We start from the raw sequence: 230,686 nt of genomic DNA on the forward strand, positions 1-230,686 counted from the left end.
CAGACATACAGGGCACAATCGAACAGGGCCTCATGCCAGATCCAGCGACCGACCGGGGTCAGGCGCAGCAATAATCGCAGGCCGGCGGTCAGCACCAGGGCCAGCAATACATAAATCAGAAAAGGACTGAGCAACACCCCGCCCAGCGCCCACTCACGCAACCCCATGACTGCCCTCCTGTTGCTGGCACCAGGCGCGCCAGCTGCGTTGCAACTGCAGCACGGCCCCCTGGGAAAGTTTCAGCGCATCACTCTGTGGAAATGCCTGCAGGCTTTGCAGAAAACCGGCTGTAGGCGCCTCCAGAATATCCCCACGATCAGCCGCCGGGCCCTGGCGCAAGGCCGAATCCAGATGTTCGAGATAGTCGCGTTGCTGGGTGCTGACCGGCACTTGGGCCACCGCCAGGCTCAAACGCAAATGCAGCAACTCATCACCGATATCCAGGCCCAGTACACCGTCATCCCAACGACTGCGAGCCTGTTGCGGCAGCTCCGGATAATGCCGCGCCAGCTGTAGCAAGCGATCCGCCATGCGCCCACCGAACCAGCTTTCCGCGCCGCGCAAATTACGTCGAGTCAGACGCGCCAGGTCGTCGAGGGTGGCCGCCAGCAAGCGTCGGCCATGCCAGGCCGGATTGCGCAGGATCAGCAAGTGGAACGCCAATACGGCGGCGCCGACACCGATCATCATCGCCTGGGCACTGTTGAGAAACACGGCGACATCGAACGCCATCTGGTTCAGCGGCGCCACCAGCACGATGAAGTGCAGGCAAAACGAAGTGGCGGTCGCACCGATCTGCGGTTTGGCCATACCCAGCGCACCGAAGAACAGCGGCACGCCCAGGGCCATGCCCAGCAGGGCGAAGCTGCTCCATTGCGGCAACAGGATTTCGCCGACCACAAAGGCCACCGGGATCGCCAGGAAGATCCCGCGCATAAAACTCATGCCGATCTGCGCGCCGTTCTCTCGGCTGGCAAACAGGCTGCAGACCACGCAAGTCAGCAACATGGCGCCTGCTGCCGCGGGCCAGGCGGTGGCCATCCAGAAACTGGCGACGGTCAGAAATGCCAGGGCACTGCGCGCGCCAAATACCAGGGCCAGGGAGAGGTCGCGGTGCGGTGTCAGGGTGGCGGGCGCTTCGATGGGCTCACGACCTTGCTGGACCGCATCCAGCGCCGCCGCAGCCGCCAACGCGGAGTCGAGTAACAGGGTGAAGCGCGCCAGGCAGTAACTCTGCGCGGCACTGATAGAGGTTTCGTGCGAGGCGGCGAGCACGCGCGGACGCAAGCGCTGCATGGCGCCGGTATCGGCGCTCTCCAGCACTTGCTGCACCTGTTCCATCCACGGCTGCAACTGATCGGCTTCGCGCTCGTCGAGCTGACGCCACTGACGGCGGACCGAGCGCGAGATGCGCAACAGCATCAACAGTTTCTGGCTCAAGCCGCTGATCGCCCGCGCCCGCTGCCGCCCCAAGGCTCCCTCGAACCAGGCGTGCTCGCGCTGGGCGTCGACGGCGACAATCCGCCCAAGGATTTCCAGCAGGCCCTTGCGCGCCTGACGGTCGCCGACCAAGGTGGCCCGCGCCGTCTGCAGGCCGCTGAGCCAGGCCGCCTGCGCCTGACTCGCCAATTGTTGCTCGACCCGCAGCGGCCAGATCAAGGCGCTACTGGCGGTGGCGCAGAGAATGCCCAGGGAGATTTCCGTGCAACGCGCCACCGCCTGATCGAACACGGTCAGCGGGTGACTCAAGGCCGGCAGCGCGATAATCGCCACGGTGTAGCCGGCCAGCACAAAGGAATAGGACCAGGCGCTGCGCAGCAGGGTCGAGCTGGCGGTACACAACCCCAGCCACAAGGCCAGGGCGAACAAAAACAGCCAGGGCGTCTGCGCGAACAGGCCGACGAAGACCACCGCCATCACGGTTCCCACTACCGTGCCCAGCAACCGCGCCATGCCCTTGTGCACCACCATCCCCGACAACGGCTGGGCGACGATAAAGGCGGTCATCAAGGCCCACGCCGGCTGTTCCAGGCCCCAACGCAACGCCAACCATAACGCCAACCCACCGCCCAGCACGGTCTTGAGCGCGAACTGCAGGGCGCGACGATCGGGAGCCAACAAGGCTTGAAGAGTAATGGGCACAAAAACAACTCTGGGAGGGAATAAAACAACCATAGTCGTGATCGCTGACGAACGACGACGAGCAAATTATTAGCTAGCTATCTATATTCGTCCAGCGCTAATTCCAATGCACAAAAAAACGCCAGGCAAGCTGGCGTTTTTGACAGGCTTTTGACCCTTACGAGCGGGCACGCGCCTGATTGCGCAAGGCTTTGACCTGGTCGTGATTGCGTTGCACACCGTGGTACTGGCGCTCAACCAGATCACGAATGCCCATCAGATTATGTTTGTTGATTTTCTCGATGGCTTCACGATAGGCCTTCAGCGCATGGTCTTCACCACGCTCGGCTTCGTTGAGCACCGCCTCTTCGTCTTTGCCAGTGATCATCGACTTGAGGTCGACCCAGCGGCGGTGCAGATCACCGCTGACGCTGGTGGAGGTTTCCGGATCACCGCCCAGTTGGCGCACGGCGCTTTGCAGTTCAGCAGCGGCGGTGGCACAGTCGGCCGAGCGCTTGACGAACAGCGCCTTGAGTTCTGGATGCTTGATATCTTCAGCACAGGTCTTGAACCCTTCCTGGCCGTCCTTGCTGGTTTCGATCAGGTCGTTGAGGACGGAGATGGCTTCTTTATTCATGTCGGTCATTTTTTAATTCCTTCCAGGTTGTGGGAACGTGGAGAGAACATTGCAGCTCGTGTGCCAGCTTTCTAATCGTCTATTTTTCCTTTAATTTCAAACAGTTATATTTGATTGCGAAAACTGTATCCTCGTTATTTGCATGATCTGTCAATTGGCCTGCATGCAGAATGCCTGTATTTTCCATAGGGTCAGATTGAAGAAGACCCCTCGATGAATCCCGAGAAGCTCGAACTGCTGGTCACCCGCGAAATGCCCTTTGGCAAATACAAGGGCCGGATCATCGCCGACCTGCCCGGCCCCTACCTGAACTGGTTCGCCCGCGAGGGTTTTCCTCACGGTGAGCTGGGCGGTTTACTGGCACTGATGCAGGAAATCGACCACAACGGCTTGTCCGACTTGCTGGACCCGCTACGGGCCAAACACGGCAAGCCCAAGCCCCGCCACTGAACGATGCCCAAGAGCGAATCACCCATGCCCGACAACACCCTACGTGCCCGTGATGAAGCTTTCTGGCAAACCTTTGCTGACCGCTACGATGTCCAGCCCGGCCCGATCAATCTGGAAAACGGTTACTTCGGGCGCATGTCGCGCACGGTCATCGACGAATACCAACGCAACATCGAGTTGATCAACCGCAGCAACTCGGTGTACGTGCGCCAGCGCTTCGAGCAGATCGACAGCGTCAGGATCCGCGAGCAATTGGCCGATCTGCTGAAGGTGCCGGCCGAGGCTGTCGCCTTCACTCGCTGTGCGTCGGACGGCCTGCAATCGCTGATTCGCAACTACAACGGCCTGCAGCCGGGCGATCAGGTGCTGCTGTGTGATCTGGACTACGACACGGTCAAGGGCGCCATGCGCTGGTTGGGCCAGCACCGTGGCGTCGAAGTGATCGAAATCCAGCACGACCATCCCGCCAGCTTCGACAGCCTGCTGGCGAGTTATCGCGCCGCCTTCGAACAGCATCCGCGTCTCAAACTGATGGCGCTGACTCACGTCACCCACCGCACCGGTTTGGTGATGCCGGTCCAGGCAATTGCCGCGCTGGCTCGCGAGTACGGGGTCGAGGTGATCCTGGATGGCGCCCACGCCTTGGGGCAGATCGAATTCAACCTGCAAGACCTGGGCATTGTGTTTGCCGGCTGTAACCTGCACAAATGGATCGGCGCGCCGCTGACCCTGGGCTTTATCTACATTGCCCCCGAACGCCTGGCCGAGATTGATCCGGACATGGGCGAGCTCCACTTCCCGGTCACCGACATCCGCTCGCGCACGCCCTACAGCACCCAGAACATCCCGGCCCTGCTGACCTTGCCGCTGGTGCTGGAAGAACATTGGGCAATGGGCGGAGCGGCAGCCAAGGGCGCGCGTCTCAACTACTTGCGCAACCTTTGGGTCAGCGCCGTGCGCAATGTGCCAGGTATTGAGGTCACGACCCCGGACGATCCGCGCCTGTACTGCGCAATCACCTCCATGCGCTTCACCCGGCATGCCAATCAGCAGACCATGGTCGATCGCCTGCTCAGCGACTACAACCTGTTCACCGTGACCCGCAGTGGCGCGGCCTGTGGTCCGTGCATTCGGATTACTCCGGGGCTGACCAGCACTGCACAGGACATGCAGCGCGTGGCACAGGCGTTGATCGAACTGAGCTGAGCGGACTTTTCTTCAGGCAAAAAAAAGGCGCACCGACCAAGTGCGCCGAAAAGCCGTAGAACACACAACGAAGTGTCTGGTGAAGCAATCAGTCGAGCAGTGCCAGCGCCTCGGCGGTGCACTCCTGGATACGCGCCCAGTCGCCGTTCTTGATCCACTCCGGATCGAGCATCCAGCTACCACCGACGCACATCACGTTTTTCAACGCCATATAGCTCTTGATGTTGGCCGGGCCGACGCCGCCAGTCGGGCAGAATTTCACTTCGCCGAACGGGCCGCCCAGCGCCTTGATCGCCGCCACGCCGCCACTGACTTCGGCCGGGAACAACTTGAAGCGGCGATAGCCCAAGGCATAACCCTCCATGATCCCGGAAGCGTTGCTGATACCTGGCAACAGTGGGATCGGGCTGGCAACGCTGGCCTCCAGCAGCTCACGGGTGATACCCGGCGTCACGATAAATTGCGAACCGGCAGCTTCGGCGGCTGCCAGGGTGGTGCGATCAAGCACCGTACCGGCACCGGTCATCAACTCCGGGCGCTGCTCGCGCAGGATCTGGATCGCCTTGAGGCCGTGCTCCGAACGCAGGGTCACTTCCAGCGCCGTCAGGCCACCGGCAGCCAGGGCATCCGCCAGCGGCAGAACGTCCTGCTCGCGGGCAATGGTAATCACCGGCAGAATCCGCGCCTTGGCGCAAAGGCTGTCAATCAGGGCAACTTTGTCCGCCATGGAAACGGTCGGGGATGGGTTTTTCATAGCGGCTGATCCTTGGCTCATGGGCACCAGTAAATCTCTAACGTGGGTTGCAGAAATGCACGAATCGGCATGGCGGCGACATCGTCACCGGACAGTGCAGCCTTCAGGGTGGTCAGCTTGGACTGACCGGAAATCGACAATGCGGTGTACCGTGCCGAAGCCAGCAACGCGCGACTCATGGTCAGGCGCTGATGCGGTACGGTTGGCGCCAGCATCGGCCAGCAACGGCGGCTGCCATCGGCCTGCAAGGCTTGCGCGAGGTTCGGGCTGTTGGGGAATAGCGACGCGGTATGGCCGTCGTCGCCCATGCCGAGAATCAGCACATCAATCCTCGGCAGTTCCGCCAGCAGGCGGTCAGCCTGTTCAGCGGCCTGTTCGAGGTTGGCGCTGGCGCTGTACAGGCTGAGGAACTGCGCACTGGCCGCAGGCCCCTGCAACAGGTAGCGCTTGAGCAGGCCGGCGTTGCTGTCGGCGTGCTCGACCGGGACCCAGCGTTCGTCAGCCAGGCTGACCACCACCTTCGACCACTCCAGCTTCTGCTTGGCCAGATGCTGGAAAAACGCCACCGGGCTGCGTCCGCCGGACACCACCAGGGTCGCACTGCCCTGGGTATCGATCGCGTCGCTCAGTTGTTTGGCAACGGCCAGGGCCAGTCCTTCAGCCAACAGCACCGGGCTTTTGTACGCATGTGCGCTGACGCCTTGCGGCAGCTGCAATTCAGATATCGCCATACCACGACCTCCCATCCCGCGTGATCAGTGCAATGGAGCTCATCGGCCCCCAGGACCCGGCTGCGTACGGCTTGGGCGCATCACCGGATTTTTTCCAGCCGGCGATCAACTGGTCGCACCACTTCCACGCGGCTTCGATTTCATCTTTACGGACAAACAGGTTCTGATTGCCGTGCATCACTTCCAGCAACAGCCGCTCATAGGCATCGGGAATCCGTGCGCTGCGATAGGTGTCGGAGAAATTCAGTTGCAGCGGTCCGCTGCGCAGTTGCATGCCCTTGTCCAGGCCCTGCTCCTTGGTCATCACGCGCAAGGAAATACCTTCGTCCGGCTGCAGGCGGATGATCAGTTTGTTGCTGATCTGCAAGCGCTGCTCGGGGGCAAAGATGTAGTGCGACGGTTCCTTGAAATGGATGACGATCTGCGACAGCTTGTCCGGCATGCGTTTGCCGGTACGCAGGTAAAACGGCACGCCAGCCCAGCGCCAGTTGCGGATGTCGGCGCGCAGGGCGACGAAAGTTTCGGTGTCACTCTGGGTGTTGGAGTTTTCTTCTTCCAGATAACCCGGGACCGGCTTGCCAGCGCTGTAGCCGGCGATGTACTGGCCGCGTACCACTTGGGTGGTCAGGCCTTCCGGACTGATCGGCGCCAGGGCCTTGAGCACCTTGACCTTTTCGTCGCGGATGCTGTCAGCCGAGAGGTCCGCAGGCGGGTCCATGGCGATCAGGCAGAGCAGCTGCAACAGGTGGTTCTGGATCATGTCGCGAAGCTGCCCGGCCTTGTCGAAATAGCCCCAGCGCCCTTCGATCCCGACTTTTTCGGCGACAGTAATTTCCACATGGGAAATGTAATTCTGGTTCCACTGGGTCTCGAACAGGCTGTTGGCGAAACGCAGGGCGATCAGGTTCTGCACCGTCTCCTTGCCCAGGTAGTGGTCGATGCGATAGGTGCGGTTCTCCGGGAAGAAACGCGCCACGGCGTCGTTGACCTTGCGCGAGGATTCCAGGTCCGAACCAATGGGCTTTTCCAGCACCACCCGAGTGTTCTCGGCCAGGCCAACCTGCGCGAGGTTCTCGCAGATCGCGCCGTACACCGCTGCCGGTGTGGCGAAGTAGGCAATCATGCGCTGCGTGGTCCCGGCCAGTTCAGCCAGGGCCAGGTAATCGTCAGCCTTGAGGAAGTCGACGTGCAGGTACGTCAGGCGCGCCAGAAACCGCTCGACCACCCCCTCATCGATATCCTTGGGTTCGACAAAGCGCCGCAGTTCACGGGCGATGAACGCCAGATGATCCTCGGCGCTGCCCGGCTCACGGGCCAGTGCGATAATACGCGTGTCTTCATGCAGCAGATCGGCGCCATCCAGTTGGTACAAGGCAGGAAACAGCTTGCGCAACGCCAGATCGCCAAGGGCGCCGAACAGGGAAAAAGTGCACGGTTCAACCGTAATCGAGGGCATGATGTTTGTTCTTTTATCAAGTTAAGCTACAAATACCTTTTTTCAAGGCATCGCTCAAGGAAAAATGTAGTAATAACCACAACATTTTTCCAAAATACAGATTCCGAGTGGTGGTCAGTCGGGGCCATCAGTAGGATAGGCCACCGTTATGGGACCACTCAAAGTCTCAATTGGCCTAGCCAAGCCCCTATTTGCAACGCTGAACCAAGGAAATTTATATGGACCGCGTGCGAAATTTACTGGAACAGATCCAGAATCGCCTTGAGGACCTGAACAAGGCCGAACGCAAGGTCGCCGAAGTGATCCTGCTCAACCCACAGCAGGCCACCCGCTTCAGTATCGCCGCCCTCGCCCAGGCCGCATCGGTCAGCGAACCGACGGTCAACCGTTTCTGCCGCTCGTTCGGTGTCAGCGGCTACCCGGAACTCAAACTGCAACTGGCCCAGAGTCTGGCCAGCGGTGCCGCCTACGTCAGTCGCGCGGTGGAGGCCGATGACAATCCGCAGGCCTACACCCAGAAAATCTTTGGCAGCGCCATTGCATCCCTGGACAGCGCCTGCCAGGCCCTGGACCCGAACCTGATCAGCCGTGCCGTGGACTTGTTGATCCAGGCCCGGCAGATCCACTTCTTCGGCCTCGGCGCCTCAGCCCCGGTGGCTTTGGATGCCCAGCACAAGTTCTTCCGTTTCAACTTGGCCGTCACGGCCCATGCCGACGTGCTGATGCAACGAATGATTGCCTCGGTGGCCCATACCGGGGAGTTGTTCGTGATCATTTCCTACACCGGCCGTACTCGCGAACTGGTGGAAGTGGCGCGGATCGCCCGGGAGAACGGCGCCTCGGTGCTCGGCCTGACCGCCGAGAACTCGCCACTGGCCAAGGCCAGTACCCTGAGCCTGAACATCCCGCTGCCGGAAGACACCGACATCTACATGCCGATGACCTCGCGGATCATTCAGTTGACCGTGCTCGACGTGCTCGCCACCGGCATGACCTTGCGTCGCGGTGTCGACTTCCAGCCGCACCTGCGCAAGATCAAGGAAAGCCTGAATGCCAGCCGGTATCCGGTGGGGGATGAGTTCAATTAATCCAGGCTTTGGGCTGACTGGTCCGGCCCCTTCGCGACGGTGCGACGACTCGACAGGCTCGCTCCCACATTATTTTGTGTTCAACGCAAATCCCCTGTGGGAGCGGGCTTGCCCGCGATGAAGCCGGCAGCCACCCAACAAATCCCTGAACTACCCCCCCACCCGCGCCTGCAAACTCAAATGCGCCCGCTCTCCAGGCTTCAGGCACAGACTGTCGGTGCCGCCACTCGCCGCTTCGACACAGACGAATTCCGACACCTCATTCCAGCTCACCCCCAGCAGCGGCCGTGAGCCGGGATGCCAGACCACTGTGTCAGCCGTATCGCCGGTATCGATGTACAACGCCCGATCCCAGGCATGGTCCTTGAGCTGTAATTCGCCGTCATGCTGGAACACCCGCTGGCAACCGCCATCAACGCGCAACTCGCCCTCTTGCTGGCAATTTTCGCGCTTGAGCTGGTCGTAACCCTGAGCGCCTTCGAGCCCAGACAGCGCTACCTCACCGACATCACCAATACGCCAGTAAGCGTGCAAAGCATGGCTCAACTGGCACGGCAGGCTGTCCTGGTGCTCGGTGCTCAGGCGCAGGTCCATGCGCTCGCCCAGATGGGCATGCAGGTCCACCTGCCAGTCGCACAGCTGCAACTGCCAGTGCAGGCGCACACCCTCATCGTCGCTATGGCTGTTGATCAGTTTCCAGTCGAGCAGCCGCGCCCAGCCATGGGACGGCCAGGCATTTTCGCTGGGGTGACGGCCGTACCACGGCCAGCACACCGGCACGCCACCGCGAATGGCGCCAACCTGCGGCCACTTGGCCGCGCACCACAGCCAAGGCTTGTGCCCCGCCGGCTGAAAATGCAGCAGCTGCGCGCCCTGGCGGCTGAACACCGCTTGGCACAGCGGATGGTCGATCACCAGCACGTCGCGCTTCTGATAGCGCTCCCAGGCGAACACCGGGCGCTCGCGCATGGATTTGAAGAAACGTTGCAGCGGATGCTCTGGCATGTGCCAAGGTCCCGAATTCATTGTTGTCGTTGCGAGCTCATGTCCGGCACAAAAAAAAGCGGACAGCCACGGCCGTCCGCAAAAAATGCGCACATTGAGAGGAGCTTATCGCAACCGCGTCAGAACACCGACTGAATTTTCAGACCAGCGACCAGCGCGTTGTCGACTTCATCCACACCACCTGGATGAGTGATGTATTGCAGGTTGGGGCGCACGGTCAGCCAGTTGGTGACGTGGATGCCGTAGTTCAGCTCGTAGTTGTACTCGGTGCTGCGCAGCGGCGCGAACAACGGGTCGTTGTAGTTGCTGACACCGTTGGCGTCATTGGTCAGTTCGGCGTTTTTCTTCACATCATCGTTGACGTGGATCCGCGCGAAACCGATGCCAATGTCATCCTTTGGACGCGCATCGAACGGGCCTTTGTAGACGAACATCAACGACTGGTAGTTGTCCACGACGTTGGTGTCCTTGTCGTGGAAGGTCGCGTTGGCCGCGACGTTCAAGCCGCGCGAGGCATCGCCGTTGTGGCTGGTGAGTTGCTGCTGGGCAACGAACCAGTAGCCGTGCTTGCTGTTGTGTACGCGGTAGCCGTCGCCGGTGGTCGCGGCATCCTGGCCGTTGTCGTCTTCGCGCACGTCGTTGGCATCAGCGGTGCTCTTGTAGTAACCGACGCGGTATTCGCCTGGCAGGTTGTTGACCTTCGGCGACCAGACCAACTCCACCGGCAACACCGTGCCTGCAGTGCCACTGCCGCTCAGTTTGAAGCCGTTGCCGTGCTCGAGCTGGGACGGGTTCTGGTTGTACGCGCCGATCTGCGCATAGAACTCCGGCGTGATGTTGTACTTCACGCGAATGGCCGCCTGGCTGACCGGCCAGTTGTACCAGATGTTGGTCGCCCAGTTACCCACCTGGGAGCCGCAGAACGCCAGGTTCTGGAACTCGCAGGGGAAGGTGTTGAAGTCTTCGCCTTCGCCGAAGTAACCGGCCTTGACGTCCAGGGTGTTGTCGAGGAACTGATGCTGGATCCACAACTGGGTCAGGCGGACCATATGGCCGCGACCGTAGACTTCCTGAGACGAACTGAGGGTCCCGGCGCGCGGGTCGCCGATACGGTCGTTGGAGATGTTTTCGCCGTTACGGTTGGTCAGCTGGATTTTGGCCTGGGTGTTGTCCCACCCAAACAGCTTCTCCAGGTCCAGCGCCGCGCCCAGGCCGAACTGGTCGGCATAACGCGCGGTCTTGTCGTCGTTGTAGCCGCCATGCAGGTTGCCACCGACTTCACCGACATAGTCCATCTTGATGTCGATGCCTTGCTCGATCAGCTTGGTGCGCTCGCCGCCCCAGTCGCCGGTCATCCACTTCGAGTCGGCGCTGAAGGCGTCATCGGCCATCGCATTGCCGGCGAGCACCAGGGCTGCGGCGGCGGTGACCTGGCAGATCAAACGGGCGTTGTTCTTCGATTTCATCCCTACTTCCTCGTTTATTGTTATTGGATTGCGTAGCCCCTTGTAGGAACGAGCGCCCGCTTGCGGCTTGCTCGCGAAGGTGTGTCAGCTGCATTGATGTCGACTGACACACCATCGCGAGCAGGCTCGCTCCTACAGTTGTTGAAGATTTTCAGCGGCCTTTGAATTGGGTGACGTTGGCGGCTCGGGTTTCGGTTTGTGACACGCCGGCAACTCCCAATCGCTCCCCCGTCTTGGCATCGAACAGCAGCACCTTGGCCGGATCGAACTGCAGGGTCAGGGTCTCGCCCACCTGCGGAGCAACGTCTGGCGCAAGGCGGCAGCAGACTTTGGTGTCGTTCAAGTTGACGAACACCAGGGTGTCCGGACCGGTCGGTTCAGTGACCTGGACTTCGGCACGGATGCTCGGCAGGCCATTGGCTTCGGCGCTGGCCAGGACGATCTGCTCCGGACGCATGCCGAGGATCACTTCGCGGTCTTCCAGGCCGGCGTCCTGCATGCCCAGCGGCAGCTCGCAACGCGCCTGACCACTGTCCAGTAGCGCCAGCAGACGACCGTCCTTGCGCTGCAGACGAAGGGGGATGAAGTTCATCGGCGGCGAACCGATGAAGCTCGCCACGAACAGGTTGGCCGGGTCGTTGTAGATCTGTTTCGGCGTACCGAACTGCTGGATGATGCCGTCCTTCATCACCGCAACTTTGTCACCAAGGGTCATGGCCTCGATCTGGTCGTGGGTTACGTAGACAGTGGTGGTCTTCAGGCGCTGGTGCATCAGCTTCATTTCGGTGCGCATCTCGACCCGCAGCTTGGCGTCGAGGTTGGACAGCGGCTCGTCGAACAGATAAATCTTCGGCCGCCGCGCCAGTGCCCGGCCCATCGCCACGCGTTGCTGTTGGCCACCGGACAACTGGCCCGGCTTGCGGCTGAGCAGGTGTTCGATCTGCAGCAGCTTGGACACCCGCGCCACTTCCGCATCGATCTCGGCGGCGGGCATCTTGCGGATCTTCAAGCCGAAGGCAATGTTCTCGCGCACGCTCATGGTCGGGTACAGCGCATAGGACTGGAACACCATGGCGATGTCACGATCCTTGGGGCTCATGCCGCTGATGTCGGCGTCGTCCACCAGGATCGCCCCGCCACTGATGTTCTCGAGACCGGCGATGCAGTTCATCAGGGTCGATTTGCCGCACCCGGACGGGCCGACCAGGATCAGGAACTCACCGTCGTCGATCTTCAGCTCGATGTTTTTCAGGGTGTCCGGCAAGCCGGCGCCGTAGGTTTTGTTGACGTTACGTAATTCGAGAGTTGCCATGTTTCACCCCTTGACCGCGCCGGCCGTGAGCCCACGCAGGAAATACTTGCCAGCGAATATGTAGACCAGCAGTGTCGGCAGCCCGGCGATCATCGCGGCGGCCATATCAACGTTGTATTCCTTGGCCCCGGTGCTGGTGTTGACCAGGTTGTTCAGGGCCACGGTGATCGGTTGCGCATCGCCACTGGCGAACACCACGCCAAACAGGAAGTCGTTCCAGATCTGGGTGAATTGCCAGATCAGGCAGACCATCACGATCGGAATCGACATCGGCAGCAGGATCTTGCCGAAGATGGTGAAGAAGCCCGCGCCGTCCAGGCGTGCCGCCTTGACCAGGGCATCGGGGATGCTCACGTAGTAGTTGCGGAAGAACAGCGTGGTGAACGCCAGACCGTAGACGATGTGCACCAGCACCAGCCCGGTGGTGGTGTTGGCCAGGCCGAGTTTGCCGATGGTGAACGAGGCTGGCAGCAGCACGGTCTGGAACGGCAGGAAACAGCCGAACAACAGCAGGCCGAAAAACAGCTGCGAACCACGGAAGCGCCACATCGACAGTACGTAACCGTTCATGGCGCCGATCAGGGTCGAGATCAGCACCGCTGGCACGGTGATTTTCACCGAGTTCCAGAAGTAGCCGCCGACCACGTCCCATGCCTTGATCCAGCCGATGCCGTCGATCACGGTGGGCCAACTCAGGAGGTTGCCGGTACGGATATCTTCCGGCGACTTGAAGCTGGTCAGAAGCATCACCACCAGCGGCACCAGATACACCGCCGCCGCCAGCAGCAACGTGGCATAGATGGCAATGCGACTGAAGTTCAGGGTTGGTTTTGCCAGCGAGTTACTCATGACGCTTGCCCCGCAATTCGGAGTACAGGTACGGCACCAGAATCGCCAGGATCGCGCCGAGCATCATCATTGCGCTGGCCGAACCGATGCCCATCTGGCCACGGCTGAAGGTGAACGAATACATGAACATCGCCGGCAGGTCGGAGGAGTAGCCTGGGCCACCGGCGGTCATCGCCGCCACCAGGTCGAAGCTCTTGATCGCGATGTGCGCGAGGATCATGAAGGCGCTGAAGAACACCGGGCGCAGGCTCGGCAGGACGATCTTCAGGTAGATGGTCGGCAGGCTCGCACCGTCGACCTGGGCAGCACGGATGATCGATTGATCGACGCCACGCAGGCCGGCCAGGAACATCGCCATGACAAACCCCGAGGCTTGCCACACGGCGGCGATCACCAGGCAATAGACCACGCGATCCTGATCCACCAGCCAATCCAGGCGAAAGCCTTCCCAGCCCCAGTCGCGCAGCATCTTGTCCAGGCCCAGGCCGGGATTGAGCAGCCATTTCCAGGCGGTACCGGTGACGATCATCGACAGCGCCATCGGGTACAGATAGATGGTGCGGATGAAGCCTTCCTTGCGAATGCGCTGGTCCAGCAGCACCGCGAGGAATACGCCGAGCAGCAGGCTGATGCCGATGAACATGCCGCCAAAGAGCGCGAGGTTCTTGCTCGCGACCCACCAGCGATCGTTGTCCATCAGGCGCATGTATTGCTGCAGGCCGACCCACTTGTAGCTCGGCATGAAGCTGGAGTTGGTGAAGGACAGGACGAATGTCCAGATGATGTAACCGTAGAAGCCAACCAGAACGATCAGCATGCTCGGCGCCAAAACCAGTTTCGGCAGCCAGCGTTGCAGTGCGTCGAACGGTGAGGCTTTGCTGAGAACCGCCACAGAGCTCATCGGGATAATCCAGGGTAAAAATTGAAGAGTCACCTGTAGGAGCGAGCCTGCTCGCGATAGCGGTGTATCAGTCGACATTTACATTGAATGTCAGTCGGCTATCGCGAGCAGGCTCGCTCCTACAGGGGGGGGGGCTCGGTGTCAGGGATTACTGGGCCGCTTTGACCGCCGACGCCAGTTGCGCGCTGGCCTTGGCCGGGTCGGCATCCTTGTCGTTCATGAAGTTGGTCACGACGTCAAAGATCGCGCCCTGCACGGCCAGCGAAGTGGCCATGTTGTGCGCCATGCTTGGCTGCAGGCCGCCGGACTTGTCATCGGCCAGGAAGTCCTTGGCCGAGGCCTGGGCGCAAGCGTCGAAGCCCAGTGCATCCATCTCGTTGAGCATGTCGGTGCGCACCGGGATCGAACCCTTGTTCATGCTGAAGACTTTCTGGAAGTCCTTGCCCAGGGCGACCTTGGCCAGGTCCTGCTGGGCGGCGATATCGCCTTTGCGATCCGCTTTCAACTTGAACACCGCCAGCGAATCGATGTTGTAGGTGAAGGCTTTTTCAGTGCCGGGGAATGGCACGCACTGGTAGTCCTTGCCAGCGACTTTGTGCGCGGCGGTCCACTCACTCTTCGCCCAGTCACCCATCATCTGCATGCCGGCCTTGCCGTTGATCACGTCAGCGGCGGCGATGTTCCAGTCACGCCCGGCACGATTGGGGTCCATGTAGCCGGTGAGTTTTTTCAGCTCGGTGAACGACTTGACCATCTCCGGGCCGGAGAGGGTTTTCTGATCGAGGTCGACCAGGGCTTTCTTGTAGCCGTCGGCGCCCATCACCGACAGCACCACGTCTTCAAACACGGTGCTGTCCTGCCATGGCTGGCCACCGTGGGCCAGGGGGATAAAGCCGGCGGCCTTGAGCTTGTCGGCGGCGGCGTAAAATTCTTCGAGGGTAGTCGGGGCCTTGTCGATCCCGGCCTTCTTGAATACTTCGGGGTTGATCCACAGCCAGTTGACCCGGTGAATGTTCACCGGCACGGCGACATAGTCACCTTCGAACTTGACGGTGTCGGAGACCTTTTTCGACAGCAGGCCATCCCAGTTTTCCGCCTTGGCCACGTCTTTCAGGGCGTCGGTGCTGAGCAGGCCAGTGCTACCCCATTCCTGAATGTCCGGGCCTTTGATCTGCGCCACGCCAGGTGGGTTACCGGCTACCGCACGGCTCTTGAGCACGGTCATGGCCGTTGCACCGCCACCACCGGCAACAGCGCCGTCCTTCCAGGTAAAGCCGTCTTTTTCGACCTGTGCCTTGAGCACATCCACCGCTGCTTTTTCACCGCCGGAGGTCCACCAATGCACGACTTCCACGGAACCTTTCGGGTCAGCGGCCAGGGCGTTGAGGGGGAACAGTGAGGCGAGAGAAATGACAGTGGCGAGGCGAGAAATCGCATTCATCTGAAGTACCTTTCTTGTTGTTATGCATGCAAGTCTGGTGCTTGCGCTGCAAACGAGTTTAAACAGGCTGATCCGTGGCGCAGGTAACGAAGCGACGGGGAAATGTCACAACATGGTTACACAACCCTTGAGTCAGAGCCTTGGGCCAATGCCGTGGCGAGGCTCGGTGCCAACGGCAAACGTGGGATCAGCACGGCCTGCCAGGCGTGATACAGGTCTGGCTTGCCGCCCCAGATCTGGCTGCTCGGGCGGTTCTGCACATCGAGTTCGTGGTGCCAGCTGCCGTCGACGCGGTCGATCAGGTGACGCTCGCTGTAGTCCCATAAACGCCGATACCAGGTGGCGTATTCGCCTTCCCCGGTGCGCTGCAGCAAGGCGCTGGCCGCGGCACTGGCCTCGCAGTGCACCCAATGCAGGCGCTGGCGCACCAGTGGACGCTGCTGCCAGTCGAGGGTGTAGACCAGGCCCGGCGCGCCATCGACTTGCCAGGCGTACCGGCAGTTATTGGCAAATAGCTGTCGGGCATCGCTGAGTAGCCAGTCGGGGGTGACCAGCCCGGCCCGAACCCGCGCGGCTTCCAGGTGCAACAACAGCCGCGCCCACTCGAAACCATGACCCGGCGTCGTGCCGAACGGGCGAAAACCGTCGGCCGGGTTGGCCTGGTTGTAGTCACGCAGCGGTCGCCAGTGCCGATCGAAATGTTCGATAACCAGGTGCTCATTGGCCGCGCCATGCTGGTGAATCACTCGCTCGACAATCCGCAGCGCACGCTCAAGCCAACGACTGTCGCCAGTGACGTCGGCCAAGGCGAGGAAGGCTTCGGTGGCGTGCATGTTGCTGTTGGCACCGCGATAGGCTTCTTCGACGCTCCAGTCGCGGTTGAAGGACTCGCGCAACGCGCCCTCCTCCTCGCTCCAGAAATACCTGTCGATGATGTCAATTGCCTCGCTGAGCAAGGCCTGAGCGCCTGGCCGCCGGGCGACGACCGCAGAACTCGCCGCCAGCGCGACAAAGGCGTGCAAGTAGGCGGCCTTGTCGCTGTCACCCGCGTCGGGCGAGGCGAACCAGCCACCGAAATCGGCGTCGCGCAGCGGCCCCATGAGCGCGTCGATACCGTGATCCACCAGATGGGCAAATCCCGGCAAACCCTGGATGTGGGCCAGGGCGAAGCTGTGGGTCATGCGTGCGGTGTTCATGGTCTGGGCCGTGGCATCGGCAGGGAGCCGGCCCTTCTGATCGAGGCTGCCAAAGCCTGCGGGCAGGCGTGAGGCCTTGGCAAACGTCAGCAGGCGCAGGCCCTCATCGGCCAGCCATTGGTGATGGGCGGGAACGGGATTCATGGCGTACCTTTCTTGTTGTTATGACTGCAACGGAGTCTAAACAAGGGGTCAGGACGCGCAGGTAACGAAGGCGGTGGGTTATGTCACCGGCTGGTGACAATCAGCATCAATCCACTGAGCGCGGCAACTGCAACGTCACCCGCAACCCGCCTTCGCGCAGGTTCTGCAGGCTGACCTCGCCGCCATGGCTGTGGGCGATGTTGCGCGCGATACCGAGCCCCAGGCCATAACCCTGCTGCTGTCCAGCCAAACGGAAATGCGGCTCGAACACTTGCTCCAGGCGTTGCTCGGGAACACCGGGACCTTCGTCATCGACGTGCAGGATGAAGGCCCCATCGTCGTCTTCGATATGCAGATGGGCGTTCTGCCCATATTTGAGGGCGTTGTCGATCAGGTTGCCGATGCAGCGCTTGAGCGCCAGCGGTTTCCCCGGATAAGGCGCCAGCGCACGCCCCAGTTGAGTCACCCGGCCATTGCCGTTGGGCGCCAGGTAGGGCTCGACCAGGCAATCGAGCACCAGATTGAGATCCACCGGTTCGATGTTCTCGTGGATATCGGTGTCCTTGACGCATTGCAGGGCGCCCTTGACCAACAGTTCCAACTCATCCAGGTCGCGGCCGAACTTGTATTGCAGTTGCTCATCTTCCAGCAGTTCGACCCGCAGGCGCAGGCGGGTGATGGGGGTGCGCAGGTCATGGGAAATGGCGCTGAACAGCTGGCTGCGCTCGGTCAGGTAGCGGCTGATCCGTTCGCGCATGGCGTTAAACGCACGCCCTACTTCAACCACTTCGCTACCACCCCCCTCGGCCACCGGCCGCACATCGGCTCCCAGCGACATGTCACGCGCAGCCCGCGCCAGGCGCTTGAGCGGCCGGCTTTGCCAATGCACCAACACGCCAATGAACAACAGCAGGAAGCCGCTGGTGAGCAGGATGAACCAAACCTGTTGCGCCGGCAGGCCCTGCTCTTCGAGGCTGGTGTAGGGCTCCGGCAGCAGCGAGGCGATGTATAGCCACTCGCCCTGGGCCAGCTTGATCTGGGTCACCAGCACCGGCGGGTTGACCGGTTCCAGGGTCAGGGCGTAGTGCGCCCAGGAGCGCGGCAATTCATCGAGCTTCAGCCCACCATTGAAAATCCGCAGGTCATCCGGACTGACGAATTGCACGGAGATATCAGTGTCCGCTCCCAGGGATTTGCGCAGCACTTCATCCACCGCCGCCAGTACTGCCTGCTTGCGCGGGGTCGGCGGCAGCAGTTGCATGTCCAGCGGTTTGTCGTTGAGGGTCACCACGAAGCGAGTACCGCCCATGCTGCGCAACTGGTCGAGAACCAGCGGACGATAGGCCACCGGCAATGAGCGAAAGTAACTGACGCTGGCGGTCATCGAGTGAGCCAGGCTGCGCGCAGCGGTGACCAGGCCCTCCAGTTGCGTGGCACGCAGTTGCGAGACCCAGATCACGCTCGACAACGCTTGGGCAAACAGCACCGCCAGCAGAGTGAGCAGCAGCATCCGCCCAAGCAGCGAACGCGGCACGGGCACTCGACGCAACAGGCGGCGCAGCACCTCAGTGGCCATTGCCGGCAACCACATTGGCCGCCAGTTGATAGCCGCTGCCGCGTACGGTACGGATCAGTCGCGCCGGTTTTTCGGTGTCACGCAAACGCTGGCGCAAGCGGCTGACGGCCATGTCGACGATCCGATCAAGGGGCATCAATTCGCGACCGCGGGTGGCGTTGCCGATGGTGTCGCGGTCGAGGATTTGCTGCGGGTGATCGAGGAACAGTTTCAGCAGGGCAAAATCGGCGCCGGAAAGAATCACTTCTTCGCCGTCGGTGTGAAACAGCCGATGGCTGACCATGTCCAGCCGCCACTCATCGAAGGCCAGCACTTCTCCGCCGGAGCGCTCCTGGCCGAACTGCGCACGACGCAACAGAGCCTTGATTCGCGCCTGCAGTTCACGAGGGCTGAAGGGTTTGCCGAGGTAATCGTCGGCGCCCAGTTCCAGGCCAATCACCCGGTCGGCTTCGTCGGAGCTGGCGGTGAGCATGATGATCGGCACATGCGCCTGGCGTGGATGCTGGCGCACCCAACGGCACAAACTGAAGCCGTCTTCGTCAGGCAGCATCACATCGAGGATCACCAGATCGCTCGGCGCCTCGTTCAGTGCCTGGCGAAAGCCGGCGCCATCGGGCGTGGTACGCACCTGGAAGCCGGCGCGGCTCAGGTAGGTTTCCAGCAACTCGCGGATTTCCTGGTCGTCATCGACCAACAAAATCGATTTGTTGACTGAGCTCACGGGCGGCGTCCTTGTTGTTGGAATTGGAGGCGAATTATGGCCGATTGGGTGTGGACCCTGGCAGTGCGAAATCTCCTGTTCGCTGGCAAGCCAGCTCCTACAGACGGTGCAATTTTGTGGGATCTGGCGCCCGCTTGCGGCTTGCCAGCGATGCAGACGCCGCAGCCTCAGGATTGCTCCAACGCCACCCCAGCCCCCATCAGGCCGGAATACGGCGCTGTCACCAGCCACACCGGAATGCCCTTGAAATACTCGCTCATGCAGCCCTTGTCGGCAAAGCAACGAGCAAAACCGCTTTCCAGGAAGAAATCGGCAAACCGCGGGATCACTCCACCGACGATGTACACACCGCCGCGCGCGCCGGTGGTCAGCACGTTGTTGCCGGCGACACGGCCCAGCCAGCAGCAGAACTGTTCCAGCACTTCGAGGGCAATCGGATCACCCGCCAGGCCGGCAGCGGTGATTTCCTGCGGGGTATTGAGCACGGGTTCATGCCCGTCCACCGCGCAGATCGCCCGATAGACCCGAGGCAAGCCACCGCCACTGAGGGCAGTTTCGGCGCTGACGTGACCGATCTCGCTATGGATTTGCTGCCACAACTGGGTTTCTCGCGGGCTGCTCAACGGCAAGTCGACATGCCCACCTTCACCCGGTAACGCCGCCCAACGACCCTCGCCGCAATCGAGCAGGGTGCCAACGCCCAGCCCTGTGCCGGGACCGATCACTACCGCCGGACGCAACGGCTGTGGCGTGCCCTCGCAGACCACGCGAAACTCGCCCGGCTGCAGGCGAGTCATGCCGAGGGCCATCGCCGAAAAGTCGTTGACCAGCAACAATTGCTCGACCTGCAGGGTCTGGCAGAACGCTTGGCGACTCAGGCGCCAGTGATTATTGGTGAACTTGAATTCATCACCACTCACCGGGCCCGCGACCGACAGGCACACCGAGCCGATCGCCCCCGGCGCCAGGCCGAGGCCCTTCAAGTAGACGCCAATGGCGTCTTCCGGGCAGGCGAAGTCGGCGGTTGCCAGCACCTCGACCGAGGCCAATTGCTGGTCTTTCCACAACGCAAAACGTGCATTGGTCCCACCAATGTCACCGACCAGCGCTAGCTTCACTTAAGTGTCTCCAGGGCAGAGGTAAAGGCGCTGGCGCCCTGCTCTGCCGAGCTGAAAGCCATGCGCATGAAGCCGAACAGTTCACGTCCGCAGCCAATGCCGTTGTCCAGCAGGCCGGTGGCGGGGGTACGCGCGGCAAATTCATCGGCATCCACCAGCACCTGCAAGGTGCCTTCGACGCCATCGACGCGGATCATATCGCCCTCTTGCACGCGGGCCAAAGCACCGCCGACAAAAGCTTCCGGGCTGACGTGGATCGCCGCCGGGATTTTCCCCGAGGCACCGGACATGCGCCCGTCGGTGACCAACGCCACTTTGAAGCCGCGGTCCTGCAACACACCGAGGAACGGCGTCATCTTGTGCAGTTCCGGCATGCCGTTGGAGCGCGGGCCCTGGAAGCGCATCACCGCGACAAAATCTTTTTCCAGCAAGCCAGCCTGGAATGCATCGGCCAGGTCTTGTTGATCCTGGAACACCATGGCCGGTGCTTCGACCACCTGGTGCTCCGGCGCCACCGCCGAGACCTTCATCACGCCGCGCCCGAGGTTACCTTCCATCACCCGCAGGCCACCTTCCGGCGAGAATGCCCGAGCTACCGGACGCAGGATATTTTCGTCGAGGCTGTCGGTCGGGCCATCGCGCCAGACCAGCTTGCCGTCTTCCAGGAAAGGCTCCTGGGTGTAGCGACTGAGGCCGTGACCGGCCACGGTGTTGACGTTTTCATGCAGCAGCCCGGCGCCGAGCAACTCGCGAATCAGGAACGACATGCCGCCCGCCGCCTGGAAGTGGTTGATGTCGGCTTTACCGTTCGGGTAGACGTGGCTGAGTGTCGGCACCACTTCGGAGAGGTCGGCCATGTCCTGCCAGGTCAGTTGGATCCCGGCGGCCATGGCAATCGCCGGCATGTGCAGGGTGTGGTTGGTCGAACCGCCGGTGGCGTGCAGGGCAACGATCGAGTTGACCAGCGCACGCTCGTCGACGATTTCGCCGATCGGCATGAAGTTGCCGCTTTGCTTGGTCATGCGGGTGATCTGGTACGCCGCTTCGCGGGTCAGGGCATCGCGCAAGGGTGTGTTCGGGTTGACAAACGAAGCGCCCGGCAAGTGCAGGCCCATGACTTCCATCAACAACTGGTTGGTGTTGGCAGTGCCGTAGAAGGTGCAAGTGCCAGGGCTGTGGTACGACTTCATCTCCGACTCCAGCAGCTCCTCGCGGCTGGCCTTGCCTTCGGCGTAACGCTGGCGCACGTCAGCTTTTTCCTTGTTGGAAATCCCCGAGACCATCGGCCCGCCCGGGACGAAGATGGTCGGCAGATGACCGAAGCGCAGCGAGCCCATCATCAGGCCCGGCACGATCTTGTCGCAGATGCCGAGCATCATCGCCGCGTCGAACATGTTGTGGGACAGCGCCACGGCGGTCGACATCGCGATCACTTCGCGGCTGGCAATGCCCAGCTCCATGCCCGGCTCGCCCTGGGTCACGCCATCACACATCGCCGGGACGCCACCGGCGAACTGGCCGACCGAACCGATCTCGCGCAGGGCCTGTTTAATTTGTTCCGGGTAGGTCTCGTAAGGCTGGTGCGCCGAGAGCATGTCGTTATATGACGAAACAATTGCCACGTTGGCAGCATTCATCATCCGCAGGTTCTGCTTGTCGTCCGCGCCGCATCCGGCCACGCCATGGGCGAAGTTGGCGCATTGCAGCTTGCCGCGCATCGGGCCATCACTGGCGGCGCCGCGAATCAATGCAAGGTAGGCCTCACGGGTAGCGCGGCTACGGGTGATAAGCCGTTCGGTGACCTCAAGTACGCGGGGATGCATGTGTAGAACTCCAGGCTAACGGATGTGGCGACCTGTTCGTGTCTATGCTGGTCAAGAGGCGGCTCAGCTGGCTTTTGCCGATTATTCCTGACCATTTGGACCAGTTGATTCAGGTCGCTCGTTGTAGATTGAACAAAATATTGCCACCAAAAAGGCTTGTTTTCTATTTTTTTGCGAATAATCTTGTAATTCCAACAACAAAACGAAGGCGGCGCTGCTCAAATGACTCTTCGAATCGCAATCAATGGTTTTGGCCGCATCGGCCGCAACGTCCTTCGCGCACTGTATACCCAAGGCTATCGTCAGGATCTGCAGATCGTCGCCATCAATGATCTTGGCGACAGCTCGATGAACGCCCACCTGCTCAAGTACGACACCGTGCATGGCACTTTCGATGCCGACGTCCAGCACGATCAGGAAAGCTTGACGGTCAACGGTGACCGGATCGCGGTCAGCGCCATTCGCAACCCGGCTGACTTGCCATGGGCTGCAGAGAAAATCGACGTGGTGTTCGAATGCACCGGTCTGTTCACCGACCGCGCTAAAGCCGCCGCGCATATTAGCGCCGGCGCGCGCAAAGTCATCATCTCGGCACCGGCCAAGGGCGCCGATGCCACGGTGGTGTACGGGCTCAACCACGACATCCTGCGCCAGTCGCACCAGATCATTTCCAACGCGTCGTGCACCACCAATTGCCTGGCGCCGGTTGCCCAGGTGCTGCATCGCGAACTGGGTATCGAAAGCGGCCTGATGACCACCATCCACGCCTACACCAACGACCAGAACCTGACCGACGTCTACCACACCGACCCGTACCGCGCGCGCTCGGCCACGCAGAACATGATCCCGAGCAAGACCGGCGCCGCCGAAGCGGTGGGCCTGGTGCTGCCGGAACTCGCCGGCAAGTTGACCGGGATGGCCGTGCGCGTGCCGGTGATCAATGTGTCGCTGGTGGATCTGACCGTGCAACTGAAGCATGAAGCCAGCGCTGAGCAGGTCAATGCTCTGCTCAAGGAAGCCAGCCAGCACTCGAAGATCCTCGGCTACAACACCCTGCCGCTGGTTTCCAGTGACTTCAACCACAACCCGCTGTCGTCGATTTTCGACGCTAATCACACCAAGGTCAGCGGCAAGTTGCTTAAAGTACTCGCCTGGTACGACAACGAGTGGGGGTTCTCCAACCGCATGCTGGATAACTGCCTGGCGCTGTGTAACGCGGAGTAATTTGGCGTCTGCACTAGCGCCTTCGCTGCGATGCGGCGGCCCGACAAGCCAGCTCCTACAGGTTTCATATGCACCGCGACCCTGTAGGAGCCAGCTTGCTGGCGATTAGGCCGGTACAGTCATCACTGCAACCCCAGCGGAATCCCCCCATGATCGGCATCACCTTCACCGAAAAAACCATCCCCGCACGCAAGCGCATTGCCCTGGTCGCCCACGACCACTGCAAGGCCTTCCTGCTCGATTGGACCGAACGACAGAAACACCGCCTCAGCCAGCACGATCTGGTCGCCACCGGCACCACCGGCATGCTGCTGAGCAAACGCTTGGACCTGCCCGTTGAAAGCATGATCAGCGGCCCGCTGGGCGGCGACCAGCAGTTGGGCGCGCAAATCGCCGAGCAGCGCGTCGACCTGCTGATATTTTTCTGGGATCCCTTCGAACCCCAGCCACACGACCCGGACATCAAGGCGCTGCTGCGGGTCGCGGCGGTGTGGAACATTCCCGTGGCTTGCAATGAATGCAGCGCCGACTACCTGATCAGCAGCCCGTTGATCGACCAGCCACACAGCCACCGGATCCCCGACTATCCGGCCTATTTGCAAGGCCGCCGATAATTCCGACAGAAACTTGCGCTTGACCTTTCATACAGATGATAAGCATTATCATTCACTTGAAATGGAGCAGGTCCCACCGTGAGTCAAGCGCAGTTCAATCACGTCTTCCTCGCTCAGCGCGTGTCGCTGCTGCGCACTTTGGAGCGGATGGTCAATAACCACAGCACCGCCGAGGACCTGTTGCAGGAGACCTACCTGCGCGTGACTCGGGCCTTGAGCGAACGGCCGATCGACCATCTCGAACCCTTTGTTTTCCAGACCGCGCGCAACCTCGCGCTGGACCACCTGCGCGCCCGACGAATCCAGTCGCGCACCCTGCTCGAGGACGTGCCGCTGGACGTCGTGCAAAGCGTCGCAGCGCCGCTGAGCAGCGCCGAGGATGCCGCCCATGCCGAACAGATGCTCGAACGCTTGAACATCAGCCTGAATCAACTGACCCCGCGCCAGCAGCAGATTTTCATCCTCAATCGCCTGCACGGCCATAGCTATCTGGAGATCGCCGACAAACTCGATGTGTCCCTGAGCACTGTGCAAAAAGACTTGAAGTTGATCATGGCGATTTGTGTTGGGGTGGCTGATCGCCTCAACGCCGATTGATCCCGTCCGACAACTATTTGCGCGACTGCATCAGAGCCCGGGCTTTGTTACCCTAGGCGCAACCTGCATCACTTTTATCAGAAGCCAGCCGCGCGCAGACGTGGTCGAGGAACACCCGTGACGGACATCCCCAACTCCGACCCGCCTCCTTCGGCGCGGGATTCAGCCAGCAGCAGCGCGATGGACCAGGCGCTGGACTGGCTGATCGTGCTGGAATGTCCGAGCGCCGAACAAAGCCGCGACTTTCAGGCCTGGCTGACCGCCGATCCGCGCAACGGCGAAGCTTTCGCCAAGGCCCAAGCCATCTGGGATGGACCACAAGTCGCGCAGTGCGCACAGACCCTGGGCAGCCGCAAACCCAAGGTCAGCGTGCTGGGTCGCCTGCGCCCGCATTGGAAGCCCCTGGCCACCGCCGCCGTGCTGATTCTCGGCCTGTTCAGTTTCAGCAATCTGCCGATGCGCCTGCAGGCCGATCACCTGACCGTGGTTGGCGAACGCCAGCGCCTGCAACTCGAAGATGGTTCAAAAGTCCTGCTCAACACCAACTCGGCCTTCTCCAGCACCATCAACGAGCAAAAGCGCGTGGCCCGGCTGTATCAGGGCGAAGCCTTTTTCGAAGTCGCCGCCGAGCGCGGCCTGCCGCTGGAGATCGATGCCGGGCCGGTCACCGCCAGCGTGCGTGATACCTCGTTTGCCGTACGCTATCTCGACGGCATCGCCCAGGTCCGAGTGCAACGCGGCGACGTCGATTTGCGCAGCGCCCACAGCGATGCGCGTATCCGCTTGAGCGCCGGTGAAAGCATCCGCATCGGCCCTAACGGATTCGATCAACCGGCCCGCCTTGATCCGGCCACCGACCTGGCCTGGGTCCAGGGTCGCCTGGTGTTCGAGAACTGCCCGCTGAGCCAGGTCCTGGCCGAATTGCGCCGCTACTATCCGGGCTGGATCATCAACAACAACGAACAGTTGGCCAACGTGTCGGTGACCGGCAATTACCGTCTCGACCAGCCACTGGACGTGGTGCGCTCACTGGCACACATCACCTCGGCCAAGCTCCAGGAGTACCCGGCGCTGGTGATTTTGAACTGAATGAGAATTATTTTTACTCGATAGCCATTCCCCGTACGTCTCGTTATAGCCAATGCAATTGATTCGCATCATTGATGCCAATCTGCACCTATAAGATTCGTGCGACACGGAGCGCTATCGATGTCCCCTCGCCTTACCCGCCGGTCCTCTTCACCTTCTCGCGTGCACCATTGCACGCTGTCCCTGCTGACTGCTGCCATCCTGATGGCCGGCGTGCAGGCCGCACCTGTGCTGGCCGCGACCCAGGCCCAGCCGCCAAGCCGCAACATGGGCGACTACCGCTTCGCGATTGCCCAGCAGCCGCTGGTGTCGGCCCTCAATGCCTTCACCGCCGTCACCGGCTGGCAGGTCGGCTTGCCGGCGGAACTCGGCGAAGGCGTGGCCTCGCCGGGTGTACATGGCGCACTGAGCCCGGAAAAAGCCCTGGATCGCCTGTTGGTGGGGACCAACCTGAGCTATCGCAAATTGGGCGCGAACAACATCGTCCTGGAAAAACGAGCGGCCGGCGGTACCCTGGCCCTGCAGCAAATGACCATCAGCGCCACGCGTCAGGAACAGAGCATCGACAGCGTGCCGGCCACGGTCAGCGCACAGACCCGCGAAGAGCTCGATCGCAACAACGTCAACAGCATCAAGGACCTGGTGCGCTATGAACCGGGCGTTTCGGTCGGTGGCACCGGTACACGCGGAGGCATCAGCGGCTACAACATCCGCGGGATTGACGGCGACCGGATTCTGACCCAGGTCGACGGCGTGGAAATCCCCAACGGCTTCTTCAACGGTCCGTATGCCAAGACCCAACGCAACTACGTCGACCCGGAAATCATCAAGCGCGTAGAAATTCTCCGCGGCCCGGCTTCGGCCCTTTATGGCAGCAGCGCCATCGGCGGTGCGGTGAGCTACTTCACTCTCGACCCGGATGACATCATCAAGCCCGGCCAGGACGTCGGTGCCCGCCTGAAAACCGGCTACAGCTCGGCCGATGACAGCTGGCTGAAATCCGCCACCGTCGCCGGCCGCGTCGAGCAGTTCGACGGTTTGCTGCACTTCAGCCAGCGCGACGGTCACGAGACCGAATCCTACGATCACTACAACGGCACTGGCCTGGATCGCACCGCCGCCAACCCGGAAGACGTGCGCACCACCAACGTACTGGCCAAGGCTGGCTGGGACTACGCCGACGACGCGCGCCTGGGCCTGACCTACGAGAAGTACAAGGACGACAACGACAGCAATCAGAAAAGCGCGGTCGGCGGCCCGTTCAACGGTGGCCAACCGCTGGGCATGTACCGCTCGCGCACCGGTAACGACACCATCAGCCGTGAGCGTTTCGGCCTGCAGCACACCTTCGCCCTCGACTCGCTGCTGGCCGACAACGTCAAGTGGAGCCTGAACCACCAGATCGCCAAGACCGACCAGAGCACCCTGGAAAACTACTTCCCGTTCACCCGCAACGTGATGCGCTCGCGGGAAACCCTGTACGAAGAAAAGCAGTGGGTGTTCGACGCGCAACTGGACAAGTCGTTTGTCATCGGTGAAACCGAGCACCTGCTGACCTACGGCACCAGCATCAAGCAGGAAAAGGTCACCGGTTCGCGCAGCGGCAGCGGTACTTGCCTGGCTGTGGGTCGCGGCTGCACCGCCATCGGTGCAATCAGCCCGTCCGACGTGCTGAAAAAATCCAGCGACTTCCCGGACCCGACCATCAACACCTATGCCTTGTTCGTGCAGGATTCGATCGCCTGGAACCAGTGGACCTTCATGCCGGGCCTGCGCTACGACTACACCGAACTCAAGCCGCACATCACCCAGGAATTCCTCAACACCGTCTCCCCTGACGGCCTGGGGACTGTCAGTGACGAGAACAAGAACTGGCACCGCGTCTCGCCCAACTTCGGCCTGACCTACGCCTTCAACGACAACTACAAATGGTACGGCAAGTACGCCGAAGGCTTCCGCACCCCGACGGCCAAGGCGTTGTACGGACGCTTCGAAAACACTAACCCTGGTTACAGCGTCGAGCCGAATCCGGACCTCGAGCCGGAAAAGAGCAAGAGCTACGAGACCGGCCTGCGCGGCAACTTCGAGTCGGGCAACTTCGATGTGGCGGTGTTCTATAACAAGTACCGCGATTTCATCAACGAAGACGCCGTCACCCCTGGCTACAACGAGCTGACGTTCCAGAGCAACAACATCAAGCACGCCACCATCAAGGGCTTTGAGGTCAAGGGTCGCTTGAACCTCGATACCTTCGGCGCGCCACAGGGCCTGTACACCCAGGGCGCGATTGCCTACGCCCACGGTGAAAACAACGACACTGGTGAGCCAATCAACGCAGTCAACCCGATGACCGGCGTGTTCGGTCTGGGCTATGACCAGGACCGCTACGGTGGCTTGCTCAGCTGGACCCTGGTGCAGAAGAAAAACCTGGTGGACGACAGCAACTTCTATTCGCCGGACGGCACCAGCGGCCAGTTCAAGACCCCAGGCTACGGCGTACTCGACCTCTCCGGTTTCTACAAAGTCACCGACGACGTCACCCTCAACGCCGGGATCTACAACCTGGGCGACAAGAAATACTGGCAGTGGGACAACGTGCGCGGCTACGACAGCGTGGGTGAAGCCGCGGTACTCAGCCCGGCCAACCTCGACCGCCTGACGGAGCCAGGCCGCAACTTTGCGATCAACCTGATCTGGGATATCTGATTGCACGGTGGGGGAGCCCAACTTTGCCCCCCCTCCCGTGTAGGAGCGAGCAGGCTCGCTCCTACACGGATTTGCAGCGCCGCATGCCCTGGGCAGGCACATCCCAATCAATTTTTACTCTACTGCCCCACTTGGTTCGTCTAGTTACCAAGCGCCTCTTTCTCTCAAGGACTTCTTCATGACCGCTGCCGACTCTACCCAACGCCCGAGCCTGCGTTCGCAACGCCTGAATCAGATCACCAACGAGCCGCATGCCAAGCTCGACGCGCTGGTCAAGGCCCATGCGCCCTTTGAAACCCAGGCCAACTTCGCCCGTTTCGTGGTGGCCCAGTACCTGTTCCAGTCGGAACTGGTCGCGCTGTACAACGATGCGGAACTGATCGCCATTGTCCCCGACCTCGCCGAGCGCTGCCGTGCCGAGGCCGCCAAGGCTGACCTGGCCGACCTCGACACCGAAGTGCCGGCGCCGGTCGCCGGTGCCGTGAGCAACCCGAGCAAAGCCGAAGCCCTGGGCTGGATCTTCGTTTCCGAAGGTTCGAAACTCGGTGCCGCGTTCTTGATCAAGCGCGCCGTGGGCCTGGGCCTGAGCGAAACTTTCGGTGCCCGTCACCTCGGCGAGCCGGCCGGTGGTCGCGCCGAAGGCTGGAAAAGCTTTATCAAGACCCTCGACGGCCTGACCTTCAGCGCTGAAGAAGAAGCAGCGGTGGAGAAAGGCGCCATCGATGCCTTCAACCGCTTCACCGTGCTGCTGGAACAGGCTTACGCCAGCGCGCCTGAGTTGGCTTGAGGCCCCTTCTGTTGGAGCGGGTTCGCCCGCTCCGGCAACAACCTGGCAAGCTCTCCCCTTCCGATCAAGCGCAGTCAGTCAACGCCCATGCCTCGCCTCGTCACCTCCAAACTTGCCCGTATTCTTTTTGCTCTCCTGGCTTACGTCAGCCTGGCAATCGGCCTCGTCGCGATCGTCATTCCCGGGTTGCCCACCACCGAGTTCATCCTGCTGGCCGCCTGGGCCGCAACCAAAAGCTCGCCGCGCCTGAGTGCCTGGCTGGAAAACCACCGGCTGTTTGGCCCGATCCTGAGCAACTGGCGCAATGGCCGAATCATTGCCCGCAGGGCCAAGGTCAGCGCTACCGCCAGCATGTTGCTGTGCGCGGGCTTGATGCTGGTAATGCTCGACCACGGCTGGCCCATTTACATGGCGATCGCCGGGATGAGCCTGGGTAATGCGTGGATCTGGTCGCGACCGGAATCGGTTCCCAGCCCATCCTGAACCGTTGCGATCCTGCCAAACTTGCAGGTATTAAGGACAACTCATCAACCGTTCATCGGTTGCCCCTCATGCCCTGCCTTTATAGGCCGATGTCTCGCACATGGCGCTGAATGGATTTGGCGAACCGGTCGCTCAAGACCCACCGCCAATCCGACACCCATTCGCGAGATCGCCCCATGTTCGACTCTCTTTCCATCCGCCTGAAAATCGTGCTGTTGTCTGGACTGTGCCTGTTGGGCGTGGTCGGGCTGATTGTCGGGATGAACATCTACCAGACCAACCAGAACGACGAGTTGGTCAGCAGTTCCAGCACGCGCATGCTCACCGCCAGCGTCGAGAACTTGCTGCAGGCCAAAGCCGCCGAGCAGGCGGTGCGGGTGCAGAAGACTTTTGGTGAAAGCCTGCTGGTGGTCACCGCCCTCGCCGACCAGGTTGCCGACCTGCGCACCATGGCCGCCAAACGCTCACTCGAGGCCGGGGTGTTGCGTGAAGAGTTGAACCAGAGCCTGAAAACCGCCTTCGAACGCAACCCCCGGGTACTGGGTATCTGGCTGGCCTACGAACCCAACGGCCTGGATGGCAAGGACAGCGAGTTCGTCAATGACGTCACCCGTCGCTCCAACGAAGTTGGACGTTTCGCCAGCTACTGGAGCCGCGCCGCCGGCAGCGCAGAAAACACCATCATGACTGAAGAGGACATGACCAAGACCACCCTTAACCTCAGCGGCACGCCGTACAACAGCTGGTACACCTGCCCACGCGACAGCAAGCGTACCTGCCTGCTGGATCCCTACGCCGATACCGTCGGCGGCAAAGATATGCTGATGACCAGCATCGCGGTGCCACTGCTGGTCAATGGCAAGGCCATTGGCGTGGTGGGTATCGATATCTCCCTGGATGCCCTGCAAGCCGCCGCACTGAGCTCCCAACGCGAGTTGTTCGACGGTGCCGGGCACATGCTGATCGTCTCCGGCAGCGGCGTACTGGCCGGTTACAGCACTGACGCCAGCCAGTTGGGCAAGAACATCGTCGACACCCTCGGCAGCGACGGCAAGGACGTGCTGCAACTGCTCACTGGCGGCACGCCGAAAGTGTTGAAACAAGGTGAACTGATCCGCGCCGTGTACCCGGTCAACCCGGTGCCCGAGACCAAGGCCTGGGCCGTGGTCATCGACCTTCCGCAACAGGTTCTGCTGGCCGACTCGGCGAAACTCCAGACAGTGCTGGACGACGCGCGGAACAGCGGCACCCTCAAGACTCTGCTGGTGGCTATTGGCGCCGGCGTCCTTGGTCTGCTGCTGATGTGGCTTACGGCCTCGGGCGTGACCCGGCCGATCAACAGCGTGGCAAACATGCTCAAGGCGATTGCCAGCGGTGACGGTGACCTGACCCAGCGCCTGAACTACACCAAGCAAGATGAGTTGGGCGAACTGGTGAGCTGGTTCAACCGCTTCCTCGACAAGTTGCAACCGACCATCTCCCAGATCAAACAGAGCATCAGCGATGCCCGCGGCACCGCTGACCAGTCTTCGGCCATTGCCCGCCAGACCAGCGAAGGCATGCAGGTGCAGTTCCGCGAGATCGACCAGGTCGCCACTGCGTCCAACGAGATGAGCGCCACCGCCCACGACGTCGCCAACAGTGCCTCGAATGCCGCCAGCGCCGCCAAGGGCGCCGATCAGTCGGCCCGTGATGGCATGGCGATCATCGAGCGCAGCACCCGCGACATCAGCCAACTTGCCGAAGAAGTCAGCAAGGCGGTCACCGAGGTCGAAGCCCTGGCCGTCAACAGCGAGCAGATCGGCTCGGTGCTGGAAGTAATCCGCAGCATTGCCGAGCAGACCAACCTGCTGGCCCTGAACGCCGCCATCGAAGCCGCACGCGCCGGAGAAAGCGGTCGTGGCTTTGCGGTGGTCGCCGATGAGGTGCGCAACTTGGCCAAGCGCACCCAGGATTCGGTGGAAGAGATTCGTCTGGTGATCGAGCGGATTCAAACCGGCACCCGTGGCGTGGTCGCCACCATGCACTCGAGCCAGACCCAGGCCCACAGCAACGCCGGGCAGATCCAGCAGGCGGTACAGGCCCTGGGCAAGATCAGCGAAGCGGTCACGGTGATCAGCGACATGAACCTGCAGATCGCCAGCGCCGCCGAACAGCAGAGCGCGGTGGCCGAAGAGGTCAATCGCAACGTCTCGGCGATCCGCACCGTCACCGAAACCCTCACCGAGCAGGCCACCGAGTCGGCGCAGATCAGCAGTCAGCTCAATTCACTGGCGACCCAGCAGATGAAATTGATGGATCAGTTCCGGGTTTAAGCCACGGTATCAATCGGCGCGACTCAAGAAAGTCCAGAGCAGTTGCGCCCCATAGCCCCGGTAGGGGCGCCAGGGCTCGGCGCGGGCGAGTAACTCGACTGCCGTCACAGGCCGCTCCTCGAGGGCGGTCAGTGCGTTGAGCAGCCCGACATCCGCCACCGGAAGCGCATCCGCGTGGCGCATCTGCCTCAGCGCTATGTACTGCGCCGTCCACTCGCCCACGCCCCACAGCGCCAGCAATGGTGTGACGCTGGTACGCAAGTTGGGGCCAGGCTCAAAAATCTGTGGATTATCCAGCAGCGCCTGCGCCACCCCTGACAAGGTTCGGCCGCGGCTACGGGGCATGCCGAGGGTTGCCAGGTCGGCGTGTGCCAATACCGCAGCCTCGGGAAACAGGTGGCTCAAACCGGGCGCAGGTGATGCCACCCGAGCGCCATAGCGTTCAACCAATTTGCCCGCCAGTTTGATTGCCGCAACCACTGTGATCTGTTGTCCCAGTACCGCGCGTATCGCCAACTCAAGACCGTCCCAGGCGCCGGGCACCTTCACTCCCGGGCGCGCAGCAATTAACGGCGCCAACAGCGGATCCGCCGCCAGGTGCCGATGGATCGGCAGCAGATCGACGTCCAGGTCAAACATCCGCCGCACCCGGGCGACGACTTCAGGCACGAGCGCGGGTGTTACCTCAAACAGGGTCAACTCCAGCCAGTCACCCGCGCCCGCACTGACCGAGAATCTGCCGTGCTCGCCGTGCAGGCTGAAGTTGCGCGAGTACACACCGTCGTTGACCGTCTCCAGCCCGCTGATTGCTCGCGTTGCGAAAAAGCCGAGCATCGCCGGCCAGTCATAGGGTGGCTGATAGTCGAGCCGTAGTTTCACAAGCTGAGGAAGCCGTCGTACAGCCCATAGGCCGCCACCAGTGCGCCCAGTACCACGCCGGCAAAAATGCCTTTTTCGATGTGGGTGAACAGCGGCTGCCCCTGCTCATGCTTGGCCTTGGCAAACAGGATCACCCCCGGCGCATACAGCAGCGCCGACAAAAGCAGGTATTTAACCCCGCCGGCATACAGCAACCACACCGCATAGACCAGGGCGATACCACCGATCAGCAGGTCCTTGCGGCGCTCGGCGGAGGCGTTCTCGTAGGTTTCACCGCGTCCGCTCAACAGCACTGCATAGGCCGCCGACCACAGGTACGGCACCAAGATCATCGAGGACGCGAGGTAGATCAGACTGGTGTAGGTACCGGCGGAAAACAGGGTGATTAGCAGGAAAATCTGGATCATTACGTTGGTCAGCCACAGGGCATTGACCGGTACATGATTGGCGTTCTCCTTTTTCAGGAACGCCGGCATGGTCTTGTCTCGCGCCGTGGCAAAGAGAATTTCGGCGCACAGCAGCGCCCACGACAGCAACGCACCCAGCAGCGAAATCGCCAGGCCGATACTGATCAGCAATGCGCCCCACGGTCCGACAATGTGCTCCAGCACCGCCGCCAGCGAAGGGTTCTGCAACTCGGCGAGCTCCGGCTGGCTCATGATCCCCAGGGACAACACGTTGACCAGCACCAGCAGCGCCAGTACCCCGATAAAACCGATGACCGTCGCCCGGCCCACATCCGAGCGCTTTTCGGCACGGGCGGAATAGACGCTGGCGCCTTCGATGCCGATGAACACGAACACCGTGACCAGCATCATGTTGCGCACCTGATCCATCACGCTGCCGAAATTCGGATTGCTGCGGCCCCAGATATCACGGGTGAAGATGTCGGCTTTGAACGCCACGGCGGCGATCACGATGAACATCACCAGCGGCACGATCTTCGCCACGGTGGTCAGCTGATTGATGAACGCGGCTTCCTTGATCCCGCGCATCACCAGGAAATGCACGCCCCACAGCAGAGCAGAGGCGCAGGCAATGGCAATTGGCGTGTTGCCTTGGCCGAAGACCGGGAAGAAGTAACCGAGGGTGCTGAACAGCAGGACGAAGTAGCCGACGTTTCCCAGCCAGGCGCTGATCCAGTAGCCCCAGGCCGAGGAAAAGCCCATGTAATCGCCGAAACCGGCCTTGGCATAGGCATAGACCCCGGAGTCCAGTTCGGGCTTGCGGTTGGCCAGGGTCTGGAACACAAAGGCCAGGGTCAGCATGCCTACCGCGGTGATGCCCCAGCCGATCAGTACGGCGCCGGCGTCGGCACGGGCGGCCATGTTCTGCGGCAAGGAGAAAATCCCCCCGCCGATCATCGAGCCGACGACCAGCGCGATCAATGCGTTAAGTCTCAGCTTTTGCGCCGGTTGCGACATCGTTACCTCTCACGTCAACTGATTGTCATAGAAAAAGAGCATAACAGTGTGCTCTTCAGTAAATATCAAGTTTGGCATTTCGTTTATCAGGTAACGCTAAAAATAAACCATTTTTTAGAATTTTCTCGTCTAAAACAACAGAAGACGGAGGTCATTTTCCGGCGACTTTGAAAAAGTTCAATCACCGCCTGAAATTGCCGTAAAAATTTGCACATTCCTGAAAACCAACTAATTTCTAATCCTTGAGCAATAGGATCCATTCCTGCTCAACATCCTACACGCCTCTAGAATAGGCACTCTTGGCCGTTACCGAAGCTTTAATTCGTCTATGACAAGCAATGGAATGTATCAATGGACTGATCTAGATCAGGTGTTCTAAGCGCAAGCAGACTTAATCTGAAGCCTCTCTTCTCCTGCAACGGAGTCATACAATGTCAGAAGCTCCCGGAAAACTACGACTAGGTGCCTTAGTCGCGCTGGTGGTCGGCTCGATGATTGGTGGCGGGATCTTCTCCCTGCCCCAAAACATGGCGGCAAGTGCCGATGTGGGTGCAGTTTTAATTGGTTGGGCAATCACCGCCGTGGGTATGTTGACCCTGGCTTTTGTGTTCCAGACCCTGGCCAACCGTAAACCGGATCTCGACGGCGGGGTGTACGCCTACGCCAAGGCCGGTTTCGGCGATTACATGGGTTTCTCTTCGGCCTGGGGCTATTGGATCAGTGCCTGGCTGGGCAACGTCGGCTACTTCGTCTTGCTGTTCAGCACCCTGGGTTACTTCTTCCCGATTTTCGGTGAGGGCAATACCGTCGCCGCCATCATCGGCGCCTCGGTGCTGCTGTGGGCCGTGCATTTCCTGGTCCTGCGCGGGATCAAGGAAGCCGCGTTCATTAACCTGGTGACCACGGTCGCCAAAGTCGTGCCGCTGCTGCTGTTTGTCCTGATCGCCTTGTTCGCCTTCAAACTGGACATCTTCACTGCTGACATCTGGGGCATCAAGAACCCTGATCTGGGCAGCGTGATGGATCAGGTGCGCAACATGATGCTGGTCACCGTGTGGGTGTTCATCGGTATCGAGGGGGCGAGCATCTTCTCGTCCCGTGCCGAAAAACGCTCGGACGTGGGTAAGGCCACCGTAATCGGCTTCATCACTGTGCTGCTGTTCCTGGTGCTGGTGAACGTGCTGTCGCTGGGCATCATGACTCAACCGGAACTGGCCAAACTGCAGAACCCTTCCATGGCAGCCGTGCTTGAGCACGTGGTGGGCCACTGGGGCGCGGTGCTGATCAGCGTCGGTCTGATCATCTCGCTGCTGGGTGCCTTGCTGTCGTGGGTGCTGCTGTGTGCGGAAATCATGTTCGCCGCCGCCAAGGACCACACCATGCCGGAGTTCCTGCGCAAGGAAAACGCCAACCACGTACCGGTCAATGCCCTGTGGCTGACCAACGCGATGGTGCAGATTTTCCTCGTCATCACTCTGTTCTCGGCCAGTACTTACCTGTCGCTGATCTACCTCGCCACCTCGATGATCCTGGTGCCTTACCTGTGGTCGGCGGCCTACGCCCTGCTCCTGGCAGTGCGCGGTGAGTCTTACGAGAACGCCATCGCCGAACGCAAGAAAGACCTGTTCATCGGCGCGATTGCCCTGATCTACGCGGTCTGGCTGATCTACGCCGGCGGCCTGAAATACCTGCTGCTGTCCGCCCTGCTGTATGCCCCTGGCGTGATTCTGTTCGCCAAGGCCAAGCGCGAGTTGGGCAAACCTGTCTTCACCAACGTCGAGAAGCTGATTTTTGCTGTAGTAGTCATAGGCGCCCTGTTTGCGGCCTATGGGCTCTATGACGGCTTCCTGACTCTGTAATACCCAAGTTTATTTTGTCATCTGGAGGATCACTGTAATGACCACGGAAAAAGTTAAGTACGGCGTCCATTCTGAAGCCGGAAAACTGCGTAAAGTCATGGTTTGCTCCCCGGGCCTGGCCCACCAGCGGCTGACCCCGAACAACTGCGACGAACTGCTGTTCGACGACGTGCTGTGGGTTGCCCAAGCCAAGCGCGACCACTTCGACTTCGTCACCAAGATGCGCGAGCGCGGCATCGACGTGCTGGAAATGCACAACCTGTTGACCGACATCGTTGCCATCCCTGAAGCACTGGACTGGATTCTCGACCACAAGGTCACCGCAGACTCGGTGGGCCTGGGCCTGATCAACGAAGTCAAATCCTGGCTGAAAAGCCTGGAGCCACGACACATCGCCGAATTCCTGATTGGCGGCGTGTCCGCCGATGATCTGCCGGACAGTTTCGGCGGCAAAACCATCCAGATGTTCCGCGACTTCCTCGGCCACTCCAGCTTCATCCTGCCGCCGCTGCCCAACACCCAGTTCACCCGCGACACCACCTGCTGGATCTATGGCGGCGTGACACTGAACCCGATGTACTGGCCGGCGCGACGTCAGGAAACCTTGCTGACCACCGCCATCTATAAATTCCACCCGCAGTTCACCAATGCCGAATTCGAGATCTGGTACGGCGACCCGGAAAAGGATCACGGCAGTTCGACCCTGGAAGGCGGCGACGTGATGCCAATCGGCAACGGTGTCGTGCTGATTGGCATGGGCGAACGCACCTCCCGCCAAGCCATTGGCCAACTGGCGCTGAACCTGTTCAAGAACAAAGCCGTCGAGAAAGTGATTGTCGCCGGCCTGCCAAAATCCCGCGCCGCCATGCACCTGGACACCGTGTTCAGCTTCTGCGATCGCGACCTGGTGACGATCTTCCCGGAAGTGGTAAACCAGATCGTTGCCTTCACCCTGCGTCCTGACGACAGCAAACACGGCGGCATTGATATCCGCCGCGAGGAAGGCACTTTCCTCGACGTGGTCGCCAAGGCCCTCAACCTCAAGGCCCTGCGCGTGGTGGAAACCGGTGGCAACAGCTTCGCCGCCGAACGCGAGCAGTGGGACGACGGCAACAACGTGGTGGCGGTAGAGCCAGGCGTGGTGATCGGTTACGACCGCAACACTTACACCAATACCCTGCTGCGCAAGGCCGGGATCGAGGTCATCACCATCAGCGCCGGCGAGCTTGGCCGTGGTCGTGGCGGCGGTCACTGCATGACCTGCCCAATCGTCCGCGACCCAATCGACTACTAACCAATTAACCCTGGCCGCCACTTATCCAGTGCGGCCAGGGGGATAACCGAAATCCAAGGAGATCCAAAATGGCTTTTAACATTCACAACCGCAATCTGCTGAGCCTGGAACACCACACCCCTCGCGAATTGCGTTATCTGCTCGATCTGTCCCGCGACCTGAAACGCGCCAAGTACACCGGTACCGAGCAGCAGCACCTCAAAGGCAACAACATCGCGCTGATCTTCGAAAAAACCTCGACCCGCACCCGCTGTGCGTTCGAAGTGGCAGCTTATGACCAGGGCGCGAACGTCACCTACATCGACCCGAACTCGTCGCAGATCGGCCATAAAGAAAGCATGAAGGACACCGCCCGCGTTCTGGGGCGCATGTACGACGCCATCGAGTACCGTGGCTTCAAGCAGGAAATCGTTGAAGAACTGGCCAAGTTCGCCGGTGTTCCCGTGTTCAACGGCCTGACCGACGAATACCACCCAACGCAAATGATCGCCGACGTGCTGACCATGCGTGAGCACGCCGACAAGCCGATCCACGAAATCAGCTACGTCTACCTGGGCGACGCCCGCAACAACATGGGTAACTCGCTGCTGCTGATCGGCGCCAAGCTGGGCATGGACGTGCGTATCTGCGCACCGAAAGCCCTGTGGCCGCATGACGATCTGGTGGAACGTTGCAACAAGTACGCCGAAGAAAGCGGCGCGCGCATCACCCTGACCGAAGACCCGAAAGCCGCGGTCAAGGGCGTGGACTTCATCCACACCGACGTCTGGGTATCGATGGGTGAGCCGGTTGAAGCCTGGGCCGAGCGTATCCAGCAACTGCTGCCGTACCAGGTCAACGCCGAGCTGATGAAAGCCACCGGCAACCCACGCACCAAGTTCATGCACTGCCTGCCGGCGTTCCACAACAGCGACACCAAGGTCGGCAAACAGATCGCCGAGCAGTATCCACATCTGTCCAACGGCATCGAAGTGACTGACGACGTGTTCGAGTCCCCTGCCTGCATCGCCTTCGAGCAAGCGGAAAACCGCATGCACACCATCAAGGCGATCCTGGTGTCGACCCTGGCCGACCTGTAAGCCTTCGCTCCCCCTGTAGGAGCGAGCCTGCTCGCGATAGCGCCGTACCGGTCGACAACAATATCGACTGCCAGGCCCCCATCGCGAGCAGGCTCGCTCCTACAAATGACCGGATCGACTGTACATTCCCTTTCAGAAGGACCAGCACCATGCGTATCGTCGTAGCTCTGGGCGGTAACGCCCTTCTTCGTCGTGGCGAGCCCATGACCGCGGACAATCAACGCGCCAACATCCGCATCGCCACCGAACAAATCGCCAAGATTCATCCGGGCAACCAACTGGTTATCGCCCACGGCAACGGCCCGCAAGTCGGCCTGCTGTCATTACAGGCGGCCGCCTACACCTCAGTCGCCGCTTACCCGCTGGACGTGCTCGGCGCAGAAACCGAAGGCATGATCGGCTACATCATCGAACAGGAATTGGGCAACCTGCTGGACTTCGAAGTGCCTTTCGCCACCCTCCTGACCCAGGTTGAAGTGGACGCCAAAGACCCGGCATTCCAGAACCCGACCAAACCGATCGGCCCGGTCTACTCCAAGGCCGAAGCCGAAGCCCTGGCCGCGGAAAAAGGCTGGGCAATTGCCCCCGATGGCGACAAGTTCCGCCGCGTGGTCGCCAGCCCGAAACCCAAGCGCATCTTTGAGATCCGTCCGATCAAATGGCTGCTGGACAAGGGCAGCATCGTGATCTGCGCCGGCGGTGGCGGCATCCCGACCATGTATGACGAAAACGGCAAGCTCAAAGGCATTGAAGCGGTGATTGACAAGGACCTGTGCTCGGCGTTGCTGGCGGAGCAACTGGAGGGGGATCTGCTGGTCATCGCCACCGACGTCAACGCGGCCTACATCGATTATGGCAAGCCGACCCAGAAAGCTATCGGCCAGGCTCACCCCGACGAAATGGAAAAACTCGGCTTTGCCGCCGGTTCCATGGGCCCGAAAGTCCAGGCTGCCTGCGACTTCGCGCGCAACACTGGCAAAGTCGCGGTGATCGGTTCACTCTCGGATATCGAAGCGATCGTCCAGGGCAAGGCCGGTACCCGCATCAGCACCGCCAAGCCTGGCATCACCTACCTATAATGTAAAAAGGGGCAGGCCAGGCGCCTGCCCCGACATCATGCCTTGAGAAGGAGACGCCTATGGCCCAGTTCGAACCTGGTCACCTGCACATCGAACGACATGCACTGAACGATAAGGATGTCAGCTACGACATCAAGCTTGAATACAAGGTTGAACAGGATCCGAGTAAAGGCAAAGGCATGCTGTTCAGAATGCATGGCTCGATTCAGGGCAAACCTGTTGATGAACCCTTCTTCCTACCCAAGGAAGAGGCGTATAACTTCGCCAGCAACGTGACAAAGATTGCCGAGAAATATGGCATTCCCAAGTCAATGAGTAGCATCGGCTCCGTTCATAAGCACTACGACCTGATGTTCGAGGACGTGCGCGTGCAACTGAACATGAAGTCCGGTGAACCGGTCGACCTGAAAAGTTTCGAGTAACCAGATCCCACTGTAGGAGCGAGCCTGCTCGCGAAAGCGATCCCACATTCAACTTCGATGTTGTCTGACACACCGCTTTCGCGAGCAGGCTCGTTCCCACATTGGAACCCTCAACACCACCAACCGATTTCACCTTACCCCCGCACCAAGGCATACTTGCCACCCTCCGCACCGTAGACCCTGAAACCGCCCCATGCGTATCCACGTCAGCTTCATCGACCGCGTCGGCATCACCCAGGAGGTCCTGGCCTTGCTCGGTGGGCGCAATCTCAATCTGGATGCGGTGGAAATGGTTCCACCGAACGTCTACATCGACGCCCCGACCTTGAGTCCACAGGTGCTCGAAGAACTGCGCGATGCGCTGTTCAATGTGCAGGGCGTGCAAGCGGTGACCGTGGTCGACATCCTTCCCGGGCAACGCCGGCACCTGCAACTCGACGCCCTGTTGGCGGCGATGACCGACCCGGTGCTGGCTCTGGACAGCGCGGGTACAATTCTGTTGGCCAACCCGGCCCTGATCGCCCTTTACGGTCGCGAGCCAGCCGGGGAAAACGTCGGCGCATTGTTTGCCGATCCGGCCCTGCTAGGCACCCTGCTCGAACATGGCTTTCGTCTGCCGCTGCGCGAGATCACCGTCAACGGCCAGACCCTGCTGCTGGACGCGACGCCGATCACCGATGCCGGCGCCCTGCTGACCCTCTATCAAGCCAACCGGATCGGCGAGCAACTGTCGGCCCTGCACCACGATCACGCCGAAGGCTTCGATGCGTTGCTCGGCGAATCCCCCGTCATTCGTACCCTCAAGGCCCGGGCCCAACGAGTCGCAGCGCTGGATGCACCCTTGCTGATCCAGGGCGAAACCGGCACTGGCAAGGAACTGGTGGCGCGCGCTTGCCATGCCAACAGTAGCCGCCACAGTGCGCCCTTTCTGGCGTTGAACTGCGCGGCATTGCCGGAAAACCTCGCCGAAAGCGAACTGTTCGGCTATGCCCCCGGCGCCTTCACCGGCGCCCAGCGCGGCGGTAAACCGGGGCTGATGGAACTGGCCAACCAGGGTACGGTGTTTCTCGATGAGATCGGCGAGATGTCGCCCTACCTGCAGGCCAAGCTCCTGCGCTTTCTCAATGACGGCAGCTTTCGCCGGGTGGGCGGCGATCGCGAAGTCAAGGTCAATGTGCGGATCCTCAGCGCGACCCACCGTGATCTGGAAAAAATGGTCAGCGAAGGGACCTTCCGCGAAGACCTGTTCTATCGCCTGAACGTGCTCAACGTCGAAGTGCCGCCACTGCGCGACCGTGGCCAGGACATCCTGCTGCTGGCGCGTTACTTCATGCAGCAGGCCTGCGCACAAATCCAGCGTCCGGTCTGCCGCCTGGCCCCCGGCACCTACCCGGCCCTGCTGGGCAATCGCTGGCCGGGCAACGTGCGGCAACTGCAGAACGTGATCTTCCGCGCCGCCGCCATCTGCGAGAGCAGCCTGGTGGACATCGGCGACCTGGACATCGCCGGTACCTCGGTCGCCCGCCAAAGCGACAGCGAAGTCGACAGCCTGGAACAGGCGATGGAAGACTTCGAACGCTCGCTGCTGGAAAAACTCTACGTCAGCTACCCCTCGACCCGCCAACTGGCCAGCCGCCTGCAAACCTCGCACACGGCGATCGCCCATCGTTTGCGCAAGTACGGTATTCCAAATAAGCCTTGATCCCTGTAGGAGCAGCCCGGCCGGCTCCTACAGGGTCTGCGATAGTCACAAAATCATCGCCAAAAACGACCTCCACCTGTACTGAAAGCGCTACAGCGGAACGATATCGCTACACCCTCCTTCCAGCGCCTCCACGCAAGGCTTTGATCCCCATAGGCTTTTTTGTCCGCACCGGACTGTAGCGATTTCGCTACACCTGCTTATCTCGCCGCAACCGAAATAACTCGCAACCACTTGTTTTGTAACGATTTTTCAAGATTGGCAACGTTTTTGCTTTGTAACCCCTCATTAATCAAGGGCATTACGCCCACGCTTTCCACCGCGTCCACCAGACGAGTCTGGCCCCTGAGGAGTTTCCATGAGCGAGTTGCGTTTTACTGAAGATCACGAATGGCTGCGCACCGAAGCCGACGGCAGTGTCACTGTCGGCATCACCGCCTTCGCGCAGAACGCCCTGGGCGACGTGGTGTTCGTGCAACTGCCTGAATTGCAGGCTTACGACAAGGGCGCGGAAGCCGCCACCGTGGAATCGGTCAAGGCCGCCAGCGGCGTGTACATGCCCCTGGACGGCGAAGTGCTGGCAACCAACCCGGCGCTGGAGGACAGCCCGGAACTGGTCAACGAAGACCCGCTGGGCGAAGGCTGGTTTTTCCGCTTTCAGCCTGCCGATGCATCAGCCGTCGCCAAGTTGCTGGATCAGGACGCCTATGACCGTCTGATCAAAGCCAACGCGCAAGCTTGAGGAGCACCGACATGACTGAAGTCAACCTGAGCACCGCCAACGAATTCATCGCCCGTCACATCGGCCCGCGTGCCGGCGACGAGCAAGCCATGCTCAACAGCCTCGGTTTCGACTCCCTGGAAGCCCTGAGCGCCAGCGTCATCCCCGACAGCATCAAGGGCACCAGCGTACTGGGTCTTGAAGACGGTCTGAGCGAAGCCCAGGCCCTGGCCGCGATCAAGGCCATCGCCGGCAAGAACCAGCTGTTCAAGACCTACATCGGCCAGGGCTACTACAACTGCCACACACCATCGCCGATCCTGCGCAACCTCCTGGAAAACCCGGCCTGGTACACCGCCTACACCCCGTACCAGCCAGAAATTTCCCAGGGCCGCCTGGAAGCGCTGCTGAATTTCCAGACCCTGATCAGCGACCTGTCCGGCCTGCCGATCGCCAACGCCTCGTTGCTCGACGAAGCCACCGCTGCTGCCGAAGCCATGACCTTCTGCAAACGCCTGAGCAAGAACAAGGGCAGCCACGCCTTCTTTGCCTCCGTGCATTGCCACCCGCAGACCCTCGACGTGCTGCGCACCCGGGCCGAACCACTGGGCATCGAGGTGGTAGTCGCCGATGAGCGTGAGCTGAGCGATCTCAGCCCGTTCTTCGGTGCCCTGCTGCAATACCCAGCCGCCAACGGCGACCTGTTCGACTACCGCGAGCTGACCGAACGCTTCCACGCCGCCAACGCCCTGGTGGCCGTGGCCGCCGACCTGCTGGCCCTGACGGTCCTCACCCCGCCAGGCGAGTTCGGCGCAGACGTGGCCATCGGCAGCGCGCAGCGTTTCGGCGTGCCGCTGGGCTTTGGCGGTCCGCACGCGGCGTACTTCGCCACCAAAGATGCGTTCAAACGCGATATGCCGGGGCGCCTGGTCGGTGTCTCCGTCGATCGTTTCGGCAAACCGGCGCTGCGCCTGGCCATGCAGACCCGCGAGCAACACATCCGTCGCGAGAAGGCGACCAGCAACATCTGCACCGCCCAAGTCCTGTTGGCCAACATCGCCAGCATGTATGCGGTGTATCACGGCCCCAAAGGCCTGACCCAGATCGCCCTGCGCATCCATCACCTGACCGCAATCCTCGCCAAGGGCCTGGATGCACTGGGAGTGAAGGTCGAACAAGCGCACTTCTTCGACACCCTGACCCTGGCCACCGGTGCCAACACCGCCACCCTGCATGATCAGGCACGCGCCCAGCGTATCAACCTGCGGGTGATCGATGCCGAGCGTCTGGGCCTGTCCCTCGACGAAACCACTGCCCAGGCGGACATCGAGACCTTGTGGAGCGTATTCGCCGGCGGTCAAGCGCTGCCGGAGTTCGCCGCGCTTGCCGCTGCCGTACAAGGCACCCTGCCAGCGGCCCTGGTTCGCCAGTCGGCCATCCTTAGCCACCCGGTGTTCAACCGCTATCACTCGGAAACCGAGCTGATGCGCTACCTGCGCAAGCTTGCCGACAAGGATCTGGCCCTGGATCGCACCATGATCCCGCTGGGTTCGTGCACCATGAAACTTAACGCCGCCAGCGAAATGATCCCGGTGACCTGGGCCGAATTCGGCGCCCTGCACCCGTTCGCTCCGGCCGAGCAGAGTGCCGGCTATCAGCAATTGACTGATGAGCTGGAAGCAATGCTCTGCGCCGCCACCGGTTACGACGCCGTGTCGCTGCAACCGAACGCCGGTTCCCAGGGCGAGTACGCTGGCCTGCTGGCCATTCGCGCCTACCACCAGAGCCGTGGCGATGACCGCCGCGACATCTGCCTGATCCCGTCATCCGCCCACGGCACCAACCCGGCCACCGCCCACATGGCCGGCATGCGCGTGGTGGTGACGGCGTGCGATGCCCGTGGCAACGTCGACATCGAAGACCTGCGCGCCAAGGCCATCGAGCACCGCGAACATCTCGCGGCCCTGATGATCACCTACCCGTCGACCCACGGCGTGTTCGAGGAAGGCATCCGCGAAATCTGCGGGATCATCCACGACAACGGCGGCCAGGTGTACATCGACGGCGCCAACATGAACGCCATGGTCGGCCTCTGCGCACCGGGCAAGTTCGGCGGCGACGTATCGCACCTGAACTTGCACAAGACGTTCTGCATCCCTCACGGCGGTGGCGGCCCGGGTGTCGGGCCGATCGGCGTGAAGTCGCACCTGATCCCGTTCCTGCCCGGTCACGCGGCCATGGAGCGCAAGGAAGGCGCGGTGTGCGCGGCACCGTTCGGCAGCGCCAGCATCCTGCCCATCACCTGGATGTACATCCGCATGATGGGCGGCGCCGGCCTCAAGCGCGCTTCGCAGTTGGCGATCCTCAACGCCAACTACATCTCTCGTCGCCTGGAAGAGCACTACCCGGTGCTGTACACCGGCAGCAACGGTCTGGTGGCCCACGAGTGCATCCTCGACCTGCGCCCGCTGAAGGACAGCAGCGGCATCAGCGTCGATGACGTGGCAAAGCGCCTGATCGACTTCGGCTTCCACGCCCCGACCATGTCGTTCCCGGTCGCCGGGACCCTGATGATCGAGCCGACCGAAAGCGAATCCAAGGAAGAGCTGGACCGCTTCTGCGACGCGATGATCCGCATCCGCGAGGAAATCCGTGCAGTCGAGAATGGCACCCTGGACAAGGACGACAATCCACTGAAAAACGCCCCGCACACTGCGGCGGAAATCGTTGGCGAGTGGTCGCACCCTTACAGCCGCGAACAGGCGGTGTACCCGGTGGCGTCGTTGATCGAAAGCAAGTACTGGCCGCCGGTCGGTCGCGTCGACAACGTGTTCGGCGACCGCAACCTGATCTGCGCCTGCCCGTCGATCGAAAGCTACGCTTAAGCGAATGAGGGGGCGGACTGATCCGCCCCCGATTTCAACAACACCACAGTCCCCTGTAGGAGCGAGCCGGCTCCGGGCGGCTCGCTCCTACAGGGGACTGTGTCAGCCTCGGCTTGCCAATCCCCATAACAAGAAACCGGAGAACAACCATGTCGTTAAGCGTGTTCGACCTGTTCAAGATTGGCATCGGCCCTTCCAGTTCCCACACTGTCGGCCCGATGCGGGCGGCTGCGCGCTTCGTCGAGGGCCTGCGCCGCGACGACCTGCTCAAGGCCACCACCAGCGTCAAGGTTGAGCTGTACGGTTCGCTCGGCGCCACCGGCAAAGGCCACGGCAGTGACAAGGCCGTGCTGCTGGGCCTGGAAGGCGAACACCCGGACACCGTGGATACCGAGACCATCGCCGCCCGCCTGCTGGAAATTCGCAGCAGCGGCCGGATCAACCTGCTCGGCGAACACCCCATCGATTTCAACGAAAAACTCCACCTGGCGATGATCCGCAAGCCGTTGGACTATCACCCCAATGGCATGATCTTTCGTGCCTTCGACGCCGCCAGCCTGCAGATTCGCAGTCGCGAGTACTACTCGGTGGGTGGCGGTTTTGTCGTCGACGAAGATGCCGCCGGTGCCGATCGCATCGTCGAGGACGCCACACCGCTGACCTTTGCGTTCAAAAGCGCCAAGGACCTGCTTGGGCATTGCAGCACTTACGGGATGCCTATCAGCCAGGTGATGCTGACCAACGAAAGCGCCTGGCGCCCAGAGGCGCAAACCCGTGCCGGCCTGCTGAATATCTGGCAGGTGATGCAGGACTGCGTCGACGCTGGCTGTCGCAATGAGGGAATTCTGCCTGGCGGACTCAAGGTCAAGCGGCGAGCCGCGGCCTTGCACCGGCAACTGTGCAAGAACCCGGAATCGTCCCTCCGCGACCCACTGTCGGTACTGGATTGGGTCAACCTGTACGCCCTGGCAGTCAACGAAGAAAACGCCAACGGCGGCCGTGTGGTGACCGCACCTACCAACGGCGCCGCCGGGATCATTCCCGCCGTTCTGCACTACTACATGCGCTTCATCCCCGGCGCGAACGAGGATGGCGTGGTGCGTTTTCTGCTCACTGCCGCGGCGATCGGCATCCTGTACAAGGAAAACGCCTCGATCTCGGGTGCCGAAGTGGGCTGCCAAGGCGAAGTGGGCGTGGCCTGCTCAATGGCGGCCGGGGCGCTGTGCGAAGTCCTCGGTGGCAGCGTCCAGCAGGTCGAGAACGCCGCCGAAATCGGCATGGAACACAACCTCGGACTGACCTGCGACCCGATTGGCGGCCTGGTGCAAGTCCCCTGCATCGAGCGCAACGCCATGGGTTCGGTCAAGGCCATCAACGCGGTGCGCATGGCCTTGCGCGGCGACGGTCAGCACTTCGTCTCCCTCGACAAGGTGATCCGCACCATGCGCCAGACCGGCGCCGACATGAAAAGCAAATACAAGGAAACCGCCCGAGGCGGTTTGGCCGTCAACATTATCGAGTGCTGATGCGAGCGCATCCCCACCCGTTTTTCCAGGAGCTGAATATGTCCACCGAGCACTTGCTGAAAACCCCGCTGCACAAATTGCACATCGAACTGGGCGCACGCATGGTGCCGTTCGCTGGCTACGACATGCCGGTGCAATACCCGCTGGGCGTGATGAAAGAGCACCAGCACAGCCGTGATCAGGCCGGGCTGTTCGATGTTTCGCACATGGGCCAGATCCGCCTGACCGGCGCCAATGCCGCCAGCGCACTGGAAACCCTGGTGCCAGTGGACATCATCGACTTGCCGGTAGGCATGCAGCGCTATGCCATGTTTACCAATGAACAAGGCGGTATCCTCGACGACCTGATGGTGGCCAACCTCGGAAACGACGAGCTGTTCCTGGTGGTCAACGCCGCGTGCAAGGACCAGGACCTGGCGCACTTGCGCGCGCATATCGGCGATCAATGCCAGATCGAGCCGCTGTTCGAGGAGCGCGCCCTGCTCGCACTGCAAGGCCCGGCTGCGGTTACAGCGCTGGCGCGCCTGGTGCCGGAGGTGGCAAAGATGACCTTCATGCAATTCATTCGGGTGAATCTGCAGGGCGTGGAGTGTTTTGTGAGCCGCTCGGGCTACACCGGTGAAGATGGCTTCGAAATCTCCGTACCGTCTCTCCACGCCGAAGCCCTGGCACGCACCCTGCTGGCTGAACCCGAGGTCGCCGCCATCGGCCTTGGTGCCCGCGACTCGTTGCGTCTGGAGGCGGGTCTGTGCCTCTACGGCCATGACATGAACACCCAGACCACGCCGATCGAAGCCAGCCTGCTGTGGGCCATTTCCAAGCCACGGCGTGCCGATGGTGCGCGTGCCGGCGGCTTCCCCGGTGCCGAACAGATTTTTGCCCAGCAGCAAAACGGTGTACTACGCAAACGGGTCGGCCTGTTGCCTCAGGAGCGGACGCCGGTGCGTGAAGGCGCAGAAATCGTCAATGAAGCGGGCGAGATCATCGGCAGCGTCTGCAGCGGTGGTTTCGGTCCAACCTTGGGCGCCCCGCTGGCGATGGGATATCTCGACAGCGCCTACACCGCACTCGACACTCAGGTCTGGGCCATTGTCCGTGGCAAAAAAGTGCCACTGCGTGTAAGCAAAATGCCATTTGTTCCGCAACGCTACTATCGCGGCTGAGTAGCTGTTCCGATAAGTAACGCGACTGCGTAACAGTGCACTAAACTGTAACGCAGTCGCCATAAAACAGTGCATTGTTTGGTTATAAGCTTCGTTTATGAACTCGGCTTATAACATTCGAAAACAATTGAACAACTCTATCGAATAAGCCACGCAAACAGCCCCAAGCCTAGCAATACAAGGCTTTCACGGGGGCTTGTTTTTCCTGTGGTAGTTGGCGTAGAGTTTGTTCACTGTGTTTGCATGGGTCGCTTGGAATCGTGACCTGGGCAGTAGCCAACAAGTTTGCTACACCCGTTCTACGTCTTTCTTCCTTCCTGCAACCAGCCCCAGTACTCTTTCATGAGAAAGAGGCTGTCATTAATTTTTTGCGTCAAAGGAAATAAGAAATGTCCCAACGTCAGAGCGGCACCGTCAAGTGGTTTAACGACGAAAAAGGTTTTGGTTTTATCACTCCAGAAAGCGGCCCGGATCTGTTCGTGCATTTCCGTGCCATCCAGGGCAACGGCTTCAAGAGCCTGAAAGAAGGCCAGAAAGTGACCTTCATCGCTGTGCAGGGCCAAAAAGGCATGCAGGCTGACGAAGTTCAAGCAGAAGCTTAATCTTCTGTAACGAAAAAGCCCCTGATGCTGACATCAGGGGCTTTTTTGTGCGCGTAAATCCGTAAAATGGCTTCCTTTTTCCGCCGAGAGCCTGCCATGTCGAAACACCTGCTTACTCCCCAGGGCGAATTTCCTGTCGCTGGCCTGGGTCGTCGTCTGGCAGCGATGTTCTATGACTTTCTGCTGTGCACCGCCTTGATGATCGTCACGGGGGGCATCTACAAGATGGTACAGATGGCAATCATCGGTGAAGAGCGGATGCGCGCCCTGACCGATGCTGGCGCCCTGGATGGCGATCCCCTGCTGTCTACCGTGCTGCTGTTCGTACTGTTCGCCTTCTTCGCCAAATTCTGGACCTATTCCGGGCAGACCCTGGGCATGCAAGTCTGGTGCATCCGCGTGCAGAACGCCGATGGCTCGGCCATCAGCCTGTGGCAGGCACTGTTGCGCTTCGTGGTCTCGATTGCCTCGCTGCTGTGCGTCGGCCTCGGCTTTTTCTGGAGCCTGTTCGACAAGCAGCACCGCAGCTGGCACGACATGTACTCCAATAGCCAGTTGGTGCGGATTCCGAAGAAGAAAAAGTGATCGGCCAGATACGAAAAAGCCCCGAATGATCGGGGCTTTTTTTTGCTCAGGCGTTACCCGCAAGCTTCATCCGCGCTGCGGCGGTGAAGTCGAGCATGCGCTTGAGGGGGCGAATCGCCTGGGGGATCAGCGATGGCTCGACGAAGATTTCTCCAGAGCCCTCACGCAGGCACTGCAGCGTGCGCTCGAGGGTATTCATCGCCATCCACGGGCAATGCGCGCAACTGCGGCACGCCGCGCCGTTACCGGCCGTTGGCGCCTCGATGAAGACCTTGTCCGGGCACAACTGCTGCATCTTGTAGAAGATGCCGCGATCGGTGGCAACGATCAGGGTCTTGTGGGGCAGGCTTTGCGCCGCAGCGATCAATTGACTGGTGGAGCCCACGGCATCCGCCAGCTCGATGACTGCCGTCGGCGACTCCGGGTGGACCAGGATCGCGGCATCCGGGTACAAGGCCTTCATGTCTTCCAGCTGTTTGGCCTTGAACTCCTCGTGGACGATGCACGCACCGTCCCACAGCAGCATGTCGGCACCGGTCTTGCGCTGGATGTAGGTGCCCAGGTGCTTGTCCGGCCCCCAGATGATCGTCTCGCCGTTATCCATCAGGCTTTCGACGATCTCCAGCGCACAACTGGAGGTCACTACCCAATCCGCCCGCGCCTTAACCGCTGCCGAGGTGTTGGCATAGACCACCACCGTGCGCTCCGGGTGCTGGTCACAGAACGCCGAAAACTCGTCGACCGGGCAACCCAGGTCCAGCGAGCAGGTCGCTTCCAGCGTCGGCATCAGCACGCGCTTTTCCGGGTTGAGGATCTTCGCCGTCTCGCCCATGAACTTCACGCCGGCGACGACCACGGTCTTGGCCGGATGCGCATTGCCGAAGCGGGCCATTTCCAGGGAGTCGGAAACACAGCCACCGGTTTCCTCGGCCAGGGCCTGGATGATCGGATCGCAATAGAAGTGTGCAACCAGCACCGCGTCCTGAGCCTTGAGCTCGGCGGCGATGGCGGCGCGGTAGTGAGCCTCCTCGGCGGGCGTCAGCGGCTTGGGCTGCTTGGCATCGAGGTGGGCTTGAACCAGAAGGCGTTCGGAAATTTGCGTCATGTTCGCAAGACCTGCGGGCGCATATGCGCGAAAGTCGAGTATACACCCGGCTCCGGACCCATCAGGGTACCGCCGGGAAAGTGAGTATTCATCAGGCACGGACGCCGTTGAAGCTGCGCAAGGCTACAGAATATCCCAGAGTTGCAAAAGACCATTCTGCGCCGATCACGCGGTGCAGCAGCCCTTGATTGCATAAGGCCTGAATCGCGGGCAAAAAAAAACCCGGAAATCCTCACTTTCGTGGGCCTTCCGGATTTTCTAAACCGCCAAATATGGTGGGTCGTGTGGGATTCGAACCTACGACCAATTGGTTAAAAGCCAACTGCTCTACCAACTGAGCTAACGACCCGCTGCGTTGTGGTGCGTATAATACTGATTTTTAAGGACTATTCAACACCTATGTGCAAATAAATCAAAAATAATTGGTAGGGTCGCTGAATCCCGCCGCTTTGAAGCCTTCAGCACGCAGGCGGCAGCTGTCGCATTTGCCACAGGCAGCACCGTTATCGTCCGCCTGATAGCAGGAAACAGTCAGTGCATAGTCGACGCCCAGTTTCACGCCAGCCTGGACAATCTGCGCCTTACTGAGGTTTTGCAGCGGCGCCTGGATACGGAAGCCATTGCCCTCGACCCCAGCCTTGGTCGCCAGGTTGGCCATGCGCTCAAAGGCTTCGACGAACTCGGGACGGCAATCCGGGTAACCGGAGTAGTCCACGGCGTTAACGCCGATGAAGATGTCCCGCGCTCCCAATACTTCTGCCCAGCCGAGGGCCAACGACAGGAACACCGTATTGCGGGCCGGCACGTAGGTGACCGGAATGCCTTCGCCCAGCTCTTCAGGCACATCGATGGAGCTGTCGGTCAACGCCGAACCGCCAATACCGTTCAGGTTCAGGCCGATGACCTTGTGCTCGACCACGCCCAGGTCGCGGGCAACGCGCTCGGCAGCCTGCAACTCGGAACGATGGCGCTGGCCGTAATCGAAGCTCATGGTGTAGCAACGGTAGCCTTCGGCCTTGGCCATGGCGACGACCGTCGCCGAATCCAGGCCACCGGACAGCAGGATCACCGCTCGTTTTTCTACTGCATTCAGTTGTTCAGTCATTTCAGCGCCCCGGCTCGTCATTCCAAAGATATTTGTGCAACTGCAATTGCAGGCGCACCGGCAGGTTGTCTGCCACGACCCAGTCAGCCAGGTCGCGCGCATTCAGGTCATGGTGGCTCGGCGAGAACAGCACTTCGCCCGCTCGCTCAGCCAGACCGTACTGGATCAGCTTGGAGACTGCCCAGTCATAGTCCTCGCGCGAACAGATCACGAATTTGACCTGATCATTGGCAGTGAGCAGTTCAATGTTTTCGTAGCGATTACGATGGGCTTCTTTCGAGCCCGGGGTCTTGAGGTCGACGACGCGACTGACCCGAGTATCGACTGCCGATATATCGATGGAGCCACTGGTTTCCAGGGACACCTCGTAACCGGCGTCGCACAGGCGCTCGAGCAACGGAATGGCGTTGGGCTGGGCCAGGGGCTCGCCACCGGTGACACAGACATAACGCGGACGAAAACCGGCAACCTGCTCGAGGATGTCGTCGAGCGATCGAACGGTGCCGCCGGTGAAGGCGTAGGCGCTGTCGCAGTACTGGCAACGCAATGGGCAACCGGTCAGACGCACAAAAACAGTGGGCAGCCCGGCAGTCCGCGTTTCACCCTGCAACGAGTAAAAAACTTCGGTAATTCTCAATGTGTCTTGCATAGTCGCCACGGGCGTAACAGCTAAACAGGCTGTCCGCCTCCGTCAGGCACTTGATGGAACCCCGCCAACGCGCAGATCCCAAAAAGCGGTGTTTCGAAAAAGGGCGTGAATTCTAACGAAAAAACCCGCGATAAGCGCGGGTTTCTTGATACACGGGTCAAACAGCCTTACATGCGCTGCAGATCGCGTTGTGCCAGCTGTGCGGCGGAGGTGCCAGGATACTGGCTGACCACCTGTTGCAGAATGCCCTTTACCTTGTCGGTATGACCCAGGCGACGCTCTACATCAGCGAGCTTGTACAGCGAATCCGGCACCTTGTTGTGCTTGGGATAGAGCTGCGAAACCTTGGCGAATGCCTGGCCGGCACCTTGCAGGTCGCCCTTGGCCAGGTTCACTTCGCCCAACCAGTACTGGGCGTTGCCCGCATACTGGCTGTTAGGGTATTTGCGCAGGAAGGCGGCGAACGCCAGGCTGGCCTTGTCGAAATCCTTGGCCTTGATCAGGTCGAAGGCTGCATCGTAATACAGCTTTTCCTTCGCCGGATCACCCGGTTCGCTGCTCGCAGCGGGAGCGGCGGCTGCCGCACCTGCTGCTGCACCGGCGGCAGCATTGCCACCGGCTGGAGAATTTTCAGGAGCCGCAGCGGGTGCACCGCCGGTTCCTATGCGCCGATCAAGATCCTGGTATCGCTCCAGGCTTTCCTGCTTCATGCGCGCAACATCATTTTGCAGAACCTCGATCACGCCTTGTTGGCGCGCGATCTGTTCCTGCATCTGTTGCAGTTGGTTGAACAGCTCGCCCTGTGCCGAGACAGGGGCCGAAACCCCTCCCCCGGCATAGGCGCCGTTCGTACCGTAACCCGCAGGCGGATAACTGCTCCCGCTATTGTTATAACCGGATTCGTTATCGACCACAGGAACCGCAGCCCACGCCGCAAGCGGCGCGAGACTGAGAGCCAAGACAGTTACAGCACGACGGCACGTTCGCATGACGAATTACTTACGCAGTTCGACGCGACGGTTTTGAGCCCAGGACTGCTCGTCGTTGCCGGTAGCAACTGGACGCTCTTCGCCGTAGGAAACCAGTTCCAGCTGAGCTGGGGAAACACCTTGCAGTACCAGGTAGCGTTGAACGGCTTTCGCACGACGCTCGCCCAGTGCCATGTTGTACTCACGAGTACCACGTTCGTCGGTGTTGCCTTCCAGAACAACGCGAGCGCCGTTTGCTTTCAGGTCTTTGGCGTGAACGTCCAGAGCGCGCATGGCTTCTGGCTTCAGGTCCGAGCTGTCGTATTCGAAGTAGAAGGTGGTGATTGCGCGCAGAGCAGCTTCTTCGCTCAGGGAACCGTCAACTGCACCAGTGTTTGCGCCGTAACCAGCGTTTGGATCAACAGCACCTTCACCGGCGTTGTCGCCGCCTTTGGACGAGCAACCTACAGCTACAGCCATGGCCAGAGCCAGCGCAGCAAACTTACCAAACTTCAGCATTTCCATCGTGAAACTCCTAATGAACCCCAATGTGTTAAGTACAACGTATAGCGCCGCGTCAGTTCAGGTAAGGGGACCAGGAAGGTTCTCTGACTTCGCCTTGAGCGGTAGGAAGCGGGAGCCTTACGCGTCCGTTGATGGACACGAGCATCAAGACTCCCCGGCCCTGCTGGCGGGTGGCGTAGATTACCATGGTGCCGTTGGGCGCAACAGTAGGCGACTCGTCCAGAGTGCTATCAGTGAGGATTTTTACGCTACCGCGCTGCAAATCCTGAGCCGCCACTTTGAAATTGGTGAAACCTTCCTGGCGATGGATCATTACCAGAGTCTTTTCATCAGCCGACAGCTTCGGGTTGGCGTTGTAGTTGCCGACGAAAGTCACACGCTCAGCACCGCCGCCACCCGCACTGGTCTTATAGATCTGCGGCTTGCCGCCACGGTCGGAGGTGAAGTAGATGGTCGAACCATCCTTACCCCAGAACGGCTCGGTGTTGATGCCAGGACCAGCAGTCACACGGGTGATCTGGCGCGAACCGAGGTTCATCACGTAGATGTCCGGGTTACCGTCCTTGGACAGCACGAATGCCAGGCGCTGACCGTCCGGCGACCAGGCTGGAGCACCGTTCAAGCCTTCAAAATTGGTGATTTGCTCACGGCGACCGGTGTCGATGTTCTGCATGAAAATACGCGGACGCTTCTGCTCGAACGAGACATAGGCGATGCGCTTGCCATCCGGTGCGAAACGCGGCGACAGGATAGGCTCGCGCGATTGCAGCAGGGTCACCGCACGGGCACCGTCATAGTCCGAACGCTGCAGGGTGTAGCGCGTGTTCTTCTCGGAGAAGCGCTCGGCCGTCACGTATAGCAGGCGAGTCGAGAAGGCACCCTTGATCCCGGTGAGCTTCTCGAACGACTGGTCGGAGATGTAGTGCGCCATGTCACGCAACTGGTCGACACCGCCGGAAACACTGCCGGTCAGCACTTGCTGCTCGGTGTTGACGTTGAACAGCGCGTATTGCACCTGCAGGCGACCGCCCGCCGGAACAATGCTGCCGACCATGATGTACTGGGCGCCCAACGCCTTCCAGTCGCGGTAGATGACTTCGCTGGCCTGGGTCGGCTGGCTGATCATGTTCTGCTTCGGAATCGGCGAGTAATAACCCGAGTTGCGCAAATCGTTACCAATAATTTCTGCCATGTCATCCGGCAGGACGCTTACGCCCTGCCAGCCGAATGGAACGACCGCAATCGGCGTCGCCCGATCACTGCCGCTGGTAACCAGAATGTTTTTTTCATCTGCCGCCGCTATCCCTGCCATACAGCAAATAACGACGAGCATTCCTCGCAGAAGGTTTCTCACAAGGCTAAATCCTCAGGTGTGAATGTCATCTTGAACGAACGATACGGAGCGAAATCGCTCGGCTTCATTCCCTGCATCTCTGTCAAACGACCAATGTTCTTGACCGCCGCCACCGCCGAGCTATCGAACGGACCGTCGCCGCTGGACTTGGCCACGGACACCGAAGTCACCGTGCCATCGGGCAACATGCCAATTTGCAGCACGACCGTCATGTTCTTGCGTGCCGAAGGAGGACGCGCCCAACCTTCCGCTGCTCGCGCACGAATCAGATCGTCGAAACTACCCGCGACTTCGTCACCACGCTCATCGGCCAGGGCCTGCTGACGCTGCGGCGTGTCGGAAAGCAAATCTGCCAGGGCCTGGGCCTTTTTCTCTTCGGCGGATTTACGTGCCGCTTCCTGCGATTTTTTCTTCGCAGCATCGGCAGCAGCTTTCTTCTTCGCATCCTCGGCGACTTTCTTCTTCGCCTCGTCCGCTTCAGCTTTCTTCTTGGCGTCTTCCGCGGCTTTCTTCTTCGCGTCTTCGACTATCTTTTTCTTCGCCTCTTCAGCGGCCGCTTTCTTAGCCTCTTCTTCAGCCTTTTTCTTGGCTTCTTCTTCGGCTTTCTTCTTGGCTATATCAGCCAATTGTTTCTCTTCTGCCTTCTTGGCTTCGGCGGTCTTCTTCGCTTCATCGGCTTTTTTGGCTTCATCAGCCTTTTTCGCCTCTTCCGCCTTCTTCGACTCGTCGGCCTTCTTGGCTTCCTCGGCCTTTTGAGCCGCCTCTTCTTTCTTTTGTTCCGCAGCCTTCACCGCTTCCTGCTCGACCTTCTTCTGTTCCATCTGTTCGACTTCGGTCTGGCGCGCAGCGGATTTCTTCGCTTCACCCGCAATCTTCTGATTGGTCTGGGTGGTCGCCTGACTTTTCGATTTCAACTGGTACAGGGTCGCCTGGACAATCGGCTTGGCCGGCGGCAACTCCGGGGTAAAGGCAAAGCTGACGAACAGCATGCCGAACACCAGCACGTGCAGGCCGATTGCCCAGACGCTAGGCCAGAAGTAGCTTTCCGAGGCTGTTGGCTCTCGCTGTTGCTGCATCAGGGTGCCTCGGTAATCAAGCCAACATTACCGACTCCGGCCTTCTGCAAACCACCCATCGCACCCATGACGGCGCCGTAGTCGACGGTCTTGTCACCGCGAATGAATACCTGGGTGTGTTTGCCGCCTTCATTGCCGGCGCGAATGATCTTGGTCACCGCATCCGTCATCTGCGGCAGGGTCATGGCGCGATCCTGCTGCTTTTCGGTATCGACTTCGCTGCCAAGGTTCCAGTAATAGGTCTTGTCAGCCTTGATCGAAATGGTCAGGACCTGAGTGTTGTTGTCTTGCGGCAAGGCTTCGCTGGAAACCTTGGGCAAATCAACCTTCACGCCCTGATTGAGCATCGGCGCGGTCACCATGAAGATGACCAGCAGCACCAGCATCACGTCGATGTAGGGCACTACGTTCATCTCGGCGACCGGCTTGCGCTTTTTGCGAGCTCGAGCGATTAAAGCCATTGGGAAATACCTGCTTATTCTTCGCTGGTGTGCACTTTACGGTGCAGGATCGCCTGGAATTCATCGGCGAAGGTGTAGTAGCGGCTGATCAGGGTTTCGCTGCGTGCAGAGAAACGGTTGTAAGCGATAACAGCCGGGATTGCAGCGAACAGACCAATAGCAGTGGCGATCAGTGCCTCGGCGATACCCGGGGCCACGGTGGCCAGGGTCGCTTGCTGGGCAGTGGCCAGGCCGCGGAAGGAGTTCATGATGCCCCACACGGTACCGAACAGACCGATGTACGGGCTGACCGAACCGACGGTGGCGAGGAATGGCAGGCTCTGCTCGAGTTTTTCTTCCTCACGGGAGATGGCGACGCGCATCGCACGCGCTACACCTTCCATGACCGCCTCAGGATCCACACCCGGTTGCTGGCGCAGACGGGAGAATTCCTTGAAGCCGGCGCGGAAAATCTGCTCGACGCCGGAATCCGGATCCGGGTTGCTGCCCGCCTGGCGGTACAACTTGGACAGGTCGATACCCGACCAGAAGCGCTCCTCGAAGCTCTCCAGGGCGCGTCGACCGGCACGCAGCAGATTGCTGCGCTGAAAGATCATGATCCATGAGGTCACCGATGCGGCCACCAGGGTCAGCATTACCAGTTGCACCACGATACTGGCATTGCTGACCAGGCTCCACATGGAGGAATGGTCGACGACGTTAGCTTCCACGCTTTATCTCCTGCTTTGAGTGTGTACCCGCGCCGCTCACGTCGGCAAAGGCCGCACGTAGAGCTTCGGGAATGGCCCGGGGTTTCAAACTATGGGTGCGCACACAGGCCACCAAAAACTGCCCTTCGCAGAGCAGTGCATTATCCGTGGCTCGCCTGACCTGCTGTTTGAAGCGCAGGCTGACACGGTTCAATTCGATTACTTCAGCACTCACCACAAGTTCGTCGTCCAGTCGCGCCGGCGCGTGGTAGCGCGCTTCGCTGGAATGCACGACGAACAACAGGTCCTCGCCTGCCAGCTGCGATTGGGCAAAGCCCAGCTCACGTAGCCGCTCGGTTCGAGCCCGTTCCATAAACTTGAGGTAATTAACGTAATACACGATGCCGCCCGCATCGGTGTCCTCGTAATAAACGCGACAGCGATGTGCGAACGACTCTAGCCCGTTTTGCGCGCGCATACTCTAGTGCTTACTCCTCACATTGCCAATCCGCTCAGGCAACTGTTTTTCGTTGTTCTGCGCCTTTGTTCGCAAACAAGGCATCGCCAGCCATCTGAGACCGCGAAAAACCGGTTTGGATCGGCGCAGATCCACCATTATTCGTCCACTGCGTCGAGAAACTCGTCTACCACAGGCATTTCGCCCATGCGCGATGGAATATTCAAGCCGAAATGCAGATACGCGTGTCGTGTTACCACCCGCCCCCGCGGGGTACGCATGATATAGCCCTGCTGGATCAGGTAGGGTTCCAGCACGTCCTCAATGGTGTGTCGCTCTTCACTGATGGCCGCCGCGAGACTGTCGACTCCGACGGGGCCACCATCGAACTTCTCGATCATGGTCAACAGTAAACGCCGATCCTGGTGATCGAAGCCACGCTCGTCGACGTCCAACAGGTTGAGTGCCAGGTCAGCGATGGGCTTGGTGATATGGCCCTTGCCGCGAACTTCGGCAAAGTCTCGCACCCGCCGCAACAAGCGGTTGGCGATGCGTGGCGTGCCGCGTGCGCGGCGGGCGATTTCAAACGAACCTTCCGGCTCCATGGGCAAGCCGAGAATGCCGGCCGATCGGCTGACGATGGTCGACAGGTCGGCGGTGCTATAGAACTCCAGACGCTGGACAATCCCGAAACGGTCGCGCAACGGGTTGGTCAGCATGCCGGCGCGAGTGGTCGCGCCGACCAGGGTAAAGGGTGGCAGGTCGAGCTTGATCGAGCGCGCTGCCGGACCTTCGCCGATCATGATGTCGAGCTGAAAATCTTCCATGGCCGGGTACAGTACTTCCTCGACGATCGGCGACAAGCGATGGATTTCGTCAATGAATAGCACATCATGGGGTTCAAGATTAGTCAGCAGTGCCGCCAGGTCACCCGGGCGCTCCAGAACCGGACCCGAGGTGCTCTTGATCGACACGCCCATTTCCTGGGCAATGATGTTGGCGAGGGTGGTCTTGCCCAGGCCCGGCGGGCCGAAGATCAGGGTGTGATCCAGGGATTCGTTGCGTCCACGCGCGGCCTGGATGAACAGTTCCATCTGCTCGCGCACGGTCGGTTGACCAATGTAGTCAGCCAGGCTGACCGGACGAATCGCCCGGTCCTGGACTTCTTCGCGCTCTCGCGGGCCACCGGTGGCGGCAATCAGACGGTCAGCTTCAATCACTTAGATCATTCCCTTCAGGGCACGTCGAATCAGGTCTTCACTGCTCAAGCCTTTCTCCTTGATCGCGGAAATCGCCTTGCTGGCCTCCTGCGGCTTGTAGCCCAGGGAAATCAGCGCACTCACCGCATCGTTCTCCGCCGAGGCCACCGGCTGGGCCGGGCCGTCCGGCTGGTTCGGCACCAGGGCAAACATGCTTGGCACGGTTTCCCAGGCCTTGAAGCGATCCTTGAGTTCCACCAGCAAACGCTCGGCGGTCTTCTTGCCCACGCCCGGCACCTTGGTCAGCGCCGAAGTGTCCTGCGCCTGCACGCAGCGCACCAGCTCATCGACCTCCAGACTCGACATCAATGCCAGCGCCAATTTGGGGCCGACGCCATTGAGGCGGATCAGCTCGCGAAAAAAATCACGCTCGCGCTTGCCAATGAAACCATAGAGCAACTGCGCGTCCTCGCGCACCACCAAATGGGTGTGCAAGGTGATCGGCTCACCGACCGATGGCAGTCGATACAGGGTAGTCATCGGCACTTCCAGCTCATAGCCCAGGCCGTTTACATCGAGAATCAGGTGCGGTGGCTGTTTCTCAGCCAGAGTGCCGCGCAAACGTCCAATCACGTTTCAAATCCTTAACTGGCTTTCTAGCAGCAAAGTGAGCGTGTTCGCCGACAGCACAGGCGCGAAACGCTCAACGGATAAAACAAGTGGGCTGATGCTATCAGATCACAAGCGAAGACGACCGCCGCGCGCGCGCGCCGCGCCCAGGCCATGGGGCAACAGGCTGGAGCGAGTGTGGGCATGGCAAATGGCAATTGCCAAGGCGTCCGAGGCGTCGATTTGCGGCTTGGCCACCAGCTTGAGCATGTGCATGACCATCATCTGCACCTGCTCCTTATTCGCCGCGCCGGTGCCGGTCACGGCCTGCTTGACCTGGGTCGCGGTGTACTCCGCGATCTCCAGCCCCTCCTCGGCCCCCGCGACAATCGCCGCGCCCCGCGCCTGGCCAAGCTTCAGCGCCGAGTCGGCATTACGTGCCATAAACACCTTTTCGATGCCCATGGTTACCGGACCGTAAGTCTGGATAACCTCACGGACGCCGCGATAAACAATTTGCAACCGTTCATGTAATTCGCCGCTGCCGGTGCGAATACACCCGGACGCCACGTACACACACCCTCGGCCGGTATCGCGTACGACGCCATAACCGGTGATGCGTGAACCGGGGTCGATACCTAGGATTAAAGTCATAGCGCCTGCAGGAAATGTGAACTGATGATTTTCAATACAACACAATACAAATGTGGGAGCGAGCCTGCTCGCGAAGCGATCTCATATCAAGCAGGCCTGTCGCTCAAATAGTCGCATTCGGCACCGCCCCCCCACACATCAGGTACCGCCTGCCCTCAACCGAGTTGCGCGGCCACGTCTTCCGGGATATCCGCGTTGGAATAAACGTTCTGCACGTCGTCCAGGTCTTCAAGCATGTCAATCAGCCTGAGGATTTTCTCTGCACCTTCCAGGTCCAACTCGGCGCTGGTGGTCGGCTGCATGACAATTTCCGCGTCATCCCCCTTGAACCCCGCCGCTTCCAGGGCGTTGCGCACCGCATAAAAGCTGGTGAACGAGGTGAAGACGTCGATCGAGCCGTCTTCGTGAGTGACGATGTCATCGGCGTCGGCTTCCAGCGCCGCTTCGGTCAGCGCGTCTTCGTCAACACCTGGCGCGAAGGAGATCTGCCCCTTGCGTTCGAACAGGTAGGCCACCGAGCCATCGGTGCCGAGGTTGCCGCCGCACTTGCTGAACGCATGGCGTACCGCCGCGGCCGTACGGTTGCGGTTATCGGTCATGCACTCGACCATCACCGCCACACCGCCCGGACCATAACCCTCATAGGTCAGCTCGACCATGTCGTCGGTGTCGGCAGCACCCGCGCCACGGGCAACCGCGCGATCAATGATGTCGCGGCTCATGTTGGCGCCCAGAGCCTTGTCCAACGCCAGGCGCAACCGTGGGTTGGAGCCTGGATCGCCACCGCCCTGCCGGGCAGCAACGGTCAGCTCACGAATCCACTTGGTGAAAATCTTGCCCTTTTTGGCATCCTGACGTTCTTTGCGGTGCTTGATGTTTGCCCACTTGGAATGACCCGCCATAACTTGCTCCGAATTCTCATTAAAACAATGCCCGCGCACCCTTGAAGGCGAGCGGGCAACGACATCGGGTTCTGACAACAAGGCGCGTCATCGGACACGCCTTGCAGGCCAGCCTTACTCAGCCTTTGGCTGTTCGCGCAGACGAATATGCAGCTCACGCAGCGCCTTGGCATCCACCACGCCCGGTGCTTGCGTCATGACGTCGGCAGCACTCTGGGTTTTCGGGAAGGCAATCACTTCGCGGATCGATTGGGCGCCAGTCATCAGCATCACCAGACGGTCCAGGCCGAAGGCCAGGCCACCGTGCGGCGGAGCACCGTACTTCAGTGCGTCGAGCAGGAAGCCGAACTTCTCTTCCTGTTCCGCTTCATTGATACCCAACAGGCGGAAGACCGACTGCTGCATTTCCTTGCGGTGGATACGGATCGAACCGCCACCCAGCTCGGTGCCGTTAAGCACCATGTCATACGCACGGGACAGCGCGCCGGCCGGATTGGCTTCCAGCTCTTGCGGCGTGCACTTCGGTGCGGTGAACGGGTGGTGCAGTGCAGAGAAGCTGCCGTCGTCGTTTTCTTCGAACATCGGGAAGTCGACGACCCACATCGGCGCCCACTTGCAGGTCAGCAGATCAAGGTCGTGACCGAGCTTGATACGCAGCGCGCCCAGGGCCTCGCTGACGATCTTGGCCTTGTCGGCGCCGAAGAACACGATGTCGCCGTCGACCGCACCCACGCGATCGAGGATCACGTTGAGCTTGTCTTCAGGGATGTTCTTTACGATAGGCGACTGCAGGCCTTCCACGCCCTTGGCGCGTTCGTTGACCTTGATGTATGCCAGGCCCTTGGCACCGTAGATGCCGACAAACTTGGTGTAGTCATCGATCTGCTTGCGCGGCATGCTCGCCCCGCCTGGAACGCGCAGCGCTGCGATACGGCATTTCGGGTCGTTGGCCGGGCCGCTGAATACTTTGAAGTCGACTTCCTTGAGCTGGTCGGCAACGTCCACCAGTTCCAGCGGGTTGCGCAGGTCCGGCTTGTCGGAACCGTAGCGGCGCATGGCCTCTTCGAAGGTCATGTGCGGGAACTCACCGAATTCCAGATCCAGCACTTCCTTGAACAGGTTGCGGATCATGCCTTCGGTCAGGCCCATGATGTCTTTTTCATCGAGGAAGCTGGTCTCGATGTCGATCTGGGTGAATTCCGGCTGGCGGTCGGCACGCAGGTCTTCGTCACGGAAGCACTTGGCGATCTGGTAGTAACGGTCGAAACCGGCCACCATCAGCAGTTGCTTGAACAGCTGTGGCGACTGCGGCAAGGCGAAGAACGAACCAGCGTGGGTACGGCTCGGCACCAGGTAGTCACGTGCGCCTTCCGGAGTGGCACGCGTCAGGATTGGCGTCTCGACGTCGAGGAAGCCGTTCTCGTCCAGGTAGCGACGGATGCTGGTGGTCATGCGCGAGCGCAGGCGCAGCTTCTCGGCCATTTCCGGACGACGCAGATCGAGGAAGCGATAGCGCAGGCGGGTTTCTTCGCCAACGTCGGAGAACTCGTTCAGCGGGAACGGCGGGGTTTCCGCTTCGTTCAGCACTTCCAGTTCGTAACCCAGCACTTCGATCATGCCCGACGCCATGTTGGCGTTGGTGGCACCGGCCGGACGCAGGCGCACCTTGCCGGTGATCTTCACGACGTATTCGCTGCGCACACGATCGGCGGCGGCAAAGCTTTCAGCGCGGTCCGGATCGAACACTACCTGGGCCAGACCATCACGATCACGGATATCGAGGAAAATCACCCCGCCGTGGTCACGACGACGATGGACCCATCCGCAAAGGGTAATTTCCTGACCTTCCAGGCTTTCGTTCAGTTGGCCGCAATAATGGCTGCGCATCATGGTAGTGGTTTCACTTCTCGTAATTCGAAATTCGATGGGAGGTCTTGCTGCACCGCCGCACTTGAATGAAGTGCCAGATAATGCAAGAGCCCGGTGTGTCGTTCAACTCAGTCAGCTTTGTCGCCACCGGCCAGATTTTTCTTCGAACCGGTCTTGAAGTCGGTTTCGTACCATCCGGTACCGCTCAGGCGAAAGCCCGGCATCGACAGCATTTTTTTCAGTTCGGGTGCCTGGCAGGCTGGGCAGTCGACCAACGGTGCGTCGCTGATCTTCTGGATGGCTTCCAACTGATGACCACAGGAAGCACATTGATAGTCGTACATCGGCATGGGATTGTCTCGGCGACCAGATTGATCCCGCGCAAACAGTGGGTTTGGCGGCAAAGAGCGGGATTATATCGATTAAATCGTGCCTGTGCAGCCGTAACGCTGCACGGGCAACACCGAGCACGCCTCCACACCCGGAACAAGCGCGTCACTCAATAGAGGCGGCGCTATCGCTCAGGCTGTGGACTACACACATGACCCGCACCAGGCCACTGAAATTCTTCACGCCGCCGTGACGCAGATGCACCTCTCTATCCACGTGAGACAGTAAAGCGCTGACCGAACAACAATTGCGTTTCGCCATGCGCGCCAGGATATCCCAGTAGACCTGCTCCAGCCGCAAGCAGGTCGCAAAGCCATTCAAGCGAACCGACCTTGAGAGAGGACGGGCGAGCTCCATGTCAAATTCATGACTGAAAGGATCAACCCTAATATCCTGACGACGTGAGGTTTTATAAACTTCCGACCCTGAAACCTTAACCATCTGACTGACACTCCTTTGTCGCTGAACTTATAAAACAACAACTCCTATCGACATATAAACGCAAGCAGATACATATTTCCAGACGGCTTTATAACCAGCCACGTAGGACAAGCCATCAGTCAAGGCAAGACCTTTAACTTTGTCCGACACACTTCGAACAATCAGAACTTCCACGTAGGAATAATCAAAAATACCAGGCGCCAATTTGAAATCAGCGTGGGAAAAGACACTCGAAGCAAGGCAAGCGAATAGCGGGCGGCACCTTCAGCGTGCCGCCCGTTGCCAGGGATGGGTTACTGTTCGTCCAGCAGTGAACGCAGCATCCACGCGGTCTTCTCGTGCACCTGCATGCGCTGAGTCAGCAAGTCTGCGGTAGGTTCATCGCTGACCTTATCCAGCAAGGGGAATATGCCCCGAGCCGTACGCGTAACCGCCTCCTGTCCCTGGACCAACTGCCTGATCATATCTTCGGCACTGGGCACTCCTTCTTCCTCCTTGATCGAAGAAAGTCGTGCGTAAATTGAATAAGCACCCGGCGCGGGAAAGCCCAGTGCGCGAATACGCTCGGCAATCAAATCCACCGCCAGTGCCAATTCATTATATTGCTCCTCGAACATCAAGTGCAGCGTACGAAACATTGGCCCCGTCACATTCCAGTGAAAGTTATGGGTTTTCAGGTAAAGCACGTAAGTGTCTGATAGCAAGCGTGAAAGTCCATCGACGATGGACTTTCGATCTGCTTCGCTGATACCGATATCAATAGCCATGCTTTTCCCCTTTCGGTGATGAAATCCACTTCACGCCTGGGCATTTACTGTAGCAACACTCCCCGCACCTCGCCGGACGGGGTTGATGTCCAGCAGGGTTGCAGTTGAACGCGCCTGACACTAACCCTCGCCAGACGTTTGTGGCGCGCCATCGGTCGACCGCCCATGGCGCGGGCCTGCGCCTCGTCTGCGCTCATTTGAGAAGGTACGGCCTTTGCTGTTAAATAGACGCCGTGTGACTGCCGCTATTATTCCGCGAGCCGAACACAGGCTTTTACCTGGTACGTGTCCAACGCCTCCTATTGTTCAGAAGCGAACCGTACTCATTCAGTTCTTCCTTGTGATCCGTCTAAATGTGAGTTCATCAAAATGTTGAAAATCGTCCACCTGCTAACGGGCGCAGCAGCTTTGCTGCTGTCCTTTATCCCCAGCCTGCAAAGTGAAGCTGTGCCTTACCTGCAAAATCCCGACGCGCTGTACCTGGCGTTCCTGGGCTTGCTCAATCTGATCCTTGCGCCAGTGATTCCCTACTGGAACAAAGGCCCTCGCCATCAACTGCAGAACCTGGTCAGCGCCTTGCTGGTACTGGCCGTTGTCCTGCAAACCCTGACACTGCTGGCACCCATGCCGGAAATCGGCAGTCATCCATCCGTCCTGTTCAGCCTCGCTGTCGTGCTGGTCGCGGTGTTGCTGCATCTGGCCGTAAGCTTTTACAAGTCCTCGCCTGCCGCAGCCGCCCCGCAAAACTACGATATGACTAACCGCGATACCGGTACGGTCAAGTGGTTCAACACCTCGAAAGGCTTCGGCTTTATTTCCCGCGATTCAGGGGATGATATTTTCGTGCACTTTCGCGCCATTCGCGGTGAAGGCCACCGCGTCCTGGTGGAAGGACAGCGAGTGGAGTTCTCGGTGATGAACCGGGATAAAGGCCTGCAAGCTGAAGATGTGATTGCGGCCTTGCCGCGGCGCTGATTTTCTCAGGCTGAAAAAAACCGCGATGCAGCCAGGCTGCTCGCGGTTTTTTTTGGCGTATCGCGTGCGGGCAATCAGTAGTGCGGAGGCGGCGCCTCCTCCTCGAATGATTCGAATTGCCCAACCATTTCCTCCTGGCGCTTGAGCAAGGCAGCCATTTGCAACTGCAGGCGCTCGACCACTCGTTGCTGTGCCACCAGCACATCATTCATTGCCTCGATAGCGTCATCCTGAAACGCCAGACGACTTTCCAGGTCCATGACGCGCTCTTCCAGGTTCATTTCTCAGCCCTCCAGAAAAGTGAAGTCATCGGTCAGCACCACCCGCAGACGCTCGCGAATCGCCGCCACCTGTTCAGCGCTGTAGGGTCGGGCCGGATGCTTGCCCCAAACGGGCGCGGGCCATGCGGCGTCGTCACGCTTGCGCACGATGACATGCATGTGCAATTGACTGACAACGTTACCCAGGGTCGCCACATTGATCTTGTCCGCGTCGAACGAGTCCTTGAGCATTTCAGCCAGTTGCGTTGTTTCGTGCCACAGCTGTTGCTGATCCACAGGATCCAGTTGAAATAGCTCGCTGATATCCGCCTTGCGCGGCACCAGGATAAACCAGGGGTAGTTCGAATCGTTGGATAACAGTAACCGACTGAGCGCGAAGTCTCCGATTGGCAAAGTGTCCTGTTGAAGTCGTGAATCCAAAGCAAACACCGCGCGCACTCCTGCAAAGTCCTTGATATGGGCGACGCGTCGAGCCTGAAGAGCTGCACGCCGGCCCTGTCTGCACAGCATACCCGCGAACGGCACCGGGTTCACGGCGAAAAGCCCCTGGCCCCGCAACGCGCCATCTACGAGCCGGACGCACCATTGCAAGGCATCCATTGCGCGAGCCATGGCGATCTACCGGACTTCAGTCCATAAAAGCGTGACATCCATAGAAAAAGTAAGAATTTTTCTGCAGAGATGAAAACCGGGTCTACGCTGATATCTCCGAACATCCGCCATTTACACACCCATAAGTGTGAACCGGTAACAATTTATGCTCCGCCCCGTGCACAGGCATGGTGCAACACCAGAAGCAAAAGGGAGTCAAGCGCAAACAATTCGGCGCCAAAAGGCCCGTGTTTATTCAGTTTCGCGATCTGAAACAGCGCATTGCAAAAAATCCAAGGCGAAAAATCCGGTTTGTGCACACTTGTTGCATTGATTCCCACATCGTCTATAGGGCAGCTGCTGGAAGCGCGCGCCCTTGGACCCATAAGAACCGCGGCAAGGTCGCCCACGGAGATTCAAGTGCAGCACATGGACTCTTTTTTCTGACGCGGACGCTGTGTATAAACAGCGCTGAAGTTGTCGGTCCGAATGCACATTTTTTGCAAAAATACGACCTCGAGCACGCATTTTGCGACAGGGCCGTAAAGAAGCTGAAAGGATGAAAGCGCAAGTATCGCCAACATTGTCGGCGTGATATAAGTTTGCGCCGACACAAAAAGAAAGAGCCGCCCAGATAATAAATCAGGTGGGACGGCAGAACTCTTCAAAAAAAACCAAAGGAGCAAATCACGATGCGCGTGATGAAGTGGAGCATGATCGCCCTGGCTGTTTCAGCAGGCACCTCGCAGTTCGCAATCGCGTCCTCCCAGGACGATTCCAAAGGCTTTATTGAAGACCAAAGCCTGACAGCCAAGACTCGTATCGAGTACATGAACCGCGACTTCCGCAACGGCGCAGGCAACATTGCCAAGCCAGGCGGCGGCTTCAAGAGCGGCTATCGTCAGGACACTGGTATCAGCGAGCTGATCACCTACGAATCCGGCTTCACCCAAGGGACCATCGGTGTTGGCGTTGACGCTCTGCTGGGCGCTACCGCCAAGCTGGACGGCGGTGCCGGTCGCGCCGGTAACGGCCTGTTTGCCCGCGACAGCGATGGCAACCCGGAAGACACCCAATCCAAAGGCGGCGCGGCTGTTAAATTCCGCCTGTCCGACACCACTCTGAAATACGGCCGTCAATTCGTTGCCAGCCCGGTTTTCGCCACTGACGACAGCCGCCTGCTGCCAGAAGTTGCTGAAGGTACCTACATCTCCAGCAAGGAAATCAAAGGCCTGGAAGTCAACCTGGGTCGCTTCACTGCCCTGAGTTCCCAAACCGGCATGGGCAAGGACAGCATCAACGGTGCGCACACTCCTGGCCTGACCAGCGCCAACATCGGTGGTGCTACCTACCAGTTCACCGATAACTTCGTAGCCGGTTTTGCTGCTTCCGACGTAGACGACTACTTCAAGAAGCAATACATCAACGCCAACTACACCCTGCCGATCAACGACGAACAGTCGCTGAACTTCGACCTGAACGCGTACAAGACCAAAGACCAGGGCGCTGCCCTGTACGGTCCTCTGGACAACAAACTGTGGAGCTTGGCAGCTGCCTACAGCCTGGGCGCACACAAGTTCACCCTGGGCTACCAGCAGTCCTCGGGCGACACCAACTACCTGTACGGTGTTGATGGTAACGGCACGATCTTCGTAGCCAACTCCATCCAGATCTCCGACTTCATCGGTCAGGAAGAGAAGTCGTACCAGGCTCGCTACGACCTGAACATGGCCACCTACGGTGTGCCTGGCTTGAGCTTCATGAGCCGTTATGTTTACGGTAACAACATCGAAACCACGTCCGGCTCCGAAGGTAAGGAACACGAGTTCAACTTCGAAACCAAATACGTGTTCCAGGAAGGTCCGGCCAAGGATCTGTCCCTGCGTCTGCGTAGCGCGATCTACCGCGCCAACAACGCTTACAACGCTGATTACACTGCAGACAACAACGACGTACGTATCATCGTTGAATACCCGCTGCACATCTTGTAATTCGCGGTACTTGCTAGTGACTTGAGCCTGGCTCAAAGCAAAAGCCCCTCACCCTTGAACAGGTGAGGGGCTTTTTTTTATGTCAGTGGGATGACAATCAAACTCTAACTATTGAATAGCCTGCTAATAATAAGCAGAGACTTAATTACTTCCCTACACATAAAAAACCCGGGCGATTTATTGGTCGCCCGGGTTTCATTTGCCTACTTGACCGAAAAGCCAGGTATCAAGCGGTTTCCTGAACTACGCGAATGACGCGCTGTGGAAACGGGATATCAATGCCGGCCTCTTTCAAGCGATCACGGGCGTGTTCGTTGAAATGAAACATCACATCCCAGTAGTCCGACGTTTTCGTCCAGACCCGCAACGACAGGGTAATCGAGCTGTCGCCCAGCACCGAAACCACCGCCACCGGCGCAGGATCGGTCAATACGCGTGCGTCGTTAGCCAGTTCGAGCAAGACGGCACGGGCCTTTTGCAGGTCAGCTTCGTAATCAACGCCGACATCAAACACCACTTTGCGCGTCGGTTGGCGGTTGGTGTTGGTGATGATGCCGTTGGAAAGCACGCCGTTAGGCACGATCACAGTCTTGTTGTCGCCGGTACGGATGATGGTGTGAAAGATCTGAATGCTGTCGACAGTACCCGCGGTACCCTGGGCTTCGATGAAGTCACCAATGCGGAACGGACGGAACAGCAGGATCAGTACCCCGCCAGCGAAGTTTGCCAGGCTGCCTTGCAACGCCAGGCCAATGGCCAGGCCGGCGGCACCGATGGCCGCGACAAAGGAGGTGGTTTCCACGCCGATCATCGACGCAACGCTGACCACCAGCAAAACCTTGAGAATGATGTTCGCCAGGCTGCTGATGAAGCCCTGCAACGCCAAGTCGGCATTGCGCAGTGCCAGCAGACGCCCGACCTTGTGAGTCAGCTTGTTGATCAACCACCAGCCGATGGCCAGGGTCACCACTGCCAACAGCACACGGCTGCCATACTCCATGATCATCGGGATCCAGGCCTGGGAAGCCTTCACCAGGTTGTCCACTTCAGCATTCAAATCCATCTCTCTCTCCTGATTCCCGGCTACCCGGCACATAAAACCAAGCAGCAGAAAGACCAAACCCTTGCAGGCTCAATCATTTCTGCTGTTGCTTGGGCCTCGGACGACAATAACGCCGAGAGGTTCCCTGCTGACTGATCAGTCGCGGAAGTTGTTGAACTGCAGCGGCATGCCAAATTCCTTGGCACGCAAGGCAGCGATTGCTTCCTGCAGGTCATCACGCTTCTTGCCGGTGACCCGCACCTGCTCACCCTGGATGGCGGCCTGGACCTTGAGCTTGGCGTCTTTGATATGTCCGACGATCTTCTTCGCCAGCTCCTTGTCGATGCCTTCCTTGAGCACGGCGTCCTGCTTCATCAGTTTGCCCGATGCATAGGCATCCTTGACTTCAAGGCACTGCACGTCGATCTTGCGCTTGACCAGTGCCAGCTTGAGGATCTCGATCATTGCTTCGAGCTGGAAATCGGCCTCGGCGGTCAGGTTGACGGTCAGGTCCTTTTCCTTGAACTCGAAGCTGCCCTTGCCTTTCAAGTCATAACGACGATCGAGTTCCTTGACGGCGTTCTCGACCGCGTTGGTGAGTTCGTGTTTGTCCAGTTCGGATACCACGTCGAACGACGGCATGTAATCTCTCCAATAAAAAACGGCGCGCACAATAAAGATGGGGCACGCCTGGCTTGCGGTTAAAATCCGCGCTGATTATAACGGGTCTTTCCCATCCGCAGCGGCGAGCCTCACATGCACCTGCCAATCCGAGCGAAAATCTGATGTCGACCACCTGGCACATTCTGGGCGCGGGCAGCCTGGGTACCCTCTGGGCAACTCGCCTGGCGCGCGCGGGCCTGCCAGTGAAGCTGGTTCTGCGCGACGCGACGCGCCTGCAAGCCTATCTGGACGCAGGCGGCCTGACCCTGGTCGAGCAAGGGCAGCCACAGTGTTACGCGGTGCCGGCAGAAACCGTCGACGACGATGGGCCGATCGAGCGCCTGCTGGTCGCCTGCAAGGCTTACGATGCCGAAGCCGCAGTGGCGCAGGTGGCCCATCGCCTGAACGACAACGCTGAACTGATCCTGCTGCAGAACGGCCTTGGCAGCCAGGATGCGGTGGCCGCACGCCTGCCCCACGCCCGCTGCATCTGCGCCTCCAGTACCGAAGGCGCGTTTCGTGATGGAGATTGGCGTGTAGTGTTCGCCGGTCATGGCTACACCTGGCTGGGCGACACACTCCAGCCGGTAGCACCGATCTGGCTGGAGGATCTGGACGCGGCGGGCATTCCCCACGCCTGGAGCGTGGACATCCTGACCCGGTTGTGGCGAAAGCTCGCACTCAACTGTGCGATCAATCCGCTGACCGTCCTCCATGGTTGCCGTAACGGCGGCTTGCAGGTGCATCACTGCGAAGTCGCCACCCTGTGTCTGGAACTGACCGAGTTGCTCGAACGCTGTGGCCAGCCCGCCGCCGCAGAGGATCTGCAACAGGAAGTCGAACGAGTGATCCTGGCCACTGCGGCCAACTTTTCGTCCATGTACCAGGACGTCGCCAATCAGCGCCGGACCGAAATCAGCTACCTGCTGGGACATGCCTGCGCGGTCGCGGCACGCCACCAACTGGTATTGCCGCACCTGACGCAATTGCAGCAGCGCCTGATCACCCACCTGCAAACTCGCGGATTGCCCAGCGACTGAGCAGCGGCTACGCTGGCCTCCTGTTCTTCTTTAGCGACGACCCCGATGCCATTGCGCCAGCGCCTCGAAAACCTGCCGGTCGGCCAGAAATTGCTGGCCGCCCTGTTGGTGCTGTTGATCACCGTCCTGCTGGTGGCCAACCTGACCTTTATCAGCGCCGCCTATTGGATCTCCCAGGAAAGCATGGCCCCCCAGGCCCTGCAGACCATCGGCCGCCTGGTGTCCAATCCGTCCATTGCCGCGCAGGCACTCAACTCGCCGCAGGACGCGGAAAAACTTCTGAATGAACTCAACAGCTATACGCCGTTGCGTGCTGCAGCACTGTATGACGGCAGAGGACAGCTCTTGGCGCAGGTCCAGCATGGCGACCACCTCGAACTGCCCAAGCGCTATCGCCATATCGAAGCGTGGCAGGCCACCGAATTTCGCAGCAATCAATTGATCACCCTTGCGCAGCCCGGTGCAGCGCCCGGGCACTTGCTGTTGGTGGCGAGCAGCGAGTTGCCAGTGGCGTTCTACACCGGAACGCTGACCGCCAGCCTGGGCATCCTGATCTTCAGTATCCTGCTTTGGCTTTTGATTGCCCAACAGATCAAGCGCCTGATAACCCAGCCTATCCATCAACTGGAGGTACTGTCACGCCAGGTCACCCGAGAAGAAAACTACGCGTTACGTGCCTCACGCGGTAACCACGATGAAATTGGCAGCCTGGCCGAAGCCTTCAACACCATGCTGTCGCGCATCGAGGCTCGGGAGCAACAACTCAAGCGCGCCCGGGACGACTCCCAGGCCGCCTATGACCAGGCCCAGGGTCTCGCCGAAGAAACCCGTCACACCAACCGCAAGCTGGAGCTGGAAGTCCAGGTGCGGAGCAAGATCGAGAAAAAACTCACGGGCTTCCAGAACTACCTCAACAGCATCATCGACTCCATGCCCTCGGCGCTGATCGCCCTCGACGAGCAGCTCTACGTGACCCAATGGAACCAGGAAGCCAGCGCTCTCTCCGGCACGCGCCTGGACGAAGCCTTGAACCAGCCGATTTTCCTCGCCTTCGAACCACTCAAGCCGTTCTTGCCGCAACTCAAGGAAACCGTCGAACAACATAGCGTGGTCAAGATTGATCGGGTCACCTGGTTCAAGGAAGACGAGCCCAAACACTATGCACTGACCTTTTACCCGTTGATGGGCGGTGCCGGTCGAGGGGTGGTGATCCGCATTGATGACATTACCCAGCGCCTGTCCCTGGAAGAAATGATGGTGCAGTCCGAGAAGATGCTCTCGGTGGGGGGCCTTGCGGCCGGCATGGCCCACGAGATCAACAACCCCTTGGGCGCGATCCTGCACAACGTGCAGAACATTCGACGCCGGCTATCCACCGAGCTGCCGAAGAACCTTGAAGCGGCAGAACAGCTCGGTGTGGAGCTGGACAACATCAATCAATACCTGCAAAGCCGCGAAGTCCCACAACTGCTCGACGGCATTCAACAAGCCGGGGCCCGCGCGGCGAAAATCGTCACTCACATGCTCAGCTTCAGCCGGCGCAGCAACCGGCAGATGGCGCCTTGTGATCTTCCGGCGCTGATCGATCAGGCCGTGGAGATCGCCGGCAATGATTTCGACCTGGCAATCGGCTTCGACTTCAAGGGCCAGGCCATCATTCGCCAGTTCGACCCTCAGCTTGGACCAGTGCCCGGTACGGCCAACGAACTGGAGCAAGTGCTGCTCAATCTGTTGAAAAACGCAGCCCAGGCCATTCATCAACGGGAAGACGACAGCGAGCCCGGCCGCATCATCCTGCGCACCCGACTCAATCCACCATGGGCGGAAATCCAGGTCGAGGACAACGGCATCGGCATGACCGAAAGCGTGCGCAAACGCACCTTCGAGCCGTTCTTCACCACCAAGGAAATCGGCCAGGGCACCGGTCTGGGACTGTCCGTTTCGTATTTCATCATTACCAATAACCACAAGGGGCAGATGGAGGTGCAGTCAACCCTCGGCCAGGGCACGTGTTTCACCCTGCGCCTGCCATTGACCGGCTTCCCGCTCGCCCCTCACGAACTCAAACCACTGGAGCACTAGGCATGGGTTTTCGCCTGTCAAAGATCTACACCCGCACCGGCGACAAAGGTGAAACCGGCCTGGGCGACGGTCGCCGGGTGCCCAAGGATCACCCGCGCATCGAGGCTATCGGCGAAGTCGATACATTGAATAGTCAGGTGGGGGTGCTGTTGGCCGGCTTGGCCGAGCACAGCGGTCACTGCGCCGGGTTGACTGAAGTGATCGAAGTCCTGGCGCCTTGCCAGCATCGACTGTTCGATCTCGGCGGTGAGTTGGCGATGCCGGAGTATCAAGCGCTGAACGCACAGGAGATCGAGCGCCTGGAGGCGGCGATTGACGTGTGGAATGACGAGCTGGGGCCGCTGGAGAATTTCATCTTGCCCGGTGGCTCGAGCTTGATTGCCCAGGCCCATGTCTGCCGCAGCCTGGCCCGCAGCGCCGAACGCCGTTGCCAGCAATTGAACGCCATCGAGCCCTTGGCGGGGGTCGGCCTGGCCTATATCAATCGGTTGTCGGACTTGCTGTTTGTCGCCGCCCGGCTGATTGCCAAACGCCAGGGTGTCAGCGAGATTCTCTGGCAAGCGGCGAAAAAACCCGAGGTCTGACGCCCCTGGGGTTTTTCACCTGCACTCGCCAGAATCAGGCTTGGGGCCAGAACGCCCGGATCCCGGCCACACCCTGCGCACCCGCCTCCCACGCTTGCTGACGCTCGGAAGGGCCGACACCGCCGAGCAGGAACACGGGCTTGCTGAAACCAGCAATCAGTTGTCGGGCCTGCTCCCAACCCAGGGGCACCGCATCGGGGTGAGTCTGGGTCAGCTGGACCGGCGACAAGGTGACAAAGTCGACGCCCATCTGTTCAGCCAGACTAAGCTCTTCGGCGTTGTGGCACGAAGCCGCGAGCCAGCGCGAGGCCGGCAACGGACGACCGGCACTGGCGTACTTGCGCAACTGCGCGCCGGTGATGTGCCAACCGGCGGAAGGAAAATCCCCCAGCCATTCGAACGGCCCCTTGAGCATCAACTGCGCCTTGCCCGCACACAGGCCCACGGCATCCACCGCCAGGTCGCGGTATTTCGGGTCGTAGCCGTTGGGGGCGCGCAATTGAACCAGCTTGATGCCGCCCGCAATGGCTTTCTGAATGCCACGCAGCAGTTCAGGGGTTTCCAGGCCCTCAGGCGTAATCAGGTATTCAGCCGGCAATCGCGCGGCAGCGACGATCGACAGATTGGCGGCTGGAAACTCGTAATTGCCCAACTCACGCGTGGTCACCCAGGCCAGCGGCTGGCCTTCGGCGCCATGGGGCTCGCCGGTAAATGCCGAAACCTCCCAGACATCCAGCAACACCTGCTTGTCCGGATAGTCATGCTGGACCTTGATCAAGGGACGCGCGGCGCTCACCACGATCCCCAACTCTTCGTGCAGTTCGCGGGCAAGCGCGGCCGGCACCGCCTCGCCCTCTTCGACCTTGCCTCCGGGAAATTCCCACAGACCGCCCTGGTGCTGGGTATCGGCGCGGCGCGCAATCAGGATCTTGCCGCTGGCATCACGAATGACTGCTGCCGCTACATGGACTCGTTTCACCGCACCACTTCCTCTAAACCGGCTTTCTGCCAAGCCTGGAAGGCTGGCCATTGATAAATCGCTTGAACGTAGGCTTCGGCATCGGCCGGCAATTTGACCTGATAGGTGCGCAGGCGCACGGCTATCGGGGCGAAAAACGCATCAGCCAGGCTCACGCTGCCAAACAGGAACGGACCGCTTTCGGCCGACGCCGCACGGCACTCGGTCCACAGCGCCAGCATGCGCTCAATCTCCGCTTGCACATCGGCAGGCATCGGCACCAGCGGCGCGTCCCGGCTCAGGTCGAACGGCATGTTGCTGCGGATCGCAAAGAACCCGCTGTGCATCTGCGCGCAGGCGGAGCGGGCCTGGGCACGGGCGGCGATGTCTAGTGGCCAGAGTTGCACCTCGGGGAAGCGTTCAACCAGGTACTCGGCGATGGCCAGCGAATCGGCGATGGTGCCATGCTCAGTCTTGAGCAACGGGACCTTGGCCGTCGGCGAATGCTTAAGCAATCGCTCGCGGGTATCGGGCTGGTTGAGCTTGATGATTTCTTCGGAATAGGTCGCGCCCGCCAGATTCAGTGCCAGGGCACCGCGCAGGGACCAGGAGGAATAGAGTTTGTCGCCAATGATCAGGTGGTAGCTCATATACGCATCCTTGGGATGAGGGGGTACAGGCCAGAAATCGCTCGCGTGTGGCAGGTGCCACTCCCCCAGGGCTGCTGTGGGAGTGGGCTTGCCCGCGATCAGATCGACAGGTTCTTACGTACGGTACTCAGCGTTGATTTTCACGTATTCGTGGGACAGATCAGTGGTCCAGATGGTTTCGCTGCAGTCGCCGCGCCCCAACTCGATACGGATGGTGATCTCTTCACGTTGCATCACCGCCGAGCCCTGGGCTTCGGTGTAGGTAGCGGCGCGAGCACCACGGCTGGCGATGCACACTTCGCCGAGGAATACGTCGATCTTGCTTACGTCGAGGTCCGGTACGCCTGCACGGCCGACGGCTGCCAGGATACGACCCCAGTTTGGATCGGAAGCGAACAATGCGGTTTTGATCAGGGGCGAGTGCGCCACGGTATAGCCGACGTCCAGGCATTCCTGGTGATTGCCGCCACCGTTGACTTCGACGGTGACGAATTTGGTCGCACCCTCGCCATCACGGACGATGGCCTGCGCCACCTCCATGCACACCTCGAACACCGCCTGCTTCAACGCCGCGAACAATGGACCACTGGCCTCGGTGATTTCCGGCAGTGCAGCCTTGCCGGTGGCAATCAGCATGCAGCAGTCGTTGGTCGAGGTATCGCCATCGATGGTGATGCGGTTGAACGACTTGTTGGCGCCGTCGAGCATCAGGTTTTGCAGGACTTCACGGGACACTTTGGCGTCGGTCGCGATGTACCCGAGCATGGTCGCCATGTTCGGGCGAATCATCCCGGCGCCCTTGCTGATGCCGGTCACGGTGATGGTCACGCCGTCGTGTTGGAACTGCCGGCTCGCGCCCTTGGGCAGGGTGTCGGTGGTCATGATCCCGGTGGCCGCGGCCTCCCAGTTATTTTCCGACAGGTCGTCGAGGGCGGCTTGCAGTGCGCCCTCGATCTTCTCGACCGGTAGCGGCTCGCCAATCACACCCGTGGAGTAAGGCAGCACCAGGCTAGCATCCACGCCAGTCAGCTCAGCCAGCTTGGCGCAGGTGCGCTCGGCAGCCGCCAGGCCCGGCTCACCGGTACCGGCGTTGGCATTGCCGGTGTTAGTCAGCAGGTAACGCACCGGACCCTGGACGCGCTGCTTGGCGAGGATCACCGGCGCCGCGCAAAAGGCGTTCAAGGTGAAGACACCGGCAACGGTCGACCCTTCAGCACAGCGCATGACCACCACATCCTTGCGCCCAGGGCGCTTGATGCCAGCCGAAGCGATACCGAGTTCAAAACCGGCAACCGGGTGCAACGTTGGCAAAGGACCAAGACCAACAGCCATGAATGCGCTCCTCTAAATAGGTGATATCTGCAGCGTCGACGCAGGTGGGGATTAACCCGGGTCGATGACCTGAATGGAAAAACGCCGCGACGGCAGGAGCCGGTCGCGGCGCGGGTATTTCAGCGATTGAAACGGGTTTTACTGGATCTGCCCATGGCAATGCTTGAACTTCTTGCCCGAACCGCAGTAGCACAGTTCGTTGCGGCCCAGCTTCTGCTCGTTGCGTACCGGTGCGGTAGCGAGGGCCACGTCGACCTCTTCGCCGATCTGCTCCGGCTGCTCCAGGCCTGGGGCTTCTTCATGCAGGAACTGCATGCGGGCCGCCAGTGCCTCGGCTTCCTGACGCAGGCGCGCTTCTTCTTCGGCTGGATCTTCGCGGCGAACCTGAACGTGCGACAGTACACGGATGGAATCGCGCTTGATCGAATCGAGCAGTTCGGAGAACAGGGTGAACGACTCGCGCTTATATTCCTGCTTCGGGTTCTTCTGCGCATAACCGCGCAGGTGGATACCGTGACGCAGGTGGTCCATGGTCGAAAGGTGGTCTTTCCATAGATCGTCGAGGACGCGCAGGACGATTTGCTTCTCGAACGTGCGCAGGGCTTCGGCGCCGGCCTGGTCTTCTTTCTCGTTGTACGCGGCGATCAGCTCTTGCATCAGCTTCTCGCGCAGGGTTTCTTCGTACAGGTGATCGTCTTCGTCGAGCCACTGCTGGATCGGCAGCTTCACCCCGAAATCGCTTTCCAGCGCGGCTTCCAGACCGGCAACGTCCCACTGCTCAGGCAGCGACTGCGGCGGAATATGCGCCGATACGGTGGCGTTGAGCACATCCTGACGGAAATCAGCGATGGTTTCACCGATGTTGTCGGCGGCCAGCAACGTGTTACGCATGTGATAGATCACTTTACGCTGTTCGTTGTTGACGTCGTCGAACTCGAGCAATTGCTTACGGATGTCGAAGTTGCGCCCTTCAACCTTGCGCTGGGCCTTTTCGATGGCGTTGGTCACCATGCGGTGCTCGATCGCTTCACCAGGCTGCATGCCCAGGGCCTTCATGAAGTTCTTCACCCGGTCAGAGGCGAAGATACGCATCAGGCTGTCTTCTAGCGACAGGTAGAAGCGGCTCGAACCGGCGTCACCCTGACGACCGGCACGACCACGCAACTGGTTGTCGATACGGCGCGATTCGTGACGCTCGGAAGCAATTACCTGCAAGCCACCCGACTCCAGCACTTGCTGGTGACGCTTCTGCCAGTCGGCCTTGATCTGGGCAATCTGCTCGGGGGTCGGGTTTTCCAGGGAGGCGACTTCCACTTCCCAGTTACCGCCCAACAGGATGTCGGTACCACGACCGGCCATGTTGGTGGCGATGGTCAGCGCTCCCGGGCGACCGGCCTGGGCAATGATCTCGGCTTCCTTCTCGTGGAACTTGGCGTTCAGGACCTTGTGTTCGATACCTTCCTTCTCGAGCAGGCGGGACATGTGCTCGGAGGTTTCGATGGTCGCTGTACCTACCAGGACCGGACGGCCAGCGGCCATGCTTTCCTTGATGTCGGCGACGATGGCGGCGTACTTCTCGTCCGCGGTGAGGAACACCAGGTCGTTGTAGTCTTTACGCGCCAGCGGTTTGTTCGGTGGAATGACCATGACCTGCAGGCCATAGATCTGGTGGAATTCGAACGCTTCGGTGTCGGCTGTACCGGTCATGCCGGACAGTTTGTTGTACAGACGGAAGTAGTTCTGGAAGGTGGTCGAAGCCAGGGTCTGGCTTTCAGCCTGGATGTTCAGGTTTTCCTTGGCCTCGATGGCCTGGTGCAGACCTTCGGACAAACGACGGCCCGGCATGGTCCGGCCGGTGTGTTCGTCAACCAGTACGACCTGGCCATCCTGCACGATGTATTCGATGTTGCGATGGAACAGCTTGTGCGCACGCAGACCGGCATACACGTGGGTCAGCAGGCCCAGGTTATGCGCCGAGTACAGGCTCTCGCCCTCAGCCAGCAGACCGATGCGGGTCAGCACTTCTTCGATGTACTGGTGACCGGCTTCGTTGAGTTCGACCTGACGGATCTTCTCGTCAACGGTGTAATGGCCAGCCTGGGTGACTTCGCCCTCGACTTCTTCGACGTGCAGCTTCAACTGCGGGATCAGTTTATTGATCTCGATGTAGAGCTTGGAGCTGTCTTCGGCCTGGCCGGAGATGATCAGCGGGGTACGGGCTTCGTCGATGAGAATCGAGTCGACTTCGTCGATCACGGCAAAATTGAGTTCGCGCTGGAATTTCTCTTCCATGCTGAACGCCATGTTGTCGCGCAGGTAGTCGAAACCGAATTCGTTGTTGGTGCCGTAGGTGATGTCGCAGGCGTAGGCCGAACGCTTTTCTTCCGGCGGCTGGAACGGCGTCACGACGCCGACGGTCAGGCCTAGGAACTCATAGAGCGGACGCATCCAGTTGGCGTCTCGACGCGCCAGGTAGTCGTTCACGGTTACAACGTGGACGCCCTTACCGGACAGTGCGTTGAGGTATACGCCCAGTGTTGCCACCAGAGTCTTGCCTTCACCGGTACGCATTTCGGCAATCATGCCTTCGTGCAAGGTCATGCCACCGATCAACTGAACGTCGAAGTGGCGCATGCCCATGATGCGTTTACCGGCTTCACGGGCAACCGCGAAGGCTTCTGGTAACAACTTGTCGAGGGTCTCCCCTTTGGCGAAGCGAGCTTTGAACTCAGCGGTCTTGGCACGCAATTGATCGTCCGAAAGGGCCACCATTCGCTCTTCGAAGGCATTGACGAGTTGCACCGTCTTGAGCATGCGTTTGACTTCACGCTCGTTCTTGCTTCCAAAAAGTTTTTTTAACAAAGGCGCAAACATATCGGCAGGATCTTCCACACTAAAGGGATGGAGGGCGGCCCCGTGAGTCGCCCGAGCAGCCCTCATGGCCGCACGCGAACGAGCATTCTACCCGGAAACGGTGGTCAGGAAAGTAGGGATATTCCACGATGCTGGCACAGCGTTATGACGGGGCTCACTTAAAATAAGGGCTTTTTGCTGAACTTCAAGCCATACACGGCAGAAGTTACTTGTTGATTTAATGGGTAAAGCGCGAACAAAGCAATGGGCGGGTGCTACGGGCGCTTTCTGCTACCATGGCCGCTCTGTTACTTCAGGTGTCCGATCATGGCATTTCGCCCTCTTACGGCCAGAGCACCCGCCGTTCTACTACGCGAAGCCAAACCGTTAAAGGCCATTCTCGGCCATGCACAACGCCTGGGTCATTTACAGCGCCTGCTCGAAAGCCAATTGCAGCCGGCGGCTCGTGAACATTGTCACGTCGCCTCCTGGCGCGAAGGCAGCCTGCTGCTAATCGTCACCGACGGCCACTGGGCGACCCGCTTGCGCTATCAGCAAAAACGCCTGCAGCGCCAATTACAGGCGTTCGATGAGTTCGCCCGCCTGACCCGCATTCTGTTCAAGGTACAACCGCCGACCGTGCAGCAAGGCGCGGCCGGCCACACCATGGACTTGTCATGCGACGCGGCAGCCACCATCCAGGCGACGGCCGACGGGATCAGCGATCCCAATCTGCGCGCCGCCCTCGAGCGCCTGGCCGCCCATGCCAGGCCTAAAAGCTGAGCACCTAGCGCCGCTTGCTGCCCCCCAGCAAGGAGCCCATCAGACCGCGAACCAGCTGCCGCCCCAGTTGATTGGCGGCCTGGCGCATGGCCGATTTCAGCGCCTGCCCGGCAGCAGTGCCGAGAAACTCACCGGCTTTGTCGGTAAAGCTTGGCTCCTCCGTTGCAGGCTTGATCGGAGCATCCTGTGCTTCGGGGGCCAGCCCCTTGCGCCCCATCAGCACTTCATAGGCCGACTCACGGTCGATGGGCTTGTCATAACGGCCGACCAACGGCGAACTGGCAATCAGCGCGGCGCGCTCGGCCTCGCTCAACGGCCCGATGCGCGATTGCGGCGGCGCCACCAGCACCCGCTGGACCATCTCTGGCGTACCTTTTTCCTGCAGGGTCCCGACCAGTGCCTCGCCAATCCCCAACTCGGTCAACACGTCGAGGGTGCTGAAGGCCGGGTTCGGTCGGAAGCCATCAGCCACTGCCTTCAGGGATTTTTGCTCTTTGGCGGTAAAGGCGCGCAACCCGTGCTGAATGCGCAGCCCCAGTTGAGCCAGCACATCATCAGGCAGGTCACCCGGCGACTGGGTGACGAAATACACGCCCACACCTTTAGAACGAATCAGCCGCACCACTTGCTCCAGGCGATCCTGCAACGCTTTCGGGGTGCCAGAGAACAGCAGGTGCGCCTCATCGAAAAACAATGCCAACAACGGTTTCTCGGCATCGCCGCGCTCAGGCAACTGCTCGAACAGCTCTGCCAATAGCCACAGCAGGAAAGTCGCGTAGACCTTCGGTGCTTCGTGCACCAGGCGGCTGGCATCCAGCAGGTGAATGCGCCCGCGGCCATCACTGGCAGGAGCGAGGATGTCCTGCAACTGCAACGCCGGCTCGCCAAACAAGGCTTCGGCGCCCTGCTGTTCCAAGGTGGCCAGGCGCCGCAACAGGGCCTGACTGGAACCGGTGGTCATCAATGCAGCGTCATCGCCGAGCAACTCGGGATGTTCCTTGAGGTGATTGAGCAGGGCCTTGAGGTCCTTCAGATCAAGCAGCAACAAACCTTCTCGGTCGGCCACCTTGAACGCCGCATAAAGTGCCGACTGCTGGCTGTCGGTCAACTCAAGCAGGCTGCCCAACAGCAATGGTCCCATTTCACTCAGCGTGGTGCGCAATGGATGACCTGATTGGCCGTGGATATCCCACAACGTCACCGGATACGCCTTCGCCTGATAGTTGAGCCAAGGCATGCCGGCGATACGTTCGGCCACCTTGCCCTGCGGGTTGCCCGCAGCCCCCAGTCCACACAGATCACCCTTGACGTCCGCTGCAAACACCGCAACACCGGCATCGCTGAACGCCTCAGCCAGGCGTTGCAAGGTGACGGTCTTGCCGGTCCCGGTGGCGCCGGCCACCAGTCCGTGACGGTTTGCCAGGCGCATAGCCTGGGCAATCGGCTGAGCTTTCAGATCTGCACCAATAACGAGTTGCAATGAATCAGGCATTTTTTCACCCATGGTTAAGCTTTGGTCCTACACAGCCGATAGATAGAAGCGAGAGACCTAACTGAGAATCGGGTCGGATAATTCCCTAAGGAAAGACGGAAATATCAGCTTCTGTGTAATAGCGCCTACTTTGCGCGCTTTTTGTAGCAACACGCCCTACACAATAAGACCTTAGCGGACATACAAGCCATGAACAAAAATCTGCGCTTCAGCCACAAAATCCTGCTTGCCGCCGCCCTTATCGTCATTGCTGCGTTCACCACGTTTACGCTGTACAACGACTATTTGCAGCGCAACGCCATTCGCCAGGACCTCGACAATTATCTGACTGAAATGGGCGACGTCACCGCACGCAACATTCAGACCTGGCTGACCGGGCGCATTCTGCTGGTGGACAACCTGGCTCAGAACATTGCCATCAACGCCGACGACAGCCACGTTGCCGACTTGCTTGAACAGAAAGCGCTGACGTCAACCTTCATGGCCTCCTACCTGGGTAACGCGGGCGGCAGCTTCACTATCCGCCCGGATGTGAAAATGCCCGACGGTTTCGACCCACGTTCCCGGCCCTGGTACAAAGGCGCCGAACATAGCGCCAGCGCCACGTTGACCGAACCCTACATCGACGCCGCCACCGGCCAGACCATCATTTCCATCGCCAGCGCCTCGAAAAAAGCCGGACAAAGTGTCGGCGTGGTCGGCGGTGACCTGAGCCTGCAAACCCTGATCGACAACCTCAAGGCCGTGGACTTTGGTGGCATGGGCTATGCGTTTCTGGTCAACGCCGACGGCAAAATCCTGGTGCACCCGGACAAATCGCTGGTCATGAAGCCCCTCAGCGAGGCCTATCCGCAAAACACCCCGCGCATCGGCAGCGAGTTCACTGAAGTCGAAGTGGACGGCAACACGCGGATTTTCACCTTTAGCCAGATCAAGGGCCTGCCTTCGGTCAACTGGTACATCGGTCTGTCCGTAGATAAGGACAAGGCCTACGCGATGCTCAGCGAATTCCGCGCCTCAGCCATCATCGCCACCATTATCGCCGTGGCAGTGATCATTGCCCTGCTGGGCATGTTGATCCGCCTGCTGATCCAGCCGTTGCACGTCATGACCCGGGCCATGCAGGACATCGCCGATGGCGAAGGCGACCTGACCCGCCGCCTGGCCATCCAGAACCATGATGAATTCGGCACCCTGGGCATTGCCTTCAACCACTTCGTCGAGCGCATCCATGGCTCGATTCGCGAAGTCTCTTCGGCCACCGAGCATGTCAACGAAGTTGCCCTGCGGGTGGTCAGCGCCTCCAATTCATCGATGCTTAACAGTGACGAACAGGCAAGTCGCACCAACAGTGTTGCCGCAGCGATCAATCAACTGGGAGCCGCCGCCCAGGAAATCGCCCGCAATGCCGCGCAAGCCTCGCACCAGGCCAGCGATGCGCGCAGCCTGGCCCAGGACGGCCAGCAAGTGGTTGATCGCAGCATTGCCGCGATGAATCAACTGTCGGCCATGCTCAGCACCTCCAGCAGCAATATCGAGTCGCTGAACAGCAAGACCGTGAACATCGGGCAAATCCTCGAAGTCATCACCAGCATCTCCCAGCAAACCAACTTGCTGGCGCTCAATGCGGCCATCGAGGCGGCGCGCGCGGGTGAGGCTGGACGCGGCTTCGCCGTGGTCGCAGATGAAGTGCGCAACCTGGCACACCGCACCCAGGAGTCGGCACAACAGGTGCAGACCATGATTGAGGAGCTGCAAGTCGGTGCCCGCGAATCGGTCAGCACCATGGGCGACAGCCAGCGTCACAGCCAGGACAGTGTGGAGATTGCCAACCTCGCCGGCGAGCGTCTGAACAGCGTGACCGTGCGCATTGGCGAGATTGACGGCATGAACCAGTCAGTCGCGACCGCCACCGAGGAACAGACCGCCGTGGTGGAGTCGATCAACATGGACATCACCGAAATCAACACCCTGAATCAGGAAGGCGTGGAAAACCTGCAGTCGACCTTGCGCGCCTGCTCAGACCTGGAGCAGCAAGCGTCGCGACTCAAGCAACTGGTGGGCAGTTTCCGCATCTAGGGCTTTTTCGGTTCAGGGGCGTCCGGCTTGGCCGCCTCCTGCAATTGCTGCCAAAGTTCGGCCGCTCCGGGGAAGTCGGTGCCATCGTCACCGCTCAGGTCGTCGGGATCGTAACGGCTCAGGCAGCCCTCCCCCAAGGTAGCCGGGGCCTTCGAGGTGGCTTTATCCAGTGGATCGTTCATGGTCTACGCCTTGAAACGAAAAAGGGCCTCAAGCGTACAACGCTTGAGGCCCTTTGGCATGTCAGCGACGACTCAGAACACCACGGTCTTGTTGCCATGCACCAGGACGCGGTCTTCCAGGTGATAACGCAGGCCACGGGCCAGTACCATTTTCTCGACGTCACGACCGAAGCGCACCATGTCTTCGATGCTATCGCTATGGCTGACGCGGACCACGTCCTGCTCGATGATCGGGCCGGCATCCAGCTCTTCAGTGACGTAGTGGCAGGTTGCGCCAATCAGCTTCACGCCGCGCATCGAGGCCTGGTGGTAAGGCTTGGCGCCGACGAACGACGGCAGGAAGCTGTGGTGAATGTTGATCACCTTGTGTGCGTACTCGGTGCACAGTTCCGGTGGCAGGATCTGCATATAACGCGCAAGCACCACGACTTCGGCATCATGTTGCTTGACCAGGCGCGAGACCTCGGCAAATGCCGGTTCTTTATTCTGCGGATCGACCGGCACGTGGTAGTAAGGAATACCGTGCCACTCGACCATGCTGCGCAGGTCGTTGTGGTTGGAGATCACACAGGAGATGTCGCAGTCCAGTTCATCACTGTGCCAGCGGTGCAGCAAATCCGCCAGGCAATGGGATTCACGGCTGGCCATCAAGACCACGCGTTTTTTCTGCGCGGTGTCGGTGATGCGCCAGTTCATCGAGAACTCTTCAGCGATAGGGGCAAACGCCTCACGAAACGCTTCAAGACCGAACGGCAACGAGTCGGCACGAATTTCGTGACGCATGAAAAACCAGCCACTTTGGGTGTCCGAGTGATGGCTAGCTTCAGTGATCCAGCCATTGTGTGATGCCAGAAAGTTACTGACCTTGGCAACGATGCCAACGCCGTCCGGGCAAGCAATCACTAGGCGAAAAGTGCGCATGGGGGGAGAACTCCAGAACTTCACAAAGGCGGCCATTCTAGCGATTACGCAGCGAAACTGCAGTATCCCTGAGCAATCAACACCGTCGCCCCTCCATGGCTACGCCCTGTGCCCGGGGTTAATTCCGAGTCAATCATCGAAATTATCAAGCAAACGCTATTGAAAAAATGTCAGCTAGCGATCTGTAAATAACTGTGATGAACTGTGCAATATTTAAACTACCCGCCTATTTTCAGCTGTTTGACTCTAGATGATTAAATAAAACACGGTTTAATGTTTACTTGATGAAACACCCTGACTATTATTGCGCCACTGTCCCCTGCCACCCAGCGCCCACATAAGGTAGTCCTCATGTCCCTGATCAACGAATACCGCGCCACCGAAGAAGCTATCAAAGAGCTGCAAGCCCGTTTGAAGAACCTGTCCCAAGACGACAAACTGCAAACCGAGCTGGAATTCGAAGGCAAACTGCGCACCCTGATGGGTGAATACTCCAAATCCCTGCGCGACATCATCGCGCTGCTGGATCCGGAAGCCAAAGTTAAAGCACCACGTGGCGCTGTGAAAACTACCGGCACCAAGCGTGCGCGCAAGGTTAAACAATACAAAAACCCACACAACGGCGAAGTCATCGAAACCAAAGGTGGCAACCACAAGACTCTGAAAGAGTGGAAAGCCAAGTGGGGCGGTGACGTGGTTGAAGGCTGGGCAACCCTGCTGGGCTAAGCCGTAACGCGACTCGCAGCTTCACTTGCGAACAAAAAACGCCAGCGATCGCTGGCGTTTTTTGTTAGGTTTAATTCAACATATTTCGTCCGTGTATTTCACAATCCCAGACGATTGCGCACTCCCTCCACGTATTCGCGCCATTCATTCAATACTCCAAGTCCCTGCTCCGTCGCATTAATCGAACACTCAGCGGCGGCCTCATCAAAGTCCTGCAGGGTATTCGGAGCGCCCCACTGAGCGTCCGTCAGGCGCTGTTGGCAGAACAGTGTCCAGCGCGCATTCTCCTCATCACTCAGGGTCTCGGGAAAGTTGCGTGCTCGATATCGAAATAACAGTTCCGGCAATCGCTCATCATCGAACGGCCATTGTTCTCGCACCAATTGCATCGGTTCAGCCGTTCTCACTTGCTCGCATAAACGCCGATCACGATCGCCAATGAACCCGTCGTATAACTGTTGCTCAGGATCGTCACTCGGGACGAATTCTTCCGCGGCATAAATCGCCTGGACTTTCGCTTGCCAGACTTGTTGTGCGTCACTAAGCCGCAGCGCCCGCGCCTGATACAGCGGCATATCCAACTTCAGGCGCTGCTGATCTTCCCCGCGCAACACCGATAAAGGTGCCACCACCGGGCAGCGATTGATATGAATCAGTTTGAGCGGCACCGGCAACTCGCCTTGCGTCAGGTTTTCATGGCGGGTGTACAGGCGCTGACGTAGCGTTGCGGCATCTTCTTCAAGCAACCCCTGGGGATCCAGGTGCAGATCACAGACAATCAGCGCGTTACGATTGCGCGGGTGCCAGGCCAGCGGCAGTACGACGCCGACGTAGTGGCGAGCCGCGGAGAAACGACCGGATATATGCACCAGCGGCTGCAACAAACGAATCTGATCCATGACTTTCTGTTTGCTGCGCAAGGCGAACAACCAGTCATAGAGTTTGCGCTGCTTCTCGCGGATCAGTCGCGCCAGGGCAATGGTGGCACGCACATCGGACAACGCATCGTGGGCCTGTCCATGGTCAAGCCCGTTGGCAGCCGTCAGGCGTTCGAGCTTCAAGGTCACCCGGCCGTCATCCTCGGGCCAGACGATACCGTCGGGCCGTAGCGCGTAAGCGGCACGCACCACATCAATCAGATCCCAGCGACTGTTACCGCCCTGCCACTCTCGTGCATAGGGGTCGAAAAAGTTGCGGTACAGGCTGTAGCGGGTCATCTCATCATCAAAACGCAAAGTGTTGTAACCGGCGCCGCAGGTCCCGGGCGCGGCCAGTTGCGCATGCACCCGGGTCATGAAATCCGCTTCGCACAGGCCCTTTTCGGCCAGGCGCGTCGGGGTGATCCCGGTGATCACGCAGGCGGCCGGATGCGGCAGGATGTCGTCACTGGGTCGACAGTAGAGATTGACCGGGGCCTCGATCTCGTTGAGTTCGAGGTCAGTGCGAATGCCGGCCATTTGCAGCGGTCGGTCGCAACGCGGGCTGATACCGGTGGTTTCGTAGTCGTACCAGAAAATGGAAGTCACGGGCTGTTCCTGAACTTGAGACCGGCGAAGTCTAGGCGCTCACACCGGGTGCCGACCAGTCATGCTGTTATTCAAGCACCGATGGTTGTTACTGGGTGCTACATAGATATGTCGTTCCCCGGAACGAAGACTGCTAGCATCGGCCCTACGTACGTGACCATCAGGCCCCTCACCAGGCAGCCAATGACTCAGACTTCAGCACCGCCAAGGAACGCACCGCTGCCCCCGCCACTGGATACCCGCTACCAGGTCGAAACGCCCGAAGGCATCGACCTGCCATTGCGTCCGGCGGGGTTGTTGCCGCGTGCCCTGGCATTTGCCATCGACCTGGGACTACGCGCCCTGATCCTGGGGCTGCTGTTCGTGACCCTGGCGTTTTTTGGCAAGGTCGGCGTGGGCCTCGGCTCGCTGCTGCTGTTTGTTCTCAGTTGGTGGTACATGGTGTTGTTCGAGGTCCTCAATCAGGGCCGCTCGCCGGGCAAACAGTGGATGGGACTGCGGGTCGTGCAGGACGACGGCACCCCCATTGGCTGGTCGGCTTCGCTGATCCGCAATCTGCTGCGCTTCGTCGATATGCTGCCCTTCGGCTACAGCCTCGGCGCCATCAGTTGCCTGCAGCACCCGACCTTCAAACGCCTGGGCGACATTGCCGCCGGCACCCTGGTGATCTATCGCGAACAAGCCGTAACGCGCCCGCCGCTACCGGCTGCAATGCCCCTGCGGGCACCTTTCAATCTGAGCCTGGCTGAACAGCGCGCCGTATCGGAATTCGCCGAACGCCAGTCCCAGCTTTCCGCTGAGCGGGTGCAGGAACTCGCCGCATTGCTGGCCGAGCCGTTGAAGGTCAGCCCACCGCGCGCGGTTGCCGAACTCAACGGTATTGCCCTGGGTTTGCGAGGACCGGTATGAAACAGAGCCAGTTCGAGAGCCTCCATCAGCCGCAGTGGGACGCGTATCGCCAAGATCTCGATCTGCTGGAGCGCGGCAAGGCCAGCGCCGAGCACGCCCGCTCATTCCCCAGGGACTATCGGCGCCTGTGCCAGCACCTGGCCTTGGCACAGGAGCGCGGGTACAGCACTTGCCTGATCGATCCCTTGCAGCAACTTGCACTGCGTGGACACCAGTTGCTCTACCGCCATCGCAGCAGCGTGCGGGCTCAACTGCTGGCGTTTGTCCTCGCCGACTTCCCACGTTTGGTGCGTGAGTCATGGCCCTTCGTACTGGTGGCGGGACTGTTGTTCTTCGGCTCACTGCTGGGCATTGCGCTGTTGGTCTACCTGTTTCCCGACCTGATCTACAGCCTGTTACCGGTCGAGCAGGTGGGCGAAATGCAAAGCATGTACGACCCCGCCGCCGGGCACCTGGGCCGCGATATGGAGCGTGCGGCGAGTGATGACTGGATGATGTTCGGCTACTACATCATGCACAACATCGGTATTGCCTTTCAGACCTTCGCCAGCGGCCTGCTACTTGGGCTTGGCAGCGTGTTTTTCCTGATGTTCAACGGTCTGCTGATTGGAGCCATCGCCGGCCATCTGACCCGCATCGGCTTCGGCGAAAACTTCTGGTCGTTCGTCATCGGCCATGGCGCCTTCGAACTCAGCGCCATTGCCATAGCCGGCGCGGCCGGCCTGCAACTGGGGTGGTCGTTGATTGCTCCCGGTCGCCTCACACGCGGCGAGGCCTTGCGCCTGGCTGCGCGCAAAAGCGTCCTATTGATGTGCGGCGTGATGCTGTTGCTGTTGATCGCCGCCTTCATCGAAGCCTACTGGTCATCGCGCAACGCCACGTCCCCTCTCGCCAAATATCTGGTGGGGGCCACCCTGTGGGCACTGGTAGCGCTCTATCTGATTACTGTCGGACGGACACGCCATGCGCCTGAATGAGGCCCGCGTCGTCATCCGTCCGCGCTCGAGTTGGGAGGCCATGGACCTGGGGGTATTGCTCAGCCAGCGTCACCGACGACTGTTGATGGTCAGTTGGGCACTGATCACGTTGCCGGTATTCGCCCTGCTGACCTGCCTGTTCTGGAACTCCCCAGGCATCGCCCTGCTGATCTTCTGGTGGTTGAAACCTGCGTTCGAACGCCTGCCGTTGTACATTCTCTCCGAAGCCTTGTTCGGCCAGGCGCCCAGCGTGAAACAGGCATTGCGCCAATGGCCGCGACTGCTCAAACCGCAACTGCTCGCCAGCCTGACCTGGCGCCGCCTGAGCCTGAGCCGGAGTTTCTGCCTGCCGGTGGTTCAGCTCGAAGGTCTCGCCGGGCAGCCACGCCAGCAACGTCTGGCGGTCCTGCAACAACGCGATGGCGAGGCCGGGCGTTGGTTGACCCTCCTCGGCGCACTGCTGGAATCCAGCCTGTGGTTGGGCTGCATGGCCCTGTTCTACCTGTTCCTGCCCATGCAAATCGAACTGGATTGGGACTGGCAAACGCTAATCGACGCCAGCGAACAGGACTGGCTATGGCTCGAGCACCTGATCAACGGCCTCTATGCGCTGGTCCTGATCATCTGGGGACCGATCTACGTCGCCTGCGGATTCAGCCTGTACCTGAACCGCCGGACCGTACTGGAAGCCTGGGACATCGAACTGCAATTTCGCCGCCTGCGCCAGCGTCTCAGCGGCTTGGGCATCGCGCTGCTGGCGCTCGGCCTGCTGTGGCTGCCGATGCCGCAGGCGGTGTATGCCGACGAGCCTGACGCCCCAAGCGCCCCGCGCCTGCTCCAGCAGCCCCTGACCAGCCAGGCCGCCAGCCGTGACATCAACGCATTGCTTCAGGCGCCACCTTTCAAGAATTCGCAGACGATTACCCGCTATCGCTTCGGCGAAGAAGCCGCTGATCCAGTCGAAGACGCTCAGCCCCCGGCATGGCTCAAGGCACTATTGGAATGGTTCGACAGCCAGCGCTTCAAAGGGCTGGCCCAAGTCATCGAGGTGCTGCTATGGACCACGCTCGCGGGCTCGATTGCCTTGCTGATCTGGCACTACCGCGACTGGCTGCAGACCTTCGTCAGCCGCCGCAAGCCTCTTCACGCTCCGGGTACTTCGCCCTCACCCACCCAATTGTTTGGTCTCGATCTCGATCCCGAGTCACTTGCGCAAGACATCGCCAGCCAGGTCGAATCGTTGTGGCTGGAGCATCCCCGCGAAGCGCTCGGACTGCTCTATCGGGCTTTGCTCAGTCGCCTGCTGCACGACTTCGGTCTCCCCCTGAAAAGTGCCGACACCGAAGCCGAGGTCCTGGCGCGGGTCCAGCAGTTGCAGGACCCGGAGTTGCAGAACTACAGCCAAAGCCTGACGCTGCACTGGCAGAACATCGCCTATGGTCATCGTGTGCCGCCTGCGGCGCTGCAACAGCAACTCTGCCAGGGCTGGCGCGCATTATTTGACCCGCGAGCACAGCGATGAGTCGACGTCTGGCGGCTCTCGGCGTACTGATCGGCGCATTGCTCTGTGCAGTGGCAACGTACCTGTACCTGCACGCCACGCCCTATCAAGAAAGCATCGACCACGGTCCCTCCCCCGAAGCCCAGAACAATCCCTACTTGGCAGCCGAACGTTTTCTGCGCAAGCAAGGATTGAGCGTGCATCACGTCAATAGCCTGGACAGTCTGCCCACCCTGCAACCACGCCAGCACAGCCTGTTGCTGCTGGGCGAACGCGCCAACATGACCCCGGCCCAGGTCGATCAGGTGCTGGACTGGGCGCAAGATGGCGGGCGCCTGCTGTTTGTCGCCCAGGCCTTATGGAATGAGCAGACCGGCAACAGTCAGGACCTGCTGCTGGACCGGGTGCACGTGCAGCAGTTCATGAGCAAAGACCTCAAGGATGTGCCTGCCGAGGCAGCGAAGGACCGCTATCCGAACCTGACCAAACTTTATCTGGAAAACGAGGAGGCACCGGCCTACGCCGGCTTCGACCCGCAGTTCCACCTCGAAGACCCGCAAGACCTGGCACAGGCATGGGCCAACAGCGCCAAGGCCACACACCTGATGCAGTTGCCCTGGGGTGAGGGTTCGATCACCGTGGTGACCGATGCCGAATTGTGGAAGAACAGCGCGATCGGCCAATACGACAACGCCTGGCTGCTGTGGTACTTGTTCGCCGACACCGACGTCACGCTGTTATACGACATTGACCACGACAACTTGCTGAGCTTGCTGTGGCGTTATTTCCCCCAGGCCTTGGTGGCGCTGCTCGCGTTGATCGCTTTAGGGCTCTGGCACGCAGGCTGGCGCCACGGACCGGTGCAGCCCGCAGCACCCAAGGCCCGCCGCCAGTTGCAGGAACATCTGCGCGCCAGTGCCGATTTTCTCGTCCGTCGCGCCGGGCAACAGAGCCTGTTGCAGGGCTTGCAGCACGATGTGCTGCGACGTGCCAGGCAACGTCATCCAGGCATCGATCAACTCGACACGCCCGAACAGTGGCAAGTGCTCGCCCGCTTGACCGGGCACTCGCCCGAGAGCATTGCCCAGGCCCTCGGCCCGCCCCGTAAACGAAGGCTATCGAGCAGCGAATTCAGCCGCCAGGTGGCCCACTTGCAGAACCTCAGGAATGCCTTATGAGCGAACCTTCCGTACCTCCGAGCCCGTCCCATGCCGCGCAGCAACGGCGCCGGGCCAGTCAACTGGCGCAAGCCGTGCGCCTTGAGCTGAACAAGGCAGTGATTGGCCAGAGCAGCGTTATCGACGATGTGCTGAGTGCCTTGATTGCCGGCGGCCATGTGCTGCTCGAAGGCGTACCGGGTCTGGGCAAGACCTTGCTGGTGCGCGCCCTCGCCCGCTGCTTCGGCGGCGAGTTCGCACGGATTCAGTTCACGCCCGACCTGATGCCCAGTGATGTCACAGGGCATGCGGTTTACGACCTGCAGACCGAGCAGTTCAAGCTGCGCAAGGGCCCGCTGTTCACCCACCTGCTGCTGGCCGATGAAATCAACCGGGCACCGGCCAAGACCCAGGCCGCCTTACTCGAAGCCATGCAGGAGCGTCAGGTGACCCTGGAAGGCCGAGCCTTGCCCATCGCCCAACCGTTCATGGTCCTGGCCACCCAGAACCCGATCGAACAGGAAGGCACTTACCCGCTGCCGGAAGCCGAGCTCGATCGTTTCATGCTCAAAGTGCGCATGGATTACCCGGATGCCGGCCAGGAGCTGGACATGGTGCGCCAGGTCAGCCGCTCGACCCGTGCCGACATGCTCGACGTGCAGCCATTGCGCACGTTGCTGCAAGCCAAGGACGTCATCGCCCTGCAGCGGATCGCCAGCGAACTGCCGCTGGATGAGCAGGTGCTCGACTACGCCGTGCGCCTGGCCCGCACCACGCGCACCTGGCCCGGCCTGACCCTCGGCGCCGGTCCGCGAGCCTCCATTGCCCTGGTGCGTGTGGCACGGGCTCGGGCGCTGTTGCGCGGTGGCGAATTCGTCATCCCCGACGATCTCAAGGGCTGTGCCCTGGCGGTGCTGCGTCATCGGGTGCGGATTGCCCCGGAGCTGGATATCGAGGGCCTCGACGTCGACCAGGTACTCAGGCAGATGCTCGACCAGGTTCCGGCACCCAGACTGTGAGCGGGAGCCCTGAATCATGAAGCCCACGCGCCTATTGCTAATCTGGCTGGCCACGCTGCTCGGCCTGAGTATTGTGCAGGGAGCGCTCAGCGCCTTGGGCATCGACCTGGGGCCGAACCTGCAAGCGATCAATTGGGCGCTGCTGCTGGCGCTCCTGGTACTGGCGTTGCTTGATGCCGCGCGTCTGCTGCGTCGTCCTTCGCCGAGCATCCAGCGTCGACTGTCCGGCAGCCTGGCGCTAGGACGCTGGGCTGAGGTGCAGGTCAGCGTACAGCACGACTACCGGCAACCGCTGACCATCGAGCTGTTCGACCACGTGCCCGACGGCCTTGTGTTCGAGCAACTGCCACATGCGCTGGAGTTACAGCCGGACCAAATCAGTCAATTCAGCTATCGGCTACGGCCCTTGCGTCGTGGGCACTTCAGCTTTCTGCAGTGCGAAGTCAATGTGCCGGGCCACCTCGGTTTGTGGAGCGCCCGCCGCTATCTGCACGTCATTGACAGCACCCGTGTGTACCCGGACTTCGCTCATCTGTACGGCGCGCAGTTACTGGCGGTCGACAGTTGGATCAACCAGTTGGGGGTGCGCCAGCGCCAGCGACGTGGCCAGGGCCTTGAGTTCCACCAGCTAAGGGAGTTTCGCGAGGGCGACAGCCTGCGACAGATCGACTGGAAAGCCACCGCCCGGCAACGCACACCGATTGCCCGCGAGTATCAGGACGAACGCGACCAACAAATCATTTTCATGCTCGATTGCGGGCGGCGCATGCGCAGTCAGGACGGCGAGCTGTCGCACTTCGACCACGCCCTCAACGCCTGTCTGTTGCTCAGCTATATTGCACTGCGTCAGGGCGATGCTGTTGGTCTGATGACCTTCGCCAGTAATCAACCGCGATATCTCGCCCCTCTCAAAGGCCTCGGACAACTCAAATCTTTGTTAAATTCGACCTATGACTTGGAGAGTTGTAATCGCAGCGCCGACTATCAGGCCGCTGCTGTCGAGTTGTTGACCAAAGAAAAACGGCAATCACTCGTCATCATCCTTAGCAACTTGCGGAACGAAAGCAACGAAGACCTGATACTCGCCATAAATCAACTAAGAAAACAGCACTTTGCATTAATCGCAAGCTTAAGAGAGGACATCCTTGGGAAAACACTGGAACGCCCTGTGAACACACCACAAGAAGCACTCGAGTATTGCGCAACCGCAGACTATCTAGACACTCGCAAAACAACTCATGCAAAACTAAAGCTACAAGGCATAGCGATAGTTGACACCCAACCTGATAAACTTGGAGCGCACCTGACATCAAAGTACTTTAACTGGAAAAAATCTGGCACACTGTAACCCCCCTCTACAAAATATCAACTGAAGGAAATCACCAAACGGCATTTATCACAACTACGAACAACATGACACCCAAGCCAAGCATTTGCTCAGAGAAACACCACAAAGCAGGACCAATCAAATCAATACACTTTTGATGACCCACTCGTTATCGAGATTCGCGAAAGCGAAAATCAACTCACAGCAATAACCATGACACGCCAATATTGACAATCATGCAAATCTGCATCGATTGCAGCTCTGAGGCCAACCCGCGTAAGCCTCAGAACTGACCAAGCAGGAAGCTTACTAAGATCAGCCCCGGTCTACGAGGCGCACCTGCTGCCCCCAACTATCTTTTTCACCAACACCATTATTCGTTCCATCATACTCAACTCGGAAATTTACATACACACCGACCCCTGGTACAAGCTCAACATCTGCGTTCATAATAAGCAGATGCCAATTGTAATCCATGAGCATTGCGTCAGGCGAGTTCTTTCGCACTTCGGTACGACTGTAAAGCTTGAAGTCAATATTAGCCCTCGACCACACCTTATTAGTTGGCCGACTGGTCAAGTAATACTCCGTCGTCCGAAAATAAACTTTCCCCTCATAAAATCTGTACTGATACTTGATTTGCCCTCTCAATTCACCAACCCGCAGATGCTGGTGATTGAAAATATCGATTGGCACGCCCACCCAAAAATCTTCTGTGGCTTGAATACCTTCAATTTTTTCTCGAAAAGAACCATCGACAACCTCATCCACAAGAACAAACTGCGTAACATCCCTACGAATTACCTTCAGCTTGTCTTTCTGCTCTTTTGCGCCCCCTTTACAGCTTTCTTTATCGCACGACTTTACTTTTACGTTAACTTTAACTGAACGAGCCATCACCTTTACCCCTCAATTAACAAATCATTGAATTTGCAATTAAAAAATAACTGAAATAGCCGGCAACCGACCACTGTCAGAACTGACAGTTTTTTAGAACAAAAAGAAATAACAAAACCATCATTATCTAACGAACTAAAAACTTTTAGCTTGACCGTTCACCGCCCTACGTTCAGCCCTAAGCATTGATCCCATTCAAAGCCCTACAGCAAAACCTCATCGCGGTAACCCAAGGTCAGGCAGATAGGTAGGCTGCTTTGCTTTTTATGCGGAAGCCGACAAACTCTGAAAGCTGAAATACCGCTTCAACGCTTCTACCAACTGCGCATATTCCGGCGGGGCCTCCTGCAGGATGAATCCGGCGTCGTAATGATGGGGCGTGGCGTCTTCATGGCACCACTGGCAGCAGGCGCGCAGGTCGATCACCTGGGAGATGTAGTCGCTGGCCGGGATCTTCAGGCGCAAGTCAAAAACTGCGCCCACCATCATCGGCAAGTTGCTGATGAGCATCAAGCCGTCTTCGGAGACGTTGCCAATAAAGCCGATGGGTTTGTCCGTGACGCTGTTGAAGACTTTGAGAAAATACGGCAACTGGTGCCGCGCGATCCGGCGTTCTGTGAACATGTCGAATTTCGCTTTGCCAAGGCCCTTGAGCAGGGTCGCACTAATGCTTCGCAACGCACCGGCAGGGCCGGTTCGCTGTCCCCGATCACGGTGCGGACGTCCTGGAATTGCGCTCGCTTTGAAGCTGCCGGTCACGGGTAACGATAGCGCCTCAGGATCCACTCACTGAAACGCCACAGTCGAATGTTAGCTTATGTCTGCAACCCGGCCAGTTATCAAATGATAACCAACATCACAACGGCGCCGGGGTGCTCCTGGCGCTGCGCGGCGGATACCAGCCCAGCGACTGCAAGGTTTCCAGGCGGGCGCGGGCACGGTAGGCGTACTCGTTGTTCGGGTATTGGGCCATGATGAACTGGTAGGTCTGGGCCGCATCGACGTAGAGTTTCTGGCGCTCCAGGCACTGGCCGCGCAACATCGACACTTCCGGCTGAATATAGCGGCGCGAACGGCTGGTGCGATCGACCTGGGACAATTCGAGCATTACCCGCTCGCAGTTACCGGCGTCGTAGGCCCGATAGGCGGTATTCAGGTGATGGTCCATCGACCAACGGGTGCAGCCCACGACACTCAGGGCCAGGGCAGCTAAAAGCACGAATCGCATGAGGGTTCTCCTGTCTTGAAAGCTGTATCGACCCGTGGGCAAAAATCTTCAGTGCGGCGTGTTCAATAAAGAAACCAATAAGTAGTGCAAACGAACAATGACTACAACTGCGCAGCATAGTAGCCTCACTCAGCGCTTGAACTCAGGAGTCTTTGCATGTCCGTCCGTCGTACCAAAATCGTCGCTACCCTTGGCCCGGCCAGTAACTCGCCGGAAGTTCTCGAACAGCTGATTCTGGCTGGCCTGGACGTCGCCCGCCTGAACTTCTCCCACGGCACCCCTGATGAGCACAAGGCTCGCGCCAAGCTGGTCCGCGACCTCGCCGCCAAGCACGGCCGCTTCGTCGCCCTGCTGGGTGACCTGCAAGGCCCGAAAATCCGTATCGCCAAATTCGCCAACAAAAAGATCGAGCTGAAGATCGGTGATCAGTTCACCTTCTCCACCAGCCATCCGCTGACCGAAGGCAACCAGCAAGTGGTCGGCATCGACTACCCGGACCTGGTGAAAGACTGCGGCGTCGGCGACGAACTGCTGCTCGATGACGGCCGCGTGGTGATGCGTGTCGACACCGCCACCGCCACCGAACTGCACTGCACCGTAACCATCGGCGGCCCGCTGTCGGACCACAAAGGCATTAACCGTCGCGGTGGCGGCCTGACCGCTCCGGCCCTGACTGAAAAAGACAAGGCCGACATCAAGCTCGCCGCTGAAATGGAAGTCGACTACCTCGCCGTGTCCTTCCCGCGCGATGCTGCCGACATGGAATATGCCCGCAAACTGCGCGACGAAGCCGGCGGCACCGCCTGGCTGGTGGCGAAGATCGAACGCGCCGAAGCCGTGGCCGACGACGAAACCCTCGACGGCCTGATCAAGGCGTCCGACGCGGTGATGGTTGCCCGTGGTGACCTCGGTGTGGAAATCGGCGACGCCGAGCTCGTGGGCATCCAGAAGAAAATCATTCTGCACGCACGCCGCCACAACAAGGCCGTGATCGTTGCGACCCAGATGATGGAGTCGATGATCCAGAATCCGATGCCAACCCGCGCCGAAGTGTCCGACGTAGCCAACGCCGTGCTCGACTACACCGACGCCGTGATGCTCTCGGCCGAATCCGCTGCCGGCCAGTACCCACTGGAAGCCGTGCAGGCCATGGCGCGAATCTGCGTTGGCGCGGAAAAGCACCCGACCAGCAAGACCTCCAGCCACCGTATCGGCAAAGAGTTCGAGCGCTGCGACGAAAGCATCGCGCTGGCCACCATGTACACCGCCAACCACTTCCCGGGCGTGAAAGCGATCATCGCCTTGACCGAAAGTGGCTACACCCCGCTGATCATGTCGCGTATCCGCTCCTCGGTGCCGATCTACGCGTTCACCCCGCACCGCGAAGCCCAGGCTCGGGCTGCGATGTTCCGTGGCGTGTATACCGTACCGTTCGACCCGGCTTCCCTTGCACCGAACGAAGTCAGCCAGAAAGCCATCGACGAACTGGTCAAGCGTGGCGTCGTGGAAAAAGGCGACTGGGTCATCCTGACCAAGGGCGACAGCTTCCACACCACCGGCGGCACCAACGGCATGAAGATCCTGCACGTGGGTGATCCGCAGGTCTGAGTGATCGGTTGCTGAAAATCAAAAGCCCCGGCATGTGAGTGCCGGGGCTTTTTGCTATCTGATCCGTAAATCAGGTTGTCCGCGAAGAGGCCGGTCGAGGCACTGTAAATTCAGTGCCTTTTGATAAACCCGGTCAACGCCGCAATGGCCTCCGGAGACCGCAGGCGCTGGGTGAACAGCTTGCCCTCCTCCTCGACCACTTTACGCAACAATGCCTGGTCCGGCGCTTTCATCAACTGCTTGCTGATGCGCACGGCTTCCGGGGCCAGGGTTTCGAAACGCAGCGCCACTTCACGGGCTTTGGCCAGGGCTGCCTCGCCACTCTCCAGGGCTCGGGTTGCAATACCCCAGGCGGCTGCCTGCTCGCCAGTGAAAGCCTCGCCCAGCAGCAACAGTTCAGCCGCCTTGGCCTGTCCCAATAGACGCGGAAGGATCAGGCTGGAGCCGAACTCAGGGCACAGCCCGAGATTGACGAATGGCATACGCAATTTTGCATCGGCACTGATATAGACCAGGTCGCAATGCAGCAGCAGCGTTGTGCCAATGCCCACGGCGGCACCCGCCACACCGGCGATCACCGGTTTGCGGCACTCCAGCAGACTGCGCATGAATCGGAACACCGGGCTGTCGAGATCGCTCGGCGGTTCCTGGATGAAGTCGGCGATGTCGTTGCCGGCGGTGAAACATTCGGCACTGCCGGTGATCAGGATCGCGTTGATCTCGGGGTCATTGTCAGCCTGCTGCAGGGCCTCGCCCAGTTGGCTGTACATGGCGCGGGTCAGGGCGTTTTTCTTGTCCGGGCGGTTCAGGCGCAAGGTCAGCAGCCCGCGTTCGCGCTCCAGCAGTATGGCGTCGGTCATGGTGAGTCTCTTCAGAGAAAGTCAGCGTTCAACCACGGGGCAGGAACACGTCGGCCAGCAGTTGGTTGCGCGGCAACCCCGCCAGATACAAGCGCCGGGCAAAGGCATCGACACTGTCAGGGTGGCCGCAGAGTAAGGCCAGGGTTTGCCGGGAAACAAGGCGCAATTGCGCCAAAGCCGCCGCCAGCTCGGCCGCCGTCAGCAGTTCGACTGTCAGGTTGGGGCGATTGCCGGCCAGCGCCGCCAGCGGCTTGGCCAGATAGTGTTCGGTGCTGTCATGGGCCAGGTGCATCACCCGGATCGGCCCCTGGTGATCCTGGCGCAACGCCTCACGCAATACCCCGAACAACGGCGCCAGGCCCGTGCCCGAGGCGAGCAACCACAACGGCCGCTGCTGCCAGTCGGGATCGTAATGCAAGGCGCCGCCACGCAGCTCGCCAAGACGGATCGGATCACCGATCTTCAACTGGCGTGCGGCATCACTGAATGCACCCGGCAAGCGACAATCGAGGTGGAACTCAAGAAAACGGTCTTCCTCCGGCAGGCTCGCCAGCGAATAAGGGCGTGCCACCTGCCCCGCCCATAGCACCAGGTGCTGGCCAGCCTGATAGCGCAGCGGCCGTTCCGGCTGCAGACGCAGGCGCAGCACCGATGAGCTCAGCCAGTCCGCGGCCTCGACCACTGCGGGTGCGCCATCATGCAACGGATCGAACACCGCCACTTGCAGGTCGTCCACCACCTCGCACTGACAGGCCAGGCGCCAGCCTTGTTGGCGCTGTTCAGCACTCAGGGCATCCGGTCGACGGTCAATGACCTCTCCGCGCAAGCATTGCACCAGGCACGCGTGACAACTGCCCGCCCGACAGCTGTACGGCACGTTCAGGCCATTGCGGTTCAGGGCATCGAGCAGGTTGCCGCCGACCGCTTCGGTCCAGCGCCGCTCACCGACAATCAGTTCAGGCATCGACGTTTTCCCAGGCGGCGGCGCAACGATTACGGCCGTCACGCTTGGCGCGGTACAGCGCCTGGTCAGCTCGATGCAAGGCGTGATCCAGGTCATCACCTTCACTGAGCAGGGTCATGCCCGCCGACAGGCTCAGGTCGCGAACCCGCAGGCCAATCAGCTCGACATCGACAAAGGCCAGGCGCAGACGCTCGCAGCAAGCCGTCAGGCGCTCGGCATCACAATCAGGTAGTAACAACACAAACTCCTCACCGCCGTAGCGGGCCAACACGTCGCCCTCACGCAAACAGGCGCTGGCGACGCCCGCAAAGGCTTGCAGCACCTGATCTCCAGCGGCGTGGCCATGGACATCATTGATGCGTTTGAAATGGTCCAGATCGATCAGCGCCAGGCCATGGACCACGCCTGCGTCCAGGCTCTGCAATTCACGGGAGGCGAGGCGCAGGAAGTGCCGGCGGTTGAACAATCCGGTCAACTCATCGGTCGCCACCAGGTCTTCAAGTTGCCGCATCATCCCGCGCAATGTGTCCTGATGAGCCTGCAACGCAAACCGGCGCTGACGCATGCGCAAACGCGAAGCCTGCACGTAACTGGCATACAACGCCAGCCAGACAAGCACAATGAACAACACGCACACCTGCAGGACTGCCAGCCCCGGGTCGGCCAGTTGAAAGTGGTAGCCCTCCCAGAGGTTGAGCGCGGCAAAGCTGAAAAGCACCAGGGCCGCACTACGGATAAACGCGCGGCGCGGCAAATGAAACAGGCCGAACAACAGGATCAGCACGTAAAACACCAGGAAAGCGCCACGGGCCGAATCGAGGTGGGCAATCAGCCAGGTTTGCCAGCCTATCCCCAGCAGCACCTGGAGTTGGGTCAGGCTGGGATCGGCGAAGCGCAGGTTGCAACCGGTAAAGAAGATCGCAAACAACACCGACTGGCTGAGCACCACCAGCGCGGTGCCGACCATTGCGCTGCTGACCGAGCCCTGGAAATGGCCCGTAAAAACCGCCAGCCATAGCAGCAGGATCGCCAGCGCATAAGTGCCTGTCGCCAGAATAAAGCGCTTGAGCAATAGACTCTGGATCGCGTTATGGGTCAATCGATGACTCACCGTGCAGAGAGGGGGCTGACAAGAGTTTCCTACCCTAGAGGCCTTATGCCACTTTAGTGTTGCTGCTCGAAAATCACCATTCAAATTTTGTGGGGTTGCTAAAAGCTGCCCCGGTCCGGATATGCGACCTTCGTTTGACTGCCGGCGGATGTGCCCGGCGGCGAGGCGAGGTATACTGCCGCGCCTTTTTAGCGTCGCGCCAGCAACCCCGGCGTGCCTTGAAAGGTGTTTGCAGCCGACCGATGCACCCCACTGCAGACACCTTTATTAAATGTTCCCGTCTTTTAGAGGAGCGCGACTCATGACCGTGATCAAGCAAGACGACCTGATTCAGAGCGTTGCTGACGCCCTGCAGTTCATTTCCTACTACCACCCCGTGGATTTCATCCAGGCGATGCACGAGGCCTACCTGCGCGAAGAGTCGCCGGCAGCCCGCGATTCGATCGCCCAGATCCTGATCAACTCGCGCATGTGTGCCACCGGCCACCGCCCGATCTGCCAGGACACCGGCATCGTCACCGTGTTCGTGCGGGTGGGCATGGACGTGCGCTGGGATGGCGCGACCATGAGCCTGGACGACATGATCAACGAGGGCGTGCGGCGCGCCTACAACCTGCCGGAAAACGTCCTGCGTGCTTCCATCCTCGCCGACCCGGCGGGTGCTCGCAAGAACACCAAGGACAACACCCCGGCCGTCATCCACTACTCGATCGTCCCGGGCAACACCGTGGAAGTCGACGTGGCAGCCAAGGGCGGCGGTTCCGAGAACAAGTCGAAAATGGCCATGCTCAACCCGTCCGACTCGATCGTTGACTGGGTGCTCAAGACCGTTCCGACCATGGGCGCTGGCTGGTGCCCGCCGGGCATGCTCGGCATTGGCATCGGCGGCACCGCCGAGAAAGCCGCAGTGATGGCCAAGGAAGTGTTGATGGAGTCCATCGACATCCACGAACTCAAGGCGCGCGGCCCGCAGAACCGTATCGAAGAGATCCGCCTGGAGCTGTTCGACAAGGTCAACCAACTGGGCATCGGCGCCCAGGGCCTGGGTGGCCTGACCACCGTGCTCGACGTCAAGATCATGGATTACCCGACCCACGCCGCCTCCCTGCCGGTGTGCATGATCCCGAACTGCGCCGCCACTCGTCACGCGCACTTCGTGCTCGACGGCTCCGGCCCGGCCGAACTGGAAGCGCCGTCGCTGGACGCCTACCCGGAAATCGTCTGGGAAGCTGGCCCGTCGGCCCGTCGCGTCAACCTCGACACCCTGACCCCGGAAGAAGTGCAGAGCTGGCAGCCAGGCGAAACCGTCCTGCTCAACGGCAAAATGCTCACCGGTCGCGACGCGGCGCACAAGCGCATGGTCGAGATGCTGAACAAGGGCGAAACCCTGCCGGTGGACCTCAAGGGTCGCTTCATCTACTACGTCGGCCCGGTTGATCCGGTGCGCGAAGAAGTGGTTGGCCCTGCTGGCCCGACTACCGCGACGCGGATGGACAAGTTCACCCGCCAGATCCTCGAGCAAACCGGCCTGCTGGGCATGATCGGCAAGTCCGAGCGTGGCCCGACTGCGATCGACGCGATCAAGGACCACAAGGCGGTCTACCTGATGGCAGTTGGCGGTGCGGCGTACCTGGTGGCGCAAGCCATCAAGAAATCGCGTGTGGTGGCCTTCGCCGAACTGGGCATGGAAGCGATCTACGAGTTCGACGTCAAGGACATGCCGGTCACCGTTGCGGTGGACAGCAAGGGCGAGTCGGTGCACATCACCGGCCCGGCCATCTGGCAGCAGAAAATCAGTGAAAGCCTGGCGGTAGAAGTGCAGTAAGCGCTTCAACCCGTGGCACCGAAGCCGCGCTGTCTACCCGGACAGCGCGGCTTTTTTGTGCCGGATCGATTGCTCGGCACAAAGGTTACCGAATGGTTCAGGACTGCCGTGGAACAGGCTTTCATAAGGCCCTGCATGCTATGGTGCGCACCCTGACTTGCAGCCCGTGCCCACCGCATGCCGACCCTTTCTCGTTTCCTGCGCCTGTCGCTGTCTGTCCTGCTGATCGTGGCCGGAGCGGTGCTGGTGGCCATCCTCGCCATGCGCCATGCCGAACGTCAGGCACAGGAAGACGATGCCGAGCGCGCCAATCAGCAACTGGCGCTGTACGCCAACTCGTTGCACACCCTGATCGAACGCTACCGCGCCTTGCCGGCCGTCCTGGCCCTGGACCCGGAGTTGCGTTCGGCGTTGGCCGGCCCCGTGAGCCCGCCACAGCAAGACACGCTGAACGGCAAGCTGGAAAAGATCAACGGGGCGGCCGAGTCCTCCACCCTGGAACTGCTCGACCGCACAGGCCTGGCGGTTGCTGCCAGCAACTGGCGCCTGCCCAGCAGTTACGTCGGCCACAACTACGGCTTTCGCCCCTATTTCAATCAGACCCGCAGCCAGGGCAACGGACGCTTTTATGCCGTGGGCGTTACCAGCGGCATCCCCGGTTACTTTCTGTCCAGCGCCGTCCTTGGCGACAACGGCGAGTTTCTCGGGGCGATGGTGGTGAAGCTCGAGTTCCCGCAACTGGAGCGCGAATGGCGGCAGGGCAGCGATACCCTGCTGGTCAGCGATGCCCGGGGCATTGTGTTCATCGCCAATCAGCCCGGCTGGCGCTATCGTCTGTTACAAAGTCTATCGGATACCGACCGTGCCGAACTCGCCGCCACCCGCCAGTACGACAAACAAACGCTCACGCCTTTGAACCATGAGCTGATCCGACGGTTCGACGCCAACAGCTACCTGGCCCAGGTCGACGGCCCGGAAGGCGCGATGCCCTACCTGTGGGAATCGCTGCCGCTGAGCTCCGAAGGCTGGACCCTGCACCTGCTGCGCCGGCCCCAGGTGGCCTTCGAGGACCTGCGCAATGCCGGGCTGGCGGCCGCGGGCCTGTGGCTGACCCTGGTATTTCTGTTGTTGTTCCTCAGCCAGCGCTGGCGCCTCGCCAAGTTACGTCAGCGCAGTCGCGAAGAGCTGGAGCGCCTGGTCGAGGAGCGAACTCGGGATCTGCGCACCGCCCAGGACGGCCTGGTGCAGTCCGCCAAACTGGCGGCGCTGGGGCAGATGTCGGCAGCGCTGGCCCATGAGATCAACCAGCCGCTCACCGCACAGCGTATGCAACTGGCGACCTTGCGCCTGCTACTCGAGCATGGCCGGGTCGACGACGCGTATAAGGCATTGAAACCGGTGGATGACATGCTGACACGCATGGCCGCCCTCACCGGCCACCTGAAAACCTTCGCCCGCAAAAGCCCCAGCGGCCTGCGCGAACCGCTGGACCTGGCGGCGGTGGTCGATCAATCCCTGTTGCTGCTTCAGGCGCGCCTGCGTGATGAACAGATTGAAACCACCGTCTACCTGAGCCGTCCGGCCTGGGTGCGTGGCGATGCCATTCGTCTCGAGCAAGTGCTGATCAACCTGCTGCGCAACGCCCTCGACGCCATGCACGACAAACCGCTCAAGCGCCTGCAGATTCGCCTGGAGGCCGACCAGCAACTGTGGCGTCTGGAAGTCCGCGACAGTGGCGGCGGCATCAGCGAACAGGACCTGCCGAACGTGTTCGATCCCTTCTTCACCACCAAGCCGGTGGGTGATGGGCTAGGGTTGGGACTGGCCGTATCCTTTGCCATCGTCCACGAACTCGGTGGACGCCTGAATGCTGAAAATCGCGGTGACGGTGCCTGCTTCAGCGTCACGCTGCCCATCGACCTGGAGGCCCGGATTCAATGTTGAACTCAGTGATGGTGGTCGATGACGAGCGCAGCATTCGTGACGCTGTCGAGCAATGGCTGAGCCTGTCCGGGTTCTCGGTGCAACTCTTCAGTCGCGCCGAGGAATGCCTGGCGCAATTGCCGGAGAATTTCCCCGGGGTCATCCTCAGCGATGTGCGCATGCCAGGTCTTGGCGGCCTGGAGTTGCTGGCCAGGGTGCGAAAGCAGGATGCCGATCTTCCGGTGATCCTGTTGACCGGACACGGTGATGTGCCGATGGCGGTGGAGGCCATGCGCGACGGGGCCTATGACTTCCTCGAAAAACCCTTCAGCCCCGAGACCCTGCTCAACAGCCTGCGCCGGGCGCTGGACAAGCGCCGGCTGGTCCTGGAAAACCGCGCCCTGCATGAGCAGGCCGACAACCGCAACAGACTCGAGGCCAGCCTGCTCGGCGTATCCCCGGGTCTGCAGACCCTGCGCCGGCAAGTCCTGGACCTTGCCGCGCTACCGGTCAACGTGCTGATCCGCGGTGAGACCGGCAGCGGCAAGGAGTTGGTTGCGCGCTGCCTGCACGACTTCGGGCCTCGGGCCGACAAGCCCTTCGTGGCCTTGAACTGTGCGGCGATACCCGAGCAACTGTTTGAGGCCGAGCTGTTCGGCCACGAAAGCGGCGCCTTCACCGGCGCCCAGGGCAAGCGCATCGGCAAACTGGAGTACGCCGACGGCGGCACCCTGTTCCTCGACGAAATCGAGAGCATGCCGCTGGCGCAACAGGTGAAACTGCTGCGGGTGCTGCAGGAACAGAAACTCGAACGCCTGGGGGCCAATCAGAGCATCACCGTGGACTTGCGGATCATTGCCGCGACCAAGCCCGACCTGCTGGACGAAGCCCGCGCCGGACGCTTTCGCGAAGACCTGGCGTACCGCCTGAACGTCGCGCAATTACGTTTGCCGCCGTTGCGCGAGCGCCGCGAAGACATTCCCCTGCTCTACGCCCACTTCGCCCAAGCCGCGGCGCAACGCTTGGGGCGCAACGTCGAGCCCTTGGGCGGGGCGCAATTGAGCCGGCTGTTGAGCCACGACTGGCCGGGCAACGTACGCGAACTGGCCAACGTTGCCGAGCGACAGGTACTTGGCCTGGGTGAACCGGAACCCGACGGCATCGCTCCCGGCCAATCCCTCGCCGCCCAACAAGAGGCGTTCGAAGCGCAATGCCTGCGTGCGGCATTGACCCGGCACAAGGGCGATGTGAAATCGGTGCTCGAAGAACTGCAACTGCCACGCCGGACCTTCAATGAAAAGATGCAGCGGCATGGCCTGACACGCGAGATGTTCCTCAGCTGATTGATCGGCGGATTTCCGCTCATGCCCAAGTCACCAACAAGCGGATTTCCGCTCACCTGAACACCTTAACCCCTCTAAACCGGCCTTCTTAGAGTTGGCACAGCTCCTGCTATAGCCCCTGCAGGCTGCGCTTCTGCGCGCTCCACAAAAACAATGACACGAAGGATCCTCATGGATAACTCACAAACCCTGTCTGGCGGGGCTGCCGCTGCCACTGCGTCTGCCAAACCAAGAACCACCGCCAGCCGCATCAAATCGATCTTCAGCGGATCGGTGGGCAACATGGTCGAGTGGTACGACTGGTACGTCTACGCTGCCTTCTCCCTGTACTTCGCAAAAACCTTCTTCCCTGCCGGTTCGACCACCGCCCAGTTGATGAACACTGCGGCGATCTTCGCCGTTGGCTTTCTGATGCGCCCGATCGGTGGCTGGCTGATGGGCCTGTACGCCGACAAAGTCGGACGCAAGAAGGCCTTGATGGCCTCGGTCTATCTGATGTGCTTCGGCTCCCTGCTGATCGCCTTGAGCCCGGGCTATGAAACCATCGGCATCGGTGCGCCGATCCTGCTGATCTTCGCGCGCTTGCTGCAAGGCCTGTCGGTCGGCGGCGAGTACGGCACCTCGGCCACCTACCTCAGCGAGATGGCGACCAAGGAACGTCGCGGCTTTTTCTCCAGCTTCCAGTACGTGACCCTGATCTCCGGCCAGCTCATCGCGCTGGGCGTGCTGATCCTGCTGCAGAACGTCCTGACCACCGAGCAGTTGTATGCCTGGGGCTGGCGTATCCCGTTCGCCATCGGCGCGCTGTGTGCGGTCGTCGCGCTCTACCTGCGTCGTGGCATGGAAGAGACCGAGTCGTTCACCAAGAAGGAAAAATCCAAGGAAAGCGCGATGCGCACCTTGATGCGTCACCCCAAGGAACTGCTGACCGTCGTCGGTCTGACCATGGGCGGCACCCTGGCGTTCTACACCTACACCACCTACATGCAGAAGTACCTGGTGAACACGGTGGGCATGAGCATCAGCGATTCGACCACCATTTCGGCAGCGACACTGTTCCTGTTCATGTGTCTGCAGCCAATCATCGGCGGCCTGTCGGACAAGATCGGCCGTCGTCCGATCCTGATCGCCTTCGGTGTCCTGGGCACCCTGTTCACCGTGCCGATCCTGATGACCCTGCACACCATCCAGACCTGGTGGGGCGCGTTCTTCCTGATCATGGCCGCGCTGATCATCGTCAGCGGCTACACCTCGATCAACGCCGTGGTCAAAGCCGAACTGTTCCCGACCGAAATCCGCGCCCTGGGTGTCGGCCTGCCGTACGCACTGACCGTTTCCCTGTTCGGCGGTACCGCTGAATACATCGCCCTGTGGTTCAAGAGCATCGGCATGGAAACCGGCTACTACTGGTACGTCACCGCGTGCATCGCCGTGTCGTTGGTGGTCTATGTGACCATGAAGGACACCCGCAAGCACTCGCGTATCGAAACCGACTGATCCCCTTCTCGCCGGCCTGCCGGCGAACCCTGCACGGCGGTGTGTCCGACACACCGCCATCGCAACTTCCCGCCTCCCGCACATCTTCTGCCAACTGCCGCGAGCCGATTAATCGTCCGTTAATTGCGCCTTGGCATTCTGTTGTCATCTGAATCCCTATCGACGTCCTGCTCGCCGCTCGCCTTTCGCGACGACATAGACATCGATTAATTCGATAGATAAAGGCAATTTTTTGCGCTTTTTAATCAAATTCATCCGCGTAGTATGAACTCCATACCCCACGCACAAAACGTCAACGAACCTGGAGCACACACCATGAAAACCAAACTGATCCTTGCCCTGACCCTCTCCGTACTGGCCGCCAACACCTTCGCCGCCGATGGTTTTGACCGCACCGGTTCCGCTATCGCCGCTGATGGTTATGACCGTACGGGTGCCGCCACTGTCGCTGCAGACGGCTTCGACCGCACAGGTTCCGCCACCGTCGCTGAAGATGGCTTCGACCGCACCGGTTCCGCCACCGTCGCTGAAGATGGCTTCGACCGCACCGGTTCCGCCACCGTCGCTGAAGATGGCTTCGACCGCACCGGTTCCGCCACCGTCGCTGAAGATGGCTTCGACCGCACCGGTTCCGCCACCGTCGCTGAAGATGGCTTCGACCGCACCGGTTCCGCCACCGTCGCCCAGGACGGCTTCGATCGCACCGGTTCCGCCACCGTCGCCCAGGACGGCTTCGATCGCACCGGTTCGGCTTCCATCAGCTGAATCCTGGTTGCGGCATCACAGCCCGGCTTCGGCCGGGCTTAGTCTTTTTGCCCCAAGCCATCCCGCTGGAATTAACCGCTCTAGCCCGGCACTATGGCAGCCCACGCCCTTCCTGGAACCGACGCCATGCCTGACGACATTCATTTCTATGAGCCTGCCCTGGGTCACGGCCTGCCCCATGACCCGTTCAATGCCATCGTCGGCCCTCGCCCCATCGGCTGGATTTCTTCGCAGGATGCCCAGGGCCAGTTGAATCTGGCGCCCTACAGTTTTTTCAACGCGTTCAACTACATTCCGCCGATCATCGGGTTCTCCAGCGTGGGCCGTAAAGACAGCCTGAACAACATCGAGCAGACCGGTGAGTTCGTCTGGAACCTGGCCACTCGCCCCCTCGCCGAACAGATGAACCAGAGCTGTGCGATGGTCCCCGCCGACGTCAACGAATTCGAACTGGCCGGGCTGACCCCGGTGGCGTCGAAAATCATTCAGGTACCGCGCGTCGCCGAAAGTCCGGTGTCCTTCGAATGCAAGGTCACGCAGATCATTCAGTTGCAGCGGGCGGATGGCAACGTGGTGCCGAGCTGGCTGATCCTCGGCGAAGTAGTCGCCGTACATATCGCCAAGTGGCTGCTCAAGGATGGAATCTACGACACCGCCGCGGCAGAACCGATTCTGCGCGGCGGCGGTCCGGCGGATTATTTCCAGCTGGGCCCGGAGGCCCTGTTCAAGATGTACCGTCCGGGGGCTAACAGGGCCTGAACCTGGTTTTTACCAAACCAGCTCGCCGTCTTCGTTGACGTCTTTCAACAGTGCCAGTTGCTGCTCGGCCGCCAGGTCGGCGTCAAGGGCGGTCTTGAAGGTCTGGTCGACGAGGACCTTGTTGAAGCGCGGGGCGCCCATGCCACCGAGTGCCTTGACGGCGATGGCGGCGGTGTAACCTGTGTCACCGCGCACAGCGGCGGAAACGGCTTCGAACTGGGCAAACTCTTTACGTGCCATGTTGCGGATCCTGGCCAATGGAAAGTCGGCCATTCTAAACCGTCAACTGGCCCATTGCTGCACGGCCGGTGCATCGGCCAAGCGATAACTGCCACGGGCCTGCTCGGCCGAGACGTCACTGAAGGTGTGTAAGTCCAGGCTATTAACCACCAACTCCTGCACCAACTCACTGAACACCACCATCGCCGGGCTGCTGAAATAGGCAGTCATCGCCGTTTGATCGACCCAAAACCCGGAGACCAGCCACAACTCGGGATCACACAGCGACTGCTGCAACGCAAAGTGCAGGCAACCCTTGGCCTGGCGCGATGGCTCGATCAGGCTGCTCAGACGCGCGCCCAACTCCAAGGAGCGACCTGCTTGGGCTCGGACAAACGCCATATGGCTGACGGGGATTTGAATGGACATGTTCGACGCTCCCTGGGGTGTATAAGCAGCAGCCTGAGAGAAGCTGCGACAGGAACCGAGATTAAGCGAGTGGCTCAAGGCCCGTTAGTCGATTCCTGCCGGCTTGTTGCACAATCCTGCAGCCGCTCACTAAAAGCCCTTCATCCGCTGCCCACCTCCGCATTAACGGCTCAGTAGCGTTTCAAGCAACCTCCACTGCCTGTTACGGCTGTTCCATGCAGCAGATCTCTTGTTCCAGCAGAATCAGGCAAGATTGCGACAGGATCTGCCTACCACCCGATCTTGCACAAATTTAAGCTATACCTCTGTCACCTGCCTTGCCGAGGAGCACCCATGTCATCCCAGGAATGCATCCATGCCCCGCTGGACGCCAACATGGAAAAGCAGCGCGAGGAGCTCTCGGTAATTATCCGTCGCAACACCTGCGAGGACGGCAGCTATGCCACCGCCATCAGTTCATTGATCCTTTCGCGCCACAGCCAACCCCACACCTTTGCCCCGGTGCTTGCACAACCAGCGCTGTGCATCATGGCCCAGGGTCGCAAGCAAGTGCGGCTGGTGGACGAGGTGTTCGACTACGACCCGCTCAACTACCTGGTGGTCTCGGTGTCAATGCCCCTCAGCGGGCAGATTGTGGACGTTTCGCCCGAGGCGCCGATCCTCGCCGTACGCCTGGACATCGACCCGGCGGAAATCACCGCCTTGATCGCCGACGCGGGCCCCCTCGGCGTGCCCACCCGTCCCGCCGGGCGCGGCTTGTATGTCGAGCAGTTGGATCAGCCAATGCTCGACGCAGTGCTGCGCCTGGCGCGCCTGCTGGACACGCCGAAAGACATCGCCATGCTGGCGCCGCTGATACGCCGCGAAATTCTCTATCGTCTGCTGCGCAGTCCCCAGGGCCATCGGCTGTACGAAATCGCGATTGCCAATAGCCAGAGTCATCGCATCAGCCAGGCGATCAAATGGCTCAACGGCAACTACGAGCAGCCGCTGCGCATCGACGACCTGGCCAGGGAAGTGAACCTCAGCGTGTCGACCCTGCACCATCGTTTCAAGGCAATGACCGCCATGAGCCCGCTGCAGTATCAGAAGCAACTGCGCCTGCAAGAGGCACGGCGGTTGATGCTGGCCGAAGGTCTCGACGCCTCGGCCGCTGGTTACCGGGTCGGCTACGAAAGCCCCTCGCAGTTCAGCCGCGAATACAGCCGGCTGTTCGGCGCCCCGCCGTTGCGGGATCTGGCGCGGTTGCGGCTGTCGGTTTGATCTGGTTTCTTTGCAAGCAGTACCGGCCCCATCGCGAGCAGGCTCGCTCCTACAATAGTTAGTGGTGAACACAAAACCTGTAGGAGCAGCCCGGGCGGCGTTCCGCTGCTCGCGATGAGGCCAGCAATAACACCCTAAAATCCGGATCAGGCCCCGAGCACCCGACACGCCTCCACCGGCAAGGTCACCGACACCGGATTGCCAATACCCAAACCAATCCCCTGACACGGCGTACTCAGCGCCGTAAACGACACCCCGGAACACTCCACCGTGGTCTCGATGGTCGCGCCGATATCGCGCACAAACGTCACCTTGCCCAACAACCGATTGCCGGCCGTGGCCTGTGGCGCCGACAGTTGCAGGTCTTCCGGACGAATCAGCATCTTCACTTTTTCCCCGGCCACAATGCTGCTGCAGATCGGCACTTGCAGCGCATCACCACCCGGCAGACTGACCCTGCCGTTACCCAGCACCGTGGCCGGGAAGATGTTGCCGGAACCGATGAAATCCGCGACAAACTCGTTGGCCGGATGCCGGTAGATCTCGATCGGCGTGCCGATCTGCTGGATCCGATGCTCACCCAGGACGACCACGATATCGGCCATGGTCATGGCTTCACGCTGGTCGTGAGTGACCATGATGGTGGTGATGTTCAGCCGTTGCTGCAGTTGGCGGATTTCCACCTGCATCGACTCGCGCAGCTTGGCGTCGAGCGCCGACAGCGGCTCGTCGAGCAGCAGGATTTTTGGGTGTGAGGCGATCGCCCTGGCAATCGCTACACGCTGGCGCTGGCCGCCGGACAACTTGGCCACCGGGCGATTGATCATCGCTTGCAGCTGGATCAGCTCCAGCAACTCCACCACCCGCGCCTGCTGCTCGGCCTTGCTCACGCCGCGCAATTTCAACGGATAAGCGATGTTCTCGCCCACGCTCATGTGCGGGAACAGCGCCAGGGATTGAAACACCATGCCGAAATTGCGCTGATGTGCCGGGGTGTTGCCGATGTCTTCGCCGTCCAGGCGAATTTCCCCGCCACTCAGGGTTTCCAGGCCGGCGATCATCCGCAGCAAGGTGGTTTTGCCGCAGCCCGAAGGCCCGAGAAAACACACCAGCTTGCCCTCGGGCAGGTGCAGGTTGACGTCCTTGACCGCGCAGGCCGAGCCGTAGTGCTTTTCGACGTTTTCCAGAATCAGACCAGTCATGTACATCACCTCCAGCATCAAAACGAAACGCCGCCTTCACCCACCAGCTTCTCCAACGCCCAAATCAGGACGAAGTCGATCAGCACAATGAGCACGGCAAAGGAAAATACGGTGGGGTCCAGCGAGGACACGGTGCGGCTGTACATCCAGATCGGCACCGTCATCACATCGATGGTGTAGAGGAAGTAGGTCACGGTGAATTCGTTGAACGAGACGATGAACGCCAGCAGCATCCCGGCGAGGATCCCCGATTTCATCAGCGGCACCACCACATCGAACATCGCCCGGGTCGGCGAGGCGCCGAGCATCTGAGCGGCCTCTTCGACCTCGGTGCCGATCGACAGCATCGCCGCCGTGCAGTTTTTCACCACGAACGGCAACGCCAGGATTACGTGGGCGATCACCAGACGCGAGGTGGTCATCTGGAACGGCAGGCTGTCGAACACCAGCAGCAGGGCCAGGCCCAGCACCACCATCGGGAACACCAGTGGCAGCGACATCAGTTGCAGGGCCACGGCCTTGCCGCGGAACTCGCAGCGAGTCAGGGCATAGGCTGCGGGCACCGCAATCAGCGTGGCAAAGACCATGGTCAGGCACGACACCATGAGGCTGGTGGTCATCGCCTTGCCCAGGCTCAGCACATCGCTGGCGTCCGGTGAAACGAAGGTGTGCCAGGCCGCCTTGTACCATTGCAGGCTGTAGCTGCTTGGCGGGAAGTCGAGGTTGGAGGCGCCACTGAAGGACATGACGATCATGGTCAGGATCGGCAATACCGCCAGCAGCAGGATGAAGCCCGAGAGGATCCCGGCGAACTTGCCGCTGTCGCCGGGCAGCAGCGACTGACGCTTTTTGATCAGGGTGCTCATTGCGAAGTCTCCAGCAGGCGCCGACGACGGCCAGTGATGTATTCGGAGAAGGTCATGATCGCCAACGTGGTGACGATCAGCACCACCCCGGCGGCGGAGGCGGCGGGCCAGTTCATCAGCGGCGCGATCTGGTCGTGCACCATCACCGCAAGCATCGGCACTCGGCGGCCACCGAGCAGCAAGGGCACGACGAAGCTGCTGGCGTTGTAGGCGAACACCAGGGTCGCGCCGGTGATGATCCCCGGCAGGCTCATCGGCAGCACCACCTGACGGAACACCTGCAGGCGGCTGGCACCGAGGGTTGCGGCGGCCTCTTCGTAACTGCGCGACACCCCGCGCATGGCGCTGGCAATCGGCAGCACGGCCAAGGGGAAGGCGGTCTGCACCAGGCCCATCAACACGCCGTTCTGGTTGTACAGCAGCATGATCGGTCGCTTGATCAACCCCAGGCCCATCAGCGCCTGGTTGAGCATCCCGCCCGGCCCGAGAATCACCAGCCAGCCGTAGCTTTGCAGCAACAGGTTGACCAGCAGCGGCAACAGCACCGCGGCGAGAAAGATCCGTCGCACGAAGGGCGAGGTCAGGCGCGACATGGTGTACGCCACCGGAATCGCCAGCAGCACGGCGATCACCGCACTGATCAGCGCCAGGCGCAGGGTCAACAGCAACGACTTGAGGTAATACGGTTCCAGCAGTTGGGCATAACTGGCGAGGCTGAATCCGCTCCACTCGGCGCCCTTGGTGCCCACGCTCATGCGCAGCACCAGCAGGCTGGCGGCGATCAATACGCCGAGAAACAGCATCGAGGGCGAAAGGAAAAACCAGGCGCGGGTGGTGGGCGAAAAGCCGGATGTCGCGCGCACGGGGGCAACACTCACCACGTGGGTCAGGGGTTGGTGTTCCATAGCAAAGGTCTCGTCAATGGAAAGCGGCTGATGAACAAAAGACCTCCAGACGCATGGGTCCCCTTGTGGGAGCGCCGCCCGGGCTGCTCCCACAGAGGATCTTCAGTGTTTGAAGATCCTGTGTTCGTCAATCAGGAAGAAAAGATTTCCGTGTAACGACGAATCCATTGGTCATGCACGCTCGCCAGGAAGGCGTTGTCGTGCATGATCGCCTTCTCGGCGATCTGCTCCGGCGTCAGGATGTACGGGCTCTTGCGCGCTTCGGCGGAGATGATTGCCTTGGCGTTGACCGGGCCGTTGAAGATGTCTTCGGCCATTTTGCCCTGGACCAGCGGGTCCAGCGAATGGTCGATAAAGGCGTAGGCCAGGTCGGTATCGCCGGGACGATTCTTCGGCATCACCGAGAGCATCAGGTCGGTGTAGAAGCCTTCCTTCATACCGAAGGTGGCACCCAGGCCATAGGCCGGATCGCGGATCTGTTTCGGGAAGAACGCCGGGGCGTACAGGCCGCCCATGTCCAGCGAGCCGGTGCGAAACAGTTCGGCGATCTGGTTGGGGTTTTCGCCCAGGGTCACCACCCGATCCTTGAGCTCGGCGAGCTTCTTGAAGCCCGGCTCGATGTTGTGTTCGTCACCACCTGCGAGTTTCGCGGCAATAATGATCAGGTCCATGGCCTCGGTCCAGTTCGGTGGCGGCAGGAAGATGTTTGGCGCCAGGTCGGCATCCCACAGCGCGGCGTAGCTGCTCGGCACCTCCTGCAGGGTACGGGTGCTGTAGACCAGGCTGTTGCACCACAGCAGGTAGCCGATGCCGTGTCCACCGGCGCCGGTGCGGTATTTCTCCGGCACGTCGAGCAGGTTGGGGATGCGATTGAGGTCGGGTTTTTCCAGCAGCCCGGCGGCGGCCAGACCTTCGGCGCCGACCCCGGCCAGGGTGATGATGTCGTATTGCGGACGATCGCCACCGGCCTTGAGTTTGGCGACCATTTCCGAGGTGCTGCCGGTGCGGTCGGCGATCACCTTGGCACCGGTCTTGGCTTCGAAAGTCGCAGCAATGTTGCGCAGCGCCGCCAGCCCGGTGTCGTCCGACCAGGTCAACAGCCGCAGGGTCTTGCCCTGGAAGCGTGTGTCGCTGGCACTGGCACGGATAAACGGCATGCTCATGGCCGCCGCAGCGACCGAAGCGACACCCACGGTCTTGATGAATTGCCTTCTGTTCAGGTCATGCTGGCCCATGGAGGACTCCCTTTATTGTTGTAGGTATAAGGTGGCTGCATCCCTTGCGAGCGCATCTCCAATCCGCTGCCAGGCCCGGTGTTGCAGGGGCTCTGGCGGCATCCGCAGGCACATCCTGAGGGCCTGCAAAACGCGCAACAATCGATAAAAAATCATTGGAGCCATGTCGCCGATGCATGCCTGGCGAGCAGGCATGCACGGCACTCAAATGGCGCGGACCACGTGCTTGATTTCCTGAAATGCCTGCAAGCCCCACGGCCCCAATTCGCGACCGATGCTGCTCTGCTTGTAGCCGCCCCAGGCGGTCTGCGGGAAGATCACCTGCGGCGCGTTGATCCACACCAACCCTGCCTGCAGGGCATTGGCGATGCGCTCGGCGTTGTGCGGATCGCCACTGACCACACTGGCCACCAGACCGAAAGGGCTGTCGTTGGCCAAGGCGATAGCCTCCTGTTCACTGGCAAAACTGCGCACACAGAGCACCGGGCCGAAGATCTCTTCGCACCACAACGCACTGTCCAGAGGCACTTCACTGAAAATCGTCGGCTGCAAAAAGTAGCCACGTGGCAGGTCCGCCGGACGCCCGCCACCGCACACCAATCTGGCCCCGGCGCTCAGGCCGCGATCGATGTGGCCGAGCACCCGCTGGTACTGCGCCTGATTAACCAGCGCGCCCATTTCCACGTCAGCCGCGAACGGATCCGCGACCCGGATAGCCTCGGCGCGAGCCTTCAAGCGCTGGAGGAATTCGTCCGCCAACTCGTCGGCCACCAGCACCCGGCTGGTGGCGGAACACATCTGTCCGGCGTTGAAAAATCCGCCCCCGCTGGCCAGTTCCACGGCCAGGTCGAGGTCGGCATCGGCCATCACCAGCAGCGAGGATTTACCGCCCAGCTCCAGGCTCACGCCCTTGACGGTTTCCGCCGCGCGCTGCATGACCTGGACCCCGACCGCATTACTGCCGGTAAATGAAATCTTCGCCAGCCGGGGATCGCCGGACAGCGGCGCACCGACCGCCAGCCCCGTACCGCAGACCAGGTTGAACACGCCTTTGGGTAAGCCACTCTCGGCGATGATCGCCGCCAGTTCCAGCTCCGGCAGCGGCGTGACTTCCGACGGTTTGAGTACCACGCAGCATCCGGCAGCCAGCGCCGGCGCGAGCTTCCATGCGGTGGTGACCATGGGGAAATTCCACGGCACGATCAGCCCGACCACACCGCAGGGTTCACGACGCACCCGCGCGGCGAACTCGTCGCTGGGCAGTGGCACCTCGCGGTCCTGACTAGCGTCGAGGCTTTCAGCCAGGCCGGCGTAGTACTCGAAAGTGGCGATCACATCGTCGACGTCGATGCCGGCTTCGAACTGTGGTTTGCCGTTGTTGCTCGACTGCAAAAACATCAGCCGTTCGCGGCGTGCCTGAACACCGCTGGCAATCGCCCGCAGGATCGCCCCGCGCTCGGCGCCGGTGCTGTTCGACCAGTCGGCAAACGCAGCACTGGCGGCGCTCACCGCCTGGTCGACCGCGTGCTCATCACCGCCGTTGACCGTGGTCAGCAGGGCTTCGGTGGCCGGGTTGATCACCCGCAAGTGCTCGGCGCCCGCCGACCATTGGCCATCGATGTAGAGTCCGTCCAGATTGATCGGGAAGCTCATGCCGACACCGCCTGCATCCACTGGTTCTGGTCGATTTCAATCAGGCTTGGGCCCTGGCGATCGACAGCGGCACGCAAGGCCTGACGCAGTTCGTCCACGCCATCGACTGCCAACGCAGCGCAACCCAGGCCCTTGGCCACGGTGATGAAATCCGGGGTATAGATGTCGACGCCAACCGGTTCGATGGCACGGTTGACCATGTATTTCTTGATCTCTTCGTAGCCCTGGTTATTCCACAGCAGGACGATCACCGGCGTGCGCGCCTCGACGGCGCTGGCCAGTTCCGGCAAGGTGAACTGCAGGCCGCCGTCGCCGATCAGACACACCACCGGCGGGCGATTGTCACGGCTGCTGCCGCCACCGAGCCACGCGCCGATTGCGGCTGGCAGTGCGTAGCCAAGGGTGCCGTAGCCGGTGGACGAGTTGAACCAGCGCCGTGGGCGTTCCGGGTTGAAGGTCAGGTTGCCGGTGTACACCGGTTGGGTCGAATCGCCGACGAACACCGCCTCGGGCAGGGTGTCCTGCACGGTCTGCAAAAACAGGGTCTGGGCCTGGGTCGGCGCATCCCACAGGGTCGCCAGTTCGGTGCGCAGGCTGGCCGCTCGGGTCGGCCCCCAATCAGCAGTGCGTGGCGCCAACGGGTGCTTGGCAATACCGTCGAGCAAGGCCTGGGCAGCGCTTTGTGCATCAGCGACCAATGCCACTTGCGGTGTGTAGTTGCGCACCGTCTGGTCCGGATCGATGTCGACACGCAGCAACGTGCCGGGAATCTCGAAGCCGCCGGCGAAGGTCACGTCGTAGTCGGTTTCCGCCAGCTCGGTGCCGATCGCCAGGACCACGTCAGCGTCCGCCACCAGGGCACGGGTAGCCACCAGAGTCTGGGTCGAACCGATCAGCAGCGGGTGACTGGACGGCAACATGCCTTTGGCATTGATGGTCAAGGCCACCGGTGCTTCCAGCTGTTCGGCCAGACGCGTCAGTTCAGGCGCGGCATCGATTGCCCCGCCACCGGCGAGAATCAACGGACGCTTGGCATTGGCCAGCAGCTCGCTCATACGTGCCACGGCCGATGGTGCGGCACCGGCGCGGGCGATGCTGACGGGTTGGCTGGACAGCAGCGCATCGGCGTCTTCCACCAACACATCCAGCGGGATCTCGATGTGCACCGGGCGCGGACGACCGGCCTGGAACAGGGCAAAAGCGCGGGCCAGCACCGCCGGCAATTCGGCCGCCGACATCAGCGTGTGGGAGAACGCCGCCACGCCCGCCACCAGTGCGCCTTGGTTCGGCAGCTCATGCAGCTTGCCGCGACCGCCGCCCAACTGGCTACGCGACTGCACACTGGAGATCACCAGCATCGGGATCGAGTCAGCATAAGCCTGGCCCATGGCGGTGGTGATATTGGTCATACCCGGGCCGGTGATGATGAAGCACACACCCGGTTTGCCGCTGGTGCGCGCATAGCCGTCGGCCATGAAACCGGCGCCCTGTTCGTGGCGCGGGGTGACATGGTTGATGCTCGAACGGGCCAGCCCACGATACAGCTCGACGGTATGCACCCCGGGAATGCCGAACACCTGCTCGACCCCGTAGCCTTCGAGTAACTTGACCAATACTTCGCCGCACGTCGCCATGTCTTTTGCCTTCTTGTTCGTTGAGACGCTGACCCCGCGCGGCACTCACAACTGCGCGGCGGAGTTCAGTCATGGCGTTATTGGAACGGTCCGCGGGTAGCCGCAACAATCGATAAAAAGTCATACTCGCCATGTCCTCACCTCATGCCTTGGCGTCCCATGAAACGACTTCCACCCCTGCCCGCCCTGCACACCTTCCTGATCACTGCCCAGTGCTGCAATTTCACCCGGGCGGCTGAGCAGTTGCATATCACCCAGGGTGCGGTGAGCCGACAGATCGGTGGGCTGGAAGAGCACTTGGGCTACGCACTGTTTCATCGCCAGGCCCGGGGCTTGAGTCTGACCGCTGAAGGTCTGGAATGGCTGCCGCGAATCCAGCAGGTGTTCGGCTTGATTGATGAGGCGGTGGAACAGGTCGGCGCGCACCGCGACACCCTGCAACTCAAGGCACCGACTTGCGTCATGCGTTGGCTGTTGCCGCGCTTGCTGCAATGGCAGAAAGAACGCCCGGATGTGCCAGTGGAGCTGACCACCACGGTGCAACACGGGATCGATTTCCATCGCGAAGAATTCGACGCCGCAGTGGTGTACGGCGCGCCACCGGATGGTGCGCTGGCGTCACTGCGGCTGTTCGACGAACAGCTGACACCGGTCTGCTCCCAGCCGCTGCTGGACGGTCCCGTACCGCTGCGCAGCCCGGCGGATCTCGAGCGCCATCTGCTGCTGCATCCAACCCGCGATCAGCGTGACTGGAAAGCCTGGCTCAAGGCGGCCGAGGTCAATCTCAGCACCGTGGGCAGGGGCCAGAACTTCGAAACCCTCGATCTGGCGATGTCGGTGGCATCACAGGGCACGGGGGTGGCGATTGGTGATTGGTCGTTGATCGGCGATGACCTGAGTGCCGGACGGCTGGTCATGCCTTTTGATTTGAAAGTGCGCACCGGGCTGGCGTACTACCTGGTGTTCCCGCACAAACCCGGGCCTTCGCCCAGGTTGCGCGAGTTGCTCGACTGGTTGGTGGTGCAGGCGCAGTCGCGCTGAGGTCAGTCAGTAGCCGACGGTGAAACGCTGACGCGAATGCACCGGTTTTTCCACTTCATCGAGCAGGGCAATTGCGAAGTCGGCGAAGCTGATCTGGCTCTGGCCTTCGCCATCCACCAGCAAGTGCTCCTTGCCCAGACGGAAGGTGCCACGGCGCTCGCCTTCGACGAACAGTGCCGACGGAGAGAGGAAGCTCCAATCCAGCTCTTGCTCCTGACGCAAGGCCTCGAGGAACTGCGCGCCAGCACTGGCTTCAGCCTTGTACTCGGCAGGGAAATTTGGCGCGTCGATCACCCGGCTACCATCGGGCAGCAACAGCGACCCGGCACCGCCGACCACCAGCAGACGCTTGACCCCAGCCTGCTTGACCGGCCCGATCACAGCGCTGGCAGGAATCGTCGCGAAATGCGCCGCGCTGATGACCACATCATGACCGGCCACGGCCGCTTGCAACGCCTGCGCATCGAGCACGTCGACGTTTTTGCTGACCACGCCCGCACGCTCGCCGAGTTTTGACGTGTCACGGGCAATGGCTGTAACGCTATGGCCGCGACGCAAGGCTTCTTCCAACAGTTGGCTACCGGCACGGCCCGTGGCACCAATGATTGCGATTTTGCTCATAAAGTTCTCCAGTGACTCAAGTGGGTAAAGAACGTTTTCACCACTGCATTTCGCCTTTGGCGACTTTGGCGCTCAGTTCCAGGGAGCTTTCCTCGCCCAGACCCGGATAACGTTTTTTCATCGCCGCAATCAGCTCGGCGGAATTCCTGGCCTTGGCGGTTTCTTCATCGAACGCGCGGATGTAGTCGGCGGTGAACTGCACCGCCTTCAACGAACGCGAGCTGTCGCCGAGGTAATGACCGGGAACCAGGGTGTTCGGTTGCAGCGCCTTGATGCTGTCCAGGGTGGTCAGCCAATCGGCATGAGACTGCACGCTTTGCGTGTCGGCCATCCACACGTGAATGTTTTCCGCGACCACCACGCCACCGACCACCGCCTTGATCGACGGGATCCAGACGAAGCTGCGATCCGGCTGCTTGCCGTCCAGGCCAATGACCTCCAGGGTCTTGCCTTCCAGGGTCAGGCTATGGCCCTGGAGTACCTCCGGCACGATGGTTTTGCCTGGCTTGTCGGCGCCCATTTTCGGGCCCCAGAACGCTACTTTGCCGTCGACGGTTTTCTTGATGTGCTCCACCGTTGGCTGCGAGGCCAGCACTTTGGCGTCGGGGAAAGCGGCAGTCAGGGTGTCCAGGCCAAAGTAGTAGTCCGGGTCACCGTGGCTGATGTAGATGGTGGTCAGGTGCTTGCCGCTGGCACGGATTTTCTCCACCACCTGTTGCGCCTGGGCCTTGCCGAATTGGGCGTCCACCAGGATCGCGTCTTTCTCGCCGCTGACCAGCACCGAACTGACCGGGAAGATCGCGTGGGTCCCCGGGTTATAGACGTCCAGGGTCAATTCGCTGCTGGCCAGTGCATGTGCCGCAAAACCAAAGAGGCTGGCAGCCAGCAGTAGGCGCTTGAGAGGGGGGAATCCGATCATGCTGTTGCTCCGTAAACGATGGGTCGTGATGGGCGATGGGGAACAGCTTAGTTGCCTGGCTCAGTACAAAAAATGCGATGCTTGAACATAGTTTGTTTCTGAAAGCGGGCAAATCATGGATCGTCTACAAGCTATGCGCGTCTTCGTCACCGTGGTCGACCTCGGCAGCCAGTCGGCTGCCGCCGATCATCTGGAGCTGTCGCGACCGGTGGTCTCGCGCTACCTGGCGGAGCTGGAAGACTGGACCGGCGCTCGTCTCATGCACCGCACCACGCGCAAATTGAGCTTGACCGCCGCTGGCAGCGAGGTGCTGCCGCGCTGTCGGCAAATGCTCGAACTGTCCAGCGACCTGCGAGCTGCCGTGCGCGAACCGGACGACGCCCCGCGCGGGCTGCTGCGCATCAGCGTCAGCACCTCGTTCGGTCAGGCGCAACTGGCCGACGCCATGGCCGATTACGTCAAGCTATACCCCGGGGTCAGCGTCGACTTGCAGATGCTCGACCGCACCGTCAATCTGGTGGACGAGCGCATCGACCTGGCGATTCGCACCAGCAACGACCTCGACCCGAACCTCATCGCCCGGCGCCTGACCGTTTGTCGCTCGGTGATCTGCGCCTCCCCCGCCTACCTGCGTGAGCATCCGGCGCCGCAGCGGGTGGAGGACCTGAGCCGGCACAACTGCCTGACACACTCCTACTTCGGCAAAAGCCTCTGGCATTTCCAGCAGGACGGCGAGCAGGTCTCGGTGCCGGTGCAGGGCAACATCAGCGCCAATGAAGCCAGCACCCTGCTGCGTGCCGCCATGGCCGGCGCCGGGGTGGCGATGCTGCCCAGTTACCAGGCCTTCGTTCATATTCACAACGGCGAGTTGGTGCGCCTGCTCTCGAATGCCGAACCACGACAGATGAACATGTACGCAGTCTATGCCTCACGCAAACACATGCCGGCGGCGCTACGCAGCCTGTTGGACTTCCTGGTGCAGCGCTTTCCCGAAGAACCACTTTGGGACAAAGGCCTGTGAGGCGCCGCGCCTCATCAACCGGCTGAATACCTGGCTACAAACGCCGACGCGGTACATGGCAACCGGCCATGGCTGACCTATGCTGATAACAGTACCTGCGGGTATTCGTTCAGAGGTTCCTGCCATGAGCATTAAAACAAGACGCTATCTGGCAATTTTGATTACCTGTACCGCCACCCTGGCGCTGTATGGCACCGCGGCCTGGCGAGTCGAGCAGGCGCGGCAACTGCCCAGAGTCTCGGCCAGTTGCGGGGTCGACCAGTGCATCCCGCACAACGCGACCCTGAATGCCTTGAGATAGATCACTCCTGATGGCCATGCTCGGCTTTCAGCCGATCACGAAAAGCCTTGGGTGACATGCCGACCCGCCGGCGAAACAGCCGGGTGAAGTTGGTCGGGTCAGAAAAGCCCAGCACATCGGACATCTCGTAGATGGTCATGCTGGTGTAGGTCAGCATGCGCTTGGCTTCGAGCAACTGCCGTTCGTGCATGATCTGCAGCGCCGGCTGTCCTGCCAGTTCGCGGCATGTACCGTTGAGGTGGGACACGGAAATCCCCAGGCGGTGCGCCAGATCCTCGACCTTCACGTGCTGACGGTAAGTCTCTTCCACCAACTGAATAAAACCGTTGAGGTATTCGCGGGCACGTTGTGGCCGTTGACTGGCCGCCCGACGCTGGATCACCTGACGGCTGACCCAGACCATGATCACGCTGACCAGCGAGTGCATGAGCATTTCGCGCGCGGGTTGATGCCCGGTGTATTCGTTCTGCAGGGCGGAAAACAGGCTGTTCAGGTACTCCGCCTGATCGCCGGCCAGGTAGCTTTCGGCCTGGGCCAGGGCGTTTACCGAGCTGCCTAACTGCGCTTGCAGGTGTGCCACCAGCGGCGCCGCCAGGGTCACGATGAAGCCCTCGATGTCCTCGCTGAAACGAAAGCCGTGGACCGACAACGCTGGCAAAATCTGGATCGCAGCCTGGTCGAGCCGGGTCACCTGGCCTTCGATTTCCAGCTCGGCCTGGCCCTTGAAGACAAACAGCAACTGGCATAAATCAGCGTGACGATGGGGTTTGATTTTCCATTGATGCTCGCGACTGCGCTGGGAAATGGTTTCGCAATGCAGCAGATCCGGGGTGGGCCAGTCGAGACTCTCTCCATAGAGCTTGAACACCGGAATCGAAGGAAGGGCAGGCTTGTTCATAACGTCAGTCCAGGCCTCAACGTAGCGGGCGATAATCGCCCCGATTGGCGAAATGTACAGGTATTGGCTCAGTTTTCACCTTCAATTGACAGACTCACAAGCGAAAAATGCAAGCACTCGATTTATAAAAACCACGCACCGGCTTTGTCCGCGTGCCGCTTGCGAGTCATAAGAACAATGAAAACATTGAAAACCCAGGTTGCCATTATTGGCGCCGGCCCCTCTGGCCTGCTGCTCGGCCAACTTCTGCACAACGCTGGCATCAGCAACGTGATCGTTGAACGCCAGACTCCGGAATACGTCCAGCAACGCATTCGTGCCGGTGTTCTGGAACAGGGCATGGTCGACTTGTTGCGCCAGGCCGGTGTCAGCCAGCGCATGGACGCCGAAGGTCTGCTGCATGGCGGCTTCCAGTTGGCACTCGGAGACCGTCAGGTGCATATCGACCTGCAGTCACTGACAGACGGCAAGCAGGTCATGATTTACGGTCAGACCGAAGTCACCCGCGATCTGATGACCGCTCGTCAGCAAGCCGGAGCAGTGACCCTCTACGAAGCCAGCAACGTCGTGCCTCACGGAATGAAATCCGCCGAGCCTTATCTGACATTTGATCAGGGTGGCGAACAATGGCGCCTGGACTGCGACTACATTGCCGGCTGTGACGGTTTCCATGGCGTGGCCCGGCAATCGATTCCCGCCGACAGCCTGAAAGTCTTCGAGCGCGTGTACCCCTTCGGCTGGCTGGGGATCCTCGCCGATACCCCGCCAGTTCACGAAGAGCTGGTCTATGCCCGCCACGAGCGCGGCTTTGCCCTGTGCAGCATGCGTTCACCGACCCGCACCCGCTATTACCTGCAAGTACCCACCGGGGAGCAGGTCGAGGACTGGTCCGACCAGCGCTTCTGGGACGAACTGAAACGCCGCCTGCCCGCTCAACTGGCCGAGACGCTCGTAACCGGGCCGTCGATCGAGAAAAGTATCGCGCCGCTGCGCAGTTTTGTCGTCGAGCCGATGCAATACGGACGGCTGTTCCTGGTAGGCGACGCCGCACACATTGTCCCGCCGACCGGGGCCAAGGGCCTGAACCTGGCGGCCAGCGATGTCAGCACGCTGTTCAACATCCTGCTCAAGGTCTACCGCGAAGAGCGCACTGACCTGCTCGAGCGCTACTCCGAAATCTGCCTGCGCCGGGTGTGGAAGGCCGAGCGTTTCTCCTGGTGGCTGACGTCGATGCTGCATACCTTCGAAGATCGCGACGCCTTCAGCCAGCGCATCAGCGATTCGGAACTGGAGTACTTCGTCGACTCCGAGGCCGGACGCAAGACCATCGCGGAAAATTACGTCGGCCTTCCTTACGAGGCTATCGAATAGCCTGCTATCGACTTACACTGGCTAGCATCCCCGCTCGCCTTTCACTTGCGGGTCAATCAGCGCCCGCAAGGTTTCCCCGTGACCCACCTGAATCCTCCCGCCCCAGCCAAACCCGCCGTTCGTAGCGTGCTGATCGCCCTGATGCTGGCGATCTTTCTGGGTGCGCTGGACCAGACCATCGTTGCCGTGTCGATGCCGGCCATTTCCGCTCAGTTCAAGGATGTCAGCCTGCTGGCCTGGGTGATCTCCGGCTACATGGTGGCGATGACCGTTGCCGTACCGATCTACGGCAAACTCGGTGATCTGTATGGCCGACGTAGATTGATGCTGTTCGGCATGGGCCTGTTCACCCTGGCCTCGCTGCTGTGTGGCCTGGCGCAGAGCATGGAGCAACTGGTGCTGGCACGGATCATCCAGGGCATCGGTGCCGGTGGGATGATTTCGGTCAGCCAGGCGATCATCGGTGACATCGTGCCACCGCGCGAACGCGGGCGTTACCAGGGCTATTTCAGCAGCATGTACGCGGTGGCGAGCGTGGCCGGGCCGGTGCTTGGCGGCTACATGACCGAATACCTGTCGTGGCGCTGGGTGTTCTTGATCAACCTGCCGCTGGGCCTCGGCGCCTGGCTGGTGGCCAATCGGACGCTGGTTGGCCTGCCAGTACCGCAACGCAAACCGGTGATCGACTATCTCGGGACCGTGCTGATGATCATCGGCCTGAGTGCCTTGTTGCTGGGCATCACCGAGTTCGGTCAGGGGTACGCCTGGAACAGCGCCGAAGTGCTCGGGCTGCTGGCCTGTGCGCTGCTGGGCCTGGCCCTGTTCGTTTGGCACGAACGGCGGTTCCGCGAGCCGCTGTTGCCTTTGCACCTGTTTGCCAATCGCAATGCGTTGCTGTGCTGGTGCACGATCTTCTTCACCAGTTTCCAGGCGATTTCGCTGATCGTGCTGATGCCGCTGCGCTTTCAAAGCGTGACCGGCGCAGGTGCCGACAGCGCCGCGCTGCACCTGTTGCCGCTGGCGATGGGCTTGCCGATGGGCGCCTATTACGCCGGGCGCCGAACGTCAGTGACCGGACGCTACAAACCAATGATCCTCACCGGCGCCCTGCTGATGCCGATCGCCATCCTCGGCATGGCCTTCAGTGCGCCACAAGCCACGTTGCTCAGCAGCCTGTGCATGCTGCTCTGCGGTATCGCCTCCGGCATGCAGTTCCCGACCTCGCTGGTAGGCACGCAAAACGCCGTCGAGCAACGGGACATAGGAGTGGCCACCAGTACCACCAACCTGTTTCGCGCCCTTGGCGGCGCGGTCGGCGTGGCCTTGATGTCGGCGCTGCTGCTGGCGCTGTTGCAGGATTCCAGCTTTGCCCACTTGGCGGGATCGGCGCTGGTGGCGGAAGGCAGCTCGGGCAATGTCCTGCTCGATGGCTTGAACGCGGCGCCGGGCGCGGAGCAACAGGCCTTGCGTGGCGAGTTGCTGCTGACCTTCCGCCATTTGCTGATGGTCAGCGCCGCGGTTTCGTTATTGGGGCTGGCGGCGGCGATTGCGATGCCCAACCAGTTGCTGCGCGGGCGTGAGCACAACGTGCGCTGAGGCGGTAACGCCATCACAACGGACTGTAATACCCCACCGCAACCAATAGATGTCCGACTTTTTTCAGGTACGCGTGCTTGTCCTCGACCTTGCCGGTCACCGGATTTTTCCAGCGGTACTCGTAATCCTCCTGATCCTGCTTGGCCATCATCGACAGGATCGGCTCCCCCACCGGCTTGCCTTCCGGGTCCTTGATCCTGGAGAAGTCGGTGTTGACCAACCTTAGGTTGGTACCATGGGCGACATAGCGCTTGGTGTCGAGATCAACCGCGAACACGTAGAGATCGTCCTGCAAGAAGCCGCCTTGCAGCGAGTTGATCGCTTTGAGCGTGCCTTTCTCGTCCTTGGACAGGTTGGCCGCGGCCTTGTCCAGCAACGCCCTGGCCTGTTCGGCTGAGGCTCGTGGCAGGTAGTAGCCGACCGCGAGAATGCGCTGACCAATACGCTGGTAGTACACGCGCTTACGCTCGACCTTGCCATCGGCCCAGTTCTGCCAACGGTATTCGGCGACCTGAATGCCGTTACCTTCCGGCACCTTCAGTGCGTCCTTGAACGCCTTGCGCAGGTCATCGCCGAGCACATCGGAGACGTCCCGGCCGATCAGTGCCGCAGAAGGCCCGCCGCTGGCGAGCATGGTGCCCTTGGTGTCGACCACGAACACGTATTTATCCTTCTCGACGAATTCGCCCTGGCGGCTGAAGGCGGCAAAGGCCTTATCGCCCTGGTCGTGGTAATAGGCCAGGGCCTTTTCCAGCAAGGCCAGCGCCGCCTTGTCGTCATCCGCAGGCTTGGCAGCGGCCTGCGCCTGCCCCAGGCACAGCAACAGCAAGCAGCCCAGCCAGACCGTTTTTTGCAAAAACCTCATTGTCCGTCCCTCGCTCTTTTAGGTGTTTCAAGAGCGTAGACGGCTGCGCAAATAATTCCGCAAACAACTCAGGGCCGGGCGCTGAGTTGCTGCTGCAGGTTGCGGATCTGGGTCTGCAGGGTGGTGATGTTGCGCGTGACCTGGCCACGGAAAGCATCGAACTCAGCGACACTCGCGCCGCCTGACGACGGCGCTGGGCGGTTGTCCTGCTCGCTCTTGATCACTATCAGGTCCTGTTCCAGGCGCTCGATGGCGGCCGCTGGATTGCCCTGTTTTTTCAATGCGGCAACGTCAGCGCTCAGGCCCTTGAGCTCGGCCTCGACCTTGCTGGTATCGGCCGGCGTGCTCTTGAGGGTGGCCACTTCGGCGGCCAGCGTCTTGAGTTCGGCCTGCAGTTGGCTATTGAGGGCCCGTTGTTCGGTACTTTGCGCGCCGATCTGCGCCAGGCGCTTATCGAGATCAGTGGCTTGGCCGACAACACCCTGCTGTTGCTGGCTCTGCTCCAGCAACTGGCCCTCAAGGCGCTTGATCTGCAACTTCAGCGCTTCACTGTCGCTGCTCACGTTGGACTGACTGGCGACAACCTTGCCGGAAATATCCTGCAGGCGCCCGGCCGCTTCCTCACTGATGCGGGCGAAACTTTCCTGAGTCGCGACCAATTGCTGCTCCATCAGCGAGATCTGCTGGAAGCTCCACCAGGCCAAGCCGATGAACGCAAAGAACAGCGCACCGACCAGCGCCCACAACGGGCCGGTACTCGGACCCTTGACGTTGACCACTGGCACACTGCGCGCATGCACACTGGTGCGGTCACGCCCGGCGGTGCTGGGGAAATCGTCGTGATCGAAGCTGTCCGCGCGCAGGCTCGGAACATTGTCAAAATCGTCGTTGGTATCGTTACGCATGGACATGAGTCAACCTTTCCAAACCACAGTGATGGCTAAATGCGACGAGTATAAACCCTGAATTCGCCGCACTGATCGACCCCGAACCGACGACTCGGTTCAGTGTCCAGTCTGTCCGCCGATGTCCTGCGCTTTCCACCAGCCGCAGAATTCATCCAGTGCCGTCCACAAACTGACTTTCGGATCGTAGTCCAGATAATGCCGCGCGCGACTGATGTCCAGGGTGAAGTTTTTGTTCATGACCTGCATGCCCAGGCGCGACAAGGTCGGCTCGGGACGCCCCGGCCACAGCTTGCAGAAGCCCTCGTTCAACGCCGCCACACTGTAGGCCAGGCCATAACCGCGATACCGGGTAACCTGCGGCACCTGCATCTGGCGCATCACATAGTTGACCACGTCCCACAGCGGCACCGGCGCACCATTGCTGATGTTATAGACCTTGCCAAGGGCCGAGCCGGTGGCCAGCAGGCAACTGAGCATGGCTTCGTTAAGGTTCTGCACGCTGGTGAAATCGACCTTGTTCAGGCCATTGCCGACAATCGCCAGGCGGCCCTTGCGCTGCATTTTCAGCAGCCGCGGGAAGATGCTCATATCGCCAGCACCGGTGACGAAGCGCGGGCGCAAGGCCAGTACCTCCAGACCGAACTCCTGAGCGCCGAAGACTTTTTGCTCGGCCAGGTACTTGGTGGCGGCATAGGGATGCTTGAAGCGCTTGGGCACCTGCTCTTCAGTCAGCCCGAGGTGATTGCGGCCGTCGAAGTACACCGACGGCGACGACAGGTGCACCAGGCGCCGGACATTCTGCTTGAGACAGGCCTCGACCACGTTTTCGGTGACCAGCACGTTGCCCAGGTGAAAGTCCTGATAACGCCCCCAGACACCCACCGCGCCGGCGCAATGGACCACGGCATCGACATCGACACACAAATCGCGCACCAGTTGGCCATCGGTCAGGTCGCCGGGCACGAATTGCGCGCCACGGCGCACCAGGTGCTCGACGCTCTCGGCCCGGCGCCCGTTGACCCGCACGTCCAGGCCTTGCTCCAGGGCAAACCGGGCAAAGCGTCCACCAATAAAGCCGCTCGCGCCGGTGACCAGAATTTTCATGTATTGCTCCTAGGAAATCAGCGGCGAGCCTTTAGCTTCAAGCTGCAAGAAAAAAACGACGCAAGCGCTACCTTGCCGCTTGCAGCTTGACGCTCAAGGCTGCCCCAAAGGCACCAACCATTGGCGCGATGAGCGCACCAACTGATCGGTGAGCTGGCCAAGCAACTGGCCACCATTGCGCCAATGATGCCAGTACAGCGGCACATCGATGGGTTTATCTGGCAATAACTCGCGCAATTCGCCGCGCTGCACTTGTTGGCGAACCTGCAATTCAGGCACCAGGCCCCAGCCGAGGCCGGCCTCCGTCAGGCGGATAAAGCCTTCGGAGGACGGGCACAAATGGTGCTCGAAACCACCCTCGACACCCAGGGACGCCAGGTAACGGTGCTGCAAGAAGTCATCAGGCCCGAATACCAGCGCCGGTGTGCGAGCCAGTTGGTCGGCCTTGACCCCATCGGGAAAATGCCGGGCGATAAAGGCCGGGCTGGCCAGGGCGCGGTAGCGCATGGCCCCCAGCAACACGCTGCGGGCGCCGGCCACCGGGCGCTCACTGGCGCACAGACAGGCCGCCACTTCGCCGGCGCGCATGCGCTTGAGGCCGACGGTCTGGTCCTCCACCACGAGGTCCAGCAGCAGGTGTTGTTCGGCGCAGAAATCCCCCACCGCCTCGGCCCACCAGGTGGCCAGGCTGTCGGCGTTCAAGGCAATGCGCAGGCGCTCCGGCAAGCCCTCTTCATCCAGGGCCGGCACCAGGCTTTGCAGGTCGCGCTCCAGCAGGCGCACCTGCTGGACATGGTTGAGCAGGCGTCGGCCGATTTCGGTCGGGGCCGGTGGCGTCGCGCGCACCAGTACCGGGTGCCCGACCCGCGCTTCGAGCAATTTGATCCGCTGGGATATCGCCGACTGCGACAAGCCCAACACCTGGGCGGCCCGTTCGAAACCGGCCTGCTCGATCACCGCCGCCAGGGCCGAGAGCAATTTATAGTCGAACATCAGTTTTCCTAATGAGCAATCAGCACTATTGGTTTTTCTTATACAGCCTGAGATCGGAGAATAGCCAGCATCAACTCTTTATAAGGATCAGCGTCATGGCTGGTGAAACCTCTCTGACCATCCTGCTGCGCAGCATGAGTCCGCAACTCAATGACGGCGAGTACGTGTTCTGCACCGTCAAGGACGGGCAGGTGCCCCAGGGCTGCGAGATCATTGGCAGCTTTCGTGAGCGCGAAGGCCTGACCCTGATCCTCGAACGCCGCCAGGCCGAGCGGGCCGGCCTGAGCTTCGACTACCTGGCGGCGTGGATCACCCTCAACGTGCATTCGGCATTACAGGCGGTTGGCCTGACCGCCGCCTTCGCCACGGCGCTGGGTCAGGCCGGGATCAGTTGCAACGTGATTGCCGGCTACTACCACGACCACTTGTTTGTCGGCCTGGCCGACGCCGAGCGGGCTCTGTCGGTCCTGCGGCAATTGGCAGCGAACGCGGAGTAATCACTATGTGGCAAAGCTATGTAAATGGCCTATTGGTCGCAGCGGGGTTAATCATGGCGATCGGCACACAAAACGCCTTCGTCCTCGCCCAGAGCCTGCGCCGCGAGCACCATCTGCCGGTCGCCGCGTTGTGCGTACTGTGTGACGCGCTGCTGGTGGCCGCAGGGGTTTTCGGCCTGGCCACGGTACTGGCGCAGAACCCGACCTTGCTCGCCATTGCCCGTTGGGGCGGCGCGGCTTTCCTGCTCTGGTATGGCAGCCAGGCGCTACGCCGGGCTTGCTCGAAACAGAGCTTGCAACAGGGCGCGCAACAGACCGCTCGCTCATTGCGCGCGGTGCTGCTAAGCGCCCTCGCGGTGACCCTGCTCAATCCGCACGTGTATCTGGACACGGTGCTGCTGATCGGCTCCCTCGGTGCGCAACAGACCGAGCCAGGCGCCTATGTGGTCGGCGCGGCCAGTGCATCGCTGCTGTGGTTCTTCACCCTGGCCCTCGGTGCGGCATGGCTGGCACCGTGGTTGGCGCGGCCGAGCACCTGGCGGATTCTCGATCTGCTGGTGGCGGTCATGATGTTTGCCGTGGCCTTTGGCCTGATCACCTCGCAATAAGCCCCGTCGGATAATCGCAAAAGGCTCTGGAACCTCTATCCCACACAGTTGTTGCGTGGTTATGCCGCACCCCCGGTGCTATGATCCGAGACTTGCGCCGCAAAGAGTACAAACTCCCCGGCGCTTGTCTGGCCGCCCGTGATCGGCCTTGCGCCCACCGCAACTGACCTGATTAGGAGAATCACCATGGCTTTCGAATTGCCGCCACTGCCTTACGCACACGATGCACTGCAGCCGCACATTTCCAAGGAAACTCTGGAATTTCACCACGACAAGCACCACAACACCTACGTCGTGAACCTGAACAACCTGGTGCCAGGCACCGAGTTCGAAGGCAAGACTCTGGAAGAAATCGTCAAGACTTCCTCGGGTGGCATCTTCAACAACGCCGCTCAAGTATGGAACCACACCTTCTACTGGAACTGCCTGGCACCTAACGCCGGCGGCCAACCAACCGGCGCGCTGGCTGAAGCCATCAACGCAGCGTTCGGTTCGTTCGACAAGTTCAAGGAAGAATTCAGCAAGACTTCGATCGGCACCTTCGGTTCCGGCTGGGGCTGGCTGGTGAAAAAGGCTGACGGTTCCCTGGCCCTGGCCAGCACCATCGGCGCCGGCAACCCGCTGACCAACGGCGACACCCCGCTGCTGACCTGCGACGTCTGGGAACACGCCTACTACATCGACTACCGCAACGTGCGTCCAAAGTATGTGGAAGCGTTCTGGAACCTGGTCAACTGGAAGTTCGTGGCAGAGCAGTTCGAAGGCAAAACCTTCACCGCGTAAGCCTGGCTTGCAGTGAAAGAACCCGGCATTGCCGGGTTTTTTTATGCCTGTGGCGGTCCCGCCAATCCCTGTGTCGAAACAACCTGAAATCAGCTCTGCGCTTGCTCCGGCGCCACAGCCGTCTACCATCAACTTCACACAAATATTCTCCCCTCCCCCTCAAGTTGCAGGAGGTGCCGACCGACACACTACTAATAGGCTTCAATGACCGGTCAGCGCGACAATACGACCAGGCCCGGGCTAAAACCTGCATGGCTTGATTGCCCCTTTGACTGCCATCACGGGATTGCCAATACTCATGGCAACTTGACGTTACCCGCATGGAACAAGGAATTACCCTTTGAAGCTGGAACTCAAAAACAGCTTGTCGGTGAAGTTGCTACGGGTAGTGCTTCTGTCGGCATTGATCGTCGGTGTGGTCCTGAGCTGCGCACAGATCGTTTTCGATGCCTATAAAACCCGCCAGGCGGTAGCCAATGATGCCGAGCGCATCCTCGACATGTTCCGCGACCCCTCGACCCAGGCCGTCTACAGCCTCGATCGGGAAATGGGCATGCAAGTCATCGAGGGCCTGTTCCAGGACGACGCTGTACGAATGGCCTCCATCGGCCACCCCAATGAAACCATGCTCGCGGAAAAATCCCGCGAACTGCAGCATTCCGACAGCCGCTGGCTGACTGACCTGATACTGGGCAAGGAGCGCACCTTCACCACCCAACTGGTGGGTCGCGGGCCTTACAGCGAATACTACGGCGACCTGAGTATCACCCTCGACACCGCCACCTACGGTCAGGGATTCATCGTCAGCTCGGTCATCATCTTCATTTCCGGCGTGCTGCGGGCAATGGCCATGGGCTTGGTGCTGTACCTGGTCTATCACTGGCTGCTGACCAAACCCCTGTCGCGGATCATCGAGCACCTGACCAACATCAACCCGGACCGTCCCAGCGAACACAAGATTCCTCAGCTCAAGGGTCACGAGAAAAACGAACTGGGGCTGTGGATCAATACCGCCAACCAGTTGCTGGAGTCCATCGAGCGCAACACCCATTTGCGCCACGAGGCGGAAAACAGCCTGCTGCGCATGGCCCAGTACGACTTTCTCACCGGCCTTCCCAATCGCCAGCAATTGCAGCAGCAACTGGACAAGATCCTGGTGGATGCCGGGCGCCTGCAACGCCGGGTGGCGATCATTTGCGTCGGTCTGGATGACTTCAAGGGCATCAACGAACAATTCAACTACCAGACCGGCGACCAACTGTTGCTGGCCCTGGCCGATCGCCTGCGTGCCCACAGCGGCCGCCTCGGCGCCCTGGCACGCCTGGGCGGCGATCAGTTTCTGCTGGTCCAGGCCGATATCGAGCAACCCTACGAAGCTGCCGAACTGGCACAGGGTATTCTCGACGACCTGGAAACCCCCTTCGCCCTTGACCACCAGGAAATTCGCCTGCGCGCGACCATTGGCATCACCCTGTTCCCGGAGGATGGCGACAGCACCGAGAAGCTGTTGCAGAAAGCCGAACAGACCATGACCCTGGCGAAGATCCGCTCACGCAACCGCTATCAGTTCTATATCGCCAGCGTCGACAGTGAAATGCGCCGCCGTCGTGAGCTGGAAAAAGACCTGCGCGATGCGCTCAGACGCGAGCAGCTGTATCTGGTCTATCAACCACAGATCAGCTATCGCGACCACCGTGTGGTCGGCGTCGAGGCCCTGATCCGCTGGCAGCACCCCGAACACGGCATGGTGCCACCCGACCTGTTCATTCCGCTGGCGGAGCAGAACGGCACCATCATTGCCATTGGCGAGTGGGTCCTGGACCAGGCATGCCGACAGTTGCGTGACTGGCACGACCAGGGTTTCAGCGACCTGCGCATGGCCGTCAACCTGTCCACGGTGCAACTGCACCACGCCGAACTGCCGCGAGTGGTCAACAACCTGATGCAGATGTACCGCCTGCCGCCGCGCAGCCTGGAGCTGGAGGTCACTGAAACCGGCCTGATGGAGGATATCAGCACCGCCGCCCAGCACCTGCTCAGCCTGCGCCGCTCCGGCGCCCTGATCGCCATCGACGACTTCGGCACCGGCTACTCGTCCCTCAGTTACCTGAAAAGCCTGCCACTGGACAAGATCAAGATCGACAAGAGCTTCGTCCAGGACCTGCTGGATGACGATGACGACGCCACCATCGTTCGAGCCATCATCCAGTTGGGCAAGAGCCTAGGCATGCAAGTGATTGCCGAGGGCGTGGAAACCGCCGAGCAAGAGGCCTACATCATTGCCGAAGGCTGTCATGAAGGTCAGGGCTATCACTACAGCAAGCCGCTGCCAGCACGAGAATTGAGCGTCTACCTGAAACAGGCGCAACGCAGCAACGCCGCCATCCTGTGAAACGACGAGCTCGGTCGCCGGTTCATCCTCACGCTGAATAGGAAATATTTACAGGTACAACCCTTTACACATAATGCGAAAGATTTGCATTATGTCGCAGTTTTGCGCGCCCTCGCGCCTGTCCATCATCTCCCGAAGCAGGATGTTCGCCATGATTCGTATGCCTCTGGCTACCGCCAGTTTGCTGGCCATCGCTATTTCCCTCGCCGGTTGCGGCGAAGGCAAAGACAAGGCTGCTGCTCCACAAGCGCCGACTCCGGCCGCCACTACCACTGCCCCGGCGGCCCCGGCTGCGGCTGGTAAAGTCGACGAAGCCGCTGGCAAAGCCGTTGTCGCGCATTACGCCGACATGGTCTTCGCCGTCTACAGCGATGCCGAATCCACCGCGAAAACCCTGCAAACCGCAATCGACGCTTTCCTCGCCAAGCCGAACGACGAAACCCTGAAAGCCGCCAAGGCCGCCTGGGTTGCCGCACGCGTTCCGTACCTGCAGAGCGAAGTGTTCCGCTTCGGCAACACCATCATCGACGATTGGGAAGGTCAGGTTAACGCCTGGCCACTGGACGAAGGCCTGATCGACTACGTCGACAAGACCTACGAGCACGCCCTGGGCAACCCGGCTGCCAGCGCCAACATCATCGCCAACACCGAAGTGCAGGTTGGCGAAGACAAGGTCGACGTCAAGGACATTACCCCTGAGAAACTCGCCAGCCTGAACGAGCTGGGCGGTTCCGAGGCGAACGTTGCCACTGGCTACCACGCCATCGAATTCCTGTTGTGGGGCCAGGACCTCAACGGCACCGGCCCGGGTGCTGGCGCCCGTCCGGCTTCGGACTACCTGGAAGGTGCCGGTGCCACCGGCGGCCACAACGAGCGCCGTCGCGCCTACCTGAAAGCGGTGACCCAACTGCTGGTCAACGACCTGGAAGAAATGGTCGGCAACTGGAAGCCAGACGTAGCCGACAACTACCGCGCCACCCTGGAAGCCGAGCCAGCCGAAACCGGCCTGCGCAAAATGCTCTTCGGCATGGGCAGCCTGTCGCTTGGCGAACTGGCTGGCGAGCGCATGAAGGTTTCCCTGGAAGCCAATTCGCCTGAAGACGAGCAGGACTGCTTCAGCGACAACACCCACAACTCGCACTTCTACGACGCCAAGGGCGTGCGTAACGTCTACCTGGGCGAATACACCCGTGTCGACGGCACCAAGATGACCGGCGCCAGCCTGTCGTCGCTGGTGGCCAAGGCCGATCCGGCTGCCGACACTGCCCTCAAGGCAGACCTGGCCGCTACCGAAGCCAAGCTGCAGGTCATGGTCGACCACGCCAACAAAGGCGAGCACTACGACCAACTGATCGCCGCGGGCAACACCGCCGGCAACCAGATCGTACGTGACGCCATCGCCTCCCTGGTCAAGCAGACGGCTTCGATCGAACAGGCGGCCGGCAAACTGGGGATCAGCGACCTGAACCCGGACAACGCCGATCACGAGTTCTGATCACACCGGTTTCACCCGCTGAATAAAAATGCCCCGACTGGTTCGGGGCATTTTTTTGTGCGCAATACGTTAGATCCGGAACATGAAGATGCTCGCTCGCGCATCTGGCGCGGGAAGATGAGCGCCGCCGACAAGCTGCACAAAATTGTCGCTGGCTTGCGCCCGCGTGATCAGTGTTTGCGTCCAGGCATCCATCAACTCGAGCCTGGGTGCTACCTGATAGGGCCCTTCAACCCATCCGTTGTATGCCTTGCGCAGAGACAACCAGAACAACTTGTCGCTACCCGGACGCCTGAACAGCAATTCACCGGGCTGACTGAAACCCGCGACCATTTGGTAGTGGTTGACCACCAGTCGCTCGACCATCAGCGCCTTCAGCCCGTTATCGATTGGCGACGCCATGACGCCATGCAGCAACGCCTGCACGCCATCGGTACGAAAACTCAGGCAGTGGTAAAGAGAGGGCACACTCTCCAGTTGCCAGATCCCGGCGGCATTCGTACGTGTCAGCGGCAGCAGGGACAGGGGGTCGCCGAGCACGGGGATCGTTGGCACAGACAACGAACGCCAACTCTGCAGGGTGCGCTGGATCGCGGCGATGCCCCAGACCGTCAAGCCCGAAGGGTTACCCAGGTTGAATAGCACGTTGGCAATCTGCACCTGCGTGCTATGGCTAAAGGTCGGAAATGCGTCTGCCACATAGCTGGCCAGGGTCTTCTCGAAGGACAACTCCAGTGCGTGCACCCAGCGCGACAGCGGCGTGTCGAACGTTGCCAGTCTTGGCTGGCGGAAGAGATCGGCACCGAGCATCTGCTCGAACGCCACGAAGCTATCGAGGGGCATGCCCGGCTCATGCATCAGTATTACCCCGCTATTGATGTCTGCCCCCGCGGGCAGGATCGGGAAATAGCGCTGATCGATTTTGACGTATTCGCGGCCGATCAGTTGCTGATCCCCGACAATACGCCGATAAATCCCTTGCTCAGGATTGAGCAAACGCAGTTGGGCTGGATCCATCGCCTGTCCCCAATCGACAAATTGCTCGTTGGCAGGACGGGCTGGACGCGTAGGCACCGGGGCTGGCCGGCTGGGGCCGGGGACCGGCTCGAGGGGCGTGGCGGGAAGATTTTCGCGAACCACACCCCCGCCACTGAAGTCTGGCGCCAGGTCCAGGCCCCTGAGGCGCAATTGCAGGCGCTCGGGGCTGACCATCAGATAGCTGTCGAACATCTCCAGGGTCCGACGGGCGCGCAAATAATGGACCAGGCTCAGGCCGAACTCCATTTCGCGTCCCCTGGGAAACATAAAGGACTCAAACACGCGTCGGGCCTGAAACTCGTCCAGCGAAGGGTAAAGATCCCTGAGGGCGCGCTCAGGAGAAAGACCACCCCGTGCCGGCGCATCCGGGTGCGTGCCGATCTCCCAGCGACCGGCCGCGTTTCGACGGATCGGTGAATAGTGATACTGGACAGGCTTGCGCGCGTCACGCACACGCCAGGCTTCTTCAAAGCCTTCATCAAGGATCGAGTACCAATGATCGGCGTCCTTGAGAAAGTACTGCCGGGTCCCCTCCACTTTCGCCGTTCGATAATGGATACCTTTGTCCTCCCAGCCTGGCAAGGGAGTCACTCCCTGGGGTCGTTTGCCCAGGGCCATTTCCGGGTTCAGCCGGCGTGCCGCTGACGCCACCTTCACCGCTGCGAGGGGTTTCGCCCCAACAATGCCCTTGCCGACCGCACCATCGACCAGCGCCCCGGTAAATTCACCCAATGCACGCACGACGTAGTGGGCGGTAGCGGAGCGATCGCCGACTTTCCCGGCTTCGATGGCGTTGAATACGGCAAACAGACTGCGGGCCAGACCGATGGGCAAGGTCACGCGAATCGGCAGGACCAGGGTCACCACGTCCAGGACGATATCGCCGATGGTCAGGCCGGTTTCGACATCGGTCTGACCGGTCGTGGTGGTTTGGGCTGCCGCGTCATTGATCGCAAAATTGGCCTCGGTCTCGTAGCCCTCTTCGAAAAGGTTTTGTCCGATCCTGACAAGATTGACCACCGAGACGTCCCCCCGCCCCTGCATCGAAGCCCGGACCTGAGGTTGAAACGCCAGCGCCACCCGAGCGACCAGATAGTAGCGCCAGAGACTGTTGTGCACTAGCGCCTGCATCAAGTCCTCCCTGGCGTACTCGTGGAACACCCGGCCATCGGGCGCCTGCGGGGTGTACACCACGACGCTGCCACCACCCTGGGTCGCGGTGGAAAACAGCAATACGCCACGGACCCGCTGTCCGCGTATGTGCAGGCACTGCACGATGATCCGGTGACCTTCGACCGCTACCCGCTGATGATTGTCGACGGGATGGTCCAGCACGGCCTTGACCCAGTGGTAGCCGCGCGCTAATCGATCCGGTGCAAAGTCACCGGCGATCTTCGCTTCGATGAGATCAAGGCGTAGTTGCAAGGCCATGAGTCGGGCAAACGTATGCTTGCGCAGGGTCGCCGCTTCTGAGGTGGTCAAGTGTTCGGACAAAAAATCCCGATAGGTTTGACCGACATTGACTCGACGCACGAGGTCCTTGACCTGCTCCACGCTCAGGTCCTGGTAAACAGGCCTGCCTGCAACCGGATTGAGGTTCGGCGACAGTGGGATACCGGCGGGCCTTGAGCGGCTTTCGGCTTTCAGGGTCAACGTGGAGAAGTTGCTGAAATTGAAATCCAGCCCAGCGACATTTTCCAGGGCCAGTTCAGTCAATGTCCGTGAACGATACTTGCGCGGCGCCCCCCGAGGCTCGGTGATAGTTGAGCCGTGGGCTCCGGGCGCATAGGTCACCGCAGCAATATCGGGTTCCGACGTGGTGACCAGAATGTTATCCGGGTCCACCGTCACCCCATACTCGGACTCGAGCACGGCGCGCAGCTGGCGATTGCTGTAGATCAACAAGGAGCGCCGATCACTGAACTGGCTGAGCGACGGAAGGCCTTCGGGATCAGGCAGATGAGCCAATGCCTCAGCATAGTCGGTGAATGCACTGACCCAGGCTGTTTTGTCGCCATCAGAGGCGCTGCCAAGGAACGTCTGCAGGGCCGCCAACGTGCGCTTTTGCTGCCGCGCCTGAAGAACACTGCCGACGTTGAATACGCGCTGCAGGTCGCTGACCCGATCCAGCGCGCGTGGCAAGTCCGTCATGTCGGCGTGAACGCCCCGCGCCTGGTAGCGGGCAATAGCCGATGCCGCGTTATCGCGAATCAACAGGCACTGTGATTCGATCGTGAAGGAGAAAGGCGAATCGAGGCGCTCCAGATAGCGCACCTTGCCGCTCGACGACGCGCTGCGAGCCAGGGTCGATACAGCGTTCTGGTCCTTGTCGGCCACCCATTGCAGCAAACCCAGGCACTCTAGGGGATCGCCGAGCCGTCGATGCAACTCGCGATCAAGACTGGCCAGCGAGTCAAATGCTTCCAGGCCCCGATCAGGAATAAACAGCAGTACCCGCCCTGCGTTGGCGTTCGGTTCAATGGGGCGAACCACGGGGGCAACCGGGCCGGTCTCCCAGCCCTCCTGGGCGTCCTGCGGATCACGGGCAGTGAGCACAACAGCGCCCTGCAAGGGGATCACAGAGGCGTCGTCCGCCCCAAGCCCCAGGCCATAGACGCAGGGCCGCAAGCGTCTGAGCCGCTGTCGGGCCACGGCATCCGGGTATTGCAGCACAGTCTCGAGCAGTGTTTGTGCATCGCTGTCGAGCAGGCCATCGAGCTTGAGTAGCGCACATTCGGTCTTCATCTGCTCACGCCGGAGCTCCTCCAGCCATTGCTGGCGGGGTCGGGTGTCGCTCGAACTGAGTGGATTGCTCCAATAGCGCTGCAGGTACAAGCCGTAGTGCAGCGAAAAGTCGTGGGCCAGCCGATCGAGAAAAGCGTCGAATTGCGCCGCATCAAGGTCGGTATAACGCTCGAGTGCGGAGCCGCCGGCAGGCACCCTGTAAAACACCGTCACGCGCTCGGCATAGTTGGCGGGCTCGGAGCTGACGATACGCCGCACGGCGGCATCCATCAGACTCGGCAGCAGGGACGAGACGGATATGGCTTGGGGTTGCTCGCCGGATTGGACAAAGCAATGCAGCAGCTGCAAACCCGGCGCCAGGTCGGCAAACGCCTCGTCGCAACGCTGTTGCACGAAGGCGTGGAACGTCGGCTGTAGCGCTAACTGCTCAGTCACCTCAGTGTCCAATGCCGAGAGTGTTTTGCGCAGGGCTGCCTGCGCCGGATTGTCCCGCTTATCGATCTGCTCGCGCAGGTGTGAAGGCGGTAGGAACTCAGTAAACATGGCGATACTCGATAATGATGGCTCGAGCCGCATCCTCACGTCAGGGCGAGCGCCATGTGGGGTAGATATGTAGGGACGAATGCAACGCACCTCCCCCCAAACCCGCTAACGGTCAAGCAAACGCTAATTCCTCTTATTCAAAGTCCCACGCCCTGTTAGACTTTGCGCCCTTGTTTTGCTCGTTTCTCAGGATCTCTGATGCCCTCGTTGCTTCTTCGCTTGTCCGCACCGCTGCTGGCGCTGGGCCTGAGTGCCTGCGATGACGCCTCGCGCTTCACCAAGGCTGAAATTGGCGAGGCCCGCTCTGCGGGGGCGGCGACGGTGTACAAGTTCGATCAGAACGCGTTTTCCCTGCCGTCGGCCAACCTGTCGCCAATCCGCCGCCTGGATTTCAGCGTCGGCAACAGCTTTTTCCACAATCCCTGGGTGATCGCCCCGGCGACGACCACGGCGCGCGACGGCCTGGGCCCGCTGTTCAATACCAACGCGTGCCAGAACTGCCACATCAGGGACGGCCGCGGTCACCCGCCGGCACCCGATGCCTATAGTGCCGTGTCGATGCTGGTGCGCCTGTCGATCCCCAATGACCCGGCCTACGCCAAGGTCATCGAGCAGCAGGGTGTGGTCCCGGAACCGGTCTACGGCGGACAGCTGCAGGACATGGCCGTGCCCGGCGTCACCCCGGAGGGCAAGGTACGCGTCGACTATGAGCCGCAGATCGTGCGCTTCAAGGACGGCACCGAAGTCGAGTTGCGCAAACCCACCCTGGTGTTGACCCAACTGGGTTATGGCCCGATGCACCCGGACACGCGCTTCTCCGCGCGTATCGCCCCACCGATGATCGGCCTCGGCCTGCTGGAGTCCATCAGCGAGACGGACATCCTCGCTAACGCCGACCCGCAGGACAAGGACCGGAATGGCATCAAGGGCCGGCCCAACATGGTCTGGGATGACGCGCAACAAAAGACTGTACTCGGACGCTTTGGCTGGAAAGCCGGGCAACCGAACCTCAATCAGCAAAACGTCCACGCGTTTTCCGGCGACATGGGCCTGACCACCAGCCTGCGGCCTTTCGATGACTGCACCGAGGCCCAGGTCGACTGCCGCCAGGCGCCTAACGGCAATGGCCCGAAAGGCGAACCGGAAGTCAGCGACAACATCCTGCGCCTGATGCTGATCTACGCTCGCAACCTGGCCGTACCGGCCCGCCGCGATGTCGACGCGCCCCAGGTCCTGGCTGGCAAGACCCTGTTTTTCCAGGCCGGTTGCCAGTCCTGCCACACCCCGAAATTCACCACCTCTGCCGAGGCCGTCGAACCTGAACTGGCCGATCAGGAAATTCGCCCCTACACCGATTTGCTGCTGCACGACATGGGTGAAGGCCTGGCGGACAACCGCAGCGAGTACCTGGCTACCGGACGTGACTGGCGCACGCCACCGCTGTGGGGCATTGGCCTGACACAAACGGTCAGCGGCCACACCCAGTTCTTGCATGATGGCCGCGCCCGCAATTTGCTCGAAGCCGTGCTCTGGCATGGCGGCGAAGCCCAGGCGGCGCAGCAACAGGTTTTGGCTTTCAATGCCGAGCAGCGCGCTGCGTTGTTGGCATTTCTGAATTCGCTCTAGACATCTTTCCCATACGCTTGACCCCATTTTCATAGGGAGCCCGACATGTTTCGTCCCAAGTTGTTATTCACCAGCCTCGCCGCCCTCGCCCTCGGCGCCTGCGCGCCGCAAGACCCGCAAGCCGTGACCTCGGCGGCGATCGCCAAACAAGTGATCCTGCCGACCTACAGCCGCTGGGTCGACGCCGACCGGCAATTGGCTGTGAGTGCCCTGGCCTATTGCGAAGGAAAGTCTGACCTGGCGACCGCCCGCGCCGACTTCCTCCACGCGCAAAAAGCCTGGGCGGAGCTGCAACCGCTGCTGGTCGGCCCGCTGGCCGAGGGCAATCGTTCCTGGCAGGTGCAGTTCTGGCCGGACAAGAAAAACCTGGTGGGCCGTCAGGTCGAGCAACTGCTCACCGCACAACCGCAGATCGATGCCGCCGCGCTGGCCAAATCCAGCGTCGTGGTTCAAGGCCTGTCGGCCTACGAGTACATTCTGTTCGATGAAAAGAGCAACGTGGCCGATGCCGCGCAGAAAGCCCGTTACTGCCCACTGCTGACCGCCATTGGCGAGCGTCAGAAGCTGCTGGCCGAAGAAATCCTCGCCAGTTGGAACAGCACCGACGGCATGCTGGCGCAGATGACCAAGTTCCCTAACCAGCGTTACGCCGACTCCCACGAAGCCATCGCCGATCTGCTGCGGGCCCAGGTCACCGCCCTGGACACCCTGAAGAAAAAGCTCGGTACGCCGATGGGCCGCCAAAGCAAGGGCATCCCGCAACCGTTCCAGGCTGACGCATGGCGCAGCCAGTCGTCGCTGCAAAGCCTGCAGGCCAGTCTGGCGGCGGCACAAACGGTTTGGGTCGGGGTCGACAACAAAGGCCTGCGCGGCCTGTTGCCGGCTGAGCAGAAGCCCTTGGCGGACAAGATCGATGCCGCGTACGCTGCCTCGCTGAAACTGTTCGACAGCAGCCAGCGCTCGTTGACCGAAATGCTCAACGATGATGCCGGCCGCCAGCAGCTCAACGATATCTATGACAGCCTCAACGTCGTCCACCGCCTGCACGAAGGCGAGTTGGCCAAGGCGCTGGGCATTCAACTGGGCTTCAATGCCAACGACGGTGACTGATGAGGGTTAGCGCGATGTTGCGACGCCAGGCTCTGACTTTCGGCAGTGTGTTGCTCGGTGCGGTGACGCTGGGTGGCTGGAAGCTGCTCAAGCACAAGGACCTGGGGCCGTTGCTGTTGTCGGCGCGGGACGACAGCGACGGCAAGCATTACGCCGTGGGCTACCGCCTGGACGGCACCCGGGTGTTTGCCACCGAAGTCGGTCAGCGCTGCCACGACATCATTAATCACCCTGAACTGCCCATCGCCCTGTTCGTCGCCCGGCGCCCGGGGACCGAAAGCTATCTGGTGGACCTGCGCGATGGCACGCTACTGCAGACGTTGGTCTCGCGCCCCAACCGGCATTTTTATGGCCATGCGGTGATTCACAAGGACGGTGAGTTTCTGTACGCCACAGAAAACGACACCACCGACCCCGGTCGCGGCCTGCTGGGCGTGTACCGCTTCGAAGGTGAGCGCCTGGTTCACAGCGGCGAAATCTCCACCCACGGCATTGGTCCGCATCAGGTGTCATGGATGCCCGACGGCGAAACCCTGGTGGTGGCCAACGGTGGCATTCGTACCGAAGCCGAAAGCCGGATCGAGATGAACCTTGACGCAATGGAACCGAGCCTGGTGCTGATGCAGCGCGATGGCACCCTGCTGAGCAAGGAAACCCTCGGCCAACAGATGAACAGTGTGCGGCATATGGGCATTGCCAGCGACGGCACCATCGTCACCGGCCAGCAGTTCATGGGCCCGTCCCACGAATCCTCCGAATTACTGGCGATCAAGCGCCCGGGCCAACCCTTCGTCGCGTTCCCGGTCGACGAGCATCAGTTGCAGGCCATGGGGCACTACACCGCCAGCGTCGCGGTCCATAGTGAACTGCGCCTGGTGGCGTTGACGGCGCCCCGGGGCAACCGGTTTTTCATCTGGGACCTGGACAGCGGCGAGATCAAGCTCGATGCACCGTTGCCCGATTGCGCCGGGGTCGGCGCGGTGACCGACGGTTTTGTCGTGACATCCGGTCAAGGCCGCTGCCGTTTCTACGATTGCCGCCAGGCACCGCTCATGGCCAAGCCGTTGGATTTGCCCGCAGGGCTCTGGGACAACCATCTGCATCTGATTTGAATGGGCATGGCCCGGATCGCCCGGGCCAGTCACTGGAATCGCTGGCACACTGGTAGTAATGTGCCGCCTGTCTCGCCTGATTTTTTCCAAGGAAGTGGAATATGCTGCGTCGCCGCATGCTGATCATGTTGGGGGTTGTGCTGCTGATCGTGCTGATCCTGGGGGGCTATAAAGCCTTTTCCATCTATCAGATGATCCAGACCTTCTCGGTCCCGAAACCGCCGGAGAGTGTGGCGGTGGTCACGGCCAGCGAACGCCCGTGGCAAGTGCGCCTGCCCTCAGTGGGCACCCTCAAGGCGCTGCAAGGGGTCGACCTGAGCCTGGAAGCCACCGGCACCGTGACCGACGTGCAATTCAAATCCGGGCAGCAGGTCAGGCAAGGCCAGTCGCTGGTGCAACTCGACAACGCCGTGGAAAGCGCTCTATTGGAAACCGCCAAGGCCGACCTCGGCCTGGCGCAGCTGGACTTCGGTCGCGGCAGCCAACTGGTGGGCAGCAGCGCCATCTCCAAGGGCGAGTACGACCGGCTCAATGCGCAACTGGCGCGCAACAAGGCCATCGTCAATCAACTCAAGGCTTCGCTGGCGAAAAAACACATCACCGCCCCCTTCAGCGGCACCATCGGTATTCGCCAGGTCGATGTCGGCGACTACCTGGCCAGCGGCACGGTGATCGCCACTTTGCAAGATCTCAGCAGCCTGTACGTCGACTTCTTCATCCCGGAACAGTCGGTGCCGAAGATTGCCCTGGGCCAGCCGGTCAACATCAGCATTGCCGCCTACCCCGAGCAGAATTTCCCGGGCACCATCAGCGCCATCAACCCGAAAGTCGAGGAAACCACGCGCAACGTGCTGGTGCGCGCGACCCTGAGCAACCCCGACGGCAAACTACTGCCCGGTATGTTCGCCAGCCTGCAAGTGCTGCTGCCCGATCCGCAGAACAAGATCGTGATTCCGGAAAGTGCCGTGACCTACACCCTGTACGGCAACTCGCTGTACGTGGTCGCACAGAAAAAAGACGCCGAGGGCAAGCCCGAGAAAGACGACAAGGGTCAGCCAATCCTGATCGCCGAGCGCCGCTTCATCGAAACCGGCGAACGCCGCGAGGGCCTGGTGCTGATCAACAAGGGTGTGCAGAGCGGCGAGCAGGTTATCAGCGCCGGCCAGATCAAAATCGACAACGGCATGCACATCGTCGTCAGCCCGGACAAAAATCTGCCGGCCGATCAGAACAGTCAGCCAAGCGCGGACTGATCAAGGAATTACCATGGCATTTACCGACCCGTTCATTCGTCGCCCGGTGCTCGCCACCGTGGTCAGCCTGCTGATCGTATTGCTGGGATTCCAGGCCTGGAGCAAGCTGCCGCTGCGCCAGTACCCGCAGATGGAAAACGCCCTGATCACCGTGACCACGGCGTATCCCGGGGCCAACGCCGAAACCATTCAGGGCTACATCACCCAACCCCTGCAGCAAAGCCTGGCCAGTGCCGAAGGCATCGACTACATGACTTCGGTCAGTCGACAGAACTTCTCGGTGATTTCGATCTATGCGCGGATCGGCGCCAACAGCGACCGGCTGTTCACCGAATTGCTGGCCAAGGCCAACGAGGTCAAGAACAAGCTGCCTCAGGATGCCGAAGACCCGGTGCTGAGTAAGGAGGCGGCGGACGCCTCGGCGCTGATGTACATCAGCTTCTTCAGCAAGGACTTGAGCAACCCGCAGATCACCGACTATCTGTCGCGGGTCATCCAGCCCAAGCTGGCGACCTTGCCGGGCATGGCCGAAGCCGAAATCCTCGGCAACCAGGTGTTCGCCATGCGCCTGTGGCTAGACCCGGTGAAACTGGCAGGCTTTGGCCTGAGCGCCAGCGACGTGAGCAACGCGGTGCGCCGCTACAACTTTCTCTCGGCCGCCGGTGAGGTCAAGGGCGAGTATGTGGTCACCAGCGTCAACGCCAATACCGAGCTGAAAACCGCCGAAGCCTTCGCCGCCATCCCGCTGAAAGTCGACGGCGACAGCCGGGTGCTGCTCAGCGACGTGGCGCGAGTGGAAATGGGCGCGGAAAACTACGACACCATCAGCTCCTTCGGCGGCACCCCGTCGGTGTACATCGGGATCAAGGCCACGCCGGCGGCCAACCCGTTGGACGTGATCAAGGAAGTGCGCAAGCTGATGCCGGAACTGGAGTCCCAGCTGCCGCCCAACCTCAAGGCAGAAATTGCCTACGACGCGACCCTGTTCATCCAGGCCTCCATCAACGAGGTAGTGAAAACCCTGTTCGAAGCCGTGCTGATCGTGATCGTCGTGGTGTTCCTGTTTCTCGGCGCGCTGCGTTCGGTGGTGATCCCGGTGGTGACCATTCCACTGTCGATGATCGGCGTGATGTTCTTCATGCAACTGATGGGCTACTCGATCAACCTCCTGACCCTGCTGGCCATGGTGCTGGCGATCGGCCTAGTGGTGGACGATGCCATCGTGGTGGTGGAGAACATCCACCGGCATATCGAGGAAGGCAAGACGCCGTTTGACGCGGCGCTGGAGGGCGCGCGGGAAATCGCCCTGCCGGTGGTCTCGATGACCATCACCCTGGCGGCGGTGTATGCCCCTATCGGCTTCCTCACCGGCCTGACCGGGGCCTTGTTCAAGGAGTTCGCCCTGACCCTGGCCGGCGCCGTAGTGATTTCCGGGATCGTCGCCCTGACCTTGTCGCCGATGATGTGTGCCTACCTGCTGCGTCATGATCAGAACCCGTCGGGCCTGGCCCATCGTCTGGACCTGATCTTCGAAGGACTCAAGCGCCGCTACCAGCGCATGCTCCACGGCACCTTGAATACCCGGCCGGTGGTGCTGGTGTTCGCAGTGATCGTGCTGTGCCTGATTCCAGTGCTGCTCAAGTTCACCAAGTCGGAGCTGGCGCCAGATGAGGACCAGGGCATTATTTTCATGATCGCCAACGCCCCACAGCCGACCAACCTCGATTACCTGAACACCTACACCGACGAATTCATCGCGATCTTCAAGGAGTTCCCCGAGTATTACTCCTCCTTCCAGATCAACGGTTTCAACGGCGTGCAATCGGGTATCGGCGGCTTCCTGCTCAAGCCTTGGAACGAGCGCAGCCGTACCCAGATGGCAATCCTGCCGGAGGTGCAAAGCAAGCTGTCGCAAATCGCCGGCCTGCAAATCTTCGGCTTCAACCTGCCCTCGCTGCCGGGCACGGGCGAAGGCCTGCCGTTCCAGTTCGTGGTCAATACCGCCAACGACTACGAGGCGTTGCTGGCGGTGGTTGACCGGATCAAGAAACGTGCAATGGAGTCGGGAAAATTTGCTTTTGTCGACATCGACCTGGCCTTCGACAAACCGGAAGTAGTGGTCGATATCGACCGGGCCAAGGCGGCGCAGATGGGCGTCTCGATGCTCGACCTCGGCACCACGCTGGCGACCTTGCTGGCTGAAGCCGAGATCAACCGATTCACTATCGAAGGCCGCAGCTACAAGGTCATCGCCCAAGTCGAGCGCACCTACCGGGACAATCCGGATTGGCTGAACAACTACTACGTGAAAAACGCCAAGGACGAGTTACTGCCGCTGTCGACCCTGATCACCGTCACCGACCGCGCACGACCGCGCCAACTCAACCAGTTCCAGCAGCTCAATTCGGCGATCCTCTCGGGTTTCCCGGTGGTGAGCATGGGGGAGGCGATTGAAACCGTGCGCCAGATAGCCCAGGAAGAAGCCCCGCCCGGCTTCGCCTTCGACTACGCCGGTGCCTCACGCCAGTTCGTTCAGGAAGGCGCTGCGCTGTGGGTGACCTTCGCCCTGGCTTTGGCGATCATTTTCCTGGTACTGGCGGCGCAGTTCGAGAGTTTCCGCGATCCGCTGGTGATCCTGGTGACGGTCCCGCTGTCGATTTGCGGCGCCTTGATCCCGCTGTTCCTCGGCTGGTCGAGCATGAACATCTACACCCAGGTGGGCCTGGTGACGCTGATCGGCCTGATCAGCAAACACGGGATTCTGATCGTCGAGTTCGCCAACCAGTTGCGCAAGGACAAGGGCCTGACGCCCCGCGAGGCGGTGGAAGAAGCGGCGGCGATCCGCCTGCGCCCGGTACTGATGACTACCGCCGCCATGGTGTTCGGCATGGTGCCGCTGATCCTCGCCACGGGCGCTGGTGCAGTCAGTCGCTTCGACATCGGCATGGTGATCGCGACAGGGATGTCCATCGGCACCCTGTTCACCCTGTTCGTGCTGCCCTGCGTCTACACCTTCCTGGCTAAACCCGACAAAGCCTGAAGGCACCCTCTGGAAAAGCTGCACCAACGAAAAGGCCTCGCAACTGCGAGGCCTTTTCAGGTGGGCTTCATTGCTTTCAACTTTGCGGCCTCATTCCCTGGGCCATGCCAAAAATGAACAGCAGCAAGTCATTGTCAGGCCGAACATTTTCCGAGGCCTTCACTACCCGGGGCAAGGGACAATGCGCCTCACCATGCACAGCGCTGAGAACTTGCGTGCGGGGCTCCTCCCAGGCAGCCACCGCCAATGAAGCAACTGCCAAGGCTCCCACTAAAAACAAACCTCGAGCAATTTCTAGTTTCATCGCTATAAACCTTTGATAGCGCTGCCAAACGCCGTCTTATAAAAATAGACGAGTCGGTCCCAATCTGCCGCTTTGAACGACGAATGGCGACGCAGTTGTTTCATGTCATGTGCTGCCGCCTGAGTGCTCAAAAGGCGTTGCCGGCACTTCTCCAAGTCAAGCAGTGCCACCTCTGCCTTGGCATTTTCGCCTTCGCCAGTCACCCGGACAAAAACATGCTTGATGTACAGGCAGCTGTGTTGCCAGCGGCCTTTGTGCATCCGCGCAAGATTGTCCGCCAGGTCCTTGAGGAGGCGATCATGCACAGCCTCGCCGTGACGCTCGCGACCACCACTGGCGTACCAGTCCTCGATTTCGACGAAGCCATCAAGGGACTTGGTAACCAACAGCGCGCGCCATTGATGAACAGGATCGCGCTGGGCGCCACAGAAGACGATTTCCGGCACGCGCACATTGAGCTTGTGCAGCCCGGTCAATGCGTCCAGTTCACGCAGCACGGTGGGACGCCCGAACGGGTGCAACCAGCTACGGTAGATATGGCCGGTTTGCCGCTTGGCATAGAGCAGTTGGCCACCAGGTGCGTGAATACGCTGTACGCCACTTTCTCCACCGCGACGAACATTCGGCTCTTCCACCCATTCGCCACGCTGGCTCCAGAAGTAATCAAAACGATCTTCAGGCGCGATCTGCGCGAGCGATACCTGTTCAACTGCCATGCCCTTACCTCTTTCGCAAAATATAAACGCGCCACATGGCGTAGAGCGGAATGAAGTCCAAATGTTCCTGTACCCGGAAGCCAGCCTGCTCAAATTCGGCTTCAACCGTAGCAGCCGGTAACACAAAGCGATTCTGGTAACCTTCCTGCGCCCGGGATTTTTCGGCGCGCTTGCGTTTCCAGGCCTTGAAATTGCCATCGACCCACAGTGAAAGAATCACGCTGTCACGGGTGACACGCTGGAATTCCCGAAGGATGGCCAGCCGATGCTCGGCCTCGCCGATGTGGTGAAGCAGGCGCATGCAGAAAATGCTGTCCACGGAGTTGTCGGGAAGCGCGATGTCGAATGCAGATGTCTGCAAAGGTCGTACCCGTTCGACCACATGGGCGGGTTGCGACTGAGTGGCGATCTTGACCATTGAGGCCGAGTTATCCGCACCGATAATCACCCGATTGGATTTTTCCGCCAGCATTGGCCAGAAACGGCCGGCGCCACAGGGCAAATCCAGTACCAGGCCTGGTTCTCCCACCCGCTTCAGCGCGGTCCGTCCCAGCTGCAAATCACGCTTGTGCGACAACTGGCGGCCCAGACCGTCCTTGTGCTTGCGTAGGTAACGCTGGGCGTGCGCGTCGTCATATTTCTCGGAAAATTCGAGTTTGATCGGGTCGTCCATCATCAATGTCTCCTCAATTGATGACGGTAACCTTAGGGAGCGCGGCGTGAGTTTCAGGTGAGTCAAATGTGAAAATTTCGTTGGAAAAAGCCCTGAAGTATTACAGAGTTTTACACCTTAACGGCACGGTTACTTACCCAATACCGTAGGAAACAACCTACAAGTCTCACAAAAACAAGACGTTAGGGATGAGACAGGGTCAATTCCACATGAAATCTGCAGCCATTCGGTTCCATATGACTGAGACTGACCGTCCAGCCCTGGTTTTCACAAATCCGTTGCACCAACGACAGGCCGAGCCCCAGGCCTTCACCCCGTTGTTCGTTGCCCCGCACAAAGGGTTCGAACATGGCCTCGCGTTTCTCTTCGGGAATGCCCACACCGCTGTCTTCCACCAGGAAGCCGGTCGGCAACAGGGTCAGGCGGATAAAGCCGCGATCGGTGTAGTGCAAGGCATTGCGCAACAGATTGCCCATGACCGCATGCAGCAAAGTCGCGTTGTACGGGGTATCGAGTGGATTGCCAGGTTCATGGACCAACTCCAGTCCCTTGGCCTCGATGGGCTCGCGCCATGACCCGAGCAGATCCTCCGCCACTTGACGCAGCGTCATCTGCGGCGCCATCCCTGCCGCTTCGCGCTGGGCCCGCGCCAACATGAGGAAAGTCTGCACCAGCTCGCGCATTTCCTCACAGGCCCGGGCGATGCGTTCAACCTGGGCGCGGCCACGGTGGTCGAGCGCCGGATTTTCCAGCAATAACTCACAGGACGTCGCGAGCACCATCAAGGGCGTGCGCAACTCGTGACTGACATCGCTGGTAAATAGCCGCTCGCGGTTCAATGCCTGACGCAAGCGACCCAGGGTGGCATCAAAGGCCACCGCCAACTCCCCGACTTCATCGGCGGCATAGTCCGGCGCCAAAGGCGGGGCCAGCCCCAGCAATTGGTCGCGATGACGGACCTGCCGGGCCAGACGCACCACCGGGGCCATGACCTTGCGTGCCAACACCCAACCGAGGAATACCGCCAATGCCAGGCTCAGGACGAAGCCGACCAGGACCACGGCAAACAGGATTCGCTCGCGCTCCTCGAAATCACTCTGATCCTGCAACAGGACGTAATGCCGACCATCGACGATCTCGACCATCGCGTGGTACGACAATTGTTCGCGGAATACTTCGTGAAACCCCGCATCCAGATGGCGCAAATCCTTGGGCAGGTCAAAATCGCCAGGGCCGCCGGTGAAGTAGAACAACTGATCGGGTTCCGGCCGATGGCTCCAGTCAGACATGTTGTCCATCAGCAGCAGGCGTTGCAGGTCACCGCCAAGGCCCGCGGAAATCAGTTTTTCTTCCACCAGGTGAACGGTCGCCACGATGCCCATGGCGAACGCCCCCGCAACCAGCGCACTCATCAGTGCAAAGGCAATGATGATCCGCTGGGCAAGGCTCTGCTTAAACTCCATCACGCCCCTCGGCCAAGCGATAACCGACGCCGTGCACGGTTTGCAGCAAGGGCTTGGCAAACGGCTTGTCGATAACCTGGCGCAACTGGTGGACATGACTGCGCAGGCTGTCGCTGTCCGGGCAATCATCGCCCCACAAGGCTTCCTCAAGGATTTCCCGGCGCAACACGTGGGGACTTTTCTGCATCAATACCGCCAGCAGCTTCAGACCGACCGGGTTGAGCTTCAGCAGGCGCCCTTCGCGGGTCACCTCCAGGGTATCGAGGTCGTAGCTCAGGTCGCCGACCTGCAGCGCTCGCCGGCCACCGCCCTGGGTTCGGCGCATCACCGCCTCGATACGCGCGGCCAGTTCGGACAAGGCGAACGGCTTGATCAGGTAGTCGTCCGCGCCGGACTTGAAGCCCTGCAATCGGTCATCCAGTTGGTCACGGGCGGTGAGCATGATCACCGGAGTGTCGCGCCGAGCGTCTTCACGCAGGCGTTTGCACAGGGTGTAGCCATCGATGCCGGGCAGCATGATGTCGAGCACGATCAGGTCGTAATGCTCGGTGGCCGCCAGGTGCAAACCTGACAAACCGTCCTGCGCGCAATCCACGGTATAGCCTTTGAGCCCCAGGTAATCCGCCAGATTGGCGAGGATATCGCGGTTGTCTTCAACCAATAGAATTCGCATGGGATCTTGCTCCGTACACAGAAACGGCCGTCTTGGCTCGCGCAGCTTAAGGCCAAGTGCGGCGAAGGGCCAGAGTTGTCTGCCCCGCCCACGTGCAGTCAATTTCACGGCAAAACGGCTCACAAATTTTTCACCCGCTGTTCACACCGAGCCTACGCGACAGGGTTCAGACTGGCGCGCTGGTTCCCGCTGCACCTTTATCCATGCTCAGGATCGCCCGATGCCCACAACCCTTTCGCGTCCCGCCTCTCGCCCGTTGAATCTGTGGATTTGCCTGGGCATTCCCGCCGTGACCGCAATCACCCTGCTGTTGCTTGAACTCACCTCACTGGACATGAGCCTGGCGCAGTTGTTCTACGATCCGCAGGCTGGCGGCTTCATCGGCCGGCACAGCTACTTCCTGGAAAACATCCTGCATGACCGGGCCAAGCAGGTAGTGATTGTGTTCTCGGTGCTGGCGGTGCTGGGTTTTATCGCTTCGTTCTTCGTAGCGCGGCTAACGCCATTCAAACGCGAACTGGGCTGCCTGGTGCTATCCCTCGGCTTGGCCACGGCCTTTGTCACCCCGGTCAAGGCGGTCACGGCAGTGCAGTGTCCCTGGAGCCTGAAAGAATTCGGCGGCAAGGAAACCTACAGCGAACTGCTCAGCCCGCGGCCAGCGACCGACAAACCGGGCCGCTGCTGGCCTGGCGGTCATGCCGCCACCGGTTTCGCCTTGTTCGGCCTGTTCTTCGTCCTGCGTGACCGTCGGCCGAAACTGGCACGCATGGCCTTCGTCTTCGCGTTCGGCCTGGGCACGGTGTTTTCCATCAGCCGCATGATGCAAGGTGCGCACTTCTTTTCGCACAATGTGTGGACCGCCGTGTTCTGCTGGCTGATCTGCCTGGGCTCTTATTACTACGTCCTGTATCGACCGGCTGTCGCGACCGAGCTTGCTGCCAAGGCCAAGCCCGTCGCCTCATAAAGCAAACCAGGCGCAATAAAAAACCCCGCCTGCCTTCGCAGCGCGGGGTTTTTTCGTACGGGGTAAGGCTGGCTTACATCATGCCGCCCATGCCGCCCATACCGCCCATGTCTGGCATGCCGCCGCCAGCTGGAGCGTCTTCCTTGATCTCGGCGATCATGGCTTCGGTGGTGATCATCAGGCTGGCAATCGACGAAGCCGCTTGCAGAGCCGAACGAGTCACTTTGGCCGGGTCCAGGATACCCATTTCGATCATGTCGCCGTATTCGCCGGTCGCTGCGTTGTAACCGAAGTTACCTTCGCCTTGCTTGACCTTGTCGACGACAACGCTTGGCTCGTCACCGGAGTTGGCAACGATCTGGCGCAGTGGCGCTTCAACAGCGCGACGCAGCAGGGCGATACCGACGTTCTGATCAGCGTTGTCGCCGGTCAGTTCGCTGATGGCCTGCAGAGCGCGAACCAGTGCCACGCCACCGCCAGGTACCACGCCTTCTTCAACGGCTGCACGAGTAGCGTGCAGGGCGTCTTCAACGCGGGCTTTCTTCTCTTTCATTTCAACTTCGGAGCCAGCGCCAACCTTGATCACTGCAACGCCGCCGGACAGCTTGGCCAGACGCTCTTGCAGTTTTTCACGGTCGTAGTCGGAGGAAGTCTCGGCAACCTGGGCACGGATCTGGTTGATGCGTGCTTCGATGTCGCCTTGAACGCCAGCACCGTCAACGATGATGGTGTTTTCCTTGGACAGGGTCACGCGCTTGGCGTTGCCCAGGTGCTCCAGGGTAGTGCTTTCCAGGCTCAGGCCGATCTCTTCGGAGATAACGGTACCGCCAGTCAGGACGGCGATGTCCTGCAGCATGGCCTTGCGACGGTCGCCGAAGCCTGGAGCCTTGACGGCTGCGACTTTGACGATGCCACGCATGTTGTTCACAACCAGCGTCGCCAGGGCTTCGCCTTCAACGTCTTCAGCCACGATCAGCAGTGGACGGCCGGCTTTGGCAACGGCTTCCAGTACTGGCAGCATTTCGCGGATGTTGGAGATTTTCTTGTCGACCAGCAGGATCAGCGGACCGTCCAGCTCGGCAGTCATGGTCTCTGGCTTGTTGACGAAGTACGGCGACAGGTAGCCACGGTCGAACTGCATGCCTTCTACAACCGACAGTTCGTTTTCCAGGCCCGAGCCTTCTTCAACGGTGATCACGCCTTCTTTACCGACTTTGCCCATGGCTTCGGCAATGATGTCGCCGATGGAGTTGTCGGAGTTGGCCGAGATGGTGCCGACCTGAGCGATCGCCTTGGTGTCAGCGCATGGCTTGGACAGGGACTTCAGCTCTTTGACGATAGCAATGGTCGCTTTGTCGATACCGCGCTTCAGGTCCATCGGGTTCATGCCGGCAGCGACGGCTTTCAGGCCTTCGTTGACGATCGATTGAGCCAGAACGGTAGCGGTGGTGGTGCCGTCGCCTGCGTCATCGTTGGCACGGGAAGCAACGTCTTTTACCAGTTGCGCGCCCATGTTTTCGAAACGATCTTTCAGTTCGATTTCTTTGGCAACGGAAACGCCGTCCTTGGTGATGGTCGGAGCGCCGAAGCTCTTCTCGATGATCACGTTACGGCCTTTCGGGCCCAGGGTCGCTTTTACTGCGTCAGCCAGGACGTTGACACCGGCGAGCATTTTCTTGCGGGCGGAATCGCCGAATTTAACTTCTTTAGCAGCCATGATCGATATTCCTTAAATACTTGAGTAGTCGCGGGAAATTGAACTGAGGTATTAGCCTTCGATAACAGCGAGAATCTCGTTCTCAGCCATTACCAGCAGGTCTTCGCCGTCGACTTTGACGGTGTTGCTACCCGAGTACGGGCCGAACACGACCTTGTCACCCACTTTCACGGCCAGAGCACGCACTTCACCGTTTTCCAGCACACGGCCGGCGCCTACAGCGAGAACTTCGCCGTGGTTGGCTTTTTCAGCAGCCGAACCTGGCAGAACGATACCGCCAGCGGTTTTCTTTTCTTCTTCGCTGCGACGGATGACGACGCGGTCATGCAGAGGACGAAGCTTCATTGTCGATCTCTCCTACTTGTAGTTTCAGCGGCCGGTGTGGTCCCGGCGGTGGTTGATTTCCGGCGGTGCCGGTTGCGGCTCGTCGAGCGAGACGCGGAAGTCTGTCTGGCGATTTGCACCAGAAACCTTGCGGTGACCGATACATAAGGGCGCATAAGCTTATTACAAGGGCAGCACGGTGAAATTTTTTACTTCGCTGGGCGCTGGAACGAACACGGCACCCGAAGGTGCCGTGTGAATGCTGCAGTTATTTGGAGTCGCGGTGTTCGAATTCGCCTTCGATCACGTTCGGCTCTCGGCCCAACGGCTCGCGCGGGGCGGGACCGCCGCGAGGTTGCAGGTCGTCGGCAAAGGCGCGCTGGCGAATCGCCTGTTCCTCGGCCCGCTGGCGCATCTTGTTGGCCAGCAGGCGACGGGTCAGTGGCAGCATCATGATCAGACCCAGCACGCTGCTGACAAAACCCGGGACGATCAACAGACCGCCACCCAGGGCCAGCATCAGGCCTTCGATCATGGTCTGGGCCGGCAACTCGCCGCGGTTCAGGCTTTCACGGGCACGCAGGGCGGTAGCCAGCCCGGCGATACGCAGCACGAACACACCGAGCATCGAGCCGAGAATGATCAGCAGCAGCGCCGGGAAAAACCCGATCGCCGCGCTGACCTTGACGAATACGAACAGCTCCAGCACCGGAAACAGCAGAAAGAGCAATAAAAAAGGGCGCATCAAATGGTTCCTCAACGCAAGAATGCCTTGCCAGTTAGTCTTAGATGATGTCGCCGTTTCGTGATTTCAAGCTTCGCTGGTCGCTTTTGTCGGCCAAACCTCGGCGCGCGCCAGTAAAACCAAGGCTTCGCGCACCTGTGTCGGCGTGTTGCAGACTTGTGGAAACGGCAACCAGTGCAGCGCCTGGCCAATGCGCAGGTGCATGCCTTCGCTGTCCAGACCGACCATTTCGGCGGGCGCATGTTTGGGCAAACCGCTGAGGTCGACGTAATGGGCGATGGCCTTGGCGTGATCGGCATTCATGTGCTCGACCATGCTCACCTCGGCCTTACCGGCGAATGGGTTGGCCAGGGTCAATTGATCGACCCAGTGAATCGCGCCAAACCCGCCGATGTAGCGATGACGCACCGGGTTGAGTACCCAGAAGTCGAAATCGTGGGCCTTGTGGTAGTTCGCCGACTCCGGGAAGTACCGATAGTAGCGCCCCGCTGCGGCTTCAATCGCTGCTTCGTCGTCGATCCTTTGCGCCTCAGCCAGATAGGTCAGGCGCCCGACGGCCTGGACATCTTCGGCTTCGCGCTCGCCCACCAGCAGCGAGCATTTGGGATCTTTTTGCAGATTGTGGGTGTGCTGGGCGATTCGGCTGATCAAAATCAGCGGTCGGCCCTGCTCGTCCAGGCAATATGGCACCACGGAGCCGAAGGGAAAGCCGGGCATCGCCTTGGAGAGCGTCGAGAGCACCCCACGGTATTCCTTGAGCAGTAATTCTCGTGCATGCTTGGCAGCTTCAACGCTCAATTTGTGACTCCTCAAATAGAATCCGTCGAAAAAACGGACGGGCAGCGGGATCAACGTCCCGGCGATGCCCTCAGGGCAATTCTCATGTGCAGCCAGGCCACGTCAGGCGCAGATCGAGAGGCCTACAACAAGAAAACCACTTCGACCTGCAATTGGGGCATGCGAATGCAACTCACTGACAAAGTAATCATTATCACCGGCGGTTGCCAGGGTTTGGGCCGTTCCATGGCGGAGTATTTCGCCAGCAAGGGCGCCAAGCTGGCACTGGTCGACCTCAACCAGGAGAAACTCGACCAGGCCGTTGCCGCCTGCCAGGCCGCCGGCGTCGAGGCTCGCGCTTACCTGTGCAACGTCGCCGATGAAGAACAGGTGACGCATATGGTCGCCCAGGTTGGCGACGACTTCGGCGCGATCCATGGCCTGATCAACAACGCCGGGATCCTGCGCGACGGCTTGCTGGTCAAGGTCAAGGACGGCGAGATGACCAAGATGAGCCTGGCCCAGTGGCAGGCCGTCATCGACGTCAACCTGACCGGCGTATTCCTGTGCACCCGTGAAGTGGCAGCGAAGATGATCGAGCTGAAATCGACCGGCGCGATCATCAATATCTCCTCGATCTCCCGTGCCGGCAACGTTGGCCAGACCAACTACTCCGCCGCCAAGGCCGGCGTGGCGGCGGCAACCGTGACCTGGGCCAAGGAGTTGGCGCGTTACGGAATCCGCGTGGCGGGCATTGCGCCGGGCTTCATCGAGACCGAAATGACCCTGGGCATGAAGGCCGAAGCACTGGAAAAAATGACCTCAGGCATTCCGCTCAAGCGCATGGGCAAGCCGGAAGAAATCGCCCATTCGGCGGCGTATATCTTCGAGAACGACTACTACACCGGGCGGATTCTGGAGATGGATGGCGGGTTGCGGATTTAAGACACGAAGAAGATCAACTGTAGGAGCAGCTCCGGCGGCACTCCGCTGCTCGCAAAGGTGGGTCAGGCACCGCGGTGTCAACTGATGCACCTTCGCGAGCAAGCTCGCTCCTACAAGAGCAGCATTTCAGATTTTCAATCGTCGCTGACACTGATATTCGGCATCGCCGGCGACAGCGCTTCCTGCAATACGATCCGCGCGCCGACGTGGCGCGCCAGTTCCTGGTAAACCATGGCAATCTGGCTGTCCGGTTCGGCGATCACCGTTGGCTTGCCGCCATCGGCCTGTTCACGAATCACCATCGACAGCGGCAACGACGCCAGCAGTTCGACACCGTACTGACTGGCCAACTTCTCGCCGCCGCCTTCACCGAACAAGTGCTCGGCGTGACCGCAGTTGGAGCAAATGTGCACCGCCATGTTTTCCACCACGCCCAACACCGGGATGTTGACCTTGCGGAACATCTCCACGCCCTTGCGTGCATCGAGCAGGGCCAGGTCCTGAGGCGTGGTGACGATCACGGCACCGGCCACCGGGACTTTCTGCGCCAGGGTCAACTGGATATCACCGGTGCCTGGCGGCATGTCGATCACCAGGTAGTCCAAATCGCCCCAAGCGGTCTGGGTTACCAATTGCAGCAACGCACCGGAGACCATCGGGCCGCGCCAGACCATCGGCGTGTTGTCATCGGTGAGGAAAGCCATCGACATCACTTCCACGCCATGGGACTCGACCGGCACGAACCATTTCTGATCCTTGACCTTGGGCCGGGTACCTTCGGCGATGCCAAACATGATGCCCTGGCTCGGACCATAGATATCAGCGTCGAGAATCCCCACCCTGGCGCCTTCACGGGCCAGCGCCAACGCGAGGTTGGCGGCGGTGGTGGACTTGCCCACACCGCCCTTGCCCGAGGCCACGGCCACCACGTTCTTGACGTTGGCCAGGCCGGGAATCTGCGCTTGTGCCTTGTGCGCAGCGATCACCGTGGTGATCTCGACCCTGGCCGACGCAACGCCGTCGAGGCCTTCGATGGCCATCTGCAGCATCTGCGCCCAGCCACTCTTGAACAGTCCGGCGGCATAGCCCAGCTCCAGCTGCACGCTGACGCGATCACCCTGGATATCGATGCCACGCAGGCAGCCGGCGCTGACCGGGTCCTGGTTCAGGTAAGGATCGGTGTACTGGCGCAGGACGGCTTCCACCGCTGCACGATTGACGGCGCTCATGGGCAACTCCGATAACAAGACTGGAAAATCAGGCGGCTATCCTACGCCGGACGCTCTTTCGTGGCGACCCGATTACGCCGGCCTTGGGCAGGCCAGCCTTGCCACAAATCCGGAAACAGGCCCCGAGGGTGAAAAATAATCGCCAGCGCTTTATAGTGGCCGACCTCCGTTTCATCAAGTAGCCGAGCCCCATGTCCGAGCCACGCAAGATCCTCGTCACCAGCGCCCTGCCCTATGCCAATGGTTCAATCCACCTGGGCCATATGCTTGAGTACATCCAGACCGACATGTGGGTGCGCTTCCAGAAGCATCGCGGTCACCAATGCACCTATGTCTGCGCGGACGACGCCCACGGTTCGGCCATCATGCTGCGCGCGGAAAAGGAAGGCATCACCCCGGAACAACTGATCGCCAACGTCCAGGCTGAACACAGCGCCGACTTTGCCGAGTTCCTGGTGGACTTTGACAACTTCCACTCCACTCACGCCGAAGAAAACCGTGAGCTGTCGAGTCAGATCTACCTGAAGCTGCGTGACGCCGGGCACATTGCCACGCGCTCGATCACCCAGTACTTCGACCCGGAAAAGCAGATGTTCCTGGCCGACCGCTTCATCAAGGGCACCTGCCCGAAGTGCGGCACTGAAGACCAGTATGGCGACAACTGTGAGAAATGCGGTGCAACCTACGCACCGACCGACCTGAAGGATCCGAAGTCGGCGATCTCCGGCGCCACCCCGGTGCTCAAGGATTCCCAGCACTTCTTCTTCAAGCTGCCGGACTTCCAGGCCATGCTCCAGCAGTGGACCCGCAGCGGCACCCTGCAAGACGCGGTCGCGAACAAAATCGCCGAATGGCTGGATGTCGGCCTGCAACAGTGGGACATCTCCCGCGATGCGCCGTATTTCGGTTTCGAGATCCCGGACGAGCCAGGCAAATACTTCTATGTCTGGCTGGATGCGCCGATCGGCTACATGGCGAGCTTCAAGAACCTCTGCGCACGCCGCCCGGATCTGGACTTCGACGCCTACTGGGCCAAGGATTCCAGCGCCGAGCTGTATCACTTCATCGGCAAGGACATCGTCAACTTCCACGCCCTGTTCTGGCCAGCCATGCTCGAGGGCGCGGGCTACCGCAAGCCGACCGGCATCAACGTGCACGGCTACCTGACCGTCAATGGCCAGAAAATGTCCAAGTCGCGCGGCACTTTCATCAAGGCCCGCACCTACCTGGACCACCTGTCGCCGGAGTACCTGCGCTACTACTACGCCTCCAAGCTGGGCCGTGGCGTCGACGACCTCGACCTCAACCTGGAAGACTTCGTACAGAAGGTCAACTCCGACCTGGTGGGCAAAGTCGTCAACATCGCCAGCCGTTGCGCCGGGTTTATCCACAAGGGTAACGCCGGGGTGCTGGTCGCTGAAAATGCTGCACCCGAACTGACCGAAGCTTTCCTGGCCGCCGCGCCAAGCATCGCCGATGCCTATGAGGCCCGCGACTTTGCCCGCGCCATGCGCGAAATCATGGCCCTGGCCGACCGTGCCAATGCCTGGATCGCCGACAAGGCGCCGTGGTCGCTGAACAAGCAGGAAGGCAAGCAGGAGGAAGTCCAGGCCATCTGCGCCACCGGCGTCAACCTGTTCCGCCAGCTGGTGATTTTCCTCAAGCCGGTGCTGCCGTTGCTGGCCGCCGACGCCGAAGCGTTCCTCAATGTGCCGCCGCTGACTTGGAACGATCACGCCAGCCTGTTGGCCAACCATCAGTTGAACGAGTTCAAGCCGCTGATGACCCGTATCGACCCGGTGAAGGTCCAGGCCATGACCGATGCATCGAAGGAAGACCTCGTCGCCAGCCAGACCGACACCGGTTCCGCCGCCCCACAAGGCAATGGCGAACTGGCCAAGGACCCGCTGTCGCCGGAGATCGAGTTCGACACCTTTGCCGCAGTCGACCTGCGCGTCGCGCTGATCGTCAAGGCCGAAGCCGTTGAGGGCGCGGACAAGCTGCTGCGCCTGACCCTGGACATTGGCGATGAGCAACGCAACGTGTTCTCGGGCATCAAGAGCGCCTACCCGGATCCGTCCAAGCTCGACGGTCGCCTGACCATGATGATCGCCAACCTCAAGCCGCGGAAAATGAAGTTCGGCATCTCCGAAGGCATGGTGATGGCGGCCGGCCCTGGCGGCGAAGAAATCTACCTGCTGAGCCCGGACAGCGGCGCCAAGCCAGGCCAGCGCATCAAGTAATCGCCTGGCTGGACCGATCCCACCGTCGCGCTTGATCGCGACGGTGGGATTTTCATATCTGCCCCGCCGGATCCTGCCTAATCTTCAATTACAGGCCTTTCGAACACACCGGCACGCCATGACCGATACCCTGCTTACGCTCATCAGCACGGCCCTGATCAACAATTTCCTGTTGCACTGGCCGCTGGGCGTCGACCCACTGCTGCAAGGCAGCCACGACCCGCTGGCGGACCGACGTCAGGTGCATGCCCTGGGCATTGCCACCACCTGCCTGATGCTGCTCAACGGGTTGCTGGGTTACGTGGCGTATCATTGGCTGCTGGTGCCCCTGAGCCTGACCGCCCTCCATCTGTTTGTGTTTCTGCCCTTGAGCGTGTTGCTGATAACACCTCTGCTAAGCGGGCTGACACGAGCCTTGCCCGCGCTGCCTTTCAGCGGACTCTGGCCATTGCTGCTGGGCAATGCCGGTGTACTCGGCGTTAGCTTGCTGGGCATGCAGGACGCCAGCGGCCTGGGTGGACATATGGCGCTGAGTCTTGGCGCCGGACTCGGCTTCTGGTTGGTACTGAGCCTGTTCAGCGACTTACGCCAGCGTACTCTCGACAACGATGTGCCCTTGGCCTTTCGTGGCTTGCCAATCGACCTGATCGGCGCCGGATTGATTGCCGTGGCCTTTCTCGGATTCAGTGGACTGATCAAAACATGAGTCTGATTCAATGCATCGACGCACTCCTGCCCCAGACCCAATGCGGCAAGTGTGGTCATCCCGGATGCAAGCCCTACGCCGAAGGCATCGCCAGCGGCGAGGCGATCAATAAGTGCCCGCCCGGCGGTAACGAGACAATTGCGGCCTTGGCCGAACTGCTCGAGGTACCGGTCATCGAACTGGACCTCAGTCGAGGCAGCGCGCCGCCACAAATCGCCTATATCCGCGAGGCCGAATGCATTGGCTGTACCAAATGCATCCAGGCCTGCCCGATCGATGCGATCGTCGGCGCGGCCAAACTGATGCATACCGTGCTCATCGACGAGTGCACCGGCTGCGACCTGTGCGTGGCGCCCTGCCCGGTCGACTGCATCGAGATGCGTCCACTGCCTTCTGACGCTGTAGTTCCCATCGTCGGTGGCCTGGCATCGAACCCCGAGGTATTTCAGGCGCGCAAGGACAAACGCGATCACGCCCGCCAACGTTTCGAACAGCGCAATGCCCGCCTGCGCCGCGAAGACGAGCAACGGGCTGCCGAACGCGCCGCCCGTGCACTCAAGGCCACTCGTCCGAGCGAAAGCGCCGGCAACCCGTTGCAGGACGCCATTGCCCGGGTGCAAGCGCAAAAAGCTGCAGCGGCGGATGCCGCCCTGAAAAAAGCCAAGATCGATGTGGCGATGAGCCGGGCGCAACTGCACAAGTCACTGAAAGCCTTTGGCCACCCGCCGACCTTCGAGCAACAGTCGCAACTGATTGTCCTTCAGCGGCAGTTCGAAGCCGCTGAGCAGGCACTGGCGCAGCTCGAAAAAAATGCCCCGGCGAACCCGGTACAAGTGCCCTTGCCTGCCAACGATGCTGAACTCAAACGGGCGAAAATCCAGCTGGCAATGCGCCGCGCCGAATTGAAGAAAGCCCAGGCCGGTGATGCACCAGCACAGCAGCTGGATTTGCTCGCCGCAGCCTTGAGTCAGGCCGAACACGCCTTGCATGCGGCGGAACACGCCAGTGACAAGCCTGCACCGGTGCTGGTACGCACGGAAAAGCGCCCGATCGATAGCCAACTGCGACAACTCAAGACAGCACTGGCCTACGCCCGCGCCGAGGTAAGCAAACTGGAACGCCAGGCGCAGACGCCAGCCGAACTGTTGAGGGCCGCCCGTGCCAGGCTGAGTGAAGCAGAGCGCCAGGTGAACGATCATGCCAGCCCTTGAGTCGGTGGATGATCGCCTGCAACAGGCGATGAAACGGGTTCTACTGGCGACGCTACCGGGGATGCTGGCGCTGGTCTGGTGGTCGGGTTGGGGGGTGCTGGTCAATCTGCTGCTGGCCTGCGGCAGTGCCCTGGCAATTGAAGCCGCCGTGTTGCGTTTACGTCGACATCCACTCAGGCCCGCCCTTAGCGATGGCAGCGCACTGGTCAGCGCCACCTTGCTGGCACTGGCGCTGCCTGCTTATTGCCCCTGGTGGTTAACGGTCAGCGCCGCAGCCGGCGCCATGCTCTTTGGCAAACACCTGTACGGTGGCGTGGGCAGTAATCCGTTCAATCCGGCGATGCTGGGCTTCGCCCTGGTGCTGGTGTGTTTTCCGCAACAACTTATTCACTGGCCCAGTGCTCACACAGTCAGCCTGGCCGATGGTCTGCAACAAATCTTCGGCCTCAGCTTCAACAGGATCGAACAACCTGACGCCTGGGCCGGAGCGACCGCCCTGGATAGCCTGCGCATCAACAAAAGCCTGACCATGGACGAGCTGTTCGCCAGCGACCCGGCATTTGGCCATTTCGGCGGCAAAGGCGTTGAATGGGTGAACCTGGCCTTTCTTGCTGGTGGCGCTTTTCTCCTGCAACAACGGATATTCAGCTGGCACGCCCCCGTGGGCATGCTCGGCAGCTTGTTCATGATCAGCCTGTTGTGCTGGAGCGGCTCGGGTTCAGACTCCAACGGTTCGCCGCTGTTTCATTTGCTCAGCGGCGCCAGCATGCTCGCTGCGTTCTTTATCGTCACTGAGCCGGTCTCCGGAGCCAAAAGCCCCAGAGCACGCTTGTTGTTCGGCGCAGGCGTTGGGCTGCTGACCTACGTGATTCGAACCTGGGGCGGCTATCCCGACGGCGTGGCCTTTGCGGTGCTGCTGATGAATCTCTGCGTACCGGCCCTGGAACGCCTCGTCGCCCGACAACCCGAGCTGCCTACACCATGACGCGCAATCTCGGCCTCGTGCTCCTGATGGTCGTAATCGGGCTGGGGGCTGGTGCCACTTATCTGTTGCAGCACGCGCTGGCGCCACGGTTCGCGACGGAACAGCGCGCGAGCGAAAGCCAAAGATTGCTGGATATGCTGCCGGCAGGCAGCTATGACAATCTGCCTCTGGAACAACCATTGGCTGTCACTGATGTTGAGCTGGAAAGCAGCACCTTGCTGGCGGGTTACCTGGCAACCCTCAAAGGGATTCCCCGCGCGGTTGTGCTGCGCAGTCGGGTAACCGGATACGAAGCCGCGATCGAGTTGCTGATCGTGATCGACAGCCACGGCAGACTGATCGGCGTCAAAACCCTCAAGCAAGCGGAAACACCGGGGCTGGGCGCAGTGATCGCCGCACACCCCAATCCCTGGCTGGCCGGATTCAGCGGAAAATCATTGAATGAGCCAAACGCCAGCGGCTGGGCATTGAAAAAGGATCACGGTCAATTCGATCAACTGGCCGGGGCGACTATTACTTCGCGCGCGGTGATTAACGCCGTTCACCAGGCCCTGCGCTATTTTGATCAACACCAATCCGAATGGATCGGGAGCGCCCCGTGAAAAAGCCTGCATCACTGCAAAACTCATTGATGCTCGCGTCGCTGGCAGGGGCCAGCGACAGCGTGCTGACGGCCGCGATACTTGCGCTGGTTGCGCTGCTGGTTATTGGACTCTACAGCGTGAAGATGCGTGTGCTGCGCCACAGGATTCCCTCTGCATTGCAATTGCCATTCTCAGTGGCAATCGCGGCCACTCTCACCAGCCTGGCGTCGCTGGCCGTTCAGGCCTGGGTACTTGAGTTGCACCAGCATTTGGCCCTCTGGATTGGCCTGATTGCCCTGCAATGTGTGATTTTGGAGTGCAACGGTTTTTTCACTGACAGCACACTGCCTGAGCGGTTGCGCCTGTGCGGGCTGTTTGCGAGCCTGATGATGATCCTCGGTTTGTTACGCGAAGGTCTGGGTCATGGCTCCGTCGCAGAGTGGCTCGTCTGGTTGGACAGCCCTGGCACATTCAGATTCGCCATCATTGCCCCAGGTGGGTTTATCCTGCTGGGATTGCTCCTGGCCACCAGACAAGCGTGGCTTGGCCGCTCCACCCCCCATTGATCGCCCCAAGGAAACGCTGCGCCCATGAATGCCGCAAAACGCCTGGAAATTTTCCGCAGGCTGCACGAAGACAATCCGGAACCGAAAACCGAGCTGGCTTATACATCGCCTTTCGAACTGTTGATCGCGGTGATTCTTTCAGCCCAGTCCACCGATGTCGGCGTCAATAAAGCAACCGCCAAACTGTTTCCGGTGGCCAATACACCCGCTGCGATTTACGCGCTCGGGGTGGAGGGATTGTCCGATTACATCAAGACCATTGGCCTGTTCAACAGCAAGGCGAAGAATGTCATCCAGACATGCAAAATGCTGGTCGAGTTACATGGTGGGGAAGTTCCGCAAACCAGAGAGGCACTGGAAGCCTTGCCAGGCGTCGGCCGAAAGACCGCCAACGTAGTGCTCAATACGGCTTTTCGCCAGCTGACAATGGCCGTTGATACACACATTTTTCGAGTCAGTAATCGTACGGGCCTGGCGCCGGGCAAGAACGTCGTGGAAGTGGAGCAAAAACTGCTGAAGTTTGTTCCCAAAGCCTTTTTGCTTGATTCTCACCACTGGCTCATCCTGCATGGACGCTACGTGTGCCTTGCCCGAAAGCCCCGGTGCGGCAGCTGCAGGATCGAGGACCTGTGCGAGTACAAGCAAAAAACCTCTGACGATTGAGCCGCTATTAACTTTATTGATTTGTCGATTGAAAAAATCTTTTTTACCCGCCAGGAGATTATCGATATAAGAAGCGCCAATGGCACTCTTAGCCTGGAGTCAAACGTATGAGCGATGGCAAAGTACAACTGGACGTAGAAGACGACTTCCCCCCGGTTGAAACCGATGATGTCGAGCCTCAGGTGGAGGTGGCAAAGACCAACCTGAGCAAGCGTCGCACCATCGATAATATGCTGGAGGAACGACGTCTGCAAAAGCAGTTGGCCGATTATGATTATGACCTTTAGACCCTGAAAGCCTCTCAATGCAGAGGCTTTTTTTTGCGATCAAGGATCGCCAGAAGCCCCGCTCCCAAAGAGGCCGCGAATCAAACCAGACCGTTGCGCTGGGCCAGTTCGATCAAGTCGACAAGCGAGCGCGCATTCAGCTTGAGCAGAAGCCGGGTCTTGTAGGTACTGACGGTCTTGTTACTGAGAAACATCCCATCGGCGATTTCCTTGTTGGTCTTGCCCCTCGCCAATTGCTGCAGCACCATCATCTCTCTGCCCGACAAGCGTTCTACCATGTCCGCTTCACTGGCACTGCTCATCGTCGAGCGCACAGAGTGCAACGCCTGATTGGGAAAGTAACTGTACCCGGACAAGACCGCCTTGATTGCACTGAGTAACTCGGTCAATTCCTGTTGCTTGCAGACGTAACCAAACGCACCCGCCTGCATGCAACGCATTGAAAAATGTCCAGGCGTTTGGGAAGTCAGCACTAGAACTTTCATGGTAAAACTCATCGAGTTCAACCGTGCGATAACCTCAAGACCATCAAGCTTGGGTATGCCTATATCCAGTATCACAATGTCCGGCATATGTTCCCGGGCAAGTTGTAAAGCATCTACACCATTATCCGTTTCAGCAATAACTTCATAGCCATGACGCTCCATTAGCATGCGTACAGCCAGTCGAATGACGGGATGATCATCCACGATCAGCACTTTATTCATGGGCAAGTCCAATTTTCGCTGTTCGAATTTTTAGAACCTGCACAATAGCGTATGCGGTTTGCCCTTGGGGTGCTGAGCGGGCCGGTCGAGCATACCGAGAGACGATCCCTACAAATATATAAGATCTTTCCTACAGGTTTTCAGAAAAAACAATGTCTCTTAAAGTTTACGAAACCCTGATCGGCAGGCACCACCAGCGCTTGCGCTTATTAAACAACCAAGCTTAATCAAACTAATTCACAACCGCACTTAACAGACGCTGAACACTGCCCTATTCTAAAAGCACGACCGACGATGATTAAAACATCGTTTTTAGCGCGCTCTCCAATCAGCATTAATTACGCTAGCGACGCGCAACACACAATCACTCGAGTACCCACTATGCAAAAAAAACCAACAAAGATAGTAAACCCCATGACCATCATTGCGATATTTGCAGCACTGTCTGAAACTTCCGCTGCGGTGTCGTTGCCGTTTCTCGATGACGATGATCGGGAACTCTATATCTGGTTCTTGATCAGCTTTCCTTTTTATCTAATGTTTCTGTTCTTCATCACCCTTAACTTCAACTATAAATCCTTGTACGCGCCCTCCGATTTTCAGAAAGGCAAACACTTCATCAAGGTATTTGACGAGGGGTCTCGTCCGGAAAAAAAACCTGTCAGTCCCCCACCCCCGGTTGAGTGCGATGATTTACCCCGCCCATCGATCCCTCGGGAAATCGCCGCGCAACCGCAGAAACGCAAGAGCCGCGGGGAGATCAAAGGGCATCCCGACTACCTGCTGCAGAGCGCTCAGGATCCGCCAGCCCACGTCGAGTTGATCAGCCGCCTGCGCACACCTCAGCAAATCTGCCTGCCCGCCTCAGTGCACTGTATCCGCATTGTCGATGCTCGCTGGGTTCGCAAGAAGAAGGACACTGGCAAGCTGACCAAAACCATCAATCAGGCCCCGCTGACGCAACAAACGTTCACGATGCTACTGACCTGCGCGGAGTCAGAACAGTTGATTGGCGAGACGCTGAAGAAGTCGGCAATCAAGGCAATGCACGCCAACGACTCCTGTTGCATTTTCTACAACCTGAACACCCAGGTGATCAACGCCGTCGCTTCGCCATCTACTCAGGGCCAGGCCGTACATGCCGAGGCTGGAGAGAGAAAAGACAGGAGTGATGATTGAGAAAGCCAAGAACATGGCCAAGGCAAAAAAGGTTCAACAGAACGTCGAAAACCGGAGAATTCAAACCTGTTGTGACCCCGCCCAGGACGGGATCACAACGGGTGATCAACGTAACATCATCAGAACAACTTGCGGCCTTTGTTTGCGGCAATCCGCATACGCAGGGCATTGAGCTTGATGAAGCCCGCAGCATCAGCCTGATTGTAAGCGCCGCCATCTTCTTCGAAGGTCGCGATGTTGGCGTCAAACAACGAATCGTCAGACTTGCGACCGGTCACGATTACATTGCCCTTGTACAGCTTCAGGCGCACGACGCCATTTACGTTGACCTGGGAAGCATCGATCATCTGTTGCAACATCAGACGCTCAGGGCTCCACCAGTAGCCGGTGTAGATCAGGCTGGCGTACTTGGGCATCAACTCGTCTTTGAGGTGAGCCACTTCACGATCCAGCGTGATCGATTCGATCGCACGGTGGGCACGCAACATGATGGTGCCGCCCGGGGTTTCGTAGCAGCCACGGGACTTCATACCGACGTAACGGTTCTCGACGATATCCAGACGGCCGATACCGTGCTCGCCACCAATACGGTTCAGAGTCGCCAGGACTGTCGCCGGGGTCATCTCGACGCCGTCCAGCGCCACGATGTCGCCGTTGCGATAGGTCAGTTCCAGGTATTGCGGAGCGTCAGGCGCTTTCTCCGGGGAGACAGTCCAACGCCACATGTCTTCTTCGTGCTCGGTCCAGGTGTCTTCCAGCACGCCGCCTTCATAGGAGATGTGCAGCAGGTTGGCATCCATCGAGTACGGGGATTTTTTCTTGCCGTGGCGCTCGATCGGAATCGCGTGCTTCTCGGCATAGTCCATCAGCTTCTCGCGGGACAGCAGGTCCCACTCGCGCCATGGTGCAATCACTTTCACGCCTGGCTTGAGCGCGTAGGCGCCGAGCTCAAAACGTACCTGGTCGTTGCCTTTGCCGGTGGCGCCGTGGGAAATGGCGTCAGCGCCGGTTTCGTTGGCAATTTCGATCAGGCGCTTGGCGATCAGCGGACGTGCGATCGAGGTACCCAGCAGGTACTCACCTTCATAGACGGTGTTGGCACGGAACATCGGGAACACGAAGTCGCGCACGAATTCTTCGCGCAGATCGTCGATGTAGATCTCTTTGACGCCCATGGCTTGAGCCTTGGCGCGAGCCGGTTCGACTTCTTCGCCTTGACCCAGGTCAGCGGTGAAAGTCACCACTTCACAGTTATAAGTATCCTGCAGCCACTTGAGGATCACCGAAGTGTCCAGGCCGCCGGAATACGCCAGAACGACCTTGTTTACGTCCGCCATGCCATCACTCCACGGGGTTCTACGGAAAGCCGCGCAGTCTACCGCTGCGCAAGGATAAATTACAGAGGCGCGACAGCTTATGACGACGAAGCGACAGATTATGTCGAGTCAGCGACGATTTCAGCGGGTTCAGGAGGTCGATGCGGTGTTTTTGGCCGTGCTGTCCTGAGGGACAGGCTCAGCAGCGGGCGCAAGGCGTTCGAGCTGAACGATTACCCGACGATTCTTTGCCCGGTTAGAAGGGCTGGTGTTGGGTACCACCGGATACTGCTCACCGTGGAAACGCAGGGTAATCTGCGACTCCTGAACGCCGTTGGCTTTGAGGTAATCCATCACCGCCAGCGCGCGGCGACGCGACAGGTCGCGATTGGTCAGACGGTTGCCACTGTTATCCGAATGCCCGTCGAGCTCGATGTGATTGACCGTCGGGTCCGCCTTCATGAACGCCAGCATCTGCTGCAAGCGAACTTTCGCCGATGCGTCCAGTTCGATGCCTCCACCCGGGAAACCCACTGCGGACTGCTTGATCTGGTCATAATTGTTCGGCAGCAGTTTGGCGACGCACTCCTGATATTGAGCATAGGCTGTGCTGAAACTGACCGGTAGCACCCGCACCTCGGACATCCGGCCATCCGCCGCGTAATGGCGAACCACAGAACTGCGACCGTCCATCAGTCCGCCGATCAGCCGCCCGGCCTGTATTTGCGAGCTATTGAAGAGCACTTCACCACTGCCGAGTCGTACCGAGCCCAGGTTGATATCCCCGCGCCCCGGCTGCCAGGGCGCAGCCGCTGCCAGCAAGGTCGCCGAGCCGCCCGTCAGCATGGAGTTGTAAGCCTTCAAGCGAAAGGTCGCCTGCTCGCCGGCCCGGCGCACGAACTCTCCGGTGCCGAAATCGGCAATCGGCTGAGCCAGACGGCACTCGAATTTATCACCTTCGACCTTCCACTCGATGCTCTCCAGGCGAGTCTGGAAAGTGAGTGCCATGGCAGGAAGGCTGGCGAACACACTGAGCAAGGCTAAATAGCGCTGGCGCACGGGAGGCTCCATTGATTTTTGCAACGAAAAGACTGACAGACATATATACGGCGTACCTTGGGGATATCGGTCAGGTGCAGCAAAACTTGATAGCGAGTGCCTGCAAGAGTCTTTTCCGGTAGCATTCCCATGAGTTTGACCCGCCTGGAATCCCCCCAATGTCCGACCGCCTGACCCTGCTGCGTCCCGACGACTGGCATATTCATCTTCGCGATGGTGCTGCGTTGCCCAATACCGTGGCGGATGTCGCGCGCACCTTTGGTCGCGCCATCATCATGCCCAACCTGGTACCACCGGTGCGCAATGCCGCTGAAGCCGACGCCTATCGCCAGCGTATCCTCGCTGCGCGCCCGGCCGGCAGCCGCTTTGAACCGTTGATGGTGCTCTACCTCACCGACCGCACGACTGCGGACGAAATCCGCACCGCCAAGGCCAGTGGCTTCGTACACGCCGCCAAGCTTTATCCGGCGGGCGCGACGACCAACTCCGACTCCGGGGTCACCAGCGTTGACAAGATCTTCCCGGCGATCGAGGCCATGGCCGAAGTCGGGATGCCCTTGCTGATCCACGGTGAAGTCACCCGCGGCGATGTCGATGTGTTCGATCGCGAGAAAATCTTCATCGACGAGCACATGCGTCGTGTGGTTGAGCGCTTCCCAACGCTCAAGGTGGTGTTCGAACACATCACTACCGCCGATGCCGTGCAGTTCGTCAACGAAGCGTCGGCCAACGTTGGCGCGACCATCACCGCGCATCACCTGCTGTACAACCGCAACCACATGCTGGTGGGCGGTATTCGCCCGCACTTCTATTGCCTGCCGATCCTCAAGCGCAACACCCATCAGGTTGCCCTGCTGGATGCCGCGACCAGTGGCAGCGAGAAGTTCTTCCTCGGTACCGACTCGGCGCCCCACGCCCAGCACGCCAAGGAAGCGGCCTGCGGCTGCGCCGGCTGCTACACCGCCTACGCCGCGATCGAGCTGTACGCCGAGGCGTTCGAGCAGCGTAATGCGCTGGACAAGCTCGAAGCCTTCGCCAGCCTCAACGGTCCACGCTTCTATGGCCTGCCGGTCAATACCGACCGTATTACCCTGATCCGTGAAGAATGGACTGCCCCTGCCAGCCTGCCGTTCGGCGAGCTGACTGTTATCCCGCTGCGCGCCGGTGAAAAACTGCGCTGGCGCCTGCTGGAGGAAAACGCGTGAGTGATGACAATTACGACGACGATCAGGAAGGTCAAGGTGGTGGTGGCTCGCGTCACCCCATGGCAGCCAGGTTCCGTGGATATCTGCCAGTCGTCGTTGACGTTGAAACCGGTGGTTTCAACTGCGCTACCGATGCCTTGCTGGAAATCGCCGCGACGACCATCAGCATGGACGAAAAAGGTTTCGTGTACCCGGACCACACCTACTTCTTCCGTGTAGAACCGTTCGAAGGCGCCAACATCGAAGCCGCGGCGCTGGAATTCACCGGCATCAAGCTCGATCACCCGTTGCGCATGGCCGTGAGTGAAGAGACCGCCCTGACCGATATCTTCCGGGGCGTGCGCAAGGCCTTGAAAGCCAATGGCTGCAAGCGTGCGATCCTGGTCGGTCATAACAGCAGCTTCGACCTGGGCTTTCTCAACGCGGCCGTGGCGCGTCTGGACATGAAACGCAACCCGTTTCACCCGTTCTCCAGCTTCGACACCGCGACCCTGGCGGGCCTGGCCTATGGCCAGACGGTCCTGGCCAAAGCCTGTCAGGCTGCGGACATCGACTTCGACGGTCGTGAGGCCCACTCGGCGCGCTACGACACCGAGAAAACCGCTGATCTGTTCTGCGGCATCGTTAACCGCTGGAAACAAATGGGCGGCTGGGAAGACTTCGGCGACTGATTGCACGGCGCTTTCTTGCATCCATGAAAAAACCGGCCGAAGCCGGTTTTTTCATACCTTGCGCGTGGCTTACAGCTTGCCAGCGTTCTCGGTCAGGTAAGCAGCAACGCCTTCTGGCGAAGCGGTCATGCCCTTGTCGCCTTTTTTCCAGTTGGCAGGGCAGACTTCGCCGTGCTCTTCGTGGAATTGCAGAGCGTCGACCAGACGGATCAGCTCTTCCATGTTACGGCCCAGTGGCAGGTCGTTGACGATCTGCGAGCGGACAACACCTTTGTCGTCGATCAGGAACGCGCCACGGAAAGCTACGCCGCCTTCGGACTCAACGTCGTAGGCCTTGGCGATGTCGTGCTTCATATCGGCAGCCATGATGTATTGAACCTGACCGATGCCGCCGGCATTGATCGGGGTGTTGCGCCAGGCGTTGTGGGTGAAGTGCGAGTCGATGGATACTGCGATCACTTCAACGTTACGCGCCTTGAAATCAGCCATGCGGTGGTCCAGAGCGATCAGCTCGGACGGGCAAACGAAGGTGAAGTCCAGCGGGTAGAAGAACACCAGGCCGTATTTGCCTTTGATGGCCGAGGACAGGGTGAAGCTATCAACGATTTCGCCATTGCCCAGTACGGCTGGTACGGTGAAATCAGGGGCTTGTTTGCCTACGAGTACGCTCATTGGATATCTCCTGGTGTAGTGCGTGAAGATCGGTACCGACCCAGTCTGTCGCGAGTGCACGACAAAATCATGAAGCGGCTACCTTTTACAAAGACCGACCATCATACACTGCGTTTTTGACCTGTCGCCATGCAGCCGTTCGTCAGGCAACCCACACGTGGCAACAATACCCTCAGAAACCACTTTGACAATCATTCTCGTTAACATTAAGATCCATCGCAATTGAGCCAAAACCAGCGATGGGTTCTCACTTTATGTATGTCTGCATTTGCACTGGCGTCACCGACGGCAAAATCCGCGAAGCAATCTACGAAGGTTGCTGCAGCTACCGCGAGGTCCGCGAAGCGACCGGCGTAGCCAGCCAATGCGGCAAATGCGCCTGCCTTGCCAAGCAAGTGGTTCGCGAAACCCTGGCCGACCTGCAATTGAGCCAGGCAGCGATTCCCTATCCTGTGGAATTTTCCGCCGCGTAAATTCAGTATTTCAAAGAACCGGACTTCAAGTCCGGTTTTTTTATGCCTGTAATTCAATCGCTTAGCGTCAGGATGCGGAACACAAACATTCTTATTCCGATTAATTTTCATATATTATTCAATAACTTAGGTTTGACACTAAGTTACGGTCGGCTCAAACTCAGCCTTATATATCGAACTTAAGGACAGGACCCCATCATGAAAGGCGACATCACAGTCATCCAGCATCTCAACAAGATCCTTGCCAATGAGCTGGTCGCAATCAATCAGTACTTCCTGCATGCCCGCATGTACGAAGATTGGGGCCTGAACAAACTGGGCAAGCACGAGTACCACGAATCCATCGACGAGATGAAACACGCGGACAAGCTGATCAAGCGCATCCTGTTCCTCGAGGGCCTGCCGAACGTGCAGGACCTGGGCAAGCTGCAGATCGGCGAGCACACCAAGGAAATGCTCGAGTGTGACCTGCGCATCGAGAAGACCGGCCACGCCGATCTGAAAGTCGCTATCGCCCATTGCGAAACTGTTGGCGACTACGGCAGCCGTGAACTGCTCGAAGACATTCTCGAGTCCGAAGAAGAGCATATCGACTGGCTGGAAACTCAACTGGGCCTGATCGACAAAATCGGTATCGAGAACTACCTGCAATCGCAGATGGGCGAAGACGAGTAAGTTACAACTCGCCTCCCAATAAAAAGCCCCGCTCTCAGCTGAGAAGCGGGGCTTTTTATTGGCTGCAGGGGACTCGCCCCTGCATTCGGATCACGCTTCGGTCTTGCCCGCAGCGGCAGCTTCTACAGCAGCCTTGATCGTGCTCTGCAGGGAACCGTCTGCAGCCATCTCGATCATGATGTCGCTACCGCCGACCAGCTCACCACCGACCCACAGCTGCGGGAAAGTTGGCCAGTTGGCGTACTTTGGCAGGTTGGCGCGGATTTCCGGGTTCTGCAGGATGTCCACGTAAGCGAACTTCTCGCCACAGCCCATGACGGCCTGGGCAGCTTTGGCCGAGAAGCCGCACTGCGGGGCATTCGGCGAGCCTTTCATGTAAAGCAGAACGGTGTTGTTGGCGATCTGCTCTTTAATAGTTTCGATGATATCCATGAAGCACCTCGGCTGAACTTTCCGACTCAGTTGTCGGCACGGTGGCGCATTGTAACGGAAAGCCCGGCGCGATGCGCGATCTGCCCGACAGACTTCGCTACGCCGCCGCCACTGTCACCGGCACGCCATTGAGCGCGGCATTGCCCGACAGCTCGTCAAGGTGGCGCTCATCGGTCAGGTCATTGGCACTCGAACCGGGTTGCGCCGTAGCGATCGCCATCTGCACCCCGGGCCTGGCGTGACCCCAGCCGTGGGGCAGACTGACCACCCCAGGCATCATCTCGACACTGCCCAACACCTCGACCTCAATCTCCCCGACCCGCGAGCTGACCCGCACCCGCTGCCCGTCCACCAGCCCACGAGCGGCCAGGTCGTCAGGGTGCATCAGCAACTGGTGGCGCGGCTTGCCCTTCACCAGACGGTGATAGTTGTGCATCCAGGAATTGTTACTGCGTACATGGCGGCGACCAATCATCAGCAATTCATCGGCCGGCGGCACCTGTAGCGCGGCAAAGCGCGCCAGGTCGGCAAGAATCGCCGGGGGCGCTGCCTGCACGCGCTGATTGGCGGTTTTCAGGCGCGGTGCCAGATTGGCCCTGAGTGGCCCCAGATCGACACCATGGGGATGGTCATTCAGGCTGGCCACCGACAACCTGTGCGGCGAGTCATCGCCGTAGCGACCAGCGCGCAACCCGAAGTCGATCATCTGCGCCGGCGCCATGGTCGGCTTGAGTTGCTTTCCGGTCATGGCGGCGAAGGCTTGGGCCAGGCCGACAAAAATCTCCCAATCATGCAACGCGCCCTGGGGCTTGGGCAGGATTGCCCGATTGAAGCGGCTGACGTTGCGCACCGCGAACATGTTGAACGTGGTGTCGTAGTGATCGTTTTCCAGGGCCGAGGTCGAGGGCAGGATCAGGTCGGCGTAGCGCGTGGTTTCGTTGATGTACAGGTCGATACTGACCATGAACTCCAGGCCGTCCAGCGCCTGCTCCAGTTGCCGGCCATTGGGCGTCGACAGCACCGGATTGCCAGCCACCGTGACCAACGCGCGGATCTGTCCGGCCCCCGGGGTGAGCATTTCCTCGGCCAGCGCCGACACCGGCAACTCTCCCGCGTACTCCGGGCGCCCGGACACCCGGCTTTGCCACTGATTGAAATGCCCACCTGAAGTACTGGCGACCAGGTCTACTGCCGGCTCGGTGCACAGCGCGCCACCGACCCGGTCGAGGTTGCCAGTGACCAGGTTGATCACTTGTACCAGCCAATGGCACAAGGTGCCGAATGCCTGGGTGGAGACCCCCATCCGGCCATAGCAGACCGCCGTACGAGCCGCCGCGAAATCCCTGGCCAACTGGCGGATTTGCTCGGCAGGCACCGCGCACAATGGGCTCATGGCTTCGGCGCTGAACGCCGCGACAGCCTCACGCACCTCATCCAGGCCGTCGACCGGCAAATGACTGTCACGGGTCAGGCCTTCGCTGAACAGGGTATTGAGCAGGCCAAACAGCAATGCTGCATCGCCACCAGGCCGCACAAACAGATGCTGGTCAGCCATCGCCGCCGTCTCGCTGCGCCGAGGGTCAACTACCACCACCTTGCCGCCACGGGCCTGGATCGCCCGCAGGCGCTTCTCGACATCCGGAACGGTCATGATGCTGCCGTTGGATGCCAGTGGATTGCCGCCGAGAATCAGCATGAAGTCGGTGTGGTCGATGTCCGGGATCGGCAACAGAAAGCCGTGGCCGTACATCAGGTAGCTGCTCAAGTGCTGCGGAAGCTGGTCGACCGAGGTCGCGGAAAACCGGTTGCGGGTTTTCAGCAGCCCGAGGAAGTAATTGCTGTGGGTCATCAGCCCATAGTTGTGCACGCTGGGATTGCCCTGGTACACCGCGACCGCATTCTGCCCGTGCTCGGCCTGAATACTCGCCAGACGCTCGGCCACCAGCGTGAACGCCTCGTCCCAGCCAATCGCCTGCCAGTCGTCGCCCACGCGACGCATCGGTTGGCGCAGGCGGTCGGGATCGTTCTGGATATCCTGCAGGGCCACGGCCTTGGGGCAGATGTGGCCGCGACTGAAGGTGTCCTGCGCATCGCCCTTGATCGAGGTGATCTGCAGGCCGGCGTCGTCACTGGCTGTGGTTTCGATGGTCAAGCCGCAAATGGCTTCACACAGGTGGCAGGCACGGTGATGAAGCGTCTTGGTCATGGCCATTCTCTGTTTTATTCGCAGGCAACCAAAGGACGGTCGCGGGAATCAAACTATGGGCCGTGATCGAGTGGCGCACCAGCGACGTTCGCCTCGTGAATCGGCCGCCATCAGGCCTGCCGATACTGGCCCCGATGCTGGCGACTGGCGGGCCGCAAAACGACCAGTACGTTGGCGCGAACGCCCGACTCGATTGCCAAGGCGCGCGACGGCAGTGTACAAAGGACCCGCTGCTGTCAGGAACCAGGCTTCAAAAGCGCTATTGCGGTCACCCCGTAGCCCCTCCGAATCCCCTAAAAACCGTAGCCCCGTGGCAAGACGCGACATTTAATGTCAATATTGCGCCTTCCCCTATTTCGTCGCCCCGTGCGGCTTACGCCGCAGGTCTCGCCCGTTTTTCAGATAAACCAGGCTTTGAGTATCTGCGGTCCGTTGCAAAAAGGTAGTCAATGATGAGCGCAAGGCACTTTCTCTCCCTGATGGATTGCACGCCCGAAGAGCTGGTCAGCGTGATCCGTCGAGGCATTGAGCTCAAAGACCTGCGTAACCGCGGCGTACTGTTCGAGCCGCTGAAAAATCGCGTCCTGGGGATGATCTTCGAGAAGTCCTCGACCCGCACCCGCCTGTCGTTTGAAGCCGGCATGATCCAGCTCGGCGGCCAGGCTATTTTCCTCTCGCCTCGCGACACCCAACTGGGTCGTGGCGAGCCGATCGGCGACTGCGCCATCGTCATGTCGCGCATGCTCGACGCAGTGATGATCCGCACCTTCGCCCACAGCACCCTGACCGAATTCGCCGCCAACTCGCGGGTACCGGTGATCAACGGCCTGTCCGACGACCTGCACCCCTGCCAGTTGCTGGCTGACATGCAGACCTTCCTCGAGCACCGTGGCTCGATCCAGGGCAAGACCGTGGCCTGGATCGGCGACGGCAACAACATGTGCAACAGCTATATAGAAGCCGCCATCCAGTTCGACTTCCAGCTGCGCATCGCCTGCCCCGAAGGCTACGAGCCTAACCCACAGTTCGTCGCGGCGGCCGGTGAGCGTGTGACCATCGTTCGCGACCCGCAGGATGCCGTGCGTGGCGCCCACCTGGTGAGCACCGATGTCTGGACCTCCATGGGCCAGGAAGAAGAAACCGCCAAACGCCTCAAGCTGTTCGCGCCCTACCAGGTCAATCGCGCCCTGCTCGACCTCGCGGCCGATGACGTACTGTTCATGCATTGCCTGCCGGCGCACCGCGGCGAAGAAATCAGCATGGACCTGCTCGACGATGCCCGTTCGGTTGCCTGGGACCAGGCCGAAAACCGCCTGCATGCACAAAAGGCCCTGCTGGAATTCCTCGTACCACCGGCGTACCACCACGCATGAGCCATCCATTACTGCTGAATCTGCGCAACCTAGCGTGCGGCTACCAGGACCAACGCGTGGTGCAGAACCTCAACCTGCACCTCAACGCGGGTGATATCGGCTGCCTGCTGGGCTCCTCGGGCTGCGGCAAGACCACCACCCTGCGTGCGATCGCCGGCTTCGAACCGGTGCATGAAGGTGAAATCCAGCTGGCGGGGGAAACCATTTCCAGCGCCGGCTACACCCTCGCGCCGGAGAAACGCCGGATTGGCATGGTGTTTCAGGATTACGCGCTGTTCCCGCACCTGAGCGTGGCCGACAACATTGCCTTCGGCATTCGCAAGCATCCGCAGAAAGACCGGGTCACCGAGGAAATGCTCGAGCTGGTCAACCTGAAGAACCTCGGCAAGCGCTATCCCCACGAGCTGTCTGGTGGCCAGCAGCAACGAGTGGCCCTGGCCCGGGCCCTGGCACCGGAACCGCAGCTGCTGCTGCTTGATGAGCCCTTCTCCAACCTCGATGGAGAATTGCGCCGCAAACTCAGCCATGAGGTTCGCGACATTCTGAAAAGCCGCGGCACCAGTGCGATCCTGGTGACTCACGACCAGGAAGAAGCCTTCGCCGTCAGCGATCAGGTCGGCGTGTTCAAGGAAGGCCGCCTGGAGCAATGGGATACGCCCTACAACCTCTATCACGAACCGGCGACGCCCTTTGTCGCAAGTTTTATCGGCCAGGGCTATTTCATCCGTGGTCAGTTGCGCACGCCTGAATCGGTGCAGACCGAGCTCGGAGAATTGCGCGGTAATCGCGCCTACACCTGGCCGACCGGAGGTGCGGTGGATGTGCTGCTGCGTCCGGACGATATCGTCTACGCGCCCGACAGCGCACTGAAGGCGCGGATTGTCGGCAAGACCTTTCTCGGCGCCTCGACTCTTTATCGCCTGCAACTGCCCACCGGCAGCCAACTGGAGTCGATTTTCCCGAGCCATGCCGACCACCAGGTCGGGGCCGATGTCGGCATTCGCGTAGCCGCCGAACACCTGGTGCTGTTCCAGGCCTCGGGCAGCACGGCGGCGCAGATTCCGGCAGTTGAGTCCGGGGTCCGGCGGTACAGCACCGCTAGCTGATTTTTTGTAGGAGCGAGCCTGCTCGCGATGGGGCAGTCAGGCCTCAGTAACCATTGCCTGACACACCGCCTTCGTGAGCAGGCTCGCTCCCACACTTCAATCCAGATGCAACGTGCCGCTGGCCACCAGCGTCGCATCGCCACCGATCTTCACCCGCTCACCTTCCAGCCGGCAAAACAACTCCCCACCCCGCGCAGAACACTGGTAGGCCGTCAGGCTGAGCTTGTCCAATTGCTGCGCCCAATACGGAATCAACAGGCAGTGGGTCGAACCGGTGACCGGGTCTTCATTGATGCCGATCGCCGGCGCAAAAAAGCGCGAGACGAAATCATGCCGGTCGCCGCGAGCGGTGACGATCGCGCCCAGCCATGGCAATTTCGCCAGCGCCGCCATGTCCGGTCGACACTCGCGTACCGCCTGCTCCGAGTCCAGCACCACGAACAATTGATTGGTACCCAGAACTTCAACCGGCTGCACCCCAAGCGCCTCGGCGATCTGCGGATTGGCCGCCACAGCGGGCGGTGCGATCGCCGGGAAGTCCAGCCACAGGCGCCCGTCTTCGCGCGTCACGCTCAATGGCCCGGACTTGCAGATAAAGTCGAGACGCTCGGCCGGTTCCTTGTAGATATTGAACAACACATAAGCGCTGGCCAAGGTCGCATGGCCGCACAACGGCACCTCGGTAGTCGGGGTAAACCAGCGGATATGCCAGGCCTGCCCTTCACGTACGACAAACGCGGTCTCGGCAAGATTGTGCTCGGCAGCAATGCGTTGCATCAGCTCATCACTGAGCCAGGCATCGAGCCGATAGACCATCGCCGGGTTGCCGCTGAACGGACGGTCACTGAATGCATCGACCTGATGGAAGGCTAACGCCATTATTGCTCTCCTTGTTATGTAGGCAGATGCAAGCATGCAGCACTGAAACGGCGCCAGACAGTGACAGAGCAAGGCGTTTTTCACCATACAGGCTGAACGTCAGGCGCGGCCTATATCCGCGAACTTGCCCTGGGTATGTTCGGCCAGCACTGAAGCCGCCAATTCAACCTCCAGCCCACGACGTCCGGCACTGACATGAATCGTCGCAAAGCCCTGGGCGCTGCTGTCGATAAAGGTACGCAGGCGTTTCTTCTGCCCCAACGGGCTGATGCCACCCAACAGGTAGCCAGTCGCACGTTGCGCCGCCGCCGGGTCGGCCATCTCGACCTTCTTCACCCCTGCGGCATGGGCCAGCGCCTTGAGATCGAGGCTGCCGGCGACAGGCACCACTGCCACCAGCAACTCGGCTTTTTCACTGGCGGCCAGCAGCGTCTTGAACACCTGTGCCGGATCCAGACCAAGCTTTTCCGCCGCCTCCAGCCCATACGAAGCCGATTTAGGATCATGTTCGTAACTGTGCACTCGATGTTCGGCACGAACTTTTTTCAACAGGTCCAATGCGGGGGTCATGGCAACTCCAAGCCGGGCAAATGTAAGAAATGCTGGACTGGATTCTAGGTCATCGATTGCCGAAAGGCTCTATGTAAAGCCTTGAAACCGGGACCTGGAGCCGAAGGCGCTGGCAAATGTGGCCCTCTCAGACTGTAGGACATTCGCCCATTCACCCGACGAATAGTTCCATTGTGACCGACAGTTCACTTTCGACCTTTGACAGCAGCGTTTCTTGTCTATATTTTTTCGTTTCTGAATAATGTGCGAAGATTCCCACCTCGCACCCTCAGCAGTAAACCGGGAACAGGATGGGGATCCTGCCTCGGTGAACATCGCGCTCACTCCTGCCGAGCGAGCGCCAGACAACAACAAAAACGAGGTTTTCGATGACAACTGCTTTACAACAACCCTCGCTCTCGAGCCAATGCATGGCCGAGTTCCTGGGCACCGCCCTCCTCATATTTTTTGGTACCGGTTGCGTCGCAGCCCTCAAGGTCGCGGGCGCCAGCTTTGGCCTGTGGGAAATCAGCATCATCTGGGGCGTCGGCGTGAGCATGGCGATCTACCTGACGGCCGGTGTTTCCGGCGCCCACTTGAATCCGGCTGTGAGCATCGCCCTGTGCGTTTTCACAGACTTCGAAAAGCGCAAACTGCCATTCTATGTTTTCGCCCAGGTCGCCGGAGCCTTCTGCGGAGCGTTGTTGGTTTACACGCTTTACAGCAATTTGTTCTTCGATTTCGAACAGACCCATCACATGGTCCGTGGCAGTCAGGCCAGCCTCGAATTGGCTTCGGTGTTCTCAACCTTTCCCAACCCTGTTCTGTCTACCGGTCAGGCATTCCTGGTAGAAGTGATCATCACCGCGATCCTGATGGGCGTGATCATGTCGTTGACCGATGACAACAACGGCCTGCCGAAAGGCCCGCTGGCGCCTCTGTTAATTGGTCTGTTGATTGCCGTGATCGGCAGCTCGATGGGCCCGCTGACCGGTTTTGCGATGAACCCGGCGCGGGACTTCGGTCCTAAACTGATGACTTTCTTCGCTGGCTGGGGTGAAATTTCCCTCACTGGCGGCCGGGATATTCCGTACTTTCTGATTCCGATTTTCGCGCCGATCGTCGGTGCATGCCTTGGCGCCGCAGCCTATCGCGGGCTGATTGCACGCCACCTGCCAGGCGCTGTACCTGCTACAACAGATGCACAACCTGCCATAGATGGCAAAACACGAACTTCCTGATAACGGCGGCGCGTGATACTGCCCAGAACCGATCATGCGCCCCGCTCCACTTCCTTATTTTCGTCCAAGGCAATCGACATGACCGACATACAGAATAAGAACTACATCATTGCCCTTGATCAGGGTACAACCAGTTCGCGGGCGATCATCTTCGATCGTGACGCCAACGTGGTCTGCACCGCCCAACGCGAATTCGCCCAGCATTACCCGCAAGCCGGCTGGGTCGAACACGACCCGATGGAAATCTTCGCCACCCAGAGCGCCGTGATGGTCGAGGCCCTGGCGCAAGCGGGCCTGCACCATGACCAGGTCGCGGCCATCGGTATCACCAACCAGCGGGAAACCACGGTGGTTTGGGATAAGACCTCTGGTCGACCGATCTACAACGCCATCGTTTGGCAGTGCCGGCGCAGCACCGAAATCTGCGAACAACTGAAACGCGACGGCCACGAGCAATACATCCGCGAAACCACCGGCCTGGTCACCGACCCCTACTTCTCCGGCACCAAGCTGAAGTGGATTCTCGACAACGTCGAAGGCAGCCGTGAGCGCGCCCGCAACGGCGAACTGCTGTTCGGCACCGTCGACAGCTGGCTGATCTGGAAATTCAGCGGCGGCAAAACCCACGTCACCGACTACACCAACGCCTCGCGCACCCTGCTCTTCAACATCCACACCCTGGAGTGGGATGCGAAGATGCTGGAGCTGCTGGACATCCCTCGTGAGATGTTGCCGCAAGTGAAATCCTCGTCGGAAATCTACGGCCACACCAAGAGCGGCATCGCCATCGGCGGTATCGCCGGCGATCAGCAGGCTGCGCTGTTTGGCCAGATGTGCGTCGAGCCCGGCCAGGCGAAGAACACCTACGGCACCGGTTGCTTCCTGTTGATGAACACCGGCAGCAAAGCGGTCAAATCCAGTCACGGCATGCTCACCACCATCGCCTGCGGTCCTCGCGGCGAAGTGGCTTACGCCCTGGAAGGCGCGGTATTCAATGGCGGTTCCACCGTGCAGTGGTTGCGCGACGAACTGAAAATCATCAATGACGCCCACGACACCGAATACTTCGCCAACAAGGTCAAGGACAGTAATGGCGTCTACCTGGTACCGGCCTTCACCGGCCTCGGCGCCCCCTACTGGGATCCTTACGCCCGAGGCGCACTGTTTGGCCTGACTCGCGGCGTACGTGTCGACCACATCATTCGCGCAGCGCTGGAATCGATTGCCTACCAAACCCGCGACGTCCTCGACGCCATGCAACAGGATTCCGGCGAACGTCTCAAAGCCCTGCGCGTGGATGGCGGCGCGGTGGCCAATAACTTCCTCATGCAATTCCAGGCCGACATTCTCGGTACCCAGGTCGAGCGCCCGCAAATGCGCGAGACCACAGCCCTCGGCGCGGCCTACCTGGCTGGGCTGGCGTGTGGTTTCTGGAGCAGCCTGGACGAATTGCGCGGCAAGGCGGTGATCGAGCGCGAATTCGAGCCGCAATTGGATGAAGCGGCGAAGGAAAAACTCTACGCAGGCTGGAAGAAAGCCGTCAGCCGTACTCGTGAATGGGAGCCCCACGAAGGCGCTGAATAAGCCATCCAGCGAACTCGTATCGGCATGTAACTGGTCGGAAGCAGATTCCTGCGGCATCATGGGCAAATTTTGCACGGCAGCCCAAAGGACGCCCATGAATCTGCCTCCCCGTCAGCAGCAAATCCTCGAATTGGTCCGCGAACGCGGCTACGTCAGCATCGAGGAAATGGCCCAACTGTTCGTTGTCACCCCGCAGACCATTCGCCGCGATATCAATCAGTTGGCCGAAGACAATTTACTGCGCCGCTATCATGGTGGCGCCGCTTATGATTCCAGCGTCGAAAACACCGCCTACGCCATGCGCGCCGACCAGATGCGCGACGAGAAACAGCGCATCGGCGAAGCCATCGCCAAGCAGATTCCCGATCATGCCTCGCTGTTCATCAATATCGGCACCACCACCGAGTCCATTGCCCGGGCACTGCTCAATCACAATCACCTGAAGATCATCACCAACAACCTGCACGTGGCCTCGATGCTCAGCGCCAAGGACGACTTCGATGTCCTGCTGACGGGTGGCACTGTGCGCCGTGATGGTGGCGTGGTCGGCCAGGCCAGTGTCGACTTCATCAATCAGTTCAAGGTCGACTACGCCCTGGTCGGCATCAGCGGGATTGACGAAGACGGCAGCCTGCTGGACTTTGACTATCAAGAAGTACGGGTCTCCCAGGCGATCATCGCCAATGCCCGTCAAGTGATACTCGCTGCCGACTCGAGCAAATTCGGACGCAACGCGATGATTCGCCTGGGTCCCATCAGCCTGGTCGACTGCCTGGTAACCGATCAGCAACCGGTGCCGGCACTGGCGCAATTGCTGAACCAACACAAGATCCGCCTGGAAGTCGTTTAACCCACTCCCTCTGCATGCTCCCCCACAGGAGCATGCTGCCTGTTCAATGTTCGTAATTTTTCCTTTCTCGCCCTTCGATGAGTTTTTTCAATCGAAGTCGACTGGCTGCGGGCGTCTTTATCGGCTACCATTTTCACAAATGAACATTAATGTTCGAATTCCAATACAGATAATCAAAATGCCTGAGGCTTGCCGATGCCCACTTCTCCCCTGACGCCCCCACTCGCCGAGATCTATGACATCGCCGTTATCGGTGGCGGAATCAATGGCGTCGGGATTGCAGCAGATGCCGCCGGTCGCGGGCTTTCGGTGTTCCTTTGCGAAAAGGACGATCTGGCCAGTCACACCTCGTCCGCCAGCAGCAAGTTGATCCACGGCGGGCTGCGCTACCTCGAACATTACGAGTTCCGCCTGGTGCGCGAAGCCCTGGCCGAACGGGAAGTCCTGTTGCGTAAGGCTCCGCACATCGTCAAACAGATGCGTTTCGTGCTGCCGCACCGCCCACACCTGCGTCCGGCCTGGATGATCCGCGCCGGCCTGTTCCTGTATGACAACCTGGGCAAGCGCGAACAGCTCGCGGGCTCGAAAAGTCTCAAGTTCGGCGCCGACAGCGCGCTGAAAAGCGAAATCACCAAGGGTTTCGAGTACTCCGACTGCTGGGTCGACGACGCCCGCCTGGTGGTACTCAACGCCATGGCCGCCCGCGAAAAAGGTGCCCATATCCACACCCGTACCCGGTGCGTCAGCGCCCGTCGCAGCAAGGGACTGTGGCACCTGCACCTGGAGCGGGCCGACGGCAGCCTGTTGTCGATTCGCGCCAAGGCCCTGGTCAACGCCGCCGGTCCCTGGGTAGCCAAATTCATCCGCGACGATCTGAAGATGGAATCGCCCTACGGCATTCGCCTGATCCAGGGCAGTCACCTGATCGTGCCGAAACTCTACGAAGGCGAACACGCGCATATTCTGCAAAACGAAGATCAGCGCATCGTCTTCACCATTCCCTACCTCAATCGCTTCACCCTGATCGGCACCACCGACCGTGAATACACCGGCGACCCGGCAAACGTCACGATCACCGAGGGCGAAACCGACTACCTGATCAAGGTGGTGAATGCGCATTTCAAGAAACAAATAAGCCGCGATGACATCCTGCACACCTATTCCGGCGTTCGTCCGCTGTGCAACGACGAATCCGACAATCCCTCGGCCGTCACCCGCGACTACACCCTGGCGCTGTCTGGTGGTGGCGAAGAAGCGCCCTTGCTCTCAGTGTTCGGCGGCAAGCTGACCACCTACCGCAAGCTGGCCGAATCGGCCATGGCGCAGTTGGCACCGTACTTCACCCAGATGAAACCGAGTTGGACCGCGCAGGCCAGCCTGCCAGGCGGTGAACAGATGAGCACCCCACAAGCCTTGTGCGCATTGATTCGCGACAAGTTCGACTGGATCCCGACGGAAATCGCCCGACGCTGGGCCACCACCTACGGCAGCCGCACCTGGCGCATGCTCGAAGGCGTGGAAAACCTCAACGATTTGGGCGAACACTTGGGTGGCGGGCTGTACAGCCGCGAAGTCGACTATCTATGCAGTGACGAATGGGCCACCACCGCTCACGACATTCTCTGGCGACGCAGCAAACTGGGACTGTTCACCACGGCAGACGAACAGGCCAAGGTGCAGTTGTACCTGGACAAGGTTCACGTCAATCGGCGCAAAATCGAAGCGGCCTGATTCACCAGCCAATCCCGACCAAGCCCCTGTTTCTCACGATTCAGGGGCTTTTTACATTCCGCAAACCTAATCCAGGACAAATCCATTCGGTTTTCCGAACGCGACCTGTGGGTCAATTCGGTTAACCGGATCAAACGTCTGGTTTTTTACCGCCATAAATATTTAATATCCTTATAAATCAATGATTTAAACAGTTTGTACTGGCTTGGCACGACTCATGCTCTACACTCTGAACGAATGCCTGATGCGCAATCTCTTCAGGAGCCCGACAGGCATTCCGCTGCACAAGAGGGCCGAAGAACTGGCCCCATAAAAAAAACAATGTCGAGGAAAATTTGATGCGTATCGTTCCCCACATCCTGGGCGCAGCCATTGCTGCCGCACTGATCAGCACGCCAGTTTTCGCCGCCGAGCTCACCGGCACACTGAAGAAGATCAAAGAGTCCGGCACCATCACCCTGGGCCACCGCGACGCTTCCATCCCGTTTTCCTACATTGCAGATGCTTCCGGTAAACCGGTCGGCTACTCCCACGACATCCAGTTGGCCGTCGTCGAAGCGCTGAAAAAAGACCTGGACATGCCCAACCTGCAGGTCAAGTACAACCTGGTGACTTCGCAGACCCGTATCCCGCTGGTGCAGAACGGCACCGTGGACCTGGAGTGCGGCTCCACCACCAACAACGTAGAGCGTCAGCAACAAGTTGACTTCTCCGTCGGCATCTTCGAAATCGGTACCCGTCTGCTGTCCAAAAAGGACTCGACCTACAAGGATTTCGCTGACCTGAAAGGCAAGAACGTCGTGACCACCGCGGGCACCACGTCCGAGCGCATTCTCAAAGCGATGAACGCCGACAAGCAGATGGGCATGAACGTCATCTCCGCCAAAGACCACGGCGAGTCGTTCCAGATGCTGGAATCGGGCCGCGCGGTTGCCTTCATGATGGACGACGCATTGCTGGCCGGTGAAATGGCCAAGGCCAAGAAGCCAGCCGACTGGGCTGTGACCGGTACTCCACAATCGTACGAAATCTACGGTTGCATGGTCCGTAAAGGCGATGCCTCGTTCAAAAAAGCGGTGGATGACGCCATCGTCGCTACCTACAAGTCGGGCGATATCACCAAGATCTATGACAAATGGTTCCAGCAACCAATCCCGCCAAAAGGCCTGAACCTGCAGTTCCCGATGAGCGACGAGCTCAAGGCCCTGATCGCCACACCGACCGACAAAGCGGCTGACGACAAGAAGTCCTGATTTCTGACTAACCTTATCTCCTGAAAGGGCAGCCGCTCTTTCAGGAGACTGTCACTACCTGCTGGCATTTTTGGAAACACTCGAACCGGTGGCTGTCGAGCCGCTCGCGTGTGCCTGGCCGTTACGCCAGGAGGGAACGGAGTTCCCCCAGGCAGGTGCTTGTACATCGATTGATCTGAGGGGAGACCCTAATGAATTACAACTGGGATTGGGGCGTGTTCTTCAAGTCCACCGGCGTGGGCAGCGAGACCTATCTCGACTGGTTCATTTCCGGGCTGGGCTGGACCATCGCTATCGCCATCGTGGCCTGGATCATTGCATTGCTGCTGGGCTCGGTACTGGGCGTGATGCGCACCGTGCCGAACCGCATCGTGTCAGGCATCGCGACCTGCTACGTCGAACTGTTCCGTAACGTACCCCTGCTGGTTCAGCTGTTCATCTGGTACTTCCTGGTGCCCGACCTGCTGCCACAAGACCTGCAGGACTGGTACAAACAGGACCTCAACCCGACCACCTCGGCCTACCTGAGCGTTGTCGTGTGCCTGGGCCTGTTCACCGCCGCACGGGTCTGCGAACAGGTACGTACCGGTATCCAGGCACTGCCACGCGGCCAGGAATCGGCGGCCCGCGCCATGGGTTTCAGCCTGCCGCAGATCTACTGGAATGTACTGCTGCCGCAGGCCTACCGGATCATCATTCCGCCGCTTACCTCGGAATTTCTCAACGTCTTCAAGAACTCGTCCGTGGCCTCGCTGATCGGCCTGATGGAGCTGCTCGCGCAGACCAAGCAGACCGCCGAGTTCTCCGCCAACCTGTTCGAAGCCTTCACCCTGGCGACGCTGATCTACTTCACCCTGAACATGAGCCTGATGTTGCTGATGCGCCTGGTCGAGAAGAAAGTCGCAGTGCCCGGCCTGATCTCCGTGGGGGGTAAATAATGGAATTCGATTTCAGTGGCATCATCCCGGCCATTCCCGGCTTGTGGAACGGCATGGTGATGACCCTCAAGCTGATGGTGCTGGGCGTCGTCGGCGGCCTCATCCTCGGTACCGTTCTGGCCTTGATGCGGTTGTCCCACAACAAACTGCTGTCGAACTTTGCCGGCGCCTACGTCAACTACTTCCGTTCGATCCCGCTGCTGCTGGTGATCACCTGGTTCTACCTGGCGGTGCCGTTCGTGCTGCGCTGGATCACCGGCGAAGACACCCCGATCGGCGCGTTTGCCTCCTGCATCGTGGCCTTCATGATGTTCGAAGCCGCGTACTTCTGTGAAATCGTGCGGGCCGGCGTGCAGTCGATCCCCAAGGGTCAGATGGGTGCAGCCAAGGCCCTGGGTATGACCTACGGCCAGATGATGCGCCTGATCATTCTGCCGCAGGCGTTCCGCAAGATGACCCCGCTGCTGCTGCAGCAGAGCATCATCCTGTTCCAGGACACCTCGCTGGTCTACACAGTCGGCCTGGTGGACTTCCTCAACGCCTCGCGCGCCAGTGGCGACATCATTGGTCGCTCCAATGAGTTCCTGGTCTTCGCCGGTCTCGTGTATTTCATCATCAGCTTTGCCGCCTCGCAGCTGGTCAAGCGTCTGCAAAAAAGGTTCGCCGTATGATCTCTATCAAGAACATCAACAAGTGGTATGGGGACTTCCAGGTGCTGACTGACTGCAGCACCGAGGTCAAGAAAGGCGAAGTGATCGTGGTGTGCGGGCCTTCCGGCTCCGGCAAATCGACGCTGATCAAGTGCGTGAACGCACTGGAACCGTTCCAGAAAGGCGACATCGTGGTCGATGGCACCTCGATTGCCGATCCGAAAACCAACCTGCCGAAACTGCGTTCGCGGGTGGGGATGGTGTTCCAGCATTTCGAGCTGTTCCCGCACCTGACCATCACCGAAAACCTGACCATCGCGCAGATCAAGGTACTGGGTCGCAGCAAAGAAGAGGCCACCAAGAAAGGCCTGCAACTGCTCGACCGCGTCGGCCTTTCGGCACACGCCCACAAGCACCCGGGCCAGCTCTCAGGCGGTCAGCAACAGCGTGTGGCAATCGCCCGAGCCCTGGCCATGGACCCGATCGTCATGCTGTTCGACGAACCGACCTCGGCCCTCGACCCGGAAATGGTCAATGAAGTATTGGACGTGATGGTGCAGTTGGCCCACGAAGGCATGACCATGATGTGCGTAACCCACGAAATGGGCTTTGCGCGCAAAGTGGCCGATCGGGTGATCTTCATGGACGCCGGCAAAATCATCGAGGACTGCCCTAAAGAAGAGTTCTTCGGCGACATCAACTCCCGAGCCGAACGTACCCAGCACTTCCTCAACAAGATTTTGCAGCACTAAGCGATACACAAACCCCCTGTAGGAGCGGGCTTGCCCGCGAAGGCGGCAGCACATTCAACTGCAATGTGTCTGACAGACCGCCTTCGCGAGCAGGCTCGCTCCCACACGAGGGCGTGGCGGCTATACAAGTGTTGTGGTTGACCCAAGGCATCTGTGATGAAATGCGACCCCAATCTTTATCGCGCCGCACCGCCATCACTCGCCGTGAAACCTCGTCTGATTCGCCACTTGTTCCTGCCACCGCTGATCATCCTGATGATGAGCGCGCTGGGCTACCTCGGCTTCTGGGTCAGCGAGCACTACGGTATTCGCAGCCTTGGCGAAAACGGTCAACGCCAGCTCGAACTGCACGCCCGTGCGGTCGAAAGCGAAATCAGCAAATACACCTACCTGCCCAGCCTGCTGGAACTCGAATCAAGCGTTTCACAGTTACTGGCCGAGCCGACGCCGGAACATCGGCAGGCGGTCAATACCTACCTTGAAGGCCTTAACCGGCGCAGCCGCAGTCGGGCTATCTATGTGATGGACACCACGGGCCGGGTCGTGGCCACGAGCAACTGGCGCGATGTCGACAGCTACCTCGGCGAAGACCTGTCCTTCCGTGCCTACTTCCAGAATGCCGTACGCGGCCAACCCGGACGCTTCTACGGCATCGGCAGCACCAATGGCGAACCGGGTTACTACCTGGCCCACGGCCTCGAAGAGCAGGGCAAGATCATTGGCGTCGCGGTGGTCAAGGTGCGCCTTGAGGCCCTCGAAGAACGTTGGCAGCGTGCGCGCCTGGAGGCGTTCGTCAGCGACGAGAACGGCATCATCATTCTCTCCAGCGATCCGGCGCGCCGCCTCAAGGCCGTACGCCCGCTGAGCGAAGACACCAAGGAACGCCTGGCCCGCAGCCTGCAGTACTACTGGTTCCCCCTCAACGAACTGGAACCGCTGGCCCGCGAGCGCCTGGCCGAAGGGATGGAGAAGCTGACCTTTCCGGCCAACGCCGAGCTGGTGTCCGACGGCGAAGACATCAGCTACCTGGCGCAGACGCGCCCGCTGAGTGACACGCCGTGGAATTTCACCCTGCTCACGCCGCTGCAGGACCTGCGGCGCGAAGCCATCAATCAGGGCATCCTGGTGGCCGTGGCTTTTGCCCTGGTGGCGTTCCTGCTGATCGCCTGGAATGAGCGGCGCAAAGTCATCGCTACCCGCCTCGCCGCACGTGAGGCCCTGCAGGAAGCCAACAATCAACTGGAGCGACGGATTACCGAACGCACCAGCGATCTGCGCGCCAGCAACGAACGCCTCAAGGGCCAGATTCGCGAGCGGCGCCAGGCCGAGGAAACCCTGCGCCGCGCCCAGGATGAACTGATCCAGGCCGGCAAACTGGCCGCCATCGGCCAGATGTCCACCAGCATCGCCCACGAACTGAACCAACCGCTTGCGGCCTTGCGCACCCTGTCGGGCAACACCGTGCGCTTCCTCGAACGCGGGCAATTGGACACCGCCAGTGCCAACCTGAAGACCATCAACGAATTGATCGACCGCATGGGTCGCATTACTGCCAGCCTGCGCTCCTTCGCCCGACGCGGCGATGACAAGGGCCAGGCCAGCCTGGGCAAGGCCGTGGATGCCGCCCTGCAATTGCTCGCGGGGCGCCTCGACGGTACTCCGTTGCAAATCCATCGAGCATTCACTGACCAACAGGTGCAAATCGACCAGACACGCCTGGAGCAAATCCTCGTCAACCTGATCGGTAACGCTCTCGACGCCATGCAGGCCCAACCGCAGCCCGAGCTGTGGCTCGAAGGCGAAGTTGTCGAGGGCAAGTACCGCTTGCGCGTGCGCGACAACGGTCACGGTATCGACGCCGAAGCGCGCAAGCATTTGTTCGAACCCTTTTTCACCACCAAACCCGGCGAACAGGGCCTGGGCCTCGGCCTGACCCTGTCGGCGAGCCTGGCCGCCGCCACCGGCGGTAGCCTGAGCGTCGAACACCCAGTCAGCGGTGGTACCGCCTTCGTCCTCGGTTTACCGTTGGTAAGCCCTCACCCTGCCGAGCCGATATGAACAACGACCTTAGTGTGCTGATCGTCGAAGACGATCCCCATGTCCTGCTCGGATGCCAGCAGGCCCTGGCCCTGGAAGACATCCCCTGCACCGGTGTCGGCAGCGCCGAAGAGGCCCTGGCGCTGGTCGGCGATAACTTCGCCGGGATCGTCATCAGCGACATCCGCCTGCCCGGCATCGACGGCCTGGAACTGCTCGGCCGCCTCAAGGCCCGCGACCGCAGCTTGCCGGTGGTGCTGATCACCGGTCACGGCGACATCTCGATGGCCGTCGGCGCCATGCAGAAAGGCGCCTACGACTTCATGGAGAAACCCTTCTCCCCCGAACGCCTGGTGGACGTCGCCCGCCGCGCCCTTGAACAGCGCGGCCTGGCCCGGGAAGTCAGCTCGCTGCGCCGGCAACTGGCCGAACGCGACTCGCTGGAAGGACGCATCATCGGTCGTTCGCCGGCCATGCAGCACCTGCGCGAATTGATCGCCAACGTCGGCGATACCTCGGCCAACGTGCTGATCGAAGGCGAAACCGGGACCGGCAAGGAACTGGTTGCCCGTTGCCTGCACGACTTCAGTCGACGCCAGGCGCAACCCTTCGTCGCCCTGAACTGCGGTGGCCTGCCGGAGAACCTGTTCGAAAGCGAAATCTTTGGCCATGAAGCCAACGCCTTCACCGGGGCCGGCAAACGGCGAATCGGCAAGATCGAACACGCCAACGGCGGCACCCTGTTTCTCGATGAAGTGGAAAGCATGCCGCTGCCGCTGCAGATCAAACTGCTGCGGGTCCTGCAGGAGCGCACCCTCGAACGCCTGGGTTCGAACCAGAGCGTGGCGGTCGACTGCCGGGTGATTGCCGCCACCAAGTCCGACCTCGACGAACTGGGACGTGCCGGCCAGTTTCGCAGCGACCTGTATTACCGCCTCAACGTGGTGACCCTGGAGTTACCGCCGCTGCGCGAGCGCCGCGAAGACATCCTGCAATTGTTCGAGCACTTCCTACAGCAGTCTTCCCTGCGATTCGACCGTGCCGCGCCCGAGCTGGATAACCAGACCCTGTCGAACCTGATGAGCCACGACTGGCCGGGCAACGTGCGCGAACTGCGCAACGTCGCCGAACGTTTCGCCTTGGGCCTGCCGGCGTTCAAGAAGTCTGGAAACACGGGCGCAGCTCAGGGCCTGGCGTTTTCCGAGGCGGTGGAAGCCTTCGAGCGCAACCTGCTCAACGACGCCTTGCAGCGCAGCGGCGGCAACCTGACCCAGGCCAGCCTGGAATTGGGCATGGCCAAGACCACGCTGTTCGACAAAGTCAAAAAATACGGCCTCAGCCACTAACCCGCAGCGAGCATAACCATGGATCTGTTATTGAAAGCGGCACTGGGTGCCGCCGTGGTGGTGATTCTCGCCGCACTGGCCAAGACCAAGAACTATTACATCGCTGGGCTGGTACCGTTATTTCCGACCTTCGCCCTGATTGCCCACTACATTGTCGGCAAGGGCCGTTCGCTGGACGACCTGAAGACCACCATTGTGTTTGGCATGTGGTCGATCATCCCCTACTTCGTCTACCTGGCGACCCTGTACGTGATGGTCGACAAGATGCGCCTGGAAGCATCGCTGGCGGTGGCCGCCGTGGCCTGGTTGATGGCCGCGACCGTGCTGGTCAGCGTCTGGGTCAGGGTCCACGCCTGAGACGTCAGAGCAGGTTGATCCCGCGCACTGGCTCGATCTGCGCCCAATGCGAAGTGTCCTCGCGGTGCTGCCGCAGATAGGGCAACACCGCTGCCAGCAACGGCGCCTTGAAGGCTTCCTGGAAGCGATGGGCGAGCCCCGGGATGAGTTTCAACTGGCTGCCCTGGATGTGCGCCGCCAGATGAATGCCGTGCATCACCGGCAGCAATGGATCGGCGGTGCCATGCACCACCAGGGTCGGCACTCGCAGTTGATTGAGCAACGTGACCCGGCTCGGCTCGGCCAGGATCGCCATGATCTGCCGCTTCACACCTTCGGGATTGAACGCCCGGTCATAGGACTGCGCCGCCTGCTGCAGCAACGCCTGGCGGTCATCAGTCACTTGCGGACTGCCCAGTGCCGCCAGCAAGTCAGCCTGCTGCTCCAGCGCTACCTCGCGGTTCGGCGCGCTGCGTCGCGAGAGCAACTGCACCAGCGCCGCGTTGGGTGCCGGCAAGCCTTCGGCACCGGAACTGCTCATGATCAATGTCAGGCTTTCAACCCGTTGCGGCGCCATCGCAGCCACATGCTGGGCAATCATCCCGCCCATGCTCGCGCCCAGCACGTGGAACTGTTCAATGTGCAGGCCGTCCATCAAGCCCAGGGCATCGTCCGCCATGTCGGTCAGGGTATAAGGCGCCGAAACCGGCAGGCCGAGCTTGTAGCGCAACGCCTCGAAGGTCAGGTTGGCGCTGGCCGGAGCCTGGCGCCAGGTCGACAAACCGACGTCGCGGTTGTCGTAGCGGATCACCCGAAAGCCCTGCTCACAGAGCGCGACCACCACCTCGTCCGGCCAGTGGATCAACTGCCCACCGAGGCCCATCACCAGCAGCAATGCCGGATCCGAGGCCCGTCCGATGCTCTGGTACGCCAGGCTGAGCTGGGCCAGATCGACGCGCTCGACAGGAACGTTGACGTCGCAACGCGAGGCCGCCAGAGCTGGCAGGCCGAACAACAGCGCGGCTAGAAAAAAGACTTTTGAAAAGAAACCAGCACCCATGAAAAAACACCGAAACGCAGAACCCCAGTAGAACGCGAGTCTGATGATGTTTGTTCAAGCGCGCTGCCACAGTTGCGTGACAGTTTGATGAAGGGCGCCGAACGGTCATGGCCGACAGCGATGTCGACCATGACCAATAACCCTGTTACGCCAGCTGAGTACGCAACTGCCGCGCCGCCGCCACCATGTTCACCAGCGCCGCTTCGGTCTCCGGCCAGGCGCGGGTTTTCAGGCCGCAATCCGGGTTGACCCACAAGCGCTCGGCCGGGATGCGCTGCACGGCCTTGGTCATCAGCTTGACCATCTCGGCGGTGTCCGGCACCCGTGGCGAATGGATGTCGTAGACGCCTGGGCCGATGTCGTTCGGGTAGTCGAAGGCCTTGAACGCTTCCAGCAGCTCCATGTCCGATCGCGAGGTTTCGATGGTGATCACATCCGCATCCATGGCGGCGATGGCTTCGATCACATCGTTGAATTCGCTGTAGCACATGTGGGTGTGGATCTGGGTTTCGTCACGCACCCCGCTGGCACTCAGGCGGAACGCCTCCACCGCCCAGTCCAGGTACTCCTGCCATTGCGCCCGGCGCAGCGGCAAGCCTTCGCGGAACGCCGCTTCGTCGATCTGCACGATCTTGATCCCGGCCGCCTCCAGGTCCTGCACTTCGTCACGCAGCGCCAGGGCCAGTTGTTGCGCCTGGACTTTGCGCGACACGTCTTCACGGGGGAAGGACCACATCAGCATGGTGACCGGGCCGGTGAGCATGCCCTTCATGATCTTGTCGGTCTGCTGCTGGGCGTAGCTGATCCACTCGACAGTCATGGCTTGCGGGCGGCTCAGGTCACCATAAATGACCGCAGGTTTCACGCAGCGCGAGCCATAGCTTTGGACCCAGCCGAACCGGGTGAACAGGTAGCCATCGAGTTGCTCGGCGAAGTACTCGACCATGTCATTGCGCTCGGCCTCACCGTGCACCAGCACGTCCAGCCCAAGGCGCTCCTGTACCTGCACGGCGTGGCGGATTTCGTGACGCATGGCATCGGTGTAATCGTTGGCCGAAAGCTTGCCTTGCTTGAATGCCTGACGCGCCAGGCGAATCGACCCCGTCTGCGGGAACGAACCAATGGTGGTGGTCGGAAAAGCCGGTAACTTCAGACGGGCACGCTGTTGCTCAATACGTTGGGCAAAGGCTGAATGGCGTTGACTGTCAGCAGCCGTCACCGCATTGACCCGCGCCTGCACCTCGGCCTTGTGAATCCGTGGCGACTCGGCGCGACTGGCGGCAATCGCCCGGCTTTCGGCCAGCGCCATTTGCACCTTGGGCGCTTGCGGATCGTTCAAGGCATCGCGCAGTACCGCAATTTCGCCGCACTTCTGCACGGCGAAGGCCAACCAGCTTTTCAATTCCGGATCGAGCTTGTCTTCACGCTCCAGATCCACCGGGCTGTGGAGCAGCGAGCAGGAACTGCTGACCCACAGGTTGTCGCCGAAACGCTCCTGGGCAAATTGCAGTTGCGCCAGCACCGGCTCCAGCTCGCAGCGCCAGACGTTGCGCCCGTTGACCAGGCCGACCGAGAGAATCTTGTAGGTCGGCAAGCGATCGAGCACATGCAGCAGTTGGTCGGGGGCACGCACGGCGTCGATGTGCAGGCCCTGCACCGGCAGGCCGACCGCCAACCCGAGGTTGTCCTGCAATCCGCTGAAGTAGGTCGCCAGGAGTTTTTTCAGCGGTGAATACTGGAGGATGTGGTAGGCGCGTTCGAAGGCGCTTTTCCAGGCCTGGGGCAAATCGAGGGTGAGGATAGGTTCGTCGATCTGCACCCACTCCACGCCCTGAGCGGCCAGGCGGCCAAGGATCTCGTTATACAGCGGCAGCAAGCGCTCCAGCAGGTCGAGCTTGTCGAAGGCGTTGCCCTTGGCCTTGCCCAACCACAGGTAAGTCAACGGACCGATGATCACCGGCTTGACGGTATGGCCCAGGGCCTTGGCTTCCTCGACTTCATCGAACAGTTGTTCCCAGCTCAGGCTGAACTGCTGGTCGGCGCTGAACTCCGGGACCAGGTAGTGGTAGTTGGTGTCGAACCACTTGGTCAGTTCCTGGGCGTATTGCGCCGTACCGTGTTCGGCGCAGCAGCCGGTGGTAGCACCACGGGCCATGGCGAACAGGGTGTCGAGGGTCGGCAGGCCGCGCTCGTCGCGGGTGCTGTCGAAACGCTCGGGGATCACCCCGAAAGCCAGCGAATGGCTCAGCACCTGGTCGTACCAGGCAAAGTCGCCGACTGGCAGCAAATCGATACCGGCGTCTTTCTGTAACTGCCAGTGGCTGGCGCGCAGTTGCCGGCCGACGCTGTGCAGGGCCTGCTGGTCGAGGTCGCCCTTCCAGTAGGCTTCGAGGGCTTTTTTCAGTTCGCGGTCGGCGCCGATGCGTGGAAAACCGAGGGTGTGGGCCAAGGCCATGGTGAATTGCTCCCTGTAAAAGATGGCCTATTGTCGACAGCCGACCCATCATGAGACAAACTCAACGTTTTCGCGTTGAACATAAAATTTATTCATGGAGGCCACGGTGCTCGAAATCCGTCACCTGAAGACCCTGCACGCCCTGCGCGAAGCCGACAGCCTTGTCGAAGCCGCCGAACGCCTGCACCTGACCCAGTCCGCCCTGTCACATCAGTTCAAAGAACTGGAAGAGCGCATGGGCATGCCGCTGTTCGTGCGCAAGACCAAGCCGGTGCGTTTCACCAGCGCCGGCCTGCGCCTGCTGCAACTGGCCGATGCGACCCTGCCGCTGCTGCGCGCCGCCGAACGCGACATCGCGCGACTGGCCGGCGGCACGGCCGGGCGCCTGCACATGGCCATTGAATGCCACAGTTGCTTCCAATGGCTGATGCCGACCATCGACCAGTTTCGCGACGCCTGGCCGGAAGTCGAACTGGACCTGGCCTCGGGCTTCTCCTTCGCCCCGCTGCCAGCCCTGGCCCGTGGCGACCTCGACCTGGTGGTGACCTCCGACCCGCTGGAACTGGCCGGGATCACTTACGTGCCGCTGTTTACCTACGAAGCGATGCTCGCCGTGGCCAACCAGCATCGCCTCGCCAGCAAGCCCTTCATCGTCGCCGAAGACCTGCTCAGCGAAACCCTGATCACCTACCCGGTGGAACGCGACCGCCTGGACATCTTCACCCGCTTCCTCGAACCGGCCGATATCGAACCCGCGCAAGTGCGCACCTCCGAGCTGACGGTGATGATGATGCAACTGGTCGCCAGCGGCCGCGGCGTCTGCGGCATGCCGCACTGGGCGCTGCATGAATACAGCTCACGGGGCTATGTAAAGGCCAAGCGCCTGGGCGAAAAAGGATTGTTCGCCACCCTGTACGCGGCAATCCGCACCGACATGCTCGATGCGCCTTACATGCGCGACTTCCTGCTGACGGCCAAGGACACATCGTTTTCGACGTTGGATGGGGTTAGTGTGGTGCGTTAAGAGCAGGGGCAAGATGACAGCGGCAAGCTAAAGCGTGACTCGTAGGGCTTTAGCTTGCCGCTTGAAACCGCTCTCAGCGCTTCTGCTCAGAGAGCAGGCGAACCGCCAACCCCGCCAACACCGCCCCCATGAAGTAACGCTGCACCGCCAGCCACGTCGGGTTGTTGACGAACCACGAGGCGATACCCGCCGCGAACAGGGCGATCAGCAGGTTGACGGTGAAGCTCACGCTGATCTGGGTCAGGCCCAGGGCGATACTCTGGAAGAAGATCGAGCCGTGTTCCGGATTAATGAACTGCGGGAACACTGAAAGGTAGAACACCGCAATTTTCGGGTTTAGCGCGCTGGTGAAAAAGCCCATCAGCATCAGCTTGCGCGACGAGTCCGGCGGCAATTGCTGGGCCTCGAACGGCGAGCGCGCGCCGGGTTTGACTGCTTGCCAGGCCATCCACAACAGGTACAGCGCCCCTGCCCACTTCAGTACCTCATACGCCATCGGCACCGCCAGGAACACCGCGGTCAAACCGGCGGCAGCGGCGAACAGGTGCACGAAGAAGCCCGCGACCACGCCAATCAACGACGTCACGCCCGCCTTGCGGCCCTGGCAGATCGAGCGCGAGATCAGGTAGATCATGTTTGGCCCCGGTGTCAGGACCAGCAACAGCGAGGCAGCGGCGAAGATCAGCAAATCGTGGACAGGAATCATCACGTCATCCTTGTGAATGAACAGTCAGGCTGGGGTCTGTAACGAGTTGCAATAAAACGGCAGGATCAGGTCACGCGTCAAGGGGGCCAGCGGTACCTGAGTCTCTTGATGCGGGTCGAGCCACAGCACCTCTTCGATCTCTGCTTCAGGGCTGACCGCCTGCTCGATGGGCAACAGGAACACCTCGGCCTCGACGGTGAAACCGGGCTCGTTCGCCGCCGGCGCGGCAAACGCTCCCAAATAACTGGCCTGGGCCGGATCAACGATCAGCCCGAGTTCCTCCTGCAGTTCACGCACTAGCGCCTGCAACGGTTGTTCATGGGCTTCGATCTTGCCACCAGGCTGCATGAACGCCTCAGTACCCCGCTTGCGCACCAACAGCGTACGGCCATCCCCAGCGATCAACAGTGCGGCGGCGATGCGGATAGTGCGCGATGAAACAGTCATGGTGGAGCGAGCCTCGAGGAAAAAAGCGCAAGGATCACATGCGCGTGACAGCAGCGCCACCTTCGCTGGATTGCCCCAGCGGACCGGGTGGGCCAGTATGTCGAGCTAGATGGCATCAGGCCCACGACGCCCGAATGCCCTTTGCAGCGCTATCCTCAGGGTGCCCAGACACTTCACTGGCGCTGCACTCCACCGAGTCCGAACCCAAGGAACCCGTATGAGCCTGTCACTCCTGAGCCGCTACGCCTTCTTTGCTGTCTGTGTAATCTTCACCCTCGCCAGCCTGCCCTTTCTCGAGTACGACTGGATCTGGCCGCTGACCCTGGTCACCGGCGCGCTGAGTCTGCTGGGCATTTTCGATCTGCTACAAAGCCCCCACGCGGTGCGCCGCAATTATCCGATCCTGGGCAATATCCGCTATCTGGTCGAAGGTATTCGCCCGGAGATCCGCCAATACCTGCTGGAGTCCGACAGCGATGCCCTGCCCTTCTCTCGGGCGCAGCGCTCGCTGGTCTACTCACGGGCAAAAAACGAAAGCGCTGACAAACCCTTCGGCACCCTGATCGATGTCTACCAGTCGGGTTTCGAATTCATCGGCCATTCGATGCGTCCGGCGCCGCTGACCGACCCGGACAGTTTCCGGGTGATCGTCGGCGGTCCGCAGTGCAGCCAGCCGTATTCAGCGTCAGTGTTCAACATCTCGGCCATGAGCTTCGGCTCCCTGAGTGCCAATGCCATTCGCGCGCTGAACCAGGGCGCCAAACTCGGCAACTTCGCCCATGACACCGGCGAAGGCAGCATCAGCCCCTATCACCGCGAGCACGGTGGCGACCTGACCTGGGAACTGGGCAGCGGCTACTTCGGTTGCCGCACCGCCGAGGGCCGTTTCGACCCAGAGCGTTTCGCCGCCCAGGCGCAGACCCCGCAAGTGCGGATGATCGAAATCAAGATGAGCCAGGGCGCCAAACCCGGCCACGGCGGCATCCTGCCCAAGCATAAGGTGACCCGCGAGATCGCCGACACCCGTGGTGTGCCGATGGGTGAGGACTGCGTGTCGCCGTCGCGGCACAGCGCCTTTTCCACGCCGATCGAAATGATGCACTTCATCCAGCAACTGCGTGAGTTGTCGGGTGGCAAACCGGTGGGCTTCAAGTTCTGCCTGGGTCACCCGTGGGAGTTCATGGGCATCGCCAAAGCCATGTTGGAGACCGGGATTCTGCCGGACTTTATCGTGGTCGACGGCAAGGAAGGCGGCACCGGCGCCGCGCCCGTGGAGTTCACCGACCACATCGGCGTGCCGTTGCGCGAAGGCCTGCTGTTCGTGCACAACACCCTGGTCGGCCTGAACCTGCGAGACAAGATCAAACTCGGCGCCAGCGGCAAGATCGTCAGTGCGTTCGACATCGCCAGCGTGCTGGCCATCGGTGCCGACTGGGCCAACTCGGCGCGTGGCTTCATGTTTGCCATCGGCTGCATCCAGTCGCAGTCCTGCCACACCAACAAATGCCCGACCGGCGTCGCCACCCAGGACACCCTGCGCCAGCGCGCCCTGGTGGTGCCGGACAAGGCCCAGCGGGTCTACAACTTCCATCGCAGCACCCTCAATGCGCTGGCGGAAATGCTTGCCGCCGCCGGCCTCGAACACCCTTCGCAACTGTCCGCAAAGCACCTGGTACGGCGCATGTCAGCCACCGAGATCAAGCTGTTCTCGCAACTGCACGTGTTCCTCAAGCCCGGTGAGTTGCTGACCGGTGAAGTGAGTGGCGAGTTTTACTCACGGATGTGGCAGATGGCCCGGGCTGATAGCTTCGAGCCCAACGACATCGCCGCCTGACGCGTCATCAACGCCCCGTCGTCGCCGGCGACGGGCTTCAACATCAAGGAAGACCCATGCTCAAAGTCATCGCCGAAGACTTCATCCAACCCGAACACATCGAGACCGTGCGCCCGTGGTACGCCGAACTGGTGGAGAAAACCCGCCAGGAACCCGCGTGCATCGCCTACGATCTGTTTGTCGACCAGCGCGACCCGGGGCATTTCATCTTCATCGAACAATGGCCGGACCAGGCGGCGCTCGATGCACATTGCCAGACCGAGCACTTCCGGCGGTTGGTGCCGCAGATCAATCGGCATCAGGCGCGAGAAGGTGTGGTGGTGTTGATGGATGGATTCAGCGCTCAGCGTTCGGAATAAACAGCCGCGCCTCGATGTCACCGCCATCGATTGTCTGCGTCTGTTTCCAGCCTTTGGGGAATGTCACGGTATATATCCTTGGATTCTTGTGGGCCACCCACCAGACTCTTTTCGCAACGGGCTCCAATGCCGAGACATCGCTGAAAAAAATCCAGTCCAGGCGCTGAGGAATGACCAACCAGCCGCCATAGGCGAGCGGCCCGCTGGGCTTTCCGCTGGGCAACCTGGACACATAAAGCCGTGGCTGAATCCCGGTGTCGTTGTAATAACTGAACGGCAAATACCAGAACAAGTCATCTATGACGATTTCATCTCCCGCCTGAAACTCGCGCCTTATCCCCTCGGCAATACTGTCCAGCCTGACCATTTTGCGCGGTAGGGTGCCGTTCAGTCCGTCCTGTTGCGCATACACGCGCTGCAGTCCACTCCACTGTGCGGCTGCGAATAGACACAGGCACAACAGCGCAGCGATAGGCCAGCGTGCAGCGATTCGATCCAGAGTGATGGCAACCAGCATCGGCAGGCCGACGGCGGCAAACACCAGGTATCTGGGGATGAAAATCGGCACCGCCCATGACAGCAGGAACACCACAACAACCGGCACGAAAAAATAAGCGACCAGCAGCAGCGCCGAACGCCGATCAATACGCCGATCAGTCAATACCCGGACAGCGCAGACAATCATCAACGCCGATACGATCAATCCGCCCCACCATCCGCCTTCGGCGGGCGTTGTCATTACCGTGCTTTGGCTGATGAAATCTGGCAACGTCTGCCACGTCATCGGCGGGATCCACTCCAGCCCCTTCATTGTCCGCGCCTGCTCAACAAAGTTCGGCAACCAAGGCATATAAAGCAAGACAATCGCCACATTGACCAACAACCATCTGCGCACCGGCAGCAACACCGGTTCGCCACTGCCCAGCCCAGACCAATACAGCCAATGCACCAGCACACACAGCGCGGCAAAGTAGTGGGTGTAAAAGGCCGCTGCCATCAGCAGCACATACAACAATGGATAACGTCTGGAGTACGGCTGTCGCCCCCAACACACCAACACGACCGTGGCCGCCATCAGCCACAGGCCGAGCAACGTGTACATGCGCACTTCCTGGCTGTAGCGCACGGCAAGCGGCAGCAGTGCGAACAACACGCCTGCGATCAGTGCGGCACGCCGACTGACCAGCAAGCTCATCAGCTTGATGCACAACAGCAGCGTTCCGACATCGGCGAGCGCGCTCAGGCTGCGTACCGACAGCACGCTGCGGCCCAATAGCGCCGTCCAGTAGTGCAAGACCACGTAGTACAACGGCGGATGCACATCGCCCGCCGTGGTGGTCCAGATCAGCGCGGGCGAACGCTGGCTCAACAGCAGGCTGAAGCCTTCGTCGTACCAGATCACCGGCTCGGTAATCCCATGGAACCTGGCGAGCAATGCCAGGCCAACCAGCCCGATCACCCCCATGCGATGCAGCGTCCAGCGCTCGATCATCACGACACCCGCCTCGCCTGTCCCTGCGTTCATACAATCCGTTGCAGCACAGCCTTTTCAGTCGTTTCAGAGCTGCGCCTGACGATGTCCTTGACCACATACCGCGGCCGATGCTTGGCCTCGATATAGATGCGTCCGATGTACTCGCCGAGGATGCCGATGCCGATCAACTGCACCCCGCCGAGAAACAGAATCGCGGTCATCAACGACGGGTAGCCGGGCACGCTGTTGCCGAAGAAAATCTTGTCCAGCACCATGTACACCGCGTAGAGCACGGCAAAAATCGAGATCGCCCCGCCGACGTAGCTCCACAGGCGCAGCGGGACGGTGCTGAAGGAGGTCACCCCTTCCAGCGCCAGGTTCCACAGTTTCCAGCCGTTGAACTTGCTGCTGCCGGCCACTCGTGGGGCGCGCTGGTACTCCACCACCACCGTGTTGAACCCTGCCCAGGACAGCACGCCTTTCATGAATAGCTGGTGCTCGGGCAAGGTGCGAATCACGTCCACTACCTTGCGGTCCATCAACCGAAAGTCGCCGACGTTTTCCTCGATGCGGGTGTAGGAAATCCGATTCAATAACTGATAGAACAGGCTGGCACTGTGGCGTTTCAGATAGCCGTCACTGGCTCGATCCCGACGCTTGGCCAACACCACGTCCGCGCCTTTGTGCCACGCTTCGACCAACTGCGGGATGACGTTGATCGGGTCCTGCAGGTCGACATCCATCGGGATCACCGCGTCGCCCGTGGCGTACTCGAGGCCGGCGAACAGCGCCGGCTCCTTGCCGAAGTTGCGCGAGAAATTGATCGCCACTACCTGGTCATCGACCTGCGCCAGGGCCGCAATCTGTTGCGCGGTGCCGTCGACGCTGCCGTCGTTGATAAAGACGATCTCCACCTCGGCATCATCCAACTGCAACTCGCGACGCACAGCGTGATAGAACAGCGCGATGGTCTGTTCTTCGTTGAACACCGGAACCACCAGCGAGATCTTCATGCGGCACGCTCGCGAAACACCACGTATTTGGAAATGAAGAAACCCAGCACCAGGCTCAGCGCCGAAAACAGCGCCACCGTCAGCAACCCATGCAAGCGCCACAGATCACCCAGATGGCCGACGCCGTAGCTCAATGCGCCCATCGCCGCCATGAACAGCAGGTAACCGCCCACCGACAGCTTGTGGTCGAAGGTGTATAGCGCATTCATGTAGAAGGAAAACGAGGCGGCAACGCAGAAGGCGATGAGATTGCTGCGTGCCTGGCGCCAATCGAGCGCGACACTGAGCAGGAAAAAAACCTGCCAGTGAATGAGGGTATTGGCGACGCCAATTACCGTGTAGCTGGAAAAACCTTTCCACACCTGTCCCATGGCGACACCCCCGCTTGCACAAGGCCCACCCTCGCTAAAGATATTGAGCGTGTCTACTGTCAGAAATCACAGGTGCGAATGCCTTTCGGACCAGCGGTATCAACCCCCCGAGAGGCATAAAAAAACCCCGATCATCTCGACCGGGGTTTTTTATTACCGCGCGACAGGCTTACGCCGTCTGACGCACTGTGGCTTGGGACACACTGGTCGGATGCAGCTTGAAGGCATAGAACAGCACGGTCAGCAGCACCAGGAACGCCGGGCCGACGTACAGCGCGATGCGGGTCTCAGGGAAGTACGCCATCAGGCCCACCACCAGTACCAGGAACGCCAGCGCCAGGTAGGAGCTGATCGGGTACAGCCACATGCGGTACTTCAGCGCCGCACGCTCAGAGGCGCTCAGGCCCTGGCGGAATTTCAGTTGAGCCAACAGGATCATGACCCAGGTCCAGATGGCGCCGAAGGTGGCGATGGCAGTGACCCAGACGAAGACTTTTTCCGGTACCAGGTAGTTCAGCAGCACGCCCAGCAGCAGCGCGCCGATCGACAGCAGCAAAGCACGACGCGGCACGCCGTTGCTCGAAGTCTTGGCAAACCCGGCCGGGGCCTGACCGTTCTGCGCCAGGCTGTAGAGCATGCGCCCGGTGCTGAAGATGCCGCCGTTGCAGGACGACAGCGCCGCGGTGATCACCACGAAGTTGATGATGCCGGCGGCGGTCTTGATGCCCAGGCGCTCGAAGGTCATCACGAACGGGCTGCCCTGGGTGCCGATTTCGTTCCATGGGTAGATCGACAGGATCACGAACAGCGCACCCACGTAGAACAGCAGAATCCGCCAGAAGACCGAGCCGATCGCATCGGGGATGGTCTTCTGCGGGTTCTTCGCTTCACCGGCGGTCAGGCCGATCATCTCTACGCCCAGGTAGGCGAACATCACCATCTGCAGGGACATCAGCACGCCTTGCACGCCATTGGGCATGAAGCCGCCATGGGTCCACAGGTTGGAAATGCCCAGGGCCACGCCGTCGTTGCCGAAGCCAAAGGCAATCACCCCGATACCGCCCACGACCATGGCGACGATGGTGACAATCTTGATCAGGGCGAACCAGAACTCGAACTCACCGAACGCCTTGACCGCGATCAGGTTGATCGAGCCCATGCTGATCAGCGCAGCGAGCGCCCAGATCCAGCGCGGCACATCGGGGAACCAGATGCCCATGTACACCGCCACCGCGGTAATTTCCGCCACGCAGGTCACCAGCCACAGGAACCAGTAGTTCCAGCCGGTTAGAAAACCCGCCAATGGGCCCAGGTAGTCTTGCGCGTAACGGCTGAACGAGCCCGCCACCGGGTTGTGCACGGCCATCTCACCGAGGGCGCGCATGATCACCAGGATCGCCAGACCGCCGATGATGTAGGAGAGCATGATTGCCGGGCCGGCCATTTCGATGGCCTTGGCCGAACCGAGGAACAGACCGACACCGATACAGGCGCCAAGCGCCATCAAGCGAATATGCCGTTCGCCGAGTTCGCGTTTGAGCGGGCCGCCTTGAGCGGTCTCGCCGTGGGGCTGGTGATTGCCGACTGGCATAGGGGTACAACCTCGTCTTGTTATTGGATATGACCACCGAGTGTCAAAGCCCAGACCGATAAGCCTGGGCTTGCTAAAACCGGATCCACTTCGTGGGTAGAACCGTCCTGTAGGACAAAACCTGCAAGATCAGCGGGGGGCGCAGTATAAAAAGCTTGTTGCAGTTATTTTCACTCTATAAACGACGAAATTCAGAAAGAACTCTCGGAAAATTCCGTTCCTGCAGAGCGGTATTTACTGTGTTTCATCGTTTTTCAAGCTGCCAAACGGCGCGGAGTATTGCACAGCCCAGTGCGAGCGTCATGCCCCTACCTAGGCCGTATTTACCCGCTGGACCGCTCTGGGATGAGGCTTCCATGAGGGTTTGACGAGGAGCCGGTCGAAAATTCTGCCGTTACAAATTTTTCACCCCGCGCCACCAGCGTCTAAGCTTCAGGCAAGTCCGATCAATCTGCGTGAATGGATCAATCGACTATGGGCGCTCTGTGGCAAACCGATTCGAGTAAACCTGTGGTGCCAACTGAAAGCGTGGACGAAGCGCCTCTACCGAAAAAAAAGCCTCGTGGTCGTTTTGTCTGGCGGTCATTCTGGCTATTGCTGGTGATCATTCTGATCGTGCTGGGATTCGCCATCGAAAAAGAAGTCCGCACCTCACGTTTCCAGGCCCGCGAGTTCAGCCGCTTCGCCGCGTCATTGAGTTATTCGATGCACCCTGGACCCAGCGATTCGATTTTCTATCCCGGTGCCGGTCCTTTCGATAAACGCCTGGGCTACAGTGCCTTGGGTGAATTCCTTCCGCGCCTGCTCAAACGCGACTACGTCATCACAGAGCAAACCCGCTTCTCGCCCAAGCTGCTGGAGTACAGCGAGAACGGATTTTTCGTACCCTACGCCGAGAAGATCCAGGCCGGGCTGTCGATTACCGACTGCACCACCGCCCCGCTCTACCAATACAAATATCCGCAACAGCTGTACGCGGATTTCGCCTCGATCCCGCCACTGGTGACCCACAGTTTGCTGTTCATCGAGAACCGCGACCTGCTCGACCCCAAAGAGCCGAAATCCAACCCCGCCGTAGACTGGCCACGCTTTGCCAAGGCGGCCTGGTCGCAGGTGGCGAAGATGCTGCACCTGCCCGGGCAGACCGCCGGCGGCAGCACCCTGGCTACGCAGTTGGAGAAGTACCGGCACTCCCCGGATGGCCTGACCGTGTCGGGCGGCGAAAAAATCCGCCAGATGATTTCCGCCAGCGTGCGCGCCTATCAGGACGGACCGCAAACCCTCGGCGCCCGGCAAAACATCGTGCGCGATTACCTCAACAGCGTGCCCCTGTCGGCGGTGCCGGGCCACGGTGAAGTGCACGGCATGGCCGAAGGCTTGCGCGTCTGGTACGGCGCCGACTTCAATCAGGTCAACCAGGCGCTGGCCAGTGAGGCCACCGATCCGCAAAGCCTGGCACAACGCGGCCTGGCCCTGCGTCAGGTGTTGTCGCTGATGATTGCCCAGCGGCGACCTTCCTATTACCTGACCAAGGGCCGTGACGATCTGGCCGACCTCACTGACAGCCACATTCGCCTGCTGGCGCAGAATGCCGTGCTCAGCCCGGCCCTGACCGCTGCGGCATTGACCAGCAAAGCCACGTACCGCGACTGGGTGCAGCAACCGACCATCCAGCCGATTGAAACCAACAAAGGCATCAGCGTCGCCCGCAGCCGCCTCGCCTCGATGCTCAATCGCCCACTCTACGACCTCGACCGCCTCGACCTGTCCGCCACCAGCACCTTGCAGGGTGATCTGCAAACCCAGGCCAGCGACTACCTCAAGCGCCTCGCCGACCCGGCCTTCGCCTCCCAGATCGGGCTGATCGGAGAACGCCTGCTGACACCCACCAGCACCGCACAAGTTCGCTACAGCTTCACCTTGCTCGAACTGACGGCCGATGGCTCGCGGGTACGGGTGCAGACCGACAGCACCGACCAGCCCTTCGACATCAACGAAGGCAGCAAGCTCGAACTGGGCTCCACTGCCAAGCTGCGGGTGCTGACAACCTACTTGCAAATCATTGCTGAACTGCACGACAAATACGGCAACCTGCCCCCCGCCGAACTGAAAAAAGTCGAGATCGCCGACCAGGACCGCCTGAGCCGCTGGGCCGTCGACTACCTGATCCAGAACAACGACCGCAGCCTGAGCAAAATGCTCGGCGCGGCGCTGGATCGAAAATACTCGGCCAGCCCCGGCGAGGCGTTTTTCACCGGCGGCGGCCTGCATACCTTCCACAACTTCCGCAAGGAAGATAACGGCCGCCTGCCGACCCTGCGCGATTCGCTGCGCGAGTCGATCAACCTGCCCTTTATCCGTCTGATGCGCGACCTCGTGCGTTACACCACCTACTCCGGTCCGGACAACAGCGGGCAACTGCTCAAGGACGACATCAATCCGCGTCGCCAGGAATACCTGGCGCAATTCGCCGACCGTGAAGGCACCTCATTCCTGCTGAAGTTCTGGAAGAAGTACCAGAAAAAAGATACCCAGGCCCGGCTCGACACCTTCCTCGACAGCATGCACCCGACCGCCATGCGCCTCGCTGCCGTGCACCGTTACCTGTTGCCTGAAGCGCCGCAGGAGAGCTTCAATGCGTTCGTGCGTTCGCACCTCAAGACCCTCAAGGACAAAGACAAACTCACCGACGAACGTCTCGAGCGTCTGTACGCCAACTATGGCCCGGGCGCCTATGATCTGCCCGACCAGGGCTTTATCGCCAAGGTCCACCCCCTCGATCTGTGGCTGATCGGTTACCTGCTCAAGCACCCCGACGCCACCTTCAGCGACATCGTCAAAGCCAGTGTGTTCGAGCGTCAGGAGGTCTACAGCTGGTTGTTCAAGAGTCGACACAAGAGCGCCCGCGACAGTCGTATCCGCACCATGCTGGAAATCGAAGCCTTCCTCGACATTCACCAGCGCTGGCAGAAAGTCGGCTATCCGTTCGATCACCTGGTGCCCTCCCTGGCGACCGCCATCGGCAGTTCCGGCGACCGCCCTGCCGCGCTTGCAGAATTGATCGGGACCATACTCAACGACGGCGTACGCATGCCGACACTGCGTATCGACAGCCTACACTTCGCCGCTGACACCCCGTACGAAACCCACCTGACCAACGACCCCGACGTCGGCAAACGGGTGATGCCGTCCGAGGTCGCCACCGCCCTGCGCGAAGCCCTCTCGCAAGTGGTGGACGCCGGCACCGCGAAACGGGTCGCCGGCAGTTTCAAACTGGCCGACGGCACCCCGCTGGCCATGGGCGGCAAGACCGGTACCGGCGACAACCGCATCGAAGCCATCGGTTCCGGTGGGCGGATTCTCAGTTCCAAATCACTCAACCGCACGGCGACCTTCGTGTTCTACATTGGCGAACACCACTTCGGCACCCTGACCGCCTTTGTGCCCGGACGCTCGGCGGAAAACTTCAAATTCACCTCGGCGTTGCCGGTCCAGGTCCTCAAGGGCATGGCACCGATTCTTACGCCCTACCTGCAACCGGGCACCCACACTTTGTGCCAGGCTCCCGAGGCGAGATAACCAGAAATCGAACGGCACTCAAGTGTCGGTAACTATATGTTTTTCACTCTTTAATATTAAATGTATCAACTAACAGACTGGCAAAAACCCAGTCTGTATTTGAACTTTTTTTCACCTATCCCTTTACTTAATCTGTTGCCTCAACATTCAGCAATCGGACAAACACATGCCCATTATTCCGCCGACGCCACTCGCGCCAGGCCTGACTTCACTCGCCTTGAATAACAACAGCAGGCACCACGACTTTATTAAAAAGGCCATTCCGGCCTGGTTGAAAGAGACGTCCCCTGCCCGAGTCAACGAACTAAAAAGTGTTCCACTGCGTATCCCCCAATGGAACAAGGCAGCCCCGGCTTCCGCGCACCTGCGCTTGCAAGGTGCAATCAAGGACCACTGGACCACCCAGAATGGTGTCGACCAGGCACTCAACGGTCTGCAGGACGTCTACGCCTTTGCCGAACCGCTGCTGCAAAAAGCCCTTAAGGATCGCTACGGTGTCGAGGTCAACGTCAAGCAAACCTGGTTGCGACTCTATGCCCCGGCGACCACTTCCTGGTGGACCCATGATTTCGCATCGGCAGTCACCAGCCGCACGATTTCCCTGCTGGACGCGGCACTGCATAACTTCGCAACCAGCGAAAACTTCACCTCTGACTCCGAGTTCATCACCCAACCCGATGCGCGCGGGCACTTCCTGATAAAGCCCCTTAAACACAAGATCAGCATTGAGCAGTTCAAGTTACTGTGCCGTGAACTGGATATTGGTGCCCAGTATCAACAACACTTGAAGGCCGTGTTACTGCCCTCGGACAGCGTGGCCAGCAGCACCCTGCAACACAAGATCATCCTCAGCCAGAAGAGCGCGCTGAGTGCCGCCGCTCACTTGGCCCTGATGAAAAAAGACATCAGCCAAAGTGCTTATGAGGTTGTACAAGGCGCCCTCGACAAGCGCAAAAACCTGAAGTGGAACGACAGACCCGTCAGGTACTGCAACCTGGCAATGATGGATACCTCCCTGACCGGAATTATCCTGATGGTTTGTGGGGCATCGACCAGCGCTGCGCCCGAGCGCTTGATTGCCTACATACCCCACGACCCGGAACACCCACTCAAGGAGTACGCCTCGTCGATCGAGTTCATGACCGAGCTGACTCGCCAACTGCGAGACAGCCGGGCACCACAAACACCCGCCTCGACCGGCTCGCCACTGACCCAGAGCTACCAACAGTTCTTCAGCCAGTTCGTGGCGCACGAACAACGGGGGCACTTTTTTTCCCGGCTGAATGAGCGCTTGAGCAAGGTGACCTGGCACCCCGCCGCCCCGGGCTCCAATCTCCCCAGCTGGCGCGAAACGGCGGTGGACAATCCGGACCTGCAGTTCAGCGTAACCCGCCTGGAAGATGATCGCAGAGGTGCATTCAATGGCGATCTGTGGCGCTACTGCTACCAGCAGACACTCAACAAAATCCTCAACGATGCCCGGGAAATTGCCATTTCCACCTCATACGTCGACCGCATGGCGCGTTGGGCCTGGTGGGACAACCTGGAAAAAATCCTCTCGGACATCCTCAACGTCGCGTTGTTGGTGGTCACACCCTTTGTGCCGTTTCTCGGCGAGTTGATGCTGGCCTACACCGCCTATCAACTGACCGATGGCGTGGTCGAGGGTGTGGTTGATCTGGCTGAAGGCCACCTGGCCGAGGCTGGCGAGCAGGCCATTGGTGTGTTGGAAAGCGTTGTACAGCTTGGGGCATTCGCAGCCGGTGCCACGCTGGGCAACGTCGCACGGGCGAAGCTCTCGCCATTCTTCGAAGGCCTGAAACCGGTGCAGTTGGCCAACGGTGAGACGCGCTTGTGGAACCCTGACCTCAGTCCTTATCAACGCACCGACGTGGATTTGCCCTCGGACGCCCGGCCTGATGACCAGGGCATTCACCAGCATCAGGGCCGGCGCATCTTGCGCCTGAACGAGCAACACTTCGAAGTGCTGGAAGACCCGGTCACCGGTCAGCAGCGCATTCGTCACCCCCGCCGCGCCGATGCCTACGCGCCAACCCTGCGCCACAACGGCCAGGGCGCCTGGGTCAGCGAAACGGAGAACCCACGCGAGTGGGAAGGCTCGACCCTGATGCGCCGCCTCGGCCACATTACCGATACTTTCAATGATGAACAACTGGAGCAAGTTCGCCAGATCAGCGGCACCGATGAAGGCGTGCTGCGCAGGGTGCACGTTGAAAACGCCCCGCCACCACCTCTACTGACCGATACCCTGCAACGCCTGGCTTCACCGCCCATTGCACCCGCTGCGATATCCCCAGAGATTGCGCCACTGTTCAGCGAGTTCCCCGAGCTGCCGGCGACTGTTGCAGAGCAAATCCATGCGCGTGCCAGCGCCACGGAACTTCAGCGGATCACACAAGAAAACCGCCTGCCGCTGCGCCTGAGGACCCAGGCACGAGAGCTGCAATTCGAAACGCAAACGGTACGAGCGGCCCAGGGTTTGTACCCGAGCGCATCAATCACGCCCGACACCGAGCGCCTGGTGCTGGGCACCTTGCGCTTCAACACCGATACCTTCGGCGACCTGCGTCTGGAAATTCGTCAGGGAACATTCGATGGCGAGCTGCGTTACAGCGTCGGCCCCGATGACGCCACCCGGGTGCGAGTACTGATTCGCGACGAGGCCGGGCAGTATCAGGTGCGTGATGGCGAGGATCAGCCGATCCATGAAGCGGATGACTTTTTCGAAGCCGTTCTGCAGGCCACGCAAGAGAATGGACGCACTGCCCTGGGCTACACATCGGGTGACGCGGAACAGTTCAGGCAATGGGTCATGCTCAAGTCGGCAGCGCCCAGCGAACGCCGGACCGTGCTTGCCGACCCGCCGATTCGACCGGTGGCCGAACTTGAAACGATGCTGTTGGTGCGGGGCGGAGGGCTTAGCAGGGACGGCCAAACCGTGCATGAGCGCATTCATGATCTTTATCCGCACTTTAATGATGCCGAGGTCGATACGTTTGCCAGTGCCCTGATTGAACAGGGTGAGCCGATGAGGCTGCTGCAAGAGCAGGAAAACGATCTCAACCAACTACGCAACCTGATCGATCTCTGGCAGCTGCAGTCCGCCGGTCTGGATGTCGACAATCCGATTCCTTTACGCGGCATTCGACAACACATTGCCCGCGGATTACTCGCTTGTTTCGAACGAAAAAACACTGAGCTGGGCAGCCGTATCGATCCGCACAGCTATGCACTGGACCTATCACAAGATCAATTTCTGTTGCCCCTGAATTTGAGTTCCCAGTGGCCCGAACGAACGCAGCTAAAACCATTTCTGAACAAGGTCACGATTCTGAAACTCGACAACACCCGTTTTTCCGCCAAAGCCAACGGCTTGCTGAAAGACTTCCCCAACCTGCGTGAACTCAGCGCCAACCGATGCTTCCTGACGAGCCTGCCGGAACACCTCGGTGCCATGCACCGGCTCGAACGCCTACGCTTGAGTGACAATGAGATCGTGCTGGACACCCGTGCCGTCGAGCAACTGAAACAACTGACCTACCTGGAAATCCTGCGCCTGGATGAGAACCCCTTGGGCAGGGTTGTCGACATCTCACGCATGCCCCGGCTGAAGGTCGTAGGGTTGCGGGACACGGTCACTACCGCCTGGCCTGAAGGTACGCTGAGCAAAACCCGGCCCCGCGCTTTTCTGCTGGATCTTAGAGATAACCCGATCAGCCTGATTCCCGATGTGGTTCCCGGCTCAGCCCAGGCCTGGGTCGTGGCGCGTACCCGGCTGGATGTCGGCAACCTGTCGGAGTTAAACCAGGTTCGCTATCAGGCGATCCGTCGTTCGGTGCAACTGCCCCCGGAACCCATAGTGCCCTCCAACAGCCTGGCCGACTGGGTGGTCAACTCCGACTACAGCGCGCGCCACTGGAACGATGTACCCGGCTGGGGCGTCGAGCGGGCCAATCTGTGGGCGGAGCTGGTCGATGAGCCCCAGGCCAAGCGTTTCCTGAAAGTGCTGCTCGATACCCGGCTCTCTGCCGACTACAAAGCCGGTGGCCAGGCCCGAGATAAACTGGTGCAGCGTGTCTGGCGCATGCTCGATGCGGTCTACGTCGACACGTCGCTGCGCGAAAAGCTGTTCACCATGGCCATCGCGCCGGTGGATTGCGCTGATGCCGGGGCGCAGTTGTTCAATCACATGGGCATCCACGTGCTCGCCTACGAGGCCCATGCGTATACCACCGACCCGGCGCAACTGGAACAGAAACTGGTGACCCTGGCCAAAGGCGCGGCCCGGCTGGAACAGGTCAACGACGTTGCCCGTGCCGATGTCGCCAGCCGTGGCGGCAACCCGGACGAGGTCGAGGTCTACTTGGCCTATCAGACCGGGTTGGCAGAGCGCCTCGACTTGCCCTGGCAATCGAAGGGCATGCTGTTTCGGCCGGTGTCCGGTGTCACCGACGCAATGATCGATCAGGCCTATGACACGGTGCTCAGCCTGGGCGAAGGTGATGGCCTGGTCGATCGAATGCTCGAACAGGACTTCTGGCAAACCCATTTGAACCAGCGCTATGCCAGCCAAATGGACACCAATAAAAGTCGCTACCAGCGCCTGTCGGATCAACTCGACACCTTGCGCGATACACAGCGCCAATGGGTCGAGTCGAACACTGAAATCCAGCGCGGCGCATTGCGCAGCCAGCTTCGGGAACTGATGAACGACCTGCCGGCACCGGACACGGTAGTTTTTGCCGATGAGCCGTTCAGCGATGCGGTTTTCGACCGATTACTGGTCGACCTGGGCGACGCCGAGAAGGAACTGTCGAGACGCTTGACCCGCACAGCCATGAGTCGCGCCGGCCAGTAAAAGCACAGCCGTGAGCGTCAGACACCTAGGGTGCTGGATGTGCGGACCTCAGATTTCCGAATCCCAGATCACGGTGACCTTGCCCTTGTAGATGGGACCGGCACCCGGCGCCAACATGAATTCCATCTGCCGTTGCGGCACTTCGAAATGCAGGGTGCCCGGCGCCCGGTCGACGTAGAAACCCGGCTGCAAATACAGCGCATTGGCCTCGCCCGCGCGCAGCCGTCGGTGCCTCACGGGTTGCCCGCTCATGTCCGTCAGACCATTGGGCAGGGTGACATAGAGTTGTAGTTCCACACCTCGCTTGGAGACCCGGTCATCGAGCAGGCAATCGTATACAGTGCCCCACCACTCACATTCCATGTACATCTTGAAACGCGAGGAGGCCGAGATATTGAAGGTCTGGTCACGGAACAATCGCGCCGGTTTGCGCCCCGCCTGCAACCAGCTCTGCCAGCCACCGGCCGGGACCAACTCGACCTTTTCACCTCCGGGCGGGATATCGACCTTGAGCGTATGTTGCACCTCGAGATTGAAGTTCATGGCCAACACCGGACTGCTCGGCAACATGACATCGCCAAAGTCGAAGTCGCCGTTGGGGCCGACGGTATAGGTCAACGAGCCCGTGTAATGACCGGCCAGCATGCCCAACGGATTCGGCGTGACCAGCTCATAGGAAAAGTCCAGAAAGTCGTAACGCAGCCACGGCACAGTGAATTTCGCCTGTTTGTTACACGCGGCCACCACCGGGGTTTTCCAGAAAAAACCGTAGTAGTTGGTAGCGTAGTAACCCACCCCACTATAAACACATGGCGTCGGGGTGTTTACCCAGCTCGATCCCCAGAGGAGGTTGTGCGCAAGCCTGTAATCGTCGGCCCCTCCGACCAACTCCATCACGTCCTCTGTCACGTACCTGGAGCCCACGCCGGTAATGCGCATTTGTACCGTCTCCACCGCTCCAGACTCATGACGAACCGTCAGATCACGCCATTGCGCCGGCACCTTGAAGGTTGCGCCCTGGCGCGGCGACGCATGGTTGGCCGCAATCGCTCGACTGGAGTTGAACTGAATGGGCACTTGCAGGCTGAACGTCTGGTTTTCAACACATTGCCCCGGATATTGCTGGCAATACCCACTGAGTGGCGTGGTGTTCTTGAATTGGTTGAGATGTGGATGAGCCGAATCAGGCTTGAACAACGCCGTGATGGAAACGTCCTGCGCCAAGGCCTGGGGAATCAGCCCCCACACCATCAAAAGACGCCAAAACCAGGAAAACTTCGTTGAACACAAAAAATCTTTAGCGCTCATCTGCACCCATCTCCGATAACCCCGCCCGGTTCCCTGGGTGGGTCGATATTCACTCGCACTCACGTTTTTTTTATCCCTGCAGAACTGCGATCAGGGCGCGGCGGCGCTGAAAATCAGCAGGACCGTTCCGTAGTAAGTGCCCGGCTTATAGCCAGCGGCCGGCACCTTCGGCTGGATTTCCAGAGGAAAGCGCCCGCCGGCCATGGCCTGCGCCGCCGACACCACTTCGCGGGGCGTCGCATCGTGGCTCAGCTCCCGACCGTTGAAGCTGACCCGCAAGTAGATGTTCTGCTCTTCACGTCCGTTGGACAGATAGGGCTCGGCCTCAAGCCGCGCCTCAATCGCACTGGTGTCGTGCTTGACCTCGAAATTCTTGCGCAGCCCTTCGAGCCGCGACGTGTTGATGTTCCACGGCAGGCTTTGTTGCAGATGAATCCAGTTCGTCTCGGCCGGTATCACGTAAAAGCCCAGGGTCGGAATATCTACCCACACCTCGAACGTGCGCTCCTCCCGTGCCGCGAAAACCTGGGCACACGTCATCACGCCCACACAGAGGGCGATGGCCGATTGCTTGATCATGTCAGTTACCTGTTGCGTGAGAAAAAGCGGCGAGTCTTCCCGCGCGACTCGCCGTAGGCGGTGTTACTGGCTGGCAACGCGCAACGCCTTTTTGTCGGCGCCCTCGATCAGGTTGAAGCGGTATTCCCGACCGGGTTTCTTCTCGAACTCGAACGACTTGCCCGCCAGGACGTGATGCTTGGTGGTCGGCTCGCACTCGGTTTCGTTCTTCTGAGAGCAGTTGCGAAACTCATCGATCACCACCACGGTATTGCCGTTATTGCGCACTCGATAAACCCCGGCGCTGTCATCGATCACGCTGTCGAACCGACTGTTTTTGGGGCGGACAAAAAACACCGTGCCAAACCCGGTCATCACGTTGACCCCCGCCGAGAGGTTCTCCTTGTAGGCGTCGCGCTCTTCACTCGAGACGGCGAACTCGTCTTCCTTCTCCGGAACTACGGGCACGAAGCGCACACGAAAATAGCGCTCGGTGTCACGGTCTCCCATGAGCAGCAGGCGGGTGCCCTGCATGCCGTTGGCAGGGACGATCAGACGCGCAGGACTGGCCATCAAGCCATTGCGGCTACTGCCATCGGTTTGCGGCTCGACCGGTACTTCGCGGTGACTGCCATCGGCGTCGTAGACGATTTCGAGGATGTTGACCTTGACGAACGCCGTGCTGTCGCCGCTGTTGTAAACGCGCTTGAGGTAAGTGCTCTTGTCGCTGTCCAGATAGTCGTACACCGTTCCGACGTTGATCTGCGGGCCGGCCTGAACCGCCAGAGAGATCCCGCTCAAACCCAACAGCAACCACAAACGTTTCATACCCTTGAACCTCATGACAGTGAACACAACACAGGCGCGGCCCAGCCTTGGGCGGCCCATCAGATTTCCGAATCCCAGATCACGGTGACACTGCCGGTGTACGGGCTCGCCACGTTGGGTTGCTGAAGCATCCACTCCACCTCCTCCTTGGGTACCTCGAAGTGCAGGACACCTGGCGCCCTGTCCACGTAAAAACCTGGTTGGAAAATTTGCGCACCCTCAGGCCCGGCCTTCAGGCGCCGATGCCTGACCGGCTGGCCGGACTCGTCGGTCAAGCCATTGGGCAAGCTGACGAAAACCTGCAACTCCACCTGTCGCCTGCCGAGCGCGTCCTTGATCGTGCAATCGAAAGTGGTCCAGGCCTGACATTCGTAATACATCTTGAAACGCGAGGACGCCGAGATATGGAAGGTCTGGTCGCGGAACAGGCGCACTGGTTTGCGCCCCGCCTGCAACCAGCTCTGCCAGCCACCGGCCGGAACCAACCGAACCTTTTCGCCACCGGGCGGGATGTCGACCTTGAGGGTGTGTTGCACCTCGAGGTTGAAGTTCAGGGTCAACGCCGAGTCGCTCGGGATCAACACATCGCCGAAATCGAAATCGCCGTTGGGACCGATGGTGTACGTCAGCGATCCGGTGTAGTGCCCCGAGGACATCTGCAACGGGTCCGGGGTTTTAAGCTCATAGGCGAAATCCAGGTAATCGAAGCGCAACCACGGGACGTTGAATTTCGCCTGTTTTGCACAGGCCCCGAGCGTCGGTGTTCGCCAGAAAAACTCGTAGTAGTTGGTGTTGTAGAAACCACTGCCGGTGTAGTCGCAAGGCTGTGGTGGATACACCCAGCTCGAGCCCCATAAACGATTGTGGGCAATCTGGTAATTCTCGGCGCCGCCCACCAGTTCCATCACATCATCGGTGACCACGCGCGTGCCAATTCCAGCGATGCGTATCTGGACCCTTTGAGAGTCGCCGGTATCTTGGTTTATCACTGACAGGCCACGCCAATCCGACGGTACTTTTAACATCGCCCCTTGCCGCTGGGACGGATGATTGGCCAGGATCGGCCCACGTGAACGGAGTTGGATCGGCAACTGCAAACTGAACAAGTCGTCTGCGCACTGTTGCACATGAGTTTCGCAGTACCCGCTGGGTGGCGTGGTGTTGGTGAATTTGTTGAGGTGCGGATGCGCAGAATCCGGCTTGAACAACGCCGTGATCGTTGACACATGGGCCTCGACCGGGCTGGCGATAGCACACGCAAGCAAGGCCCCGGCCCACCAATGGCCAGTGCGAGAAACGAAACAACGCGAGATGTTCATACAAGCCTGAGCTCCGATAACCAGATTAAACGGCGGGCCATTCAGCCAGCGGTCTCTGCGTTGTGGGTGGCATCCGCCAGGGTGTCCGGCGAACAGCGCAAATCACCGATCATCAGCACGTTGTTTTCACTGCGGTGTTTGTCGATATCGAGGCGGAACTGGCAGAGCAACTGGTCGGCATACCGCACCTCCAGGGTCGGTGAGCCAGCGTTCATTTCCATCGAGAAGAAGCCATCGACCTCACTGACGCCACGGCTGGCGTGGTTGATCACGTGGTGGCCCTTGAGCGGTCGCCCCTGCGGATCGAGCAGACGTCCGAGCACGGTCAGGGTTTTCATCACCCGCACCTTGCGGTACTCCACGCCCCCCTTGTTCAGGTGATAACGGCTGCGCGCCGGCTCGATACTCGCCGCCGGTACATCCGTGCCCTCGAAGTCGAAGCTCACCGAACTGTTTTTGTAGGCGGTCAGCGGAATGAAATTGCGTCCGGGACGCAGCGCCGCACTGCCGCCGCTGAGGTCATCGGCACGCAGGGCGATCCCGTCGATATCTGACTCGACGTCGACGATCATCCCGGCGCCCCGCCCTTGATGCTGGCTGGTCAGGGCCATGCGTTGCGCCCCCACCACCAGGGTGCTGTCGAGGTTCACGCCACCGGTGAATTTTTCGCTGAACGATGAGCGTTGGATAAACCCGTCGCCGTTGACGACGTCGGAGCTGAAGCTCGCCAGGCTCGACAAGCCGACGCCATAGGTATCGGTGAGCGCAGTCACCGAGACGCTCTGTAACACGTGGTCCTGCAGGTCTTTGCGGTAGCCGAAGGACGCATTGTTGTCGCGGTTGCCATCACGGGCCGTGCGGCTGCCGATGCTGCCGGATATCTGCTGCCCCGGCCCACCGAGCGCCATGTTGACACTCAGGTCGACCCCACGATTACGCGCGTCACCGCTGCTATAGCTGCCGGGGCGATCGAACAGCGACAACCGCCAGTTGGCATCGCTGCCAAACAGTTGGGTGCGTTGCGTCCAGCCCAGGTCGACCCCCACGCCTTCAACGTTCCCCTCGCTGTGGGAGACCCGCGCATTGAGCGAGTTTTTACGACTGACCCGATGATTGAGCGCCAGCGATGAGTTGCTGGCCTCGCCGGTAAACACGTTGCGTTGGCGCACGCGAGTGCCGTCGGGCAGGGTTTCGTAAGTGTTGGTGGTGTCGAGCCAACTACGGTTGTGGCTGATCACCAGGCTGCCAGAGCCGTAGTTGTACAGCCCTTGCAGGTCAGCACCGGTGCCGTGATCTTCGGTCTGGTAGAGGTTGGCGTAGAGACTGGTGCTATCGCCCAGGCTCCAATCGATGGAGCTGCCGTACTGCAGCTTTTCCTGCACCTGACGGGCCGAAAGCCCGAGAATCAACCGCGGGTGCAGCAGGTAGTTGATCGATGCGCCCGCGGTGAGATCACCGCTGTCCTGTTCATCCCAGTTGCTCAGCAGTTTGCTTTCCTGCCCGGCAAACACGTTGTAACGCCAGCGCTCCTCGTGGTTGCGCCAGTTGTTGGGCTTGTAGATCAGTTCCTGGGTGGTCGAGGTGATTTGCCCGTCTTCGATCAAGCGCACCTCCACCTCGTAGATGCCCCCTGGCAGCGGACGAGTGTCGAGGGTCTGCAAACCGGCCGGTACCGACTGTGTGTTGATCAGCAGGCCCTCGCGATAGATCTCGACGGATGCCTGGCGGTTGGCCGTGACATACACCGGGTAAACGCTGGGCTTGGGGCTGTCGATCGCCAGGCTGTCGGAGCTGCCAAACATCACGCCCACCGCGGTGTCGGGGCTGGTACCGAAGGAGCGCGGCTCCCGTGTCAGGCCTTCGGAACTGGGAGTGAAGTAGCCCAGGCGGACAAAACTGCCCTGCAGTTCGCGCTGGGTGTAAAGCTCATGCACGGAGTGGTAGGTCTTGTCGTCCGGGCCGCCCAGACGCGCCAATTGCATGTTGAATGCCTGGCTCCAGTTGCCCAGGCTGGCGCTGGCCTCCAGGCCAAAACGTCCGCCCAGGTCTTGATCCTGGCCGCCGTTGAGATTGAGCTGGTTACGTACCATCAACCCGCTGCTGCCGCCTTCGGGCTGATCGTAGAAATGTTTGACTTGGCTATCGCGCTCGGCATTTTCGGTGACGATCGACAGCAAAGAATTTTCCAGGTTGTAGTGCACCGCCAGCATCTGCTCCGGGCATTGGCCCGTGCAGGCGCCCAGCGCCACACCGGACTTCAGGATATCGGCCCAGGTGTCACGCTCACCGGCACCAAAACGGCTTTCGCTGGTGTCGGTGAAATCGAGCAAGGTCACTCGGTCATCGCGGGACAACACAATCATCGCCTCGCCCAGCGGTTGTTGATCGAGTTCAACCCGCACCGCCAATGGCACATCAAAAAAATGCTCCTCGAATTCCGCCGGCAAGCCTTTGGCCTGGGCCAGCAAACTTCGCGGCGTGGTATCAACGGAAGCGGGCGCCGCAAATGCACTGCTACAAAGCAGCAGCGCAAGCGCCGTCGCGATGGGCGTCATCGGGAACATGAACAAATACTCTGATTGCAAAGAAGTCGATGCCCGACCGACAAACAGAAATGTTTGCCGGCCGGTTCGTTACTGAGAGCAGTAAGCGATTAAGAGCCAGGGTTGTGCTTACACAGAAGGCTCGACCACCATCGTGACGATGCCGGTGTAATCACCTGCTTCTGGCTTGGCACCGACGGCCGAGATCTTGAACGGTGCGCGATAGCGTATGTTCGACTCGTCCGCACCCACCACTTCCTGGGAAGTGGTGGTCAGTTGCTTGCCATTGAGTTCGACTTTCAGGGCAATGGTCTTGCTGCCACCGATCAGCATGGGCGTACCTTCCAGGCGGGCGTTGACCTTGCCTGCGGTGTGCAAAACGTCAAAGTGACCGTCCACGGTACGCATGGCACCGGTCGATGGGTTGAAGCTCATGTCCTGGTCCTTGTTGACCAGATCCGAATCAACCGGAACAGCATAGAAATCATCGGCCGGGACATGGGCAATCAGACTGATGGAGTGGCGGGCTTCGGTGGCGGCAAATGCCAGGGAGGAACTGAAGGCCAGAACAGCCAGGGGAGCAGTAAGCGCGAGTTTCTTCAACATCATTCAATACCTGTCTTTTTTAAAGGGTCGATGCCGTAAAAGCGACAACTGACTGTGACCAGCCAGACGCCGAGATGGCGTTTTGTCTCAACTTTCAAAGCCAGCAAATCATCGACCATTTATTTTTAAAAGTAAGCAGGCAAGTTCCGTATTTGGCGTAGCTATAGTTCGATCAAAGTTGAAAGAAAAAACAATAAAAATCAAACATTAACATCAACATCCGTAAGGCATTAACCACAAACAGATTATCGAAAAATACCACACAGATGAAACCATTAGTGCAACTTCCGTAAGACTAATAGCAAGACCTTTATAAAGAAAGGGGCAAACAAGTTAATTAGAGCGTTAGCACTAAAAACACCGGCGAGCGCAATAAACAAATGCCCCCCTGGGAAGGATCAAACCCGACCCAGGCGAGCACAGGGGGGCCTGGCAGATTCGCTGGACGTGTCGATCAGAGGGGTTGCATGCCGCCTGCACCGTTGGTCCGGGGTGCTTGCATTTTCTAAAAGATATATCTTAAGTTATGTCTAAACACGACGAGAGAAGACTGAAATGAGAGACCATCATTCCCACCGCGAACACGCAGACGGCCGCGACGGCTTCGAAAAACGCCCTGGCCCGGGCCGCGAACGCGGTGGCCGCGGGCCCCGGGTATTCGCCCCTGGCGACCTGAAACTGCTGTTGCTGGCGTTGATCGCCGAACAGCCCTGCCACGGCTATGACCTGATCCGCCAGATCGAAAGCATGTTCGATGGTGCCTATAGCCCCAGCCCCGGGGTGATCTACCCGACCCTGACCTTCCTGGAAGAAAGCGAACTGATCCTGGGCGATGCCGACGGCGGAAAAAAACGCTACGCCATCACCGACGCCGGGCGCCAGTCGCTGGGCGAACAGGCGATTGCCCTGGACGGCGTGCGTATGCGCATTGACGTCAGCAAGCGCTCCCTGCGCGGCCACGACCGCCCGGCCGAGATCCATGAGGCGGTGCATAACCTGCGTCACGCCCTGCAAATGCATCACGGTCGCTGGAGCCCGGAAGAAATCCTCCGAGTGCGCGATCTGCTCAACAACACCGCCAAGGCCATCGTCGACGGCCCGCTGTCGTCCCCTGCCCAGGAGAACCCGCAATGACTGAATTGAACACCCAGACCATTCACCGCGTCATGCACGAGATCAAACGCCGCCGCCTGCAGGTGCTGCGAGTGGTCGACCTGACCCCGCGCATGCGCCGGATCACCGTCGGCGGGCCGGACCTGGCCGGCTTTATCAGCCTGGGCAGCGACGATCATGTGAAATTGCTGTTCCCGCAAAACGCCGAGGAACTGGCCGCCCTGGAACACTTCGCACCGGGCGCCAACAAGGATCAGGGACCGAAACCGGCGATGCGCGACTACACCCCGCGCCGCTATGACCTGAACACCCTGGAACTGGACATCGATTTTGTCCTGCACGGCGACGGCCCCGCCTCGACCTGGGCCGAGCAGGCGCAGCCCGGCCAATTCCTGCACATTGCCGGGCCGCGCGGTTCGATGGTGGTGCCGGATATCTTCGACAGCTATCTGCTGATCGGCGACGAAACCGCCTTGCCCGCCATTGCCCGACGCCTGCAAGAGCTGCCGGCCAATCGCCGGGCGCTGGTGATTGTCGAGGTGGAGAACGGCAAGGAGCAGCAAGTGCTGGAGAGCGCGGCCGAGATCAACGTGATCTGGGTCCTGCGTGAAGCTGGCAAGGACCACCTGCTTTCCACCGTCCGCCAGATACAACTGCCCGGCGGCAGCCTGTACGCCTGGGTCGCCACCGAGAGCAAGTTGTCGCGGCAGATTCGCCGGGTGCTCCTCGATGAGCACGGGCTGGATGAGCAGTTCGTCAAAGCTGCGGGTTACTGGCGCCTGGATGATTCGCCGGAAGAGTAAGCGCGCTCAGCGACGCCGGTCGACCCCGATCAACAGCAGCGCCACGGCAACAAACCCCAGCAGTATCCCCCCGGCATTGATGAACACCTGGAGATAGCCCAGCTTCTCCACATCAATGAACGGGTAGGGATACACCGCCAGCACATGTCCGCGCAGCAGCGAGTAAGCGAAGTACACCAGCGGATAGATCACCCACAATCCGACATGCCCCAGACGCAGCTGGCCCTTGGGCACGCAACGCCACCAATAGAGCAGGAACAGCACGGGCATGACGTCGTGCAGCAACACATCCGCCAGCCACTGCCAGCCTTGCGGGTGCCACAGGTGGCGCAACAGCAGGTTGTAGGCCAGTCCGACCACGACGATGCTCACGGCAACGCCACTGCTGACCCACGGTTGCAGCAACCAACTGCGCCCCTTCGATTGCCGGGTGGTCACGGCGCAGGTCAGCACCGCCGCCACCAGCGTATTGCTCAGCACCGTGAAATAACTGAAGTAACTCACCAGCCCGCCCAACAGGCTGGCGTCGACACTCCAGCGCGCATAAAACACCAGGTACAGCTGAATGCTCAGGCCCAGCCAGCCGAGCACCGCCGCGAGTTGGACGCAGCGGTGCTCAATAAGTGAAAGTCGCGTCAACACACCTCAGACCGGCCGCTTGGTACGCATCAATTTGACGTAGAGCCGTTCGACTTTCTCGCGCGCCCAGGGAGTCTTGCGCAGGAAGGTCAGGCTCGACTTGATGCTCGGGTCGCTCTTGAAGCAACGGATGTCGATGCGTTCGGCCAGCCCCGACCATTCGTAGTGCTGCACCAGCGCGTTGAGGATCTGTTCCAGCGTCACGCCGTGCAGCGGGTCGGTATTGTGTTCGGTCATGCCGGGCCTTTGGACGAAGAATGAATGAAAGGCGCGCACCTTAGCCGAGCGACTCCACGGGTGGAAGGATTCTGTGCGCAATTCACTCAATGTAGGCCACCGCCGGACACTCCACGACTGTTACCGATTTCGAAAGTCAGCTTGTCGAGAAAAGCCCTTTCTCTATTTGTAACAGATCATTATCCTTCGCACCCTCAAGCTGAAACGCTTCCGCCAGACACTGCATGCCCTGCCCGCGCAGTTCATTCCATTAGAAAAAGACCCTGAAGTTCTTCTTTATGCCTTACTTGCAGATTTTCCGAGACAGCGCTGTCTCAGCAGCCCGCCGAAAGACCCTGAGCCTGATCGCCGGCACCACCGCGCTTGGCCTGGCGAGCGGTATCCAGGCGGCACCGGCCTTCGACAGCAACTCGCCCTGGATGCTCGGCGACTGGAACGGCACACGCAGTGAACTCGCCGCCAAGGGCTACGACTTCAAGCTCGACTACACCGGGGAAATGGGCAGCAACTTGCACGGTGGCTACGACCATGATCGCACTGCGCGCTACAGCGACCAGTTTGGCCTGGGCACTCACCTGGACCTGCAAAAGATCCTCGGCTGGGACGACGCCGAGTTTCAACTGACGATCACCAAGCGCAGCGGCAACAACATCAGTAACGACCGGATCAACGACCCGCGCGTCGGCGGTTTCACTTCGGCCCAGGAAGTCTGGGGCCGGGGCCAGACCACTCGCCTGACGCAGATGTGGTACCAGCAGAAGTTCCTCGACCAGAAGCTCGACATCAAGGCCGGTCGCTTCGGCCAGGGCGAAGACTTCAACAGCTTCCCCTGCGACTTCCAGAACCTGGCGTTCTGCGGCTCCCAGGTCGGCAACTGGGCTGGGTCCATCTGGTACAACTGGCCGGTCAGCCAGTGGGCGCTGCGGGTTAAATATCACCTGACGCCTGAGCTCTACGCGCAGATCGGCGCCTACGAACAGAACCCGTCCAACCTCGACAAGGACAACGGCTTCAAGCTCAGCGGCAGCGGCACCCAGGGCACCGTGGTGCCGGTGGAACTGGTGTGGACACCGACACTCAACGGCCTGCCGGGCGAATACCGCGCCGGTTACTACTACAGCAGCGCCAAGGCCAACGACGTGTACAAGGACAGCCACGGCCAGCCTGCAGCCCTCAGCGGCGACGCCTATCGCAGCGCTTCGAGCAAACACGGGGTGTGGCTGGGCGTCCAGCAACAGGTGACCAGCGTCGCCAGCGATAACTCGCGCGGTCTGAGCCTGTTTGCCAACGGCACGATGCACGACAAGAAGACCAACGCGATCGACAACTACGTGCAGGCCGGCCTGGTCTACAAAGGCCTGTTCGATGCCCGCGCCAAGGATGACATCGGCTTTGCCATGGCTCGCGTCCACGTCAACCCGGCCTATCGCAAGAATGCCGCAGCCAGCAACCAGGCCCGCGCGGTGTTCGATTACGACAACCCGGCCTACCTGCCACCGCAACACACCGAGTACAGCGCCGAACTCTATTACGGCGTGCACCTGACCAACTGGCTGACCGTGCGCCCGAACCTGCAGTACATCCGCCATCCCGGTGGCGTGAACGAGGTGGATGACGCGCTGATCGGCGGTATCAAGATCCAGTCGTCGTTCTGACCCGCGCTACAAACCCTGTAGGAGCGAGCCCGCTCGCGATGAACCCGAAAGCTACGCAGGGTGTCAGGCACCCAACGTCATCGTTTACGTCCATCGCGAGCAGGCTCGCTCCTACAGGGATCACCGCTTTTATCTGAACCACGCCCGCGCACGATCCTCATCTACAGTGAACTTGCGCAAGGCTACTTAAAACGTCACGGAGAATCGCACTATGAGCACTGAAGGTGCTTCAAGTCCAAGCCGCCTGATGCCGAGCCTGCTCGGCATCCTGCTGCTGCTAATGGGCCTGGCCTTGTTGGCCGGGGGGATCAAGCTGAGCATGCTTGGCGGCTCGTTGTACTACCTGCTGGCCGGTATCGGCCTGGCGCTGACCGGCATTCTGCTGCTGGCCGGCCGTCGCGCAGCCTTGGGCCTGTATGCACTGGTGCTGCTGGCCAGTACCGCCTGGTCGTTGTGGGAAGTCGGCCTGGACTGGTGGCAACTGGTGCCGCGGCTGTCGCTGTGGTTCGCCCTCGGCGTGGTCCTGCTGCTGCCGTGGTTCCGTCGTCCGTTGCTGCGCCAGGGCCCGGCACCACTGGGCACTGCCGCCTTGAGCGTGGCCGTGGTGATCGCCGGCGCCGCTGCCGTGGGCAGCCAGTTCACCCACCCGGGCGAAGTGCTCGGCGAACTGGGTCGCGACAGCACCGACATGACCAGCACCGCCCCGGCCATGCCGGATGGCGATTGGCAGGCCTATGGCCGCAGCGAGTTTGGCGACCGCTACTCGCCGCTCAAGCAGATCACCCCGGAAAACGTCGGTAAGCTGCAGGAAGCCTGGCGCATCCGCACCGGCGACCTGCCCACCGCGGGCGACCCGGTGGAGCTGACCAACGAAAACACCCCGCTCAAGGTCAACGGCATGCTGTATGCCTGCACCGCTCACAGCAAGGTGCTGGCGCTGGACCCGGACACCGGCAAGGAAATCTGGCGTTTCGACCCGCAGATCAAGAGCCCCGTGGGCTTCAAGGGCTTCGCCCACATGACCTGCCGTGGCGTTTCCTACTATGACGAAAACGCCTACGCCCAATCGGATGTCGCTTCCAACGCAGCGATTTCCGAGGCCGGCAAGGCCGTGGCCCAGGCCTGCCCACGCCGCCTGTACCTGCCCACCGCCGACGCGCGCCTGATCGCTCTCAATGCCGACACCGGCAAGGTTTGCGAAGGCTTCGGCAACCAGGGCGTGGTCGACCTGACCACCGGTATTGGCCCGTTCACCCCGGGCGGCTACTACGCCACCTCGCCAGCCGCGATCACCCGTGACCTGGTGATCATGGGCGGCCACGTGACCGACAACGAGTCGACCAACGAGCCGTCCGGCGTGATCCGCGCTTTCGACGTCCACGACGGTCACCTGGTGTGGAACTGGGACAGCAACAACCCGGACGCCACCGAGCCTCTGCCTGAAGGCGAACACTACAGCCGCAACTCGGCGAACATGTGGTCGCTGGCCAGCGTCGACGAAAAACTCGGCATGGTCTACCTGCCACTGGGCAACCAGACACCTGACCAATGGGGCGCCGATCGCACCCCGGGCGCCGAGAAATTCAGCGCTGGCCTGGTGGCCCTGGACCTGGCCACCGGCAAGGTGCGCTGGAACTACCAGTTCACCCACCACGACCTGTGGGACATGGACGTTGGCAGCCAGCCAACCCTGTTGGACATGAAAACCGCCGACGGCGTGAAACCGGCGCTGATCGCCCCGACCAAACAGGGCAGCCTGTATGTGCTCGACCGTCGTGACGGCACGCCGATCATCCCGATCCGCGAGATCCCTGTTCCACAGGGCGCTGTCAAAGGTGACCACACCGCACCGACCCAGGCCCGTTCGGACCTCAACCTGCTGGCTCCGGAACTCACCGAAAAAGCCATGTGGGGCGCCAGCCCGTTCGACCAGATGCTGTGCCGCATCCAGTTCAAGGAACTGCGCTACGAAGGCCAATACACCCCGCCGTCGGAACAGGGCAGCCTGATCTACCCGGGTAACGTCGGTGTGTTCAACTGGGGCGGCGTGTCGGTCGACCCGGTGCGCCAGATGCTGTTCACCAGCCCGAACTACATGGCCTTCGTCTCGAAAATGGTGCCACGCGCCCAAGTGGCGGCCGGCAGCAAGCGCGAGAGCGAAACCGCAGGGGTGCAACCGAACACCGGCGCGCCTTACGCGGTGATCATGCACCCGTTCATGTCGCCGTTCGGCGTACCGTGCCAGGCCCCCGCCTGGGGCTATGTGGCCGGGATCGACCTGACCACTGGCAAAGTGGCGTGGAAGCGCAAGAACGGCACCAGCCGCGACAGCTCGCCACTGCCTATCGGCCTACCGATCGGCGTGCCAAGCATGGGCGGCTCGATCGTCACTGCCGGCGGCGTCGGCTTCCTCAGCGGCACCCTGGACCAGTACCTGCGCGCCTATGACGTCAACACCGGCAAGGAACTGTGGAAAGCCCGCCTGCCAGCGGGCGGCCAGGCCACGCCTATGACCTACACCGGCAAGGACGGCAAGCAGTACGTGCTGCTGGTGGTCGGTGGTCACGGCTCCCTGGGTACCAAAATGGGCGACTACGTGATCGCCTACAAACTGCCGGAATAAGCTTTCCCGGCGGTATGAAAAAGGCGACTACCTCCCGGTAGTCGCCTTTTTTCTGCGCGAGCCAATCAGTCTCCAGGTAACAAAGCGCTTACCAAACAAACCGCGCCCACCATTGAAACCACCCGCCACCTGCCCCATCTAAGACCCATACCCCATTGCGCAGGTGCCCCATGAGCGACCAGCAAGCATTCCCCGAAGACCTCAGCGAATACGCCGATCCGCAGAACGCCGAACACCCCGCCCACTCTGGCAAAGGCCTGGCCTTGCCCGGGCAGAACCTGCCGGACAAGGTCTACATCATCCCGATTCACAACCGGCCGTTCTTCCCTGCGCAAGTGCTGCCGGTCATCGTCAATGAAGAGCCCTGGGCCGAAACCCTGGACCTCGTGGCCAAGTCCGAGCACCACTCCCTGGCGCTGTTCTACATGGACACCCCGCAGGAAGATCCCCGACACTTCGACACCAGCGCACTGCCGCTCTACGGCACCCTGGTCAAGGTCCACCACGCCAGCCGCGAGAACGGCAAACTGCAATTTGTCGCCCAGGGCCTGACCCGTGTCCGACTCAAGACCTGGCTCAAACACCACCGCCCACCGTACCTGGTGGAAGTTGAATACCCGCACCAGCCGAGCGAGCCGACCGATGAGGTCAAGGCCTACGGCATGGCGCTGATCAACGCGATCAAAGAGCTGCTGCCGCTCAACCCGCTGTACAGCGAAGAACTGAAGAATTACCTCAACCGCTTCAGCCCCAACGATCCCTCGCCGCTGACTGATTTCGCTGCCGCGTTGACTTCGGCCACCGGCAATGACCTGCAGGAAGTCCTCGACTGCGTGCCCATGCTCAAGCGCATGGAAAAAGTCCTGCCAATGCTGCGCAAGGAAGTCGAAGTCGCGCGCCTGCAGAAAGAAATCTCCGCCGAAGTGAACCGCAAGATCGGCGAACACCAGCGCGAATTTTTCCTCAAGGAACAACTCAAGGTCATCCAACAGGAACTGGGCCTGACCAAGGACGACCGCAGCGCCGATGTCGAGCAGTTTGAACAACGCCTGACCGGTAAAGTCCTGCCGCCGCAGGCACAAAAACGCATCGAAGAAGAACTCAATAAACTGTCGATCCTCGAAACCGGCTCGCCGGAATACGCCGTGACTCGCAACTACCTGGAGTGGGCGACCGCCGTGCCCTGGGGCATCTACGGCGAGGATAAGCTCGACCTCAAGCTCGCGCGCAAAGTGCTCGATAAACACCATGCGGGCCTCGATGACATCAAGGACCGCATTCTCGAATTCCTCGCCGTGGGCGCCTACAAGGGCGAGATCGCCGGTTCCATCGTGTTGCTGGTCGGCCCGCCGGGCGTGGGTAAGACCAGTATCGGCAAGTCCATCGCCGAATCCCTCGGGCGGCCGTTCTATCGCTTCAGCGTCGGCGGCATGCGCGATGAAGCCGAGATCAAGGGTCACCGCCGCACCTATATTGGCGCGCTGCCGGGCAAGCTGGTGCAGGCGTTGAAGGACGTCGAAGTGATGAACCCGGTGATCATGCTCGACGAGATCGACAAGATGGGCCAAAGCTTCCAGGGCGACCCGGCCTCGGCGCTGCTGGAAACCCTTGACCCGGAACAGAACGTCGAATTCCTCGACCACTACCTGGACCTGCGCCTGGACCTGTCGAAAGTGCTGTTCGTCTGCACCGCCAACACCCTCGACTCGATCCCCGGCCCGTTGCTCGACCGTATGGAAGTGATTCGCCTGTCGGGCTACATCACCGAAGAGAAAGTCGCGATCGCCAAGCGTCACCTGTGGCCCAAGCAGCTGGAAAAGGCCGGCGTGGCGAAAACCAGCCTGTCCATCAGCGACAGCGCGCTCAAGGCGCTGATCGACGGTTACGCCCGCGAAGCCGGCGTGCGTCAGCTGGAAAAACAACTGGGCAAACTGACGCGCAAAGCGGTGATCAAGTTGATGGATGATCCGCAGCAAGTGATCAAGATCGGCCCCAAGGACCTGGAAACCTCGCTGGGTATCCCGGTGTTCCGCAACGAGCAAGTGCTTTCAGGCACCGGGGTGATCACCGGCCTGGCCTGGACCAGCATGGGCGGCGCCACCCTGCCGATCGAAGCCACGCGCATCCACACCCTCAACCGCGGCTTCAAGCTCACCGGGCAGTTGGGTGAGGTGATGAAGGAATCGGCTGAGATCGCCTACAGCTACGTCAGTTCTCACCTCAAGCAGTTCGGTGGCGATGCCAAGTTCTTCGACGAAGCCTTCATCCACCTGCACGTGCCGGAAGGTGCCACGCCCAAGGACGGCCCGAGTGCCGGCGTGACCATGGCCAGCGCCCTGCTCTCGTTGGCGCGCAACCAGCCGCCGAAGAAAGGCGTGGCAATGACCGGCGAACTGACCCTGACCGGGCATGTACTGCCGATTGGCGGGGTGCGGGAAAAGGTAATTGCCGCGCGGCGGCAGAAGATTCATGAACTGATCCTGCCGGAACCCAACCGGGGCAGCTTCGAAGAACTGCCGGACTACCTCAAGGAAGGGATTACCGTGCACTTTGCCAAGCGCTTTGCGGATGTGGCGAAGGTGTTGTTCTGATCCTTCTGTAGCGCCTGTCCTGGCCTCTCGCGGGCAAGTCCGCGAGAGGCCAGGCCTGCCAATCCATTTCCCAGACATCCATGGCCCACTGTCACAATTTGTCTCATCTTCGGTTATGC

At 60.3% G+C, this 230,686-nt stretch carries 203 protein-coding genes, 1 tRNA gene and 3 pseudogenes (1 of these 207 running past the window's edge); 101 read left to right on the plus strand and 106 right to left on the minus strand.

Translation table 11 applies throughout. From position 1 onward, the window contains the following. The 3 genes from KW062_RS22785 to KW062_RS22795 form a co-directional block, all read right to left on the minus strand. Positions 1 to 167 carry the 5' portion of a DUF1656 domain-containing protein gene (locus tag KW062_RS22785; protein WP_027619877.1) on the minus strand. Its footprint begins 40 nt before the window's first position, so 167 of the gene's 207 nt are visible here — the first part of the coding sequence; it begins with the start codon at positions 165 to 167; its stop codon lies off the left edge, out of view. Continuing rightward, positions 154 to 2,142 carry an FUSC family protein gene (locus KW062_RS22790; RefSeq protein ID WP_105753858.1) on the minus strand — a complete coding sequence of 663 codons (1,989 nt, stop codon included), beginning with the start codon at positions 2,140 to 2,142 and terminating at the stop codon, positions 154 to 156. The genes KW062_RS22785 and KW062_RS22790 overlap by 14 nt, the downstream gene beginning before the upstream one ends. Before the next feature lie 157 nt (positions 2,143 to 2,299). Beyond that, positions 2,300 to 2,767, minus strand: a complete 468-nt coding sequence (locus tag KW062_RS22795) for a ferritin-like domain-containing protein (protein WP_105753859.1) — start codon at positions 2,765 to 2,767, stop codon at positions 2,300 to 2,302. Positions 2,768 to 2,971: 204 nt separating this feature from the next. On the opposite strand from KW062_RS22795, the gene KW062_RS22800 reads away from it, so the two are divergent. Both KW062_RS22800 and KW062_RS22805 read left to right on the plus strand, forming a co-directional pair. Continuing rightward, positions 2,972 to 3,208, plus strand: a complete 237-nt coding sequence (locus tag KW062_RS22800) for a DUF3820 family protein (protein ID WP_027619874.1) — start codon at positions 2,972 to 2,974, stop codon at positions 3,206 to 3,208. Between the two features lie 24 nt (positions 3,209 to 3,232). After that, positions 3,233 to 4,414 (plus strand): aminotransferase class V-fold PLP-dependent enzyme, encoded by a 1,182-nt coding sequence (locus KW062_RS22805; RefSeq protein WP_105753860.1) that lies wholly within the window; start codon positions 3,233 to 3,235, stop codon positions 4,412 to 4,414. A gap of 88 nt (positions 4,415 to 4,502) precedes the next feature. Here the strand turns inward: KW062_RS22805 and KW062_RS22810 are convergent, their stop codons facing one another. Genes KW062_RS22810 through zwf form a run of 3 tightly spaced genes read right to left on the minus strand, consistent with a single transcriptional unit; the run spans position 4,503 to position 7,355 of the window. After that, entirely contained in the window at positions 4,503 to 5,168 is a 666-nt protein-coding gene (locus KW062_RS22810) for a bifunctional 4-hydroxy-2-oxoglutarate aldolase/2-dehydro-3-deoxy-phosphogluconate aldolase (protein ID WP_027619872.1), read from the minus strand. A 17-nt stretch (positions 5,169 to 5,185) separates the two neighbouring features. Then, positions 5,186 to 5,899 (minus strand): 6-phosphogluconolactonase, encoded by a 714-nt coding sequence (gene pgl / locus KW062_RS22815; RefSeq protein WP_027619871.1) that lies wholly within the window; start codon positions 5,897 to 5,899, stop codon positions 5,186 to 5,188. Then, positions 5,886 to 7,355 carry a glucose-6-phosphate dehydrogenase gene (gene zwf / locus KW062_RS22820; protein ID WP_027619870.1) on the minus strand — a complete coding sequence of 490 codons (1,470 nt, stop codon included), beginning with the start codon at positions 7,353 to 7,355 and terminating at the stop codon, positions 5,886 to 5,888. The genes pgl and zwf overlap by 14 nt, the downstream gene beginning before the upstream one ends. Before the next feature lie 227 nt (positions 7,356 to 7,582). Here zwf and KW062_RS22825 point away from each other — a divergent pair, with 227 nt between their 5' ends. After that, entirely contained in the window at positions 7,583 to 8,443 is an 861-nt protein-coding gene (locus tag KW062_RS22825) for a MurR/RpiR family transcriptional regulator (RefSeq protein ID WP_177327272.1), read from the plus strand. Positions 8,444 to 8,593: 150 nt separating this feature from the next. On the opposite strand, the gene KW062_RS22830 is transcribed toward KW062_RS22825, so the two are convergent. The 11 genes from KW062_RS22830 to edd form a co-directional block, all read right to left on the minus strand. Further along, the gene (locus KW062_RS22830) at positions 8,594 to 9,448 is read right to left on the minus strand and encodes a D-hexose-6-phosphate mutarotase (protein ID WP_105753861.1); all 855 of its coding nucleotides are present in this window, start codon (positions 9,446 to 9,448) and stop codon (positions 8,594 to 8,596) included. Positions 9,449 to 9,567: 119 nt separating this feature from the next. Next, complete coding sequence (locus KW062_RS22835; RefSeq protein WP_105753862.1) at positions 9,568 to 10,914, minus strand: carbohydrate porin; 1,347 nt, start codon at positions 10,912 to 10,914, stop codon at positions 9,568 to 9,570. A 151-nt stretch (positions 10,915 to 11,065) separates the two neighbouring features. Beyond that, positions 11,066 to 12,226, minus strand: a complete 1,161-nt coding sequence (locus KW062_RS22840; protein ID WP_027619866.1) for an ABC transporter ATP-binding protein — start codon at positions 12,224 to 12,226, stop codon at positions 11,066 to 11,068. Positions 12,227 to 12,229: 3 nt separating this feature from the next. Next, a complete protein-coding gene (locus tag KW062_RS22845; RefSeq protein ID WP_027619865.1) occupies positions 12,230 to 13,075 on the minus strand; it encodes a carbohydrate ABC transporter permease in 846 nt (281 codons plus the stop codon). Beyond that, complete coding sequence (locus tag KW062_RS22850) at positions 13,068 to 13,976, minus strand: carbohydrate ABC transporter permease (protein WP_027619864.1); 909 nt, start codon at positions 13,974 to 13,976, stop codon at positions 13,068 to 13,070. The genes KW062_RS22845 and KW062_RS22850 overlap by 8 nt, the downstream gene beginning before the upstream one ends. A gap of 148 nt (positions 13,977 to 14,124) precedes the next feature. Then, positions 14,125 to 15,417, minus strand: coding sequence for an ABC transporter substrate-binding protein (locus KW062_RS22855; protein WP_027619863.1), 1,293 nt, complete (start codon positions 15,415 to 15,417; stop codon positions 14,125 to 14,127). A gap of 116 nt (positions 15,418 to 15,533) precedes the next feature. Beyond that, positions 15,534 to 16,757, minus strand: a complete 1,224-nt coding sequence (locus KW062_RS22860) for a D-mannose isomerase (RefSeq protein WP_105753863.1) — start codon at positions 16,755 to 16,757, stop codon at positions 15,534 to 15,536. A 106-nt stretch (positions 16,758 to 16,863) separates the two neighbouring features. Continuing rightward, on the minus strand, positions 16,864 to 18,291 hold the full coding sequence (locus KW062_RS22865; RefSeq protein ID WP_218187469.1) for an ATP-binding protein: 1,428 nt from the start codon (positions 18,289 to 18,291) through the stop codon (positions 16,864 to 16,866). Between the two features lie 31 nt (positions 18,292 to 18,322). Then, positions 18,323 to 19,054 carry a response regulator gene (locus tag KW062_RS22870; protein WP_027619860.1) on the minus strand — a complete coding sequence of 244 codons (732 nt, stop codon included), beginning with the start codon at positions 19,052 to 19,054 and terminating at the stop codon, positions 18,323 to 18,325. Between the two features lie 167 nt (positions 19,055 to 19,221). After that, positions 19,222 to 20,172 carry a glucokinase gene (locus KW062_RS22875; RefSeq protein WP_027619859.1) on the minus strand — a complete coding sequence of 317 codons (951 nt, stop codon included), beginning with the start codon at positions 20,170 to 20,172 and terminating at the stop codon, positions 19,222 to 19,224. Beyond that, a complete protein-coding gene (gene edd / locus KW062_RS22880) occupies positions 20,169 to 21,995 on the minus strand; it encodes a phosphogluconate dehydratase (RefSeq protein ID WP_105753864.1) in 1,827 nt (608 codons plus the stop codon). Before edd ends, KW062_RS22875 begins: the two co-directional genes overlap by 4 nt. A gap of 222 nt (positions 21,996 to 22,217) precedes the next feature. On the opposite strand from edd, the gene gap reads away from it, so the two are divergent. The 9 genes and pseudogenes from gap to KW062_RS29335 all read left to right on the plus strand — a co-directional run. Then, positions 22,218 to 23,219, plus strand: coding sequence for a type I glyceraldehyde-3-phosphate dehydrogenase (gene gap / locus KW062_RS22885; RefSeq protein WP_105753865.1), 1,002 nt, complete (start codon positions 22,218 to 22,220; stop codon positions 23,217 to 23,219). A 149-nt stretch (positions 23,220 to 23,368) separates the two neighbouring features. Further along, positions 23,369 to 23,833: a methylglyoxal synthase gene (locus KW062_RS22890; RefSeq protein WP_027619856.1), complete on the plus strand. Its 465-nt coding sequence runs from the start codon at positions 23,369 to 23,371 to the stop codon at positions 23,831 to 23,833. Positions 23,834 to 23,911: 78 nt separating this feature from the next. Further along, entirely contained in the window at positions 23,912 to 24,430 is a 519-nt protein-coding gene (locus KW062_RS22895) for an RNA polymerase sigma factor (protein WP_027619855.1), read from the plus strand. Between the two features lie 117 nt (positions 24,431 to 24,547). Then, positions 24,548 to 25,519 (plus strand): FecR family protein, encoded by a 972-nt coding sequence (locus KW062_RS22900; protein WP_105753866.1) that lies wholly within the window; start codon positions 24,548 to 24,550, stop codon positions 25,517 to 25,519. Positions 25,520 to 25,639: 120 nt separating this feature from the next. Further along, positions 25,640 to 28,225 (plus strand): TonB-dependent receptor, encoded by a 2,586-nt coding sequence (locus tag KW062_RS22905; protein ID WP_027619853.1) that lies wholly within the window; start codon positions 25,640 to 25,642, stop codon positions 28,223 to 28,225. A gap of 178 nt (positions 28,226 to 28,403) precedes the next feature. Next, entirely contained in the window at positions 28,404 to 29,012 is a 609-nt protein-coding gene (locus KW062_RS22910) for a biliverdin-producing heme oxygenase (protein ID WP_027619852.1), read from the plus strand. A gap of 87 nt (positions 29,013 to 29,099) precedes the next feature. After that, complete coding sequence (locus KW062_RS22915) at positions 29,100 to 29,495, plus strand: YbaN family protein (protein WP_105753867.1); 396 nt, start codon at positions 29,100 to 29,102, stop codon at positions 29,493 to 29,495. A 449-nt stretch (positions 29,496 to 29,944) separates the two neighbouring features. Continuing rightward, positions 29,945 to 30,952, plus strand: a pseudogene (locus tag KW062_RS29330) (PDC sensor domain-containing protein); the annotation flags it as partial. Positions 30,953 to 31,276: 324 nt separating this feature from the next. After that, positions 31,277 to 31,810 (plus strand): annotated as a pseudogene (locus KW062_RS29335) (methyl-accepting chemotaxis protein); the annotation flags it as partial. 9 nt (positions 31,811 to 31,819) lie between these two features. Here the strand turns inward: KW062_RS29335 and KW062_RS22925 are convergent. Both KW062_RS22925 and arcD (KW062_RS22930) read right to left on the minus strand, forming a co-directional pair. Beyond that, positions 31,820 to 32,689, minus strand: a complete 870-nt coding sequence (locus tag KW062_RS22925; RefSeq protein ID WP_105753868.1) for a DNA-3-methyladenine glycosylase family protein — start codon at positions 32,687 to 32,689, stop codon at positions 31,820 to 31,822. Then, positions 32,686 to 34,113, minus strand: coding sequence for an arginine-ornithine antiporter (gene arcD, locus KW062_RS22930; protein WP_027619848.1), 1,428 nt, complete (start codon positions 34,111 to 34,113; stop codon positions 32,686 to 32,688). The genes KW062_RS22925 and arcD (KW062_RS22930) overlap by 4 nt, the downstream gene beginning before the upstream one ends. 431 nt (positions 34,114 to 34,544) lie before the next feature. Here arcD (KW062_RS22930) and arcD (KW062_RS22935) point away from each other — a divergent pair, with 431 nt between their 5' ends. The 12 genes from arcD (KW062_RS22935) to KW062_RS22990 all read left to right on the plus strand — a co-directional run bounded on the left by arcD (KW062_RS22935) (position 34,545) and on the right by KW062_RS22990 (position 49,030). After that, positions 34,545 to 35,972, plus strand: coding sequence for an arginine-ornithine antiporter (gene arcD, locus KW062_RS22935; protein ID WP_027619847.1), 1,428 nt, complete (start codon positions 34,545 to 34,547; stop codon positions 35,970 to 35,972). A gap of 37 nt (positions 35,973 to 36,009) precedes the next feature. Then, complete coding sequence (gene arcA, locus KW062_RS22940; RefSeq protein WP_027619846.1) at positions 36,010 to 37,266, plus strand: arginine deiminase; 1,257 nt, start codon at positions 36,010 to 36,012, stop codon at positions 37,264 to 37,266. 68 nt (positions 37,267 to 37,334) lie between these two features. After that, positions 37,335 to 38,345, plus strand: coding sequence for an ornithine carbamoyltransferase (locus KW062_RS22945; RefSeq protein WP_027619845.1), 1,011 nt, complete (start codon positions 37,335 to 37,337; stop codon positions 38,343 to 38,345). 149 nt (positions 38,346 to 38,494) lie between these two features. Then, positions 38,495 to 39,424, plus strand: a complete 930-nt coding sequence (arcC, locus tag KW062_RS22950) for a carbamate kinase (RefSeq protein ID WP_027619844.1) — start codon at positions 38,495 to 38,497, stop codon at positions 39,422 to 39,424. Positions 39,425 to 39,483: 59 nt separating this feature from the next. Beyond that, positions 39,484 to 39,846 carry a DUF5064 family protein gene (locus tag KW062_RS22955; protein ID WP_027619843.1) on the plus strand — a complete coding sequence of 121 codons (363 nt, stop codon included), beginning with the start codon at positions 39,484 to 39,486 and terminating at the stop codon, positions 39,844 to 39,846. 193 nt (positions 39,847 to 40,039) lie between these two features. Next, positions 40,040 to 41,548 (plus strand): sigma-54-dependent transcriptional regulator, encoded by a 1,509-nt coding sequence (locus KW062_RS22960; protein WP_027619842.1) that lies wholly within the window; start codon positions 40,040 to 40,042, stop codon positions 41,546 to 41,548. Between the two features lie 358 nt (positions 41,549 to 41,906). After that, on the plus strand, positions 41,907 to 42,290 hold the full coding sequence (gene gcvH, locus KW062_RS22965) for a glycine cleavage system protein GcvH (RefSeq protein WP_027619841.1): 384 nt from the start codon (positions 41,907 to 41,909) through the stop codon (positions 42,288 to 42,290). An 11-nt stretch (positions 42,291 to 42,301) separates the two neighbouring features. Next, positions 42,302 to 45,154, plus strand: coding sequence for an aminomethyl-transferring glycine dehydrogenase (gcvP, locus tag KW062_RS22970; protein ID WP_105753869.1), 2,853 nt, complete (start codon positions 42,302 to 42,304; stop codon positions 45,152 to 45,154). Positions 45,155 to 45,303: 149 nt separating this feature from the next. Beyond that, positions 45,304 to 46,680, plus strand: a complete 1,377-nt coding sequence (locus tag KW062_RS22975) for an L-serine ammonia-lyase (RefSeq protein WP_027619839.1) — start codon at positions 45,304 to 45,306, stop codon at positions 46,678 to 46,680. A 38-nt stretch (positions 46,681 to 46,718) separates the two neighbouring features. Further along, a complete protein-coding gene (gene gcvT, locus KW062_RS22980; RefSeq protein ID WP_027619838.1) occupies positions 46,719 to 47,843 on the plus strand; it encodes a glycine cleavage system aminomethyltransferase GcvT in 1,125 nt (374 codons plus the stop codon). Positions 47,844 to 48,232: 389 nt separating this feature from the next. After that, positions 48,233 to 48,445 carry a cold-shock protein gene (locus KW062_RS22985; protein ID WP_007977299.1) on the plus strand — a complete coding sequence of 71 codons (213 nt, stop codon included), beginning with the start codon at positions 48,233 to 48,235 and terminating at the stop codon, positions 48,443 to 48,445. 96 nt (positions 48,446 to 48,541) lie between these two features. Then, a complete protein-coding gene (locus tag KW062_RS22990; RefSeq protein WP_027619837.1) occupies positions 48,542 to 49,030 on the plus strand; it encodes an RDD family protein in 489 nt (162 codons plus the stop codon). Between the two features lie 46 nt (positions 49,031 to 49,076). Here the strand turns inward: KW062_RS22990 and nadA are convergent, their stop codons facing one another. The 19 genes from nadA to KW062_RS23085 form a co-directional block, all read right to left on the minus strand. Beyond that, positions 49,077 to 50,135 carry a quinolinate synthase NadA gene (nadA, locus tag KW062_RS22995; RefSeq protein WP_027619836.1) on the minus strand — a complete coding sequence of 353 codons (1,059 nt, stop codon included), beginning with the start codon at positions 50,133 to 50,135 and terminating at the stop codon, positions 49,077 to 49,079. A 273-nt stretch (positions 50,136 to 50,408) separates the two neighbouring features. After that, positions 50,409 to 50,484: transfer RNA gene (locus KW062_RS23000), tRNA-Lys, on the minus strand. 63 nt (positions 50,485 to 50,547) lie between these two features. Beyond that, complete coding sequence (gene queC, locus KW062_RS23005; RefSeq protein WP_027619835.1) at positions 50,548 to 51,240, minus strand: 7-cyano-7-deazaguanine synthase QueC; 693 nt, start codon at positions 51,238 to 51,240, stop codon at positions 50,548 to 50,550. A gap of 1 nt (position 51,241) precedes the next feature. Further along, entirely contained in the window at positions 51,242 to 51,889 is a 648-nt protein-coding gene (queE, locus tag KW062_RS23010; RefSeq protein ID WP_027619834.1) for a 7-carboxy-7-deazaguanine synthase QueE, read from the minus strand. A gap of 167 nt (positions 51,890 to 52,056) precedes the next feature. Next, positions 52,057 to 52,878 (minus strand): tol-pal system protein YbgF, encoded by an 822-nt coding sequence (gene ybgF / locus KW062_RS23015; RefSeq protein ID WP_027619833.1) that lies wholly within the window; start codon positions 52,876 to 52,878, stop codon positions 52,057 to 52,059. A 6-nt stretch (positions 52,879 to 52,884) separates the two neighbouring features. Beyond that, a complete protein-coding gene (gene pal / locus KW062_RS23020; RefSeq protein ID WP_003178634.1) occupies positions 52,885 to 53,382 on the minus strand; it encodes a peptidoglycan-associated lipoprotein Pal in 498 nt (165 codons plus the stop codon). Positions 53,383 to 53,434: 52 nt separating this feature from the next. Next, positions 53,435 to 54,715, minus strand: coding sequence for a Tol-Pal system beta propeller repeat protein TolB (gene tolB, locus KW062_RS23025; protein ID WP_177433239.1), 1,281 nt, complete (start codon positions 54,713 to 54,715; stop codon positions 53,435 to 53,437). A 17-nt stretch (positions 54,716 to 54,732) separates the two neighbouring features. Further along, positions 54,733 to 55,812 carry a cell envelope integrity protein TolA gene (gene tolA / locus KW062_RS23030; RefSeq protein WP_027619831.1) on the minus strand — a complete coding sequence of 360 codons (1,080 nt, stop codon included), beginning with the start codon at positions 55,810 to 55,812 and terminating at the stop codon, positions 54,733 to 54,735. Continuing rightward, positions 55,812 to 56,264, minus strand: coding sequence for a protein TolR (gene tolR / locus KW062_RS23035; RefSeq protein ID WP_162530237.1), 453 nt, complete (start codon positions 56,262 to 56,264; stop codon positions 55,812 to 55,814). Before tolR ends, tolA begins: the two co-directional genes overlap by 1 nt. A 23-nt stretch (positions 56,265 to 56,287) precedes the next feature. Next, the gene (gene tolQ / locus KW062_RS23040) at positions 56,288 to 56,983 is read right to left on the minus strand and encodes a protein TolQ (protein WP_027619829.1); all 696 of its coding nucleotides are present in this window, start codon (positions 56,981 to 56,983) and stop codon (positions 56,288 to 56,290) included. Next, a complete protein-coding gene (gene ybgC / locus KW062_RS23045; RefSeq protein ID WP_027619828.1) occupies positions 56,973 to 57,440 on the minus strand; it encodes a tol-pal system-associated acyl-CoA thioesterase in 468 nt (155 codons plus the stop codon). The genes tolQ and ybgC overlap by 11 nt, the downstream gene beginning before the upstream one ends. Before the next feature lie 137 nt (positions 57,441 to 57,577). Continuing rightward, positions 57,578 to 58,639, minus strand: a complete 1,062-nt coding sequence (gene ruvB, locus KW062_RS23050; protein ID WP_027619827.1) for a Holliday junction branch migration DNA helicase RuvB — start codon at positions 58,637 to 58,639, stop codon at positions 57,578 to 57,580. Then, the gene (ruvA, locus tag KW062_RS23055) at positions 58,640 to 59,251 is read right to left on the minus strand and encodes a Holliday junction branch migration protein RuvA (protein WP_105753871.1); all 612 of its coding nucleotides are present in this window, start codon (positions 59,249 to 59,251) and stop codon (positions 58,640 to 58,642) included. It lies immediately after the preceding gene. 105 nt (positions 59,252 to 59,356) lie between these two features. Beyond that, entirely contained in the window at positions 59,357 to 59,881 is a 525-nt protein-coding gene (gene ruvC, locus KW062_RS23060; RefSeq protein ID WP_027619825.1) for a crossover junction endodeoxyribonuclease RuvC, read from the minus strand. Between the two features lie 155 nt (positions 59,882 to 60,036). After that, positions 60,037 to 60,783: a YebC/PmpR family DNA-binding transcriptional regulator gene (locus tag KW062_RS23065; protein ID WP_027619824.1), complete on the minus strand. Its 747-nt coding sequence runs from the start codon at positions 60,781 to 60,783 to the stop codon at positions 60,037 to 60,039. A gap of 114 nt (positions 60,784 to 60,897) precedes the next feature. Next, positions 60,898 to 62,673, minus strand: a complete 1,776-nt coding sequence (aspS, locus tag KW062_RS23070) for an aspartate--tRNA ligase (protein WP_027619823.1) — start codon at positions 62,671 to 62,673, stop codon at positions 60,898 to 60,900. 107 nt (positions 62,674 to 62,780) lie between these two features. Beyond that, the gene (locus tag KW062_RS23075; RefSeq protein ID WP_007977333.1) at positions 62,781 to 63,002 is read right to left on the minus strand and encodes an FmdB family zinc ribbon protein; all 222 of its coding nucleotides are present in this window, start codon (positions 63,000 to 63,002) and stop codon (positions 62,781 to 62,783) included. A gap of 145 nt (positions 63,003 to 63,147) precedes the next feature. Then, positions 63,148 to 63,483: a ribbon-helix-helix domain-containing protein gene (locus KW062_RS23080; protein WP_027619822.1), complete on the minus strand. Its 336-nt coding sequence runs from the start codon at positions 63,481 to 63,483 to the stop codon at positions 63,148 to 63,150. Between the two features lie 293 nt (positions 63,484 to 63,776). Beyond that, complete coding sequence (locus tag KW062_RS23085; RefSeq protein ID WP_027619821.1) at positions 63,777 to 64,250, minus strand: Dps family protein; 474 nt, start codon at positions 64,248 to 64,250, stop codon at positions 63,777 to 63,779. Between the two features lie 369 nt (positions 64,251 to 64,619). Here KW062_RS23085 and KW062_RS29135 point away from each other — a divergent pair, with 369 nt between their 5' ends. Beyond that, positions 64,620 to 65,225: a cold-shock protein gene (locus tag KW062_RS29135; RefSeq protein WP_027619820.1), complete on the plus strand. Its 606-nt coding sequence runs from the start codon at positions 64,620 to 64,622 to the stop codon at positions 65,223 to 65,225. Between the two features lie 74 nt (positions 65,226 to 65,299). Here KW062_RS29135 and KW062_RS23095 read toward each other — a convergent pair whose 3' ends face one another. Further along, positions 65,300 to 65,506: a SlyX family protein gene (locus tag KW062_RS23095; RefSeq protein WP_027619819.1), complete on the minus strand. Its 207-nt coding sequence runs from the start codon at positions 65,504 to 65,506 to the stop codon at positions 65,300 to 65,302. Positions 65,507 to 65,509: 3 nt separating this feature from the next. Further along, complete coding sequence (locus KW062_RS23100) at positions 65,510 to 65,935, minus strand: HIT domain-containing protein (RefSeq protein WP_027619818.1); 426 nt, start codon at positions 65,933 to 65,935, stop codon at positions 65,510 to 65,512. 350 nt (positions 65,936 to 66,285) lie between these two features. On the opposite strand from KW062_RS23100, the gene KW062_RS23105 reads away from it, so the two are divergent. Both KW062_RS23105 and KW062_RS23110 read left to right on the plus strand, forming a co-directional pair. Continuing rightward, the gene (locus KW062_RS23105) at positions 66,286 to 66,660 is read left to right on the plus strand and encodes a hypothetical protein (RefSeq protein WP_218424810.1); all 375 of its coding nucleotides are present in this window, start codon (positions 66,286 to 66,288) and stop codon (positions 66,658 to 66,660) included. A 129-nt stretch (positions 66,661 to 66,789) separates the two neighbouring features. Then, positions 66,790 to 68,088, plus strand: coding sequence for an OprD family porin (locus KW062_RS23110; RefSeq protein ID WP_027619816.1), 1,299 nt, complete (start codon positions 66,790 to 66,792; stop codon positions 68,086 to 68,088). Between the two features lie 226 nt (positions 68,089 to 68,314). Here KW062_RS23110 and KW062_RS23115 read toward each other — a convergent pair whose 3' ends face one another. Both KW062_RS23115 and KW062_RS23120 read right to left on the minus strand, forming a co-directional pair. Beyond that, complete coding sequence (locus KW062_RS23115; RefSeq protein ID WP_027619815.1) at positions 68,315 to 69,151, minus strand: mechanosensitive ion channel family protein; 837 nt, start codon at positions 69,149 to 69,151, stop codon at positions 68,315 to 68,317. Positions 69,152 to 69,286: 135 nt separating this feature from the next. Then, complete coding sequence (locus KW062_RS23120; RefSeq protein ID WP_027619814.1) at positions 69,287 to 69,772, minus strand: YajQ family cyclic di-GMP-binding protein; 486 nt, start codon at positions 69,770 to 69,772, stop codon at positions 69,287 to 69,289. Between the two features lie 143 nt (positions 69,773 to 69,915). Between KW062_RS23120 and KW062_RS23125 the strand changes: the two genes are divergently transcribed. From KW062_RS23125 to KW062_RS23135, 3 genes are read left to right on the plus strand one after another with little or no spacing between them, the layout of a single operon-like run. Beyond that, positions 69,916 to 70,833, plus strand: coding sequence for a putative 2-dehydropantoate 2-reductase (locus KW062_RS23125; protein WP_105753872.1), 918 nt, complete (start codon positions 69,916 to 69,918; stop codon positions 70,831 to 70,833). Between the two features lie 45 nt (positions 70,834 to 70,878). After that, a complete protein-coding gene (locus tag KW062_RS23130; protein WP_027619812.1) occupies positions 70,879 to 72,915 on the plus strand; it encodes a sensor histidine kinase in 2,037 nt (678 codons plus the stop codon). A 2-nt stretch (positions 72,916 to 72,917) separates the two neighbouring features. After that, positions 72,918 to 73,499, plus strand: a complete 582-nt coding sequence (locus KW062_RS23135; protein ID WP_027619811.1) for a cob(I)yrinic acid a,c-diamide adenosyltransferase — start codon at positions 72,918 to 72,920, stop codon at positions 73,497 to 73,499. A gap of 34 nt (positions 73,500 to 73,533) precedes the next feature. Here the strand turns inward: KW062_RS23135 and KW062_RS23140 are convergent, their stop codons facing one another. The 4 genes from KW062_RS23140 to secA all read right to left on the minus strand — a co-directional run bounded on the left by KW062_RS23140 (position 73,534) and on the right by secA (position 79,313). Next, positions 73,534 to 74,478: a Nudix family hydrolase gene (locus KW062_RS23140; protein WP_105753873.1), complete on the minus strand. Its 945-nt coding sequence runs from the start codon at positions 74,476 to 74,478 to the stop codon at positions 73,534 to 73,536. After that, positions 74,475 to 75,107 (minus strand): glutathione S-transferase family protein, encoded by a 633-nt coding sequence (locus KW062_RS23145; protein WP_027619809.1) that lies wholly within the window; start codon positions 75,105 to 75,107, stop codon positions 74,475 to 74,477. The genes KW062_RS23140 and KW062_RS23145 overlap by 4 nt, the downstream gene beginning before the upstream one ends. A 114-nt stretch (positions 75,108 to 75,221) precedes the next feature. Beyond that, positions 75,222 to 76,439 carry a bifunctional glutamate N-acetyltransferase/amino-acid acetyltransferase ArgJ gene (gene argJ, locus KW062_RS23150; RefSeq protein ID WP_027619808.1) on the minus strand — a complete coding sequence of 406 codons (1,218 nt, stop codon included), beginning with the start codon at positions 76,437 to 76,439 and terminating at the stop codon, positions 75,222 to 75,224. Between the two features lie 138 nt (positions 76,440 to 76,577). Continuing rightward, positions 76,578 to 79,313, minus strand: coding sequence for a preprotein translocase subunit SecA (secA, locus tag KW062_RS23155; RefSeq protein ID WP_105753874.1), 2,736 nt, complete (start codon positions 79,311 to 79,313; stop codon positions 76,578 to 76,580). A 306-nt stretch (positions 79,314 to 79,619) separates the two neighbouring features. Here secA and KW062_RS23160 point away from each other — a divergent pair, with 306 nt between their 5' ends. Further along, complete coding sequence (locus KW062_RS23160) at positions 79,620 to 80,075, plus strand: DUF721 domain-containing protein (protein ID WP_027619806.1); 456 nt, start codon at positions 79,620 to 79,622, stop codon at positions 80,073 to 80,075. A 4-nt stretch (positions 80,076 to 80,079) separates the two neighbouring features. On the opposite strand, the gene KW062_RS23165 is transcribed toward KW062_RS23160, so the two are convergent. Then, on the minus strand, positions 80,080 to 81,567 hold the full coding sequence (locus KW062_RS23165) for a helicase HerA-like domain-containing protein (RefSeq protein ID WP_105753933.1): 1,488 nt from the start codon (positions 81,565 to 81,567) through the stop codon (positions 80,080 to 80,082). A gap of 189 nt (positions 81,568 to 81,756) precedes the next feature. On the opposite strand from KW062_RS23165, the pseudogene KW062_RS29340 reads away from it, so the two are divergent. After that, positions 81,757 to 82,788: pseudogene (locus KW062_RS29340) on the plus strand (HAMP domain-containing protein); the annotation flags it as partial. Between the two features lie 93 nt (positions 82,789 to 82,881). After that, the gene (locus KW062_RS29345; protein WP_371321459.1) at positions 82,882 to 83,646 is read left to right on the plus strand and encodes a methyl-accepting chemotaxis protein; all 765 of its coding nucleotides are present in this window, start codon (positions 82,882 to 82,884) and stop codon (positions 83,644 to 83,646) included. Here KW062_RS29345 and KW062_RS23175 read toward each other — a convergent pair. Together KW062_RS23175 and purU are read right to left on the minus strand one after the other, a co-directional pair. Continuing rightward, positions 83,643 to 83,828 carry a hypothetical protein gene (locus KW062_RS23175; RefSeq protein WP_027619803.1) on the minus strand — a complete coding sequence of 62 codons (186 nt, stop codon included), beginning with the start codon at positions 83,826 to 83,828 and terminating at the stop codon, positions 83,643 to 83,645. The two genes, KW062_RS29345 and KW062_RS23175, sit on opposite strands and share 4 nt — an antisense overlap. Before the next feature lie 72 nt (positions 83,829 to 83,900). After that, positions 83,901 to 84,749, minus strand: a complete 849-nt coding sequence (gene purU, locus KW062_RS23180; protein ID WP_027619802.1) for a formyltetrahydrofolate deformylase — start codon at positions 84,747 to 84,749, stop codon at positions 83,901 to 83,903. Between the two features lie 351 nt (positions 84,750 to 85,100). On the opposite strand from purU, the gene mvaT reads away from it, so the two are divergent. Beyond that, positions 85,101 to 85,475 (plus strand): histone-like nucleoid-structuring protein MvaT, encoded by a 375-nt coding sequence (gene mvaT / locus KW062_RS23185; protein WP_027619801.1) that lies wholly within the window; start codon positions 85,101 to 85,103, stop codon positions 85,473 to 85,475. Between the two features lie 98 nt (positions 85,476 to 85,573). Here mvaT and sbcB read toward each other — a convergent pair whose 3' ends face one another. Then, complete coding sequence (gene sbcB, locus KW062_RS23190; RefSeq protein WP_105753876.1) at positions 85,574 to 87,001, minus strand: exodeoxyribonuclease I; 1,428 nt, start codon at positions 86,999 to 87,001, stop codon at positions 85,574 to 85,576. 183 nt (positions 87,002 to 87,184) lie between these two features. Here sbcB and KW062_RS23195 point away from each other — a divergent pair, with 183 nt between their 5' ends. Genes KW062_RS23195 through KW062_RS23220 form a run of 6 tightly spaced genes read left to right on the plus strand, consistent with a single transcriptional unit; the run spans position 87,185 to position 93,912 of the window. Then, positions 87,185 to 87,910: an RDD family protein gene (locus KW062_RS23195; protein WP_105753877.1), complete on the plus strand. Its 726-nt coding sequence runs from the start codon at positions 87,185 to 87,187 to the stop codon at positions 87,908 to 87,910. Beyond that, a complete protein-coding gene (locus KW062_RS23200) occupies positions 87,907 to 88,887 on the plus strand; it encodes a stage II sporulation protein M (RefSeq protein WP_105753934.1) in 981 nt (326 codons plus the stop codon). The genes KW062_RS23195 and KW062_RS23200 overlap by 4 nt, the downstream gene beginning before the upstream one ends. After that, positions 88,874 to 90,409 carry a DUF4129 domain-containing protein gene (locus tag KW062_RS23205; RefSeq protein ID WP_105753878.1) on the plus strand — a complete coding sequence of 512 codons (1,536 nt, stop codon included), beginning with the start codon at positions 88,874 to 88,876 and terminating at the stop codon, positions 90,407 to 90,409. Before KW062_RS23200 ends, KW062_RS23205 begins: the two co-directional genes overlap by 14 nt. Beyond that, positions 90,406 to 91,566 carry a DUF4350 domain-containing protein gene (locus KW062_RS23210; protein WP_105753879.1) on the plus strand — a complete coding sequence of 387 codons (1,161 nt, stop codon included), beginning with the start codon at positions 90,406 to 90,408 and terminating at the stop codon, positions 91,564 to 91,566. Before KW062_RS23205 ends, KW062_RS23210 begins: the two co-directional genes overlap by 4 nt. Then, on the plus strand, positions 91,563 to 92,564 hold the full coding sequence (locus tag KW062_RS23215; protein WP_105753880.1) for an AAA family ATPase: 1,002 nt from the start codon (positions 91,563 to 91,565) through the stop codon (positions 92,562 to 92,564). The genes KW062_RS23210 and KW062_RS23215 overlap by 4 nt, the downstream gene beginning before the upstream one ends. 16 nt (positions 92,565 to 92,580) lie before the next feature. Then, complete coding sequence (locus KW062_RS23220; RefSeq protein ID WP_105753881.1) at positions 92,581 to 93,912, plus strand: DUF58 domain-containing protein; 1,332 nt, start codon at positions 92,581 to 92,583, stop codon at positions 93,910 to 93,912. Positions 93,913 to 94,206: 294 nt separating this feature from the next. Here KW062_RS23220 and KW062_RS23225 read toward each other — a convergent pair whose 3' ends face one another. The 3 genes from KW062_RS23225 to KW062_RS23235 all read right to left on the minus strand — a co-directional run bounded on the left by KW062_RS23225 (position 94,207) and on the right by KW062_RS23235 (position 96,016). Then, a complete protein-coding gene (locus tag KW062_RS23225; protein WP_105753882.1) occupies positions 94,207 to 94,788 on the minus strand; it encodes a hypothetical protein in 582 nt (193 codons plus the stop codon). Positions 94,789 to 95,052: 264 nt separating this feature from the next. Then, positions 95,053 to 95,412, minus strand: a complete 360-nt coding sequence (locus tag KW062_RS23230) for a PilZ domain-containing protein (RefSeq protein WP_105753935.1) — start codon at positions 95,410 to 95,412, stop codon at positions 95,053 to 95,055. A 232-nt stretch (positions 95,413 to 95,644) separates the two neighbouring features. After that, positions 95,645 to 96,016, minus strand: a complete 372-nt coding sequence (locus KW062_RS23235; RefSeq protein ID WP_105753883.1) for a hypothetical protein — start codon at positions 96,014 to 96,016, stop codon at positions 95,645 to 95,647. A 156-nt stretch (positions 96,017 to 96,172) separates the two neighbouring features. Here KW062_RS23235 and pyk point away from each other — a divergent pair, with 156 nt between their 5' ends. Then, complete coding sequence (pyk, locus tag KW062_RS23240; protein WP_027619791.1) at positions 96,173 to 97,624, plus strand: pyruvate kinase; 1,452 nt, start codon at positions 96,173 to 96,175, stop codon at positions 97,622 to 97,624. A 110-nt stretch (positions 97,625 to 97,734) separates the two neighbouring features. Here the strand turns inward: pyk and KW062_RS23245 are convergent, their stop codons facing one another. Genes KW062_RS23245 through KW062_RS23255 form a run of 3 tightly spaced genes read right to left on the minus strand, consistent with a single transcriptional unit; the run spans position 97,735 to position 100,547 of the window. Continuing rightward, on the minus strand, positions 97,735 to 98,484 hold the full coding sequence (locus tag KW062_RS23245) for an enoyl-CoA hydratase (protein WP_027619790.1): 750 nt from the start codon (positions 98,482 to 98,484) through the stop codon (positions 97,735 to 97,737). Positions 98,485 to 98,512: 28 nt separating this feature from the next. Further along, positions 98,513 to 99,448, minus strand: coding sequence for an iron-sulfur-binding ferredoxin reductase (locus tag KW062_RS23250; protein WP_105753884.1), 936 nt, complete (start codon positions 99,446 to 99,448; stop codon positions 98,513 to 98,515). After that, on the minus strand, positions 99,441 to 100,547 hold the full coding sequence (locus KW062_RS23255) for a GGDEF domain-containing protein (protein WP_105753885.1): 1,107 nt from the start codon (positions 100,545 to 100,547) through the stop codon (positions 99,441 to 99,443). The genes KW062_RS23250 and KW062_RS23255 overlap by 8 nt, the downstream gene beginning before the upstream one ends. A 313-nt stretch (positions 100,548 to 100,860) precedes the next feature. Here KW062_RS23255 and KW062_RS23260 point away from each other — a divergent pair, with 313 nt between their 5' ends. The 6 genes from KW062_RS23260 (at position 100,861) to KW062_RS23285 (ending at position 108,671) form a co-directional block, all read left to right on the plus strand. Further along, entirely contained in the window at positions 100,861 to 102,384 is a 1,524-nt protein-coding gene (locus KW062_RS23260; protein WP_027619787.1) for a fumarate hydratase, read from the plus strand. Between the two features lie 177 nt (positions 102,385 to 102,561). Beyond that, positions 102,562 to 104,328 (plus strand): sensor histidine kinase, encoded by a 1,767-nt coding sequence (locus KW062_RS23265; protein ID WP_105753886.1) that lies wholly within the window; start codon positions 102,562 to 102,564, stop codon positions 104,326 to 104,328. Next, positions 104,322 to 105,650: a sigma-54-dependent transcriptional regulator gene (locus KW062_RS23270; RefSeq protein WP_105753887.1), complete on the plus strand. Its 1,329-nt coding sequence runs from the start codon at positions 104,322 to 104,324 to the stop codon at positions 105,648 to 105,650. Before KW062_RS23265 ends, KW062_RS23270 begins: the two co-directional genes overlap by 7 nt. A gap of 171 nt (positions 105,651 to 105,821) precedes the next feature. Continuing rightward, the gene (locus tag KW062_RS23275) at positions 105,822 to 107,147 is read left to right on the plus strand and encodes an MFS transporter (RefSeq protein WP_027619784.1); all 1,326 of its coding nucleotides are present in this window, start codon (positions 105,822 to 105,824) and stop codon (positions 107,145 to 107,147) included. Positions 107,148 to 107,462: 315 nt separating this feature from the next. Then, positions 107,463 to 107,912, plus strand: coding sequence for a heme utilization protein (locus KW062_RS23280; protein WP_218424811.1), 450 nt, complete (start codon positions 107,463 to 107,465; stop codon positions 107,910 to 107,912). A gap of 126 nt (positions 107,913 to 108,038) precedes the next feature. Further along, the gene (locus tag KW062_RS23285; RefSeq protein WP_105753889.1) at positions 108,039 to 108,671 is read left to right on the plus strand and encodes a flavin reductase family protein; all 633 of its coding nucleotides are present in this window, start codon (positions 108,039 to 108,041) and stop codon (positions 108,669 to 108,671) included. Between the two features lie 9 nt (positions 108,672 to 108,680). Here the strand turns inward: KW062_RS23285 and KW062_RS23290 are convergent, their stop codons facing one another. Together KW062_RS23290 and KW062_RS23295 are read right to left on the minus strand one after the other, a co-directional pair. Next, the gene (locus tag KW062_RS23290; protein WP_033866292.1) at positions 108,681 to 108,944 is read right to left on the minus strand and encodes a hypothetical protein; all 264 of its coding nucleotides are present in this window, start codon (positions 108,942 to 108,944) and stop codon (positions 108,681 to 108,683) included. A gap of 9 nt (positions 108,945 to 108,953) precedes the next feature. After that, entirely contained in the window at positions 108,954 to 109,319 is a 366-nt protein-coding gene (locus KW062_RS23295) for a putative quinol monooxygenase (protein ID WP_027619781.1), read from the minus strand. Positions 109,320 to 109,652: 333 nt separating this feature from the next. On the opposite strand from KW062_RS23295, the gene KW062_RS23300 reads away from it, so the two are divergent. Further along, on the plus strand, positions 109,653 to 110,582 hold the full coding sequence (locus tag KW062_RS23300; protein WP_105753890.1) for an AraC family transcriptional regulator: 930 nt from the start codon (positions 109,653 to 109,655) through the stop codon (positions 110,580 to 110,582). A 146-nt stretch (positions 110,583 to 110,728) separates the two neighbouring features. Here the strand turns inward: KW062_RS23300 and KW062_RS23305 are convergent, their stop codons facing one another. The 6 genes from KW062_RS23305 to KW062_RS23330 all read right to left on the minus strand — a co-directional run bounded on the left by KW062_RS23305 (position 110,729) and on the right by KW062_RS23330 (position 118,077). Further along, the gene (locus KW062_RS23305) at positions 110,729 to 111,784 is read right to left on the minus strand and encodes an ABC transporter ATP-binding protein (RefSeq protein ID WP_027619779.1); all 1,056 of its coding nucleotides are present in this window, start codon (positions 111,782 to 111,784) and stop codon (positions 110,729 to 110,731) included. 17 nt (positions 111,785 to 111,801) lie between these two features. Continuing rightward, a complete protein-coding gene (locus KW062_RS23310) occupies positions 111,802 to 112,650 on the minus strand; it encodes an ABC transporter permease (protein WP_027619778.1) in 849 nt (282 codons plus the stop codon). Beyond that, entirely contained in the window at positions 112,647 to 113,555 is a 909-nt protein-coding gene (locus tag KW062_RS23315; RefSeq protein WP_105753891.1) for an ABC transporter permease, read from the minus strand. The genes KW062_RS23310 and KW062_RS23315 overlap by 4 nt, the downstream gene beginning before the upstream one ends. A gap of 131 nt (positions 113,556 to 113,686) precedes the next feature. Continuing rightward, positions 113,687 to 114,790, minus strand: a complete 1,104-nt coding sequence (locus KW062_RS23320) for an ABC transporter substrate-binding protein (protein ID WP_027619776.1) — start codon at positions 114,788 to 114,790, stop codon at positions 113,687 to 113,689. Positions 114,791 to 114,994: 204 nt separating this feature from the next. Next, entirely contained in the window at positions 114,995 to 116,443 is a 1,449-nt protein-coding gene (locus tag KW062_RS23325) for an aldehyde dehydrogenase family protein (RefSeq protein ID WP_027619775.1), read from the minus strand. Continuing rightward, complete coding sequence (locus KW062_RS23330; protein WP_027619774.1) at positions 116,440 to 118,077, minus strand: 5-guanidino-2-oxopentanoate decarboxylase; 1,638 nt, start codon at positions 118,075 to 118,077, stop codon at positions 116,440 to 116,442. Before KW062_RS23330 ends, KW062_RS23325 begins: the two co-directional genes overlap by 4 nt. Positions 118,078 to 118,236: 159 nt before the next feature. Here KW062_RS23330 and KW062_RS23335 point away from each other — a divergent pair, with 159 nt between their 5' ends. Further along, a complete protein-coding gene (locus KW062_RS23335) occupies positions 118,237 to 119,118 on the plus strand; it encodes a LysR substrate-binding domain-containing protein (protein ID WP_105753893.1) in 882 nt (293 codons plus the stop codon). Between the two features lie 6 nt (positions 119,119 to 119,124). On the opposite strand, the gene KW062_RS23340 is transcribed toward KW062_RS23335, so the two are convergent. Then, positions 119,125 to 119,739: an NAD(P)-dependent oxidoreductase gene (locus KW062_RS23340; protein WP_027619772.1), complete on the minus strand. Its 615-nt coding sequence runs from the start codon at positions 119,737 to 119,739 to the stop codon at positions 119,125 to 119,127. A gap of 37 nt (positions 119,740 to 119,776) precedes the next feature. Continuing rightward, positions 119,777 to 120,658 (minus strand): MBL fold metallo-hydrolase, encoded by an 882-nt coding sequence (locus KW062_RS23345; RefSeq protein ID WP_105753894.1) that lies wholly within the window; start codon positions 120,656 to 120,658, stop codon positions 119,777 to 119,779. Between the two features lie 115 nt (positions 120,659 to 120,773). On the opposite strand from KW062_RS23345, the gene KW062_RS23350 reads away from it, so the two are divergent. Continuing rightward, positions 120,774 to 121,679, plus strand: coding sequence for a LysR family transcriptional regulator (locus tag KW062_RS23350; RefSeq protein ID WP_105753895.1), 906 nt, complete (start codon positions 120,774 to 120,776; stop codon positions 121,677 to 121,679). A 124-nt stretch (positions 121,680 to 121,803) separates the two neighbouring features. Then, positions 121,804 to 121,980 carry a hypothetical protein gene (locus KW062_RS23355; RefSeq protein ID WP_177327260.1) on the plus strand — a complete coding sequence of 59 codons (177 nt, stop codon included), beginning with the start codon at positions 121,804 to 121,806 and terminating at the stop codon, positions 121,978 to 121,980. 1 nt (position 121,981) lies between these two features. On the opposite strand, the gene KW062_RS23360 is transcribed toward KW062_RS23355, so the two are convergent. Beyond that, entirely contained in the window at positions 121,982 to 122,878 is an 897-nt protein-coding gene (locus KW062_RS23360) for a helix-turn-helix domain-containing protein (RefSeq protein ID WP_027619769.1), read from the minus strand. Positions 122,879 to 123,055: 177 nt separating this feature from the next. On the opposite strand from KW062_RS23360, the gene pobA reads away from it, so the two are divergent. Both pobA and KW062_RS23370 read left to right on the plus strand, forming a co-directional pair. Next, complete coding sequence (gene pobA / locus KW062_RS23365) at positions 123,056 to 124,249, plus strand: 4-hydroxybenzoate 3-monooxygenase (RefSeq protein WP_027619768.1); 1,194 nt, start codon at positions 123,056 to 123,058, stop codon at positions 124,247 to 124,249. 78 nt (positions 124,250 to 124,327) lie between these two features. Then, positions 124,328 to 125,845, plus strand: a complete 1,518-nt coding sequence (locus KW062_RS23370; RefSeq protein WP_105753896.1) for an MDR family MFS transporter — start codon at positions 124,328 to 124,330, stop codon at positions 125,843 to 125,845. A 13-nt stretch (positions 125,846 to 125,858) separates the two neighbouring features. Here KW062_RS23370 and KW062_RS23375 read toward each other — a convergent pair whose 3' ends face one another. The 4 genes from KW062_RS23375 to KW062_RS23390 form a co-directional block, all read right to left on the minus strand. Further along, positions 125,859 to 126,710 carry a cache domain-containing protein gene (locus KW062_RS23375; RefSeq protein ID WP_105753897.1) on the minus strand — a complete coding sequence of 284 codons (852 nt, stop codon included), beginning with the start codon at positions 126,708 to 126,710 and terminating at the stop codon, positions 125,859 to 125,861. Between the two features lie 68 nt (positions 126,711 to 126,778). Continuing rightward, positions 126,779 to 127,621 (minus strand): hypothetical protein, encoded by an 843-nt coding sequence (locus KW062_RS23380; protein ID WP_027619765.1) that lies wholly within the window; start codon positions 127,619 to 127,621, stop codon positions 126,779 to 126,781. Positions 127,622 to 127,714: 93 nt separating this feature from the next. After that, positions 127,715 to 128,722, minus strand: coding sequence for an NAD-dependent epimerase/dehydratase family protein (locus KW062_RS23385; RefSeq protein ID WP_105753898.1), 1,008 nt, complete (start codon positions 128,720 to 128,722; stop codon positions 127,715 to 127,717). A gap of 93 nt (positions 128,723 to 128,815) precedes the next feature. After that, positions 128,816 to 129,715, minus strand: coding sequence for a LysR family transcriptional regulator ArgP (locus tag KW062_RS23390; RefSeq protein ID WP_105753899.1), 900 nt, complete (start codon positions 129,713 to 129,715; stop codon positions 128,816 to 128,818). 95 nt (positions 129,716 to 129,810) lie between these two features. Here KW062_RS23390 and KW062_RS23395 point away from each other — a divergent pair, with 95 nt between their 5' ends. The 5 genes from KW062_RS23395 to KW062_RS23415 all read left to right on the plus strand — a co-directional run bounded on the left by KW062_RS23395 (position 129,811) and on the right by KW062_RS23415 (position 135,490). Continuing rightward, positions 129,811 to 130,212 carry an ACT domain-containing protein gene (locus KW062_RS23395; RefSeq protein ID WP_105753900.1) on the plus strand — a complete coding sequence of 134 codons (402 nt, stop codon included), beginning with the start codon at positions 129,811 to 129,813 and terminating at the stop codon, positions 130,210 to 130,212. A 5-nt stretch (positions 130,213 to 130,217) separates the two neighbouring features. Next, a complete protein-coding gene (locus KW062_RS23400) occupies positions 130,218 to 130,820 on the plus strand; it encodes a LysE/ArgO family amino acid transporter (RefSeq protein WP_105753901.1) in 603 nt (200 codons plus the stop codon). 186 nt (positions 130,821 to 131,006) lie between these two features. Next, a complete protein-coding gene (locus tag KW062_RS23405; protein ID WP_027619760.1) occupies positions 131,007 to 131,603 on the plus strand; it encodes a superoxide dismutase in 597 nt (198 codons plus the stop codon). A 340-nt stretch (positions 131,604 to 131,943) separates the two neighbouring features. Further along, entirely contained in the window at positions 131,944 to 133,995 is a 2,052-nt protein-coding gene (locus KW062_RS23410; protein ID WP_027619759.1) for a putative bifunctional diguanylate cyclase/phosphodiesterase, read from the plus strand. A gap of 151 nt (positions 133,996 to 134,146) precedes the next feature. After that, positions 134,147 to 135,490, plus strand: coding sequence for an imelysin family protein (locus KW062_RS23415; protein ID WP_027619758.1), 1,344 nt, complete (start codon positions 134,147 to 134,149; stop codon positions 135,488 to 135,490). Positions 135,491 to 135,559: 69 nt separating this feature from the next. On the opposite strand, the gene KW062_RS23420 is transcribed toward KW062_RS23415, so the two are convergent. Further along, positions 135,560 to 139,816, minus strand: coding sequence for a dermonecrotic toxin domain-containing protein (locus tag KW062_RS23420; protein WP_105753902.1), 4,257 nt, complete (start codon positions 139,814 to 139,816; stop codon positions 135,560 to 135,562). 198 nt (positions 139,817 to 140,014) lie between these two features. On the opposite strand from KW062_RS23420, the gene KW062_RS23425 reads away from it, so the two are divergent. From KW062_RS23425 to KW062_RS23445, 5 genes are all read left to right on the plus strand, one after another. Continuing rightward, the gene (locus tag KW062_RS23425) at positions 140,015 to 141,442 is read left to right on the plus strand and encodes a di-heme oxidoreductase family protein (RefSeq protein WP_105753903.1); all 1,428 of its coding nucleotides are present in this window, start codon (positions 140,015 to 140,017) and stop codon (positions 141,440 to 141,442) included. A 45-nt stretch (positions 141,443 to 141,487) separates the two neighbouring features. Next, the gene (locus KW062_RS23430; protein ID WP_027619755.1) at positions 141,488 to 142,552 is read left to right on the plus strand and encodes an imelysin family protein; all 1,065 of its coding nucleotides are present in this window, start codon (positions 141,488 to 141,490) and stop codon (positions 142,550 to 142,552) included. A gap of 14 nt (positions 142,553 to 142,566) precedes the next feature. Then, positions 142,567 to 143,664 carry a DUF1513 domain-containing protein gene (locus KW062_RS23435; protein ID WP_027619754.1) on the plus strand — a complete coding sequence of 366 codons (1,098 nt, stop codon included), beginning with the start codon at positions 142,567 to 142,569 and terminating at the stop codon, positions 143,662 to 143,664. A gap of 101 nt (positions 143,665 to 143,765) precedes the next feature. Beyond that, complete coding sequence (locus KW062_RS23440) at positions 143,766 to 144,917, plus strand: efflux RND transporter periplasmic adaptor subunit (protein ID WP_027619753.1); 1,152 nt, start codon at positions 143,766 to 143,768, stop codon at positions 144,915 to 144,917. A gap of 13 nt (positions 144,918 to 144,930) precedes the next feature. Then, the gene (locus tag KW062_RS23445) at positions 144,931 to 147,957 is read left to right on the plus strand and encodes a multidrug efflux RND transporter permease subunit (protein WP_027619752.1); all 3,027 of its coding nucleotides are present in this window, start codon (positions 144,931 to 144,933) and stop codon (positions 147,955 to 147,957) included. 76 nt (positions 147,958 to 148,033) lie between these two features. On the opposite strand, the gene KW062_RS23450 is transcribed toward KW062_RS23445, so the two are convergent. The 5 genes from KW062_RS23450 to colR all read right to left on the minus strand — a co-directional run bounded on the left by KW062_RS23450 (position 148,034) and on the right by colR (position 151,786). After that, a complete protein-coding gene (locus KW062_RS23450; RefSeq protein WP_033866290.1) occupies positions 148,034 to 148,261 on the minus strand; it encodes a hypothetical protein in 228 nt (75 codons plus the stop codon). A gap of 2 nt (positions 148,262 to 148,263) precedes the next feature. After that, positions 148,264 to 148,977 (minus strand): lipopolysaccharide kinase InaA family protein, encoded by a 714-nt coding sequence (locus tag KW062_RS23455; RefSeq protein WP_027619751.1) that lies wholly within the window; start codon positions 148,975 to 148,977, stop codon positions 148,264 to 148,266. A 4-nt stretch (positions 148,978 to 148,981) separates the two neighbouring features. After that, on the minus strand, positions 148,982 to 149,650 hold the full coding sequence (locus KW062_RS23460; RefSeq protein ID WP_027619750.1) for a class I SAM-dependent methyltransferase: 669 nt from the start codon (positions 149,648 to 149,650) through the stop codon (positions 148,982 to 148,984). 182 nt (positions 149,651 to 149,832) lie between these two features. Then, the gene (locus KW062_RS23465) at positions 149,833 to 151,113 is read right to left on the minus strand and encodes a sensor histidine kinase (RefSeq protein WP_027619749.1); all 1,281 of its coding nucleotides are present in this window, start codon (positions 151,111 to 151,113) and stop codon (positions 149,833 to 149,835) included. Continuing rightward, entirely contained in the window at positions 151,103 to 151,786 is a 684-nt protein-coding gene (colR, locus tag KW062_RS23470) for a two-component system response regulator ColR (protein ID WP_027619748.1), read from the minus strand. Before colR ends, KW062_RS23465 begins: the two co-directional genes overlap by 11 nt. 220 nt (positions 151,787 to 152,006) lie before the next feature. Between colR and KW062_RS23475 the strand changes: the two genes are divergently transcribed. Next, entirely contained in the window at positions 152,007 to 152,750 is a 744-nt protein-coding gene (locus tag KW062_RS23475) for a phosphatase PAP2 family protein (protein ID WP_105753904.1), read from the plus strand. Between the two features lie 73 nt (positions 152,751 to 152,823). On the opposite strand, the gene groL is transcribed toward KW062_RS23475, so the two are convergent. The 4 genes from groL to KW062_RS23495 form a co-directional block, all read right to left on the minus strand. Further along, complete coding sequence (gene groL, locus KW062_RS23480) at positions 152,824 to 154,467, minus strand: chaperonin GroEL (RefSeq protein ID WP_027619746.1); 1,644 nt, start codon at positions 154,465 to 154,467, stop codon at positions 152,824 to 152,826. 51 nt (positions 154,468 to 154,518) lie between these two features. Beyond that, positions 154,519 to 154,812, minus strand: coding sequence for a co-chaperone GroES (locus KW062_RS23485; RefSeq protein WP_027619745.1), 294 nt, complete (start codon positions 154,810 to 154,812; stop codon positions 154,519 to 154,521). Positions 154,813 to 155,059: 247 nt separating this feature from the next. Further along, positions 155,060 to 155,536 (minus strand): FxsA family protein, encoded by a 477-nt coding sequence (locus tag KW062_RS23490; protein ID WP_027619744.1) that lies wholly within the window; start codon positions 155,534 to 155,536, stop codon positions 155,060 to 155,062. Between the two features lie 66 nt (positions 155,537 to 155,602). Continuing rightward, complete coding sequence (locus KW062_RS23495) at positions 155,603 to 156,334, minus strand: HugZ family pyridoxamine 5'-phosphate oxidase (protein ID WP_105753905.1); 732 nt, start codon at positions 156,332 to 156,334, stop codon at positions 155,603 to 155,605. A 165-nt stretch (positions 156,335 to 156,499) separates the two neighbouring features. On the opposite strand from KW062_RS23495, the gene KW062_RS23500 reads away from it, so the two are divergent. Then, positions 156,500 to 157,258, plus strand: coding sequence for an SDR family oxidoreductase (locus KW062_RS23500; protein ID WP_105753906.1), 759 nt, complete (start codon positions 156,500 to 156,502; stop codon positions 157,256 to 157,258). A gap of 134 nt (positions 157,259 to 157,392) precedes the next feature. Here the strand turns inward: KW062_RS23500 and apbC are convergent, their stop codons facing one another. After that, on the minus strand, positions 157,393 to 158,487 hold the full coding sequence (apbC, locus tag KW062_RS23505) for an iron-sulfur cluster carrier protein ApbC (RefSeq protein ID WP_027619741.1): 1,095 nt from the start codon (positions 158,485 to 158,487) through the stop codon (positions 157,393 to 157,395). Positions 158,488 to 158,678: 191 nt separating this feature from the next. Here apbC and metG point away from each other — a divergent pair, with 191 nt between their 5' ends. The 8 genes from metG (at position 158,679) to KW062_RS23545 (ending at position 165,732) form a co-directional block, all read left to right on the plus strand. Then, positions 158,679 to 160,730, plus strand: a complete 2,052-nt coding sequence (gene metG / locus KW062_RS23510; RefSeq protein ID WP_027619740.1) for a methionine--tRNA ligase — start codon at positions 158,679 to 158,681, stop codon at positions 160,728 to 160,730. A 118-nt stretch (positions 160,731 to 160,848) separates the two neighbouring features. Next, complete coding sequence (locus tag KW062_RS23515) at positions 160,849 to 161,436, plus strand: Rnf-Nqr domain containing protein (protein WP_027619739.1); 588 nt, start codon at positions 160,849 to 160,851, stop codon at positions 161,434 to 161,436. Continuing rightward, positions 161,433 to 162,647: an electron transport complex subunit RsxB gene (gene rsxB / locus KW062_RS23520; RefSeq protein ID WP_105753907.1), complete on the plus strand. Its 1,215-nt coding sequence runs from the start codon at positions 161,433 to 161,435 to the stop codon at positions 162,645 to 162,647. The genes KW062_RS23515 and rsxB overlap by 4 nt, the downstream gene beginning before the upstream one ends. Beyond that, complete coding sequence (locus tag KW062_RS23525) at positions 162,634 to 163,632, plus strand: RnfABCDGE type electron transport complex subunit D (RefSeq protein WP_105753908.1); 999 nt, start codon at positions 162,634 to 162,636, stop codon at positions 163,630 to 163,632. Before rsxB ends, KW062_RS23525 begins: the two co-directional genes overlap by 14 nt. After that, on the plus strand, positions 163,629 to 164,234 hold the full coding sequence (locus KW062_RS23530) for an RnfABCDGE type electron transport complex subunit G (protein WP_105753909.1): 606 nt from the start codon (positions 163,629 to 163,631) through the stop codon (positions 164,232 to 164,234). The genes KW062_RS23525 and KW062_RS23530 overlap by 4 nt, the downstream gene beginning before the upstream one ends. Further along, a complete protein-coding gene (locus KW062_RS23535) occupies positions 164,231 to 164,782 on the plus strand; it encodes an Rnf-Nqr domain containing protein (protein WP_105753910.1) in 552 nt (183 codons plus the stop codon). The genes KW062_RS23530 and KW062_RS23535 overlap by 4 nt, the downstream gene beginning before the upstream one ends. A 24-nt stretch (positions 164,783 to 164,806) precedes the next feature. Next, positions 164,807 to 165,445 carry an endonuclease III gene (gene nth / locus KW062_RS23540; RefSeq protein ID WP_027619734.1) on the plus strand — a complete coding sequence of 213 codons (639 nt, stop codon included), beginning with the start codon at positions 164,807 to 164,809 and terminating at the stop codon, positions 165,443 to 165,445. Between the two features lie 107 nt (positions 165,446 to 165,552). After that, a complete protein-coding gene (locus KW062_RS23545; RefSeq protein ID WP_027619733.1) occupies positions 165,553 to 165,732 on the plus strand; it encodes a PA3496 family putative envelope integrity protein in 180 nt (59 codons plus the stop codon). An 80-nt stretch (positions 165,733 to 165,812) separates the two neighbouring features. On the opposite strand, the gene KW062_RS23550 is transcribed toward KW062_RS23545, so the two are convergent. Continuing rightward, positions 165,813 to 166,439, minus strand: coding sequence for a response regulator transcription factor (locus KW062_RS23550; protein WP_027619732.1), 627 nt, complete (start codon positions 166,437 to 166,439; stop codon positions 165,813 to 165,815). Between the two features lie 381 nt (positions 166,440 to 166,820). Here KW062_RS23550 and KW062_RS29065 point away from each other — a divergent pair, with 381 nt between their 5' ends. Then, on the plus strand, positions 166,821 to 167,618 hold the full coding sequence (locus KW062_RS29065; RefSeq protein WP_419150711.1) for a hypothetical protein: 798 nt from the start codon (positions 166,821 to 166,823) through the stop codon (positions 167,616 to 167,618). Positions 167,619 to 167,737: 119 nt separating this feature from the next. On the opposite strand, the gene KW062_RS23560 is transcribed toward KW062_RS29065, so the two are convergent. Then, positions 167,738 to 168,955: an argininosuccinate synthase gene (locus KW062_RS23560; protein ID WP_027619731.1), complete on the minus strand. Its 1,218-nt coding sequence runs from the start codon at positions 168,953 to 168,955 to the stop codon at positions 167,738 to 167,740. A gap of 129 nt (positions 168,956 to 169,084) precedes the next feature. Next, positions 169,085 to 169,993, minus strand: a complete 909-nt coding sequence (locus KW062_RS23565) for a flagellar protein MotY (protein WP_105753911.1) — start codon at positions 169,991 to 169,993, stop codon at positions 169,085 to 169,087. A gap of 158 nt (positions 169,994 to 170,151) precedes the next feature. Between KW062_RS23565 and pyrC the strand changes: the two genes are divergently transcribed. Next, positions 170,152 to 171,198: a dihydroorotase gene (gene pyrC, locus KW062_RS23570; RefSeq protein WP_105753912.1), complete on the plus strand. Its 1,047-nt coding sequence runs from the start codon at positions 170,152 to 170,154 to the stop codon at positions 171,196 to 171,198. Then, positions 171,195 to 171,869, plus strand: a complete 675-nt coding sequence (rnt, locus tag KW062_RS23575; protein WP_027619728.1) for a ribonuclease T — start codon at positions 171,195 to 171,197, stop codon at positions 171,867 to 171,869. Before pyrC ends, rnt begins: the two co-directional genes overlap by 4 nt. Positions 171,870 to 171,938: 69 nt before the next feature. Here the strand turns inward: rnt and KW062_RS23580 are convergent, their stop codons facing one another. Next, positions 171,939 to 172,541: a peroxiredoxin gene (locus KW062_RS23580; RefSeq protein WP_019693358.1), complete on the minus strand. Its 603-nt coding sequence runs from the start codon at positions 172,539 to 172,541 to the stop codon at positions 171,939 to 171,941. Positions 172,542 to 172,795: 254 nt separating this feature from the next. Here KW062_RS23580 and KW062_RS23585 point away from each other — a divergent pair, with 254 nt between their 5' ends. Together KW062_RS23585 and bfr are read left to right on the plus strand one after the other, a co-directional pair. Further along, complete coding sequence (locus KW062_RS23585) at positions 172,796 to 173,014, plus strand: bacterioferritin-associated ferredoxin (RefSeq protein ID WP_027619727.1); 219 nt, start codon at positions 172,796 to 172,798, stop codon at positions 173,012 to 173,014. A gap of 198 nt (positions 173,015 to 173,212) precedes the next feature. After that, positions 173,213 to 173,689, plus strand: coding sequence for a bacterioferritin (gene bfr / locus KW062_RS23590; protein ID WP_027619726.1), 477 nt, complete (start codon positions 173,213 to 173,215; stop codon positions 173,687 to 173,689). Positions 173,690 to 173,779: 90 nt separating this feature from the next. Here the strand turns inward: bfr and grxD are convergent, their stop codons facing one another. After that, entirely contained in the window at positions 173,780 to 174,121 is a 342-nt protein-coding gene (gene grxD, locus KW062_RS23595) for a Grx4 family monothiol glutaredoxin (RefSeq protein ID WP_027619725.1), read from the minus strand. A gap of 97 nt (positions 174,122 to 174,218) precedes the next feature. Next, positions 174,219 to 176,327: a molybdopterin oxidoreductase family protein gene (locus KW062_RS23600; protein ID WP_105753936.1), complete on the minus strand. Its 2,109-nt coding sequence runs from the start codon at positions 176,325 to 176,327 to the stop codon at positions 174,219 to 174,221. Between the two features lie 452 nt (positions 176,328 to 176,779). Here KW062_RS23600 and argF point away from each other — a divergent pair, with 452 nt between their 5' ends. Both argF and KW062_RS23610 read left to right on the plus strand, forming a co-directional pair. Further along, on the plus strand, positions 176,780 to 177,700 hold the full coding sequence (gene argF, locus KW062_RS23605) for an ornithine carbamoyltransferase (protein WP_027619723.1): 921 nt from the start codon (positions 176,780 to 176,782) through the stop codon (positions 177,698 to 177,700). Beyond that, positions 177,697 to 178,806 carry an ABC transporter ATP-binding protein gene (locus tag KW062_RS23610; protein WP_105753913.1) on the plus strand — a complete coding sequence of 370 codons (1,110 nt, stop codon included), beginning with the start codon at positions 177,697 to 177,699 and terminating at the stop codon, positions 178,804 to 178,806. Before argF ends, KW062_RS23610 begins: the two co-directional genes overlap by 4 nt. Before the next feature lie 96 nt (positions 178,807 to 178,902). On the opposite strand, the gene KW062_RS23615 is transcribed toward KW062_RS23610, so the two are convergent. Both KW062_RS23615 and ybaK read right to left on the minus strand, forming a co-directional pair. Continuing rightward, positions 178,903 to 179,685: a PhzF family phenazine biosynthesis protein gene (locus KW062_RS23615; RefSeq protein WP_027619721.1), complete on the minus strand. Its 783-nt coding sequence runs from the start codon at positions 179,683 to 179,685 to the stop codon at positions 178,903 to 178,905. Positions 179,686 to 179,784: 99 nt separating this feature from the next. Next, positions 179,785 to 180,255 (minus strand): Cys-tRNA(Pro) deacylase, encoded by a 471-nt coding sequence (gene ybaK / locus KW062_RS23620; protein ID WP_027619720.1) that lies wholly within the window; start codon positions 180,253 to 180,255, stop codon positions 179,785 to 179,787. Between the two features lie 368 nt (positions 180,256 to 180,623). Here ybaK and KW062_RS23625 point away from each other — a divergent pair, with 368 nt between their 5' ends. The 11 genes from KW062_RS23625 to KW062_RS23675 all read left to right on the plus strand — a co-directional run bounded on the left by KW062_RS23625 (position 180,624) and on the right by KW062_RS23675 (position 192,973). Further along, positions 180,624 to 181,475: an MIP/aquaporin family protein gene (locus KW062_RS23625; protein ID WP_105753914.1), complete on the plus strand. Its 852-nt coding sequence runs from the start codon at positions 180,624 to 180,626 to the stop codon at positions 181,473 to 181,475. A gap of 78 nt (positions 181,476 to 181,553) precedes the next feature. Continuing rightward, positions 181,554 to 183,059, plus strand: coding sequence for a glycerol kinase GlpK (glpK, locus tag KW062_RS23630; RefSeq protein ID WP_027619718.1), 1,506 nt, complete (start codon positions 181,554 to 181,556; stop codon positions 183,057 to 183,059). Between the two features lie 94 nt (positions 183,060 to 183,153). Then, positions 183,154 to 183,909 carry a DeoR/GlpR family transcriptional regulator gene (locus tag KW062_RS23635; RefSeq protein WP_105753915.1) on the plus strand — a complete coding sequence of 252 codons (756 nt, stop codon included), beginning with the start codon at positions 183,154 to 183,156 and terminating at the stop codon, positions 183,907 to 183,909. A 195-nt stretch (positions 183,910 to 184,104) separates the two neighbouring features. Beyond that, on the plus strand, positions 184,105 to 185,640 hold the full coding sequence (glpD, locus tag KW062_RS23640) for a glycerol-3-phosphate dehydrogenase (protein WP_105753916.1): 1,536 nt from the start codon (positions 184,105 to 184,107) through the stop codon (positions 185,638 to 185,640). A 338-nt stretch (positions 185,641 to 185,978) separates the two neighbouring features. Then, on the plus strand, positions 185,979 to 186,893 hold the full coding sequence (locus KW062_RS23645) for a glutamate/aspartate ABC transporter substrate-binding protein (RefSeq protein ID WP_027619715.1): 915 nt from the start codon (positions 185,979 to 185,981) through the stop codon (positions 186,891 to 186,893). Positions 186,894 to 187,084: 191 nt separating this feature from the next. Next, the gene (locus KW062_RS23650; RefSeq protein WP_027619714.1) at positions 187,085 to 187,831 is read left to right on the plus strand and encodes an amino acid ABC transporter permease; all 747 of its coding nucleotides are present in this window, start codon (positions 187,085 to 187,087) and stop codon (positions 187,829 to 187,831) included. Beyond that, complete coding sequence (locus KW062_RS23655) at positions 187,831 to 188,502, plus strand: amino acid ABC transporter permease (RefSeq protein WP_027619713.1); 672 nt, start codon at positions 187,831 to 187,833, stop codon at positions 188,500 to 188,502. The genes KW062_RS23650 and KW062_RS23655 overlap by 1 nt, the downstream gene beginning before the upstream one ends. Then, positions 188,499 to 189,233 carry an amino acid ABC transporter ATP-binding protein gene (locus KW062_RS23660; protein WP_027619712.1) on the plus strand — a complete coding sequence of 245 codons (735 nt, stop codon included), beginning with the start codon at positions 188,499 to 188,501 and terminating at the stop codon, positions 189,231 to 189,233. Before KW062_RS23655 ends, KW062_RS23660 begins: the two co-directional genes overlap by 4 nt. 156 nt (positions 189,234 to 189,389) lie before the next feature. Then, positions 189,390 to 191,291 carry a sensor histidine kinase gene (locus KW062_RS23665; RefSeq protein ID WP_027619711.1) on the plus strand — a complete coding sequence of 634 codons (1,902 nt, stop codon included), beginning with the start codon at positions 189,390 to 189,392 and terminating at the stop codon, positions 191,289 to 191,291. Next, on the plus strand, positions 191,288 to 192,616 hold the full coding sequence (locus KW062_RS23670) for a sigma-54-dependent transcriptional regulator (protein WP_027619710.1): 1,329 nt from the start codon (positions 191,288 to 191,290) through the stop codon (positions 192,614 to 192,616). The genes KW062_RS23665 and KW062_RS23670 overlap by 4 nt, the downstream gene beginning before the upstream one ends. 18 nt (positions 192,617 to 192,634) lie before the next feature. Then, positions 192,635 to 192,973, plus strand: a complete 339-nt coding sequence (locus tag KW062_RS23675; protein ID WP_027619709.1) for a GlpM family protein — start codon at positions 192,635 to 192,637, stop codon at positions 192,971 to 192,973. Between the two features lie 4 nt (positions 192,974 to 192,977). Here the strand turns inward: KW062_RS23675 and KW062_RS23680 are convergent, their stop codons facing one another. Together KW062_RS23680 and metE are read right to left on the minus strand one after the other, a co-directional pair. After that, on the minus strand, positions 192,978 to 194,012 hold the full coding sequence (locus tag KW062_RS23680; protein ID WP_105753917.1) for an alpha/beta fold hydrolase: 1,035 nt from the start codon (positions 194,010 to 194,012) through the stop codon (positions 192,978 to 192,980). Between the two features lie 145 nt (positions 194,013 to 194,157). Continuing rightward, positions 194,158 to 196,467 (minus strand): 5-methyltetrahydropteroyltriglutamate--homocysteine S-methyltransferase, encoded by a 2,310-nt coding sequence (metE, locus tag KW062_RS23685; RefSeq protein ID WP_105753918.1) that lies wholly within the window; start codon positions 196,465 to 196,467, stop codon positions 194,158 to 194,160. Positions 196,468 to 196,573: 106 nt separating this feature from the next. Between metE and metR the strand changes: the two genes are divergently transcribed. Then, positions 196,574 to 197,491 (plus strand): transcriptional regulator MetR, encoded by a 918-nt coding sequence (metR, locus tag KW062_RS23690; RefSeq protein WP_027619706.1) that lies wholly within the window; start codon positions 196,574 to 196,576, stop codon positions 197,489 to 197,491. Positions 197,492 to 197,564: 73 nt separating this feature from the next. On the opposite strand, the gene KW062_RS23695 is transcribed toward metR, so the two are convergent. Together KW062_RS23695 and KW062_RS23700 are read right to left on the minus strand one after the other, a co-directional pair. Continuing rightward, positions 197,565 to 198,197 carry a LysE family translocator gene (locus KW062_RS23695; RefSeq protein WP_027619705.1) on the minus strand — a complete coding sequence of 211 codons (633 nt, stop codon included), beginning with the start codon at positions 198,195 to 198,197 and terminating at the stop codon, positions 197,565 to 197,567. 24 nt (positions 198,198 to 198,221) lie between these two features. Further along, on the minus strand, positions 198,222 to 198,644 hold the full coding sequence (locus tag KW062_RS23700; RefSeq protein ID WP_027619704.1) for an NUDIX hydrolase: 423 nt from the start codon (positions 198,642 to 198,644) through the stop codon (positions 198,222 to 198,224). 217 nt (positions 198,645 to 198,861) lie between these two features. Between KW062_RS23700 and KW062_RS23705 the strand changes: the two genes are divergently transcribed. Beyond that, complete coding sequence (locus KW062_RS23705; protein ID WP_105753919.1) at positions 198,862 to 200,478, plus strand: FMN-binding glutamate synthase family protein; 1,617 nt, start codon at positions 198,862 to 198,864, stop codon at positions 200,476 to 200,478. A gap of 56 nt (positions 200,479 to 200,534) precedes the next feature. Beyond that, complete coding sequence (locus KW062_RS23710) at positions 200,535 to 200,837, plus strand: putative quinol monooxygenase (protein WP_027619702.1); 303 nt, start codon at positions 200,535 to 200,537, stop codon at positions 200,835 to 200,837. Here the strand turns inward: KW062_RS23710 and KW062_RS23715 are convergent. The 4 genes from KW062_RS23715 to KW062_RS23730 form a co-directional block, all read right to left on the minus strand. Beyond that, the gene (locus KW062_RS23715) at positions 200,815 to 202,362 is read right to left on the minus strand and encodes a glycosyltransferase family 39 protein (protein WP_105753920.1); all 1,548 of its coding nucleotides are present in this window, start codon (positions 202,360 to 202,362) and stop codon (positions 200,815 to 200,817) included. The two genes, KW062_RS23710 and KW062_RS23715, sit on opposite strands and share 23 nt — an antisense overlap. Next, positions 202,359 to 203,324, minus strand: a complete 966-nt coding sequence (locus KW062_RS23720) for a glycosyltransferase family 2 protein (protein WP_051550562.1) — start codon at positions 203,322 to 203,324, stop codon at positions 202,359 to 202,361. Before KW062_RS23720 ends, KW062_RS23715 begins: the two co-directional genes overlap by 4 nt. Further along, positions 203,321 to 203,695: a GtrA family protein gene (locus KW062_RS23725; RefSeq protein WP_027619700.1), complete on the minus strand. Its 375-nt coding sequence runs from the start codon at positions 203,693 to 203,695 to the stop codon at positions 203,321 to 203,323. Before KW062_RS23725 ends, KW062_RS23720 begins: the two co-directional genes overlap by 4 nt. Positions 203,696 to 203,864: 169 nt before the next feature. Next, positions 203,865 to 205,286 (minus strand): amino acid permease, encoded by a 1,422-nt coding sequence (locus KW062_RS23730; protein ID WP_027619699.1) that lies wholly within the window; start codon positions 205,284 to 205,286, stop codon positions 203,865 to 203,867. Between the two features lie 474 nt (positions 205,287 to 205,760). Between KW062_RS23730 and KW062_RS23735 the strand changes: the two genes are divergently transcribed. Then, positions 205,761 to 208,865, plus strand: a complete 3,105-nt coding sequence (locus tag KW062_RS23735) for a transglycosylase domain-containing protein (RefSeq protein WP_105753921.1) — start codon at positions 205,761 to 205,763, stop codon at positions 208,863 to 208,865. A gap of 166 nt (positions 208,866 to 209,031) precedes the next feature. After that, positions 209,032 to 213,744 (plus strand): NEL-type E3 ubiquitin ligase domain-containing protein, encoded by a 4,713-nt coding sequence (locus KW062_RS23740; protein ID WP_105753922.1) that lies wholly within the window; start codon positions 209,032 to 209,034, stop codon positions 213,742 to 213,744. A gap of 48 nt (positions 213,745 to 213,792) precedes the next feature. Here the strand turns inward: KW062_RS23740 and KW062_RS23745 are convergent, their stop codons facing one another. The 6 genes from KW062_RS23745 to KW062_RS23770 all read right to left on the minus strand — a co-directional run bounded on the left by KW062_RS23745 (position 213,793) and on the right by KW062_RS23770 (position 220,906). Next, positions 213,793 to 214,995 carry a hypothetical protein gene (locus KW062_RS23745; protein ID WP_256350837.1) on the minus strand — a complete coding sequence of 401 codons (1,203 nt, stop codon included), beginning with the start codon at positions 214,993 to 214,995 and terminating at the stop codon, positions 213,793 to 213,795. Positions 214,996 to 215,142: 147 nt separating this feature from the next. Continuing rightward, positions 215,143 to 215,631 (minus strand): CS1 type fimbrial major subunit, encoded by a 489-nt coding sequence (locus tag KW062_RS23750; RefSeq protein ID WP_027619695.1) that lies wholly within the window; start codon positions 215,629 to 215,631, stop codon positions 215,143 to 215,145. Between the two features lie 63 nt (positions 215,632 to 215,694). Continuing rightward, complete coding sequence (locus tag KW062_RS23755) at positions 215,695 to 216,438, minus strand: pilus assembly protein (protein ID WP_105753924.1); 744 nt, start codon at positions 216,436 to 216,438, stop codon at positions 215,695 to 215,697. A gap of 59 nt (positions 216,439 to 216,497) precedes the next feature. Beyond that, the gene (locus KW062_RS23760; RefSeq protein ID WP_327192012.1) at positions 216,498 to 217,361 is read right to left on the minus strand and encodes a hypothetical protein; all 864 of its coding nucleotides are present in this window, start codon (positions 217,359 to 217,361) and stop codon (positions 216,498 to 216,500) included. A gap of 437 nt (positions 217,362 to 217,798) precedes the next feature. Continuing rightward, entirely contained in the window at positions 217,799 to 220,321 is a 2,523-nt protein-coding gene (locus tag KW062_RS23765) for a CS1-pili formation C-terminal domain-containing protein (RefSeq protein WP_105753925.1), read from the minus strand. A 108-nt stretch (positions 220,322 to 220,429) separates the two neighbouring features. After that, complete coding sequence (locus KW062_RS23770; protein WP_027619692.1) at positions 220,430 to 220,906, minus strand: CS1 type fimbrial major subunit; 477 nt, start codon at positions 220,904 to 220,906, stop codon at positions 220,430 to 220,432. Between the two features lie 555 nt (positions 220,907 to 221,461). Between KW062_RS23770 and KW062_RS23775 the strand changes: the two genes are divergently transcribed. Continuing rightward, positions 221,462 to 222,040 (plus strand): PadR family transcriptional regulator, encoded by a 579-nt coding sequence (locus tag KW062_RS23775; RefSeq protein ID WP_027619691.1) that lies wholly within the window; start codon positions 221,462 to 221,464, stop codon positions 222,038 to 222,040. Next, the gene (locus KW062_RS23780; RefSeq protein ID WP_105753926.1) at positions 222,037 to 222,822 is read left to right on the plus strand and encodes a siderophore-interacting protein; all 786 of its coding nucleotides are present in this window, start codon (positions 222,037 to 222,039) and stop codon (positions 222,820 to 222,822) included. The genes KW062_RS23775 and KW062_RS23780 overlap by 4 nt, the downstream gene beginning before the upstream one ends. A 6-nt stretch (positions 222,823 to 222,828) precedes the next feature. Here the strand turns inward: KW062_RS23780 and KW062_RS23785 are convergent, their stop codons facing one another. Beyond that, on the minus strand, positions 222,829 to 223,461 hold the full coding sequence (locus tag KW062_RS23785) for a Pr6Pr family membrane protein (RefSeq protein ID WP_105753938.1): 633 nt from the start codon (positions 223,459 to 223,461) through the stop codon (positions 222,829 to 222,831). Positions 223,462 to 223,467: 6 nt separating this feature from the next. Then, positions 223,468 to 223,698, minus strand: a complete 231-nt coding sequence (locus KW062_RS23790) for a VF530 family DNA-binding protein (RefSeq protein WP_027619688.1) — start codon at positions 223,696 to 223,698, stop codon at positions 223,468 to 223,470. Positions 223,699 to 223,976: 278 nt separating this feature from the next. Between KW062_RS23790 and KW062_RS23795 the strand changes: the two genes are divergently transcribed. The 3 genes from KW062_RS23795 (at position 223,977) to lon (ending at position 230,567) form a co-directional block, all read left to right on the plus strand. Continuing rightward, positions 223,977 to 225,353, plus strand: coding sequence for a carbohydrate porin (locus KW062_RS23795; RefSeq protein ID WP_105753927.1), 1,377 nt, complete (start codon positions 223,977 to 223,979; stop codon positions 225,351 to 225,353). Between the two features lie 211 nt (positions 225,354 to 225,564). Continuing rightward, positions 225,565 to 227,976, plus strand: a complete 2,412-nt coding sequence (locus KW062_RS23800; protein WP_027619686.1) for a glucose/quinate/shikimate family membrane-bound PQQ-dependent dehydrogenase — start codon at positions 225,565 to 225,567, stop codon at positions 227,974 to 227,976. 170 nt (positions 227,977 to 228,146) lie between these two features. Further along, positions 228,147 to 230,567, plus strand: coding sequence for an endopeptidase La (lon, locus tag KW062_RS23805; protein ID WP_027619685.1), 2,421 nt, complete (start codon positions 228,147 to 228,149; stop codon positions 230,565 to 230,567). The last annotated feature ends 119 nt before the right edge of the window (positions 230,568 to 230,686 follow it).

Origin of the sequence: Pseudomonas fluorescens (assembly GCF_019212185.1) — a bacterium.
Taxonomy (GTDB): domain Bacteria; phylum Pseudomonadota; class Gammaproteobacteria; order Pseudomonadales; family Pseudomonadaceae; genus Aquipseudomonas.

Bases quoted from the DNA above. Each gene is read 5' to 3' on its own strand.
- KW062_RS22795 (WP_105753859.1), bottom strand. From the start codon at position 2,767: ATGACCGACATGAATAAAGAAGCCATCTCCGTCCTCAACGACCTGATC.
- KW062_RS22800 (WP_027619874.1), top strand. From the start codon at position 2,972: ATGAATCCCGAGAAGCTCGAACTGCTGGTCACCCGCGAAATGCCCTTT.
- KW062_RS22805 (WP_105753860.1), top strand. From the start codon at position 3,233: ATGCCCGACAACACCCTACGTGCCCGTGATGAAGCTTTCTGGCAAACC.
- KW062_RS22810 (WP_027619872.1), bottom strand. From the start codon at position 5,168: ATGAAAAACCCATCCCCGACCGTTTCCATGGCGGACAAAGTTGCCCTG.
- pgl (WP_027619871.1), bottom strand. From the start codon at position 5,899: ATGGCGATATCTGAATTGCAGCTGCCGCAAGGCGTCAGCGCACATGCG.
- zwf (WP_027619870.1), bottom strand. From the start codon at position 7,355: ATGCCCTCGATTACGGTTGAACCGTGCACTTTTTCCCTGTTCGGCGCC.
- KW062_RS22830 (WP_105753861.1), bottom strand. From the start codon at position 9,448: ATGCCAGAGCATCCGCTGCAACGTTTCTTCAAATCCATGCGCGAGCGC.
- KW062_RS22835 (WP_105753862.1), bottom strand. From the start codon at position 10,914: ATGAAATCGAAGAACAACGCCCGTTTGATCTGCCAGGTCACCGCCGCC.
- KW062_RS22840 (WP_027619866.1), bottom strand. From the start codon at position 12,226: ATGGCAACTCTCGAATTACGTAACGTCAACAAAACCTACGGCGCCGGC.
- KW062_RS22845 (WP_027619865.1), bottom strand. From the start codon at position 13,075: ATGAGTAACTCGCTGGCAAAACCAACCCTGAACTTCAGTCGCATTGCC.
- KW062_RS22850 (WP_027619864.1), bottom strand. From the start codon at position 13,976: ATGAGCTCTGTGGCGGTTCTCAGCAAAGCCTCACCGTTCGACGCACTG.
- KW062_RS22855 (WP_027619863.1), bottom strand. From the start codon at position 15,417: ATGAATGCGATTTCTCGCCTCGCCACTGTCATTTCTCTCGCCTCACTG.
- KW062_RS22860 (WP_105753863.1), bottom strand. From the start codon at position 16,757: ATGAATCCCGTTCCCGCCCATCACCAATGGCTGGCCGATGAGGGCCTG.
- edd (WP_105753864.1), bottom strand. From the start codon at position 21,995: ATGCATCCCCGCGTACTTGAGGTCACCGAACGGCTTATCACCCGTAGC.
- gap (WP_105753865.1), top strand. From the start codon at position 22,218: ATGACTCTTCGAATCGCAATCAATGGTTTTGGCCGCATCGGCCGCAAC.
- KW062_RS22890 (WP_027619856.1), top strand. From the start codon at position 23,369: ATGATCGGCATCACCTTCACCGAAAAAACCATCCCCGCACGCAAGCGC.
- KW062_RS22905 (WP_027619853.1), top strand. From the start codon at position 25,640: ATGTCCCCTCGCCTTACCCGCCGGTCCTCTTCACCTTCTCGCGTGCAC.
- KW062_RS22910 (WP_027619852.1), top strand. From the start codon at position 28,404: ATGACCGCTGCCGACTCTACCCAACGCCCGAGCCTGCGTTCGCAACGC.
- KW062_RS22915 (WP_105753867.1), top strand. From the start codon at position 29,100: ATGCCTCGCCTCGTCACCTCCAAACTTGCCCGTATTCTTTTTGCTCTC.
- arcD (WP_027619848.1), bottom strand. From the start codon at position 34,113: ATGTCGCAACCGGCGCAAAAGCTGAGACTTAACGCATTGATCGCGCTG.
- arcD (WP_027619847.1), top strand. From the start codon at position 34,545: ATGTCAGAAGCTCCCGGAAAACTACGACTAGGTGCCTTAGTCGCGCTG.
- arcA (WP_027619846.1), top strand. From the start codon at position 36,010: ATGACCACGGAAAAAGTTAAGTACGGCGTCCATTCTGAAGCCGGAAAA.
- KW062_RS22945 (WP_027619845.1), top strand. From the start codon at position 37,335: ATGGCTTTTAACATTCACAACCGCAATCTGCTGAGCCTGGAACACCAC.
- arcC (WP_027619844.1), top strand. From the start codon at position 38,495: ATGCGTATCGTCGTAGCTCTGGGCGGTAACGCCCTTCTTCGTCGTGGC.
- KW062_RS22955 (WP_027619843.1), top strand. From the start codon at position 39,484: ATGGCCCAGTTCGAACCTGGTCACCTGCACATCGAACGACATGCACTG.
- KW062_RS22960 (WP_027619842.1), top strand. From the start codon at position 40,040: ATGCGTATCCACGTCAGCTTCATCGACCGCGTCGGCATCACCCAGGAG.
- gcvH (WP_027619841.1), top strand. From the start codon at position 41,907: ATGAGCGAGTTGCGTTTTACTGAAGATCACGAATGGCTGCGCACCGAA.
- gcvP (WP_105753869.1), top strand. From the start codon at position 42,302: ATGACTGAAGTCAACCTGAGCACCGCCAACGAATTCATCGCCCGTCAC.
- KW062_RS22975 (WP_027619839.1), top strand. From the start codon at position 45,304: ATGTCGTTAAGCGTGTTCGACCTGTTCAAGATTGGCATCGGCCCTTCC.
- gcvT (WP_027619838.1), top strand. From the start codon at position 46,719: ATGTCCACCGAGCACTTGCTGAAAACCCCGCTGCACAAATTGCACATC.
- KW062_RS22985 (WP_007977299.1), top strand. From the start codon at position 48,233: ATGTCCCAACGTCAGAGCGGCACCGTCAAGTGGTTTAACGACGAAAAA.
- KW062_RS22990 (WP_027619837.1), top strand. From the start codon at position 48,542: ATGTCGAAACACCTGCTTACTCCCCAGGGCGAATTTCCTGTCGCTGGC.
- nadA (WP_027619836.1), bottom strand. From the start codon at position 50,135: ATGACGCAAATTTCCGAACGCCTTCTGGTTCAAGCCCACCTCGATGCC.
- queC (WP_027619835.1), bottom strand. From the start codon at position 51,240: ATGACTGAACAACTGAATGCAGTAGAAAAACGAGCGGTGATCCTGCTG.
- queE (WP_027619834.1), bottom strand. From the start codon at position 51,889: ATGCAAGACACATTGAGAATTACCGAAGTTTTTTACTCGTTGCAGGGT.
- ybgF (WP_027619833.1), bottom strand. From the start codon at position 52,878: ATGCGAACGTGCCGTCGTGCTGTAACTGTCTTGGCTCTCAGTCTCGCG.
- pal (WP_003178634.1), bottom strand. From the start codon at position 53,382: ATGGAAATGCTGAAGTTTGGTAAGTTTGCTGCGCTGGCTCTGGCCATG.
- tolB (WP_177433239.1), bottom strand. From the start codon at position 54,715: ATGCTCGTCGTTATTTGCTGTATGGCAGGGATAGCGGCGGCAGATGAA.
- tolA (WP_027619831.1), bottom strand. From the start codon at position 55,812: ATGCAGCAACAGCGAGAGCCAACAGCCTCGGAAAGCTACTTCTGGCCT.
- ybgC (WP_027619828.1), bottom strand. From the start codon at position 57,440: ATGCGCGCGCAAAACGGGCTAGAGTCGTTCGCACATCGCTGTCGCGTT.
- ruvC (WP_027619825.1), bottom strand. From the start codon at position 59,881: ATGACTTTAATCCTAGGTATCGACCCCGGTTCACGCATCACCGGTTAT.
- KW062_RS23065 (WP_027619824.1), bottom strand. From the start codon at position 60,783: ATGGCGGGTCATTCCAAGTGGGCAAACATCAAGCACCGCAAAGAACGT.
- aspS (WP_027619823.1), bottom strand. From the start codon at position 62,673: ATGATGCGCAGCCATTATTGCGGCCAACTGAACGAAAGCCTGGAAGGT.
- KW062_RS23075 (WP_007977333.1), bottom strand. From the start codon at position 63,002: ATGCCGATGTACGACTATCAATGTGCTTCCTGTGGTCATCAGTTGGAA.
- KW062_RS23080 (WP_027619822.1), bottom strand. From the start codon at position 63,483: ATGGTTAAGGTTTCAGGGTCGGAAGTTTATAAAACCTCACGTCGTCAG.
- KW062_RS23085 (WP_027619821.1), bottom strand. From the start codon at position 64,250: ATGGCTATTGATATCGGTATCAGCGAAGCAGATCGAAAGTCCATCGTC.
- KW062_RS29135 (WP_027619820.1), top strand. From the start codon at position 64,620: ATGTTGAAAATCGTCCACCTGCTAACGGGCGCAGCAGCTTTGCTGCTG.
- KW062_RS23095 (WP_027619819.1), bottom strand. From the start codon at position 65,506: ATGAACCTGGAAGAGCGCGTCATGGACCTGGAAAGTCGTCTGGCGTTT.
- KW062_RS23105 (WP_218424810.1), top strand. From the start codon at position 66,286: ATGGTGCAACACCAGAAGCAAAAGGGAGTCAAGCGCAAACAATTCGGC.
- KW062_RS23110 (WP_027619816.1), top strand. From the start codon at position 66,790: ATGCGCGTGATGAAGTGGAGCATGATCGCCCTGGCTGTTTCAGCAGGC.
- KW062_RS23115 (WP_027619815.1), bottom strand. From the start codon at position 69,151: ATGGATTTGAATGCTGAAGTGGACAACCTGGTGAAGGCTTCCCAGGCC.
- KW062_RS23120 (WP_027619814.1), bottom strand. From the start codon at position 69,772: ATGCCGTCGTTCGACGTGGTATCCGAACTGGACAAACACGAACTCACC.
- KW062_RS23125 (WP_105753872.1), top strand. From the start codon at position 69,916: ATGTCGACCACCTGGCACATTCTGGGCGCGGGCAGCCTGGGTACCCTC.
- KW062_RS23130 (WP_027619812.1), top strand. From the start codon at position 70,879: ATGCCATTGCGCCAGCGCCTCGAAAACCTGCCGGTCGGCCAGAAATTG.
- KW062_RS23135 (WP_027619811.1), top strand. From the start codon at position 72,918: ATGGGTTTTCGCCTGTCAAAGATCTACACCCGCACCGGCGACAAAGGT.
- KW062_RS23145 (WP_027619809.1), bottom strand. From the start codon at position 75,107: ATGAGCTACCACCTGATCATTGGCGACAAACTCTATTCCTCCTGGTCC.
- argJ (WP_027619808.1), bottom strand. From the start codon at position 76,439: ATGGCTGTTGGTCTTGGTCCTTTGCCAACGTTGCACCCGGTTGCCGGT.
- secA (WP_105753874.1), bottom strand. From the start codon at position 79,313: ATGTTTGCGCCTTTGTTAAAAAAACTTTTTGGAAGCAAGAACGAGCGT.
- KW062_RS23160 (WP_027619806.1), top strand. From the start codon at position 79,620: ATGGCATTTCGCCCTCTTACGGCCAGAGCACCCGCCGTTCTACTACGC.
- KW062_RS23165 (WP_105753933.1), bottom strand. From the start codon at position 81,567: ATGCCTGATTCATTGCAACTCGTTATTGGTGCAGATCTGAAAGCTCAG.
- KW062_RS29345 (WP_371321459.1), top strand. From the start codon at position 82,882: ATGCTTAACAGTGACGAACAGGCAAGTCGCACCAACAGTGTTGCCGCA.
- KW062_RS23175 (WP_027619803.1), bottom strand. From the start codon at position 83,828: ATGAACGATCCACTGGATAAAGCCACCTCGAAGGCCCCGGCTACCTTG.
- purU (WP_027619802.1), bottom strand. From the start codon at position 84,749: ATGCGCACTTTTCGCCTAGTGATTGCTTGCCCGGACGGCGTTGGCATC.
- mvaT (WP_027619801.1), top strand. From the start codon at position 85,101: ATGTCCCTGATCAACGAATACCGCGCCACCGAAGAAGCTATCAAAGAG.
- KW062_RS23195 (WP_105753877.1), top strand. From the start codon at position 87,185: ATGACTCAGACTTCAGCACCGCCAAGGAACGCACCGCTGCCCCCGCCA.
- KW062_RS23200 (WP_105753934.1), top strand. From the start codon at position 87,907: ATGAAACAGAGCCAGTTCGAGAGCCTCCATCAGCCGCAGTGGGACGCG.
- KW062_RS23205 (WP_105753878.1), top strand. From the start codon at position 88,874: ATGCGCCTGAATGAGGCCCGCGTCGTCATCCGTCCGCGCTCGAGTTGG.
- KW062_RS23210 (WP_105753879.1), top strand. From the start codon at position 90,406: ATGAGTCGACGTCTGGCGGCTCTCGGCGTACTGATCGGCGCATTGCTC.
- KW062_RS23215 (WP_105753880.1), top strand. From the start codon at position 91,563: ATGAGCGAACCTTCCGTACCTCCGAGCCCGTCCCATGCCGCGCAGCAA.
- KW062_RS23220 (WP_105753881.1), top strand. From the start codon at position 92,581: ATGAAGCCCACGCGCCTATTGCTAATCTGGCTGGCCACGCTGCTCGGC.
- KW062_RS23225 (WP_105753882.1), bottom strand. From the start codon at position 94,788: ATGGCTCGTTCAGTTAAAGTTAACGTAAAAGTAAAGTCGTGCGATAAA.
- KW062_RS23230 (WP_105753935.1), bottom strand. From the start codon at position 95,412: ATGTTCACAGAACGCCGGATCGCGCGGCACCAGTTGCCGTATTTTCTC.
- KW062_RS23235 (WP_105753883.1), bottom strand. From the start codon at position 96,016: ATGCGATTCGTGCTTTTAGCTGCCCTGGCCCTGAGTGTCGTGGGCTGC.
- pyk (WP_027619791.1), top strand. From the start codon at position 96,173: ATGTCCGTCCGTCGTACCAAAATCGTCGCTACCCTTGGCCCGGCCAGT.
- KW062_RS23245 (WP_027619790.1), bottom strand. From the start codon at position 98,484: ATGACCGACGCCATACTGCTGGAGCGCGAACGCGGGCTGCTGACCTTG.
- KW062_RS23250 (WP_105753884.1), bottom strand. From the start codon at position 99,448: ATGCCTGAACTGATTGTCGGTGAGCGGCGCTGGACCGAAGCGGTCGGC.
- KW062_RS23260 (WP_027619787.1), top strand. From the start codon at position 100,861: ATGACCGTGATCAAGCAAGACGACCTGATTCAGAGCGTTGCTGACGCC.
- KW062_RS23265 (WP_105753886.1), top strand. From the start codon at position 102,562: ATGCCGACCCTTTCTCGTTTCCTGCGCCTGTCGCTGTCTGTCCTGCTG.
- KW062_RS23270 (WP_105753887.1), top strand. From the start codon at position 104,322: ATGTTGAACTCAGTGATGGTGGTCGATGACGAGCGCAGCATTCGTGAC.
- KW062_RS23275 (WP_027619784.1), top strand. From the start codon at position 105,822: ATGGATAACTCACAAACCCTGTCTGGCGGGGCTGCCGCTGCCACTGCG.
- KW062_RS23280 (WP_218424811.1), top strand. From the start codon at position 107,463: ATGAAAACCAAACTGATCCTTGCCCTGACCCTCTCCGTACTGGCCGCC.
- KW062_RS23285 (WP_105753889.1), top strand. From the start codon at position 108,039: ATGCCTGACGACATTCATTTCTATGAGCCTGCCCTGGGTCACGGCCTG.
- KW062_RS23290 (WP_033866292.1), bottom strand. From the start codon at position 108,944: ATGGCCGACTTTCCATTGGCCAGGATCCGCAACATGGCACGTAAAGAG.
- KW062_RS23295 (WP_027619781.1), bottom strand. From the start codon at position 109,319: ATGTCCATTCAAATCCCCGTCAGCCATATGGCGTTTGTCCGAGCCCAA.
- KW062_RS23300 (WP_105753890.1), top strand. From the start codon at position 109,653: ATGTCATCCCAGGAATGCATCCATGCCCCGCTGGACGCCAACATGGAA.
- KW062_RS23305 (WP_027619779.1), bottom strand. From the start codon at position 111,784: ATGACTGGTCTGATTCTGGAAAACGTCGAAAAGCACTACGGCTCGGCC.
- KW062_RS23310 (WP_027619778.1), bottom strand. From the start codon at position 112,650: ATGAGCACCCTGATCAAAAAGCGTCAGTCGCTGCTGCCCGGCGACAGC.
- KW062_RS23315 (WP_105753891.1), bottom strand. From the start codon at position 113,555: ATGGAACACCAACCCCTGACCCACGTGGTGAGTGTTGCCCCCGTGCGC.
- KW062_RS23320 (WP_027619776.1), bottom strand. From the start codon at position 114,790: ATGGGCCAGCATGACCTGAACAGAAGGCAATTCATCAAGACCGTGGGT.
- KW062_RS23325 (WP_027619775.1), bottom strand. From the start codon at position 116,443: ATGAGCTTCCCGATCAATCTGGACGGACTCTACATCGATGGCCAATGG.
- KW062_RS23330 (WP_027619774.1), bottom strand. From the start codon at position 118,077: ATGGCGACGTGCGGCGAAGTATTGGTCAAGTTACTCGAAGGCTACGGG.
- KW062_RS23335 (WP_105753893.1), top strand. From the start codon at position 118,237: ATGAAACGACTTCCACCCCTGCCCGCCCTGCACACCTTCCTGATCACT.
- KW062_RS23340 (WP_027619772.1), bottom strand. From the start codon at position 119,739: ATGAGCAAAATCGCAATCATTGGTGCCACGGGCCGTGCCGGTAGCCAA.
- KW062_RS23345 (WP_105753894.1), bottom strand. From the start codon at position 120,658: ATGATCGGATTCCCCCCTCTCAAGCGCCTACTGCTGGCTGCCAGCCTC.
- KW062_RS23350 (WP_105753895.1), top strand. From the start codon at position 120,774: ATGGATCGTCTACAAGCTATGCGCGTCTTCGTCACCGTGGTCGACCTC.
- KW062_RS23355 (WP_177327260.1), top strand. From the start codon at position 121,804: ATGAGCATTAAAACAAGACGCTATCTGGCAATTTTGATTACCTGTACC.
- KW062_RS23360 (WP_027619769.1), bottom strand. From the start codon at position 122,878: ATGAACAAGCCTGCCCTTCCTTCGATTCCGGTGTTCAAGCTCTATGGA.
- pobA (WP_027619768.1), top strand. From the start codon at position 123,056: ATGAAAACATTGAAAACCCAGGTTGCCATTATTGGCGCCGGCCCCTCT.
- KW062_RS23375 (WP_105753897.1), bottom strand. From the start codon at position 126,710: ATGAGGTTTTTGCAAAAAACGGTCTGGCTGGGCTGCTTGCTGTTGCTG.
- KW062_RS23380 (WP_027619765.1), bottom strand. From the start codon at position 127,621: ATGTCCATGCGTAACGATACCAACGACGATTTTGACAATGTTCCGAGC.
- KW062_RS23385 (WP_105753898.1), bottom strand. From the start codon at position 128,722: ATGAAAATTCTGGTCACCGGCGCGAGCGGCTTTATTGGTGGACGCTTT.
- KW062_RS23390 (WP_105753899.1), bottom strand. From the start codon at position 129,715: ATGTTCGACTATAAATTGCTCTCGGCCCTGGCGGCGGTGATCGAGCAG.
- KW062_RS23395 (WP_105753900.1), top strand. From the start codon at position 129,811: ATGGCTGGTGAAACCTCTCTGACCATCCTGCTGCGCAGCATGAGTCCG.
- KW062_RS23400 (WP_105753901.1), top strand. From the start codon at position 130,218: ATGTGGCAAAGCTATGTAAATGGCCTATTGGTCGCAGCGGGGTTAATC.
- KW062_RS23405 (WP_027619760.1), top strand. From the start codon at position 131,007: ATGGCTTTCGAATTGCCGCCACTGCCTTACGCACACGATGCACTGCAG.
- KW062_RS23415 (WP_027619758.1), top strand. From the start codon at position 134,147: ATGATTCGTATGCCTCTGGCTACCGCCAGTTTGCTGGCCATCGCTATT.
- KW062_RS23420 (WP_105753902.1), bottom strand. From the start codon at position 139,816: ATGTTTACTGAGTTCCTACCGCCTTCACACCTGCGCGAGCAGATCGAT.
- KW062_RS23425 (WP_105753903.1), top strand. From the start codon at position 140,015: ATGCCCTCGTTGCTTCTTCGCTTGTCCGCACCGCTGCTGGCGCTGGGC.
- KW062_RS23430 (WP_027619755.1), top strand. From the start codon at position 141,488: ATGTTTCGTCCCAAGTTGTTATTCACCAGCCTCGCCGCCCTCGCCCTC.
- KW062_RS23435 (WP_027619754.1), top strand. From the start codon at position 142,567: ATGTTGCGACGCCAGGCTCTGACTTTCGGCAGTGTGTTGCTCGGTGCG.
- KW062_RS23440 (WP_027619753.1), top strand. From the start codon at position 143,766: ATGCTGCGTCGCCGCATGCTGATCATGTTGGGGGTTGTGCTGCTGATC.
- KW062_RS23445 (WP_027619752.1), top strand. From the start codon at position 144,931: ATGGCATTTACCGACCCGTTCATTCGTCGCCCGGTGCTCGCCACCGTG.
- KW062_RS23450 (WP_033866290.1), bottom strand. From the start codon at position 148,261: ATGAAACTAGAAATTGCTCGAGGTTTGTTTTTAGTGGGAGCCTTGGCA.
- KW062_RS23455 (WP_027619751.1), bottom strand. From the start codon at position 148,977: ATGGCAGTTGAACAGGTATCGCTCGCGCAGATCGCGCCTGAAGATCGT.
- KW062_RS23460 (WP_027619750.1), bottom strand. From the start codon at position 149,650: ATGGACGACCCGATCAAACTCGAATTTTCCGAGAAATATGACGACGCG.
- KW062_RS23465 (WP_027619749.1), bottom strand. From the start codon at position 151,113: ATGGAGTTTAAGCAGAGCCTTGCCCAGCGGATCATCATTGCCTTTGCA.
- colR (WP_027619748.1), bottom strand. From the start codon at position 151,786: ATGCGAATTCTATTGGTTGAAGACAACCGCGATATCCTCGCCAATCTG.
- KW062_RS23475 (WP_105753904.1), top strand. From the start codon at position 152,007: ATGCCCACAACCCTTTCGCGTCCCGCCTCTCGCCCGTTGAATCTGTGG.
- groL (WP_027619746.1), bottom strand. From the start codon at position 154,467: ATGGCTGCTAAAGAAGTTAAATTCGGCGATTCCGCCCGCAAGAAAATG.
- KW062_RS23485 (WP_027619745.1), bottom strand. From the start codon at position 154,812: ATGAAGCTTCGTCCTCTGCATGACCGCGTCGTCATCCGTCGCAGCGAA.
- KW062_RS23490 (WP_027619744.1), bottom strand. From the start codon at position 155,536: ATGCGCCCTTTTTTATTGCTCTTTCTGCTGTTTCCGGTGCTGGAGCTG.
- KW062_RS23500 (WP_105753906.1), top strand. From the start codon at position 156,500: ATGCAACTCACTGACAAAGTAATCATTATCACCGGCGGTTGCCAGGGT.
- apbC (WP_027619741.1), bottom strand. From the start codon at position 158,487: ATGAGCGCCGTCAATCGTGCAGCGGTGGAAGCCGTCCTGCGCCAGTAC.
- metG (WP_027619740.1), top strand. From the start codon at position 158,679: ATGTCCGAGCCACGCAAGATCCTCGTCACCAGCGCCCTGCCCTATGCC.
- KW062_RS23515 (WP_027619739.1), top strand. From the start codon at position 160,849: ATGACCGATACCCTGCTTACGCTCATCAGCACGGCCCTGATCAACAAT.
- rsxB (WP_105753907.1), top strand. From the start codon at position 161,433: ATGAGTCTGATTCAATGCATCGACGCACTCCTGCCCCAGACCCAATGC.
- KW062_RS23525 (WP_105753908.1), top strand. From the start codon at position 162,634: ATGCCAGCCCTTGAGTCGGTGGATGATCGCCTGCAACAGGCGATGAAA.
- KW062_RS23530 (WP_105753909.1), top strand. From the start codon at position 163,629: ATGACGCGCAATCTCGGCCTCGTGCTCCTGATGGTCGTAATCGGGCTG.
- nth (WP_027619734.1), top strand. From the start codon at position 164,807: ATGAATGCCGCAAAACGCCTGGAAATTTTCCGCAGGCTGCACGAAGAC.
- KW062_RS23545 (WP_027619733.1), top strand. From the start codon at position 165,553: ATGAGCGATGGCAAAGTACAACTGGACGTAGAAGACGACTTCCCCCCG.
- KW062_RS23550 (WP_027619732.1), bottom strand. From the start codon at position 166,439: ATGAATAAAGTGCTGATCGTGGATGATCATCCCGTCATTCGACTGGCT.
- KW062_RS29065 (WP_419150711.1), top strand. From the start codon at position 166,821: ATGCAAAAAAAACCAACAAAGATAGTAAACCCCATGACCATCATTGCG.
- KW062_RS23560 (WP_027619731.1), bottom strand. From the start codon at position 168,955: ATGGCGGACGTAAACAAGGTCGTTCTGGCGTATTCCGGCGGCCTGGAC.
- pyrC (WP_105753912.1), top strand. From the start codon at position 170,152: ATGTCCGACCGCCTGACCCTGCTGCGTCCCGACGACTGGCATATTCAT.
- KW062_RS23580 (WP_019693358.1), bottom strand. From the start codon at position 172,541: ATGAGCGTACTCGTAGGCAAACAAGCCCCTGATTTCACCGTACCAGCC.
- KW062_RS23585 (WP_027619727.1), top strand. From the start codon at position 172,796: ATGTATGTCTGCATTTGCACTGGCGTCACCGACGGCAAAATCCGCGAA.
- bfr (WP_027619726.1), top strand. From the start codon at position 173,213: ATGAAAGGCGACATCACAGTCATCCAGCATCTCAACAAGATCCTTGCC.
- grxD (WP_027619725.1), bottom strand. From the start codon at position 174,121: ATGGATATCATCGAAACTATTAAAGAGCAGATCGCCAACAACACCGTT.
- KW062_RS23600 (WP_105753936.1), bottom strand. From the start codon at position 176,327: ATGACCAAGACGCTTCATCACCGTGCCTGCCACCTGTGTGAAGCCATT.
- argF (WP_027619723.1), top strand. From the start codon at position 176,780: ATGAGCGCAAGGCACTTTCTCTCCCTGATGGATTGCACGCCCGAAGAG.
- KW062_RS23610 (WP_105753913.1), top strand. From the start codon at position 177,697: ATGAGCCATCCATTACTGCTGAATCTGCGCAACCTAGCGTGCGGCTAC.
- KW062_RS23615 (WP_027619721.1), bottom strand. From the start codon at position 179,685: ATGGCGTTAGCCTTCCATCAGGTCGATGCATTCAGTGACCGTCCGTTC.
- ybaK (WP_027619720.1), bottom strand. From the start codon at position 180,255: ATGACCCCCGCATTGGACCTGTTGAAAAAAGTTCGTGCCGAACATCGA.
- KW062_RS23625 (WP_105753914.1), top strand. From the start codon at position 180,624: ATGACAACTGCTTTACAACAACCCTCGCTCTCGAGCCAATGCATGGCC.
- glpK (WP_027619718.1), top strand. From the start codon at position 181,554: ATGACCGACATACAGAATAAGAACTACATCATTGCCCTTGATCAGGGT.
- KW062_RS23635 (WP_105753915.1), top strand. From the start codon at position 183,154: ATGAATCTGCCTCCCCGTCAGCAGCAAATCCTCGAATTGGTCCGCGAA.
- glpD (WP_105753916.1), top strand. From the start codon at position 184,105: ATGCCCACTTCTCCCCTGACGCCCCCACTCGCCGAGATCTATGACATC.
- KW062_RS23645 (WP_027619715.1), top strand. From the start codon at position 185,979: ATGCGTATCGTTCCCCACATCCTGGGCGCAGCCATTGCTGCCGCACTG.
- KW062_RS23650 (WP_027619714.1), top strand. From the start codon at position 187,085: ATGAATTACAACTGGGATTGGGGCGTGTTCTTCAAGTCCACCGGCGTG.
- KW062_RS23655 (WP_027619713.1), top strand. From the start codon at position 187,831: ATGGAATTCGATTTCAGTGGCATCATCCCGGCCATTCCCGGCTTGTGG.
- KW062_RS23660 (WP_027619712.1), top strand. From the start codon at position 188,499: ATGATCTCTATCAAGAACATCAACAAGTGGTATGGGGACTTCCAGGTG.
- KW062_RS23665 (WP_027619711.1), top strand. From the start codon at position 189,390: ATGAAATGCGACCCCAATCTTTATCGCGCCGCACCGCCATCACTCGCC.
- KW062_RS23670 (WP_027619710.1), top strand. From the start codon at position 191,288: ATGAACAACGACCTTAGTGTGCTGATCGTCGAAGACGATCCCCATGTC.
- KW062_RS23675 (WP_027619709.1), top strand. From the start codon at position 192,635: ATGGATCTGTTATTGAAAGCGGCACTGGGTGCCGCCGTGGTGGTGATT.
- KW062_RS23680 (WP_105753917.1), bottom strand. From the start codon at position 194,012: ATGGGTGCTGGTTTCTTTTCAAAAGTCTTTTTTCTAGCCGCGCTGTTG.
- metE (WP_105753918.1), bottom strand. From the start codon at position 196,467: ATGGCCTTGGCCCACACCCTCGGTTTTCCACGCATCGGCGCCGACCGC.
- KW062_RS23695 (WP_027619705.1), bottom strand. From the start codon at position 198,197: ATGATTCCTGTCCACGATTTGCTGATCTTCGCCGCTGCCTCGCTGTTG.
- KW062_RS23700 (WP_027619704.1), bottom strand. From the start codon at position 198,644: ATGACTGTTTCATCGCGCACTATCCGCATCGCCGCCGCACTGTTGATC.
- KW062_RS23705 (WP_105753919.1), top strand. From the start codon at position 198,862: ATGAGCCTGTCACTCCTGAGCCGCTACGCCTTCTTTGCTGTCTGTGTA.
- KW062_RS23710 (WP_027619702.1), top strand. From the start codon at position 200,535: ATGCTCAAAGTCATCGCCGAAGACTTCATCCAACCCGAACACATCGAG.
- KW062_RS23715 (WP_105753920.1), bottom strand. From the start codon at position 202,362: ATGAACGCAGGGACAGGCGAGGCGGGTGTCGTGATGATCGAGCGCTGG.
- KW062_RS23720 (WP_051550562.1), bottom strand. From the start codon at position 203,324: ATGAAGATCTCGCTGGTGGTTCCGGTGTTCAACGAAGAACAGACCATC.
- KW062_RS23725 (WP_027619700.1), bottom strand. From the start codon at position 203,695: ATGGGACAGGTGTGGAAAGGTTTTTCCAGCTACACGGTAATTGGCGTC.
- KW062_RS23730 (WP_027619699.1), bottom strand. From the start codon at position 205,286: ATGCCAGTCGGCAATCACCAGCCCCACGGCGAGACCGCTCAAGGCGGC.
- KW062_RS23735 (WP_105753921.1), top strand. From the start codon at position 205,761: ATGGGCGCTCTGTGGCAAACCGATTCGAGTAAACCTGTGGTGCCAACT.
- KW062_RS23740 (WP_105753922.1), top strand. From the start codon at position 209,032: ATGCCCATTATTCCGCCGACGCCACTCGCGCCAGGCCTGACTTCACTC.
- KW062_RS23745 (WP_256350837.1), bottom strand. From the start codon at position 214,995: ATGGTGTGGGGGCTGATTCCCCAGGCCTTGGCGCAGGACGTTTCCATC.
- KW062_RS23750 (WP_027619695.1), bottom strand. From the start codon at position 215,631: ATGATCAAGCAATCGGCCATCGCCCTCTGTGTGGGCGTGATGACGTGT.
- KW062_RS23755 (WP_105753924.1), bottom strand. From the start codon at position 216,438: ATGAAACGTTTGTGGTTGCTGTTGGGTTTGAGCGGGATCTCTCTGGCG.
- KW062_RS23765 (WP_105753925.1), bottom strand. From the start codon at position 220,321: ATGTTCCCGATGACGCCCATCGCGACGGCGCTTGCGCTGCTGCTTTGT.
- KW062_RS23770 (WP_027619692.1), bottom strand. From the start codon at position 220,906: ATGTTGAAGAAACTCGCGCTTACTGCTCCCCTGGCTGTTCTGGCCTTC.
- KW062_RS23775 (WP_027619691.1), top strand. From the start codon at position 221,462: ATGAGAGACCATCATTCCCACCGCGAACACGCAGACGGCCGCGACGGC.
- KW062_RS23780 (WP_105753926.1), top strand. From the start codon at position 222,037: ATGACTGAATTGAACACCCAGACCATTCACCGCGTCATGCACGAGATC.
- KW062_RS23790 (WP_027619688.1), bottom strand. From the start codon at position 223,698: ATGACCGAACACAATACCGACCCGCTGCACGGCGTGACGCTGGAACAG.
- KW062_RS23795 (WP_105753927.1), top strand. From the start codon at position 223,977: ATGCCTTACTTGCAGATTTTCCGAGACAGCGCTGTCTCAGCAGCCCGC.
- KW062_RS23800 (WP_027619686.1), top strand. From the start codon at position 225,565: ATGAGCACTGAAGGTGCTTCAAGTCCAAGCCGCCTGATGCCGAGCCTG.
- lon (WP_027619685.1), top strand. From the start codon at position 228,147: ATGAGCGACCAGCAAGCATTCCCCGAAGACCTCAGCGAATACGCCGAT.